The following is a 227162-nucleotide window of genomic DNA, read 5'->3' as shown; positions in this document are numbered from 1 at the left end:
ACGCCGAGGGGTTGCGGAAACTGTTCCGGCAGTTCTCGTTTCCCGGTGGCATCCCCAGTCACGTCGCGGCAGAGACACCCGGCTCCATCCACGAGGGCGGCGAGCTCGGTTATGCGCTCGTACATGCCTTCGGCGCCGCTTTCGACAATCCCGACCTGGTGGTGGCGGCCGTCGTGGGCGACGGCGAGGCCGAGACCGGACCGCTGGCAGCGAGTTGGCATTCCAACAAGTTCCTCGACCCGGTCCGCGACGGGGCGGTGCTGCCCATCCTGCATCTCAACGGCTACAAGATCGCCAATCCCACAGTGCTGGCGCGGATTCCGCAGCAAGAGCTGGAATCGCTGTTCACCGGCTACGGCTACATCCCGATCACCGTGGCCGGTGATGAGCCCGCAGACGTGCACCAGCAGCTGGCGGCGGCGCTGGACGAGGCCTTCGACCAGATCGGCGCCATCCAGCGGGCGTCGCGGGAAGACGGTGAGGTGGGCCGGCCGCTGTGGCCGATGATCATCCTGCGCACACCGAAGGGCTGGACCGGCCCGGCCGAGGTCGACGGCGTGAAGGTGGAGGGCACCTGGCGATCCCATCAGGTGCCGCTGGCCGAAACCCGCACCAATCCCGCGCACCGGGCCGCGCTGGAAACCTGGTTGCGCAGTTACCGTCCCGAAGAACTGTTCGACGACACCGGTGCGCTGCTGCCCGAACTGCGGGCGCTGGCGCCGGTGGGCACCCGCCGGATGGGGGCCAACCCGCACGCCAACGGCGGTGTGCTGTTGCGCGATCTCGACCTGCCGCCGATGCACGACTACGCGGTCGAGGTGAGCTCACCCGCCACCGAGTCGGCGGAGGCCACCCGAGTACTGGGCACCTTCCTGCGCGATGTGATCGCGCGTAACCCCGACAACTTCCGCCTGATGGGACCCGACGAGACCGCGTCCAACCGGCTGTCGGCGGTGTTCGAGACCACCGACAAGGTCTGGCTGGCGGACATCTCCGAAGACGACGAGCATCTCGCGTCGAGCGGACGGGTGATGGAGGTGCTGTCCGAACACCTGTGCCAGGGTTGGCTGGAGGGCTACCTGCTCACCGGGCGGCACGGATTGTTCAACTGCTACGAGGCTTTCGTCCACATCGTCGATTCCATGGTCAACCAGCACGCCAAATGGCTGACCAGCAGCGCACATCTGGACTGGCGGCGCCCGGTGGCATCGCTGAATTATCTTCTGACATCGCATGTCTGGCGCCAGGACCACAACGGCGCCTCACACCAGGATCCCGGTTTCATCGACCATGTCGCCAACAAACGCCCCGAGGTGGTCCGGGTGTACCTGCCGCCGGACGCCAACACCCTGCTCGCGGTCGGGGACCACTGCCTGCGCAGCCGCCAGTACGTGAACGTGATCGTGGCGGGCAAACAGCCCGCCTTGACCTACCTGACGATGGATGAGGCTGTCGCGCATTGCACCCGCGGCGCGGGGATCTGGGAGTGGGCCAGTTCCTCCACCCCGGGGAATGGCTTGGGCGAGCCCGATGTGGTGCTGGCGTGCGCGGGTGACGTCCCCACCCTGGAGACCCTGGCGGCCGCCGACATCCTGCGCCGCCGGCTGCCCGACCTCGGGGTGCGGGTGGTCAATGTCGTCGACATCATGCGGCTGCAGCCCGAATCCGAGCATCCGCACGGGCTGCCCGATCACGAGTTCGACGCGCTGTTCACCACCGACAAGCCGATCATCTTCGCCTACCACGGCTATCCGTGGTTGATTCACCGGCTGACCTACCGGCACACCAACCATGCTCAGCTGCATGTGCGCGGGTTCAAGGAGCGCGGTACCACCACGACGCCGTTCGACATGGTGATGCTCAACGACCTCGACCGGTTCCATCTCGTGATGGATGTCATCGACCGGGTACCCGGATTGGGCAGCGCGGCCGCCGGTCTGCGCCAGGAGATGGTCGACGCACGTCTGGCCGCCAAGCACTACACCCGCGAACACGGCGAGGACGACCCCGCGATCACCGGCTGGACCTGGCAGCGCGAGATCTGACGTTTCCCTCTCCACGGCCCCGGGTAGTCCCCGGGAGTCCGAACCGTGGCCAGGATCTGTTGATCTGGAAGTAATTTCGGACCATCACAGGAGGAACCATGGCGTCACCCAGTTCATCGGCGGAGTCGACCGATAAGTCACCTGTGCTCAACTGGGTGCTCGCCCTGGCAACCATCCCCGCTGCAGCCGCGGTGGTCGGGTTCGCCTACATGCAGGTACTCGGCACCGCGGGCTGCAGTGAGCCCGACTGCACGCGTCTGAACACCCTCGGGTTCAGCCTCATTCAGTACGGGGTACCGGCCGTCGCCGGGCTGGCGGTGGTGGCGTCGTTCGTCACCGCACGCCGGCGCGGCGGTGTACTGGTGCCGCTGGCGGCCTGGATGGTCATCGTGGTCGCCGTCCTCGTGCTGGTCTTCACGTTCCCGCACTGACGGCTGCGATGAATTGCTTTGGTGCTCAGTCGGATTGTGCGCTGCGCGCCTCTGCTCCCGACTCCCCGGCGTCGATCGCGTCCGCCCGGTGCTTGGCCATCTCATTCTCCTTCGTTTGCCAGCGCGTGACTCTGCGCCGGCACGTTTTCCGCGAGCTCCAGTTCGAGCACCATCGGCCGGTGGTCGGAGATCGGTAATTCCGGTGTGCTGCAACGCCGCGCTCGCAGCCGCGGATGGTCGGTCAGCAGATGATCGAGCTGGCGGGTGGGCCGATGCGCCGGGAAGGTGCGAGCGGCGGCCAGTGACCGCATACCCGACCATCGGGCGGCCGCCGCCACGGGCTGGTTCAGATCGCCGAGCAGCAGGCGCGGGCCCGGTAACGCGGACAACTCACGGCACAGCCGACGCAGCTGAAAGCGATTCCAGCCCGGGACGAAGCTGAGATGGGTGCTGGCCGCGGTGACCTCCCCCAGCGGGGTGTCGAAACATCCGGCGATGGCGACCCGCGGCTCCTCATCCATCAGCATCACCCGGCGCGTGCCCGGCAGGTACGCCGGAAAGCGGAACGGGATCCGGGGCGGGTAGACGACATGCCAGTCGCGCACCGGGTAACGCGACAGCAGGGCGACGCCGTAGGCGGTCGCGCCCGGTTGCTCATCCCCGGTCGCCGCCGCCCACACGGCCCCGGGCGTACCGGAGATCGTGGCCGCGAACCGATGGGCCACAGCCCCCATCGCGTCGGCGGCCACCGCCGTCAGATCCGCCCGCCCCGAGCGGGGCTGGTCGACGTCGACCTCTTGCAGCGCCAGCAGGTCGACATCCAAGGCTCGGATGCAATCGGCAAAGGCATCCACGTCCACCGCGCCGCCGGGTCTTCGCCCGTGCAGGATGTTGAAAGTGCCTACCCTCATCGGTAACCCATACCCAATCCAAGCACGCGCACACCTTGGGCCGCTGACCTGCATCGCTCAGCCGCTCCGCCCGGCCGGCTCAGCGCCACCTCCGGGCCATTGGCATCAGCGTGCGCCGATCCCTTGAACCCCCAGGACAGCACCGGAGACTGGACGGGCCGGCAACAGCGGCGTGGAATGGCCTTCCCGGTGTGCGCGTTGTCGGTGAGAACCGGATAGGAAAGCGAGACACTGTGCCCGATCCAGACCTCATCCATCTCGCCGTCGCCCTGGACGGCACGGGATGGCATCCGGCGGCCTGGCGTGAGCCCGACGCCCGCCCCCATGACCTGCTCACCGCCGGGCACTGGGCCGATCTGGTCGGCACTGCCGAACGGGGGCTGCTGGACCTGGTCACCTTCGAGGACGGTCTGGCCCTGCAGTCCGACCATCCCTGGCGCTCCGACGAACGCACCGACCGGGTGCGCGGCCGACTCGACGCGGTCCTGATCGCCTCCCGGGTGGCCCCCACCACCCGGCACATCGGCCTGATCCCCACCGCGATCACCACCCACACCGAGCCGTTCCACCTGTCCAAGGCCATCGCCACGCTGGACTACGTGAGTTCCGGCCGGGCCGGCGTCCGGGTGCAGATCTCGGCGAGCCCCGAGGCCGCCGGGCATTTCGGACGGCGCGTGATAGGTGAACGCTCCCCCGCCCTGACCGACGATCTGATCGGTGAGGCCGCCGACTACATCGAGGTGCTACGCCGGCTCTGGGACAGCTGGGAGGACGACGCCGAGATCCGCGATGTCCGCACCGGACGGTTCATCGACCGGAACAAGCTGCACTACATCGATTTCGAAGGCACACACTTCTCGGTCAAGGGGCCGTCCATCACCCCCCGCCCACCGCAGGGCCAACCGATCGTGGCCGCGCTGGGGCATGTCGACCCCGTGTATCAGTTGATCGCCGGCGGCACCGATCTGGGGTTCGTCACCCCGCACAGCACCGACGAGACCGCCGCCCTGGTGGATACCATCGCCGCGCAGCGGCCCGCGGGGCTGGCCCCGGTCCGGGTGTTCGCCGATCTGGTGGTGTTCCTCGCCGACACCTCCGCGGCGGCCCACGCCCGCAAAGCCCGCCTCGATGAGCGGCTCGGTGCCGAATACCGCAGTGACGCCGAGATATTCGTCGGCACTGCAGCCGAATTGGCAGATCTTCTGCAGCAGTGGCATGCCGCCGGCGCGGCCGGATTCCGGCTGCGCCCGGCCACCCTGCCGCACGACCTGACGCAGATCACCGACACGCTGGTCCCAGAACTGCGCCGCCGTGGGGTGTTCCGGGACCACTACCAGGGTTCCACGCTGCGCGACCTGCTCGGCTTGTCGCGCCCCGCCAACCGGTACGCAGGAGTCTAGATGAGCAAGCCCGTCAAGCAGATTCACCTGGCCGCCCACTTCCCCGGTGTCAACAACACCACCGTCTGGAGCGACCCCGCCTCCGGCAGCCACATCGAGTTCAGCTCATTCGTGCATTTCGCCCAGACCGCCGAGCGCGGCAAGTTCGACTTCCTGTTCCTGGCCGAGGGGCTGCGGCTGCGCGAACAGAACGGGTTGATCTACGACCTCGATGTGGTGGGCCGGCCGGACACCTTCACGGTGCTGGCCGCGCTCGCCGCGGTGACCGACCGGCTCGGCCTGACCGGCACCATCAACTCGACGTTCAACGAACCCTATGAGGTGGCGCGGCAATTCGCGTCGTTGGACCACCTGTCCGACGGCCGTGCCGCCTGGAACGTCGTGACATCCTGGGACGCCTTCACCGGGGAGAACTTCCGCCGCGGCGGCTATCTCGCCGAGGATCGGCGGTACTCCCGGGCCGAGAGCTTCCTGCGCGCGGCGCACACCCTGTTCGACTCCTGGCACGGCGGCGAGGTGGTCGCCGACAAGGAGCGCGGGGTGTTCCTCGCCGATCCGCAGGCCGGCGCATTCTCCTACGCCGACCAGCATTTCGATATCAGCGGCCGGTTCAACGTGCCGCGCAGCCCGCAGGGCAGGCCGGTCATCTTCCAGGCCGGCGACTCCGATCACGGCCGCGAGTTCGCCGCGTCGTCGGCGGATGCCATCTTCTCGCGCCACGGCACCTTGGAGGACGGTCAGGCCTTCTACACCGATGTGAAGGGCCGGCTGGCGAGATACGGCCGCAGCCACGAACAGCTGCTCATCCTGCCCGCGGCCACGTTCATCCTCGGCGATACCGATGCCGAGGCCGCCGAGATCGCCCACGAGGTGCGGCTGGCCCAGGTCAGCCCCGCCACGGCCATCAAATTCCTTGAGCAGCTGTGGAATCGCGATCTGTCCGACCACGACCCGGACGGCCCGCTGCCCTCGGTGGACCCGCTCGTCGGCGAGAACACCATCGCCAAGGGCCGGGCCAGTGTGCGGATGCACCGGGACCCCGTCGCCGTCGCCAACGAATGGCGCGCCAAGGCCGAAGCCGAGAACATCACCACCCGTGAGCTCATCGTCGAGGTGACCGGGCGACAGAGCTTCATCGGATCGCCTGCCACTGTCGCCGAGTCGATCAACCACCTGGTGCAGTCCGACGCGAGCGACGGGTTCATCCTTGTCCCGCACGTGACCCCGGGCGGACTCGACCCGTTCGTCGACACGGTGGTGCCGTTGCTTCAGGAGCGCGGCGTGTTCCGCGCCGACTACACGGGCACCACGCTGCGCGATCACCTGGGTCTGGCCGAGCCCGCCCGGCAGTCCCGGGCCAGCTAGCCACCTCCTATGTTGGGGGTATGACCGAGCTACGGGAGATTCAGACACCGCAGGGTGTGCTGCGCTATTACGACAGCGGCAGCGGGCCGGTGCTGCTGTTTCTGCACGGTTCCGGCCCGGGTGTCACCGGTTGGCGCAACTTTCGGGGGATCCTGCCGGCGTTCGCGGCGCACCACCGTTGCCTGATCCTGGAGTTTCCCGGCTTCGGTGTGAGCCCCGATGTGCGCGGGCACCCGATGGTGACGGCGCAGGCGGCGGTGGCCCCGTTCCTCGACGCGCTCGGGGTGGATCGGGCCGACATCATCGGCAACTCGATGGGCGGCGGCGTCGGCATCAACTTCGCCATCCACCACCCGGAGCGGGTCGGCAAGTTGGTGACCATCGGTGGTATCGGCACCAATATCTTCTCCCCGGGCCCCAGCGAGGGTATCCGCCTGCTGCAAGAGTTCACCGAGGATCCGACCCGCCAGCGGCTGGTCGATTGGCTGCGCTCGATGGTGTACGACGAGCGGCTGGTGACCGAGGAGTTGATCGAGGAGCGCTGGCACTTGGCCACCGATCCCGACACCCTTGCCGCGGCACGGCGGATGTACGGCAAGGCCGCCTTCGCCGGGATGATGAAGGCCATGCGGGCCGCCGACGCGCCGATGCCGTGGGCACAGATGCACAAGGTGGCCGCGCCGACCTTGCTGACCTGGGGCCGTGACGACCGGGTCAGCCCCCTGGACATGGCCCTGATCCCCATGCGCACCATCCCGCATGCCGAACTACACGTCTTCCCGCACTGCGGGCACTGGGCGATGATCGAAGCCAAGGCCGCATTCGAGAGCACCGTGCTGGCGTTCCTGGCCCGGTGACGGGTACCTACGACCTGTCCACACCGCAAGGCCGGCAAGCCTGGCGCCGGGCGCGATCATGACCCCGCTCGCCGACTGGATCTGCTTCATGCTGTCGGATTCCGCCGATTTCCTCTGCGGCAGCATCATTTTCGTCGACGGTGGCACTGATGCCTTCTTCCGCACCGACGATTGGCCGCGGACGCTGCCGCTGCGCCGGCTGCCGGGCTACCTGTGGCGCTTCGCCCGCGGTCCGGGGCATGCTTGACGCCATGGCTGTACAGACCATGCAGGCCTGGCAGGTCCGCAAGCCCGGACCGCTGGGCACCCGACCTCTGGAGTTCGTCACCACCCCCGTCACCGAGCCGGCGGGTGATGAGGTCCTGATCGCCGTGCGCACCTGCGGCGTGTGCCGCACCGACCTGCACGTCACCGAGGGTGATCTGCCGGTGCACCGGCCCCGGGTCACCCCCGGGCACGAGGTGGTGGGTGAGGTGGTGGCCATCGGACCTGCGGTCACCGACCTCGGCGTCGGCGACCGGGTGGGCGTGGCCTGGCTGCGGCACACCTGCGGTTCCTGCCGGTACTGCCTGGCAGACCGGGAGAACCTGTGCCCGCAATCCCGCTACACCGGCTGGGATGCCGACGGTGGGTACGCCGAATTCGTCACCGCACCAGCGCCATATGTGCACCAATTGCCGTCGGGCTACACCGACGCCGAGCTGGCCCCGCTGGTGTGCGCGGGCATCATCGGCTACCGGTCGCTGCTGCGCGCCGACCTGCCACCGGGCGGACGTCTGGGTATCTATGGGTTCGGCGGCAGCGCGCATATCACCGCCCAGGTGGCCCTGGCCCAGGGCGCCGAGGTGCATGTGATGACCCGGGGTGACCAAGCCCAGGAACTCGCGATGGCACTGGGTGCCGCGTCGGCACAAGGCCCCGCGGACCGCCCGCCCGTGCCCCTGGATTCGGCGATTCTCTTTGCGCCGGTGGGTGAATTGGTGTTGCCGGCGCTGGAGGCGCTCGACCGGGGCGGCACGCTGTCCATCGCCGGGATCCACCTCACCGACATCCCGGTGTTGAACTACGAGCGGCATCTTTTCCAGGAACGCCAGGTACGTTCGGTGACGTCGAATACCCGCACCGACGCACGCGAGTTCCTGGCGTTCGCCGGCCGGCACCGCATCGAGGTGAGCGGTCCGGAGTATCCGCTGGATCGGGCCGATGCCGCACTGGACGATCTGAGTGCAGGGCGGATCGCCGGTGCGGCGGTGTTGCGTGTCGGCTGAGCAGATGAATTCAGCGAACTGGGTCCGACGGCCCGCGCGGGCGGCAATGATGGATCCAGACCCGAGCTCGACGAGGAGCGCTTGATATGACCGCGATCGAAAACAACGTGACTTTCACCTCGGCATTCGACGATGACGTCGCAGCCACCCAGGCCTATTTCGACAGCGAGCGCTTCGAGGGCATCACCCGGCTCTACTCGGCGCGCCAAGTCGTCGAGCAACGCGGCACCATCCCGTCGGACTACCCGGTCGCGCGGGAGGCCGCCACGGCCTTCTTCCCGTACCTGCGTGAACTGTTCGCCCAGAAGAAGAGCATCACCACCTTCGGCCCCTACTCGCCCGGCCAGGCCGTGGTGATGAAACGGATGGGCATCAAGGGCATCTACCTCGGTGGCTGGGCCACCTCGGCGAAGGGGTCGATCAGCGAGGACCCGGGGCCCGACCTCGCCAGCTATCCCCTCAGCCAGGTGCCCGACGAAGCCGCCGGACTGGTGCGCGCCCTGCTGACCGCCGACCGCAACCAGCACTACCTGCGGCTGCAGATGACCCCCGAACAGCTTGCGGCAGCGCCGCCGCCGGTGGACTACCGGCCGTTCATCATCGCCGACGCGGACACCGGCCACGGTGGTGATCCCCACGTGCGCAACCTCATTCGCCGCTTCGTCGAATCGGGCGTACCGGGCTACCACATCGAGGACCAGCGTCCCGGCACCAAGAAGTGCGGCCATCAGGGCGGCAAGGTGCTGGTGCCGTCCGACGAGCAGATCAAGCGACTCAACACCGCCCGCTTCCAGCTCGACATCATGCGGGTGCCCGGCATCATCGTGGCCCGCACCGACGCCGAGGCGGCCAACCTCATCGACGGCCGTTCTGATGAGCGTGATCAGCCGTTCCTGCTGGGCGTCACCAATGTCAAGATCCCGTCGTACAAGTCCTGCTTCCTGGCGCTGACGAGGCGCTTCTACGACCTGGGTGTCACCGAGATCAACGGGCACAAGCTGTATGCGCTGCCCGACGGTGAGTACGCCACCGCCGAGGCCTGGCTGGACCAGCGGGGCATCCTGCGCCTGGTCGCCGACGCTGCCGCGTCGTGGAAGGACAACCCGCGCCAATCCCTGGACAAGCTGTTCGACAAGGTCGAGTCGGCGTTCGTCGATGCCTGGCAGGACGATGCCGGGCTGCAGACCTACGGCGACGCGGTGGCCGACCTGCTGGAGTTCCGGGAACGCGAAGGCGATCAGCCCGCCATGAGCGCCAAGGAATGGCGCAAGTTCGCCAAGACCGCTCCGTTGTATGTGGCCAAGGAGAAGGCCAAGGAACTCGGCGCCGATGTGGCGTGGGATCCGGAGCGGGTGAAGACGCCGGAGGGCTACTACCAGATCCGTGGCGGCATCCCGTACGCGATCGCCAAGTCGCTGGCCGCCGCGCCGTTCGCCGACATCCTGTGGATGGAGACCAAGACCGCCGACCTGGCCGATGCCCGTGAGTTCGCCACCGCCATCCACGCGGTGTATCCGGACAAGATGCTGGCCTACAACCTGTCGCCGTCGTTCAACTGGGATACCACCGGGATGAGCGATGACGAAATGCGGGCCTTCCCCGAGGAGATCGGCAAGCTCGGGTTCGTCTTCAACTTCATGACCTACGGCGGTCACCAGATCGACGGCGTGGCCGCCGAGGAGTTCGCGACGGCATTGCGCCAGGACGGCATGCTGGCGCTGGCCCGGCTGCAACGCAAGATGCGGTTGGTCGAATCTCCTTACCGCACACCGCAAACCCTGGTCGGCGGGCCGCGCAGCGATGCCGCGCTGGCCGCGTCGTCGGGGCGTACCGCCACCACCAAGTCCATGGGCAAGGGCTCCACCCAGCATCAGCATCTGGTGCAGACCGAGGTGCCCAAGAAGCTGCTGGAGGACTGGCTGGCGGTGTGGAGCGAGCACTACCAGCTCGGCGAGAAGCTCCGTGTGCAACTGCGCCCGCGCCGCGCCGGTTCGGATGTGCTGGAGCTGGGCATCTACGGCGACGGTGAGGAGAAGCTGGCCGATGTCGTCGTCGACCCGATCAAGGACCGGCACGGCCGCAACATCCTCACCGTGCGGGACCAGAACACCTACGCCGAGAAGCTGCGCAAGAAGCGCCTGATGGATGTCATCCACCTGTGGCTCATCCACCGGTTCAAGCCGGAGATCGTCTACTACGTGACGCCCACCGAGGACAACATCTATCAGACCGAGAAGATGAAGAAGCACGGCATCTTCAGCAACGTCTATCAGGAGGTCGGCGAGATCATCGTCGCCGATGTCAATCAGTCCCGCATCGATGAACTGCTGAACTCCGACGGGGTGGCGCTGGGCAGGTTGATCCGCAAGGAGGACTGAGTCTCACCCCAGCCCTCACCCCTCGGTGAGGAACTCGACTGCGGCGTTCAGCGCGGGGCGGTGTCGCAGGATGCGGTAATGCGCCAGGCGTCCGAGTCCCCTCGTGGTGATCAGGTTCGCCGACGGCCATACCGCTGCGATGTGGCGGCTCGTCTCGTAGGGGCTGTCGCGGTCGTCCGGGTCGTGCACCAGCAGCAGCGGCGGGTTGTCCGCCCGGGCTGCCATCGCCGAGATGTCGGTGTCGAACAGTGGCATGCCGAGACGGCGGTCCAGGCGGCGGTGCAGCCGGCTGCGGATGCGTGGGCCGAAGCCGTGCCGGTCGGCAAAAAGGTCGAAGTAGAGCGAGAAGTCACCCATCGGCGCCAGGAAGACCAGGCGTTCGGCCGATGTCCCCCGGGCTACGGCCAGTGCGGCGGCCTTGGCGCCCAGGGAGTGGGCGACGATCGCGCGGGCGGCACCGTGCTCGCGCACCACGGCGCCGACGGCCTCGGCGCACTCCAGGATGGTGGTCCGACCCGCTGCGAGCGCTCCGGGTTCGGAGTCGTTGTGGCTGGGCAGGTCGAAGGCGATGACGCGATATCCGGCCGCGACAAGCGGTTTGACGAAGACGCCCATATGCGCCCGGCAGCCGCCCCAGCCGTGCACCAGGTATACAGGCGGTCCATCACCCCACGCCTCCCCGGCGATCCGGTGGCCGTCCCACTCGGCTTCGATCGGCTGGCTCGGCGGCACCCCGGGGGGCATGCGCTGGCTCAGGTCGACCTCCGGCGGAGTGCACCACAGCTCGATCGCCCATCGGGCGCCCCAGCCCGGTGCGAACCGCTCCAGCAGCCCGAATGCCCGGCGCACTCGCGGCTCGACGGGCGGTTCGACGCCCGAGCCTGCCTCATCCGGGTCGAGCTCAGTGTTCACCAATCCCCCAGCCTGTGAGCCGCTAGCGGCGGCTCGCGGCGATCATATCGAGGTCTGCACGAGGTCGGCCGCGGGCTCCTCGCCCAACCCCACCAACGGGCCACCCACGCGGGCGATCACCGGACTGAGTGCGGCCAGCGCCGCCAGTGCTACCGACACCACGATGGCCCCGACGAAACCATGCGCATCGGCGGCCAGGCCCGCACTGGCCGTACCGACCGCGCCGCCGATCAGCGTTCCGCTGTTGAGCCACCCGAAGGCCTCCGTCGTCGCGTGCTCGACGACCCCGCGCGACACCATGAGATAGAGCGCCGAGAGCGCGGGCGCGAAGCCGAGACCCGACGCGAACAGTACCGCGAGCGCGAGCCCGTGCTGCTCGATGACACCGAACAGTGCGGTCCCGACGGCGACCGTGGCGAGTGCCGCGGACAGGCCGCGTAGGCCGATTGTGCGGTGCCCCAACGTGATACCACCCACCAGCGAGCCGAAGCTGGCCACCGCGATCGCCGCGCCGGTCATGGGGCTCCCGACGCCGTAGCGGGCGACGACACCCACTTCGAGCGCGGTGAACGACGCGATCAACGGCAGGCTGGCGGCGATGGCGAGCACGACCGCCCGATTTCGCAGGATCGCGCCGAAGCGCGTGCGACCACCTCCGGTCACCGATCGCACCCGGCGGGCGCTGAACAGAAACCACACCGTCCCGACCACCGTGATGACCGCCGCCACGACCAGCGGCAGCGCGGTCGAGAGCGTCGAGGCCAGGACCGTCACGGCAAGCGGCCCCACGACCCAACACACTTCCTGGGCGGTGGTGTCCAGTGCGAACAATGCGCGCAGGCCGGGCCCGGACACCATGGACGGGTACAGCGACCGGACGACCGGCGCCAGCGGGGGTACCGACGCGCCGATCAGCATCCCCAGCACCACGAGTGAAGCCGGTGACGTCCCCGCTACCGCGAGGGCGACCAGCGAGACACCGTTCACCGCGGCCGCGATCATCAAGGTGGCCGTTCTCCTCGCCTTGCCGGCGATTCGCGCGATCAGCGGCATGGCGATCGCCTCGGCGACACTCACGGTGGCCACCACGGCTCCGGCCAGGGCATACGACCCGGTCTTCGCCTGAATGTGCAGCAGGACCGCCAGCGACAGCATGCCCATGGGCAACCGCGCGAACGTCTGCGATGCCACCACGGCCAGCACGGCCGGCGTCCGGAACAGACCTGCGTACACCTTCACCTGCGGCACTGTACCGTCCAGACGGTACAGTACGGAATCGATTTACCGTTAGGCTCTGGCGATGAGTTCGGCACGTGACCGCATCCTCGACGCGTATGAGGAGTTACTGGCACTCGAGGGTGAGCGTTACGCGACGCTCGATGCCGTCGCGGCCAAGGCGAACGTGTCCAAAGGTGGCCTGCTCTACCACTTTCCGGCGAAGGACGAACTCAGCAACGCATTGTGCGAACGGCTGGTCGCGCTGGCCGCCGAGGACCTCGATGAGATGCGCAGCGCGGCCGAGGGGCCGGCGCGCTACTACGTGCGCACGTCACGCTATGAGGGAACCGCCCTGGATCGGGTGCTCGTCGCCGTCTCGCGACTACAGCAGGCGGGCAATCCGCGTGCCCGCGCCGCCATCGAAGAGGCATCGAACAATTGGTTGGCCCTGCTGCACGCCGCCCTGGGCGATCTCGCCATGGCCCGGGCCGTCAAACTGATCGGCGACGGCCTGTACTACAACGCGCTGTACCGCTCGGTCGACGGGCGTCCGGACCCGTCCGCCGGCGACGACGAACTCCTTGCGGTCATCGACCGGATCACCGGAATCGCTACCTGAGACCGACCGGCGTCGCGACGATCGCCAGCGAATCACCGACAACGGTCAGTTCGCGCGAGCCGATCCGCTCGGCCAGTCGGCGACGCAGTTCCACGCCCGCTTCCTCGTCGAGGGTCAGGAAGCTCGAGTAGGTGAACAGCAGCTCGATCCACTGTTCACCGGAGAACTGCAGGGTGCGCGGATACTCCGTGAGCGCGACGGCGAAGCCGGCCGCCTTGAGTGCGCCGGTGACACCGTCGGTGTCGTTCGTGCGGGAGTAGGCGGAGACCTCCAGGTAGTCCCGGTAGATGTCGTCCATCTCGATTCCGACGGGGCGCTCGGCGCGCAGCCGGTTCCAAAGCAGCGCCAATCTGCCTCGCTCGCCGAGGATCTCGGTCACCTTGGGTAGCGCGACGGCCGGGTCCACCCAGTGAAACGACGCCGCGAAGGTGACCAGATCGAATCGCCGGCCGGCCGGCTCCCAGGTCTCGAAGGTCGCGATCTCGGTCTCGATTCCCTTGGCCCGGGCGAATTCGGCCATCCGCTCGTCGGGTTCGACGGCGAGGACCTGCAGCCCCTGGTCGGCCAGTTGGCGCGCGACCCTGCCGGTGCCGGCACCGACGTCGAGTGCGGTCTTCGCGCCGGTCGCAAGTAGATCGTCGACCAACGGTGCGGGGTAGCCAGGCCAGTGCGCGTCGTAACGCTGCGCGGCCCCGCCGAACGAATTGGCTCGTCGACGATCGGTGAACAGGCGGGTGGACGGCGGCATGCGGCCGACGGTACCGAGCAGCCCTGTGACGACGCTGGGGCCGTGCTGCATTCGCGATCGTGATCGGTGAGTTGCCGAACCGAAATCAGCGCAAATCACAGTGGCCACATTGGTCACACAGGCACAATTAATCACACGAGCCTCATTGATCACAATTTCGCCGGAGCAGCCAATCATGAGGAAATTAATTCTGCGCGCGGACCGTCTCGGCGGAACAAAGAGCTGCCACCGCGCGGGTGATCACCTCACTGAACTGGGCTGATCGCGGCGCGTGGACGGGACCACCCGACCCCGAGTTCCATACTCACCAGCCCCACAAGAAGTAATACAACCCATAGAGCACACTAAGTATCAGCCGCCAGTCTGTTTATCTTTCGCCTCATCCGTAAACTCCACACACGCGAGCAGTAATGAATATTTCTCGACCACACCGTTATCGATCAGAAGGTCTAAGGGGAAGACTCGGATGAGCGTGCGAACGGCCCTGGTGGCGGGCGCAGTGGGTGGTGCGATCGGTGTCGTTCCGTTGAACGTGGCTGTGCCGATCGCCGATGCAGAGCCCAATTGGGATGCCATGGCGCAGTGTGAATCGGGCGGAAACTGGGCCGCCAACACCGGAAACGGCTTCTACGGCGGTCTGCAGTTCACGCCGTCCACGTGGACGTCCAACGGCGGTGTCGGTTCGCCGTCTGCAGCAAGCCGGGGCGAACAGATCAGAGTGGCCCGAAATGTGCTGCAAACCCAAGGCATCGGGGCGTGGCCGGTGTGCGGTGGGCCGGTGGCGCAGGCAGTCAGCACATGTCGGCTTCTGGTGTCCTGGATCCCGGTCGGTCGGCTGCCACACCTGTGCTCAGAGGTCCTCAAACCCTTTACCTGACAGCGCGTCTCATGACCGATTGGTCAGCACAGGTGTGTGAGGCGGCAGAACGGGGAATTGTGGCGCGGGTGCGGGCCGGTCCTGGGCGCGTTGCCCGGGTCGGTGGCGGCAGGCTCGGGCGTGACCGGCTCGGGCGCCGGCGCCGGGCTCGGTAGCGCGGCCGGCATGGTCCAGATGCCGATCGGCTGTCCAGACGGACCGTAGTAGCTGGCCGCCGCGGCGGCCATCAACCGCAGCTGCGTCGGCTGCGCATCGGGCTTGACGTGGAAGAACACCCAACCGTCAGCGTCACCGCTGACCGGGGATGGCAGCGGCGGCATCGTCAGCACGGTGGGCGGCACCGGGCGCAGTTCCTCACCGTTGCTGGTGTCCAGACGCAGGCCGGCGTTGAAACCGGTGGTCTCCAGTGGTGCGGTGGCACCGCTGATCGAGATCTCGATGCCGAGTTCCAGGTCGCCACTCTGGCTTTGGTGGGTCAGCGCGAGATTGTCCGCTCGCGGCGTCATCGTCATTCCTCGCGCGGATTCCGCGGTACCCAGAGGTGCGGCCACCGGCGCCACAGCCGTCGGTGTGGGCTTGGCGCTCGAACTCGGATTGGCGAGCACGTCCATGATGGACGCGTGATGAGCAGGCTCCGCTGAACAGCCGACCGTGACGAGCACGGCGGCGACTGCAGCTCCGCGTCGAATCAACATGTCCATTGAACGGGTACTTTCGCACACCGGTCGGCCCCTGCGACAGCCCCGGTGGCGCCTTACTGGCGCCAGACCGCACGAAGCCCTCGATGGTCAACGCGGCACACTGACAGGACGATGTTCCGATCCAGGTGTGACGGCCAGCAGCGCGGCGCCGACAGTTCCGGCGCCGACTGCAAGCGCCAGGCCCAATGCCCTTTCGACGGGCGGTAGCTGACGCCACGCGATGATGATCGCCGCTACGTCACCGCCATCAGTGATCAGGCCCGCAAGCAGGTTCGGTCTGATCGATGAACGATTACGCTCGGCACCAAGCACACTCAGCCCGATACCGACTTCGCGGGCGCCCATTCCACGCACAAACACGCCGGCCGCCGGGGTTGCGCCGCCGAGGCCCGTCATCGACTTCCCGACGATTGCCGGCGCCACGAGGGCGGCCATCCCGAACCCAATCCGGGCACAGGCATAAACCGTCACCCCGCGCACGGGACCACCTCAACGATCCAGTCACGCGCCCTCTCCAGAACAGCACCGGGCTCGAAGCGCTCAGCCGACCACCTGTCGGCGCGAACCGTTCCGCGCATGCGGTAGCTGTTCATGATGTCGACGTGGCGAGGCAAGTCGATGAACCGCTGCAGGCTCTGCTCGTCCTCCCATACCGATATCGAGCCGCCACGCAACGCGGCAGGAAGGGACCATAGCCATAGACCCACGGCGCCGGACATGCCGTACCAGCCCATCCTCATCCGGCAACCTCTGGCAGCGACACCCGGCACATCGCGACGGTGTGCTGCACGAATCTCGGTGACGCTTACCACTACCGGGCCTGTTGTCGATGCGCCCGGTCCCGGCATCCACGGCACGATCACCGGTGTCGCAAGCAGCCGTGCTGCGATGTTCGGTTCTTCCACCGCTATAGCATCACGCCTACAATTGGTCTATGTCACGGTCCAATCCGGATGTATCTCAACGGACCAATTCATCGGCTGGTTTCTCGCCCGAACTACTCATCCATCTGAACCGCTCCCAGCGTGTCGTGCGCGAACAACTCGCTCAACAACTGCGCGCCATGATCCGCGACGGTCGACTACCGGCCGGTGCGCGCCTTCCGCCGACCCGCGTCATGGCCCGCGACCTCGACGTGGCCCGCAGTGTCGTCGTCGACGCCTACCAACAGCTCATCGCCGACGGATATCTCTCCGCTCGCCAAGGATCCGGCACTCGTGTGCTTCCCGTATCCTCGGACCGCCCCGCTGTGGACTCCCGATCAGCTGAAGTCACCTCTGCCATAGGTCTTTTCGCCGGACTTCCCGATCCAGCACTATTCCCCCGCGCCGAGTGGCTGCGCCACTACCGCACCGCCCTCCAGGCGCTTCCCGACGGTCGCCTCGGCTATCCCGGGCCCGCCGGCGTACAAGAACTGCGTGACGCACTTGCCGACTATCTGTCCCGCGTCCGCGGCGTCGCCGCTGCACCAGAGAACATCCTCGTCTGCAGTGGGATCACGCAGGCGATCACTCTCATCTGCCGGGCACTGCACGCACGCGGCGTCCGAACGATCGCCATGGAAGATCCTGGCTTCGGACTACACCGCCAGGCCATCATCAACGCCGGATTGAACGTCACCGGCGTGCCGGTCGACGATGACGGACTCCACGTGAACGCCCTTGATAATCTCGACGTCGGCGCACTCCTCACCGCGCCGGCCCACTCCTACCCCACTGGTGCGGTGCTGAGCACACCGCGGCGCACCGCACTACTTCGCTGGGCGCGACAGCGCAACATGGTGATCATCGAAGATGACTATGACGCCGAATTCCGTTACGACAGTGCGCCCCTGGGTGCCTTACAAGGACTCGCACCCGAACACGTCGTCTACACCGGCTGCGTGAGCAAGACCCTCACCCCTGCGCTTCGGCTCGGGTGGATGGTGCTACCACGATGGTTGACCGGCGCGGTGGTCCATCAGAAACTGCTCGATGACACCGGCACCAGCGTCTTGGAACAGCGTGCGCTCGCACGGTTCATCGAGACCGGCGGCCTCACACGTCATCTGCGACGAGTGCGACCCATCTACCGCCACCGGCGCGACGCAGCCGTTCAGGCGACCGCGACCGCATTGCCCGGTGCCGCGGTGAAGGGAATCGATGCCGGACTGCACCTCTACGTGGAGTTACCGCAGTGGTGCGACGAAGCTGATCTGCTCACCGCAGCACGCGAGCGTGGCATCGTGATCGAAGGGGCCAGTTGGCACTTCCACAGCCCGGCGGTCGCCCCACCCGCACTGATCATCGGATATGGGTCCACCACGGAGGCCACCGTTGGCGATGCACTCACCAGACTCGGCGAAGTCTACGGATCGGCGCGAGCAGGGTCCGTCTAGCTTCCGTCGCGATCTCGAGCAAGCGACGCAAACGCATCGGCAGTCGCACGGTCGGCGGGAAAGAGCAACTCCATGGCCAATTCGGAAATCGTGACTTCGAACGGCATGTCGAATGTGCCGAACATGCCGAAGAACGACCACTCGCCGCCGCCGGGCGCCCGGACTCTGACCGGACCTAGATTCTGCGCGAAGTCGGATTCGCTTGCCGCGCCTCGATCTTCGCTGGACAGGTAGGTGTCGAACTCGTCCAGAAGCTGTGCAAGCTGCTTGTCGGCGGTGGCGGCAAGCTGGCGCTCAATGCGATCACGAAAGTAGCCCATGACATCGTGGGCGTTGATGATCTGCGGAATCAACTCCAGACCGATGCGAAGTACGTTGACCGGCGGGTCGAGCAACGCAGGATCGATGGTCGCTATGAGCGGTTGTATGGCTGCGTTCGCGGCGACCAGATTCCAGTGACGGTCGAAGACGACCGCCGGATAGGGCTCGTGACTTTTCAGAATCCGCTCCAGCGCTTCGCGGACTGGCGCGAGTTCGGGTGCGCCGAAGGGATGCTCAGGGAATGCTGGAGCATGCCCAGCGGCGAGCAGTAGCAGGTTGCGTTCGCGGAACGGGACGTCGAGCCGCTCTCCAAGGCGCAGCAGCATGTCTCGCCCGGGCTTGGAGCGGCCGGTCTCGATGAAACTCAGATGCCGCGCCGACACGCCCGCATCGAGCGCAAGCTCTAGCTGGGTCAGCCGACGCCGTTGCCGCCACTCCCGCAGCAGCGGCCCGACCTGCGGAGCGGAGCCAATGGTTGCCATTCGCATCGACTGTAGCCGCATCGGGTTCGCGGCTCCATTACGTCTAGGTAATCGACAGCACGACCTTTGATCTCAACGATTACTGAAGCAACCGTGAGGAGAACGACATGACTACATTGCTTCGACGGGTGGTCTGCGGCATAGCTGGCGCCTTGATGATCGTCGCATTATTCCTGCCGTGGGCCCAGGTTCAGGACGCCGACCGCATCGCGTGGGGGTTGTGGAAGCTCACTTTTCCGCTCTGCGTGGGCCTGGCCGGGTGTGCGTTGACCACCGCGATCACCGGCGGACAGATCGGCCTGAACAGACCGGATGTTTCGATCATCGGCACAACCGATGGTCTTGGTGTAATCACCACAGTGACACTGGCCTGGCTGCTGTTCTACGACTTCCCTGCCCACGCCAGCCCCCAGCCGGCCCTCATCCTGGCGTTGGTATCGGCGGCCGCCGCAGCCTTCGCCGCCGCAGACTACGGCCCCCTGCGGGGAGCACCTTTGTTTCCACGACTGGTCGATGAGGGACGCATGTCGGCCACCCGGAGATGACCCACAAACTCACATCTCGTCGTAGGCTGTGACGCATCACGGTCCTTCATTGTCGCAAGATCAATCCAGATTCCACGGGTGCGTGTACGTCGTGACGGTGGCACCTGTACTCGAGGTGAGCCGGACAAACGGCCGCAGGAGCACCCCGCCGGCGACACCGGTCACCGTGCCGTGCGCATTCGACACGGCCACCGCACCTTCGGCACCGGAAACACCGGTGGAGAACGTCGAAACCTCCTGCGTACCAGGGCCATTACTCAGGTTGGACGTGATCGATACGCCGGGGAACAGATTCGGGGTGATGACCCGCAGGTACCCGTTGCGCGGGTTACCCTTGTCGGCCTTGACATTCGGCGTGGTGTAGGTGAAAGAGACGTTCATACCGAGGGCCCAGGGGAAGCCGACCTGATAGCCGAGCTCCAGCTTGCCCTTGAACCCGGCGGCGTCAGGACCGGACACCGCGTAGGTGGCCTTCCCCGAGTGAAACCACTCGCGGGTGAGCGGGTTGCGGTCCAGGGACGCGACACCCTCGACGACGGTGTCCCATTGCTGAACCGTCAGGGTCCGGCCCGCGCCGTCGACGGCACTGAGCTGGTCGTCCAACCGTGCGTGTGCGATGCCATTGCCCGCCCCCACCAACGATCCCACCGCGATCGCCACCGCCGCTGCCCTCCGCGCGATCATGCACTCACCTCGATCTCCTCGCCCCGCCTGGTTCTCACCACACTGGCGCGAACCCGCGCCGCGCGATATCGGTCACCCGGCTGGCAGCGACCGCCGATCGGCTGAGCGGTCCGGCGCCGGGGGCGCGGGGCGAAATTCTGGACAGTCGGCTGAACATCTCAGTCGGCTCGGTGATGACGCAAAGCCGGGCCGGCAGTGATGGTCGATGACATGCTCCTGCTCAACGAACCTGCCGCCGTGTCCAGCACACCGGCGATGGCCCGGCGCAGGCTGGTCGCGATCATCGTCGTCGCCCTGTCGGTAATACTGAACGGCACGGTGATCGTGACCATCCATATCGCGAAACCATCTCCACCGGAAGAGGTTTCACTGGTATCGCCCAAGAACCCCGCACAGTGACCGGGAAGGGGCAGTGCCAACGGTGGAGTCGACTTGCCGCGCTGGCAGTCACCGTCTCGTCGGTGGGGTGGGCCAGCGTGTCGATGGTGACAGCGGTCGATCTGTCCACCAGCACCGTGACCGTGCGGCCAGCCGCTGACGGCACATCGCTGGAGATCGTCACCCGAGGATTCGATGATGCGCGCATCCTCGACCAGACCATCGACATGATTCGGACCGGATTCTCGGCACCGGAACAGTGAAGCAGCAGGCGGCTCACCTCAGTCGATGAGGCCGATCTTTCGCGCGAGGAAGGGCAACTCGTGACGCAGCGCCGAGGAGAACAACCGCCAATCGTGCGCCCCGGGTAGCTCGGTGAGATGGATCTGCATTCCGGCAGTCTTGCCGGCCTGGACGATCCGTCGGCCGTCACCGCGTGCCTCGGCATCCGAGGTTCCGGCCACCACCGCTCCGGCACTGTCGGGGTAGCGCCGAGAACCGAGCAGGGTCAGCGGATTGATTCGCTCGAACGCCGTGAAATCACCCCCGAAAGCCTCTGCGACGGTGCGGTTCCGGTCGCCCAGCGTCGGTTCGACGGATCCGGCTATGTCGAGGAATGTGGGATACACGTCGGGATGATTGGTGGCCAGTTGTAGCGCACAGGTCCCGCCGTAGGACGCGCCCGCCACGCTCCAGGCCGAATGATGTTGCGCGACTGTCAGTTTTGCCGAAATCCAGCGCGGCACGTCCACTGCCAAGTAGCTGTCGGCCTTCCCCCTGCGTGAGTCCACACACAGGGGGTCGGCCAGCGGGCCTCCCGTGGGGTCGGGGACGACCACCACCGGTGCCAGGCCCTGGTGCTCGGCAGCGAACGAATCCATCACCACCGACAATCGTCCTGCGCCGAGCCAGTCCTGTGGCGTCCCTGGCTGTCCGGTGAGCAGGATCAGCACCGGCAGCCGAGGCGGCAGCGGCGCGAAGTACGCCGGCGGGAGGTAGATCTTCGCCGGGCGGGCACCGAACGACGACAGCGAACCCGGGATCACCGCCGTGGTGATCTTGCCCCGCGAGTCAAGGTCGGCCGGCCGCTTCCATTGAGATTCCAGAGAACGGTCAGCCGTGGACACCAGTGTTCGTGCGCGACTTGCCGGCAGGGCGATGTCATCGGGATGCGCGATCCCCAGCGCGTACCTGATGGTCGGATAGGCACCGAAGGTGGCGTTGACCTGGTTGGCACATGCCAGTACGGCCACCGCGCACGCCGCCAGCGCGGTCACCTTGAGCCGCCGACGTTGCTCAACGGCGGCAACCCCGCATGCCAGGCAGGCCACGAAGAGCCCGATGCCCACCCATACGTAGACCGAAGCAGTCAGCCGGTCGGGAAAAAGCACCAGCACATGGCGGGCCACATATTGGCCCAGCCAGGTGACGGCGACCGCGAGGACCGCGCCGGCCGCCACCAGAGCCGCTTTCCACGACAGCGGCCTGGGCGCACCGAACAGCCTGATCAGCAGCCACATGACAAGTGATGCGGCACCGACCTGCAGAAGAGTCCGGATGGGTCCCTCGAGGAGAGGCCAGTCCAACATCGTGTACACCGCCTCTGGGATCCTGGACAACACGACCGATGATCGCTGCCACCAACGCCGCGCGGCATCCGCCGATCGGCCAGATCGGCCATCCGGCAGGCCGAATCCCGCAAACGGCGGACAGACCGCGATGAGCCCGGCCCTATGCTTGTGCATGCGGTGTGCCCGAAAGCTAGGGGGATCGGATGACGAAAGTCGTCATCGTCGATGACGAGGCACTGATTCGCTCCGGCTTCAGGTTGATCCTGTCTGCCGTCGAGGGCATTGATGTCGTGGCCACCTGTGACGGCATCCAGGCACTTGACGTCATTGCCGAATATCAACCCGACGTCGTGCTGCTCGATATCCGGATGCCGGGCAAAGACGGACTCAGCATTCTGGCCGACCTGCAGAAAATGCCCGACCCGCCCAAGGTCGCCGTCCTCACCACCTTCGATGCCGACGACTACATCGCCGCCGCCCTTCGACTCGGAGCCGCGGGCTTCCTCCTCAAGGACACCGACCCGGAGCAACTTCCACATATGGTCCGCAGCCTTGCCGCCGGTGGCCTCGTCCTCTCGGACAAAGTCAGTCCCCGGGTGGTCACCGGATACCTCGAAGACCGCACCGATGAGTCGGCGCTCACGATGATCGAGAAGCTCAGCGATCGCGAGACCGAGGTGTTGACACTGCTGGCCCAAGGTCGTTCCAACGCAGAGATCGCCGCCACCATCTATTCGAGCGTCGGAACAGTCAAAGACCAGGTCAGCTCCATCTTGTCCAAACTGTCGGTCAAGTCACGGGTCGAGGCGGCGATCATCGCCCAACGCGCCGGGTTGCTCGAGAACCGATGAAGGCACACGTGCCCGCACCCGCCCGGCGGGTGTTGATTCAGTTCGTGGTGCTTGCCCTCGCGGCCGGCGACGCCGTCGGTTCCCTGCTTGCCGAAGAACCCCCGCGGTATGCGGTGCCCTTGGCCGTGATCGCGGTGGGAGTGTTGCCCTTCCGGAACAAGATGCCCTATCTGGCCCTCGCTCTGACGCTTCCGGGTCTGATTTTCGATGTCACGCTCGCCCCGCTGATTGCGCTGTACACCGTTGCCGAACGCCGGAGTTCGCGGTATGCCCTCGTGCTGTGCATCGCCGCGTTCTTCGTCTGCTACGCCAGTCCGTGGGACCGCGACTACTCCGGCGTGAGCACGATACTGAGCTTGGTCTATGCCATCGTCTTCAGCGCTGCCCCGGTGTGGTTGGGGTTGTTGATCCGGGCCAGGGCCGCGCTGTCGGACAAGCTTGCCGAAATCGAACGTGCCCGCGCGCACGAAGAAGAGCTCCTGGTGCAGCAGGCAATCACGCAGGAACGGACAGCGCTGGCCCGCGAAATGCACGATGTGATTTCGCACAAGGTCAGCCTGATCGCAGTGCAGGCCGGCGCGCTCCAAGTCACCTCTTCGGATCCGGCCTCCGCCGAGACCGCCCGCACCATCCGCGCGCTGAGTGTGCGCACCCTCGATGAACTACGCGAAATGGTCGGTGTGCTGAGGCCATCGGCAACGCACGAGATCGAACTCGCCCCGCAGCCGAGCATCGACGACCTCCCCCACCTGATCGAGACATCGGGTATCGACACCACCATCAACATCGTCGATACCGCGTCGACTCGGCCGTCATCGAGCGTTCAGCGCGCGCTGTACCGGACCGTGCAAGAGGGCCTCACCAATATCGCCAAACACGCACCGGGAGCGCAGGCCACCATGGATCTGTGGATCACCGACGATTCGGCCGAGCTCAGGCTGACGAACTCCGCGTCCACCCGCCCGCCCGAACACCTGCCCAGCTCCCACCACGGGCTGCTGGGACTTCGTGAGCGGGCGGAACTGCTGGGCGGTTCCATTCGATCTCACGGCACCAGTGACGGCGGATTCGAACTGGTGATGAGCATTCCGCTGCAGCAGTAGCCGACTGCGCACAGCGGCTGTTGTTTCGGCCGGTCGGCGGGCGCTCACAGCCACCCGGCGGATTCACCATCCGGCGACGGCCTATGACGATCTAGAGGGCCCACACGGCCAGCCGCTCGCGAAAGAACCAGGCCTCCCTGTTCGCGGCGTTCGTACCCCGAAAAGGACCCCGTCACGATGAAAAACCGCCGCATCATCGTTGCTTCATTGCCACTGACGCTGGCGCTGACCATGGCGGTGCCACCCCTCGCGTTCGCGACACCCAAGCCCCCCAACGAGGAGAGCCTGAAGTACGCAGACGCAGCGAAGGCACTCAAAGACGCGGGCTTCACTGTCCGCGTCGCGTCCAAGATCGGTGACCGCACTGCGCTCGATGAGTGCACGGTCGTCCACCAGCACCTGCGAGGCGAAGCCCAAAGCACCAAGAAGAAGGTGGAGCCGAAGACGGTGCTCATATCGCTGAGCTGCTACGGCGGCACTGCATCGCACACCAGCCCGGGAGATTCGGCAGGCACACCGGCCGCCAGGGCTAGGGCCGCGGCTGCGGCCGCGGCTGCGGCTGCGAAAACGCCGCACTGATCCCGCCGCCGCCTGAGTTCTGTGGGAAAGGTTGAAGATGGCCGAAAGCTGGTCGCTGCTAAAGAGGATGAGATTGGTGCGCGCGAAGTCGAGCACACGAAGAGATCCGATGAACGGTGCGCCGGTTCGAGCGGCACCGTACAAGACGCACAATATCGGAGTCACTCCGCGTAACCCCGTCGTGTGGTGCGCAGCTGCCAGCGAGTTCGCCTTGCTGAACCTGCAGGTGCGCCGAGCCAATCAGTCTTCCCACTCCCCCATCGTCGGTGACGCTGACGCCAATGTGTCACTCACCAGTTACGGCCCGCGGATCGCCACGGTGTGGAAGACCATCGAATCGATCGGCGCCGGCAGCGTCAAACCTCGGCGCATCATCTTGTGGCTCGATGATCCCGCCGCACTCGCCGATCCACCCGCTTCCCTCCGGCGCCTCCAAACGAGGGGACTGGAGATCCGCGGATGCCCAGATTACGGCCCGCACAAGAAGTACTTCCCTTATGTCACAAGTATTCTGCCCGAACATCCCACTCGCACGCTCGTGACCGCCGATGACGACGTCTACTATCCGGCGACCTGGCTCGAAGAGTTACTGGCCGCCCACCTCCCCGAACAGGTGACAGCTTTCCGCGCGCGGATACGCACCGACGGCCCGTATCGCCAATGGGCACTGTGCAGTACCACGAAGGCATCTGACACCGTGTTCGCAACCGGAACCTCCGGCGTCGCGTACTCGGAGCCGGTGCTTCAGGCGCTGAGAGAACGCGGCGACGAGTTCACCACCGTATGCCCCCGTGCCGACGACTTCTGGCTCCACTACGCGACGATCGCAAGCGGCCTGAAAGTCAGGCAGGTCCGCAATACCGCCGCCTTATGGTGGTCCACCAGCCTCTCAAAGGAGGGCCTATGGGACGGCACCGGAAGAGCCAACGACAGCATCGCACTTGACACCCGCAAAGCGTGGCTCGCCGACTAGGACTTCGAAGGGCGACCGACTTTCCGGGGCGTGGTGCCGGCTATATACGAGACAAGACCGGTGGCCTCGAACTCCCAGTTACTGCGACAACACACATCACAGATCTTGTATGGTCAGCAAATGGCCGACCCCCGTGTCCTGGAACTCGACCTGCCGCACCTGCGCATGACGGCATTGGAGTGGGGCCCGTCCGACGGCAGGCTGGCTGTGTGTGTGCACGGCTTCCCCGACAGCGCGCACAGCTGGCGTCTTGTGGCACCGGCACTGGCCGACAAGGGGTTTCGCGTCATCGCACCGTTCACTCGGGGTTACGCCCCGACCGGTCCCGCGCCCGACGGGGACTATCACTTGGGCGCACTCATGTCCGACCTGATCGATCTGCACGCCGCGCTCGGGGCTCCCGCGGACGCGGTGCTCATTGGCCACGACTGGGGAGGCTGGACCGCCAACGCGCTGGCCGCGTACCCCGACTCGCCGTTCGCGGCGCATATCTCGATGGCGCTGCCACCGATCCGCGTCATCGCCAGCTCCTCGTTCGGGCTGGCCCGGACGGCGAAGATGGCAGCGATCCAGCTGCGCAACAGCTGGTACATCCTGTTCTTCCAGCTTCCGTTCCTGCCGGAGCGGGTGCTGGGCCGGGTGATCCCGCGGTTGTGGAAGGACTGGTCGCCGCGGCACGCCGATGTCGCCGGCGATGTGGCCAGGACGTTGGCTGCGCTGCCCACGCCGGCGCACCGCCGGGCCGCCGTCGCGTACTACCGGGCGAACGCCCGCTTTACGCCGGCCACGGCGCCCTACCGGCGCCTGCACCGCTACCGACTCGACCTCCCCCGCGTAAGCATGCTGTTGCTCCACGGCGATCAGGACGGGTGCATGCAGGTCGGCTACCTGGAGCACGCGCAGAAACAACTACCGGACGGCAGCAAGGTCCAGATCATCCCGGGCGCAGGACATTTCCTGCAGGTGGACAAGCCCGAAGCCGTGACGGTGGCGATCCTGGATTACCTGGCCCAGCTAGGTCTGGCCGACCCGCCCGGTGAGTGACTGGATGGTCTGGATCTCGCTGGCCCGGTAGGCGCGGCCATCGGGGTACAACAGGTCGTGGAACCACAGTTTGGGCTCGGCCGCGTCCGGGTGATCCCAGGAATCCCACGGGAAGTAGGTCTGTGTCTTTCCCGCCACCAGGCCCCAGTTGTACATGCCGATATTGCGGCGTTTGGCGATGGGAAGGATGGCCTCGATGGTGCTGCCCTCCGGTCGGGCCAGGTACTCGGTGCACAGCAGGGGACGCCCCAGCGGTACCAGCTCGTTGACGCGATCCTCGAAGTCTGCCGGCTTTCCATACGAGTGGAAGCTGATGACATCGGAGTTGTCCAGCTGGACCCGTGCCATATCGCTGAGCTTGCCCGGCGCCCAACTCCCCTGCCAGACACCACTTGTCAAGGGCTGGACCGGGTTGGCCGCCCGCGCCCATTGAAACACCTGCGGCAGCAGCGCCGTCACCAGCGCGACCTTGTCGGACCGCTCCGATTTACGGTAGACCTTCGCCGGGTTGTCGGGCTCGTTCCACAGATCCCAGCCCAAGACCCTGGTGTCGTTGCGGAACAGGCCGATGACGCCGGTGACGTAGTCCAACAACACTTTCCGGTATTGCTGATCCCCCAGCAGCGCTGCACCCGGGCTCTGCACCCAGCCGGAATTGTGCACGCCGGGAACCGGCGCGTGCTGGGGTCCCAGCTTGGGGTGCGGGTCCCAGCAGGAATCGAACAACACGAACAGCGGTTTGATGCCGTGGCTGGCCGCGATGCTGACGAACTGCGCGAGCTTGCGCGCGAAGCCGGGACGGTCCTGCACCCACAGCTGATCGTGCAGGAACACTCGCATGGTGTTGAAGCCGATCTGCTGGGCGACGCGAAGTTCGCCGTCGATGCGGCGCGGGTCGTACGTGCCTGACTGCCACATCTCGATCTGGTTGATCGCGTTTGCCGGGATGTAGTTGGCGCCTACCAGCCAATCTTGAGCTTTGTACCAGGCATTGGCGCGATCAGCGGTCCACCGCGCGGAATCTGCCGAGGCAAGGGGTATGTGGGTCAGCGCAGCACCGGCAGCCAGGAACAGGGGCAATTTGAGGGCGGTACGACGATCCACTTGGCGACCATAGTTTGCCAACACTCGGTAATCCGCCTCGCTTATCGAATAGCAACCAATGGGCGTGGGAATCGTTATAACCGGACGCCCGCCCCCGGAAGCGTCCGTAAGATGCGAGGCGTGCGGTACCCCGCTCGCCGTGAAATCCTCCGGTACTTACTCGCTGCGCCGGCCCTCGCCGTTACGCCCGCCGCGCTCGCACAGGCAGATGTCGCCACGCTCATAGACTTCGCACAGCGCTTGATTCCAGCCGACCAGATCGCCGGCGCCGATCTTCTTCAGTGTCGACGAGGACATCGACGCAGCCACTTGGAAAAGCACTGCACTGCAATGGTTTTTGGATGGGAGTCCACATGATTGAGGTATTGCAGGATATGCCCGCCGGCGTGACCGGGATCCGGGTGTCCGGCCGGATCAGCGGAGACGACTTGCGGGCCTTCCAGCCGACCATGGAACAACTGGGCAACGCCGGCGAGATCCGGATAGTCGAGGTCATCGCAGCGGACTATGCGGGGTTCGGCCCGGGTGGCCTGGCCGCGGATCTGAAGTTGGGTTTCGGCACGCTGCTGCAGCATCATTCGGCGTTCAAGCGGGTCGCGGTGGTGTCCGACAAGGAGTGGGTCAAACACACCCTGCACGCCCTGGCGTGGATGGTCCCTGGTGAGCTCGCGATCTTCGGGTTGGACGAATTGGACCAGGCCAAGCACTGGGCTGCCCAATAGCTCAGCGCTCGCCCGCGTGGCGCGCCAACCGGATGTCGGCGAGCTCACGCATCTCCCCCAGCAACCGTGCCGCGACGCGGGCGGCCAGCCACAATGCCGCCCGGTCGTCCTCGGACAGGCCGTCCAGCAGATCGGCGATGCGCTCAAGGCGCACCTCCTTGCGCCCGGCCCATAGTTCCCGGCCGGCGGCGCCGACCATCACCAACGAGACTCGGCCGTCCTCGGGGTCACTCCAGCGTTCCACCAGACCCTGACGCTCCATACGTTGCACCAGCTGGGTCATTCCCGATTGGCTGGATCCCTCGGCCTCGGCCAGTGCAGTCAGCCGCATCGGGCCCTCGCGGTCCAGCCGGTTGAGTACCAGGGTCGCACTGGCGCTCAGATCGTCGCGGTCCACCAGGTACCGCCACATGAGGTCGGTACTCGTCTCGATCATCGCCGACACTGCTGCCGCGTCATCGCCGGTGGAAGGGGCCGCCACCTGGCATTTATATCATGTGCAGGAATTAATTGACGGCACGGACACGTTGGTGACGCCGAGATCTCCTGGCAATGGCCTGTGAATCCTGTGGCCCGCGTTGCCTCTCGGAACAATTTTAGATCCCGTATGCGATATAGATTTCGTTGCGCGCGGATAGGCCGCGGCATGGATCGGGGTGTGCGGGTGAGCCAGCGTTCAGTCGGCAGGGTTGTGTTGGAGCGGGCCTGGTTACCGTTGGTCGCCGTCATCGCCGTCAGTGTCGGCGCCGTCTGCATGTGGAAGGTGCACCAGAGCTCTGCCCCCGGACCGGTGATCGCGGTCAACGGTCCGCAGGCTCCCGAGGAGTTCACCCCCAAACAGCTCACCTATGAGTTGTTCGGGGACCTGGGCAGTGGCGGCATGCTGGTCTACGTCGACTTGGACGCCCATCCACACCAGGTCGACATCGCCGAACTGCCGTGGTCACACACCGAGACCACGACGCTGACCGTCGTGTCCGGCAGCATCTCGGCACAGGTGAAGGGCGGCCAGGTCGGCTGCCGCATGCTGGTGAACGGTGTGGTCCGCGATCAGCAGTCGGCCACCAGGGAGAACGCGGATGTTACCTGCCGGGTGAAGTCCGCGTGAGTGCACATCAGGCCAAGCGCCCGTTCTTCGCGCGGACGGTCCGCCTGCTGGCCATCCCGATCATCGTCTTCTGGGGACTGGTCGCGGTCAGCACCAACACCTTCATCCCCAAGGTGGAGGATGTGGCCGCCGAACTGGCCGGTCCGATGATCCCGACCTACGCACCGTCGCAGGTGGCGATGTTGCACATCGGCGAGAAGTTCCAGGAATCCACGTCCACCAGTCTCACCATGGTGGTGTTGGAGGCCGACCATCCGTTGGGCGAGCAGGATCACCGGTACTACGACGACTTGGTGCAGCGCCTGCAGCACGACACCCGGCACGTGCAGTACGTCATGGACCTGTGGGGCAAGCCGATCACCGCGGCGGGCGCCCAGAGTGTCGACGGTAAGGCGACGTATGTGCTGCTGCGACTGGCCGGCGATATCGGCCAGATCCAGGCGAACCAATCGGTGGACGCCGTGCGGCACATCGTCGCCGAGGACACCCCGCCGCCGGGGCTCAAGGTCTATGTCAGCGGTGCGGCACCCTTGGCCTCGGACACCCTGTCGATCGCCAACTCCAGCCTCAACAACATCACCATCGTGACGATCTTCCTGATCATCGCGATGCTGCTGATCGTCTACCGCTCCCCGAGCACCGTGTTGGTGCCGCTGGCCAGCGTGCTGTTCGAGATGCTGATCGCCAAGGGCGTGGTGTCCACGCTCGGGCACTTCGGTGTCATCCCGTTGTCCTCCTTCGCGGTGAACATGGTGGTATCGCTGACGCTCGGCGCCGGAACCGACTACGGCATCTTCCTGTTGGGCCGCTATCACGAGGCCCGCCAGGCCGGCGAGACCCGCGAGCAGGCCTACTACACCGCCTACAAGGGCGTGTCCCCCATCATCATCGGTTCGGGCCTGACCATCGCCGGCGCCGGCTTCTGCCTGAGCTTCGCGCGACTGGACTACTTCCACACCATGGGCCCGGCGGTCGCCATCGCGATGTTGCTGACGATCTCGGCGGCGCTGACACTCGGCCCGGCCATCCTGACCGTCGGCAGCCTCTTCGGTTTGTTCGACCCGAAACGGGTTGTCCGAGGCCATCTTTACCGCCGGATCGCGGCCAGTGTCGTGCGCTGGCCGGTGCCGATTCTGGCCGCCAGCTGCGCCGTCGTCATGCTGGGAGCGGTCTTCGTGCCGACCTATCGGGTCAGCTACGACGACCGCACGTACCAACCCGCCGACGCACCCGCCAACCAGGGGTTCGCCGCGTCCGACCGGCACTTCGCCCCGAGCAAGCTGTTCACCGAGATGCTGATGGTCGAGTCCGACCACGACCTGCGCAACTCCGCCGATTTCATCTCGCTGGACCGGGTGGCCAAGGCGCTGATCCGGCTGCCCGGCGTGGCGATGGTGCAGAGCATCACCCGGCCTCTGGGCCGGCCGCTGGACCATGCCAGCATTCCGTACCTGTTCACCACCCAGGGCAGCGGCAGCGGCCAGCAGTTGCCGTTCAACCAGCAGGCCAACGGCGATACCGACAAACAGGCTCAGATCCAGGCGGACACCGTCGCGACACTGGGCAAGACGATCGACCTCACCCAGAAGATGGCCGACGATCTGCACAGCACCGTGCTCACCTTCGAGAATCTGCAGCAGGTCACCGACGAGGTCAACTCCGATGTTGCCAACCTCGACGACTTCATGCGACCGCTGAAGAACTACTTCTACTGGGAGCCACACTGTTTCGACATTCCGGTGTGCTACGCCTTCAAGTCGCTGTTCGACGGGTTGGACGGCATCGACGCGCTCAACGCCCAGATCGCCAACGCGACCGCCGACTTCCAGGCCATCGATGCACTGATGCCGCAGATGATCACCCAGCTGAAGATCCAGCGAGACCAGACGCAGGCCCTGCAGGCCGTCATCGTGAACTCCTACGGCCCGTCACACCTGCAGTCCACCCAGACCGATCAGACCTTCGACGACATGATCAACGTGGGCAACGATTTCGACGCATCTCGCAGCGACGACTTCTTCTACATGCCCCGGGAGGCCTTCGACAACGAAGACGTCAAGACCGGGATGAAACTCATGATCTCACCCGACGGCAAGGCCGCGCGGTTCATCGTCACGCATGAGGGCAACGCCATGGGGCCCGAGGGTGTCGAGCACGTCGAACAGTTCCCCGACGCCATCAAGGCGGCGCTGAAGGAGACGTCGCTGGCCGGGTCGCGCATCTATATCGGTGGCGCGGGATCCAACAACAAGGACATCAAGCAGTACGGCGCGTCAGATCTGCTGATCGTGGCGATCGCCGCGTTCATCCTGATCTTCCTGATCATGTTGTTCATCACGCGAAGTCTGATCGCCGCCTTGGTGATTCCCGGCACGGTGGCCTTCTCGTTCGCCGGCGCGTTCGGGCTCTCGGTGCTGGTGTGGCAACACCTGATCGGACTGCACCTGCACTGGCTGGTGCTGCCGATCACGTTCATCATCCTGGTCGCGGTCGGATCCGACTACAACCTGTTGCTGATCGCCCGCGTCAAAGAGGAGGTGCACGCGGGGTTGCACACCGGACTCATCCGGGCGCTCGGCAGCACCGGCGGCGTGGTGACCTCGGCGGGGCTGGTGTTCGCGTTCACCATGCTGGCGATGCTCACCAGCGATCTGCGCACCATCGGGCAGGTCGGTACGACGGTGTGCATCGGCCTGCTGCTGGACACCCTGATCGTGCGGTCCTTCATCGTGCCGTGCCTGATCCGGATTCTGGGCCCCTGGTTCTGGTGGCCGACGCTGGTGCGTACCCGGCCACTGCGAGCCCCGTCCGATGTCGCGGGGGTGCGGCGATGAGCCTGTGGGCGACCCTGACGATCGTCTCCTTCGGGGCCTTGATGGTCTTCGCCATCCTGGCGTCGATCTTCGTGGCGCGTCTGGTGCGACGGCCCACCCTGCCGTTGAGCGAGGACGTCGGAGGGGTCGCCGAGGTGCTGCGCAAACTGCGCAAACGTGAGCCGATGACCGATGAGGAGGTGACGCTGGCGCGACAGGCGGTGACCGATCGCGGGTCGTTCCTGGCGCTGTGCATCCCCCTGACCATCTTCAGCATCGGCTGCTTCTACGTGTTCGGCAGCCTCGAACATCTGCACGGCCTACGGCCTTCCGAACGCACGTTCCTCGGCGTCATCCCGATGTTCACCTCCACCAATCTGGGCATCCGGATGCTCAAGAGCGCCGGCCTGAAACGGCGGCTACCGAAGCTTGCAGCCCAGCGTGTGGAAGAGTGACGGCATCCTCGACGACTACCTGCGCCAGTTCGACGAACCCGCCGGCTACCTCGACTTCGCGCGGGTCGGGCCACCCTCGCGCGCGGTGAGGGAGACCACCACCGAGCTGCTGGAGCAGGTCGCCACCGCAGGCGTGGGCACCGTCCATGACCTGATGCGGCAGGAGCATCGGGCCAAAGCCGCCGTCGCCCGGTTGACCGGGACCGACGTCGGCCACGTCGTGCTGGTGCCGAACACCAGCTTCGGCTTGTTCCAGGCCGCGTTCCACGCACCGGCGGGCAGCGAGGTCCTCATCTCACCGAGCGAGTTCCCCGCCAACACCTATCCGTGGCGCCGAGCCGAACAGGCAGGGCGCCTCGCGGTGCGGCAGATGGACTCCGGGCCTGCCACCCCCGAGCTGGTGGCCGGGGCACTGACACCGAGCATCTCGCTCGTCGCGCTGAGCGCCGTGGACTTCCGGACCGGCTACCGGGCAGATCTGGCCGCGCTGCGTGACGTCGTCGGGGACCGCCTGCTGGTCATCGATGGGATTCAGGGCTTCGGCAGCACCGACGAGCCGTGGGAAGTGGCCGATGTGCTCGTCGTCGGCGGCCAGAAGTGGCTGCGCGCCGGATGGGGCACCGGGTTCGCGGTGCTCTCCGATCGTGCCCTCGACGTCATGGAACCCATCCTTTCGGGATGGACGGGTGCCCGTGACGCCGACGTCTTCGACGACATGGTCCACCCGCCGGAACCCACCGCGGCCGGGTGGGCGATCACCCACCTCAGCCCGGTCACCTCCGGTGCGTTCGCGGCCGCCCTCGAACTCGTCGAGCAGACCGGCGTGGCCGCGATCGCCGGACGCATCGCCGAACGAGTGACCGTGTTGGAGCAGATGCTGCGGTCCCTGGGCGCACAGATCGTCTCCGATACGCAGCGGCGCGCCGGAATCCTCGCGTTCACGATGCCCGGCCATCCGGCGCCCGACGTCGGTGCCGCGCTCTCGGCGGCGGGCATCGCGGCGACCGTCCGGCGCGAACACGTCAGGCTTTCGCCACACGCCTCGACGCCGCCGCAGACCGTGGCGCTGCTGCAATCGGCACTCAAGTCCCTCGGCGGCACCTAGACTACTACTGTGCGCCGCTGCCAGGTAGTCGTTGCGCCGCTGCTGCTCGTCACCGTCATCCTCATCGGATGTTCTTCTCCCGCACCACAATCAGGACCGATGCCGGCCACGCCGGCGGCTTCCCCGCCGCGTGCCGCCATGCTGGACGAGACGATGACGGCGCCCGGGGCCCCACCACCGTTGGCTGCCGATCCGGCGCAGCTGGCCGACGATCTGGTCACCGACGAACGGGCGCTGCGCGACCCGGCCACGGCCGAACCGGCGCTGAGCCAAGCCGCCCGGCGCCAGCAGGTGGCCTACCGGGCCATCGGCCGCCACCCCGAATGGGACGGGATCATCCGGCCGCGGATCCCGGCCGAGCTTCTGGAGGGCTACGACCGCAATATCGATGCCCGCCGGCAACTCGCCGCGATGGCGCACCCCAAAGACACCGTGCCCGCGTGGCGCATCGTCCCGCCCGCCCCGGCCGACGAGCTGATGAACTACTACCGCGAATCCGAGGCGGCCTCCGGCGTCGGGTGGAACTACCTGGCCGCGATCAACCTGGTCGAGACCCGGTTCGGCAGCATCGCCGGGGACAGTGTGGCGGGCGCGCAGGGACCGATGCAGTTCATGCCGTCCACCTTCGCCTCCTACGGCGACGGTGATATCCGGTCACCGCGCGACAGCATCATGGCGGCCGGTCGATACCTGGCCGCCAATGGCTTTGCCGACGACCATGATCGCGCGCTGTTCCGCTACAACCACGCCGACGAGTACGTCCGCGCGGTCGACGACTACGCCACGGCCATGGCGGCTGACCCGGCGGCGTTCCCCACCTTCTACCGTTGGGAGGTCTACTACGTGACGACCGCCGGTGACGTACTGCTACCGATCGGTTACGCCGCCGACGCGCCGATCCCGGTGGACAAATACCTCACGGTGCACCCGCAGTAGCGCGTCAGCCGGTGCCGACTATCCGGCGCCCTTGCCGTTGTCGACGCGGTAGACCGCGCCGTGGACGGCCGCGGCGGCGTCACTGGCGAGGAAGGCGATCACGTTGGCCACGTGGAGTGGTGGCATCAAGCCGCGCGGCGCCGCCGTACGCATGATCAGGTCGTAGTTTGGATCCTCGGGCGGACTGAATTGCTCGATCTGCGGGGTCAGCATGCCACCTGGGCATACGGCATTGACCCGCAGGCGTTCCGCGGTGTACTCCACTGCCAGCGCACGGGTGAGCCCGATCAGTCCGTGCTTGGCCGCACAGTAGCCGGCCGAGTACGCCTGGCCTTCGACACCGGCGATGGAGGCGACGTTGACGATGTTGCCGCCGCGAGCGAGCAGGTGCGGCAGCGCCGCCCGACACAGATAGGACGGTCCGCTGAGATTGACGGCGAGGTCGTCGGCCCAGTCCTCGTCGGTGAGCGTTTCCGTTCGGCGCATCTGGTGTCGCCCCGCGACGTTGATCAGGATGTCCAGACCGCCCCATTGCGTGACGCACTGTTCGATGGCGTCGCGGCAGGCCTGAGCGGATGTCACGTCGACCACGGCGTGCGAGCCGCGCTCCACGTCCGCGAAGACCTCCGCAAGCCGCGTGGCATCGCGGGCGATCCCGAAAACCGTTGCCCCCTGGCGTGATAACAGGCGGGCGGTCTCGGCCCCAAGACCTGATGAGGCGCCCGTCACGAAGGCGACCTTGTCCTTCAGCGCCGGCATCAGTGGGCGTCCGCCTTGGCGCCCTCTGCCTGTTGCAGGTTCTCGGCGACCTCCTGGTGCCAGAATTCGTTGGCGTGGTGGGTGTCCACTTCCAACTCGAAGCGGTCGGTCATATCGCTGGTGACGTCGGCGGCGTCGACGTAGAACTGTTCATACCAGCGCCGGTGCTGATAGACCGCGCCGTCCTCTTCGGTGAGCAACGGATTCTCGATGCGGCTCTTGTGTTTCCAGATCTCGACATCCTCCAGGAAGCCCTCGCCGAACGATTTGTTCATCGCCGTGGCGAGCTTCGTGGCGTTCTCGGCGGGCATGCCCGGGATCAGCTGCACCGCGACGCCCCACTGCAGCACGAAGGAATCGTGCGACACCGGGTAGTGGCAGTTGATCAGGGCGACCTCGATGGTGAAATCGGGGGCAACGTCGTTGTGCAGCCAGTTGATCATGTAGGCGGGGCCGAAGTAGGTGGCCTCCGAGCGCAGCTTCGTTCCCTCCCAGAGCTTCTCGTAATTCTTGGTGGTGTCCGGGCGGGCCTTGGACTCCATGAACTGCGAGGCGGTGTGCCCTTCGATGACGTTCTTGAAGTAGGTCGGGTAGGCGTGGTGAATGTAGAAGAAGTGCGCCATGTCGACGTTGTTGTCGACGATCTCGCGGCAGTGCGAGCCCTCGATGGGGATCGAGTTCCACGACCACGGTGACCACTGCCCCTCGTCGTACCCCTCGATGGTCGGGGGGAACAATTCGGGCGGCGGCGCGGAGCCTTCGGGGTCGTGCCACACCAACAACTGGCCGTTGACCTCGCCGGTGGGCCATCGTCGGGTGCGGGCCAGCCGCGGTGTGCGCTTGGCGTACGGCACCAGGGAGCACTTGCCGGTCGAGCCTTGCCAGCGCCAATCGTGGAACGGGCACGCCACCGAGTCGCCCTTCACCGAACCCCGCGAGAGATCGCCACCCATGTGCCGGCAGTAGGCATCCAGCACCTGGAGGTCGCCGTGCGAATCAGCGAAGACCACCAGACGCGTTCCGAATGCGTTGACGGCGTGCGGTTGTCCGTCCCGGAAGTCCTCGGCCAATCCGACGCAGTGCCAGCCGCGCGCGAAGCGTTCCATGGGCGCGCCCGTGTCGATCTCCCGGACGTCATCCCGGATGTCGTTGTTGCCTGCAGCCACGATGGCGCCTCCTCTTTCCGCACCTCACACTTTAAGCACAGATGCTTATTTTGTCAGGTGCGATTATTATTCTGCCCATGAGGCGAGGTCAGCAGGCCCGAACGGCAATCTTGGACGCAGCCGAACGGCTGATCGCAGAGCGCGGCGCCCAGGTGCCGTTGCGCGATATCGCACAGGCCGCCGGCCAGCGCAACAACTCCGCGGTCAACTACTACTTCCGCAATCGCCAGGAGTTGATCGACGCCGTGGTGCAACGTCGACTCCAGCCGATGGAACGCGAACGACGTCTCATGCTCGACGCGCTGGGACCCGCTGCCGGCCATGACGTGCACGCCCTGTTGAGAGTGCTGGTCTTGCCGCTGACGACAGTCGAAAGCGACTGCTATGCACAGTTTCTCAGGGCGGCCGCCGTCTACTTGCCGACCGATACCGACAGCGCCGAGGATTCGGCGTGGAGTGAGGTGCTCGACCGCCTGGCCCGCATGATCCCGACGAGCGACTCCTTTGCGCGCCGACGTCGGGTCGCAGCGCTGGGTACCGCGATGTTCGCGCTGCTCGCCGAACTCGAACGGACGGCAGGCAGTCCATCGAACTGCGCCGGAAGTCTGGACGAGGTCATCGAAATGCTCGCCGCGATGCTGACGGCTCCCGTTCCGGCGGTGGCGGCTGCCCGGTGACGCCGGCCACCGATCAGTCTCCTGCTCCCCAATATTGTGAGATGCCATGAGCGCCGACAGCGAGCCCTTAGGCAGAGATGACATCGCCGCCGCCATCGCCGCCAGAGAGCACGCTCGCCAACCCTCCCGTGGTGTCCGGATCGCTGATGTCACCGCCTGCCTGCTGTTGATCGCGGTCCAGGTTGGCGGGGCTCTGCTTGCGTTCATGAGCTTCATGGCCATACCGATGAGCATCGACAACTGCGCCTACCAGACGTGCGGCGACGAAAAGTGGATCAACTACGCCATGTGGATCGCGCTCGCATCGATGGCACCGGCCGGTCTGTTCTCCGGTATTGGACTCATCCAGTTGGGGCGCAACAGAATCGGATTCTGGCTGCCGCTGATCGGCGTCCTCGCGCAGGGAACCACACTGTGGGCCGCCTGGAGGATTGCCGCGCTGGCCGGGCCTATCAGCGGATAAGTCGGCCACGGCATGTGCCGACGCACAGCGGTATCGCCATCACCAGGCATTGGCGAGTTGTCGGGTCGATCGGCTCCGTGTACCTTGGCGGTCAACGCGAAAAGCGACCGCTCAGCCGGTCGTCGACACGGTTGCCAAGTCTCACAGTCTCGGCCACCCAGCGCCCTTTGACCGAACAGCCCGACACCCGTCGTGCCGTCACCGAGGAGCGCTGAATGTCATTATCGATAGCCATCATTGGGGCCGGACTGGGAGGCCTGCTACTGGCCCGCACACTGCATCGCCATGGCATACCCGCCGCAATTTACGATGCCGAAGCCTCGGCCGAGGTGCGCGCCCAGGGCGGCCTGCTGGACATTCACCCACCCACCGGGCAGGCGGCCCTACGCGAGGCCGGTCTTTTCGAGCCGTTTCGCAGCCTCATCCGCCCAGGCCACGACGCCAAACGCATCACCGACCGCAACGGCACCGTCCTGTTCGACTGGGGCGGCAGCAACCTCGACACCAGGCCCGAGGTGGACCGCGGCGAGCTGCGCACCATGCTGATCGCCTCGCTTCCTGAAGGCACGATCCACTGGGGACGCAAGGCGACCGGCGTACTCACCGCCCCCGGCTGCCGCCCTGCGGTGCACTTCGCCGACGGCTCAACAATCACGGCGGAGATCGTCGTAGGCGCTGACGGCGCCTGGTCGAGAGTGCGCCGAAGCCTCTCCACCGCCGAGCCGGCCTATACGGGCACCTGCTTCATCGAGATCTACTCTGCCGCTAGACAACTGCTCTCCCGCGAGAGCGCTGAGGTCATCGGCCGTGGCACGCTTATGGCGGTGGCCCCCGGGCAGGGCATCTTGGCCCACCACAACGCCGATGACACGCTCAGCGGTTACGTCGCCATCAACACCCCGCTCGAGCTGGTCGCGGCCGTCGACACCGCCGGCCCGGCCGCGATGCGGGCACTGGTGGCCCGCCGCTTCGAGCACTGGGCCCCTGCGCTGACCAGGCTGGTCTTGGACAACATGAGCGATCCCCTACTGCGCCCGATCTACGCTCTACCCACGACACATCGCTGGGAACGGGTGCCGGGTGTGACGCTTATCGGCGATGCTGCCCACCTCATGTCGCCGTTCGCCGGCGAGGGCGCCAATCTCGCCATGTTCGACGGCGCAGCGCTGGCCCTCCAGATCGCCACGCACCCCGCCGATATCGAGGGGGCATTGACCGCTTACGAGAAGGCGCTCTTCCCGCGTAGCGCCGAGGTCGCCCGGCGCAGTGCAGAGAACCTGCAGCGGTTCTTCGGTCCTGACGCACCCCGCAGCACTATCGATCTGTTCGCCCGGCTGCTCACGTGAACGTTCACCGAGAAGCGGCATCGGCAAACCCGTCAGACTCACGGCTTGTCGCGGCGCTGGTTCAGGATCGGCGCCGTGTTGTCCGCCCATGACCCGATCACCTGGCAGCCACGGCGCATCGCGATCGCGGGAGTAAGCGGATCGGGGAAAACAACGTTGGCCACCAGCCTTTCCCACCGCCTCGGGCTCCCGTACGTCGAACTCGATGGCCTGTTCCACGGTCCCAACTGGTCACCCCGAGATGAGTTCATCACCGACGTGCAGAGGATCATCGCCGCAGACGCGTGGATCATCGAGTGGCAGTATGCCACGGTCCGTGACCAGATCGTGGAGCGCGCTGACACGATGTTGTGGCTCGACCTTCCCACACCACGCACCCTGTACCAGCTGACGCTGCGCACGGTACGCAGGCGGTTACGCCGGGAGCAGCTGTGGAACGGCAACTACGAAGGGCCGCTGCACAAGTTCTTCAGCGACCCCGACCACATCATGCGCTGGGGAATCCGGACGCGGAACAAGTCCCGGGACCGGCTACCGGCCGTTGATGCGTAGCATCCGCACCTGCACGTCGTTCGCTTGACCTCCCGGCGCGATACCACCCACTGGGTTCAACAAGCTGCGCTCCGTACGTAGCGATACCGGCGCACGCACGACTGCCCATAACGGCACCGTAATCTTCCACCGCGTTGCTTCCGCTCACGCTCAACGCAGATCCTTGAGCATCGCCAAGCCCAGCGGCCCGCGGCCCTGACCAATCGTCGTGAAACCCTTGCGTTGGTATAGACGTTGAGCCGGGTTCCGTACGTGGACATTGGTGCACATCTCGTCCATGGACTGCGCGCATCGAGCGAACAACGCGTCCAAGAGCGCACCACCGATACCCGCCCCGCGACGGCCGGGCGCCACGCCGATGCACAGTTCGGGGATCGATTTACCGTTGGCGGCGCGACGAAGCGGCGGATCGTTGTGCCATGTCCATGTCGCCCCTACCAGTTCACCGTCCTGGTCTTCGGCGATAATCGGTATCTCACCTGGCGGCGGCAACATGCTGAGCACCTCGTCGTCATCCGGATCAGGGAGCGGCCAGTCCTCGATGATGCAGGCATGGCGAGCCATCTCGACCACAAAGGCTTCGTCAGCGGTCGTAGCGGCACGCAACCGCACCGGCGGATCCTGAGACATAGTGCGATTCTGACAGTCCCGCCGGCGAAACTCATCGCCTTTTCGCGCTTCGCCAGGTTCGCGTCACACTCACATGCGTCGGTGGGCGCCGAGAAGCCAACACCTTAATCAGGATTGGCGAAATGCACCGTGATCGGGTCGGTTGTTCCGAGATGCTCTCCTGGGGCCGGACTTTGTGACGCTACGACGCCGGCCGGGTAGCGCGCGTCATTCACGTCTGGTCCTTTCACCAGGGTGCCCGACCAACCGACCGAGCGCAGGCTTCGATCGACATCGGCCCACTGCATACCGGTCACATTTGGCATCAGAAGGATTGAGCCCACCGCCGGTGCGGATGTCTTCGCCGGAACTGCTTGCGGTGGGCCATCACTCGACGAGCACGCCTGCGCAGCGCCCGCAATCAGCAAAACAAGTGGGAGCAGCGCCGCTCGCAACACCGCGCCTGCGGTCCGCGGCTGCCTCTGCACCACAGGATTCTATGCTGTAGCAAACGCGCCTAGCGCCAATTTCCGGCCCGAAATGCATGCAGCTGCGCGGTCGCCAAGGTCTGTTCAGCACCCCATTGCTCAAACGTGTCAACGATCGCGAACCCCAGCCGTTCAGCCACGCGAAGAGATGCATGGTTGGCCGTTTGAGTGACGATCAGCACCGGCTGATCGCAAAGCTCTGCAGCCGCGCCACGCAGCAACAAGCGGGCGGCTTCAACTGCGTAACCCCTGCCCCAGGCAAGCCGTCGGAAGACATACGTCAACTCCAGCTCGTTTCCACCATCGTCAAGATGACCTGGCATCTCCGGTCCACGCCGGTCGAGCACCATCGTGCCCAACATCTCGTCGGTCTCCTGAGACGCCACCACATAGCAACCTGCGCCCGCAAGCAGCTCCGCGGCGCCGACCGATTCCAACCCTGCCCGGACATCACGTTCCGGCCGCGGTCCGCCGAGGAAACGACGCACGCGCGCATCAACCTGGATCTCGATCACGCCCTCGACGTCGCCGTCGCGTGCCTTTCTCAGCACCACCCGGTCGCCGTCGATGACTGGCACAGTCACTGTTGAACCACCGGCCACGGGATCCACTATTACGCACCGACCGGGCCGGCATTGAACCGCCGCGCCGGTCCTGTACCCGAACTGCCGCCACCTCGTCGGCCGCTGTCCACCGCGCCAGGGCGCGAAGCTCCGCGCACAGCGCCGTCAGCCAGGTCCGAATACAGCGGCGAGATCCTGTTCGTCGCCGTGAACGACGCCAGCGGAGATCGCCTGCTCGAGGGGCAGCAAGCCCGCCGCCAGGCCCAGCACCACCATGGGCTCTGCATGAAACGTGGTCTCTGGGAGCGCATTAGCGTCTACGCGGGTGACGTGCGGCCCGGTCTGATCAATTCTTATCGCGAAGGTGGCGTCGTCGACCCCGATACCAATGGTCGAGGGAATCCGGGTGCGCTTGTGCTGCAAGAGCGATTCGAGCGCGACCACTAGCCAATGAGGTTGGAAGCTGTCGTTTTGGGGGCCGGAGATCATGAGCGGTTTACTCCAGTTGACCAGGGCGGCGACGGTGCCGCGTAATTCGGTTCCCCATGGGGTGAGTGCATAGGCGACACCGTTGCTGTCGCTGTCGAGTTGACGCTCGATCACGCCGGCTTCCTCTAGTTCGCGCAGACGCTCGGCCAGCAGGTTAGTGGCGATCCCGGGCAGGCCGGCCTGAAGTTGCCGATACCGGGCCGGCCCTATAAGCAGTTCGCGCACGATGAGTAGGTTCCAGCGGTTGCCCACGACGTCGAGTGCCCGCGCCAAGCCGCAGTACTGACCGTAAGAACGTGTGCTCATCGCGTGATCTCAATCTCGTCGAAGTCGAGTGCCAGCAGGGTGGGTCGCGCAAGGACTCGCGTGCCGGGGCTGCGGGGCAGTACCCGCCGTCGGGTGGGGAAGATGAGGCCGTCGACGGAGCGATGCTGGCTGCAGTAGAGCGCGGCGGTGGCCCATGCACCTATGGGTTCAGCGAGGAAGTCGTGGCGGCGGATCAGGCCGGCGGCGTCTACGTAAAAGCTCTGCTGCCGGCAGTGAGTATCGATCAGTGCCGGGAATGTGGCGAGCAGCCTTCGCCATTGCTGGCCGCATTCCTGCCAAGACTCACCTTCGGTGACGGTGATGTCGTTCCGAGTGAGCAGCATTGGCACGGTCAGATAGTTCCAGAAGGCGTAGCCGGCGAAATAGGCGACATCGAGTGGGTCCCAGCGCAGGTTGCGGCGAAACCCACTGAGCCCGAAAAACATCGCGCGCGGGTTGGTTCTGGTGCCGAGTGTCTCGCCCGCGTGGTTTTCGATGCGCACCTCTCCACGGTCGAACACCGCATTCTCTCCGGTCCGCGGGAAGTCGCGAAGGACGGTGCGCGGTTCGTCGGGCTGGACCTCGACGGTGAAGTTGGCAAGTTTGTTGCCGGGAAACCGTCTGGGTAGCAGACCACCTAAGCGTCCGCGTGCGGTGATCGATGAAACGGACTGCCAGCGTTGGGCGCCGCCGTGGGCATTGATGACGTCGTTGAGCAATCCGTCCATGCGCCGCACTCCCATCGATCCGACCTCACCGCTTGATAATTTCATGGTTACTTGTAAATATAAAGCGTCGACACGGGAGGGGTTCGGATATGGCTACTGAGCAACCTGCAGGGGAACGTCCGACCTGGGTCGACGACCAGCTATTCCCTTTCCAGAGTCGATTCGTCGAGGTGGACGGCAACGTCGTGCACTACGTCGACGAGGGCGCGGGGCCGACACTGCTGCTGTTGCACGGTAATCCCGTGTGGTCCTTCGTGTATCGCGATGTGATCGCCATCCTGAAAGACAGATTCCGGTGCATTGCGGTGGACTTTCCCGGATTCGGCCTGTCCACCGCCGCCCCCGGATATCGGTATACGGCCAGAGACCACGCTGAACTGCTCGTGTCATTCATCGACCGCCTGGACCTCGCTCACGTAACCCTGGTCGGCCATAACTGGGGCGGTCCGCTCGGCCTCTACGCAGGCTTGCAGCGTCCGAACCTGTTCGATCGCCTCGTCCTGACCAACACCTGGGCATGGCCATTGAACGGCGACCTCAGTAGTGAACTGTTTTCCCGCGGTATGGGCGGATCGATCGGGCGCGCACTCATCAAACAGTTCAACCTGCTGGTCAACCACTTCATCCCCGCCGCGCATAAACGCCGAAAGCTATCCGCAGACGAGATGGCGCACTACCGCCACGCGATGCCCACGCCGCAGCTCCGCCACGCTTGCGCGGTACTCCCCGGCGAACTCGTCGGCGCACGTAGGTTCTTCACCGATCTCGCCGAGCGCCTCGACCCGCTGCAGAAATTGCCCACACTCATCGTATGGGCAGACGCGGATCCCATCTTCACCGACAAGTACCGCACGCGATTGGAAGCGACGTTCCCCCACCACACCACGACAGTGCTTCACGGGGTCGGCCATTTCCCGCAATCAGATGCGCCGCCGGAGTTCAGCGACGCCATCGCCATGTGGTGGACCGAAGAGGCCACCCAGGACACCGCAGCTCGATAGCCTTCCGCCGAGCGAAGATCCCGGACAACGCCTTCACACCCATCGAAAACCCCTCTTGCACAAGGAGCGCCGATGTCCATCACCGATTCTGACCAACCAGCCGCATCGGGCTTGCTGCCCGCAATCACCGCGCTGCGCACCGCTGCGGAGAACGCCGACGGGGATGCTCTCGCAGAAATCCTGGCGCCCGACGTCATCTTTCACACCCCATTGACCTCGCGCATCTGCTTCGAAGGCAGCACTGAAGTCACCGCACTGCACCGCGACATCTTCGCCGTCATCAAAGACCTGTCCACGACCGAACCTCTGACGCGCGGCGATACCGGAGTGTTCACTTTCAGCGGGAACGTACGCGGCCTGAAACTCGATGCTATGAATCTGGTGCGCGTCAACGAGCAGGGAAAGATCGTCGAATTCACCATCTTCGCTCGGCCGTTACCCGCACTGGCGACACTTTTCGCGACCCTGCCGCCGCGGGTCACCGCTCGGCGGCGCGGACGCGCGAAAGGCGCGCTCGTGGCCGCCCTCGCGGCACCACTAGGTTTCGCTCTGCGGACCGCGGACGTCTTCGTACCGAGACTCATCTAGTCAAGAATCCGTGGTCGCCGACGAGATGAGCGGGTTACTCGAAGAGGTTCAGGCCGCGCACGGCGGCCTGGAACGCTGGCGCGCGGTCACCGCTCTCACCGTCCACGGGAGATTCGGCGGTCTGCTGCGCACCCGCTTCCCCGGAAACCGAATGGCCAACTTCACAGCACGACTGCTCATGACCGAGCAGCACACGGTGTTGCATCGCTTCCCGCGAGACCACCAACGCGCCGTTTTCGATCACGGTGACGTACGAATCGAAACCAACGACGGCGAACTGATCGCTGCGCGGCCCAACGCGCGCAACGGCTTCACGGGAATAGGCGCCGTGCGCCGCACCGTGCACTGGGACGCGCTCGACGCCGCCTACTTCGCCGGATACGCCTTCTGGAACTACCTGAGCACACCGCTACTGCTCACCCGCGACGACATCACCGTCACCGAGGCCAGTGACTGGCTAGAAGCAGGAACACCGTGGCGTCGTCTTCAGGCCAGCTTCCCTGCCCACATCCACACCCATTCGCCACAACAGACCTTCTACGTCGACCACGTAGGCTTCATCCGCCGCCACGACTACATTGCCCAACCTGTCGGAACGTGGGCACGGGCAGCCCACTATTGCGACCAGCATCGGCAATTCGGCGGACTCGTTTTCCCCACTCGCCGACGGGTGCAACCCCGAGGTATATCCGATCGCCCTCTGCCCGGTCCGACGCTCGTCGCACTCGACATCGACCATATCGAGGTCGAGACGTGACTCGTGGACGATATCGGCCCGATCGCGACGGAGCGTCTTGGATCAGTGAGATTCGAGCAGTCTCTGCGGAGGACGCTGTCGCAAAGCGCCCGAGTTGAGATGTACGCAGCGATGAGCCGCGAGTCCCTCTCACGGCTTGACCGTCTGTACCAAAAGCCACCGAGCGCCCAGAGACCAAGGAGACGTCTCGGTCGTTGTTCGTCACCAGAATCGTGATGAAATCGGGTAATGGCTGCCGACCCTGAGGTTCGTACCACGGCAGGAACTGTGCGCGGCAGGTGGGAAAATGCCGTGGCAATATTCCGCGGCATCCCTTATGCGCAACCGCCTATCGGCCGCCACCGCTTCGGTTATCCGGTCCCGACCACGCGATGGGATGGCGTCCGTGACGCGGCGCAGTTTGGACCCCCGGCACCCCAACCTCACGCGACGACTTCCGACGTGGACACGGAGTGGCTCACCCTTAACGTGTGGTCACCAGATCCCGGTGCGGCTGGGCTGCCGGTCATGGTGTGGATCCACGGTGGCCGTTATCTGGAAGGCCACTCCGCCAATCCGCACCAAGATGGTGCACTTCTCGCCAGGACCGGTGTGGTGATGGTGAGCCTGAACTACCGCGTCGGCGTCGAGGGGTTCGCCTGCATTGCCGGAGCACCGAACAATCGTGGCCTGCTTGACCAGATCGCCGCCTTGCACTGGGTGCACGACAACATCGCAGCTTTCGGCGGGAACCCCGCCAATGTCACCGTGTTCGGGCAATCCGCAGGTGGCGGCAGCGTCGCTTCTCTTCTTGTGATGCCTGCAGCGAAGGGGCTGTTTCACCGCGCAATCGCCCAAAGCCCACCTGGCACGTTCTTCACCGAGAATCTCGCCACAACGATCGCGGGAGAGATCGCCGCCGAACTCGGCGCCCGCCCCACAGTCGCTGAATTGCAACAGTTCTCGTCCCACACCCTGGCCAACGCGAGCCTCGGCCTTCTGCGTCGTATGCCCGACTTTGTCAACGCCTGGGGTCCCATGGCGCTGACTCCGACGCCCTTCTCTCCCATCGTCGACGGCGTGATCCTGCCCGACGCGCCGTGGCGCGCACTAGCTGGTGGCGCTGCCCGCGGCATCAACCTCGTCTGCGGGCACACACGCGACGAGTACTCGCTTTTCAATCCACTGCGCAGACAGCCCGTATCCGACGAACTCTTCGCTGAAACAGTCGACAGGCTCGGGCCCCACACCTGCGCCCCAAGTCAGTATCGCGCCGCCTACCCGGAGGCCACCACCTCGCAGCTTTACGAGACGGTGAACGCCGATTGGCTGTTCCGAATGCCGTGCCAACACCTCGCCAGTGCCCACCGCGTGGGGGGCGGCACCGCATGGCTATACGAACTGGCGTGGGGTTTCAGCCCCGATGAAGGCGCCTCCCACAGTCTGGACATGCTCTTGGTCCTCGGCACACTCGACCGCGACGACATCACCAACCACCCCTCGGCACACCCGGGCGCCCCCGACGAATACGTCCATGTCTCCCACGCGATGCGCACAGACTGGGCCGCGTTCGCCGCCCGTGGGGAACCCGGTTGGGCAGCCTATGAGCCGACCACTCGATCCACGCGGGTTTACGACACCACGACGACCGACCGGTCCTACCCCGAAGACGCTTCCCGCAGACTCTGGGCGAGCCATCGATTCGCAGCGCTTGACCGCATCGAACTCCGACCCTTCTAACTCGATCGCGTGCGAAAACAGGTCGAAGTTCATCACGCGTGCAGGCAGACTGATCGCGGTGGGCAGCGAGGCTATCTTTCTTGGCGGCCGGTCGGGCGTCGGCAAGACGACGATCGCCCTGGAGATGCACGCTCAACTCACTGCCTTGAATCTGTCGCACTGCGTCATCGACGGCGATTTCCTCGATATGGCCCATCCGCCGCCCTGGGAGCACAGACTCGCCGAACGGAACCTCGCGACAATGTGGGAAAACTACCTGGCGCTGGGTTATCGACGCCTGATCTACGTCAGCACGATGAGCGTATTACCCGCTGTCACAGACGGTCTCATCGCAGCAATGGACAACGGCACCACCGTGTTCGGGGCACTACTGACATGCTCCGAGCAGACTGCCCTGCGACGCCTCAGTCGTCGTGAAGTGGGCTCAACTTTGGATGTCCACGTGCGGAGCAGCGCATCCACAGCCCAACTCCTGGCCGAGGCAGCCTCCGGTCATATTCAGGCATTCGACACCGACCAATACTCGGTCATCGAACTCGCTATGCGGATCCTTCACGCGGCCGACTGGTTGCCTGCAACGGTTTGCGCACCGCCGCAAGCACGTCCCTGAGGAAGCAACTGGAACCAGATGCGTTCGGCTACGGCGCACGTTCGCCGCCGACGAACGGTCGTCCAGGGTTGAGTACAGAGGTCACTCGGACACCTTCGGTTGGTGGGCACTGGGTCCCGAGCGCACGAGCGCGCACGAAGTCATGCGGGATAGGCGGGCCACAAGACGGCAGAGGCCGGATGACCTTCCAGGGCGATCCGCCAATTTGGCCGGGATACTGGCCGGATAGAGATGCCGAACACTTCGGCCAGAAACCAAAAAACCCCAGCTGATGTGGGGTTTCTGTGGTGGTCCCGACTGGGATCGAACCAGTGACCTTCCGCGTGTGAGGCGGACGCTCTCCCCCTGAGCTACGAGACCGGGGAACGACGTCGAACATTAGCACGGGTCCCCGCCGCGGCCGAATCGCACCGGCCGGGCCGCCTTCACAGCCGTTACCCAGCCCGGACGGCGGCCCGCCGGTAGCGTCTGGCAGATGAAGCGCGGGACCGTCGCCCTCATCGCATCGTGGTCGCTACTGACCCTGACGGCGCCCACAGCTGCCGCCGAACCAGGTGGCCTGGTGACCTTCATCTCACCGAGCGGCAACGTCGGTTGCATCCTGGACAGCGATTACGCGCGCTGCGACATCATCGACCAGGACTGGAATCCTCCGCCGCGGCCCGCCGACTGCGAACTCGACTACGGCCAGGGCATCGGTATCACCCCCGGTGAGCGGCCCGCGTTCGTCTGCGCCGGCGACACCACCCTCGGCGGTGAGAACGTGCTCGCCTACGGCGACTCACTCACCCGCGGGCGACTCAGCTGCGACAGCTCCGAGAACGGCATCTCGTGCCGCGACGCGCGCACCGGCCATGGCTTCTCCCTCGCACGCCAGGTTTACCAGCTGTTTTAGGGCCGATTGCCGTTCCGTTCCAAGTGATTTGTAGTTCGTCGTGTGGTTGGACTAATGTTCCATCCCGCACCGGGTGACGATCTCACCCGAGGCACGCGGATGTAGCGCAGTTGGTAGCGCATCACCTTGCCAAGGTGAGGGTCGCGGGTTCGAATCCCGTCATCCGCTCGAAGGTGCGAATGGCATCAACCCCAGCGGTGGAGTGGCCGAGTGGTGAGGCAACGGCCTGCAAAGCCGTGCACACGGGTTCGATTCCCGTCTCCACCTCCAAGTTGGACCCGGCGCGATTAGCTCAGCGGGAGAGCGCTTCCCTGACACGGAAGAGGTCACTGGTTCAATCCCAGTATCGCGCACCACGAACGTTGCAGTTCAGAGCCTCTAGTTAGAACTACTCACCAGAGCGCATGCAACATTCATACAACTGGCTTTCGAGTAACCCCTATTCACGAGGGGTTAGCCCATGAGTACCGACACTCCCGCCGACGCACTTTCTGCGTGGGAACTTGTAACCGCCATCCTGTCGCGCCGCGGGGTCAGCACCGAGTACATCCTTGCGGAGACCGGCTTCGACACCGTCGACGCGCTCATCGAATGGGCGCGAACGGCGGACGCACGATGAGGGCAACGTTCGCATTGTTGATCGCAGCCGACGCGCTCGCGGTGTGGCTACTCACGTCCGCCCCGGAATTGGTCCTACGGTGACGCGCATGGTTAAGGCAAAGGACATAGACGAATTCATCCCCACCCCCGCGCAGTGGAATGCCATCAAGTTCCTCTTCGAAGCGGCTGCGGCACTCGATGACGAACCAGAGACCGACCAGTGAGGGCGACGCTCGCGGCACCACTATGGTTTCTTACGTCAACGTCAACGATGGGGGTTTCGGCATGAGCGATAAGTGGCCCGATTTCGACTGGCCTCCGGTCAACAACGGCGGCGTGGTCGAGTTCCAGGTATGGGGTCCAAATCGGGACGGAGGGTCGACGCTCACAATCGCCGGCCCCGGCCTGTGGCGCCGCCCAGTCGTCGGGACTGAGAATGGCGAGCTGATCGTGCAGGCGGAAGAACGGTTCGGATCTCGGCCCTTCACGGTGTCCAACTACCTCGTAGAGGTATTCGGCGACGAACTCACAGAGCACATCGCACAGCACAGCGTGTCGGCCCCCATCCGCAGCGTGGATGGTCCGCTCGGGGAGGCGCCCAGAATTCGCAAGTGGGGCGACCTCTCCCAAGACTTCTAACCTCTGCCCGAACGCAAAAAACTGCCCCCTCTCCAGTCGAAGAGGGGGCAGTTTTTTGTTGCGAGCTGCGAGCAAAAAAATGGGTTGTCGGTACCGCGTCGTAAAATTGGGATTGCTGTCGACAGCCTGCCGGAGGTGCACGTGCGTAACGCCGCTCAATCCAACTCGATCGCGCTTCATCAATCGCTAATTGGTGGACCAGCGCCGCACCTTGCAGCCCTCGGCGGGCCGGCCCCGGCACTTTAGGGTTGCTTGGAGGTCAGGCCGCGTTTGCCTCGCTAACCAAATCTCTGGTCGCCCTCAATCCGGATTACGCGCCGGCCACCGGCTTCCTTAACGGTGAGATGGCCAAAGTATTAGACCGCGACATTGCGAAGCTACTAGAACCGATCCGCCGAGATATGAACCAGCGCGCAGCCGCAGCCATGGCGCCCTTCCGGGAACTCATGGTCAGCCAAACGGCCGAGACGCTGAAGAAGCTAACGCCCATCGTCGCCGAACAGATCAGGCTGCCGAAAATTCCGATGAGCACCAGCTTGCCGCAACAACTGGCCGAATTGGCGGCGCTGACCGCTCCTCTAGTACCCGGCGTGGTGGCTGAAAAGATCGAAGAGGCATCGCGACAGGTGTCGAAAGCGCGAGGGCGCACACCAGAGGAGATAGTCGCCTACGTCAATCTGTGCGTCACGCTGATTACTTTGTTGATCGCAATCGTCCAGTTCTGCGCCACGCAGAATCAACCGCCCTCCAGCGGTGGCACCGTGAACCAAACCATCAACAACAGCCCCACGAACGTCATCAACAACACCACCGTGGTTCTGCCGCCTGCGCCAATCGTGGCGCCGCCCCCGAGGCCCTAGATCAGCCCTGCGCTCGTTCGCAGATAATCGTTACTTTGAACGGACGGCCAGCCAGGTCGCCGAACACCTCTGGCCTGCCGACGATCTGGTATGTCACGCCGTCGACCTTGATCGCGTCGCGTGACGTGGCACCGACCGCGGCGGCCGCTGGCGGACACGTAGCCCGCCATTGGTCCCGCACTACATCGGTGCCGTCTTTCGTCGTCTCGGCGGCCGGTAGTGGCCGGAACCGGCACCCGGGCACGGCGGTCTCGGCAAGCACGGGTTCCGGGTTGCCGTACTTGTCGCGGTCGTCCAGATCCTCGGCCACGACGGTGACGAATGTCAGCACCGTTCGGCCGAATGACCTCACGCCGCCGCCCACAGCTTGCGATATGGCGCGATCGATGCCGCAACGTCGGCGTCGAGTTCGGTTGTGGCGCCGTACCCATAGGCAACGTCGTCAACCTTCTCTGACGACAGTGGGCCAGCGGTGTTGGTCCGACGCTCGTAAAGCCGCGCCGCCTGAATCAACGTCGCGAGCTTGATTGCGTCAGGCACCGCGGTCCATCCCCACGTGGCCGTGACTGTGACCTCGTCACCGACGTAGCCGGCGATCCGGAGCTGCGTCCAGGGCTTGCCCTTCGGGTTGCGCGGATACAGCGTCACGCTATCCACGCCGGCCACCGTGAGGTCGGTGTCGAATGTGTCGTCTATTTTGACGTAGGTTGTGCCACGGTGATATTCAGCCCGGTAGTGCCCCGCCTCGGGGCCTTCGGTGATTCCGAACTGGCGACCGGTGGCGCGGTCGATTGCCCTACTCGCCGCCTCTGCGGCCAGGGCCAGCTCAGCGGGGTCTCCCCCGCTGAGCCAGCTATCGAGGTCGTCAGCAGTGCAGTAGGGCGGTTTCCACGTCACTCTTCGCCGTGGCGGGCGGCGATCTCTGCCCGCACGGCAGCGAGTTCGGCGATCAGTTCATCACGGCGCGCTACGAGGGCGGCAATGGTCGGCTTAGCCTTGGCCGGCATTAGCTCACCTCATTCTGGAGGACGCGGAACGCGTACGAGTCCTGCACGGTGCCATCAGCCCATGCCTGAAGGGTGTACTCCACCTGACCCTCATTGGCCCGGCTGTACGGGTTGACGATCAGCGTCAGATCCTGCACGCGGCGGATGATGTAGCCCGCCTTCAGATTGCCGAACGCACCGAACTTATTGGTGCCGGCGTCGGCGTAATTCGCCCAAGCCTGGTCAATCACAACGGGATAGCCCAACAGGTACTGATTGGAGCGGCCGACGTTGATGCCATCGGCGGCGTTGTTCAGCAGAGGCCGGCCATTGAGGTCCACAATGCCTTCGATCAGCGAGAGCGTGTAATCGTTGAACGTCCACGACGCGCCATCGCGGTACGCCGGATCGATCTGGTGGACTACGCTCAGTAGATCCGCATAGGTCGGCGCGGCGTTGTCGAACGTGTTCGTGGCCACGGCGGTGCCAGTGGCGATACCGAACGGCAACGTGGTGCCGGCGCCGTTGACGAAGTCGGTGGCCTGCTTACGGGCGATGCGCTCGGATAGCTTGCTAAACACCAGATCTTCGATGTTGGTTGCGCTGTCCCGCAACAGTTCAAGCGACACGCGCAGCGGCAACTGGCTCGCACCCGGGGCGGTGTACTTGAATGCGCCGAGCGTCTTCTCGCCGAAAACCAGGTCGGCACCACCCGACGCCGGGGCGGCACCTTCAGCCGCGATCACGCCGCTGTTGGCGGTGTCGTCGATAGTGGGCCAGCGGATCGGCTCACCGGTCCCGGTGGTGATGGTCTCGACTGCGTTCGCCACGCCACCGAAGGCCTTCAGGCGATTGGTGATGGTGTTGCGCATGGTCTCGGGGATGGTGTAGCCGCCGGCCGAACCGGTCGACCCCTGAGCGCGAAGCTCGGTCACATCAGCGTTCGCGTGGCCCGAACGAACCAGAGCCTCGAAAGCCTGGTCGAGGGTGTTGTCAACCTTCGGGCTGGCGACGTGCACGCCAGCGGCGAGCGAGGCATTAGGCGCGACGTAGGCCGCCGTGCGCGAGCGGAGCTCCTGAGTCTTCTGGGCGGCCTTAAGCTGGCCTTCCAGGGTCTCGTATTCGGTGACCTCTTCGTCAGTCAGAGAACGGGTTTCACCCTCGGCCATGATTGCCTGAAGCTTCGCAATGATCTGTTCGATAGTCAATTAGTTGCCCTTCGGTAGGTGCACCCGCGCGCGTGCGAGGATGAGTTGTGAACGGCCGTTGGCCGGTTCGGTGATTGGTTTACTGCGGAGTGAAACGGTGGTGCCCTGGTAAGCGGGATAGGTCACTACGGATACGTCCCGTAGTTCGGCTACCGAGGTGTGGACGCGAACGTCCCTGCCCTCGTAGGCGTCCCAGTGTTGTTCGCCGGCAACGAAACCGAACGAACACCCGGTGACCAGACCGGCGTTCACATTCGCCCGCGCCTCGGCAGCGGCCGGAAGTTCGTCATTGAGGTCTAGTTCAAATTCCAGACCATGCGAATCGGTGGACAACCGTAGAGACCCGTTGGTGGTGCGGGCCAGAAGCTTGTCCGGGTTGTGGTTGAACAGCCCGCGCACGTCCAAGTTCGGTGACGCGAGCGCTGCGCGGAACGCTGTTGGCGCAAGCGATTCCAGGTATGGACCCATGTCGGTTCGCTGGTCGAATACCGCGGCGTAGCCGCCGAGCTTGCGGCCGGTGATCGTGGTTTCGAGGCTGACAAATCGGCGTTCGATGTCGGTCATTTGGCCAGCCGCCTACGGATCATCGTGCGAATTAGGTAATTGAGGTCGACCGAGTCGTCGAAGATCAACTCAAGGGCGACCTTGAATGACGATCCGTTCGGTAGAATGACTTCCAGAGCTTCGATCTCGGGTTTTGCCACCCTGGTAGTGCTGTCAGTCGTCAACGGGCACAACCTCGAACAGTTCGTCCGAATCAAGCGCAGCCCTGATCCGGAACTGAATGAACTCCGTGATCTGGGCCTGAATGAACTCCTCCGCGTCGGTGACCAGGCGCTCGATGGCGCCCTCACGAACGCGAATGCCCACGGCCACTTGAGGACGAATGGGGGGACGTGGATCGACCTCGCGCCGCTGTTGCTCGCTGGCCGTGGCGAACCGGGCAGCGGCATCGGCGCCGGCTTGGGCGAAATTTGGGAGTGCACGCTCATTGAGCAGTGCCTTAACGGCCACGCCGACAACTGCTTTAGTCATTTTGTGTTTCCTCGGTTTCTGGTATTAGGTTGGGCTGCAGCGGTTTTGCGCCAGGAAGAACGTCCCCGCCTTCGATGGGTGGCAGGTTGCGGACCTTGCGCACCTCGTTAACCGTCATGAACGGGCCGCCGGCCTGCGCAATCAACAGGTTGGTTTCGGTCTCGAAATCAGGTTCAACGAAAGCCGCATACAAGAACTCGGCCGCGTGATTGGGCGGCAGTAGCCACGAGAGCCGTTCCTGAATGCAGGTGGTCCAAGGCTCTAGGTTGTAGCGGGCCAGGCCCTCGTTCTGCGCTGAGACACCTGTGCCCCAACTGGTTTGTTTCTCAGTCTGCGCGAGCAGGTGCGGCGGGATTCCGAACCACCTTGCGATCTCTTCGATCTGAAACGCCCTCGCGGAAATCCACTGAGCCTCTTCATTGGTCAGCGAAACGGGGGTGATCTTGATGTTGCGGTTGACGTAGGCCACGCGACCCGCAGATTCCGGGCCGGTGATCTTGCGCTGTAACTCTTCGGTCAGCTCCTTGGCTACTTCGGCCTCAACATCGTCCTCAAACTGGGCGATGCTAGTGACCAGCGCACCCTGTCCGAACATCTTCGCCGCACTACGATCGGCGGCAATCGCGGTGCCGAATGTGTTGCAGGCGATCTGCAACGGGGACAGTCCCCGTACGCCGTCGAGACTCTGCGACCAGACATGGGTCAGGGTGTCGTCGGTGTACTCACGGGTAGTGCCGTCCTGCATGCCGATCCGGTAGCGCTTAACGCCGTTCTTGACCTCCAGGCTGACCGCTGCCGGGTGAACGGGCTGCAGTCCAAGCAACTGGCCGGCGCCCCCGTAGACGTGCAACAGGAACGCGTTGCCGTGGATCAGCAGGTGCGCGAGGACAGTCGACTTCCACTGATAGGAGGTCAGGCCGACAACCTTGCCGGGGTCATCGAGGAAGCTCGGGGTGCGCTGCTTTGTGCCGTCACCCGATTCGACAACCGTCTGTAGCGGAAGCGACGCGACAGAGCCGGCGATGAGCCACACCGCGCGCCAGACCGCCGGGATACCCAAGACGGTCTGCTCGGAGACCGGAACACCCGAGAGCACGGGCGCACCGCCAAATAGGGTCACCAGCTCAGGGGTGATATTCGCACTCGACCAGTCACGGTGCTCGACTGGTTCGTACGGTGGGTTGGGAGCGCGCAACATGCGCGTGAGGAAGCTCAAATCATTTGCTCCTGAAGTTTGCTGGGCCGGGGCCGCCGGCGCGGTGAGAGAGAGAAGAAACGCCTCCCGGGGTCGACCAGGGGCGATGCGTTCCGAAGTTTTCGCAGGTCAGCGGCTTGGCGTGCGTGCGTGGGTGTTGACCTGCAGTTATGCCGCGCGACCGCCTCGACCGCCCGTGTTTGCTACAGCACGAACGCCTTGGCCTTGGGCTTTGTGACGTTGATGCTGGCCCGCGAGTGCGCGAGCACTGCGGCCACCGCCAGGTCGATCTTTGCCGGCGAGTCCTTATCGGCCTTGGTGATCACGTCGCCCTGCGGGCTGTTCACCACGTGGCAGTTGGCAAGGTGGCGGGCCAGTCGCTTGTCCCCGTCATGGGTCAGCTTGGCGTCCATCACTGCGGCATAGAACCCTGTGCAGGCCGGCGCCATACGTGCACGGCTATAGGTAGGGATCTCCACGACACGGTTGGGCCAGCGAGCGGACCATTGGGCGATCTCGCTCTGCCAGTACGGCGGGTCGCAGGCCAGCTCTCGCACGTCCCAATGACTGAACGCGCTCTCAACCGTCTGCATCACGTCATCACGTGGCACGCGCCAGTCTTTGGCACCTGGCTTCTCCCATGCGCCCACCACAAAGATGTGGCCCTCGCTCGTGCATCCGACTAGGGCCGTGCTGTCACCGCTATATGAACCATCGAACCCGAGCCATACGCGGGCGCCTGCGGGTGGTAGCTCGCGGTGGTGGGCCAGGTCGTCCCATGCGCCGTAGGGCAGCCAGGCCGAGGCAGTGGCGGTCCACTGGCCGAGGGCGAACCGACGGAACTCGTGTTCGGGCAGGTGCAGAAAGTCGTATTCGAGCGCGTCGGCGAAGCTGGGCAGATGGTCGTGTAGCGGGTTGGCGCGGCGCCAGTTGTCCCGGTCGTCTAGTGGTAGCGCCGGGTCTGCCTCGTAGATCGTGCCGGGGAGGGTGCCGGCCTTCACCTGTTGGTACAGGCCGTGGGCGTGACTGGTGAGGTCATACCCGGGCGTAGAGACACCGAACAGTAGGAAGTCGTTTCGTGCGCGGCCGGCCTGCATCATGCCCGACCACACCTCTGCTGAGAGTAGGTGCACTTCGTCGGCTAGAACGAGGTGTGGGTTAACGCCTTGCGCCGCTTGGTACTTGTTCGGCACGAACTTGATGAAGCTGCCGGTCTCGGGGCATTCGATGCGGTCTTTGAATGGCCATAGCGAGTCGCGTAGCTCACTGCCGGCAATAATGTCCCGTAGTTCTTGGGTTAGGACACTGTCCAGGCTCCGCACCGAATCAGATACGGCGTAGACGTGGCGTTGCTGCTTGAGGCAGATCTCTGCGAGGGCTAAACATGCTGCCGCCCGGCTCTTTCCGTTCTTGCGCGCAATCTGCGCGTAGTAACTGCGGGGTCGCTCTGGGCAGCTCAGTTTCTCGACCAGGTCGCGCTGCCACGGGTACAGCTCGCCCGTGACGCTCTCTAGCCATTGGACCGGCTCTTGAGCGGGTGGTAGTTGTTTAAGGTCTGCGCGTACCTTTGGGCCGGCCTTGAGGGCCACTAGTCGTCAGGCGGCGAGTTGAACACTGCCGCCGTTCTGCGCCATACGTCGAACGCTGGAGTGGCACCCGACTCTTCGTCCTCGCCTCGGCCATAGATGAGCGTCGCCACCTTGGCCGGGTCATCGGTGCTGACCACTTTAGCGACCTGCGTGGTTTTTCCGAGTTTCCGGTACTTGACGCGCCGGACCTCAATGCTGTCCCGGAAGGTGCCCTCGTCCTCGGGGGCGATGACCTTGGCAACGTCGCCGACTTCATCGCCGATTTCGTAAAGGTTCTCGCGCAGGTCGTCGTTTTCGGCCATCGCTTCGCGCAAGGCTTTCAGTAGTTCTTTGTCGCTAATAGGGCTTTCCCCCTTCCGCAGAGTTGCAGCGCCGGCATGCTGGTGCTTTGTTGTCGAGCTTGTGGTTTGTGGCGTCGCCATCGATGTGGTGCCAGGTATCGGACCGCGCACCGTCACAACGGATCTGTAGCGAGCATGTGCCGCTCGGGTCTCCCCATGCCTTGAAGGCAGGGTGTTCCCAGCGCTTGCCGCGCCATTGCTTGTCGTGTGGCCCGCAGCGGGGCCGGCCAGGTTTTGCGAAAGCGCGGCAACCTGTTTCCAGGCAAGGCTTCTGGGCCATGAGTCAGATCCTTTCGGGCACAGCAGAAGGGCCGGCACTCGCAAAACTGGAGTGCCGGCCCTTCTGCCAGTCGATTACTGGGCTTGCGCCTGCCGGGTGCTCAGATGAGTTGCTTCATGATTCGACGGAACGCGGCCCGGTCAGCCATAGGCCCGGTGACCTCTTCGAAGGTCTCCCGATCGATCAGGCCACGGAGGTAATCAGCACAGGCACAGACGGTGAAGAACAGGTCACGTTCGGAGTCCTCCCGGATCGCCTCGGCTGTCCAATTGTGATCACTCAATGTTTGCTTCAATTCCCTTCGGCTAGTCGTCTACTGCGCTTGCGCCTGCAGGGTGTTGAGTTCGTTGGTCAACGCCTGGCCGGTCTGGCGGTTCGGGAGTAGGTGCAGGTTGTTCGTGATGTTCACGCCCTGGCCTAGCTGCCCTTGCTGCTGCGGCGCGTTCGGGTCGGCCTTCGACTGCTCGTCGGACTTACCGGCGGCGTTCGGAGCGCCGGCCGGCCGAACGCTGGCCAGACCGCCGACAATCCTTGTCAGCCATGAACTCTGGCCACCATTGCCGCCGCCGTCGGGGTCGGATACCGCGAACGCGTCCATCAATCCCTGAACGCCGATCGCGGCAGCCTTGCCACCGAACGCGATTGTTTTATTGATCGCTTCAAGGCCCATCTGAGCGGCCATCGCGCCGGCCTGGCCGACACCTGGCGCCATGACACCAGCGGCAGCGCTACCGGCCTGCATCGCCATGCCGAGCAGTCCACCACCGATGCCGAGCCCACCACCGTTGGGTTGCCAAGACGGCTGCGCCTGTTCTGACGGTGTGGTCGGAGCGTAGGACGGGGTGGTTCCACCCTGGCCAAACGCCTGCGGCATGCCAGCACCCGGCAACATTGAGCCACCACCCGGGAAGGTGCCCGGGGCCGGCAATGCAGTACCCGGCGCGGGTGGGTCGGCCGGCGCGCTTGTCTGCGGCGACCACCACGTACTAGCAGGTGCGGGTGTTGCAGTCGGAATCGTCCCCGACGGGAGACCGGCCGCGCCAGGGGTGATGTTGTTCGACCCACCTGGCTTGTACCAGGCGTGGACGTGGTTCAGGTGATCTTGCGTCGGATCGCCGGTATTGCCGCCGCTGTATGGACGTGCACCGGGGCCTTGCCCGTATCCGTACGCCTGATTGTTGAAGATCGCGCCGTAGACATTCGGGTCCGCCAACACCTGCTGTAGGACTTTGTTGCCTTGGGCGATGCTGTCCACCATGATGTCGAGCGCGCCGTTCTGGTGCTCGCCGAACTTGTCTGCGGCGTGATCGCCGACCGTGAGGCCCTGCTGCTCAAAGAACGGCTGCATCACCCGGTGCGCGAAATCCCTATTGGATTCGCCGGCCTTCGCGGCGCCAGGCGAGTACGGCGCGGCCTGATTCTGTACCGCGTAGTTCGCATAGCTCTGCTGCGGAGTGCCGGCGCCACGTGGATTGGCGATAGCCGCGAGCACGCCCTGTATCGGTGCGGTCGCCAGGTTGGCCAGGAACCGGACCAAGTTGTCCGCCAGCCCCGGAAGGCCCTTGGAGAAACCCAGATCGGAATCGAGCTTTGCGCCGATATCAGCGAGTCCGTCGGTGGCGTCGCCCATAGTCTTCGCAAACGATTCGGTCGCTGATTTGGCCGAATCTTGCAGGGACATGAACGCCTTCGTCTGGTCTTGCTGCGCCTTCAAGAGATCGTTGCGCTTCGAGACCAGGTCGCCCTGGTCCTCGGTGTTCGCCTTCTCCAGCGTGTTGACATCCGAGGTCAACTGTTCCACGCGCTGCTTTGCTTCCAGCGCGGATTGGGCAGCGCTGAACGTGGATGACGTGATCGGAATACCCTGCTGTGCAAGAAAATCTTGCGGCGCACCCTGGGCGTACGGGAGTGTGGGCAGTTGCAGCTTCTTGTCACCGCCGCTGCCGCCGCTGTCCGCTAGTGACGGGTCGGTAAGTGCATTCGGTGTGATCTGAGTTGGCGGGGCCTGCGGCGCCGCCTGGCCGTACCAGCTCTTGTAAAAGTTGGTACCGGTGACACCGCCCGTGATGATGTCTAGCGGGTTGCCGCTGGCGACGCCCGGTGCCCCGTTGATCGGCAATGTGATCGAGCCCGGAATGCCGGGGCCTTGGAGACGTGGCCCTGTGACGGGCACACCGGGTACGCCCGGGGTCAGCTTCGGAGCGTCCGCAAACAGGTCGTTGAATGCCTTCGGGATGCCGCTGAACCAGTCCGCGAAATTCATGGACTGTTTGACCTTTGCCCACATCGATTCGATGTTGCGGCCGGCCGTGGCCCACTCATTCTGGCTGGTCTTCAACGCGGTGTCGGCGGCGTTCTGGGTGGCGCCCTGCACTTCCTTGATTGAATCTGCTGCGTTGTGCAGGTTGATCTTTTTGAAGGCGTCGCCGAGGTCTTCGGCCTGGGTGCCCATAAGCGCCACGGCAATCTTGGCCTGTACCAACGGATCTTGAATTCCGCGGATGCGGTCCAGCACTTGGGCGAAGGCATCGCGGGCGACACCGCCACCCTTCGCCAGAACGTCGGCCGTGTCGGTGGCGTTGAATCCCAATGCTTCAAACGCTTGAGTCGTTTGCTTGGAGCCGTCGACCGCGCGGATTGAAAACTCTTTCAGCGCGTCGGCAACCTTGTCGGTGTCGCGCGCGCCACCTTCCAGGCCCTGCTTGAGCAGGCCGATAGAATCAGCACCGCTGAGACCCAATTTCCTGAACTGCGTTGAATACTCATTGAGCGTGTCCAGCCAGTCGCCCGAAACGTTCAGGCCTTCCCGCTGACCGGACACGATGATGTCGAACGCATCTTTTGCGTTGTTCGCCAAACCGTTTCGGATCAACTGCCCTGCGGATCGGGCGGCCTCGGGGATCTCGACACCGAGAATCGTGCTCACCGTGTTGAGCGAGGTGATCGTGTCTTGGTCCGGCGCCAAGCCGGCTTGCACCGCAGTAACCGCGGTCGAGACGTTGCCTTCGATCGACGAACCGGAGTTCTTGCCCCACGCATTCGTTGCGGCGTTACGAATCTGGCGCATCTGGGCGTTGCCAGCGCCGAGCCTGGACTGGTCCTGCGCGATGGACGCCTCAACCTTCATCGCATCTTCGATCATGGGTTTGATCGTTTTCACCGCGACACCGACCGCCGCGATGAGTGCCCCGGCGATCGGCCCGCCCTTGCCCGCTAGGCGCATTAGACCGCCGGCGCCGCTAAAGCCGTCGGCGAACTCGTCTCCCGCCGAGCGGCCGGACTGCCGCGTCTGGCGAGTGTCGATATCGACCCTAGGTCGCGCCGCCTTCTCGAACTCCACGGAGAATGAGCGCGCGCCGGCGCGAGCCGCGCCTTGAAAGTCGCCCCGCTTGATGGCGTCGGCCGCGCTGTCGCCCATCGCTTTGCCTGCCCGCTGGCCTTGAGCGCCGAACTGGGCCGGGTTGACTAGTCGCGACGGGTCGAGGCCGGCGCGCTTATGAAACTCTTGCTGAAAATTCGCGGCGGCAGCGTTCGCCACCTTCGCCGTAGACGCGACAACTTGGCCCTGGGACTGCTGTAAAGCGCGCTCGTCTACCTTCGCTTTGATGGCGACGCCAACAACGGGTGTTTTAGCCAATGGGGTTGCCCCCCTTCATTTGTGCATGCCGATTGCCGCCCTCTAGCGGCGCGCTGTGGCGACGTACGGGCGCATCGGGTGTGATGGGTTAGGCCGCCGGGATTCCGGGCCTGGAGAGTTTGGGGTGCCCCCGCCGCTGCAACCGACTCCCGAACAAACGGATTAGTGGCAACTCGACGGCTGCTGTCGACTCCCCTTGGGTCGACGCGGCGGGGGCTTGGCGGGGGAGAAACGTCGGCATCTAGGAGGTTCCTAAGGCCGCCTAGATTCCTAGAAAAACCCGCCAAAGTTTCTAGGCGGCCGAAAGCCGCAGGTGTGCTTCATAGACCGCGCGCACGCGGTAGACGGTTGGCTCTGCGCCATACGGTTCGGGCCGGAAGCTCTCGATCGTTCGGAGGTCGTCGGCGTGCACATCGCCGCCGGGGAGTGCGACTGCCTGTGGGCCGGCGAACCGGCCGGCAAGAAGGCGCACCCGGCGATGCACAGTCGCGCTGAACGCCATTGCCTTGACTTCGGTTTCATCGAACACACTGACCTGATAGCGGCCGGTGTCGGTCAGGCCGTCATCACCGCCGCCGGTACGCCGAACCATGATGAATGGCAGCACCGCGCCGGCAGGCCGCTCAGTGCGGCACTCTGCCAGCGGCGCCAGCCAGACGCGCAGCACCTCCACGCCATCGGGTGGCGCCCAATCGAGTAGGTCAGTCACGCGCGCAGTACTGAGCCGGCGTCACCGTGCGCGGGCCTGTCGGGGTCACGGTGACGTGCACGATGTGCCGCTGTCCATCGATATCGATGTGACCGACTACGCCGGTGCCGTCGTCTGCCAGCCTGACAAACTGATTGTCGAGAATGAGCGTGGTTGCCATGATTTGAACTTCGGGCAAGGTTTTGTCCCCCTGTAAGTAACTAGTAAAACGAGTCTTCGAATCGGTGCCGCACGTATAGCGGCTGCGCCGCTGGCGGGCCATTGGGGCAGGACAGGCACAGCGAGTCATGCACCGCGATGCCGTCAACCTCTATGGCCCGCGCTTGAAACCAAGCCCCGTGCGCAGGCGGAGCCCACGAACCCCGGAGGGAATCCCAGCCCCGCACATAGCCCCGCGCCGTAGGCGCGTGTCTGTATCGAGACGCCGTTAAACGAAATTGGACTGAAAGAGAGTCTTATAGCGAGCGTCATCGCCGCAGGTCAAGGGCTATGCGCGACACTAAATCAGTGTCATTTGACACTGAATCAGTGTCAGAATCTAGCGTTTCCGCAGGTCGCGCCCTTCGGGGTGACACTGATTCAGTGTCACCGGTGTAGCTTGCACTCGCCGAAAGCGTGGCCCTCGGCGCCGCCGCAGATCTCATCCGGCAGCACCAGGCAGTTGATGTTCGAACCCTCGGCCAAGAACCCCAATTCAATGGCCCGTGCGATCTCTTTCTGAATGTGCTTCTTGGACTTGTGCAAGATCTCGGGGAGCGTCGAATCACCGCACAGGTAGAACGGTGCGTGGCCACTCTTGCCGTGACTGCTGTAGGCCAGCGCGACTATTCGCATCCACAGGGGCAGCGCGGGACTGTGCGCCCGAGTCGACCAGAACGAGTGAAAGTGGATACCGGCCGGATCTGTCCGGCTCATCTCGCTAGGTCGCTTACGTGTGCTCTGCAACGACGGTCATCTTCTCTGCCCGCTTGGGCAATCCATGCAAGTGAATAAGGTCGGTGATCAAGTCGTCTAGCTCATTCTTTGAAAGCATGACGTAGCTTCGACCCTGCACTATCTGCACGCCGCCGTTCGCGCGACGTGACAAATGAATCGGCGTTGGTGTGTTCCCCATCGGATTACTCGCGCCCCGCCCGGCCGGCCGAGATAAATGCGCTCGCGGTATTCATTTCGCTGATCTTCTCGGCTATCTGCTCTGCCGTCGGGTCGATATTGTCGTCGACCGCCAGATATAGGCTGGCCAGAATCTCCTGAAAAATCGCGAAGTCGACAATGCCGGCGTGATAGTCGGCTGCGGCTTGAATGGCTAGCCCTTGCAGGGTGTGAATCCATTCGGCCTGAATTTCGTCGGGGGTCATCGCAATGAGCCGTTCAGCGCCAGGGCGCCGCCCAGTAGTTGCCGGCCGACCTCGTCGGCGATCTCGGGCACGATAGGGATGAAATACTCCACGCCTTCGATATCGGTGATGCCAAGAATTACGGCTTTGCCGCCCCGGCGCCCAATACGAGTATTGAATGATCGTGGAACAATCCTAATGGTCATTTGCTGTTTTCCTTAAATGTGGTGGCGCGACCTTCGATGTCGCGATAGAGCGATTGAGCAGCGGCACGGCGCACGCGATAGCGTTCCTGCCTGTCGGTCCAGCATTGGCGGCATTCGCCGGCCATATAATCCGCACATACGCGGAGGTAGTGCAAGCCGTTTTTGCACAGCATTAGTCAACTCCGTTTCTTACGGATACAGGGCCTGCCAAAAGCCCGAATGATTTGGTTCCCCTACCTATGGCGGCGACCAAGGGAAAAGGCTGAGCAGCGATTATTGCGGCCGGGTCACCGCGTGCGACGCACCACCGTCCAGCCACTCGGGCACACCCTCGGTACCCTCAAGCCGAGTTTTGCCGGTCCGCAAGTTGACCGTGTCGTCCCACTCGCCGGCCGTCCTCTTCCGCTTCTTCTTCCCGCATTCTGGGAATGTCTCGCGATACAGCACATCTATGCCACGCGATGAAGTCACGCCGTTGACCGTCAAAGAATAGCTGCCATTGTGCGCGGTCACTTTCTTGCCCTGATACTGACGCACATTGCCGTTCGGCAATGTAACTTCGCGTGGTGGGCGCCACACCTCGCGCGAAATGGAATGCATGACGTAACCTGGATATCCCGGTATCTCCCGCCATTCATCGAAATCGACAACCCGGCGTTTAACTGGTCCATTAGTCACGATTTTCACAACGGCCAGAAGGTCCCAATAATCGACCGTCCGGCCGTTGCGGATCGCCTCTACGGTGGAGTCGAAGTCGAACTCGCCGGTGGGATCGAACCACGGCTTCCTATCCCCTTCGACCGTAGGAGAGGATAGGCCCCGCCTCTGTCGACGTTGCTCACGTAGCGCTGCGCCGGCCGCGTGCGCCGTGGCGAAGTGCCCATCGGCGCCAGGTCCCCACGTGAGTTTTCCGGCGGTCCCGGTGTCCTCGCTCCGCTCGCCGCCGTCGTCCCACGGGTCAGGCTCGAGCTGCGGGGCTAAAACTGCATCGATGTTGTGGGGGGTGCGGTCAATCTCGGCGGGTTTCTTATGCACTGGGCGCGCCGCTCAGCGGGCGCCGACCGGTTGGGTTAGCTTCCCAACGGAGTCCGCATGAATGCGAATAAGGCGTGGCCCCAAGCGAACACCCGTGATCAGGCCGGCGGACAGATAGCGGCGGATCGTACGTTCCGAGGTCTGCAGCTGTTCGGCCGCTTGGCGAATCGTGATCAGATCCCGACCGATAACTTTTACTGCCATGGGTTGCTCCTAGTGGACTTGAGGCGGCATGTCCCGCCGTGCGATTCCATTGGACCACGGGGTTTTCGCAGTGCCGGAGCCCACGAGTTGCATTGCGCGCGAAGCGATCCGCGCTAGAAGAGGCCAAGTGATGACACAGCGCATCACCGTGCACCGCGCCGATTGTGGCACTCATAGGGCGATAGCCGCAGATCGGGACTCCGTTGGCGGCCGGTTACGTCCCGCTACTGACTCGAAAAGTGTTGCAAATCCTCATCACTCAAAACTGAGAGAACCATAAAGACCGATCCGATACGCACAGGATGTTCTTAGGAAAACTTACCGAGGTTCGAGATGTCCTTATGAGACCTATCTCGCCTCTCGCCCCGGTCGGTCGGGAATGTGCACAAGCTGCGACATTGCGGCCGCCAGCTTCGCATCCCTCCCCTGTGCGGCGTGCTGATAACGCATCGCGGCGGCCGGTGTCGAATGCCCGACGCGGTCCATCAACTCTGCGAGAGTCGCTCCCGTCTGCGCGTACAAGGTCGCCCCTGTGTGCCGCAGATCATGGAACCGCAGATCAGGCCGCTTGGCGGCCGACCGAGCCTTGTAGTAATGCCGATACAGGGTCGACGGTTGCAGCCGCACCGGGTTGCCATCCACATCAGTTTCGCCCCGCTGCGGAGGGAACAACAACGAATCCTTCGCGGCGCCAACGTACTCTGACGCAAGGTGCGCTTCAATCGCGGGCAGCACGTGCGGCGGGATCGTCACATCACGGATGCCCGCCTCACTCTTCGGCGGCCCAATTTCCCAGCCACCTTTCACCCGGGTCGCCCCTCGACGTATGTGGATAACCCCCTCGCGGACTTTCGTCTCGCTGCCGTCCTCGCCACGCTCCACCCGGTCAAAGATGTTGATGTCGCTGCGTCGCAACTCGATCAATTCGCCGTCCCTCATCGCGCACCACGTCGCCAACACAACCATGGCTGACAGGTGTTCGGGCATCTCAGAGACAATGGTGTCGATCTCTGCGTACGTGGCCGGCCGAGTCTTGCTCTTACGCTCAGTACTGCCGCCACCGACGATCTCGCACGGGTTGACCTCGATCAACCGGTCACGCTTACGCGCAGTCTCCATGATGGATTTGAACAAGCTGTATGTCCGGGCGCGCGTCGTGGGCGCATTCGGCGCGAGCTTCGCATACCAGCGGTCTACGGACTCCATGGTGATGTCGCGGACAGCTTTGTTCTTGAACGTCGGGTAGACGTGAGCCCCTAACAGGTCCTCGTACCCCTCGCGCGACCGGCGTCGCAGCGGTCTACCCTTCACCGTGCGAGTCTCTAGCCACTTCTCCGCGTAGTCGCCGAACTTCACGCTCTTTTGCTTGGCGGTCTTTTTCTGTTCGGTCGTCGCGGGTGGGCTCCACAGCTCGCGGTCAATCTCGCGGCGACGGTCGGTCAACCAGCCCTCGGCGTCCTCGCGCGCTGCGAAGGTACGTTCGGCTTTGTAGAGGCGACCATCCGGCGCGGTGTATGCGGCCTGGTAGCGACCGCTCGGCTGGCACTTTCTGATGCGGCCAAACTTGCGATGTTGCATGAATCAAACCATACAACTTTCATACAACTAGCATGTCTGACTGTGCCTCTAGTGGTCATTGCTGTCACGTGATACTGTCTGACGTATCAACTGGTCAGATGCCTGTTGATGCAGTTCAGATGGTTACTCGGATCACCGGTCTGATACATCTTCAATCCCAGTATCGCGCACCACGTGTCTCCGCATGTCAGACACTGTCTCTAGACCCACTAAGTCAAGCCTGTGAGCTAAGACCGGGCAAGTTTTCACGATACCGATCCGGCGGTTGGATCACGGGATCCAACCGCGGTGAGGCCTCAGCTGCCACTCCGCACAAACCATCCGATCCCGTAGCCTCAGCACATGTGGGCACATAGCCACCTACGCCTGGTTGGTACCCAGACCCGACAGGCACTGTTGGTCAACGCTATTGGGATGGGACTAGTGAGGAACCAGTCCCGGCCCCTGGCCCACCGGCGATGAGCCCTCGGCCACCCTCGCAGGCCCATCTCCCCCGACGGGGCGCCCGGGGATTCCTGCTCCTGGCGGCAGCGAGCGCCGTGGTCGGAGTGCTCTCGTTCTTGGTCATGCAGTTCTTCTTTGATCGCGAAGACCCCGTTCGCGAGATAGTCGGATTCGCCGCGTTTCTCCTCTGGCTGGCAAGCGGGGCGGTCATGATTGCCGGCCTGGTGGTCGCCCTCATTCGCACGCTGCGCAGATAGATCGACCGCTCATACGGGTGGCCACTGAAGCCCAAAAACGGTGGCCGAGTCGCAATCGTCTACCCAGTCAATTAACACGGCGACGAAGTAGAGTTCAGGCCCGTGCTTCGGAACGTGAGTCACTGGCTGAAATGGCATGTATCTGCTCGTGGGCTGATGGTCGCGGCAGCGGCCGCGGTCGTCGCGGGAGGTGTGGCGCTGGTCCTCCTCCACTCACCCAGCACCCCGCCGTACGTTCCGAAAACAACGGAGCCGACATCCACCACACTCTCGCCATCGACTACCGAAGCACCCGTGACCACCGTTGAACCCGCCACCACGGTGGCACCGACGACGACCGAACCGTCGGCAATCGAAGAGCCCTGGACATCAGAGGCTCCGTGGACACCGACCTCCCAGGAGCCAGCGACGACCACCCCGTCGACCACCACTCCGCACCCGACGCAAAGTAGACATGTCAAACCCCCGGAGAAGCCCACTTACATGCCCGGGCAGGTCCATTCCTGAGCACCCGACCAAGGTTCCAGCACGGCTGCGCGCATCGCAGAACGAAAACCGGTTGAGGCCGCATGCTTGTTCGCGGGAAGATGAGCCCATGACAGATCTCCTCGAGGTGAGCGGCCCCGCGTCGCTGGCTGCGCTGGTGTCTGCCCTCGCCCCCGGCCAACCGCGCCCGTTGGGCCACATTGCGAGCCTGTGGCTCGAGCACCGGACAGTCTTTGCGGTGGCGCATTTCGACGCCCTCGAGTACTGGCCGTTCACCATCAGCGTCCAACCCACCAGCCTGGGCCACGCAGGCGATGTGCGGCGAGAATCGAAACGCCTGAGCCACCGCCTGCGTTCAGCCGGCTGGACCGTGCGACATGCACGCACCGACGACCGCGCCATCGCCTGATCTCGAAGCGAACGAATGAACTCCGACGGTCTCTAGACCATCGGAAACCTCGAACCGATCGCGTCGGCCAGCCGATTGAGCGTCGCCAGCTCGGCCTCCTTCATCTTGATGGCCCGCTGGAGCCGGCTCACGCCGAACTCGACGCCGTTGAGTTCTCGTTTGGCCAGCGAGGCCCGCTGATGCGCGAGATCCTCGGTGACCGCCGCCCGCAACTCATCGAGCAAATCCACGTAATACTCGGCCTGGCGCACGTCACCGCGGTGGGCGGCAACCGGCTGCAGGGCATGCGCGGCGGTGTTCAGCATTTGTGCACAGTCTCAGCCCGATATTGCCCAGACGCAGCAATCGATTCACCACGGTGTCACCATTTCTTCACGACGGCCCGGCACACGGTGTGAGCACTATCGTGAGACCGTGCGGAAGCGGCGCCCACCTCACCTCGGGCACACCAGTGCGGCAGTGGCCGAGTTGTCCCTGCCCGACGCCGTGTTCAAAACGTGTCCGTGGCAGCCGCGGGAACTGGTCGAGACCGGACTGCGGCAATGGCTCAGGTGTTGTGGCGCCGCGCTGCGCGACGGCCAGGTGATCGGTATGCCGTCACACGCGGTCGACGAAGCCTGGCACGGGCTCATCCTCTGCACCGCCCGCTACGCGACGTTCTGCGACCGGGCCTATGGCCGCTTCCTGCACCATCACCCGGACGGGGACGGACCCGCCGGCGGCGACTCGATGTCAGAACAACTGCGCCGCACCGTCATTGCGTGGTCGCTGGTCGCCGAACCGGGCGAGCAATGCGTGCTGTGGGACCTTGATCGCCGCGTCGGTGTAGCGCACCCGTGGGGCGTGGACGCCACCCGGGTGCGCGAAATCGAGAGCGCGCTGGCCAGACGCTAACGACGCAATCGGAACGCGTAGACCGCGATGCCCACCCCGATCAGAGCCGTGATGGGACCAATGATCGACCACGTGGTCGTGTTGCTCATCGGACTGCCCTGCAACGCGCCGAAGCCCTGCAGGGCCCACACCGTTCCGAAGAACGCCAGCACCACGCCGATACCGATCACCAGATAACGCACGCCTCCACAGTAGGCCCGAAAAGAGCGGGCCGGGTGCCAGACTGCAGCCATGACAGAACGCATCGAAGTGAGTCGCACCATCGCCGAGCCCGCTGCCGCGATCTTCGCGGTGCTAACCGATCCGCAGGGTCACGTGGCGATCGACTCGTCCGGGATGCTGCAGGACGCCGACGGCGAGCGGGTCACGGCGGTCGACGACAGCTTCACGGTGCACATGGATCGCGAGTCACTCAACGATTTCCCCTTGGGCCGCTACGACGTCACCGTCCGCATCACCGAGTTCGAGCAGGACCGACTGATCGCCTGGACCATTCTGGGCCAGCTCAAACCGCAGATCGGCCATGTGTACGGCTACCGCCTGGAGCCCGGCGCCGACGGCACGGTCGTCACGTCGTTCTACGACTGGTCACAGATCGACCCGAAATGGCGTGAGGCCGGCATCTTTCCGGTGATCTCGGAGAGCGCGCTGCGCGCCACCCTGGGCATCCTGGAACGCGCCGTCCGACGCGGCTACCCGAAATCGTCAACCGTCAGTTGACGATCCACGGGAGTCAACCTACGGTTGACGCATGAGCGACACCACCTCATCCGTCAGCCTCGACACCCTCATCCGCGCCATCAAGTCGGTCCACGGCGACGCACTCGATCAACTCGCCGACGCCATGCTGGCCGCCGAACATCTCGGCGAAGTGGCTGATCACCTCATCGGCCACTTCGTCGATCAGGCCCGCCGGTCCGGCGCCTCCTGGACCGACATCGGCGCCCGAATGGGCGTCACCAAACAGGCCGCACAGAAGCGCTTCGTCCCCAAGGGCGACACCATCGACCCCAATGAGGGCTTCGCCCGATTCACCCCGCGGGCCCGCGCCGCCGTCGTCGCCGCCCAGGATGCCGCCCGCGACGCCGGCAACACCGAGATCACCCCCGAGCACCTCATCCTCGGGCTGCTCGCCGATGAGGGATCGCTGGGTGTCGCCGCCGTCAAAGCCCAGGGCATCGACGCCGCCACGATCCGCGATGCGGTGCAGTTGCCACCCGACACCGGCGAGAAACTCGATCTGGTCCCGTTCAGCGGTCCCGCTAAGAAAGTCCTGGAACTGACCTTCCGCGAGGCACTTCGGCTGGGCCACAACTACATCGGGACCGAGCACCTGCTGCTGGCAGTGCTGGAATCCGAAGACGGCACCGGTCCCCTGCACAGCGCCGGCATCGACAAGGTCCGCGCCGAGACCGATGTGGTCGCGTTGCTTTCCGCACTACCGGGAATGAATCAGGCCACCACGGAGTAGAAGATGCCATGACACTCAACGACGCGGCACGTGCCCTGATCGGAGCGGGCGCCGACGCCACGCTCGTCACCATCAACCCCGACGGCAGTCCGCAGGTATCGGTGGTCTGGGTGGCCGTTCAGTCCACTCCCGACGGTGACGAACTGGTGGCCGCGCACCTGTCCGACAGCTACAAGAAGGTGCGTAACGTGCGCCGGGAGCCGAACGTCGCGGTCACCATCCTGGCCTCGCCCAAACCCGGGCAGCAGCGCGAGTACCTGTCCGTGAGCGGAAGCGCGCGGATCGTCGAGGGCGGGGCGCCGGAACTGCTCAAGGACCTGGCCATCGCACTGCTGGGCTCCGACGAACACTTCCCCCCGCCCAACTCCCCCGAAGGTTTCCTGACCCGGATCCGCATCGACTCGATCGGCGGCCACGGCCCCTGGGTGGAGTAAAGCTCCGACGCGCGGCAAACCATGTGCCAAGATGCCAGACATGCTTCGGATGATGTCGGTAGTGCTTGCTGGTTTGACGGCGGTGATGGCCGTGGGGCTGGCTCCTGCGGCCCCGGCCGCACCGCCGGCCGCCGCTCCGATCACCCCGATCGGCAATCTGGGTGACACCCTGCACGTGCAGTTCGACGATTTCGCCGCCGACGTCACCGTGCACGATGTCGTTCCCACGGACGTGCCGCCGGGCTGGACCTGGAACGGCTCGCCGCGCTGGCGGGCCACCGGCGGACCGTGGAAGGCACCGATCACCGTGCACGTCCTCTCGGCGCCCAACCCGTACAAGCTGGCGATCGCGACCACGTTCAGCGGTGTCACCCCCTACGCCGACGCCTACGCCGCCAAGCACACCGACGCGCCGGACTCACTGGAGACCGCGCTACTCAACGCTGCTCCGGGGTCGACCGTCAACGGCGCGATCTACTGGGATGTGTACCGCGGCCTGGTAACCAATGTGGTGATGCTCAACCCGCAGACGGGAACCCACCTGGCGCAGTGGAACATCTGGCAGCCCGGCACCCCGCTACCGTAAGGCGCATGCGCGTCGAGTCAGCCACCCCTGCGGATCTGCCCGAACTGGCCGAGGTTGCCGCGACCACCTTCCCGCTGGCCTGCCCACCCGCGGTGTCCCCCGACAATGTCGCGGCCTTCGTCGCGGACAACCTCGCGGTGCAGAACTTCGCGAAGTATCTCGACGACCCGGCCCGGGTGGTGCTGATCGCGCGCGATGACACCCGAATCCTGGGCTACGCCATGCTGATTCGGGGCGTGCCCGACGATCCCGCGGTGGCCGGCGCAGTCACGCTGCGGCCGGCGGTGGAACTGTCCAAGATGTACGCCCTGCCCGACGTGCACGGCGCCGGGGTCTCCGCGGCGCTGATGGTCGAGGTGCTGGACCACAGCGCGGCGCTCGGGGCGGCGTGCGTGTGGCTGGGCGTCAACCAGGAAAACCAACGGGCCCAACGCTTCTACGCCAAGTCGGGATTCACCGTCAGCGGCACCAAGACGTTCCGGCTGGGCGGACACGTCGAGAACGACTACGTGATGGTGCGACCGCTGTAACGATTCCCGGGTCGCTGCGCTCCTGCCCTCCGCTACGAAACCTGGGCGGCCGCGGTCAGCGCCAACAGGCGCGACGTGGCACGCAGGTACTTCTTGCGGAACCCACCGGCCAGCATCTCCTCGCTGAAGATGGTGTCCAGCTTGGTGCCCGAGGCCAGAATCGGCACGCCCGCGTCGTAGAGCCGGTCGGTCAGCGCCACCAACCGCAGCGCCACACTCTGATCGGTGATCGGGTGCACCCCGGTGATGAACACCTCGTCGACCCCGTCGATCAACGCGTGATACCGCGACGGGTGCATGGTCGCCAGATGGGCACACAGCGCGTCGAAATCGTCCAGCGTCGCCCCCGACACCCCGACCGCCCGAGCGCGCACATCCTCGTCGGACAGCGGTTCCGGAGCGGGCGGCAGCCCACGGTGCCGGTAGTCCGGGCCCTCGACCCGCACGGTGGTGAAGATCGAGGCCAGCGTGTTGATCTCGCGCAGGAAATCCTGCGCGGCGAACCGGCCCTCACCGAGTTGCTCGGGCAACGTGTTGGAGGTGGCCGCGATCGACACCCCGCGCTCCACCAGAGCCGAGAGCAACCGGGAGATCAGCGTGGTGTTGCCCGGGTCGTCGAGTTCGAACTCGTCGATACACACCACCACGTACTCGGCGAGCAGATCGATGCACTCGGTGAAACCGAACACCCCGGCCAACTGGGTCAGCTCGCCGAAGGTCGCGAACGCCGTCGGCGCCACCTCGGCGTTCGACAGCGCGTAATAGGTGGAGGCCAGCAGGTGCGTCTTGCCGACACCGAACCCACCGTCGAGGTAGACCCCGACTCCGGGCAGCACCTCCCGTTTGCCGAACAGCTTCTTCTTGCCCGCGCGCCGGTCCAGCGCCTGCTCGGTGAATGTGCGGCACTTGACCACGGCCGCGGCCTGCGACGGCTCGGCCGGATCTGGACGGTAGGTGTCGAAACTGACATCGGCGAACGTCGGCGGCGGTACCAACCGTGCGACCAGCTGTTCCGGTGTGACCTTGGGATGCCGATCCACCAGAGCTTCGACGCCCGCGCCGCTTTGCATGTCGTGCACCCTATCGACGTGCTGCAATGATCCCCATGTCGGATGCCGCTGCTGGGACGGAACTCACAACACTGCAACCCGCAGACGGCGCCACCGACGGCGGGCTGGCCAGGCAGTACGCCTATCCCGACGCCCTGACCGCCTGCTGGGTTCGGGCCAACTTCGTCACCAGCCTGGACGGCGCGGCCACCACCGGTGGCCGCTCGGGTGGGCTCGGCGGTGCCGGGGACCGGGCACTGTTCGGACTGATGCGCGAACTCGCCGATGTCGTGGTGGTCGGTGCCGGGACCGTCCGTACCGAGAACTATTCGGGCGCACAGCTGGGCGCCGGTGAACGTGCCGCTCGCCAAGACCGTGGCCAGGCCGAGGTGCCCCCCATCGCGATCGTCACCCGGTCGGCGCAGCTGAACCACGACCTGCTCGTGTTCAGCCACACCGAGATCCCACCGCTCGTGCTGACCTCCCACAATGCCGCCATCGACGCCCGAACCCGGCTGTCCGGGCTGGCCGCGGTGCACGACTGTTCGGCCGCCGACCCCGATGAGGTGGACCCACACGCCATGGTCGCCACCCTGGCCGGGCTCGGGTTGACCCGGGTGCTCACCGAGGGTGGTCCCAGCCTGCTGGGCACCTTCATCGCCGCCGACCTGCTCGACGAGCTGTGTCTGACCATCGCGCCGTTCGTCGTCGGCGGTAAAGCCAAACGGGTCACCGACAGCCCGACCGAGGCGCTGCACCGGATGCAGCGCCGGCATGTGCTCACCGATTCGGAGGGCTACCTCTACACGCGCTACAGCCGTGCGGCGCACGAGCACCCGCAGTGACCATCGCTACTGTGGTCGGCATGCGTCATCTGGTTCGGGCCGCGAGTATCTCGGCTGCGGTGTTGCTGCTGACATCGTGTGCCCCGTTGCTGGCCGCAAACCCGCGCTATGCCACCGACGCCGGTGCCGGCCCGCAGGGCCAGCCCGCGACCACCAGCACGGTCGCCGGCCCGCCACCGATCGCTGCACCCAAGAACGATCAAGCTCTGCAGTGGCGGGATTGCACGGCTCAGACGTTCACCGCCGCGTCGACCGCCCCGGTGCCCGGGATCAAACTGGACTGCGCCACCTTCGACGCCGATCTGGACCCGATCAGCGGCGCCAACGGCAGCATCGCCATCGGCGTGGTCCGGGCCACCACGGCCGACACCCCCGCCGACGCCGGCCCGCTGGTGATGACCACCGGTAGCGACCTGCCGTCGTCCAGCCAGCTGCCGGTCTGGCTGACCCGCAGCGGCGCCGATGTGCTCAAGACACATCCCGTCGTCGCCATCGACCGGCGCGGTATCGGCCTGTCGGCGGCCATCAACTGCCGCGACTCCTACGACCGCCAGGAGATGATCGACCAGGCCCAGTTCGAGTCCGGCGACGACCCGGTGGCCAACCTGAGCGCGATCGCCCAGACCGCCACCACCAGCTGCACCGACACCATCGCCCCCGGCGACTCCGCCTACGACAATGCGCACGCCGCGGAGGACATCGAGCGGCTGCGCAGCACCTGGGATGTCGACACCGTCGCGCTGCTGGGCATCGGCAACGGCGCGCAGGTGGCGCTCGCCTACGCCGGATCCCATCAGAACAAGGTGTCCCGCCTGGTCCTCGATTCGCCGCTGCCGCTGGCCATCAACGCCGAAGCCACCGCCGAGCAGAAGGTGAAGGGGCAGCAGGCCGCATTGGATGCGTTCGCCGCGCAATGCGCCGCCGTGAACTGCCCGCTCGGCCCGGACCCGAAGGGCGCCATCGACGCGATCCTCTCCTCCGCCCGAGCCGGCAACGGTCCCGGCGGCGCCTCCGTCGCCGCCATCACCGACGCGATCAGCACCGCACTGGCCTTCCCGCGCGGGGACCGCGTCGCGGCCACCAATGCGCTTGCGGGAGCACTCGCCTCGGCCCGCGGGGGCGACGCAGCTGCACTGAACACTCTGATCAGCCAGGCCGAAGCCACACGCCAGACCGATGGTCAGTTCGTCAACGGCTGCAGCGACGCACTCAACCGGCCCACTCCGGACCGGGTCCGCGAACTCGTCGTCGCCTGGCCGAAGCTGTACCCGCAGTTCGGTGCTGTCGGGGCGCTGCGCATGGTCAACTGCCTGAGCTGGCCGAGCGGCACCGCACCGAAGGATCCCAAGGACCTCAAGATCCCGGTGTTGCTGCTCGGCGTACAGAACGATCCGATCATCGGCAATGAGGGGGTGGCCGCGGTGGCCGCCACCATGATCAACGCCGGCGCCACCAGCAAGCGGGTGATCTGGCAGGGCATCGGCCATGGCGCCAGCATCTACTCACCGTGTGCCCTCGCGCCGGTACTGGGCTATCTGGACACTGGGAAGCTGCCGGGCAACGACACGTTCTGCCCCGCCTGAACGGAGCCCGCCGCACTCCGGTGTACGGTGCGCTGGTGGCGCCAACCGATACCATCCTGAGCGTCTTTCGACCTCGCACGTCCGCTCCCACCACCGCCGATGTGGTCCGGTCCGCGCTGTGGCCGATCGCCATCATGTCGATCATCCACCGCAGTTACGTGCTCACCACCAATGGCTACATCACCGACGACTTCGGGACGGTGTACCGTGCGGTCTCGAATTTCCGGCGGCACTGGGACATCTACAACGAGCACTTCAACTACGTCGATCCGCACTACCTGTACCCCCCGGGCGGCACCCTGCTGTTGGCCCCGTTCGGGTTCCTGCCGGAGTTCGCGTCGCGCTTCTGGTTTGTCGCGTTCAACTCGATCGCGATCATCATCGCCTGCGGCATTCTGGTACGGCTGTTCAAATTCTCGCTGACCTCGGTGGCATTCCCGGCCCTGCTGCTGGCGGTGTACTGCACCGAATCGGTGACCAACACCTTGGTCTTCACCAATATCAACGGCTGCCTGCTGCTGGCCGAGGTGCTGTTCTTCTACTGGTTGCTGTCCGGCAAGGTGAGCCATCAGTGGTGGGCGGGCGCGGCCATCGGGCTGACGCTGGTACTCAAGCCCCTATTGGCCGTGCTGTTGTTGCTGCCGCTGCTCAACCGGCAGTGGCGTGCCCTGGTGACGGCGTTCGCGGTGCCGCTGGTGTTCAACGCGGTGGCCTGGCCCCTGTCCGCCGACCCGATGGGTTTCCTCCGCAACACCGTCCCGTACATCCTGTCCACCCGGGACTACTTCAACTCCTCGATCCTGGGCAACGGCATCTACTACGGCCTACCGATGTGGCTGATCCTGTTGTTGCGGGTGGTCGCGCTGGTGCTGGCCGCGGTCAGCTTGTGGCTGCTGTACCGGTACTACCGGGTGCGCGATCCGCTGTTCTGGATGCTGACCTCCTCCGGTGTCCTGCTGATCACCTCGTGGCTGGTGCTGTCGCTGGCGCAGGGCTACTACTCGATGATGTTGTTCCCGTTCCTGATGACGGTGGTATTGCCGAACTCGGTGGTGCGCAACTGGCCGGCCTGGCTCGGGGTCTACGGGTTCCTCACGATGGACCGGTGGTTGATGTGGCGTTGGCCGACCACCGGACGGTTCCTGGAGTACATGAAGATCACCTACGGCTGGTCACTGCTGCTGGTGGTGGTGTTCTGCGTGCTGTATTACCGCTACCTGGACGCCAAGGCCGACGGCCGGCTGGATTCCGGTATCGATCCACCCTGGATGACGGAAGACCGGCCGCGCGCTAGCGTGGCGTCATGACCGAGCCGAAGATTCAGCTCACCGATGACGAGTGGCGCGAGAAGCTCAGCGCGGCCGAGTTCGCGGTGCTCCGCCGTGCCGGCACGGAGCGGCCGTTCACCGGTGAGTACACCGACACCAAGACCCCCGGCGTCTACGAGTGCCGGGCCTGCGGAGCAGAGCTGTTCCGCAGCACGGAGAAATTCGAATCCCATTGCGGCTGGCCGTCTTTCTTCGACCCGAAAGACTCCGAGGCGGTGATCCTGCGCAGGGACGACATCTTGGGGATGACGCGCGTCGAGGTGCTGTGCGCCAACTGCCACAGCCACCTGGGCCATGTGTTCGAGGGCGAGGGCTACCCGACCCCCACCGATCAGCGGTACTGCATCAACTCGGTATCGCTGCGTCTCGTGCCGTCCGACCCGACGTGAGTAGTTCCAGCATCGCGGCGGCCGAAAGCGGCTCGCTGTAGAAGTACCCCTGCACATAGCGGCAGCCGTATTCACGAAGCAGCGCAACGGTTTCGGCGTTCTCGATCCCCTCCGCGACCGTTGTCATGCCCAGTTCGTGCGCCAGCGCGATGACCGTGCGCACGATCACTCCGGCCCGTCGATCACCGCGTACGGCGCTGACGAAGTCGCGATCAAGTTTGATCTCGTCGATCGGGAGATCGCGCAGGTAGGCCAGTGTCGAATACCCACTACCGAAGTCATCGAGCGCCACCCGCACACCGTGCCCGCGCAGCGTCTCGATTACCGCGCGGGTCCGGTCGACGTTGTCCAGCAACAGATCCTCGGTGACCTCGACCGTCAGCGTCTCGCATGCCAGGCCGCGCTCGTCGAGTGCCCGCACGATGCGGTCGGACATGGTCAGATCGGCCAGCGATGGAGCGAACAGGTTCACCGCGATCGGCACCGTGAACCCGCGATCGCGCCACAGCGCCGCTTGATCCAGGGCTTGGGTGACCACCAGTTCGGTCACCGAACGTATCAACCCGTGCTCACGGACCAGCGCCAGAAACTCGTCCGGCGAGAGCAGCCCGCGCGAGGGATGTGGCCAGCGCAGCAGTGCCTCGACACCGACGATGGATTCGTCACGCAGGTCGAACTTCGGCTGATACATCAGGATGAGTTCGTCGTTGTCAATCGCCGAGCGCAACTCGCCGAGCATCTGCAGGGTCGCGGCACCTCCCACCGGGGTCCGACTCGCCAATCGCCCCTCCGAGCGCTGCATCTCCGCCGAGAACACCCGCACCTCGCGCGCTCGGGCCCGCTTCGCCGAGTACATCGCCACGTCGGCACGCTCCATCAACGCCTCGGCGGACAGTTCCGGATCCTCGGGCGCCGCGATCGCCAGACCTGCGCTGGGCCGAAGTGGCAGGTGGTGGCCCTCGATGGCGAACGGGTCGCCGAAACCGGCGGCAATGCGCTGTGCGACCTGGATGGACTGCTCGGCATCACCTTCGAGCAGTACGGCGAATTCGTCACCGCCCAGTCGGGCGATCGTATCGCTGCTGCGTGCGGCACCCACGATGCGTTCGGCGACGCTGGTCAGCAGGATATCGCCGGTCGGATGACCCAGGCCGTCGTTGACGAGCTTGAAATCGTCGAGGTCGAGCGACAGCACCGCCACCGGCTGCTTGTCGCGACGATGCAGCAGTAACGCATGAGTCAACCGGTCCTGGAACAGGGCCCGGTTGGCCAGCCCGGTCAGCGGGTCGTGCATGGCCTGCGCCTCGGCATTGGCCAGCAGCCGGCGGTTCTCCCCCACCACGATGACCTGACGGAACACCACGGCACTCACCAACAGGACGAAAGCCACCAGCGCCGGTGCCAGCTCCGGTACCCACACCACATTGGCCACGCCGATCACCATGGCGACGGCCAACGGCACATACGGCACCCACAGTGCGGCGGCTGTCGGCGCGCTCGCTCCGTCGACATGGGAGCGCGGAAGGTGCGACGACAGCAGTGCGCCGACCCCGATCAGCAGCAGCCCCAACGCCCAGCCGAGATCGACGACGCTGATCGTGCGGTAGTCGTCGTGGGAGGTCAGATATGCCCAGCCGCAGTCGGCCAGGGCCATCAGCACGACACCGGCGGTCAACAGCACCAGCGGGGCACGGTTGCCGGGCCGGGCGCGCGCAAGTACCAGCAGTGCCACCGTCACCACCACCAGATCGGTGAGCGGATAGGCCAGCGACAGCCCGACTTCGAATGTCGTTGCCCCGCCGTTCTCGAACATCTGCCGCACCACGGCGAACCAGGCGATGACGAACAGCGAGCCCGCGACGATCACGCCGTCCAGCACGAGGCGGGTATAGGTGTACCGCGACGCACCGACGGGCAGGACCAGCAGCCCGGCGCAGACGAAGACCGGAAACATGAGATAGCCGGCGTCGGCGATGGACGGAAACGGCGCGGTCCCCAACCACCATTCGTAGTAGGCCCATACGGCCGACCCCACGGTCCAGCCGAACAGCCCGATCGTGATGAGAATCCACGCCAGCCGTTGCCGATCGAGAGCACGCCTCGCGGTGTAACCGGCGCAGCTCGTCGCAAATCCGGACACCGCCACGAAACCGAGATCATCGGCAGCCGATACCACGTCTGGTCCGCCCCAGCCCGCCATCAGCCATGCACACCACGCGGCGGTGGTGACCGTCGCCGCACTCGCTACCCATGCGAACCGTGGCATCGGACGTGAGGCTAGCAAAATTGTCGTCGCCAGCGCCCGAGGTTTGGCGTGGGATCAGGGAAGACGGGCCAGCAGATCCTCGACCGCCACCCGGGGGCCGGTGAAGAACGGGGTTTCCTCCCGGACATGGCGACGGGCGTCGGTGTAGCGCAGCTTCCACATCAGCTCGACGATGCGCCCCAGATCCGGACCTTCGAAGGCCAGGATCCACTCGTAGTCGCCGAGCGCGAACGCGGGCACCGTGTTGGCCCGCACATCCGGGTACTCCCGGCCCGCCATCCCGTGCTCGACGAGCATCTTGCGGCGCTCGTCGTCGGGCAGCAGGTACCACTCCAGGGACCGCACGAACGGGTAGACGCAGACGTAGTCGCCCGGGTCTTCGCCCGCGATGAAGGCCGGGACGTGGCTCTTGTTGAACTCGGCCGGGCGGTGCAGCGCAACCACGCTCCAGACCGGATCACTGGCCTGTCCCAGGGTGGTGCGCCGGAAGTCCCGGTAGGTGGTCTGCAGGTCCTCGACCCGCTCGGCATGAGTCCAGATCATGAAATCGGCATCGGCGCGGAAGCCGGCGACGTCATAGAGCCCGCGCACCACGACACCCCGCTCCTCCTGCTGTTTGAGGAACGTCGCGGTCTCATCGATGAGCGCGGACCGGTCCGCGTCCAGCGAGTCAGGCTGCACGGCGAAAACCGAGATCATCATGTATCGGGTCATCGAGTTGAGCGCGTCGTAATCGAGCTTGGCCATGGGGCTATCGTGCCACGCCGGGGCCCACCAGTTTCCCGGCCGCCCGGGTGGCGGCCGCGACACATGCGGGCACCCCGATACCGTCCAGGTAGGCGCCCGCGACCGCCAGTGTCGGCGGCAGCCCGGCCCGCACTTCGGCCACCAGATCGGCGTGTCCCGGACCGTACTGCGGCATCGCGTCGATCCACCGCTGCACCCGGCAGTCAACCGGGTCGGCGACGATCCCGAAGAGCCGGTCCAGGTCCTCCAGGGACCAGCTCAGCAGCCGGTCGTCGCCCACGCTGCGGGCCAGTTGATCGCCGTAGCGGCCGAACGACAGCCGCACCAGTTCGACATTGCCGCGGCGTCCCCACTTCTGCGAGGTGAGCGTGATCGCCTTGGTGTGCAGGGCTTCTCCGCTTGCGACCAGCACACCGGACTGCTGGGGCAGCGGGGTGCCGCCGGGCAGGGCCAGGGCGACCACAGCCGACGAGGCCACCGTCACCCGCCGTGCCGCCGCGGCGCTGCGCGGCGCGACGTGCTCGATCAGTCTGCTCAGCCGCGGCGCCGGCACCGCAAGCACCACCGCGTCCGCACTCCAGTGGCCGCCTTCGTCGTCCACCAGATCCCAGCCGCGCGCCGACCGCATCACTCGATCGACGCCGACCTGTACCCAGCGCACACCGGCCCGCCGGGCCAGTTCGTCGACCAGTAATCCGTAGCCGCCCGCGATAGCGCCGAACAACGCGCCGTCCCGCGGCGGCGGCAAGGCGTCGCGTACCGCGTCGCTGAGGTTGCGGGCGCCCCGATCCAGTGCGGCGGCCAGGGTGGGAACCGCCGAGCGGATCCCGATGGTCTGGGCCGAGCCGGCGTACACCCCGGTGAGCAGCGGCTCCACCGAACGCGTCACCACCTGCTCGCCGAAGCGGTCCCCGATCAGCTCGGCGACGGACGGATCCGCGCCGGTGCGCCAGCGCAGCGGGCGCCCGGGTTCGGCCTCGATACGCGCCACCGTCGCCTCGTCGACCAGACCCGCCACCGACGCGGCCTGCGCCGGGATGCCCTGCAAGGTTCCGGTGGGCACCGGGTGCAACCGGCCCTGGGTGAACAGCAGCGGCCGCGCCCCGGTGCTGGCGACCTGCCTGCCGGCCAGGCCGAGCTCGTCGAGCAGCGCGGGCACCTCGGGCCGCCGCGCGATGAACGCCTCGGCACCCAGGTCCACCGGCACACCGCCGACCTGTTCGGTGCGCAACACCCCGCCGAGGCGGTCGGCCGGGTCGAACAGGGTGATCGACGCTTCCGGCCCGGCGGCAACGCGCAGCCGATACGCGGCGGTCAAGCCCGAAATGCCGCCGCCGACAACGCAGTACGCCGATTTCACAATGAATGCACCAGCTCCACCAGATCGGTCACCACCCCGGGATCGGTGGCCGGCAGCACGCCGTGACCGAGATTGAAGATATGCCCGCCCGCGCCGGCCTCCTGAGCGCGTCGACCGTCGGCCACGACGGCGCGTGCCGCACGTTCCACCACCGGCCAGCCGGCCAGCAGCACGACCGGATCCAGGTTGCCCTGCAGGACGGTGCCCGGTCGCACCCGCGTCGCGGCGTCGGCCAGCGAGGTCCGCCAGTCCACGCCGACCACGGTGGCCCCGGCCTCACCCATGGCGCCGAGCAGTTCGGCCGTTCCCACCCCGAAGTGCGTCATCGGCACGCCTTCGCCCTTGAGCGCGTCGAACACCCGTGAGCTGTGCGGCAGCACCGAGGCCCGGTAATCAGCCAGCGACAAGGTGCCCGCCCAGGAGTCGAACACCTGGATGGCGTCCACGCCGGCAGCGAGCTGCGCGGTCAGGAAGGCGATGGTCAGGTCGGTGAGCGCCGTCATCAGCGCATGCCAGGTGTCCGGGTCGCCGAGCATCATGGCCTTCGTCTTCTCGTGGTTGCGGCTGGGCCCGCCCTCCACCAGATAAGACGCCAGGGTGAACGGGGCGCCCGCGAAACCGATCAGCGGCACCTCGCCCAGGGCGGACACCAACAGCTTGACCGCGTCGGAGACGGGCGCGACCTGGTGCGGCTCAAGGGGTTTCAAGGCGTCGACGTCGGCGCGGGTGCGTATCGGGTGGTCGATGACCGGACCGACATCGGGCACGATGTCCAGCCCGACACCGGCGGCCCGCAGTGGCACCACGATGTCGGAGAACAGGATGGCCGCGTCGACACCGTGGCGTCGCACCGGCTGCAGGGTGATCTCGGCAACCAACTCCGGGTCGAAACACGCATCGAGCATCTTGTGGTGGGCGCGCAACTCCCGGTACTCGGGCAGCGAACGACCCGCCTGACGCATGAACCACACGGGTATACGCGAGGGCGTACGTCCGGCGGCAGCGGCGAGAAAGGGAGACTCGGGCAGGTCACGGCGGGTATTCATCGGCCCCCATGTTAGCCGCGGGGGTCTGCGCCGGACTCTGGCGTGCCTCGCGGCAGAAATCCGGCGCGCCTGCGCACCCCCGGGGCCGGTTGGGTCTAGCGTGATTTGGTGTGACGTCCGCCGAACCGGCCCAGTTCCGTACCGCGGTCGCAGCAATGAATGCTGCGACGGTGCGGCCGGAAATCGAGCTGGGCCCGATCAGGCCGCCGCAACGGCTGGCCCCCTTCAGCTACGCGCTGGGCGCCGAGGTACGCCACCCTGAGACGACGATCGTTCCCGAGCGTTCCGAGGGTGACGCCTTCGGCAGACTGATCCTGCTGCACGATCCCGAGGGCGCCGAGGCCTGGGACGGCACCATGCGCCTGGTCGCCTATATCCAGGCCGATCTGGACTCCACCGAAGCCGTCGATCCGCTGTTGCCCGAAGTGGCCTGGAGCTGGCTGGTGGACGCCCTGGAGTCGCACGCCGAGGCCGTCACCGCGCTGGGCGGCACCGTCACCGCCACCACGTCGGTGCGTTACGGCGACATCTCCGGCCCGCCGCGGGCCCACCAACTGGAGCTGCGCGCGTCGTGGACCGCCACCAACCTCGAGCTCGGTCCGCACGTGCAGGCGTTCTGTGAGGTTCTCGAGCATGCGGCCGGCCTTCCGCCGGCGGGAGTCACCAGCCTGGGCTCCCGCACCCGCGCCTGATGACCGAGACCGACCCCGAGCCTGACGGCGCCGCCTCTGACAGCGTCGAGCCAGAGGCGATTCCCCTCCTGGCCCCCGCCGAGGGCGTGCCACCGCTGTCGATCTATCCGAGCGATATCGCCCGTGCTGCCGAACGGCTGGCCGGCGGTACCGGCCCGTTCGCCATCGATGCCGAACGGGCGTCGGGTTTCCGTTACTCCAACCGGGCATACCTGGTGCAGATCCGGCGCGCCGGGGCCGGCACCGTTCTGATCGATCCGGTCAACCACGGCGGCGACTCCTTGCAGGTGATGGCCCCGATCGCCCAGGTACTCGGCTCCGACGAGTGGATACTGCACGCGGCCGATCAGGATCTGCCGTGCCTGGCCGAGCTCGGGATGACGCCACCGCGGCTCTACGACACCGAACTCGGCGGCCGGCTGGCCGGCTTCGAGCGGGTGAACCTTGCCGAGGAAGTCCGTCGGCTGCTGGGACTGGGCCTGGTGAAGGGGCACGGCGCGGCCGACTGGTCCAAACGGCCGCTCCCCCAGGAATGGCTGAACTACGCCGCACTAGACGTCGAGGTGCTGGTGGAACTGCGTCACGCAGTCGCCGCGGTACTCGAGGAGCAAGGCAAATCCGACTGGGCTGCACAGGAATTCGAGTACCTGCGCAGTGTCGAGTCGACGCCGACCCGGCGGGACCGGTGGCGCCGCACCTCCGGTATCCACAAGGTCCGCAACCCACGGGCTCTTGCCGCGGTGCGGGAATTGTGGACCACTCGCGATCACATCGCCGCCCGCCGGGATATCGCGCCCGGCCGGATCCTGCCCGACTCGGCGATCATCAGCGCCGCCACCGCCGATCCGGACACCATCGAAAAGCTCACCGCACTACCGATTTTCGGCGGAAGTCGACAGCGGCGCAGCGCGCAGGTCTGGCTGGATGCGCTGGCCCGGGCCCGTCAGGACCCCGATCCGCCGACCGGCACCGAACCCGTCAACGGCCCGCCGCCGACGTCGCGGTGGTCGCGGCGCAAACCCGAGGCCGCCGAGCGACTGGAGAAGGCACGCGCCGGGCTGGCCGAACTGTCCCAACGGGTTTCGGTTCCCGCGGAGAACCTGTTGACTCCGGACACGCTGCGCCGGCTGTGCTGGGACTGGCAGCCGGTGCCCGACGTGGCGACCGCCGTCGACGAGTTCCTGACCCAGGCCGGTGCACGACCTTGGCAGCGCGAACTCACCGGGCCGGTGCTGACGGCAGCGCTCACGATCGACGTGAGCTGAGAGCGCGGCGCTGTCGCTCAGTCGACCTGTTCGGCGACGTGGTCGCCCACCGGGCTGCCCAGCGCCGCCACCCAGCCGGTGATCTGCCGGGCGAGATGCTGATCGGTGAGTCCGATCTCGGTGAGGATCTCCGAGCGCGACGCGTGCTCCAGGAACTCCTGCGGAACCCCGACGTCGCGACATGGAACGTCGATCTCGTTGCGGCGCAACGCAGCCGAGATCAGCGAACCGATCCCGCCGTTGACCCCGTTGTCCTCGAGGGTGACCACGAGTTTATGCGCGGAGGCCAGCGCGTGCAGCGCCGTGGGAACCGGGATCACCCAGCGTGGGTCCACGACCGTGACACCGATGCCTTGCTGCTGCAGACGCTCGGCGACGGCGAGTCCCATCACCGCGAACGAACCGACCGCGACGAGCAGCACGTCGGTTGACAGACCGTCGGCCGGTACCGCCAGCACGTCGACCCCGTCGCGCCGCTCCAGCGCCGGAATATCTTCGCCCACTGCGCCTTTGGGGAACCTGATGGCGGTCGGGCCGTCCTTGACGTCGAGCGCCTCGCCGAACTCCTCGCGCAGCCGGGCCGCGTCACGCGGCGCGGCGACCCGGATACCGGGCACGATGCCCAGCATCGAGAGGTCCCACATACCGTTGTGGCTGGCACCGTCGTTGCCGGTGACACCGGCGCGGTCCAGCACCATGGTGACCGGCAGCTTGTGCAGCGCGACGTCCATCATCAACTGGTCGAACGCCCGGTTCAGGAATGTCGAGTAGATGGCCACCACCGGGTGCATGCCACCCATCGCCAGCCCGGCCGCCGACGTCATCGCATGCTGCTCGGCGATCCCGACGTCGAAGAAGCGGTCCGGGTACTCCTGGCGGAACGCGCTCAGCCCCGTCGGTCCCGGCATGGCCGCGGTGATCGCGACGATATCGCGACGCCGGGCGGCCTTCTTGATGAGTTCGTCGGAGAACACCGCCGTCCAACCGGGCGCCGCCACCGACGTGGGCCGACCGGTGTGCGGGTCGATGACGCCGGTGGCGTGCATCTGTTCGGCTTCGTCGTTCTCGGCGTGCGAATACCCGTTGCCCTTGCGGGTGACGACGTGCACGATCACCGGGGCGTTGAACCCGCGCGCACTGCGCAGGGCGGCCTCGACCGCACGCTCGTCATGCCCGTCGATCGGGCCGACGTACTTCACGCCGAGGTCGGTGAACATCACCTGCGGCGACAGCGCATCCTTGATACCCGCCTTCACGCTGTGCATGCACTGGTAGCAGAGCTCGCCGATCAACGGCACACCGCGCACGGTGTCGCGGCCCTTCTCCAGCAGTTTCTCGTAGCCCGGCTGCAGCCGCAGCGTGGCCAGGTGGTCGGCGAGCCCACCGATGGTCGGTGCGTAGCTGCGTCCGTTGTCGTTGACGACGATGACGATGGGCCGGTTGGCCGCGGCGATGTTGTTGAGCGCCTCCCAGCACATACCGCCGGTGAGCGCCCCGTCGCCGACGACCGCGACCACGTGGCGATTGCGGTGGCCGGTCAGCTCGAAGGCCTTGGCCAGCCCGTCTGCGTAGGACAGTGCGGTGCTGGCATGGCTGGATTCGACCCAGTCGTGCTCACTCTCGGCGCGGGACGGGTAGCCCGACAGGCCACCCTTCATCCGCAGATTCACGAAGTCCGCGCAGCGTCCGGTGAGCATCTTGTGCACGTAGGCCTGATGGCCGGTGTCAAAGATGATGGGATCGTGCGGGGAGTCGAAGACCCGGTGCAGCGCAAGGGTCAGTTCGACCACGCCCAGGTTCGGGCCGAGATGACCGCCGGTTGCAGCAACCTTGTGAATCAGGAATTCACGGATTTCACCGGCCAGGTCGTCGAGCTGCGACTGGGAAAGGTGCTGCAGATCTGCGGGGCCGCGGATCTGTTCAAGCATCCCGCCAGTTTACGCACGCACCACGTGTCAGTCCCGTCGAGCCTGATAGATGTCGGGCACGCCATCGCTGTCCGCGTCGGTGGTTTCCAGCACATGGATCCGCCGGTATACGGCATTGCGACTGACCAGCACGACGGCCGCCAACGCCCCGGCCAGCACAGATCCGGACAGCACCGCGATCTTCACATCGACATCGGCCACGCTGCCGTCTTCGAAGGCCAGCTCACCGATGAGCAGCGACACGGTGAACCCGATCCCGGCCAGCAGCGCGACACCGAGCACATCACGCCAGGCCAGCTCGTCGTCGAGGCTGGCCTTGGTGAATCGGGCCAACAACCATGTGGTGCCGAACACACCTATCGGCTTGCCCACCACCAAACCCGCGATGACACCGAGCGTCACGGGATGTGTCAGCGCATCGGCGAAGCCGTGAAATCCGCCGACGGTGACACCTGCGGCGAAGAACGCGAACACCGGTACCGCCACCCCCGCCGACAGCGGCCTGATCGCGTGCTCGATCGTCTCGGCGGAGGCGTGGCGGCCCAGTGCGGGCACCGTGAACCCGAGCAACACGCCGGCCACCGTCGCGTGCACACCACTGGCGTGCACCAGCGCCCACGCCGCCACGGCCAGCGGGACGAGCAGTGCCGGATGCCGGATGCCTTTTTGGACGGCCAGCCCGAAGAGCGCGATAGGGACCAAGGCCGCGAGCAGAGGCCCGGGCGCCAGGTGGTCGGTGTAGAAGGCGGCGATGACGGTGATCGCCAGAAGGTCGTCGACGACGGCCAAGGTGAGCAGGAAGGTTCGCAGGGCCGTCGGCAGGTGGGTGGACAGCACCGCCAGCACCGCGAGTGCGAACGCGATGTCGGTGGCGATGGGCACCGCCCAGCCGCCGAGGTTCTCCCGGTGGTGCGCGTTGACGGCGATGAAGATGCCCGCCGGGACGATCATGCCGCCGATGGCGGCCGCGATGGGCAGAGCGGCGCGGGCGGGGTCGCGGAGGTCGCCGGCCACGAACTCACGTTTGAGCTCCACTCCCACGACGAAGAAGAAGATGGCCAGCAGGCCGTCGGCCGCCCACGCGCTGACGGACAGATTCAGATGGAGTTTCTCTGGGCCCAGGACGAAGTCCGAGAGCTCTTTGTAATCCGCCACCCATGGCGAGTTGGCCCAGATGAGCGCCGCTCCCGCCGCGATGAGCAGCAAGACGCCACCAACGGTTTCGCTGCGCAGGGTTTCGGTGAGCCGCTTGGTCTCCGGCCAGGAGCTGCGGGTGAACAGTCGGCGCGTGATCATCTCGTTCCTCGGTCAGCAGAAAGCGACGCCGACCAGACTTCCCGGCACACCCGGCACCAAGGCTATCGTGCGCACCGCCACCTCGCCGTGTCCGACCGCGGCCGACGATGCGCGAGCCGGCGCCGGCACTTGTCACAGAGCCGAGGTAGTATCGCACATATGTTCGAACAGTCGGCAGTCGACCCGCACGCCCGCGAGGCAGCCTTGCGGGACCGCATCGCCGAGCTCGAACGGCAGAAATCGGCCGCGGCGGCCGAGCAAGCCCGCCTGAGCGTGGCGTGGGAGAAACTGCGCCGGACCGCCGAGGCCACGGCCGGCGTGCCCGCGTCCAAACGCGGTCGGGGTCTCGGCACCGAGATCGCGCTCGCCCGCCGCGAGTCCCCGAACCAGGGGTCCAAACTGCTCGGGTTGGCCAAGGCGTTGGTCCATGAAATGCCCCACACCTTGGCGCTGCTGACGGCGGGGCTGCTCTCGGAGTGGCGCGCCACGCTGATCGTGCGGGAATCGGCCTGCCTGACCGTCGAAGACCGCCGCCGGCTGGACAACGAACTGTGCGCCGACCCGAACGCTCTGGAGGGCTTCGGGGACGCTCGAATCACCGCCGAAGCCAAGAAGATCGCCTACCGACTCGACCCGCAGGCCGTGGTCGACCACGCCGCGAAAGCCCCCAGGGACCGCTACGTCTCCGTCCGTCCCGCGCCGGAGGGCATGGCCTTCGTGACGGCGTGTGTGCCGATGCCACAAGGCGTCGCCGTGTGCGCCACCCTCGACAAGGCCGTCAAGACCAACACCGATGACCGCACCCGCGGGCAGGTCATGGCCGACACCCTGGTCGAACGGGTCACCGGGCGGCCCGCCGAAGAGCCCGTCCCCGTGACCGTGAATGTGGTGCTCTCCGACGACACCTTGGTCGACGGCGGCAACCACGCAGCCACTGTGGAGGGTTACGGACCGGTCCCGGCCGATGTGGCACGCTCGCTGATCACCGACAGCCTCGACAACGACGGCGAGGTCGCCCTGCGCCGCCTGTACGCCGGCCCGGCCGGCGGCGCGCTGGTCGCCATGGAGTCGAAGTCGCGCACCTTCCCGAAGGCGTTGGCCCAGTTCATCCGGTTCCGCGATGACACGTGCCGCACCCCGTACTGCAACGCCCCCATCCGGCACATCGACCACGCTCACCCAGCCCGTCGGGGCGGACCGACCACTGCCGTCAACGGCGAGGGCCTGTGCGAACACTGCAATTACGTCAAAGAACAATCCGGCTGGGCGGTCCGCGTGGTTCCCGGCGAATCCGGCCGGCATACCGCCGAGTACACCACCCCCACCGGTGCGGTCTACCGGTCCACCGCGCCACCGATCGCCGGCGGTATGCGGGTACTGACCCGCGACATCCACCTTGTCATGCCACGCAGGGCGGCATGACTCAGCGGTTCAGTACCGCCACGCACTCCACGTGATGTGTCAACGGAAACGCGTCGAACACCCGCAGCTGCTCCACGGTGTAGCCGTGCCCCAGGTACTCCCCCACATCGCGGGCGAATGATGCTGCCTCACAACCGATGTGGATCACCCGCGGCACCCCGGCGATCAGGTCGATGATCTCCCGGCCGGCACCTGTCCGGGGTGGGTCGAGCACCGCGACATCCGCGCTGTCACGCCGCCCGGTCAGCGCCCGGCGCACGGAGTCGGTCACCACCGACACCCACGGCATATCGGCCAGCGCGGTCCGGGCCGCACGTGCCGAGCCGCGCGAGGTGTCGACCGTCAGCACCTGCCCGGTCTCACCCACTTCGGTCGCCAGCGCCGCCGCGAAAACCCCTGCGCCGCCATACAGATCCCACGCCGTCATGCCGGGCTCCAGCCGCGCGGCATCACGGATCAACGCGCTGTAGACCTCAGGTGCATCGCGATGCGCCTGCCAGAACGCCGTCACCGGCACATGCCATTCGCGGTCCCCGATCCGCTGCAGCGCCTCGTACTGTCCCTCGACCACCTGAGTCTGCTTGGCCGGCCCCGTCTGAACGATGTGGCGCACACCGTCGTCGTCGACCGCGATGTGCAGCTGCGCACCCGGTGGCCAGCGCGCACCGTCCACACCGTCCACCAGCCCCGGCGCAAGCTGGCCGCAGTTCAGTTCGGGATACAGCTCGGTGCTGTGGTAGCGGTGAAACCCGGCGTGCCCGGATGCGGAGACGTCGAGACGGACCCGCGTGCGCCAACCGGTGGAGCCCACCGCGCCGACCTGCTCGGCCGCCCCCGACCATTCGTAGCCGCCCAGTCGGCCCAACTGATTGGCCACCACCTCACCCTTGATCCGGCGAGCGGCCTCCGGCGCGGCGAAGGCCAGGTCACAACATCCCGCACCATCCACGCCGGCGATCGGACACAGTTCCTCGACACGGTCAGGTGATGCTTCCAGTACCTCGACAACGTCTGCGTGCCAATAGGATCCGCGTTCGGCACGGACCCGTACCCGGACGGTTTCACCGGGCAGCGCGTACCGCACGAACACCACTCGGCCGTCGTGGCGCGCCACGCAGCTACCACCGTTGGCCGCAGGCCCCGTGGTCAGGGTCAGCGCGGTTGTCGACTCGCTCAATCCAGGAATCCTCTGCGCGCATCACCGGGCGCGGACTGCGGCGCCAGCTTCTTGAGCCGTTCCGACGAGCTCAGCTGCCACGGCACCGAGGTCACCATCACGTTGGGTTCGAACAACAGCCGGCCCTTCAGGCGCAGGGCGCTCTGGTTGTGCAGCACCTGTTCCCACCAATGCCCCACCACATACTCAGGGATGAACACCGTCACCACCGTCCGTGGCGACTCCTTGGTGACCCGCTTGACGTAATCGAGTACCGGCCTGGTGATTTCCCGGTAAGGCGACGCGATCACCTTCAGCGGGACGGTGACATCGCTGTCCTCCCATTCGTGCACCAGCTGCCGTGTCTCGGCGTCGTCCACGCTCACGGTGATGGCTTCCAGCACGTCCGGGCGGGTGGCGCGCGCGTATGCCAGCGCACGCCGGGTCGGCAGATGCAGCTTGGACACCAGCACGACGGCGTGGTTGCGGCTTGGCAGCACGATGTCACCCTCGGACTCCTCCTGAGCCACCAACTCACGGGCCACCGTGTCGTAGTGCTTGTGGATGAGCTTCATGATGACGAACAGGGAGGACATCGCCAGGATCGCAATCCAGGCGCCGGCAAGGAATTTCGTGATGACGACGATGATCAGCACGGTGCCCGTGCACACCAGACCGATGGCGTTGATCACCCGGGACCGCATCATGTGCCTGCGCACCGCCGAATCGGTCTCGATGCGCAGCAGTCTGGTCCAGTGCTTGACCATGCCGATCTGGCTCAGGGTGAACGAGACGAACACCCCGACGATGTAGAGCTGGATCAGCGCCGTCACCTCGGCGCGGAACGCGACGACGAAGGCGATGGCCGCGAACGCCAGGAACAGGATGCCGTTCGAGAACGCCAGCCGGTCACCGCGGGTGTGCAGCTGCCGCGGGAGATAGCGGTCCTGGGCCAGGATCGAGCCCAGTACCGGGAACCCGTTGAACGCGGTGTTGGCGGCCAGCACCAAGATCAGCGCCGTGACACCGGCGATGGCGTACAGGCCGATCGGGAAATCGTGGAACACGGCGTCGGCCAGCTGCGCCACCAACGTCTTCTGGTGATACCCCGGCGGTGCCCCGATGAGCTGATCGGAGCTCTCGGCCATCTTCGCGCCGGTCTTCTTGGCCAGCACGATGATGCCGAGGAACAGCGTCGTGGCGATGCCGCCGAGCAGCAGCAGAGTGGTCGCCGCGTTGCGCGACTTGGGTTTCTGGAACGCGGGCACGCCGTTGCTGATGGCCTCCACGCCGGTCAGCGCCGCACATCCCGAGGAGAACGCACGGGCCACCAGGAACACCATCGCCACCCCGAGCACGTCGCCGTGCTCGGAATGCACATCGAAGCCGGCCGACTCGGCGCGCAGTTCATGGCCCAACACAAAGATCTGGATGAACCCCCAGGCCAGCATGAGGTACATGCCGATCATGAACGCGTAGGTGGGAATGGCGAAGGCGGTACCGGATTCGCGGATACCGCGCAGGTTGAGCGAGGCCAGGATCAAGATGGCGGCCACCGCGAACAGCACCTTGTGCTGGGCGATGAACGGTACCGCCGACCCGATGTTCGACATCGCCGAGGCCATCGACACCGCCACCGTGAGGACGTAGTCGACCAGCAGCGCGCTGGCCACCGTCAGTCCCGCGGTGCCGCCCAGGTTGGTGGTGACCACCTCGTAGTCACCACCGCCGGACGGGTAGGCGTGCACGTTCTGCCGGTAACTGGCGATCACGACCATCATCACGGCGGCGACGGCCAACCCGATCCACGGCGCCATGGTGTAGGCGCTCAGCCCGGCCACTGACAGCACCAGGAAGATCTCCTCGGGTGCGTAAGCGACCGACGACAGCGCATCGGAGGCGAACACGGGCAGCGCGATCCGCTTCGGCAGTAGCGTGTGCGCGAGCTTGTCGCTACGGAACGGCCTTCCGAGGACCAGCCGTCGCGCGGCGGTCGAGAGCTTGGACACGAGTGCCAAGACTAAGCCCACCGGCGATTGGCTGTAGCGTTCCGGGTGCGCAGGGTTGAATGGACTGTGGATGAAACGCTGTTCCTGGCAGACGGCCGAGAGGACCCAGGGTGCGGGTAGTGGTGATGGGATGCGGCCGAGTGGGCGCATCGTTGGCCGACGGGTTGTCCCGAATCGGCCATGAGGTAGCTGTGATCGACCGTGACAGCACGGCCTTCAACCGGCTCAGCCCCGAGTTCACCGGGGAGCGCGTGCTCGGAATGGGTTTCGACCGGGATGTGCTGCTGCGGGCAGGTATCGAGGAGGCCGGCGCGTTCGCCGCGGTGTCCTCGGGCGACAACTCCAACATCATCTCGGCACGGGTGGCCAGGGAGACGTTCCGGGTGGAGCGCGTGGTGGCCCGCATCTACGACGCCAAGCGCGCCGCGGTCTACGAGCGCCTCGGCATCCCCACGGTGGCGACGGTGCCGTGGACCACTGACCGGCTGCTCAACGTGCTGACCCGCGAAACCGAGACCACCAAGTGGCGCGACCCGTCCGGCAACGTCGGCGTGGCAGAACTGCCGCTGCACGAGGAGTGGGCGGGCCGGCCGATCACCGCCCTGGAGACCGCCACCGGCGGCCGCGTCGCCTTCCTGCTCCGGCTGGGGACGGGACTGCTCCCGGACGCCAAAACCGTCATCCAGGCCGGCGACCACGTGTTCTTGGCCGCGATCTCCGGCCATATCGCCGAAGCCATGGCCATCTCCGCACTGCCGCCGAGCGAGGACGAGAACTGATGAAGGTAGCCATCGCCGGTGCCGGCGCCGTCGGCCGCTCCATCGCCCGCGAGCTCGTCGAGAGCCACGACGTCACCCTGCTGGAACGTGATCCTCAACACATCGACGTCGACGCCATCCCCGCCGCGCAGTGGCGGCTCGGCGATGCCTGCGAACTGAGCCTGCTGGAATCGGTGAAGCTCGAGGAGTTCGACGTCGTGATCGCCGCGACCGGCGACGACAAGGCCAACGTCGTGCTGAGCCTGCTGGCCAAGACCGAGTTCGCGGTACCGCGGGTGGTGGCCCGGGTCAACGACCCCCGCAACGAGTGGCTGTTCGACGACAACTGGGGCGTCGACGTCGCGGTGTCCACGCCACGGATGCTCGCCTCACTGGTCGAAGAGGCGGTCGCCGTGGGTGATCTGGTGCGGCTGATGAGTTTCCGCACGGGACAGGCGAATCTGGTCGAGATCACCCTGCCCGACGACACCCCGTGGGGCGGCAAGGCCGTCAAACGCCTCCAATTGCCGCGTGACGCCTCTCTGGTGACGATTCTGCGCGGCTCGCGAGTGATCGTCCCGGAGAGCGACGAACCGCTTGAGGGCGGCGATGAACTGATCTTCGTGGCGGTCGCCGAAGTCGAGACCGAATTGCGCGAGCTGCTGTTGCGTCCCGAGCGGGCTTAGCTTTCCGCCGGCTCACTCTGTGCGGCGTGCTGCGCGTGCACGGCACGCTGGGCGAACCGGATGGCGAAGTACGTGACCACCGCGGCGACTCCCGTCAGCGGCCATCCCATGGCGATGCGGGCCACGCCGAGCCAGCCGGTCTGATCCGAGTCGTACAGGTGGTGCTGCACCGCGAAGCGTGCGGCGAACACCGCCACCCATACCAGGGTGGCGATGTCGAAAGCGAGTACGGCGCGGCGCACTTCGCGCCAGCCCCGCCCGTGGTCGTTGATCCAGCCCCACACGTAACCGACGATCGGTCGCCGGATCAGCACCGACAGGCCGAACACTGCGGCCCACACCAGCGATGACCAGATTCCCAGCAGGAAATAGCCTTTCGAGGCGCCCACCAGGTAGGCGATCAGCGCGCTGATTCCCACGCCCATGAAACCGGACACCGCGGGCTGCAGCGATTCCCGACGAACAAGCCGCCAGACGAGAACGAGGGCCGCCACGCCGAGTGCGGCGAAGATGGCGGGCATGAGGCCCGCTGTGGTCGATACCGGGACGAAGACGACCACCGGGAGCGACGAGTAGATCAGGCCGCTGATGCCGCCCATTTGGTCGAGAACCGCGCGTGCATTGTTCCGTTCTGTCCCCTGGTCGGGGTGGGTCACTTCTGAATCTCGTAGTGCGGGTTATAGATCGCCTTGGCGCCGTTCTCCAGCGTGCCGAGGCGGCCGTGCACCCGCAGGGTGAGGCCGGATTCGATACCGGGGATACGGCGCTGCCCCAGCCAGACCAGCATCACCGAATCGGTGCCGTCGAAGAGTTCGGCGCGGACGCCGCTGCCACAACCCTTCGCGTTGGTCTCGACACAACGCAGGGTGCCGACCATCGTGACTTCCTGACCGCGATGACAGTCGATTGCGCGCTGCGCGCCGGTGCTCGCCGCCTCGCCACTGAGCTCTTCGACGTCGAGCTGCTCCGGGTCTTCTGTGAGCCGCCGAGTGAGCCGGCGCAGATACCCTTCGGCCGTAGCCATGGCCTCTCCCTTGCCGCAAATCCGTCGTGGATTTACTTCCTGACTGTCGCCACGGTAGACCTCTTGGGTCCGAATCGCCACGTCGCGTCGGGCGCGTCGCACCGATGGGTGCACCATCATGTGGTGGCAGTGAATTTGCGTGGGGTGACGACGGTCCTGCTGGCCGGTACCGGGTCCGACGACGACTATGTGTACCGGGCGTTTTCGGGTGCATTGCACGAGGTCGGCGCGGTGCTGGTGACCCCACCGCCGCAACCCGAACAGCTCATCGCGGGCTACCTGGCCGCGTTGGACGAGGCGGCGCGTGGTGACGAACGCAACATTATCGCCGTCGGTGGCGTGTCGATCGGCGCGGCCGTCGCGACGTCCTGGGCCCTCGCCCATCCGGCGCATACCGTCGCGGTGCTGGTCGCCCTGCCGGCGTGGACCGGACCGCCCGACGGTGCGCCGGCGGCCTTGTCGGCCCGGCACACCGCACAACTGCTGCGCACCGACGGGCTGGCCGCAACGGTGGCCACGATGCGCGCCTCCAGCCCGTCATGGCTGGGAGAGGAACTCACCCGGTCCTGGCTGGCGCAGTGGCCGGCACTGCCCGACGCGATGGACGCGGCGGCCGGACACGTCTCGCCCACCAGCGCGGAACTGGCCACTCTGCCGGTCCCGATGGGCGTGGCCGCAGCGACCGACGATCCGATCCACCCGGTCGACGTGGCCCTGGAATGGGTGGCCGCGGCGCCGCACGCCGCGCTGCGCACGGTCACCCTGCACGAGATGGGCACCGACCCGGGCGCACTGGGCGCGGCGTGTGTCGGTGCCCTCCTGGATCTCTAGCCGCCGGTGATGGTGCTGCGCAGCTGCTGCATCGCCGACATCGCGGTGCGCCGGGCATCCGGCGAGGGCGGTGCCGGTTCCTCGGCCTGCGCCTGTGCCTGTGCCTGTGCCTGTGCTGCGCGCAGCTGTTCGGCCATCGGGTCCGGCAGCTGCACGGTCAGCGGGGTGCGCACCGGCAGCGGTGTGTCGCCGCGCCGGACCACGGTATCCGCCAACGCTTCCCGGGCCTCGACCGCAAGTGCGTCGATGGTGTCGGGCGAGCCGTTGACCACGCACCGGATCATCCACCGGTAGCCGTCGATACCGATGAAACGCACCACGCCGGTGCCCTGACCCTGTGGAGCCGCGGTGACGCCGACGACCTCACGGCCCCAGCGGCCGTCCTCGATCCGCACCTTCGCACCGTCCTTGCGCAGCGAATCGGCCAGCTCGCCGGCAACCTCACGCCAGAGCCCGGCCGACTTCGGCGCCGCGTACGCCGCAATGGTGAACCGGCCACTGGGGGTGACCACCCACACCGAGCTGGGTACCCCCTGCTCGGTCAGCTCGACCTGTACCTGCCCGGCCTCGGGCATCGGGATCAGCACGGAGCCGAGGTCCAGGCGGGCCACCGTGGCCACCTCGGGATCGTCGAAGTCCTCGATATCGAACGGGCCGTCGAAATCTTCGTCGTTATCTGCCATCACAAACTCGCATGTCCGCCGGAGGAACCGTGGCCACCAGCGCCACGGGAAGTGTCAGCCAGCCCGGCCTCGTCGAACGACGACACCTCGACCAGCTCGGGAAGTTCGACCCGTTGCACCAGCAGTTGGGCGATGCGGTCACCGCGCTTGATCGCTATCGGCTGGTCAGGGTCGAGATTGATGAGCGCCACCTTGATCTCGCCGCGGTACCCGGCATCGACGGTGCCGGGACTGTTCACGATCGAAAGCCCCACGCGCGTAGCCAAACCCGAACGCGGATGCACCAATCCGACCATCCCGTGCGGAATGGCGACGGCGATCCCGGTCGGCACGAGGGCACGGTGACCGGGTGCCAGATCCACGTCGACAGCACTGAACAGGTCCACGCCTGCGTCGCCGTCGTGGGCCCGGCAGGGCATCGGTAGCTCGCGGTCCAGACGCACGACCGCCAAAGTGGCTGACACGACGGCTTACTCTACAACCGCGGCGATTACTCTTGGGCACGTGTCGGACACGCGCGCAGCCACCCAATCGGTCCGTTATCGGGAACGGCTCCGGGTGCCGTGGTGGTTCTGGCCGCCGGCCCTGGGCCTGGCGGCCCTGATCGCCACCGAGGTCAACATGGGCGTCGCCGCCCTCCCCGATTGGGTGCCGTTCGCGGTCCTGCTGCCGGTGGCCGCCGCCACGCTGCTCTGGATGGGCCGCTGGGAGGTCCGGGTCGTCGACGGCGTCGACGGCCGGACCGAAGCCGAATTGTGGGCCGGCCCGGCGCACTTGCCGGTGGGTGTCATCGCCCGGTCGGCGGAGGTGCCCAAGTCGGCGAAATCGGCGGCCCTTGGTCGCCAGCTCGACCCCGCCGCCTACGTCCTGCACCGGGCCTGGGTAGGGCCCATGGTTCTGGTCGTCCTCGATGATCCGGACGACCCCACCCCGTACTGGTTGGTGAGCTGCCGGCACCCGGACCGGGTGCTGGCAGCCCTTCGCTCGTAGTTCAGGCCGCGCAATCGGTGCAGATCATCACGCCGTTCTTCTCGCTCGCGAGACGGCTGCGGTGATGCACCAGGAAGCAGCTCGAGCAGGTGAACTCGTCGGCCTGCTTCGGCACGACACGCACCGACAGCTCTTCGCCCGACAGATCCGCGCCGGGCAGTTCGAACGATTCCGCGGACTCGGATTCATCGACGTCAACGACCGCCGATTGAGCCTCGTTACGCCGCGCTTTGAGCTCCTCAAGCGAATCCTCGGACACGTCATCGGTCTCTGAACGCCGCGGAGCGTCGTAGTCGGTAGCCATCTCATCCCCTCCGTTACCTTGCAGCAGAGCTTTGTACCAGCGTCGAACGCCTACACCAAATGATTCGTGCCCCGAATCCGCTCAGAACGGGTGTGATTTATATCACATCCCAAATCCCCAGGTAGGGGATGGTGCCGGTCTGTGCCCTTAAGGTGCAGGGGTGGTCGCTCTCATCACCGACGGCACGGCGTTCGACAAGCACGGTCGCCCGTTCCGCAGACGGAACCATATTCCCGTCCTGAGTTTGTTCCTGGCGCTGGCAATAGCGACCGGCGTGGTGTGGGTGATCGCCCTGAACCGGCCGACCGACGTCCACGAAGCCGTCGTCTGCAACGCTCCCCCGGCGGCCACCGACCCGAATCAGCCGAAACTGGGCCAGCAGGTCTCGCGCGAGACCATGACCGAGGTGGTGCCGGCCAAGCTCGCCGACACCAAGACCAAGGTGCTCAACGCCAGCGGCCAGGGCGGTCAGGCCGCCGAGGTGTCCAGCGCCCTGCGTGATCTGGGCTTCGCCCAGCCGACCGCGTCCAACGACCCCATCTACGCCGGCACCCGGCTGGAGTGCCAGGGCCAGATCCGGTTCGGCCCGGCCGGCCGGGCGGCCGCCGCGGCGGTCTGGCTGGTGGCGCCGTGCACGGAGCTGTTCCAGGACCAGCGCACCGACGACTCCGTCGACCTGGCGATCGGCACCGAGTTCGGCGAGCTGAGCCACAACGACGATACCGACGCGATGCTGGCCAGCTTGCGCCCGGACGCCACCCAGCCGCCCGATCCGGCGCTGCTGCGCACCATCCACGGCGCCGCCTGCTGAGCTAGCGGGCGCCCAGGGTCCGCAGGGCGTCACCGAGCGCGGTGGCCACCCCAGGGGCGGCCGCGCACAGCAGATCCGGGTCCGGCAAGCCGACGACGGCACCGGCTTCGGTCGCGATGAGGACCCCGGCCGCCCAGTCCCAGACATGCACGTCGTCCTCGTAGTAGGCGTCCAACTGCCCGGCCGCCACCATGCACAGATCCAGCGCACACGAGCCGATCCTGCGGATGTCACGTACGTCCGGCAGCAAGCCGGCAAGCACCTGCGCCTGCCGGGCCCGGCGCCGCGACTCGTAGGAGAAACCGGTACCGACCAGCGCGAGCGACAGGTCGTCGATAGCGTTGCAACTCAACACCGTTGACCGACCGTGGCGCGTCACGGTGGCGCCGTGCCCGAGTGCTGCCGAGTACAGCTCTCCGGTCGGCACATTGGCGACCGCGCCCGCGACGGACCGGCCGTCGACCTGGACCCCGACCGACACGGCGTAATCGGCGATCCCGTAGACGAAATTCACCGTGCCGTCGATGGGGTCGATCACCCAGACCGGACGACCCGGTACGACGTCCGTGGCACCGCCCTCCTCCTCACCGAGGACCTGATCGCCCGGCCGCAGCACCGCGAGCCGGTCGCGGATCATCCGCTCGGTCTCGGTGTCCACCACGGTGACCGGATCGGTCGGCGTGCTCTTGGTCCGGACCGGACCGTCAGGGCCGGGAGTGCCGGCGTCGTCTCCGAACACCTCATCGCGGCGGCGCACCACGAAAGCAGCGGCCTCGGTGGCCAATTGCTCGGCCACGGCGCGCAAAGTCAGCGGATCACAGTTGTTGGTTTCCACTCGACCATCGCAACACAGCACGTCTCGGGGCACTAATGTGTGTGGCGCGTCGCACCCGCCGGACCTTGTACGAGGAGCGTTCTATGACCGCCACCGAACCGCCCGCCGCCGAAGCCGGTAGCAGCACCCCACGCCGCGGATTCGGCGTCGACGTGGGCGGCAGCGGGATCAAGGGCGGCATCGTCGACCTGGACACCGGCGCCCTCATCGGCGATCGCGTGAAGGTCCTGACGCCGCAGCCCTCCACCCCGGAGGCCGTGGCCAAGACGGTGGCCACCGTGGTCCGCGAATTCGGCTGGACCGGCCCGCTCGGTGTCACCTACCCGGGTGTGGTGACCGACGGGATCGTGCGCACCGCGGCCAACGTGGACAAGGGCTGGATCGGCGCCAACGCCGCCGAGATCATCGGCAACGAATTGGGCGGGCAGGTCGTGACGGTGCTCAACGACGCCGACGCGGCCGGAATCGCCGAGGCCCGGTTCGGCGCCGGCAAGGACAAGACCGGGGTGATCGTGCTGCTGACGTTCGGGACCGGGATCGGTTCGGCGGTGATTCACAACGGCGTGCTGCTGCCCAACACCGAGTTCGGCCACCTGGAAGTCGGCGGCAAGGAGGCCGAACACCGGGCCGCGTCCTCGGTGAAGGAACGCAAGGAATGGAGCTACGAGCGCTGGACCGAAGAGGTCACCAAGGTGCTCGTGGCCATCGAGAATGCGATCTGGCCGGACCTGTTCATCGCAGGTGGAGGCATCAGCCGCAAGGCCGACAAATGGATCCCGCTGCTGAAGAACCGCACCCCGGTGGTGGCCGCGACCCTGCTCAACGAGGCGGGCATCGTCGGCGCCGCGCTGGCCGCCGACACGGCGCACGGCACCGCCTGACGCGACGCGCGCGGGACGGCCAATTTGCCGCACGGCGCAGCCGTATCTCACACTGTCGTTACAATGGTCAACGGCGGCCGCCTACCGAAATAGCGGCGGGTTTCCGAGCAGAGATCATCGCCGATATTCGACACAGCCGACGCTTTCCGGTGACGCATGCGTGCGCCCCGGAATCCGCAAGACCGAAAGGGTGTACGTGGCAGCGACAAAAGCAAGCCCGGCAACCGACGAGCCGGTGAAGCGCACCGCCGCCAAGACTCCTGCCAAAAAGGCTCCCGCCAAGGCCGCAGCTGCCAAGGCCCCCGCGAAGCGCGCAACCAAGGCTCCCGCCAAGAAGGCCGCAGCCAAGGCTGCGGGCGCACCCGACCCCGATACCGACGTCGTAGACCTCGCCGAGGATCTGGAGACCGACGATCTCGAGGCGGAGCCGGGCGACGATCTCGAGGTCGAGGAGGTCGAGATCGACGACGACCTCGACACCGACGACGCGGACGAGAGCACCGACGGCGACGAGGACGGTGAAGACGCCGAGGTCGACGGCGAGGTCGAGATCGTCGCGGTGGTCGTGCCGGGCGCCAAGCCGGCCGTGAAGGCCGCCGACGAGGAGCATCCGGAGCCGACGGAGAAGGACAAGGCCTCCGGTGACTTCGTCTGGGACGAGGAAGAATCCGAGGCCCTGCGCCAGGCCCGCAAGGACGCCGAACTCACGGCATCGGCCGACTCGGTCCGCGCGTATCTGAAGCAGATCGGCAAGGTCGCGCTGCTCAACGCCGAGGAAGAGGTCGAGCTCGCCAAGCGCATCGAGGCCGGGCTGTACTGCACCCAGTTGATGGTGGAGTTCGCCGAGAAGGGCGAGAAGCTCACCACCGCGCAGCGCCGCGACTACCAGTGGATCTGCCGCGACGGTGACCGCGCCAAGAACCACCTGCTGGAAGCCAACCTGCGTCTGGTGGTGTCGCTGGCCAAGCGCTACACCGGCCGCGGTATGGCGTTCCTGGACCTGATCCAGGAGGGCAACCTCGGTCTGATCCGCGCGGTCGAGAAGTTCGACTACACCAAGGGCTACAAGTTCTCCACGTACGCCACCTGGTGGATCCGCCAGGCCATCACCCGCGCCATGGCCGACCAAGCCCGCACCATCCGTATCCCGGTGCACATGGTCGAGGTCATCAACAAGCTGGGCCGTATCCAGCGCGAGCTGCTTCAGGACCTGGGCCGCGAGCCCACGCCCGAAGAGCTGGCCAAGGAAATGGACATCACGCCGGAGAAGGTGCTGGAGATCCAGCAGTACGCGCGTGAGCCGATCTCCCTGGACCAGACCATCGGCGACGAGGGCGATTCACAGCTCGGTGACTTCATCGAGGACTCCGAGGCCGTGGTGGCCGTGGACGCGGTGAGCTTCACCCTGCTGCAGGATCAGCTGCAGTCGGTGCTGGAGACGCTGTCCGAGCGCGAGGCCGGTGTGGTCCGGCTGCGCTTCGGTCTGACCGACGGTCAGCCCCGCACCCTCGACGAGATCGGGCAGGTCTACGGCGTGACGCGGGAACGCATCCGCCAGATCGAGTCCAAGACGATGAGCAAGCTGCGCCACCCCAGCCGCTCGCAGGTGCTGCGGGACTACCTGGACTAGGTTCGCGAGAACGACGACATGGTCGCCACCCGGTTGGGGTGGCGGCCATTCGCCGTTCTAGTGGGCCGCGTGCTGTTTGGAGCCGTAGACGCGCTCCATCATCGCGGTATCGGTATGTACCACCACCCGGATCGTCTTTCCGTCGCGAATGGTGAAAACTTCGGCGTCGCGCGCCTTTTCACCGGCGGCGGCGACCTCGGTGAGCGCCACCACCGTGTCTCCGTCGGCGAGCAGTTTGTTCATCGTCACCGTCGGGCTCTTCTCGCCCAGCCTGGCCAGGTACTGACCCAGCTCACCCTTGCCGTGGTAGGTACCGCTGATCGTGCTGTTGCCGGGCTGCACCCACTCGATGCTGTCGTCGAACAACGCCATCACGGCCTCCAAGTCGCCGCTGGCGAAGGCCTGGTAGCCCCTGGTGACGAGTTCGATGTTGTCCTGTTCCTCTGACATTGCCGTTCCTTCCGCCGATCCGATATTCGGCTGTGACGGGCTGAGCCGCTCAGGGAAGTCACGCGAAGTCGGCTCTCGGATCAGTCAGACCCTTCACGCGCCATCTCGAATGTAAGCCTCCCGCCGCTGGATGTACACGCAAACATTCGCCGGTCCCCGCGTGGGCTAACCGGCCTTCGCCGCACCCCGTTTGCCGGCCACGGTCGGTCTAGACGTCGAAGATCGTCTGGCCCGCGCTGGATCCCGTATAGGAGATGTAAATCGGCCCCAGCGCGAACGGCGCCGTACCGGAGTTCATGTAGGTGTCCGACGTGACGGTCGGACGGTTCCCGGACGTCGTCGTGTACGAGTACAGCAACGTCGCGCCGTCGCTCGTGTAGACCCTGATGACCGTGCCGACGGCCACGCTCGACCCTCCCCCGACCAGCGACGACGGGATGGTGCCGTAGACGCCGCCGGAATCGATCACCGTGAACACCTGCGTGACGACCCCCGTGCCGACCTGCACCTCCAGCGTCGTCCAGGGTGACCCGCTGAGCGTCACGAGAGCCGACCGCGGGTTGGGTCCGAATTCCAGCAGACCGTCCTGCTCGTCGATCAGCACGCCGTAGTTCAGGTCGCCTGGCAGCGCGGAGATCACCGAACTGGGGCCCGGCCCATACGAATTCGGCCCGATACCGAGGATGCCGACCACGCCGTCGCGGGCGGCGAACGAGGCGAACGCCGACTGTGAGGCCGCACTGACGATATCGACCGAGGTGGGCCCGGAGACGATACCGTTACCGAAATCCACTGTGGTCGTGTAGGTGTCGAAGGTGTAGCTCAGCCCACCGGAGTATCCGCTGGCTCCCGATCCTGTCGAGGTACCCAGGTCCTGTTGTGTCCCGACATATTTGGAGGTGATCACCAGTCCCACGGATCCGGTGTCGACCAGCACCGGCACGCTCGGCCCACCATTGACCGAGATGCGGATCACCGGCTCGGTGCCGTAGACCATCTTCAGCGCGACTGACGCATTGACCTCAGCCGAGACCGGCACGGTGACGGTCTGGGCGGTCGTCGCCAAGCCGTTGGTGGCCACCACGGTGAACGTGTCCGTGCTGCCACCGGTCAGGGCGGCGGCCAGGCGGGCGGCGACGGTCGGGGTGTAGGTGAACGCACCGGTCGACGTCACCTTCACCGTGCCGTCGGTCGGCGCGGTGATCACCTTGTACGTCAACGTCTTTCCGGACGGGTCGGTGTAGGAGACGGTGCCGGTGACCGCACCGGTGGTCGTGCTGGGCGTGCCGACCGTGATAGTCCCCGCGACCGGTGTGTCGACGCCGTTGGTGACGGAGAGGGTGGCACCGGAGCCGCTGAGCAGCGTGCCGACCGCGACACCGAGTCCGGTGGTGACGGCCAGCCTGTTGGTGGCCGCGTTGATCACCGACACCGAGTCGGCGCCGGTGTTGGTGACGTAGAGCGCGCTCCCGTCGGCGCTGATCGCCAGCCCGACCGGTGCACTGCCCACCCTGATGGTCTTGGTGACGATCCTGGTCGCGGTGTTGATCACCGTCACCGTGCCCGAACCCGCATTGGCGACATAGAGCCTGCTGCCGTTGAGCCGCAGCGCCAGCCCCGAGGGCGTGCTGCCCACCCTGATGGTCTTGATGACGGTGTCGGTGGCCGTGTTGATCACCGACACGGTGCCCGAACCCGCGTTGGCGACATAGACGGTGGCACCGTCGGCGCTCACGGCGATGGCGCCGGGGTTCTTTCCGACCGTGATGGTTCCGGTGACGGCGTTGCTCGCGATGTCGGTGACCGACACCGTGCCCGCGCTCGCGTTCGCGACATAGGCGGTCTTACCGTCGGGGCTGAGCGTGCTGGTCCGGACGAACGGGGTACCACCCGTGCCGGTGCCGTCGGTGACCCCGAGCACGGCGGGGGCCACGGTCACGGTGACGGTCTCGGCGGTCGAGGTGATCGAATTCGCGGCGCTCACGGTGAATTTGTCGGTGACCGGTGTGGTCGAGACTCCCGCGGCCAGGCGGGCGACGGTGTTCGGGGTGTAGGTGAATTCACCGGTGACCGCATCCAGGGTGATCGTGCCCTTGGTGGTCGCCGTGGTGACCGCGTAGGTCAGCGGCAGCTGTGTGTAGGGCTCGGTGAATTCGACTGTGCCGGTGACGGTTCCGGTCGAGTCTGCCGAGCCGACACTCGGGGTGCCCGCGACCGGCTTATCCCCCAACGGGGACACCGACACCGTGACGGTCTTGGTGACCGTGGCGCCGTGACCGTCGTCGACCGCAACGGTGAAGGTGTCGTGTTTGTCGGCCGTGCCGGCACCCTTGGCCGCGGCGGCCAGGCGCGCGTCGGTGGTCGGGGTGTAGGTGTACGCCCCGGAACTCGCGTCCAGCGTGAGGGTGCCTTTGGCGGTGGCAGTGGTCACGCTGTAGACGACGGTGTCCTTCTCGGCGTCGGTGGCCTTGATCGTGCCGGTCACCACTCCGGTCGCCGAGTTCGGACTGCCCACGGTGGCCGAGACTTTCGGCGCACTGTCCCTCGGGGCAACGGTCACGTCGACGGCGCTGGTGACGGTGCCACCGTGGCCGTCGGACACGGTGATCGTCACGGTGTCGGACTTGTCGGCGTCGGTGGCGGTATCGGAGGCCGCGGCGTGCCGGGCGGCGGCGGTCGGGGTGTAGGTGAACGCGCCCGTGCCGGAGTTGATGCTGACGGTGCCTTTGGCCGCGGTGGCCGCATAGGTCAGCTTGTCGTTGTCGGCGTCGGTGGCGGCGACCGTGCCGGTCACGACACCGGTGGCGGCGTTCGGTGCACTCGCGGTCGGGATGGTGCTGATGACCGGGGCCGTATCGGCCGGGGTGATCGTCACCGTCACCTTGGTTGCCACCGTGCCGCCGTAGCCGTCGGACACGGTGACGGTGAAGGTGTCGGTCTTCACCGAGGACGACGCCCCGGTGGCGGCCGCGGCGTGCTGGGCTGCCGCGGTCGGGGTGTAGGTGAACGCACCCGTCGACGAGAAGGCGATGGCGCCTTTCGTGGGTGTCGCGGTGTAGGTCAACGTGTCACCGTCGGCATCGGTGGCGGTGACCGCGCCGGCCACCTGTGTCGCGGCGAGCACCGGCGCGGTGTTGAGCGGTGCCACCTTCACGGTGACCGTCTGGGTTGCGTTGCCGCCGTTGCCGTCCGACGCCTCGACGGTGAAGGTGTCGGAGGTGGCCGTCGTCGCACCGATGGCCGCGGCCGCATGCCGGGTAGCGGTGGTCGGGGTGTAGGTGAAGGTCCCGGTGGACGAGTTGAGCACCACGGTGCCGCCCGCGGTGCTCTGCGCGGCGGCGGTATAGGTCAGCGTGTCCTTGTCGGCGTCGGTGGCGACGACCTTCCCGGTCACCACCCCGGTGCTGCTGTTGGGCGTGCCCACCATGGCCGTGCCGAACACCGGATCGGCATTGGCGGTCGCCACCGCCAGCGCACTGACGGTCGCGGTGGCCGCGGCCGGTGCGACGACGGCGTCCTCGGTCGCCCCGACCTGGCGGCGAGCGGCCGCGGCGAGCACCCACACCGCGGGCGACTCCGCCGGCGTACCGCGGCCCGACCCACTCGCGGTCCACGGCGCCGTCAAGGCGCGCACCACGGCGCGGAACGTCTGCGTCAACCCCGGAACGACGTGTGGCGTCACCGAATTCACCCGTACCGCGGCCACTTCCGTGGGCGCCGCAGCCGGAACCGGGCGCGCCGGCGCGAGCGCGTCCTGCTCAGCCGCGGTCTCGCCGTGCCGGGCGGGTGGCGCCGAAGGGGTATCCGCCGCGGCGGTGGACCCTGCCGACGTCTTCGGAGTCGCCGCCGCGTCAGCAGACGGATTGCCCGAATGCGCGGAATGGTGCGGCTTCTTCGGCACGCCCAGGGTGGGCAGGTGCCACACATGAACGGAGGTGGGCCGGCTCGTCTCGGCCACACCGGACGTGGTCGACGTGGTCGAGGCGCCCGTCGTGGCTGACGATGACGTGGCCGAAGATGACGCCGACGATGAACTCGTGTCATCGGCGCGCGCCACGGCCGGGCCGGCGGCCAGTGCCGCGCCCACCCCTAACGTCACGGCCCCGGCGCCGAGCCAGGCAAAGGGTTCCCGGCGCCCGCCGGAGCGTTGACGCGTGGACCGGTGTCGTGCTCGACGCGCCATGGATCCTCTGCTCGGTAGAACGAATTGGGAGGACCCAAATCGACGGTGCTGACGCTGAATTATCGGAGATCGGTGGCGCCGGCGGGTAGCCCATGCGTACCGACTCCCAGCAAACTGACAGGAGAGGTGCCGCGTCAGTGTCTGCGTGGCCGCAATTTGTATGAGGCAGGCCACGACTCGCGGGACTCATCACCGGTCAGTGGCACGCCCTGGGAACCCAGCTTCACGTCGTAGGCCTCCATCTCGGCGCCCGCCTCACGATCGGCCTTCTCCCTGGCCAGGTAGTACAGCTGATCGATCTCCAATTCCTTGAACGCCACGAACGTGGTCTTCCGCACGGTGTGCGGACTGGTCGCCTCGGCGATCAGCTGTTCTGTCAGTGCCCGCGCGGCCACCACGGCGGCACCGAACACGACGAACGGCACCACCCAGTAGCAGAGATAGGACAACGGTGTCCCGGCGTCCAGCATGCCGGCGTTGTCGGACACGATCGGCGGGATGGCCGCCGACACCGTCATGGCGGCGAAGGCGCCGACCCAGATCCAGGTGATCCTGGTGGTGACCGGCCCGAACAGATCACTCTTGCGCACCTCGGGCGCCTGATCGGCCTCGGCGAGTTCCCGCACGAACGGTCGCCCGGCCAGCGCCCCGGCAAGCGCCACGACCAGGAGGGCGGCGGTGCTCAGCGGCTGGATCCAGCGCTCCAGAAATACCTCGCTCACGGTGACGGTGAGCACCGCCAGAACCACGAACGCCGCGAGGGCGCCGATCTCGAGCGTGCGCCAGGCGACTCCCCTGATCCGGCTCACCACCGACGACGCCACCGCGACCGCGAGTGCGGCCAGGGCGGCCACCCCGAACGGGACATTCCCGACCAGCACCCAGTAGACGATCCACGGCGCGAAACCCGACAGTATGGCCACGGTGGGTCAGTTTACGAAATGCGGTGCATTTGTCACTCCGCGCGCGGGCCGCCGGGGTACCTCAGCGGATCACCACCGCGCTGGGTTCGCGCGGCTCACCGAGCATTTCGCGGTGCGACGGCGGCCTTCTGCCGTCCTCGTCGGTGATGCCGTAGCGCTGTGCGAGCTCGGCACCGATCAGGGTGTGCCCGCTGAGATCGGCCAGGTCCGGATCACGGTAGAGCGCGTCGATCAGATGGCCGGTGAACTCCGGGGTCTCCGCGTGCGCGGCCGTCTTCGCCAGGGCCTCGGGATGACCGTCGAACGCGGCACGGAATCGCTCGGTCAACAGGATGCCCATCCAGATCGACACACAGGCAACCCCGGTACCGCGGAAGTCCACGGCCATATCGGCGGCCATCTTGTCGATGCCGGCCTTCTGCGCGCCGTACGCGGGGCCGTGCATATAACAGACCGAACCCGGCGACGAGGTGAACGCGATCAGCCCACGCTCACGCCGCACCAACAGTGGCGCCGCATGCCAGGACGCGACATACGCCGACCGCAGGCCCACGTCGAGGACATCACCGAGACCGACGGGCTTCTCCCAGAAGGGTTTCGAACCGGTCAGCTCATCGTGGACGACGGCGGCGTTGTTCACCAGCAGATCGAGCCCGCCCTCGGCCGAATCGACTCGCGCGAACAACTCGGCGACAGCATCGTCGTCGGCGTGGTCCACCCGCACCGCGACACCGCCCGGCGGGGCCTGCGAGATGGTCCGGCCGGTGGCGTACACCCGCCAGCCATGGCGGCTCAACGCCGCCGCGATACCGCGGCCGGCACCCCTACTGGCACCGGTCACCACCGCGACTGGCCCGCCCGTCATCGCGCGGGCCACTCAGCAAACCGCCCGTCGGCAGCAGGCAGGTATCGGGTGACACTCGTCACAGCGGTCGCCGGGAGCGGCCCGTACAGATGCGGGAAGAGCATCGATTCCGGATCGGTCGGCACGCCCGGCTCCCAGCGCACCGGATCGGCCAACTTAGCCGGGTCGATACTCAGCAACACCAAATCGGTGCGACCGCCGTACAGCCGATTGGCGGGCAGATGCACCTGTTCAGGTGCGGAAAGATGAACGAAGCCCACTTCCTCCAACGAAGACGGGCGATGTTCACCCGCCCGCTGCGCGGTTTCCCACTCCTGCGCGGCACACAGATGGACGAACGCCTCAGGGTCGTGAATCATGCGCCCAGCCTGCCCGCCCTGCAATCCGAGTGGCCAGTGAGACACGACACACCGGTAAACCCCAAGGGAACAAGGCCGGAACCTCATACGTCTGACACAGTAGAACAACGCGACAAGCAGAACGGAGGACGTGCCGTGAACGCAATCCTGACCAGTCCGGAGCTGACCCGGGCCGATCGCTGCGACCGCTGCGGTGCGGCTGCGCAAGTGCGCGCAACGCTTCCGTCGGGCGCCGAGCTTCTGTTCTGCCAACACCACGCCAATGAGCACGAAGCCAAGCTGATCGAGCTGGCCGCGGTGCTGGAGGTCAAGTCGGTCGACGCATAGGGAATGCTGGACTGGTCATGAGCGACCAGCCCCCCGCAAAACCGACGCGCCACCACATCTGGCCGATCACCCGGCGCACCCTGTCCAAGGCCTGGGACGATTCGATCTTCTCCGAGGCCGCCCAAGCCGCTTTCTGGTGTGCGTTATCGCTGCCGCCGTTGCTGCTGGGGATGCTGGGCAGCCTGGCCTACCTGGCACCGCTGTTCGGTCCGGACACCCTGCCCACCATCGAGAACCAGCTGATCAGTACATCGGGCCGGTTCTTCTCGCAGAACGTCGTCAACGAGATCATCGCGCCGACGATCTACGACATCGTGCGAGGCGCCCGCGGCGAGGTGGTGTCCCTCGGTTTCGTCATCTCGTTGTGGGCCGGGTCGTCGGCGATCTCGGCGTTCGTCGACTCGGTGGTCGAGGCCCACGATCAGACCGAGCTCCGCCACCCGGTGCGGCAGCGTTTCTTCGCCCTGGGCCTGTATGTGGTGATGCTGATGTCTGCGGTACTGACCGCGCCGTTCATCGCGCTCGGCCCGCGCAAGATCTCCGAGTCCATCCCGGAGAGCTGGGACAACGTGCTGCAGTACGGCTACTACCCGGTGCTGGTGATCGTGCTGATCGTGGCGGTGACGATCCTGTACCGGGTCTCACTGCCTGCACCGCTGCCGACGCACCGGCTGGTGGTGGGCGCGGTGCTGGCCACGGCCGTCTTCCTGATCGCGACGGTGGGTCTGCGGATTTATCTGACCTGGATCACGGCGACCGGCTATACCTATGGCGCGCTGGCCACACCGATCGCGTTCCTGCTGTTCGCGTTCCTGCTGGGGTTCGCCATCATGATCGGCGCCGAGCTGAACGCGGCGGTCCAGGAGGAGTGGCCGGCCCCGGACACCCATGCGCGCCGGCTGCGGGAGTGGATCGAGGAGAAGGCCGACAGCCGCAGCGGCGGCGACGCGGCTACTTCTTGAGCTGTTCGTAGATCCGCTTGCAGTCCGGGCAGACCGGCGAACCGGGTTTGGCGGCCTTCGTCACCGGGAACACCTCACCGCAGAGCGCGACGACATGCGTACCCATGACGGCACTTTCGGCGATCTTTTCCTTCTTCACGTAGTGGAAGACCTTGGGGGCGTCGTCGTCGGTTCCGTCATCGACGCGTTCGTCGGTATCCGGGCGTTCGATCGTCTGGGTCTGCATCCGTACATTGTGCCTGGCCGGGTCCGGCGTTGCGAAGATGTGGGAGAGTGGAAGTTATGAAACACGGCCCGGAGCTGGGTTTCGACGACGACGGTCGACCGATCCTGATCACCCGCGCCGCCCTACCCTATGAAGAGCAGCATCGCGCCAGGATGCGCAAGTACTTCACCCTGATGGCGTTCCGGATCCCGGCCCTGGTGCTGGCCGCCGTCACCTACGGAATCTGGCACAACGGGCTCATCTCACTGGGCATCATCGTGTTGTCCGTGCCCCTGCCGTGGATGGCCGTGCTGATCGCCAACGACCGCCCGCCGCGCAAGGCGACGGAGCCGCGCCGCTACGAGGCCGCCGGCCCACGCCGCACTCCCCTGTTCCCCACCGCCGAGCGTCCCGCACTGGAACACGCGCCGCGCACCGAACGGGACCCCGACACCGACCGCACCGCCTGATCGCTGCGTTCCCACCTGAGCGCGCTTCTTGCGCACTTCTCAGGACATTCTCAGGTCACCGCGAAAAAACCGCAGGTCAATAGGTGTGACATCGGGAACCAACGGGAACTCTGAGCACTGTACGGACGTTGAACGCAGTGAAAGTTCCAGCCGATCAGGAGGCCCGTAAATGGCGATCGCCAGCATCAGTCGTGTCGACAGCGATCTGGACGCTCAGAGCCCAGCCGCCGATCTAGTCCGGGTGTATCTCAACGGCATCGGTAAGACCGCGCTGTTGACCGCCGCGGACGAGGTCGAGTTGGCCAAGCGCATCGAGGCGGGCCTGTACGCCCAGCATGTGCTCGACACCCGCAAGCGTCTCGGAGATGCCCGCAAGAAGGATCTGGCCGCGGTGGTGCGTGACGGCGATGCCGCCCGCCGCCATCTGCTGGAGGCCAACTTGCGCCTCGTGGTGTCGCTGGCCAAGCGCTACACCGGGCGCGGTATGCCGCTGCTGGACCTGATCCAGGAGGGCAACCTCGGGCTCATCCGCGCCATGGAGAAGTTCGACTACACAAAGGGATTCAAGTTCTCCACCTACGCGACGTGGTGGATCCGTCAGGCCATCACGCGTGGCATGGCCGACCAGAGCCGCACCATCCGGCTGCCCGTGCATCTGGTGGAGCAGGTGAACAAGCTGGCCCGGATCAAGCGCGAGATGCACCAGAACCTGGGCCGCGAGGCCACCGACGAGGAGCTCGCCGAAGAGTCGGGCATCCCGGTGGAGAAGATCAACGACCTGCTGGAGCACAGCCGCGATCCGGTGAGCCTGGACATGCCGGTCGGCACCGACGAAGAGGCCCCGCTGGGCGACTTCATCGAGGACGCCGAGGCCATGTCGGCGGAGAACGCGGTCATCGCCGAGCTGCTGCACACCGATATCCGGTACGTGCTCGCGACGCTGGACGAGCGCGAGCAGCAGGTCATCCGGTTGCGCTTCGGCCTGGACGACGGGCAGCCGCGCACGCTCGACCAGATCGGCAAGCTGTTCGGGCTGTCCCGTGAGCGGGTGCGCCAGATCGAACGTGAAGTGATGGCCAAGCTCCGCAATGGCGAGCGTGCCGAGCGGTTGCGCTCCTACGCCAGCTAGGTTTCCTCCTCAGGTGATGCCCGTCGCGTTCGCGCGGCGGGCATCACACTGTCGGCAAGGGGGATGTTGGAGCCCTGTTCAGGCAGCCAGACCGGTAGACTCGGCAGCTGACGGAGGGCCTGGAAGGTAGCGCATGAATGATCTGATCGACACCACGGAGATGTATCTGCGGACCATCTACGACCTCGAGGAAGAGGGCGTGGTGCCGTTGCGTGCCCGTATCGCCGAACGCCTTGAGCAGAGCGGGCCGACCGTCAGTCAGACCGTGTCCAGGATGGAGCGCGACGGCCTGCTGCACGTCGCGGGTGACCGCCATCTGGAACTCACCGAGAAGGGCCGTTACCTGGCCGTCTCGGTGATGCGCAAGCATCGCCTCGCCGAACGCCTCTTGGTCGATGTGATCGGCCTGCCCTGGGAGGAAGTGCACGCCGAGGCCTGCCGCTGGGAACACGTGATGAGCGAGGACGTGGAGCGCCGCCTCCTGCAGGTGCTCAACAACCCCACCACGTCCCCGTTCGGCAACCCCATCCCCGGGCTGTCCGAGCTGGGCTACGGCGAATCGGGCATAGCCGAGGACGCAAACCTGGTGCGCCTCACCGAGTTACCGGCGGGATCGCCGGTCGCGGTGGTGGTGCGCCAGCTCACCGAGCATGTGCAGGGCGATGTCGAGCTGATCGGCCGGCTCAAGGACGCCGGCGTCGTCCCCAACGCCAGGGTCACCGTGCAGGTGAGTGACGAACCAGGCGGCCAGGGCGGCGTGCTGATCCTGATTCCCGGGCATCAGGAAGTCGAACTACCGCACCATATGGCGCACGCCGTCAAGGTGGAGAAGGCCTGACCAGGTCATCGGGCGCGCTGACCGAACGCGCGTCGCGGAGGTAGTTGCACGCCGAGTTGCGCCGCGGTCCGATAGCCGGTGAGCGCCAGCTCGCGTATCTGCCGCGGGTGCATCCCCGACTGGAGAGCCTGGTCCAGCATGCCGGCCATCCGATGGGTCGCCTGGCATTTCAGCGCCGCTTCCAGGGAGATCCCGGCGAGTGGGCCGTCGCCGCGCACGTAGGCCGAGAAGGCCACCAGCACCAGGGCTTCCGTCCGCCACGGTTGCGGCAGGAGGCGTGCCAACCGCGTCCACAGCGCCTCGGCCTCGGCGGCCCGCTCCCCGACCGCCAGCGCATAGAGCGTGTCCCGAACCCGGGGGTCGGTGAGCGCGCACGCCAGCACCGCCACCTCGGCATCGTCGGGATCGGTCCCGGCACCGACCTGTGCGGCCATCCTCAGTGCCAACCGCACCGCCTCCGCGGCAGGGGTCGGGTCACCTGTGGCGTGACGCGCTATCTGCTCGGCCAGCCGATCGCAATGGTCCAGGTCGACGATATCGACGACCTGTTCCAGCTCCTCACGTCGACCGTAGAGCCTGCGTCCCTCGAGCACCGCCGCCGCCGCCAGCGGCGACGATTCGGGATCGTCGATCACGCCGCCGGCACCGCATCCGTCGGCGCAGCGCCACCGTCCGCCCGGGGTGACCCGGTCCACCACGAGCGCGGCCAGCAGCGTGATCGCGTGCCCGTCCAGCGACTCCGCCAGCCGGTCGGCGAGGTCAAGGTGATCACTGGCGCAGGCGCTGCAGTCCGGCATGTTCTCATCGACGATGACGGCTATCGCCGCGTCCGGGCACGACGACGCCACCACCGCCGCGAAATGCTCGGTGCCTGCGGTGAGAGCGGCGCTGAGGTCCACCCGCAGAACGGGGCCGATGTCACCGCGGTCGAGGGTGACCAGGACCAGCGAGTGGACGGGGACGAAGCCGAGGACCGCGGGCAGCGCCGCGATCAGGGCGGCAGGCCGGTCGAGATCTGTGAAGCGAGGTTGTGTGGTCATATCCAGACCGTCACAGGCCGCACCGTCACCCAAGGCGATAAACGGGCCCCGGCGGCACCGGCTGTGGATGAATCGGTAACTGTGGATTGATCGACTGTTGTTCACACGCCATTACCCGCCGTCGGCGTGCGAGATCGCCGGAACCGGCGTAGGACTTCACACATGGGTTCCATGCAGGAGTATGACCTCGTCGTCATCGGTTCCGGCCCCGGCGGCCAGCGGGCGGCCATCGCCGCCGCCAAGCTCGGCAAGTCCGTGGCGGTCATCGAGCGGGGCGCGATGCTGGGCGGCGTCTGCGTCAACACCGGCACCATTCCGTCGAAGACGTTGCGCGAAGCCGTCGTCTACCTGACCGGGATGAGCCAGCGCGAACTGTACGGCGCCAGCTATCGCGTCAAGGAGAAGATCACCCCCGCCGATCTGCTGGCCCGGACCCAGCACGTGATCGGCAAGGAGATCGACGTGGTGCGCTCGCAGCTGATGCGCAACCGGGTCGAGCTCTATGTCGGGCACGGCCGGTTCGTCGACGACCACACCGTGGCGATCGACGATCCCGGCCGCGCGGAACGGATCACGGTGCGCGGCCGGTATTTCGTCATCGCCACCGGCACCAAACCCGCCCGTCCGAGCGGCGTCGAGTTCGACGAGAACCGGGTGCTGGACTCCGACGGAATCCTTGACCTCAAGGCCATCCCGACCTCCATGGTGGTGGTGGGCGCCGGGGTGATCGGCATCGAGTACGCCTCGATGTTCGCCGCCCTGGGCACCAAGGTGACCGTCGTCGAGAAACGCGACGCGATGCTCGAGTTCTGTGACCCGGAGATCGTCGAGGCGCTGCGGTTCCATCTCCGCGATCTGGCCGTCACGTTCCGGTTCGGCGAGGAGGTCACGGCCGTCGACGTCGGTGCGGCCGGCACGGTGACCACCCTGGCCAGTGGTAAGCAGATCCCGGCCGAGACGGTGATGTACTCCGCGGGCCGTCAGGGCCAGACCGATCACCTCGACCTGGCCAACGCCGGCCTGGAGGCCGACGCCCGTGGCCGGATCTTCGTCGACGACAACTTCGCCACCAAGGTCGACCATATCTACGCCGTCGGCGACGTCATCGGCTTCCCCGCCCTGGCCGCGACGTCGATGGAACAAGGGCGGCTGGCCGCCTACCACGCGTTCGGCGAGCCCACCAAAGGCATGATGGACCTGCAACCGATCGGGATCTACTCGATTCCCGAGGTGTCCTATGTCGGCCTCACCGAGGTCGACCTGACCAAGGACTCGATCCCATATGAGGTCGGCGTCTCCCGCTACCGGGAACTGGCCCGCGGCCAGATCGCCGGTGACTCCTACGGCATGCTCAAGCTGCTGGTGTCCACCGAGGATCTCAAGATCCTGGGCGTCCACATCTTCGGCAGTGCGGCCACCGAATTGGTGCATATCGGTCAGGCGGTGATGGGTTGCGGAGGCACCGTCGAGTATCTCGTCGATGCGGTCTTCAACTACCCCACCTTCTCCGAGGCCTACAAGGTGGCGGCGCTGGACGTGATGAACAAGCTGCGCGCGCTGAGCCAGTTCAAGCGCTAGCAGTCCACCTCCGAGGAATCCGGGGTCTGGTCCCCCGGCCCACGCGCCTCGGCACGGACCAGCAAATCTTCCGGCGCCTGGTCGAAAGGTGGTGAGTAGGAGAGATTTTCGGCACATCCACCGCCGTCGAGCCCACCCGTCAGCCCGGTGATGACGGAGCCGACCAGCCACGGTGAACCGCTGGTGCCGTCGACCAGGCCACCGCAGCGCAGGAGCGGGAACCCGGCCTTGGTGGTACTCGTCGTGCCGCGGCAGCCGATCGGACCGCCCCCCACTCCCATCGGGTAGCCGGTGACCGCCACATCGGTGCCGGGCGCCGGCGCGGTTCCCAGCCGCAGCCCGCCCCCGACCGACGCGGCCAACGATCCACCACCGGCGCGGCTCACCCTCGCGATCGCGAAATCGGCGCGGGGGTTCTGGTTCGCGCTCCACCGCGGATCCAGATAGACGGCGTCGACATGCCAGAGGTCGTCGGCCGAGGCCACCCCGGCGAATCCGGCCGCGAAGTTCGCGTCCGCGCCCCCGTCCAGACAGTGTGCCGCAGTCAGGATCAGGTCCCCGGTGGGTGAGTCCAGCACCGCCGCGGTGCACGCGTGCAGGTCGCCCCCTCCGACGAACAGCGCGCCGATGCGCCGGTCGGGCGCCACCGGGGCGGCCTCCGGGGTGCCGGTCGCGACGGTCGAACTGTGCACGATCTGGGGCACGGCGGTGCACCCGGCGAGCAGCGCACCCGTCAGTGCCACCACCAGTACCCTCACCGTCACGCGCACGAGATGATCCTGCCCGAGAAACCTGTTGAAAGTGCTGGGAGCGTGCAGGCCGGGGCCCCGCGCCGGCCGGGCGACAAAATGCGAGACACTAGGTGAAGAGGAGGTGACGCACATGGACGATCAGACAGGTCATCCGGACCCGCGCTACCAGCCCGAACAGACCGGCATGTACGAGCTGGAGTTTCCGGCGCCCCAGCTGTCCTCGTCGGATGGGCGGGGACCGGTGCTCATCCACGCGCTCGAGGGGTTCTCGGACGCGGGGCACGCGGTCAAGCTGGCCGCGCAGCACTTGAAGGACACCCTGGACACCGAGTTGGTCGCGTCGTTCGCGGTCGACGAACTGCTGGACTACCGCTCCCGGCGCCCGTTGATGACCTTCAAGACCGACCATTTCACCAGCTACGAGCAGCCGGAACTGAACCTGTACGCGCTACGAGACACCGCGGGCACACCGTTCCTGCTGCTCGCCGGTCTTGAGCCGGATCTGCGCTGGGAGCGGTTCATCACCGCGGTGCGCCTGCTGGCGGAGCGACTCGGGGTCCGTCAGGTCATCGGACTGGGCACCATCCCGATGGCTGTGCCACACACCCGGCCCGTGACGCTCACCGCGCACTCGACCAACAAGGACCTCATCAAGGAGTACACGCCGTGGGTCGGCGAGGTGCAGGTTCCGGCCAGCGTGTCGAATCTGCTGGAGTTCCGGATGGGCCAACACGGTCACGACGCGATGGGTTTCACCGTGCATGTCCCGCACTACCTCGCGCAGACACCCTTCCCCCCGGCAGCCGAGACGTTGCTGGCAGAGGTGGCCCGGGCCGCAACACTGCAGATCCCGCTGACCGCGCTGGGTGAGGCCGCCGCCGAGGTGCACACCAAGATCAACGAGCAGGTGGGGGCGAGCGCCGAAGTCGCTCAGGTGGTGACGGCACTCGAGCGACAGTACGATGCATTCGTCGCCGCACAGGAGAACCGCTCGTTGCTGGCCCATGACGAGAACCTGCCCAGCGGCGAGGAACTGGGCGCAGAATTCGAGCGGTTCCTGGCACAGCAAGCTGACGACAACGACGAGGACGACAGCTAGCCGATACAGCTTCGATGACGAGGCTTGGGAGGATGTGGCGGAGATGACCGAACGGAAACCCAAGCTGCACTCGGTGCGGGAAAGTACGCCGTCCCTGCAGTTCCGCACCATCCACGGGTACCGGCGTGCCTTCCGCATCTGCGGGTCGGGGCCGGCGATCCTGTTGATCCACGGGATCGGTGACAACTCCACGACGTGGCACACCGTGCAGACCGCGTTGGCGCAGCGGTTCACCGTCATCGCCCCCGACCTCCTCGGTCACGGCCAGTCCGACAAGCCGCGCGCCGATTACTCGGTGGCCGCATACGCCAACGGCATGCGCGATCTGTTATCTGTGCTGGACATCGACCATGTGACGGTTGTCGGCCATTCGCTCGGCGGTGGGGTGGCCATGCAGTTCGCCTACCAATTCCCCCAGCTGGTCGACCGGCTGGTGCTGGTCGGTTCCGGCGGCGTCACCAAGGATGTCAACGTCGCCCTGCGGATCGCCTCGATGCCGATGGGCAGCGAGGCGCTGGCGCTGCTGCGACTGCCGTTGGTGCTGCCCGCCCTTCAGATGGCCGGGCGGGTCGGCGGCGCACTGTTCGGTTCGACGGGGGTCGGGCGTGATCTGCCCGACATGCTGCGGGTGCTCAACGATCTGCCCGAGCCGACGGCGTCCTCGGCGTTCGCGCGCACCCTGCGGGCGGTCGTCGACTGGCGCGGCCAGGTGGTCACCATGCTGGACCGATGTTATTTGACGGAATCGGTTCCCGTTCAGCTCGTTTGGGGCAAGAAGGATTCCGTCATCCCGGTCAGTCACGCCCACCTTGCACACTCCGCGATGCCCGGATCGAAGTTGGAGATCTTCGACGGTTCCGGGCATTTCCCGTTCCACGACGATCCCGACCGCTTCGTCGAGATCGTCGAGCGCTTCATCGACTCCACCCAGCCGGCCCCCTACGACCAGGAACTCCTCCGGGACCTGTTGCGGGCCGGCATCAGCGAAAAGGCGATCACCGGGCCACTCGACACCCGAGTCGCCGTGCTCGATGCGATCGGCGGGGACGAGCGAAGCGCCACCTGACTACCATCGACGTCATGGCGGTCGAGGTCAGCGTGCTGCGAGTGTTCACCAGTCCCGAAGGCGAGTTCGGCAATCCGCTCGGCGTGGTGGACGCCGCCGCCGTCGATCCGGCCGACCGGCAACGGTTGGCTACCGAATTGGGTTACAGCGAAACCATTTTCATCGACATTCCGGAACCGGGTGCGACGACTGCACGCGCCCATATCTTCACTCCCGCCACCGAGTTGCCGTTCGCCGGGCATCCCACCGTGGGTGCGGCCTGGTGGTTGCGTGACCGCGGCACCCCGGTGCGGACCCTGTCGGTACCCGCCGGCCTGGTACAGGTCGAATACACCGAGGACGGTCTCACCGCCGTCAGCGCCCGTGCCGAGTGGGCACCGGAATTCGCGATCTACGAGCTGGATTCGGTGGCCGAGGTGCGCGATGCCGACCCGTCGGACTACCCCGGCGACACCGGGCACTACGTGTGGGCCTGGACCAGCGCCGCAGACGGGGCGCTGCGGTCGAGGGTGTTCGCCCCACACGTGGGAATCGTCGAGGACGAGGCGACCGGCGCTGCCGCGGTGCGGATGACCGACTATCTCAGCCGGGATCTGCACATCACCCAGGGCAAGGGCTCGGAGATACACACCTGGTGGGATCCGCAGGGCTGGGTCAAGATCGCCGGGCGCGTGACCCGCGACAGCGACACCGTGGTCGAATGAGCGGGCTCAGCCGGTGCTCGTCACACGGCGATGGGCGCGCAACGCCTCGATCTCGCGCTCGAAATCGGCGGCCGAGCTAAACGACCGGTACACGGACGCGAATCTGAGGTAGGCGACCTCGTCGAGGTCGCGAAGCGGCCCGAGGATGGCGAGCCCGACCTCGTGGCTGGGAATCTCCGGCGAGCCCGCGGCCCGCACCGCATCCTCGACCTGCTGGGCCAACAGGTTGAGCGCATCGTCGTCCACCTGACGTCCCTGGCAGGCGCGACGGACACCCTTGATGACCTTCTCACGACTGAACGGTTCGGTGACGCCGCTGCGCTTCACCACGGCGAGCACCGCGGTTTCCACGGTGGTGAACCGGCGCCCGCACTCGGGGCAGGAGCGGCGGCGCCTGATGGCCTGCCCCTCATCGGTCTCGCGCGAGTCGACGACCCGTGAATCAGGGTGACGGCAGAACGGACAGTGCATCACCGCTCCTTCGCCGCACCGAATGTCGACCACTTCGAACGACTCCGAGCCTACCTGCACCACCCGCAGGCGTCGCCCGTCTGTCCTGATTGGGCGCTGGACGGGCGGCCGGCCGGGCACCGCCGACATTGGGCGGCAGCGCGTTTGGCCACTCACGAGTCAGCCGATCGGCGCGATGAGGGTCCGCCCGGCGGGCACCGCAGCGGAGTCGAGCTTGTTGAGTTCCTTGATCCGGTCGACCACCGAGTCGACGGGTGCGTCGGGAGCGACCCGCTGCGCCACATGTTGCAGCGTCTCCCCCGCTTCGACCTGCACCACCGACAGCCGGGTGGGTACCTGCACCGCAGCCTGGCCGACGTCACCGCCCACCTGGGCGACCAGACCCAGCCACACCGTGATCGCGGCGGCGATCAGCGCCAGCACCACGGTGGTGACCGGGGTGATCGGGCGGCGGCGGTGCGAGGCCCGTGACATCAGGACGCCGGTGCCGCGGTGCCCGAGCGGGGCACCCGAGGGCCGGCGCACCTGCGGGCGACGGCGCCGCACGACCACATCCCGCGGCAACGGCCACACCTCGGCCGCGGCGCGCCGCCGGACCTCGACCTGGCCGCGGCCCACGGGGCGCGCGTCGAAGTGAGATTCGAACTCGCGATCGAACTCGCGGTCGAACTGGGTGTCGAATCGAGTCTCCAGAATGGTCATTTCTCCGCCTTTCGCCGAGTGGGCCTGCCGATCGTTCGCTTGTGTGTTCGAAGATAGTCGATCATGTGTTCGATGGATAGAACATGTGATCGAACTGTTGCAAACGATAAAGGCACCCACCGACAAGTGGCGGCGCACGCCGACACGCCTCGAACACATGTTTGATTAATGGTCCCGGGGCGACTAGATTCGGCGCCATGAGCGAGCACACCGACACCCCTGAGGCGCGTTCAGGACTCACCGAGCGGCAGCGCACCATTCTGGAGGTCATCCGCGCGTCGGTGACCAGCCGTGGCTACCCGCCGAGCATTCGGGAGATCGGTGACGCGGTCGGCCTGACGTCGACCTCGTCTGTCGCACACCAACTCCGGACACTGGAGAAGAAGGGCTATCTCCGTCGCGATCCCAACCGTCCTCGCGCGGTGGACGTCCGGGGTTCCGACGATACGGTGACGCCGATCGTCGCCACCGACGTCGCCGGATCCGACGCGCTTCCCGAGCCGACCTTCGTGCCGGTGCTGGGCCGGATCGCCGCCGGTGGCCCGATCCTGGCCGAGGAGGCCGTGGAGGACGTGTTCCCGTTGCCCCGCGAACTCGTCGGCGAAGGGTCGCTGTTCCTGTTGAAGGTGGTCGGCGAATCCATGATCGACGCAGCGATCTGCGACGGCGACTGGGTGGTCATCCGTCAGCAGAACGTCGCCGAGAACGGCGATATCGTCGCGGCGATGATCGACGGCGAAGCCACGGTCAAGACGTTCAAGCGCACCCGGGGTCAGGTGTGGCTGATGCCGCACAACCCGGTGTTCGATCCGATCCCCGGCAACGACGCAGTGGTGCTGGGCAAGGTCGTCACCGTCATCCGCAAGATCTGACGGAGATCAGTTGGCGCGAACGAATCCGTTCGTCACCGCGAATTCCTCATTGACGAACCAGATCTCAGCCGGTGTCTGGTCATAGCCGGGCATACCGGGCGTCCAATACTCGCCCGTGCCGGTGTGCGCCTTGATCAGATAGCCCTCGGGTGCGCGGTACGGGTCGCTACCCGCCAGGCGCATCGAGGTATTTGCGGGATCCGGCTCCTCGATATGGATCGCCGCATGGCGTCCGCTGGGGAAGTCGGGTTCGTAGGTCGAGCGCGGAATCGGCGGTAGGCCCGCCACCAGGGGTACGGCGGCAGTCTCCGGTTCGGGCTCGTCGTCGTGGTCCACCTCGTCGCGATCGCTGAGGTCGTCGTCATCCTCGGGGACATCAGACTGGATGCGGGTGGGGGCCGTGTCGACAGAGTCGGCATCGGAGTCGAATTCCAGCGATTCGTGGGCATCGGGTTGGGCCGGTTCGCCGGCTTCGTCGTGCTCTTCGGCGCCGAGCCCCGCCAGCGCCCAGGGACTCTGCGGCGAGTAACCGCCGGGCTCCTGGCCGAATGCGGCGGGCCCACTCTCGTACTCGTCGGGCTCGTGTGACTCGGCGCGGCCGTCGAAACCCGAATCGTGCGGGCCTCGGTAGCCGGCCGCGTACTCGTCCTCACCGTAGCGATCGCCGTCGTAGCCATCGCCCTCGTGGTGCTCGCCGTCGTAGTGCTCACCGAAATGGTCATCCCGCGACCGCCGGTTGCGCAGCACCGCCGTGATGATGAGGCCGACCAGTGCGAGCAGCGGGATCAGGCCCAGCAGCCACCACCAACTCCACGCGTACCACTTCTTGCCGGCGGTACTGCTGGGCTCTGCGGCGGGGGCTTTGGGCGCATCGGCACCGGGCACCTCGAGGCCGGCCAGTTGCGACTGCAGATTCGCGGGCTCCGTCGTGAACTTATGGGTCGACTGGTCCCACGAGATGCTGCCGCCGTTGAACTGCTGGGTGATGACATCACCGTTCTGGGTCTGATCGCTCTTGGGCGCACCCAGATCCCCGGTGGCACCGCCGAGTTTGTCCCACGCCGCGTTCATGGCACCACGGACGATCACGGCGCCGAAGTCGGGAGTCCAGAAGATGACGGGCTTGTCCGCGGCGGCGAACGGCACGAACCGGCTGGCCGGGGCCAGCCCGCCGTCGGATTCGCTGGCGGTCGGGAAGCCGAGATCGCCGGTGGGTCCGCCGACGCTCTCGTACTTGGCCAGCACCTGACCGGTGACGACATCGGCGCCGGTGGCCGGGCTGTAGAAGATCTTGCCGCCGGCGTAGTTCTGGCCGACACCGTCGGAACCGATGGCGTACTGACCGCCGTCCGGGGCGCCGAGCGGACCCAGCGCTCCACCGGCAGCGCGGCGGGCCGCCGCGATCTCCGAAGTGGCGTCGGACGGGACCTCCAGGCCGGCGAGTTGATCGGCGAGTTCGGGCGGCGTCGTGGTGAAGGCCTTGGTCTTCCGGTTCCACGACACCTCACCGCCGGTGAACTGCTGGGAGATCACCTCCCCGCGCGAGATCTCATCCCCGGTGGGCACTCCGAGCACCGCGGCGGATCCGCCGAGTTTGTCCCACGCGGCGTTGATCGCCCCGCGCACCACCCTGGCTCCGTTGTCCGGTGTCCAGAAGATGACGGGGTTGTCCGCCGCACTGAAGGTGGTGTTGCGACTGCCGGGCGCGCGGCCCGGTCCCTCATCGATCGTCGGAAAACCCAGGTCGCTGTCCGCGGGACCGCCCAGAGACTGGTATTTGTCCAGGATCGCGCCGGCCATGATGTGCGCACCGGTCTGCGGAGTGAAGAAGATCTTGCCTCCGGCGAAGTTCTGCCCGAAGCCCGCACCGACGGCGTAGACGTCGCCGTCCTTGCCACCCAGGGGTCCGGTGTCGCCACCGGCATCGTCCCACGCGGCGCTGATCGCTGCGTCGGCGTCGCTCTCGGGCGTGGCCGACGCCGGTGCCGCGAGCACCATTGCCAGCACGCCGGCCACCACCATCATCGGCGCCGCCAGCCCTAGCAACGCGCGCCCGGCGGCGGTACGCAGCCGGGTTCGCTGCCTGGTCATCGGTCCTCCCCAACGTGTGCAAAGCATGAGAAAAGTATCGCTTTCGTCAACTTTGCGTCAGCGGGGCGTCATCTCGTGGGATATCGCGACCTGTAGCGAATGCGTGTCGGGCCCGCGGCGCGTCGGCATCGAACCTCAGACGCCCAGGCCGCGGCCGATGATCTCCTTCATGATCTCGGTGGTACCGCCGTAGATGGTCTGGATCCTGGAATCCAGGAAGGCCTTGGCAATGGGGTACTCACGCATATAGCCGTAGCCGCCGTGCAGCTGCAGGCAGCGATCGACCAGCCGGACCTGAGCCTCGGTGGAGTACCACTTGGCCATCGCCGCCTGGTCGACGGTCAGCTTGCGGTCCAGGTGCAGGCGGATGAACTCGTCGACCATGATCCGCACCGCGGTGGCCTCGGTGGCCAGTTCGGCGAGCACGAATCGGTTGTTCTGAAAGCTGCCGATCGGCTTGCCGAACGCCTTGCGCTCCTTGGTGTACTGCAGCGTCGCCTCCAGGGTCGCCTCCATCGCGGCGGCCGCCATGACGGCGATGCTGATCCGCTCCTGCGGCAGGTTCTGCATCAGATAGATGAAGCCGAGCCCTTCCTGACCGAGCAGGTTCTCCACGGGCACCTTCACATCGGTGAACGACAGCTCCGCGGTGTCCTGCGCGTCGAGCCCGATCTTGTCGAGATGGCGGCCGCGTTCGAAACCCGCCATCCCCCGTTCGACGACCAGCAGGCTGAAACCCTGAGCCCCCTTGTCCGGGTCCGTGCAGGCCACCACGATGACCAGGTCGGCGTGGATACCGTTGGTGATGAACGTCTTCGCACCGTTGAGCACGTAATGGTCGCCGTGCTTGACCGCCCGGGTCTTGATGCCCTGCAGGTCGCTTCCGGTGCCCGGTTCGGTCATTGCGATCGCCGCGATCAATTCGCCGCTGCAGAATCCGGGCAGCCAGCGCTTCTTCTGTTCCTCATCGGCGAGCTCCAGGAAATAGGGCGCGATGACGTCGTTCTGCAGGGTGAAACCCAGACCGCTGTGCCGGCCCGCGCTGGTCTCCTCGGTGACGACGACGTTGTAGCGGAAGTCCGGGTTGCCCCCGCCGCCGTACTCCTCGGGTACGGCCATACCGAGAAAGCCCTGCTTACCGGCCTCGCGCCAGACCTCGCGGTCGACGATCTTGGCCTTCTCCCATTCTTCTTGGAACGGTGCGGCGTGCCGGTCGAGGAATGCGCGGTAGGACTCGCGGAACAGGTCGTGCTCCGGTTCGAACAGGGTGCGCTCGAACTTGACGACGCCCATGGTGTGACCTCCGGTACTGGATTTCGGGTGTGTGGCGCCCAACATACCAACCAGATGGTTGGTCGGACGGTGGGCCCACCACCCTAGGATTGGTGCGTGTCACGCGCCAGCCACTCGCATTGGGGTGCCTTCACCGCCGAACTGCACGCCGGTGACATCTCGGCCGTGACGCCGATGGCCACCGACACCGATCCCTCGCCACTGTTGGCGAACCTCCCCGGTTCGCTGCGGCACCGGGCTCGGGTGGCGGGGCCGGCCGTGCGTCGCGGCTGGCTGGACGACGGGCCCGGGCCCAGCGGCGCCCGCGGTGCCGACGAATTCGTCGCGGTCACGTGGGACGAACTCACCGAACTCCTTGCCGACGAACTGCGCCGCGTCATCGACATCCACGGCAACGAGGCCATCTACGGCGGGTCCTACGGCTGGGCCAGCGCCGGGCGCTTCCATCACGCCCAGAGCCAGGTGCACCGGTTCCTCAAACTGCTCGGCGGCTACACCTCGTCGCGCCACTCGTACAGCCTGGGCGCCACCGGGGTCATCATGCCGCGGGTGGTCGGCACCCACGACGACCTGTTCAAACGCTCCACCGGATGGGATGTCATCGTCGAGCACACCGAGCTGCTGGTCTGCTTCGGCGGTGTCGCACTCAAGAACACCGGCATCAATCACGGTGGCACCACGGCACATCCGGCCCGTGCGGCACTGCGCCGGTTCCGCGACCGCGGCGGGCACATCGTGTCCTTCTCCCCACTGCGCGACGATGTCGAGGGCGACTACGAATGGCACGCACCGGTACCCGGTACCGATGTGGCGATCATGCTGGCGCTGGCCCATGTGCTGGCCACCGAGAACCTCGCGGACCGGGAGTTCCTGGACACCTACTGCACCGGGTACGACCGGTTCGAGCGCTACCTGCTCGGCAGCGACGACGGCGTCCCGAAGTCACCTGCCTGGGCGTCGGCCCTCAGCGGACTGCCCGCCGAGACCATCACCGCGCTGGCCCGCCGGATGGCCGCCGCCCGCACCCTGGTCACCGTCAGCTGGTCGCTCCAGCGCATCCGGCACGGCGAGCAGGCCCCGTGGATGGGCCTGACGCTGGCCGCGATGCTCGGCCAGATCGGCTTGCCCGGTGGCGGATTCGGGCACGGCTACGGCTCGATGAACGAACCGGGCCTCGCCCCGTTGCGCTACCGGCTGCCCGTGCTGCCCCAGGGCCCCAATCCGGTGTCGACGTTCATCCCGGTCGCCGCGATCAGCGATATGCTGCTGCACCCCGGGCAGGAGTACGACTACAACGGGCAGCGGCTGACCTACCCCGATATCCGGCTGGTGTACTGGGCCGGCGGGAACCCGTTCCATCACCACCAGAACATCCCGCGGCTGCGGCGCGCCCTGGCCCGGCCGGACACCGTCGTCGTGCACGACCCGTACTGGACGGCGATGGCCAAACACGCCGATATCGTCGTGCCCTCGACCACCGCCTATGAGCGCGAAGACTATTCGGGGTCGCGTAACGACCCGCTGCTGGTCGCGATGCGCGCGCTGACCGAGCCCTACGCCGCGTCCCGGGACGACTACGACACCTTCGCCGCCCTGGCCGAGCGTCTCGGGGTGGGCGACCAGTTCACCCAGGGCCGCACCGCGCGGCAGTGGCTGCAGCACATGTACGAGAAATGGGCGGCCGGCCTCGATTTCGCGGCACCGACCTTCGACCAGTTCTGGGCCGACGGTCAGCTGCGCCTGCCCACCGAACCCGGGCTGACCCTGCTGTCGGACTTCCGCGCCGATCCGCACACCCACCGGTTGAACACCCCGAGTGGGCGCATCGAGATCTTCTCGGCCGATATCGATGGTTTCGGTTACGCCGACTGCGTGGGCCATCCGGCCTGGTTCGAACCCACCGAATGGCTCGGCGGCGCTCGGGCCGCCAGCTTCCCGCTGCACCTGCTGGCCAACCAGCCCGCATCCCGCCTGCACAGCCAGCTCGACACCGGCGCACTCAGCCAGGGATCGAAAGTGTCTGGGCGCGAACCCATCCGGATGCACCCCGAGGATGCCGCCGAACGCGGAGTGACCGACGGCGACGTGGTGCGGGTGTACAACGACCGGGGCGCATGTCTGGCCGGAGTGGTCACCGACGCCGGTGTGCGCCCCCGGGCGGTCCAGCTGTCGACGGGTGCCTGGTTCGACCCGCTGGACCCGGCGGACCCGGATGCGCTGTGTGTGCACGGCAACCCGAACGTGCTCACCGACGATGTCGGGACATCCGCCTTGGCGCGGGGCTGCACCGGCGCGCACGTGCTGGTGCAGGTGGAGAAGTTCGCCGGGCCCCTACCACCGGTGCGGGCTCATCAGCCTCCGGTGGTCGCCGAGCGCTGATCGGCGGGCAGCCGGGGGGCCACCAGGTCGATGAACGCGTCGGCCACCCGGTAAGCGTCCCCGATCGGGTAGCCGTTGTGGATCGTTCCGGACAGCATGGTGCTGACGATGCCCCACAACATGATTGCGGTATCGAACGACTCCTGGTGTCCCAGCGAAGCGAAGTCCGCCGCCAGAGTGCGCTGAGCGGTTTCGGCGAACTGCTGCATCAACGGCTGGGCGTTGGCATCGGTGGTGTTCTGCAACAGCATGCACACCTTGAAGAAGGCGGGCCAGCGCTCGAAGCTGGTGATGATATTGCGCACCTTCTGCCGCACCCGGCGCTCGGCCGGGCGATCGTCCCGGGCGGTGTCGTCGAACACCGGCTGCGCCCACTCCATCAGCACGGCGGCGTAGACGTGCTCCTTGGAACTGAAGTAGCGGTAGAGCGTGCCCAGCGCGACATCGGCCGCGACGGCGACGTCCCGCATCTGGATCTGCTCATAGTCGTGCACCTTGAGCGCCGCCAGCGCCGCCGCCACGATCTGCGACCGGCGCGCCTGTTTGTAGCCCGGCAAGTCCGTGCTCGCGGTCATCGGACCTCAATTCTTCGGCAGTCCCAGGATCATCGTCGCGATGATATTCAGCTGGATCTCGACGGTGCCACCGCCGATCACCTCGGCGGGCATCATCAGACTCTGCGCCACGGCCGAGTGCTCGCCACCGCCCACCATCGCCGCACGCCCGCTGAAAGCCAGCGCATCGGCGGTGACCCGCCGCACGATCTGCGCGGTCGCCACCTTGCCGACGCTGGAGGCCGGCCCGGGCCCGTGGCCCGCCAGCCGATTGAGGGTGTCCCGAACGGCCAGCGCGCCAATGGCATTCGACCCGGCCCTGACCTCACCGAGAGCCTGCCGGACCGCGCCCGCGTCTGCGCCGGACCGGCTTGCCAGCGTGCGCAGTTCGCTCTCCTTGTCCAGTTTGATGTAGGCGCCGATGGCGACCCGCTCGTTGGCCATAGTCGCCAGCGCATGCGACCAGCCGGCGGTCGGCTCCCCCACCAGCATGGCGTCGGGCACGAAGACGTCGTCGAAGAACACCTCGTTGAAGTGTTCCTCACCGCTTGCCGTGCGCAACGGCCGCACCCGAATGCCCGGTGTCGTCATGTCCACCAGGAAGTACCCGATTCCCTTGTGCTTCTTGGCATCCGGATCGGTGCGGGCCAGCAGAGCGCCCCAGTCGGCACGCTGCGCCGACGAGGTCCAGACCTTCTGCCCGTTCACCAGCCAGCCGCCGTCCGTCTTGGTGGCCCGCGTCGACAACGACGCCAGATCGGACCCCGCGCCGGGCTCGGAGAACAGCTGGCACCAGCCGATCTCGCCGCGCAGTGTCGGATCGGCGAACTGCGACCGCTGCGCATCGGATCCGGCGGCCAGCACGGTCGGCAGGATCCACTGCGCGATGCCCAGTGACGGGCGGACCAGATTCGGCCGCTTCTCGAACTCCTCGTCGATGATCAACTGTTGGACGGGACTGGCATCCAGTCCCCACGGCGCGGGCAGGTACGGCGCGACCAGGCCCGTGTCCGCCAGGGCGGTCCGCTGCGGCCCGGTCCAGAACTCCGCGTATTCCGGGTTCTGCCGGCCCGGGGTGTCGTTGCTCAACTGCGCCGCACGGTCCAGGGCCGAGGCGACGATGGCCCGGAAATCCGGTTCCACGTCATCGATCTCGATGCTGAAATCGCGTCCCGGCCAGCTCGGATCGCCCAGGGCGTGCGCCCATTCGGAGCGCGATCCCACGGCGGCGGCCAGGCTGATCGCGCGTTTCCAGTACAGATGCAGATCGTGCTCCCAGGTGTAGCCGATGGCGCCGAACATGGTCAGCGCGTCGACCACCAGCTCGGGCAGCCGACAGACCGCCACGATGGCGGCGCCGGCGGCGGCGATATGGTGCTGGGGCACGGGCTGGTCCGCGGCGCGGACCGCGTCCCACGCCGACGCGGCGGCCAGCTCACTGTTGATGAACAGCATCGCGGCTTTGTGCTGGAGGGCCTGAAACGACCCGATGGGCCGGCCGAACTGTTCCCGGACCTTCAGGTAGGCCACCACGTTGTCCACACACCAGCGGGCGATACCGGCGGCTTCGGCCGCCAGCAGGCTCACGGCGATACATCGGGCACGCACCGCATCGATACCGGTGAGCAGATCGTCGACACCGACGCGCACACCGTCGATCTGCAGCACGCCCACATCACGGGTCAGGTCGGTGGGGGTCTGCGCCGCCACGTGCACCCCGGCCGTGGCGGTGTCGAGGACGAACCAGTGCAGCGCACCGGAATCGGTGCCCGCACTGACGATGACCCGTTCGGCCCCACACAGGCCGATCTCCGGGCCGACGGCACCTGACAACGACCAGCCGCCGTCGATGGCGGCCGCGCGCAGCTGCCCGGCCTGCGGCAGGATCAGCGTCGCCGGGTGACCGGCCACGATATCGCCGAGCAGCCGCTCGGTGCCGGTTCCCGGTTCCGCGGTCGCGGCCACCGCCCCGGCGATCACGGTCGGTAGCAGCGCTCCGGGCAGCAGGCCGTAGCCGGCGGCGTCGATGACGCAGGCGGCCTCGGCCAGGCCGCCACCCTGTCCCCCGATGTGTTCGGGCAGGTGTACCGCGTGCAGGCCCTGATCCACCAGTGCAGCCCAGAACCCCGGCCGCCCCCCGGCCGCGAGCTCGTCGAACTGCGACCGGGTCAGCTCCAGACCGCCGTGCCTGGCCGCGAAACCTGCCATCGCGTCGGTGATCTGCACCTGTTCGTCGGTCAGCGCCAATGCCACGGTGTGGGCCCTCCCTAGCCTGCGGTGTAGTGCAAGAGTGTCACCCCGGCGTCCGGTTCGTCGCCGGGGATGTCGGTGAACACCGGGGTGACCGGCATCCCCACCCGCAGTTCGTCGGCGTCGATGCCGACGAACTCGGTGGCCAGCCGCGGCCCTTCCCGCCACTGCACGACCCCGAGCAGGTGTGGCACGGCGTCGGCGAACTGCGGCGCGACGGGCCGCTGCGCGACAGCGAAACTGACGACCGTTCCCGCGCCCGAGATCTGGCGCCATTCCAGGTCATCGGCCAGGGTGCCGGGCGCCAGGACCCGAGGGTAGAACACGTACGCGCCCGACGACGGCGAGTACTGGATCCAGATCTCGTGGCGCCGCAACCCCTCCCAGAAGGGCGCGGAGGTCGGCGTGGCCAGCGGAAGCGGCCTGCTCAACGGAATGGTCATCTAGTCGCCCTCCAAGACGAGCGCTTCCTGTTCGCTCAGCACACCGCCGTTGCCCGAGACGAAGGCGCGGTGACAGTCGGGCACCTGGGTCTGGCCGGCTCGACCCATCAACTGCCGGGCGGCATCGCAGATATGGTGCATCCCACCGGCATTGCCGGGCTGGCCGTAGCCCAACTGGCCGCCCGCGGTGTTCATCGGGAAGTCGCCGCGGAACGTGAGGTCGTGGTCGGTGACGAATTGCATCCCCTTGCCCTTCTCGCAGAAGCCGGCGTCTTCGAGGGTGAGCAGCGCGGTGATGGTGTAGCAGTCATAGATCGACACCATGTCCATATCGGCGGGAGTCAGTTCCGCCATACCGAAGGCCGACCCGGCGACCTTGACCATCGGGGTCTGCAACGGGTCTGCCGCGTAGACGGGTGACTTGTAGGGCACCCGCTCGCCGAAGCCCTTCACCCACACCGGCCGGTGACGGCTCTTACGGGCCAGTTCCGCGCTGGTGACCAGCACCGCCGAACCGCCCATGCACGGCATCACGATCTCGAGCATGTGCAGCGGTGACGCGATGATGGGACTGTCGAGCACCTCGGCGATGGTCAGCGGTTTGTCCTTGAACACCGCGCCCGGGGTGTGGTTGGCGTTGACCCGTTGGTCGACGACGATCTTGGCCATCGCCGACTCGTCGTAACCGTATGCGGCGGCGTACATCTGGGCGACCTGCGCGTAGGGGCCGTTCTGCCCCAGGTAGCCGTAGGGAATCTCGAATTCGGCCTGCGGGGACCCGTAGCGGAAGCTGGACGCACCGAAGTACAGGGCGTCCCCCGGGTCGTACGGCCGCTGTGCCGACATCGGGGTGAGGTAGTTGGCGGGGATCGCGCAGAGCACCGCCTGGCAGATCCCCAATTCGATGGCCGCCGCGGCGCGCCAGACCATGGCCGCACCGGAGGCGCCGCCCAGATCGACGATTTCGGCGAAGTTCACCGCCAGCCCCAGATACTCGGCGACGGTCGACGGCACGAACAGCTGCGATTCCATCACTCCGCAGGTCACCAGGCCGTCGACCTGATCGGCCGACAGTCCCGCGTCGGCGATCGCCGCCGCGGCCAACCGGGCCCACTGTTCGAGGATGAACTCCGGTGCACCGGCCGGCCTCCGGGTGGCCGGCAACTCATGGAAGCCGACGATGGCGGCCTCGCCCCGCAATCCCATGCGGCGCTCCCTTCTCCAGACCAGGCGACATTATTAGAATAAGATTCTACTTTCAATTCCTCCACAGAAGAAGCCGCATGCATCGCAGGTCGCCGCGGCAAATTCGCTATTAACGTCTCCGTTACCGCGCCCCGGTGCGACGATCGCTGCGGGACGGATGCCGTCGGACGACAAGGTGAGCAGATGGATATCGCAAAACGATCCGTACTGACCGTGCTGGCGCTGCTGACGGCCGTGTTCGTCGCCATCGGTGCGACGATGAGCATGGCCGTCGCCCTGGCCGCGACCGTGCTCCTGGTGCCCGGCACCGGCGTCCCGGATGCGACCAAGGTGGACAACTACATCGCCCACGCACTGGACTACTACGTCGCGCCCTACACACCGTCGTGCTCGAGCACGTCGACCGACTGCACGGTGAAACCCATCGACTACCCGGCACAGTTCTGGCCCATCCCGCTGGCCGGGTGGGGCGGCCTCAGCGGCGCCAAGTGGGATGTGTCGACGGGTAAGGGCCTGGCCACTCTCGAATCCACCCTCGACGGGACACTGCATCCGACGCCACCCGGAACACCGAACACCCCGATCGTCATCTTCGGGTACTCGCAGGGCGGCAATATCGTCAGCCGCGAGAAGCGCAATCTCGGCGACCTGGGCGCCAATCCGGACGCCATCTCATTCGTGATGATCGGGAACACCAACCGGCCCAACGGCGGACTGTTCGAACGGCTCGCCCTCCTGGGGCACGTACCGATCCTGGACGCCACCTTCGGCCTGCCCGCGCCGACCAACACCTGTGACGAGCGCTGCGCCACCGATATCGCGTTCGAATACGACGGCGTATCCGACTTCCCGCTCTATCCGCTCAACGCACTGGCCACCCTCAACGCCCTGGCCGGCTTCTGGTACGTGCACGGCAGCTACCTGGCACCCAATGGCCGCACCGGTCCCAACGAACTACCCGACGGGTACACCGAAGACGAACTGAAAGCCGAACTCGACAACCAGGCCAACTGGAGCGACTACGGCGACACCCGCTACATCACCATCCCCACCAAGACGCTGCCGCTGGTCCGGCCGTTCCTGGAATTCGGCGGGTTCACCCACACCAGCTTCATCGTCAAGCCGATCGTGGACCTGCTCGAACCGGTCCTGCGCGTGCTCATCGACACCGGGTACGACCGCACCCTCAGCCCCGGCGTGCCGGCCCCCTTCCGGCTGATCCCGCTCAACATCAATCCCGTCAAGCTCACCGGCGATATCGTCAAGGCCCTCGGCGAAGGCGTCAAGGCCGCCCTCGCCGATATCGGCATCAAAGCGCCGCCAAAGCCCGCGCCGGTCACCTCGACCAACCTGGCCGCGGCGAATGCCACGGCGACCACCACAGCGACCACCACGACGACCACCACGGCGACCAACCTGGCGACCAACCTGGCGACCAACCTGGCGACCGCCAAGAAGGACACCCAGGAAACCCCGAAAACCTTGGTGGACAACAAGACCGAGGCCACTGATCCCGGCGACAACAAGAAGACCGAGACCCCGGAGACCACCGACACCAAGACCGAGCCGCCGAGCACGCCCGTCACACCCCGGCCCAAGGTGCGTGGGCCGATCGGCTCCGCGCCGCTGGCCCAGCTGGTACGTCAGTTCCACGACACCGTGACCGGCAAGCACGGCACCACCTCCGGCACCACCAAGACCGGCACCGAAGCACAGACCCAGCCCGCCGCCAAACCGGACACCACACCTGAATCGAAGCCCGAAACCCCCAGCACCACCGCGGAATCCACCACACCGGCGGCCGCCAAGGACAGCACTTCAACCGCCGCGGCGGCTGCCTGACCCGTCCGCGTTATCCGCTGCTGTACTCGCGCAGGCTCGCGGCCAGCGAAACCGGCACCCGCGCGGTGATCCTGGTGCCGTCCGCGGTGTGCTCAGTCGCGTCGATACGCCCCTCGGCGTGCACCCTCGCCACCAGGTCACCCCGGTCGTACGGGATGGTGACGTCGATGAAGGCGTCGGTCGGTTCGACCAGGGCGGTCAACCGCTGCTGCAGCAGGTCGAGTCCCTCGCCGGTGCGTGCGGACACGAACACCGCGTCGGGTAGCGCACGGCGCAGTTGCGCCAGGGCCAGATCGCCGGCGGCGTCGATCTTGTTGACCACCACGAGTTCGGGCGCGACGGACCGGTCATGCTCGGCGTACACATCGCGCACGACCTGGCGCACGGCACTGATCTGGGCCATCGGATTCACATCGGAGCCGTCGACGACGTGTACCAGCAGATCCGCATCGACCACCTCCTCCAGCGTCGAGCGGAATGCCTCGACCAGCTGGGTGGGCAGGTGCCGCACGAATCCGACAGTATCGGTGAGCACGAACGGGCGACCGTCCGCCAGTTGCCCGCGCCGCGTGGTGGGTTCCAGGGTGGCGAACAGCGCGTTCTCCACCAGCACCCCGGCACCCGTCAGTGCATTGAGCAGACTGGACTTACCCGCGTTGGTGTAGCCGACGATCGCCACCGCGGGGATGTCGGCCGAGCGCCGCTTGCCCCGCTGGGTATCGCGAATCTTCTTCATATCGCGAATCTCGCGGCGCAGCTTGCTCATTCGCTCGCGGATCCGGCGCCGGTCGGTCTCGATCTTCGTCTCACCGGGACCGCGGGTGCCCACCCCGCCGCTGCTGCCGCCGGCGCCGCCGCCCTGACGCGACATCGACTCGCCCCAGCCCCGCAGCCTGGGCAGCATGTACTCCATCTGCGCGAAGGCCACCTGAGCCTTGCCCTCGGCGGAGGTCGCGTGCTGGGCGAAGATGTCCAGGATCAACGCGGTGCGGTCGATGACCTTGACCTTGACGATCTTCTCCAGCGAGTTCAGCTGGGCTGGCGACAGCTCACCGTCGCAGATGACGGTGTCGGCACCGGTGGCCAGCACCATCTCGCGCAGCTCCTGTGCCTTGCCCGATCCGATGTAGGTCGACGGATCCGGCTTGTCACGGCGCTGGACCAACCCTTCGAGCACTTCCGAGCCGGCGGTCTCGGCCAGGGCGGCCAATTCGGCCAGGCTGGCATCGGCATCGGCGGCGCTGCCCTCGGTCCACACCCCCACCAGCACCACCCGCTCGAGGCGCAACTGGCGGTATTCGACCTCGGTGACATCGGCCAGTTCGGTCGACAGTCCGGCCACGCGACGCAGCGCGGCGCGGTCTTCGAGGGCGAGTTCGCCGACGGTCGGGTCGCGATGCGGAGATTCAGTCATGAGTGATACCGATGGTGACACGCCAGGTTGCCGATTGGCGAACCGTTTTCGGCGCTGCCGAAGAGGGGGCCCGGCTCAAATCTGCGCGTCCCACCAGGTGTCGGCGATCTCGCCGTGGGCGACGAGCACCGATGGGCCGCGCAGGTAGCTGGTGGCCTCGGTGACGGTGACGGTGACCTCACCGCCGGGAATGCGCACCAGCAGAGAACCGGTGCTCGCCCCGGTGTGCTGCAGGGCCGCGACCACTGCGGCCACCGTTCCCGTTCCACAGGAACGGGTTTCGCCGACACCACGCTCGTGTACGCGCATCGAGACAAACCCGTCGACCGACGGGCCGGAGCGCAGCGACTCGGGGAGTTTCTGGGGCGCGGTCAGCACCTCGACGTTGACTCCTTCGGGGAACTGAGCCGCGTCGAAGGACACCGGAGCCGCGACATCGAGCACCGCCAGCGCCGTCGTGCTCAGGTCGGTCACACACGCCAGGTGTGGGTTGCCGACGTCGACGGCCAGCCCGTCGAAGCTGCGCCCGGCGACGACGGCCGATCCGCTACCCACCACGTTGGCCTTGCCCATGTCGACGGTCACCTCGGCGTTGACATCATCGCCGTGGTGCACCACCACCGGGCGCGGCCCGGCCAGCGATCCCACGACGAACTCGTCGCGTCGCTCCAGCCCGGAGGCCCGAAGGTAGTGGGTGAACACCCGGACCCCGTTCCCGCACATCTGGGCGATCGAACCGTCGGCATTGCGGTAGTCCATGTACCAGTCCTGCGCAGCCACCCCTTCGGGTAGCGCACCGAAGACCCCTGCGCGCAATGCCGCGCCGGCGGTGGTGACGCGCAGCACGCCGTCTGCCCCCAGTCCGCGGCGCCGGTCGCACAATGCGGACACCGCGGCCGGCGTGAGCCGCGCCTGTGCCTCCAGGTCGGGCAGCAGCACGAAATCGTTCTGCGTCCCGTGCCCCTTCGCAAACTTCATTTGTCCAGGATAGCCACTGCGGCCGTGGCCAGGTCCGGCGCCGAACCGTCGAGCCAGTGCACCCGGTGGTCGCGGCGGAACCAGGACCGTTGCCGGCGCACATAGCGGCGGGTGCCCACGAAGGTGGGCTCCCGCGCGGACGATCCGTCGCCACCGGCGTCCAAGTCGGCCAGCACCTGGGCGTAACCCAGCGCCCGCGACGCCGTCACGCCCGTGCGCAGCCCCTTGGCGATCAGTCCGGTCACTTCGGCGACCAGCCCGTCATCGAACATCGCATCGGTGCGTTGCTGCAGCCGATCGTCCAAAACAGCTGTGTCCCAGTCTAATCCGATGATCGCGGTGTCCCAGCGCGGTGTGCCGATCCGGGGTGCCGAGGCGGCGAACGGTTGGCCGGTGAGTTCCACCACCTCCAGCGCGCGCACGATGCGCCTGCCGTCACTGTCCAGGATGGAGGCGCCGGCCTGCGGATCGACCCGGGTGAGTTCGGCGTGCAGGGCCGCGACACCCACCTCGGCCAGCCGCGCCTCCCAGCGGGCCCGCACCACCGGATCGGTGGCCGGGAACGACCACTGATCCAACAGCGACTGGATGTAGAGCATCGATCCGCCGACGATCACCGGTACCGCGCCGCGGTTCATGATCGCCTCGATATCGGCGGCGGCGCTTTCCTGGTAGCGCGCGACCGACGCGTTCACGGTGACGTCGATGACGTCGAGTTGGTGATGCGGGATTCCACGGCGCTGCGCCACGGGAAGTTTGGCGGTCCCGATGTCCATGCCCCGGTAGAGCTGCATCGCGTCGGCGTTCACGATCTCCCCGCCGAGCCGTTCGGCCAGGTCCAGCGCCAGCGCCGACTTCCCGGTGCCCGTGGGTCCGATGACTGCGACCGGTCTCACGGTTCACATCCCCCGGTCGCTGCGCTCCAGCCCGCCGGTGCACATCCCCCGGTCGCTGCGCTCCAGCCCGCCGGTGCACATCCCCCCGCCGGCGTCCACACGCCCACGAAGTACCCCACCCCGTAGGGCGCCCCGCGGTAGAGCTCCTCGGCGTGAGAAGGCGTCCCCAGCCCGGCCAGCACCTGATAGGCCGCCCGGCCCAGCACACCCGCATCGAGCCGGGCCAGCGCCGCGGTGTCACCTGCGGCCAGGGCATCGTCGAGCGCCTGCTGGGCGGCAGGCGAATCCGGGTCGTACCCACCGGGGGCCCACGGGGTCAGGGTGTGTACACCGTCGGCGACGACGAGCACGCCGATGTCGTCGCCGGCCTGGTCGATCGTGACGCGCAGCTCACGTCCGGCGGTCAGTGCCGCGGGCGTATCCAGATCGTCGCGGTACACCCTCACCTCGGCGCAGGCCTGCGCTGCCACCTGCCCCCGCACCCACCCGGCGATCAGCGCGCACAGCGGCAGCTCGGTCACCGGGCCGGTCGCGTCGGGCGACAGACGCACCGGCAGATCGACCCCGTAACCGGCGAAGGTGCCCGCATCGCCGGGCCCGATCAGGCCGGTGTCGCGCCCCGTCCCGACCACGATCCAACGCGACGGCAGGGCCGAGGCCGCCGCCAGGACAGCCGTGCGCATATCGGCCAGTTCGGCGGCGGCCGCGCCGGCAAGCTCCGGCACCAGCACAGGAGCCGACGGGATCACTGCGATGGCGGCCAACACGCCCGCCACGTTAGCGCGAGCGGCGGGGTGGGTTCCGCCGCCCAACCCGCCCCACCGCGGGCCGGCACCGCGACGACCAGCGCGGCGAGTGCCGGCGGAGCGGCGATATCGGCGTCGCGCCTCCGCCGAATCGGGCGGTGCGAGCACCCCACAACGGGCACGCATCGCGAAGGCGTGCGCATGTCCGCCGGTGACCTGCTTCAATAGCGAGCGGAAGCTATTGGGCGCCGCGTCGCGCGGCAGGTGCGCGGATCACACCGCGCGGAGGTGTGAGGAACAGTGATGACGACCAGCGATTCGAATACTCCCAAGCCGGCGCCGCGCCCCGGGCCGCGGCCGGGCCCACGTCCGGGCCCCCATCCGAGCGCTGCACCCGCCGCGACCCCGGTCGCCCCGGCCCCGGCCACCAGTGCCGTCGATCCGCACCGGTTCGGGCGCGTCGACCCCGACGGCACCGTGGTGTTGATCACCGCCGCCGGTGAGCGAGTCATCGGCTCCTGGCAAGCCGGTGATGCCGAGGCCGCGTTCGTCCACTTCGGACGCCGCTACGACGATCTGCACACCGAGGTCGCCCTGCTCGAGACGCGACTCGCCTCGGGCAGCGGTGACGCCCGCAAGATCAAGACGGCCGCGGCCGGCCTGTTGGAGGGGCTGCCGAACGCCGCCGTGCTCGGCGACGTCGATGCCGTGCACGCCAGGCTGACCGCCATCGTCGAGCATGCCGGCGACGCGGCAGCCGCCGAACGCGCGCGGCGCGACGAACACCGCGCCACGCAAACCGCCCGCAAGGAAGCGCTGGCCGCCGAGGCCGAGGAGCTTGCCGCCACCTCCACCCAGTGGAAGGCCGCCGGCGACCGGCTGCGCGAGATCCTCGACGAGTGGCGCACCATCACCGGGCTGGACCGCAAGACCGACGACGCCCTGTGGAAGCGGTACTCGGCCGCCCGCGAGGCGTTCAACCGGCGCCGCGGTTCGCATTTCGCCGAGCTCGACCGGGAACGCGTCGGTGTCCGGCAGGCCAAGGAAGCCCTGTGCGAGCAGGCCGAGCGACTCAGCGATTCGACCGACTGGGCCGCCACCGCGTCGACCTTCCGCGATCTGCTGGCCCAGTGGAAGGCCGCCGGCCGGGCTGCCAAGGATGTCGACGACGCGCTCTGGGCCCGATTCAAGGCCGCCCAGGACACGTTCTTCGCGGCGCGTAACGCCATCAATGCCGAGCGCGACGCCGAGTTCGGCGCGAATGCGGCGGCCAAGGAGGCGCTACTGGTCGAGGCCGAGGCGCTCGACGTCAGCGATCCCGAGGCTGCACGCGCAGCATTTCGGGCGATCGGGGACAAGTGGGACGCCATCGGCAAGGTGCCGCGCGAACGTTCGGCCGAACTCGAACGCCGGATGCGGGCGGTCGAGAAGAAGGTCCGCGACGCCAGTGCGGTGAACCATGTCGACGCCGAGGCGCAGGCCCGCGCCGACCAGTTCCGCGAGCGCGCCGAACAGTTCGAGAAGCAGGCCGAGAAGGCGGAGGCCGCCGGCCGCACCAAGGACGCCGAGCAGGCCCGGGCCAGCGCCGCGCAGTGGCGCGAATGGGCGGGGACCGCCGCCGAGGCCGTGCACAAGAAGCGCTAGGCGGTCGACTCAGTCCGTTTTCGCCGCCGGCGGATCGTCGCCGAAACCGTCGAGCAGGCCCTTGCTTTGACGATGCGCGACCGCGCGGCGGCGCTGCTCCTCAGCGGCCAGCTGTACGGAGGTGCGCACCCATACCACCCGCGCCCAGTGGTAGGCCAGCAGGATGATCGCGATCCAGCCGATGATCAGCCCGATACCCGGTCCCGGATGTCCGTGCGTGGCGGTCTGGCGCGACCACACGGCCAGCATGCCGGCCGGGCACGCCACCGCCGTGCCGGCCAGTGCGATCCAGGACAGCGTCCAGCGCCGGGTCAGCAGCGCGGCGATGGAGAAGCCCACGCCGAACACCAGAGCCAGCCAGACGAACACCCGCGACGGCAGTGCCACGCCGTCGTTGATGGCGGTCTGGTCGCCGGTCAGCACATCGAGTCCGCGGGTGCCACCCATGTGCGGCAGCACGAACGACAGTGCCACCACGAACACCAGCACAGCGACCACGACGGCTCGTGCACCAGGGTCGATCTCGGAGGCAACGCGGCGCTCGGCGGCCTCGATATCGTCCTTGTAGGCGTCGAAGTTCTTGTCGCTCATCGCGCGCACCCCGCTTGCGCCGGCGCCTGCGCCGGCTCGCCGATACCGGGCATACCGAGGCCGACCCCGGTCACCGGGCGCTGTCCCGCGGCGTGCGCGTCCCCGGCTCTGGTGCGACGATGACTCAGGACGGCACCGTCGGCCACTAGGTGATGGGGCGCTGCCCGGGTGATCTCCGTGGTCACGATGTCACCCGGCCGGATCTGCGCCGCACCGGGTGCGAAGTGCACCAGGCGACCGTCGCGGGCCCGGCCGGACATTCGCGAGGTGGCCGCATCCTTACGTCCTTCGCCGGCCGCGACCAGCAGTTCGACCGTGCTGCCGATCTGCGCCTTGTTCTCCTGCCAGGAGATGTCCTCCTGCAGCGCGATCAGGCGCTGATAGCGTTCCGTGACAACGGCTTTGGGCAGCTGATCGGGCAGTTCGGCGGCCGGCGTGCCGGGCCGCTTGGAGTACTGGAAGGTGTACGCGCCGGCGAATCGCGCCTGGCGCACCACATCCAGGGTCGCCTGGAAATCCTCCTCGGTCTCGCCGGGGAACCCGACGATGATGTCGGTGGTGATCGCGGCGCTCGGGATCACCGAACGCACCCGGTCGATGATGCCGAGGTAGCGCTCGGCCCGGTAGGACCGGCGCATCGCCTTGAGCACCCGATCCGAACCGGACTGCAGCGGCATGTGCAGGGTCGGGCAGACATTCGGGGTGGTGGCCATGGCCTCGATCACGTCATCGGTGAATTCGGCCGGGTGCGGGGAGGTGAACCGCACGCGTTCGAGGCCCTCGATACGCCCGCATGCGCGCAGCAGATCGGCGAACGCACCGCGGTTGCGCGGAATGTCGGGGTCGGCGAACGACACACCGTAGGCGTTGACGTTCTGGCCCAGCAGGGTGATCTCGAGCACCCCCTGGTCGACCAGTGTCTGCACTTCGGCCAGGATATCGCCGGGCCTGCGGTCGACCTCTTTGCCGCGCAGTGACGGGACGATGCAGAACGTGCACGTGTTGTTGCACCCCACCGAGATGGAAACCCATGCCGCGTAAGCGGATTCACGCGAGGCCGGCAGCGCCGAGGGGAATTCCTGCAGCACCTCCGCGATTTCCACCTGTGCCGCACGCTGATGCCTGGCCCGTTCCAGCAGCACCGGCAGTGACCCGATGTTGTGGGTGCCGAACACCACGTCGACCCACGGCGCCTTGGTGAGCACCGCGTCGCGGTCCTTCTGCGCCAGGCAGCCACCGACGGCGATCTGCATGTTGGGGTCGGCGCTGCGCCGGGGCGCGAGGTGGCTGAGGTTGCCGTAGAGCTTGTTGTCGGCGTTCTCGCGCACCGCGCACGTGTTGAACACCACGATGTCGGCGTCGGCGCCCTCCTCGGCCGCAACATAGCCGGCGGCGTCGAGCAGCCCGGCAAGCCGTTCGGAATCGTGCACGTTCATCTGACAGCCGTACGTGCGCACCTGGTAGGTGCGTGGGGTCGATTCAGCGCCTACGGACGCTTTGCCCTCGCGCGCCACCATGGAAGTCACGACAATCATGTTACGGGGATGCCGATACGCCCCAAGCTGAACGTTCCCTGGGTAGGGTCAGAACCCATGACCACCGCGACCTCGGTCCCGATGATCTCGATACAGGGGGTTGACAAACACTTCGGCTCCCTGCATGTCCTCAAGGACATCAACCTCGACGTGCCGCGCGGGCAGGTCGTGGTGATCCTGGGACCATCGGGTTCTGGCAAGTCGACGCTGTGCCGGACGATCAATCGGCTCGAACCCATCGACTCGGGCACCATTGCGATCGACGGCGTCGTGCTGCCCGAGGAGGGACGCAAACTGGCGCAGCTGCGTTCCGATGTCGGCATGGTGTTCCAGTCGTTCAATCTGTTCGCGCACAAGACAATTCTGGAAAACGTCATGCTGGCGCCGGTCAAGGTGCGTAAGACCGACAAGGACAAGGCCCGCACCGAGGCGCAGGCGCTCCTGGAACGAGTCGGGATCGCCAGCCAGGCCGACAAGTATCCGGCGCAGTTGTCCGGCGGCCAGCAGCAGCGCGTGGCCATCGCGCGGTCGTTGGCGATGCACCCCAAGGTGATGTTGTTCGACGAACCGACCAGTGCCCTCGATCCGGAGATGATCAACGAGGTGCTGGCCGTGATGACCGACCTCGCCACCGAGGGGATGACCATGCTGGTGGTCACCCATGAGATGGGATTCGCCCGGCGGGCGTCCCAGCGCGTGGTGTTCATGGCCGACGGCGCAGTGGTCGAGGATGCCGAACCAGAGCAGTTCTTCACCAATCCGCAGTCGGACCGCGCCAAAGACTTCCTCGGCAAGATCCTGAACCACTGAATCAGTAAGGAGCGCTCATGTCATCGCGAATCCGGGTAGCCGCCGCCCTCTTGGTGGCCGCCGCCCTGCCGTTGTCCCTGGCCGCCTGCGGTGGCGGGGGCAACGACAGCAAGAAGGTGACCGTCGGCATCAAGTTCGACCAGCCCGGCCTGGGCCTGAAGAACCCGGACGGCACCTACAGCGGTTTCGACGTGGATGTCGCGACGTATGTCGCCGGTCAACTCGGATACAAGCCGGAGGACATCGAGTTCAAGGAGTCCCCCTCGGGGCAGCGCGAGACACTGATCCAGAACGACCAGGTCGACTACATCGTGGCCACCTATTCGATCACCGATGCCCGCAAGGAGAAGGTCGACTTCGCCGGGCCCTACCTGATCACCGGGCAGAGTCTGCTGGTCAAGGCCGACAACTCCGATATCACCGGCCCCGAGTCGCTGCAGGACAACAAGAAGCTCTGCTCGGTCAGCGGCTCCACCCCCGCGCAGCGCATCAAGGACAAGTACCCCGGCGTGCAGTTGCAGCAGTACGACACCTATTCGGCCTGCGTCGAGGCGCTCAAGACCGGCGCGATCGACGCGGTGACCACCGATGAGGTGATCCTGGCCGGCTACGCCGCCCAGAGCCCGGGCACCTTCAAGATCGTCGGCAAGCCGTTCTCCGAGGAGCGTTACGGCATCGGCCTGAAGAAGGGCGATACCGAACTGCGCACCAAGATCAACGATGCCATCACCAAGATGGAAGCCGACGGCGCCTGGAAGGCGGCCTTCGACAAGAATCTCGGCCCGGCCGGTATCGCCACACCGACGCCGCCGACCGTCGACAAGTAGGCGGGCAGCCGGTGCTGCATTTCGGCGGGCGCGACTACAACATCCTCGGCGCGTTCGGGACGACGGTCGAACTGACCGCCTACGCCGCGGTCGGTGCCGTGATCCTGGGCACCCTGCTCGCGGCGATGCGGCTGTCGCCGGTGCCCATCATGCGCGCGATGGGCACCACCTATGTCAACGTGGTGCGCAACACCCCGCTGACGCTGATCCTGGTGTTCTGCTCATTGGGGCTGGCGAACACCCTCCACATCACCCTGACCGATCCGAAGTCGCCGACGTCGATCGTCGACAGCAACTTCCGGCTGGCGGTGCTCGGATTGACGGTCTATACGGCGTCGTTCGTGTGTGAGGCGATCCGGTCCGGGGTGAACACCGTGCCCGTCGGGCAGGCCGAAGCGGCCCGATCACTCGGTCTGACGTTCAGCCAGAATCTGCGGATCATCCTGCTGCCGCAGGCGTTTCGTGCGGTCATCATCCCGTTGGGCTCGGTGCTGATCGCGCTGACCAAGAACACCACCATCGCCTCGGCGATCGGTGTGGCCGAGGCCGCGCTGTTGATGAAGGAGATGATCGAGAACTCCTCGGCGCTGCTGGTTGTCGGCGGGATCTTCGCGGCCGGATTCGTGATCCTGACCTTGCCCATGGGGTTGCTCTTCGGCTGGCTCGGCAAACGCTGGGCGGTGCTGCGATGAGCGGGTCCGTTCTCTATGACGCGCCAGGTCCCCGGGCCCGGGTGCGGCACGCGATTCTCGCCGTGGCGACGGTAGCGGTGTTCGCCCTGATCTTCGGCTGGTTGATCTGGAAGTTCGCCGCCGCGGGACAGTTCACGGCGGCCAAGTGGGAGCCGTTCCTGACCGCAAACCTCTGGAAGAACTACGTGCTGGAGGGTGTGCAGGGCACCTTGACCGCTGCGGCGCTGTCCATCGTGCTGGCGCTGGCGCTCGGTTGTGTACTGGGCGTGGGCCGCTTGTCCCCGGTGCCCGTGGTGAGCTGGGCGTGCGCGACGTTCGTGGAGTTCTTCCGCGCGGTGCCGGTGCTCATCATGATGCTGTTCGCGTATGCGTTGTTCGCGGCATACGACGTGTTCCCCTCGAAACAGCTGGCACTGGCGGGCGTGGTCACCGGGCTCACGCTGTACAACAGTGCGGTGATCGCCGAGATCGTCCGCACCGGTGTGCACGCCCTTCCCCGCGGGCAGGGCGAAGCCGCCTCGGCCCTGGGTCTGACGTGGGGGCAGACCATGCGCTCCATCCAGTTGCCGCAGGCCATCACGTCGATGTTGCCGGTACTGGTATCGCAGATGGTGGTGGTCCTCAAGGACACCGCGATCGGCTACCAGATCACCTTTGTCGAGATGGTCCGCCAGGGCACCAGCGTCGGGACGTCGTACGGCAACTTGATCCCGGCGCTGATGGTGATCGCCGCGCTGATGATCAGCCTCAACTTCGCCCTGTCGGCGCTGGCCACCCGCCTGGAAGCCCGCTTACGCCGGTCCAAGAAGGGGCCGGAACCGCTGGCCGCCCGACCGCTGGTCCAGGACGGCTCCGCCGTTTAGGGCCAGGCCCGTAGTGCCCGGTCGGCGACGGCGTGCAGTTCGTCGCGGGTCGCGCCGCCGGCAGCCTGTACCGCGATGCCCTGGCAGACCGAGGAGATCCAGCGCGCCAGCGCACCGGGATCTTCGCCGGCCAGTTCGCCGGCGGCCTGCGCCTCGGCGAACCGCTGCGCCAGCACCTGCACCCCGGCCTCTCGCAATTCGGCCAGGCCGGCGTATAGCGGAGCGGCTTCGGCGCTGACCGCCAGCGCGCTCTGCACCAGCAGACATCCGTGCGGGAGGTCGGCCATGGAGGTGGCGTCGGCCGCGCCGTGCACCATTGCCGATGCCACATCACGCGCGGTCGGCTCGGCCAGCGCCACGGCCGCATAGTTGCCGTACCCCGCGACGTAGTGCTGCACCGCGTCCCGGAAAAGCTTTTCCTTGCAGCCGAATTGCGCATACAGACTGCGACGGTTGATCCCGGTGGCCTCGGTCAGGTCGCTGATGGACACCCCGTCATAGCCATGCCGCCAGAACAACCGCATCGCGGTGTCGAGCACCCGTTGCGGGTCGAACTCGCGGGGCCTACCGATCGCCATCACCACTCCTCATATGTGACTCCGGTCACAGTGAGGAATGATCCCGTCGCGCAACCGCTTGAGCCCAACGTAGTTAGTAACCGATCGGTTCGTAAGAAACTTCCCAGCACTGGAGGACCCTATGACCACTTCGACCGCACCCCTGACCGGACGGCGTGCCCTGGTCACGGGCGGATCCCGAGGGATCGGCGCCGAGATCGTCCGGCGGTTGGCCGCCGACGGCGCCGCCGTCGCGTTCACCTACCAATCGTCGGCCGAGACCGCCGAGGCGCTGGCCTCCGAGCTGCGCGCGGCCGGTGCCCAGGTGGCAGCCATCCAGGCCGACAGCGCCGACGCCGACGCGGTGAATGCCGCAGTCGACGAGACGGTGTCCCGGCTGGGTGGGCTGGACATCTTGGTCAACAACGCCGGAGTCGCCGCGGGCGGCCCGATCGAGGACTTCCCACTCGCAGAGTTCGACCGCATGGTCGCGGTCAATGTGCGCGGAGTCTTCGCGGGAATCCAGCGCGCGGTGCCGCATCTCGGTGAGGGCGGGCGCATCATCACCATCGGCAGCGTCAACGCCGACCGGGCCCCGATGACAGGGTTCTCTGTATACGCACTCACCAAGGCAGCGGTCGCCGGGCTGACCCGAGGACTGGTACGCGAGCTGGGTCCCCGCGGGGTCACCGTCAATACGATCCAGCCGGGTCCGGTCGCCACCGACATGAACCCTGAGGAGGGTGGATTCTCCGATCAGGTACGTCCACTCATCGCCGTCGGCCGGTACGGGCAGCCCCGCGACATTGCCAGTGCGGTCGCATTTCTCGCATCCCCGGAGGCCGGCTACATCACCGGAGTCACCTGGAACATCGACGGCGGCTTCGCTATCTAGACAAGCGGGGCCATCTAGACAAGCGGGGCCATCTAGACGACCCGCCGGGCCCGCTCCTGCGCCAGCTGCGTCTTGACCACATCGAAGGCCATGGCCTGGTGGTAACCCCGGCGGGCCAGCATGCCGACCAGCCGGCGGGTGACCTTGGCTTCGTCGTCGAGGTTCTCCCGGCGCAGCCGGGTGGCCACCAACTGCTCGGCCTGCACCCGCCACTCCCCCGCGTCGACGCTGTCGAGCGTCTCGGCGATCACCTCGGCGTCCACACCTTTGGTGCGGAGCTCAGAGGCCAACGCGCGCTTGCCTTTTCCCGAGTTGGCACGCCTGGAGCGCACCCACTCCTGCGCGAAGGCGGTGTCATCGATGAGCCCGACCTGAGTGAGCCGGTCCAGCACCCGGGCGCTGACGTCGTCGGGGTAGCCCCGTTTGGTCAGCTGCGCTTCCAGTTCGGCCCGGGTGCGGGCTCGCACGGTGAGCAGACGCAGGCACACATCCCGCGCCTGCTCCTCGCGCTTGGGTCCCTCGGCCGGACCGGTCTCAGAAGTCGACTGGGGCGGGCAGAACGTCATCACTGGTCACCACGGCACCGATGCCGAGCTTTTCCTTGATCTTCTTCTCGACCTCGTTGCCGACATCGGGATTCTCCAGCAGGAACTTCCGGGCGTTCTCTTTACCCTGCCCGAGCTGTTCGCCCTCATAGGTGAACCATGAGCCGGACTTGCGGATGAAGCCGTGCTCGACGCCCATATCGATGAGCGAACCCTCCCGGCTGATGCCGTGACCGTACAGAATGTCGAATTCAGCCTGTTTGAACGGCGGGGACACCTTGTTCTTGACGACCTTCACCCGGGTGCGGTTACCCACGGCGTCGGTGCCGTCCTTGAGCGTCTCGATCCGGCGGACGTCCAGACGCACGGAGGCGTAGAACTTGAGCGCTTTACCGCCGGTCGTGGTCTCGGGCGAGCCGAACATCACGCCGATCTTCTCGCGCAGCTGGTTGATGAAGATCGCGGTGGTGCCCGAATTGTTCAGCGCACCAGTCATCTTCCGCAGCGCCTGGCTCATCAAACGGGCCTGCAGACCGACATGGCTGTCACCCATCTCGCCCTCGATCTCGGCGCGCGGCACCAGAGCGGCCACCGAGTCGATCACCAAGATGTCCAGCGCGCCGGAGCGCACCAGCATGTCGGCGATCTCGAGGGCCTGCTCACCGGTATCGGGCTGGGAGACCAACAGCGCGTCGGTGTCCACGCCGAGCTTCTGGGCGTACTCGGGGTCCAGAGCGTGCTCGGCGTCGATGAAGGCGGCGATACCGCCGGCGGCCTGGGCATTGGCCACCGCATGCAGGGCGACGGTGGTCTTACCCGAGGATTCCGGGCCGTAGATCTCGACGACCCGGCCACGCGGCAAGCCACCGATACCCAGCGCCACGTCCAGCGCGATCGATCCGGTCGGAATGACCGAGATCGGCTGACGCACCTCTTCACCGAGGCGCATCACCGAGCCTTTGCCGTAATTCTTCTCGATCTGGGCCATCGCCAGTTCGAGTGCCTTTTCGCGATCAGGAGCCTGTGGCGCCATGGGTGATACCTCTCCGGTAGTCGTGCGGTTGACCGGTGTTCCGGTCGGTTGGGCGTGACACTAAGACAAACCACCGACAAGTCAGCTCAGTCGATTGCCCACCACATTAGCGAACAGGTGTTCGAAGGCAAGGTGACACGCCGCGCCAGTGGCGGGAGGACCCGTGACCGCCCGGCGAGGACGGCTTCGTTGTGCCTTCGCCGATCTGGACCTATCGTGGATTGATCCAGCCCGAATCGGGGCACATGTGCACGAGTTGTCCATCACCCAGAGCGTCGTCGATGCGGTATGCGAGCATGCCGCGGGGCGCCGGGTGCACAGCGTCAGGGTCGAGATCGGCGCACTGTGCGCGGTGGTACCCGACGCGATGCGGTTCTGTTTCGACCTGGCCGCCGCGGGGACCGTCGCCGACGGCGCACGGCTGGACCTGGACATCCCACCCGGCTGGGCCCACTGCCGAGGATGCGGCGCACGCTTCGCGGTGACCGACCCGATCCTGCTGTGCCGCTGCGGCAGCGCCGACGTCGAGGTACTCACCGGCCGAGAACTCAGGATCCTCTCGATGGAAGTGAGCTGAGATGTGCGCCACCTGCGGCTGCGGCGAGGACGCGGCAACCATCACCCTGCCCGGACACCACTCGCACGACCATTCGCATTCCCACGACCATCCGCACAGCCACTCTCGTACCGAGACCATCTCGCTGGAACAGAAGGTTCTCGCGAAGAACGACCACATCGCGCAACTGAATCGGGCCCGGCTGGCGGAGCAAAATATCCTGGCCCTCAACATCACCAGTTCACCGGGGGCCGGCAAGACCACCCTTCTCGAACGCACCATCGGCGGGTTGGCCCCGCAGCGCACCGTCGCGGTCATCGAAGGCGATCAGGAAACCCTGCTCGATGCCGAACGCATCCGGGCCGCCGGAGCGCGGGCCGTGCAGGTGAATACCGGAGCGGGCTGTCATCTCGATGCGCAGATGATCGAGAGCGCATTGAATACCCTGGCCCCTGAGCCGAATTCACTGTTGTTCATCGAGAACGTCGGCAATCTGGTCTGCCCGGCGCTGTTCGACCTGGGCGAGCGCGCGATGGTGGTCGTCATCTCGGTCACCGAAGGTGCGGACAAGCCGCTGAAGTATCCGCACATGTTCGCGGCGGCGGGATTGATCGTCGTCAACAAGGTCGATCTGCTCCCCTACGTGGACTTCGATCTCGACGCCTTCGGACACGCGGTGCGCTCGGTGAACCCGACTGCGGACGTCCTGCTGCTGTCGGCGGCGACGGGCCAGGGCATGACCGCCTGGTACGACTGGATCGACTCCGGCCCTGATGCTTTGGTCGAACGGAGGTCTGGGTCCATCCGGTCCATTGACAAGGCCAACCCCTCGGAGTAAACCGAGTAACAGCGCCGCACAACGGGCCGAACGTCGACTCCTGCGGCGGCGGGGATCCAGCTCATCCCCGGGAAGATCGACGCAGGGGCCCAGCCCGTCCCGGAAAGAACTGCGCTATGCCCACTTCGGCAGCAGTCAAAGCAGAAGAGACGTTGATCCACGTGCTCTGGATCAACGCCGGTCTGAGTTGTGATGGCGATTCCGTGGCGTTGACTGCCGCCACCCAGCCCAGCATCGAGGAGATCGCGCTCGGTGCCCTTCCCGGCCTGCCCAAGATCGCCGTGCACTGGCCGCTGATCGACTTCGAATGCGGCCCGACCGGCGGCGCCGACGACTTCCTCGAGTGGTTCTTCCGGGCCGACCGCGGCGAATTGGAGCCGTTCGTGCTGGTCGTCGAGGGGTCGATACCCAACGAGCAGTTGCACGACGACGGCTACTGGTGCGGGTTCGGCAACGACCCCGCCACCGGACAACCGATGACGACCAGCGAATGGCTGGATCGGTTGGCTCCCAAGGCAACCGCGGTGGTGGCCGTGGGTACCTGTGCGACCTACGGCGGCATCCATGCGATGGCCGGAAACCCGACCGGCGCGATGGGTGTGCCCGACTACCTCGGCTGGGATTGGAAGAGCAAGGCGGGTATCCCCATCGTCTGCGTTCCGGGCTGCCCGATCCATCCCGACAACCTGTCCGAGACGCTCACGTACCTGTTGTACATGGCGACCGATCAAGCACCGATGATCCCCCTGGACGAGGCGTTGCGGCCGACGTGGCTGTTCGGAGCGACTGTGCACGAGGGTTGTGATCGGGCCGGATACTACGAACAGGGCGATTTCGCCCATGCGTACGGTTCGCCCAAATGCATTGTCAAACTTGGCTGTTGGGGTCCGGTCGTGAAGTGCAACGTACCGAAACGGGGCTGGATCAACGGGATCGGTGGCTGCCCGAATGTGGGTGGTATCTGTATCGGCTGCACCATGCCGGGGTTCCCGGACAAGTTCATGCCCTTCATGGACGAGCCGCCGGGCGGCAAGGTGTCCACCGCGGCGTCGGGCCTGTACGGCTCGGTCATCCGCAGCCTGCGGCACATCACCGGACACACCGTGGACCAGGAACCACGCTGGCGGCACCGGGGCACCACGCTCGAATCGGGTGCCACCCGCACCTGGTGACTGCGCACGGCTGCGGCTCGGCATCCGTCACTGCGAAGAGGTTCATCGAGGGAGCGAAGTCCATGACAACGATCATTCCGGAGCCCTCAGAGGTGAAGCGCGAGCCCGGCCAACTGGTGGAGATGGCCTGGGATCCGATCACCCGGATCGTCGGCAGCCTCGGCATCTACACCAAGATCGACTTCGAGAACCGCGAGGTGGTGGAATGCCACAGCACGTCGTCGATCTTCCGCGGCTACTCGATCTTCATGAAGGGCAAAGATCCGCGCGACGCGCACTTCATCACCAGCCGCATCTGCGGGATCTGCGGTGACAACCACGCCACCTGCTCCTGCTATGCGCAGAACATGGCCTATGGCGTGAAACCGCCGCATCTGGGCGAGTGGATCGTCAATCTCGGTGAGGCCGCCGAGTACATGTTCGACCACAACATCTTTCAGGAGAACCTGGTCGGCGTCGACTACTGCGAGAAGATGGTCGCCGAGACCAATCCGAGTGTGCTGGCCAAGGCCGAGAACACCGCCGCTCCGCACGCGCCGGAGCACGGATACCGGACCATCGCCGACATCATGCGCTCGCTCAATCCGTTCACCGGCGAGTTCTACCGGGAGGCCCTGCAGGTCAGTCGCTGGACGCGGGAGATGTTCTGCCTGATGGAAGGCCGGCACGTGCATCCGTCCACGCTGTACCCCGGCGGCGTCGGCACCGTCGCCACCATCCAGCTGATGACCGACTACATGACCCGGCTGATGCGCTATGTCGAGTTCATGAAGAAAGTCGTCCCCATGCACGACGACCTGTTCGACTTCTTCTACGAAGCGCTACCCGGCTACGAACGGGTCGGGCTGCGCCGCACGCTGCTCGGCTGCTGGGGCTCCTTCCAGGATCCCGAGGTGTGCAACTTCGCGTACAAGGACATGGAGCGCTGGGGCGACGCGATGTTCGTGACCCCCGGTGTGGTGGTGGACGGCAAGCTGGTCACGCACTCGCTGGTGGACATCAATCTCGGAATCCGGATCCTGTTGGGCAGTTCGTACTACGACGACTGGACCGACCAGGAGACCTTCGTACGCAACGATCCCCTGGGTAATCCGGTGGACCGGCGGCACCCGTGGAACCAGCACACCAACCCGCACCCGCAGAAGCGGGATATGGACGACAAGTACAGCTGGGTGATGTCGCCGCGCTGGTTCGACGGCAAGGACCACCTCGCACTGGACACCGGCGGTGGTCCACTGGCCCGGCTCTGGTCTACCGCGCTGGCCGGGCTCGTCGATATCGGCTACGTGAAGTCGACCGGGCACAGCGTGCAGATCAACCTGCCCAAGACCATCCTGAAGGGGCCGGTCGAACTGGAGTGGAAGATCCCCGTGCACGGCAGCAACACCCTCGAACGCAACCGTGCCCGCACCTACTTCCAGGCCTATGCGGCGGCGTGCGCACTGCATTTCGCGGAGAAGGCACTCGTCGAGATCCGCGCCGGCCGCACCAAGACCTGGGAGCGCTTCGATGTTCCCGACGAAGCGATCGGCTGTGGGTTCACCGAGGCCGTCCGGGGTGTGCTGAGCCACCACATGGTGATCCGGGACGGCAAGATCGCCAACTACCACCCGTACCCGCCGACTCCATGGAACGCCAACCCCCGGGACAGTTACGGCACCCCGGGGCCCTATGAGGATGCGGTGCAGGGACAACCGATCTTCGAGGAGAACGACCGGGAGAACTTCAAGGGTATCGACATCATGCGCACGGTCCGAAGTTTCGATCCCTGCCTGCCCTGCGGGGTGCACATGTATCTGGGTGACGGGAAGACGCTGGACAAGCTGCACTCGCCCACCCAGTCCGTCACCGGGGAATAGCCTATGGGCCCGCCTGGATTGTCAGCGCCCGAGGAAACCCAGGACGACGCCTATTGGCGCACGGCGGGCGATCGGATACAGACCCTGCTCGACGCCAGCGCGACGGGCGGGCCCGTGGCGCGCGAACGCGCCGAGCGGCTGGCAGGTGAGATCACCGACCTGTACGGGGCTGCGCTGCACCGGATCATCCGGCTGACCGGCACCACGCATTCCGCACTCACCGAAGAGTTCGCCGCCGACGATCTGATCGCCAGCCTGCTGTTGGTCCATGGTCTTCATCCCCACGATATGACGCGGCGTATCGAGGACGCCCTCGACAAGGTCCGGCCCTATCTCGGCTCGCACGGCGGCGACGTCACCCTGCTCGGCGTCACCGACACACCCGGCGGCGCCGAGGTCCGCCTGCAGTTCGCGGGTAGTTGCAAGACCTGCCCATCCTCGGCCGTGACACTGGAACTCGCCGTCGAGGACGCCATCCATGCCGCGGCCCCGGAGGTCACGGCCATCGAGGTGGTGCCCGCCGAGAGCGCACCGACCACCGGTGTCATCCCGGCGCAATCGCTGCTCAGCCGAGTCCACCGCGACAGCCACCACGCGGCGCACGCCCAGGCCGTCTGGCATCCCGTGCCGGAACTCGCCGACCTCGGCGACGGCGAGGTGGGTGGATTCCGGGTGTCCGACGCCACGGTGCTGGCCTGCCGGGTCCGCGACGACGTGTTCGCCTACCGGGACCGGTGCGGGAACTGCGGCGGTTCCCTGGCCGGTGCGGCACTACACCGGCGGATGGCGTCCCCCGACCCGGTGCTGCGCTGTCCGCGTTGCCACGCGCATTTCGACGTCGTCCGTGCCGGGGCGTGTATCGACGGGACCGACAGCGCCACCATTCATCTCGAACCGATGCCGGTGCTGGTGCGCGACGGCGTGCTGTCCATCGCCGCGGGTGTCTCATGACCGGCGCCTACGATGTGCTGGCGCGGATCCGGTCCAACCGTGCCGAGCCCGTCCCGGCGGGTGAACGCTGCGAGATGTGCTCCGAGCAGATCGCCGGCGAACACCAGCACGTGGTCGATATCGAAGGCCGGCAACTGATGTGCGTCTGCCGGGGCTGCTATCTGCTGTTCACCGACACCTCCGCGGCGCTGCGCTACCGCGCGGTGCCGGACCGGTATCTGGCCTTCCCCGACTTCGCGCTCGGACGCCGCGAGTGGGAACTGCTCCAGATCCCGGTGGGATTGGCGTTCTTCTTCGACAATTCCGCGCTCCAGCGCACGGTGGCGTTCTATCCGGGTCCGGCGGGAGCGACCGAGTCCGAGCTGGACCTGACGATCTGGGATCAGATCCGCACCGCGGACCCGCGGGTCGACTTGCTTGCCGAGGACACCGAGGCACTCATCCTGCGGGTACCCGACGAATCCGTGATGCCGCTGGAGAGCTATCTGGTGCCGATCGATGCCTGCTACGAGTTCGTGGGCCGGCTGCGCATGCTGTGGCACGGCTTCGACGGCGGCCAACAGGTGCGCCGGTTCGTCGACGAGTTCTTCGCTCACGTCGCCGCACGCAGCAAGGTGGTCCTGCGGTGAGCGATATGACGTTCGCGGTGCTGGCGGTGGCTCCCGAGCCGTACGCGGTGACACCGCTGCTCACCGCGCGAATCGGGATCGCCGCCGTCGGCGACGAACCCGTGCACGCCATCGCGCTGCGCTGTCAGGTGCGTGTCGAACCGCTGCGCCGTGGCTATACCGACGACGAGGCGGCCGGCCTGCTCGACCTGTTCGGCACCCGAGACCGGTGGAGTTCCACCCAACACAGCTTCTTGTGGCAACACACCACCGCGATGGTGCCGGGGTTCTCCGGCACCACGCAGATCGAACTGCCCCTGGTGTGCACCTACGATCTCGAGGTCACCGCGGCCAAGTACCTCCATGCCCTGCGGGACGACGTCATCCCTTTGCAATTCCTGTTCAGCGGCACGGTATTCACCAAGGGCCACCACAACTTCGCCGTCCACCAGATCCCGTGGGACCGCGAGGACCACTACGATATGCCGGTCTCGGTGTGGCGTGAGCTCATCGATCTGCACTTCCCGAACACCGGCTGGGTGCGGTTGGACCATGACACCATCAAGGCACTGGTCACCTACAAATCCGCGCACGGCATGCTGGGGCTGGACGCCGCCATCACCGCGCTGCTGGAAACCGCCGTGCAGGACGCCCGATGAGCACCGCGGCAGATCGGGTCAGAGCCGTCGCCGATGCAGTGCTCTACGAGGGCTACCTGCTCTACCCGTACCGGGCGACCTCGGGTAAGAACCAGTCCCGCTGGCAGTTCGGCGTGCTCGGCCCGGCGCGGGCGGCCGAACGGAGCATCGGCGAGGACGACACGTTGTCGGCCCAGGTGCTCCTGGCACCCGGACCCGATGTCGCGCTCACGGTCACCGTGCGGTTCCTGCAGTTGCAGCACCGTGCGGTGCAACGTCGAGCCGGCGTCGGATTCGAACCCGTCGCCGAACTCACCGCGGCCGCTCGATCGTGGCTGACCTGGGATGAAGCGGTCGAATGCGAACGGTCGTTCGGGCCGTTGGACCGATCCGCACTGGCCGTCCCGCAGACCTTCCCGGTGGTCGTCCCCGCCGGCTGTGACACCGAACAGATCGACGGCGGCCGGTTGGTGCGCACCCGCGCGGAGCTTCACGCGGAGCTTACCGTGCGTACCGAAACCGATGACGGGCTACGACGAATCAGTCTGTCCCTGCGCAATATCGGCCCGCCACCGGCGGACAAGGACACCGCGATCGCGGCCTCGTTGATCGGTACGCACCTCATCGCCCGGGTGAGCGGCGGCGATTTCGTGTCACTGCTGGAGCCGCCGGCATCGGCTCTCGACGCAGTCGGCCGCTGCCGGCAGTACCGGTGTTTTCCCGTGCTGGCGGGCCCGCCCGGCGACACCTCCGTGATGCTGGTCTCGCCGATCATCCTCTACGACCACCCCGAGATCGCCGAACAGAGCGAAGGAGCACTCTACGACTCGACCGAGATCGACGAGATCCTCACGCTGCGGGTGATGACGATGACCGATGACGAGAAGGCCCAGGCCCGGGCCACCGATCCGCTGGCCGCGCAGATCATCGACCGCTGCGAAGCGATGTCACCGGAGGCGCTGCTGAACCTGCACGGTGTCCTGCGCGATCCGCGCGGTGGCGCCACCGCACCGGGACTGATACCGGAGATCCCGGACGGGGTCGACTGGTGGGATCCGCTGGCGGACAACGCCGTCGACCCCGAGATCGACGCAGTCCTGGTCGGCGGGGTGCGGGTGAGCCGCGACAGCCGAGTCCGGCTGCGGCCCGCACGGCGGGCCGACGCACAGGACATCTTCTTCGCCGGCAAGATCGCGCGGGTCACCTCCGTGCACGAGACCGTCGACGGTGACCGGCAGATCGGCGTCGTCATCGAGGACGACCCCGGCGCCGACCTGCACGACTGGTACGGCCGCCATCTCTACTTCGCACCCGACGAGGTCGAACCACTGAGTGTCGAACCGCCGAGTGTCGAACCGATGATCGAAGGGAAGCCGAAATGGAAGTAGTGGGTTGGGTGGCCGTGACGGTCGCCGTCGTGGTGGTGGTGGCCGGAGTGGTCCTCGGATTGCGCTCCATCCCGGATGCGCGGCGCTACCTGCGCATGCGCCGGATGTGACGGAGGCGGCGATCACGCCAAGAATTCTGGTAGCCGGGATCGGCAACATCTTCCTCGGAGACGACGGTTTCGGCCCCGAGGTACTGCGTCAGGCCCATCCGGCGCAGCCGGGCGTTCACCTGGTCGACTACGGCATTCGAGGTGTGCACCTGGCCTACGACCTGCTCGATGGATGGGACGCGCTGGTGCTCGTCGACGCCCTCCCCTGCCGGGGCGAACCGGGCACCGTGCACATCTTCGAGACCGACCACGAATCACAGGTGGCCACAACAGGTCTGGACGCGCACGCGATGGATCCTGCCACGGTGTTCGCCAGCCTGGAAGCACTCGGCGGTACGCCACCGCACACCGTCGTCATCGGCTGCGAGACCGGCAGTGTCGAGGACGGCATCGGCCTGTCCGGCCCGGTGGCGGCCGCCATCCCGGGTGCGGTCAGCGCCGTCGACCGTGTCATCGCAGACCTGCTGGCCCGCGTCCCGGCGCGGGAGGGCTGAATCATGTGTCTGGGGATACCGGGGCGGATGATCCGGATGCTCGACGGCTACGGCGATCAGCTCGCGCTCGTCGAGGTGGCAGGCGAACCGCGCAAGGTGAACGTCGGCATGCTGCCCGAGGAGACGTTCGACCCCGGCGACTGGGTCATCATCCACATGGGCTTCGTGGTCGAGAAGACCGACTCCGCAGGTGCGCACACCGCACTGGACGGGTTGAAGCTGATGGGCAGCGGCACCGACGGACCCGGGCCATGACGGCCACCGATCGGCGCCGCCGGCTGAGTATCCGGGTGCACGGCGTGGTCCAGGGCGTCGGCTTCCGGCCGTTCGTGTACACCACCGCGGCCGCGCTGGGCCTGGCCGGATCGGTGCGCAACGACAGCTCGGGCGCGATCATCGAGATCGAAGGTGACGCCACCGACGTGGCCGGTTTCCTGACCATGTTGCAGGATCGGCCGCCACCCCTGGCGGTGATCGAAGCCGTTCGGACACAGGATCTTCCGCCGCGAGGTGGCACCGGTTTCACCATCGCCGACACCACCCACTCCGATGGGGGCCGCACGCTGGCCTCCCCCGACGTGGCGATCTGCGATGAGTGCGTCGCCGAACAACGCGATCCCACCGACCGGCGATACCGGCACGCTTTCGTCAACTGCACCAATTGCGGACCACGTTTCACCATCACGGCGTCCCTGCCCTATGACCGCGCCGCCACCACCATGGCGACCTTCCCGATGTGTGGCGCATGCGCCCGGGAGTACGCCGACCCCGCCGACCGGCGCTTCCACGCACAACCCATCTGCTGCCCCGACTGTGGACCGACGCCGACCTTCCGGGATCACGACGGACACCGCACCCCAGGCGAGGACGGGCTGCGGCGGGCGCGAGACCTGTTGCGCCGCGGCGGGATCCTGGCCGTCAAGGGTATCGGTGGCTATCACCTGGCCTGCGATGCCGCCGACAGCGCGGCGGTCACCGAACTGCGGATCCGAAAGCGCCGCGGCGACAAGCCGTTCGCGGTGATGGTGGCCGGCCTGGCGACTGCGCACACCATCGCCGAGGTGAACCTCCCCGCCGAACGGGTGCTGACGAGCCCGCAACGCCCGATTGTGCTGCTACCCCGCCGACCTGGTGGCCCGGTGGCCGGCGCCGTGGCGCCGCAGCTCCCCGATCTCGGTGTCATGCTGGCGTACACACCGCTGCACACCCTGTTGTTCGGGCTGCCCGGTGACGAACCCGGCCCGACCGCACTGGTGATGACGTCGGGAAACCTCGGTGGCGAACCGATCTGCTTCACCGACGACGATGCCGTCGATCGGCTCGGGCCACTCGCCGATGGTTGGCTGATGCACGACCGAGCGATCCTGGCACCGTGCGACGATTCGGTGGTCCGGGTGTGTGCGCGGCGTCAGATACCCATCCGCCGCTCCCGCGGATATGCACCGCTACCGGTCGCGCTCCCGGCACCGGTGCCACCGACTTTGGCGGTGGGGGCCGACCTGAAGAACACCATGGCCGTGGCCGCCGGGAAGTACGCCTGGCTGAGCCAGCACATCGGCGATATGGACGATCTGGCCACCCTGTCGGCATTCGACTCGGCCCGACACCATCTGCAAGCGCTGACCGGTGTGACGCCGGAGATCCTCGTCGCCGACGCGCACCCCGGCTACCGGTCGACGGCCTGGGCGCGCCGCAACGCCGCGGGCCGGCCGGTCCGGTCCGTGCAGCACCACCATGCCCATATCGCCGCGGTGATGGCCGAGCACGGTCTGGACGGTGCGCAGCCGGTTCTCGGGTTCGCCTTCGATGGAACGGGTTACGGCCCCGACGGCGCGATCTGGGGCGGTGAGGTGTTGCTCGCCGACTACAAGGGCTACCGGCGGCTGGCTCAGCTGAAGTACGTGCCGCTGCCCGGCGGGGATATCAGCGTGCTGCGTCCGTACCGGATGGCACTGGCACACTTGTGGGCGGCCGGCCTGCCCTGGGATGACGACCTGGCCCCCGTGCGCGCCTGCCCGGACGAGGAACGCCGCGTACTGGCCCACCAGCTGCAGACCGGACTCGGATGCGTTCCGACGTCCAGTATGGGCCGGCTGTTCGATGCGGTGTCGGCACTCGCCGGAGTACGCCAGGTGGTCGCCTATGAGGCCCAGGCCGCGATCGAACTGGAGGGCTACTCACGCGACAGGTCCTGCGGCGCAACGGCGTATGTCTTCCCCGTCGAAGCGGGCGACCCGGCGGTCATCGACCCCGGCCCGGTGTTGGCCGCCGTGCTCACCGACGCGCGACTCGGTGTGCCGACCGGCGTGATCGGGGCGCGCTTTCACCGGGCGGTCGCCGACCTGATCATCGAACTCGCCCGGACCGCCGCCCGCACTGCACCGGTCGTCGCGTTGTCCGGCGGGGTGTTCCAGAATGCGCTGCTGCTCGGCCTCGCCGTGGACGGCCTGGACGCCCGAGGTTTCGAGGTCCTCACCCACCACCGGGTGCCGCCGAACGACGGCGGTATCGCGCTCGGCCAATTGCTGGTGGGGAACTCGTCGTGAGAGCTGTCGGTCGAAAGAAGGAGGCACCATGTGTTTGGCAGTTCCGGGAAAGATCCTGAACCTCGCCGACCGGGACGGCACCCTGATGTCGCTGGTCGACTTCGGCGGCATCCAGAAAGAGGTCTGCCTGCAGTACATCCCCGATGCGGCCGTCGGCGACTACGTCGTGGTTCATGTGGGGTTTGCGATCCAGCGCCTCGACGAGGAATCGGCCAAGCGGACGTTGGCGGAGTTCGAGCATCTCGGGGTGCTCGACGAGGAATTCGGGGACGGATTCGAGATCGCGGCAAGGCAGGCGGGGCTGACCTCGCCCGAGCGCACGGCAACCACCGAGGTGACACCATGAAGTATCTGGACGAGTTCAGCGATCCTGCACTGGCCGGCAAGCTGGTCGAACAGATCCGCGCGGCCACCAGCAGGCGCTGGTCGATCATGGAAGTCTGTGGCGGACAGACACATTCGATCATCCGGCATGGTATCGACCAGCTACTGCCCGACGAGATAGAGATGATCCACGGTCCCGGCTGCCCGGTGTGTGTCACACCACTGGAGATGATCGACAAGGCCCTGGACATCGCGGCCCGACCCGAGGTGATCTTCTGCTCGTTCGGCGACATGCTGCGGGTGCCGGGCAGTGCGAAGGATCTCTTCCGGGTCAAGAGCGAAGGCGCCGACGTCCGGGTGGTGTACTCACCACTGGATGCGCTGACCATTGCGCGCGAGAACCCGGACCGGCAGGTGGTGTTCTTCGGCATCGGCTTCGAGACGACCGCACCCGCCAACGCCATGACCGTGTACCAGGCCAAACGCCAAGGTATCGGCAACTTCTCGCTTCTGGTGTCCCATGTGCTGGTGCCCCCGGCGATCGCGGCGATCATGGAGTCGCCGACGTGCCGGGTGCAGGCGTTCCTTGCCGCCGGGCACGTGTGCTGTGTGATGGGCACCGGCGAGTACCCGCCGCTGACCGAGAAGTACCGGATCCCGATCGTGGTCACCGGATTCGAGCCGCTGGACATCCTGGAAGGTATCCGGCGCACAGTGATCCAGTTGGAATCCGGCCGCCACGAGCTGGAGAACGCCTATCCGCGTGCCGTGCAGGAACACGGCAATGTCGCCGCAAAGGCGATGCTGGCCGATGTTTTCGACGTCACCGACCGCACCTGGCGCGGGATCGGCATGATCCCCCGCAGCGGTTGGCGATTGTCGAACGCCTACCGCGACTTCGATGCCGAACACCGGTTCTCGGTGAGCGGCATCCACACCGCCGAGTCGGCGATCTGCCGGTCCGGTGAGGTATTGCAGGGTCTGATCACACCGCATGAGTGCGCGGCGTTCGGCCGCGAATGCACGCCCCGCAATCCGCTGGGCGCGACGATGGTCTCCTCGGAGGGCGCCTGCGCCGCCTACTACCTCTACCGACGACTGGAGGTGACCCATGTCTGACGTGTCGATCGACCTCCAGTCGTGGGTGTGCCCCGCACCGCTGCGCGATGCGCCCAACATCGTGATGGGGCACGGCGGAGGTGGTGCGATGTCGGCGGAGTTGATCGAACATCTCTTCCTGCCCGCCTACGGCACGGCGGCCGACGCGGGGCTCGGCGATGCCGCCGTCATCGGGCTGGGCGGTGTGCGGCTGGCCTTCTCCACCGACACGTTCGTGGTGCGGCCGTTGGTCTTTCCCGGCGGCACGATCGGCGATCTCGCGGTGAACGGCACGGTCAACGATCTGGCGATGGTGGGCGCGCAACCGCTGGCCTTGTCCACGGCGTTCATCCTGGAGGAGGGCACCGCGCTGCAGGACATCGCCCACGTGGCGAGCGCCCTCGGCACCGCCGCGCTGGCCGCCGGGGTCCGGCTGGTCACCGGAGACACCAAGGTCGTCGACGCCGGCCACGGCGACGGCGTCTTCATCAACACCGCCGGCATCGGCGTCATCGACGACCGGGCCGATATCCGTCCGCAGCGGGCGGTCCCGGGCGATGTGGTGATCGTCAGCGGCGATATCGGGGTGCACGGGGTGGCGGTGCTCAGTTGCCGCGAGGGCCTGGAGTTCGCGACCACCATCGCCAGTGACACCGCGCCGCTGCACGGTCTGGTGTCCGCGATGCTCGACACCGGTGCCGATCTGCACGTGCTGCGCGACCCCACCCGCGGCGGCGTGGCCGCCACCTTGAACGAGATCGCCACGGCCGCGGGCGTCGGGGTGGCGCTGGACGAACGCCACTTCCCCATCCCCGGCGAGGTGCGCGACGCGTGCGGACTGCTCGGCCTCGACCCGCTGCAGGTGGCCAACGAGGGCAAGCTGTTGGCGTTCGTGCGCCCGGCCGACGCCGATCGGGTGCTGGCCGCGATGCGCGCCCATCCGCTGGGTGCGCACGCCGCCGTGATCGGTCACTGCGTTCCCGACCATCCGGGCATGGTGGTGGCACGGACCGCGCTCGGCGGTACCCGGGTGGTGGACCTGCCGATCGGTGAACAGCTACCGCGGATCTGCTGAATGAGCCCGGATACCGCGCACGACGACATCCCGCCGGGCCACGCGCTGTTCGCCCGGTACGCCTATCCGCCCAACGAGCTGGGTTACTGCGGGCCGGTGAATCCGGATGCCCGCGGACCCTCCGGACTCGCCGGGCACGCGGTCGAATTCGACGGCGCGTGGCCGTACCTGCGAGCCATCGCGGATGCGGCCGGCCTCGACGATCCACTCGACGCCGAGGTGGTCCGCGCCTACTGGGTGGGCGGCGCCCTGCTGGCTGACGTCAACCCGCGGGAGTTGCTGCAGCGGCTGCGCACCGCGTTTCACCGACAGACCACCGGGATGTTGACGGCCCCGCTGGATCCGGCCGGGGTGCTCGCCCACCACAGCTTCCACGTGTTCGCGGTCTATCCCTGGATCCGGTTGCTCGATCGCGACCCGGCCACACCGCTGCGCGTCATGCAGAACTGCCGTATCCGCTGGGGAACGGTCGTATCGGTCACCGACGAACACGTACTGATGCTGTCGCGGCCGCTGACGTTCACCGACGGCGATCTCCGGCTGGGAGCGCCTGCCCCCGAACACGTCCGGTGGCACCGCGACGGTGTGTCGCTGGTGGCCCGGCCGGTGCCGGGTGAGGCCGTCTCCGCGCACTGGGACTGGGTGTGCGGGACGCTCGACGACACCGAATGCGCCGCACTCGACACCGCCACCGCCAGGACGCTGGAGTTGGTCGCGGCGGCGCGGGCTCACCACACGTCGCGCGGCACCTCGAAATCCGCACAGAGCGCCCGCCACACGTCGCGCGGTTCGACACCGGCCTCGATGGCCTCCGCAGCGGTACGCCCGATCCCACTCAACACGTGGTCCACCAGCACCGAGGCGCCATAGGCCGCGCCGAACTGCCCGGTGACACGTTCGTTGAATTCGGTGAGCCGCACGCCACCAACCTACCCAGCAGCCGACAGTGCGTCATGGCACACCCGTACCGGATCCGCCACCGTGCCGGCACTCGCCGCGGCCCGTTGCGCCGCGCCGCGATGGGACGGGCCCGAGAGCACCTCGGACACCGCCGTCACCAACGCTTCCGCCGACAACGGCCGGATCAGCGGCCCGCTACCTTGGCGCACAACACGATTGGCGATCTCCCACTGGTCGCCGCCGCCGGGTACCGTCACCAGCGGCACACCGTGCAACAAGGTCTTGGACACGATGCCGTGGCCACCACCACACACCATCACATCGGCCTGGGCCAGGAGTTCGTCCTGGCGGCCCAGCCCGACCACCGCCCACGGCGGGATCTCCATATCGGCGCCGGCCAGCCGGGAGACCGCCACCCGCGTGCCCTCGGGCAGATTCTGCCCGGGCCTCAGCGCCGACAGCGCGACTTCCGCCAGGCCGGCGGTACCGGTCGTCGCCGTCGACGGTGCGACCACGACCAGTGGCCCGTCACCCGCCGGAGGGTGCAGCACGTGTGAGGTCGGCTCGAAATGCAGCGGCCCGACCACCACGGCCTCCGCCGGCCAGTCCGGGCGGGGCACCTCCAGGGCCGGAAGGGTGGCGATGAGCCGGCGTAACGGGCCCGGATCTGCTGCCGGCAACCCGATTCCGGCGCGCGCCTGGGCCCGCTGCCGGTCCCCGTCTCGGACCGACCGTGCCGTCAGGGCCCGCATCAGCCCGTCGCGGGCCCGGCCGCGCAGTCCCACGCCCGGGGCGAGACCGCTGCCCAACGGCGGCAGCCCCTTCGACGGCAGATACAGCGGATGTGGGTTGAGTTCGACCCACGGCAGCCCGAGCAGTTCGGCCGCCATCCCACCGCACACGGTGATGACGTCGGAGACCACCAGGTCCGGCGCCACGGAACGCAATCCAGCCAGATTGAGTTGCGCCATCCTGGCCGCACGATGGTGGATCTTGGCGCCGGCGTCGCCGTCGTCCTCGCCGTCCTGCGGATCCAGCCCGGCCAGCAGCACCGCATCGACTCCGGCGGCCCGGGCGGTCTCCAGCCACTGTGCGCCCGTCAGCAGCGTCGGTGCATCGCCGGCAGCCAGGAAACGCAGGCACAGTGCGATCGCCGGGAATGCATGTCCGGGATCAGGCCCGGCGACCACCGCGACGCGCACGCGCCCACCCTGCCACACGCGCGACCCTCTACCCTGAGGGACATGACAGAGCAGCAGGTGGCCGCCGAGCACCGGGCGGGGGCCGAGAACATCGCCACCGTCGAGGCATTCCTGAACACGCTGCGTGCACCCGACCTGGATGCCGCCGCCGAACTTCTCGACGAGAATCTCGTCTACCAGAATGTCGGCTTGCCGACCGTCTACGGCCGCCGCCGTGCGATCAAGCTGTTCCGCGCCATGGAGCGGCCCAGCCTCGGCTTCGACGTGTTGATCCACCGCTCGGCCGCCGACGGTGCGTCCGTGCTCAACGAACGCACCGATGTGCTGATCTTCGGCCCCGTGCGGCTGCAGTTCTGGGTGTGCGGGGTGTTCGAGGTGCACGACGGCCGGATCACCCTGTGGCGCGACTACTTCGACCAGTTCGACTTCGCCAAGGCCATCGTGCGCGGCGTGCTCGGCGCGCTGATCCCCGCCCTGCGTCCCAAGCTGACATGAGCGAACGCACCACACCCAACCTGTTCCAGCTGATCGGCTACTGCTGCAACCGGCGACTGCCGGATTCGATGCTGGACTGGGTCCGCAACGACCTGACCGGACCGGGCGCGACCCGGCGGGTGATGGTGCGGGTGCTGGTCCCGGCGGTGCTGATCCTCATCCCGTTCTGGTTCGTCCCCACGGATTTGGTCACACGGGCGAGCATGACGATCCCGATCCTCATCCCGTTCATCTATTTCTCGCACGCCCTGAACAAGATCTGGCGCAAGCACATGCTTCGGGTGCACGGTCTGGACCCGCATCTGATCGACAAGATCCAGCGGGAGAAAGACGCCGACAAGCACCGGTCCTACATCGAGCGGTTCGGGCCCCGCCCGGACGGTGCCGAGACGGGCACCCACGACATCTAGACGATCTAGGCGCCGCGCAACTGGCCCAGCTCGTGGTACGCCTGCGCCCAGCCCTGCAGCCGATCGGTGGCCCCGGTCAGCTCGTCGCGGTAGCGCGCGGCCGTCGTCGGCGCGTTGACCGCCGACACCAATTGCGCTGCAGCGGTGACCATGTCGCCGTACTGCCGGGCGCCGGCGTGCAACTGGACGGTGAACGCGTCGATGGTGGGTGCCAGATGGGTCCGCGATTGCGGTGACACGGCGGCGGCCCGCTCCATCGCCACCACCTCGGCTGCCGTCGCGGCCATGGTCGACGCCGTCTGTGCCGCCACCACGGAGATCTCGCGCAGTTCGCCGTCGGGTAACAGCCGCGATCGCGACAGCACGCCCAGCAGCGACAGCAGTCCGCGTTCGGAGGAAGCCAGCGCCGACATCGGTGCGCGGGCCACCGACCCGCGGGGCGGCAGCCGGCGCGGCGCCGCGGTCTCCGGCAGCGGTTCACGCCGCAACCAGCGATACCGGAGGAACAGCAGCGTGGTCGGGAAGGCGGCAGCCGCAGCGATCGCACCGGTGACGATGAGCGCCCACACCGGGGTGCTCCAGGACGCCAGCACGCCGGTCACCAGGATCCAGAATCCGGTGGTGGCCGCGAAGAACCACGCCAGCCGCCGCGCCCAGCGCCGCTTACGCAGCAGTTTGGCGCGCGGGTCGGCAGCCGCGGCCAGCTTCTGGGCAAGCACATCGGAGAACTCGGCAGCGGTGTCGATACCGCGCTGCATCAGGCCCGAGATGGTCTCCCGGCGGCCTGACTGCGAACTCCCCATCATGTGCGAAACCTACTGGGAGAGCCGGTCTTCGGGAGCAGCCGCCGGCGGGTTGACGGCCGGGCCGGCCGGCGCGGCAGCAGCGCCACCGGACGGGAGTGCCTCACCGCGCATCGACGCCCTGATCTGCTCCAGCCGGGAATGCCCGGCCATCTGCACGCTTGCCTGCTGCACTTCCATCATGCGGCCCTGCACCGAGTTCTGAGCCAGCTCGGTGGCGCCCATCGCGTTGGCGTAGCGGCGCTCGATCTTCTCCCGCACTTCGTCGAGGTTCGGGGTGGTACCGGGCGCGGCGATCTCGCTCATCGACTGCAGCGACTTGCTGACCTGCTCCTGCATCTTGGCCTGCTCGAGCTGGCTGAGCAGCTTGGTGCGCTCGGCGATCTTCTGCTGCAGCACCATGGCGTTCTGCTCGACCGCCTTCTTGGCCTGCCCGGCCGCCTGCAACGACTGGTCGTGCAGGGCCTTGAGGTCCTCGACGCTCTGCTCGCCCGTCACCAGCTGCGCCGCGAACGCTTCGGCGGCGTTGGTGTACTCGGTGGCCTTGGCGGCGTCCCCGGCGGCGGTGGCCTGGTCGGCCAGCGTCAGGGCTTGGCGGACGTTGGCCTGCAGCTTCTCGATATCGGCGAGTTGACGGTTCAGGCGCATCTCCAGCTGCCGCTGGTTGCCGATGACCTGGGCAGCCTGCTGGGTGAGTGCCTGGTGCTGACGCTGCGCCTCTTCGATGGCCTGCTGGATCTGGATCTTCGGGTCGGCGTGCTCGTCGATCTTGGAGTTGAACAGCGCCGTGAGGTATTTCCACGCCTTGACGAACGGATTGGCCATGGGAACGTTTCCGCCTTCGTATCTGTCGAGATTGCGCTTTTGCTTGGTGCCAACCTATCGGTTAACCAGGGCGTCAGGCCACCGCCATCGACGCAATCGGAGCCGCAACCTGAGGAATGACGACCTTCGTGGTCTCGTCGATACATCCGACGCCGTAGCCCGCACCCGCCTCCTGACGCGCCATCTGTTCACCGGCGTCGAACAGCACGCTGGACAACGGCACGTCGAGCGCTTCGCAGATCGAGGCGAGCAGCTCACTGGACGGCTCCTTGCGGCCACGCTCCACCTCGGACAGATAGCCCAGGCTGACCCGGGCGGCGTCGGACACGTCACGCAGGGTCCGGCCCTGGGCGGTCCGCGCATGCCGCAGCACCTCGCCGATCACCTGGCGCAGCAATGTCGTCGTCATCGCGGTCTCCTTCAACGTCGGGCGGCTTGACCTACTCGGATCAACGCGACCGGTGCGCCGTCGGTTCCCGAAGTCAGGAACGTGTCCGGGAATCCTTGATGGCCGAGATCACATAGTCGATGCCCGTCAGCACCGTGAGCACCACCGCGACCCACATGATCACGGTCGCCGTGGTGAGCCAAAGACCCGACAGCGGCAGGATCAGAAGACCGATCGCCACCGCCTGGACCAGCGTCTTCAGCTTGCCGCCCCGGCTGGCCGGGATGACCCCGTGCCGCAGCACCGCCAGCCGCAGCACCGTCACACCGATCTCGCGGACCAGGATGACGACGGTGATCCACCAGGGCAGATCGCCGAGCATCGAAAGACCGACCAGGGCCGCGCCGATCAGCAGTTTGTCCGCGATCGGATCGGCCAGTTTGCCGAACTCGGTGACCATGCCGTAGCTGCGGGCCAGCGCACCGTCGAAGTGATCGGTGATGACCGCCACCGCGAAGATCACGAATGCAGTTGTCCGCCAGAACGTTTCATGGCCGTCACCGATGAACAGGGTGTAGACGAACACCGGCACGAGCACCAGGCGCACGCCCGTCAGCAGGTTGGCGATATTGGCGACGGACGCGCGGGGTACCGCAGGATCGATATCTGGTTGGCCCGGCACGGGCATCAGGATATCGGTTGCGCATGCCGATACTCTCGCTGCTGTGAATGAGGCGCCTGATCAGCTGGTCGATCCCCTGATTGTGCGCAGGGCCCGGACGTCCGATGTACCGGCCATCAAAGCGCTCGTCGACATCTACGCAGGGAAGATCCTGCTGGAGAAGAACCTGGTCAACCTCTATGAGGCCGTCCAGGAGTTCTGGGTCGGCGAGCTCGGTGGCGAGATCGTCGGCTGTGGCGCCCTGCACGTTCTGTGGGCCGATCTGGGTGAGGTGCGCACGGTCGCGGTGCACCCGAAGGTGCGCGGCGCGGGCGTCGGGCACCGGGTGGTGGCGCAGCTGCTCGACGTGGCGCGCGAACTGCACCTCCAGCGCATCTTCGTGCTGACCTTCGAGACCGATTTCTTCGGCCGCCACGGGTTCACCGAGATCGAAGGCACCCCGGTGACCGCCGAGGTGTACGAGGAGATGTGCCGCTCGTACGACACCGGTGTCGCCGAGTTCCTCGACCTGTCCTACGTGAAACCGAACATCCTGGGCAACACCCGGATGCTGCTCACGCTCTGAGAGCTCGCCGTTCTAGAAGTCCTCGTCGTCCGCGTCGGCGCCGTTGGCGTCGGCCCCACCACGGATCAGTGCCAGCGTCCCGGCCAGTTCGTCGGGCTTGACCAGCACCTCGCGCGCTTTGGATCCCTCGGACGGCCCGACGATCTGGCGGGTCTCCATCAGGTCCATCAGTCGGCCCGCCTTGGCGAAGCCGACCCGCAGCTTGCGCTGCAGCATGGAGGTGGAGCCGAACTGCGAGGACACCACCAGTTCGACGGCCTGCAGGAAGACGTCCATATCGTCACCGATATCGGGGTCGACATCGGTACGCTCACCGGTCGGCTTGGCCTTGGTGACGCCGTCGATGAATTCCGGTTCGGCCTGGGCCTTGGTGGCCTCGACGACGGCGTGGATCTCCTCGTCGGTGATGAACGCACCCTGCATACGGGTCGGCTTGTTGGCGCCCATCGGCAGGAACAGCCCATCACCCATGCCGATCAGCTTCTCGGCTCCGGGCTGGTCCAGGATAACGCGCGAGTCGGTCAGCGAGGAGGTGGCGAACGCCAGCCGGGACGGCACGTTGGTCTTGATCAGGCCGGTGACCACGTCCACCGAGGGACGCTGGGTGGCCAGCACCAGGTGGATACCGGCGGCGCGCGCCTTCTGGGTAATCCGCACGATCGCCTCTTCGACATCACGTGGCGCGGTCATCATCAGGTCGGCGAGCTCATCGACGATGGCCAGGATGTAGGGATAGGGCTTGTACACCCGCTCGCTGCCCAGGGGTGCGCTGATCTCCCCCGAACGCACCTTCTCGTTGAAGACGTCGATGTGACGCACGCGAGACGCCTGCATGTCCTGGTAGCGCTGTTCCATCTCCTCGACCAGCCAGGCCAGCGCAGCGGCGGCCTTCTTCGGTTGGGTGATGATCGGTGTGATCAGGTGCGGGATGCCCTCATAGGGCGTGAGCTCCACCATCTTCGGGTCGATCAGGATCATCCTGACCTCTTCCGGGGTGGCCCGAGCCAGCAGCGACACCAGCATCGAGTTGACGAAACTGGACTTACCCGAGCCGGTCGACCCGGCCACCAGCAGGTGCGGCATCTTGGCCAGGTTGCACGAGATGAAGTCGCCCTCGATGTCCTTGCCCAGTCCGATCACCAGCGGGTGATGGTCGCGGCGGGTGCTCGGCGCGGTGAGCACGTCGGCCAGGCGCACCATTTCCCGGTCGGTGTTGGGCACCTCGATACCGACGGCGGACTTGCCCGGGATCGGCGCCAGCATGCGCACACTCTCGGTGGCCACGGCGTAGGCGATGTTGCGGTGCAGCGCGGTGATCTTCTCGACCTTCACGCCGGGGCCCAGCTCCACCTCATAGCGGGTGACCGTCGGCCCACGGGTGCACCCGGTGACCGCGGCATCGACCTTGAACTGCTGCAGCACCGAGGTGATCGCATCGGTCATGTGCTCGTTGGCGGCGGTGAGCTTCTTGGGCGGTTCCCCGGCGATCAGCAGGTCCAACGCCGGCAGCACGTACGGACCCTCGACGACCCGGTCCACGACCAGGGTGTCGTCCTGCTTCTTCTTGGGCGTTTCCAGCTTCTTGCGGACCGGTTTGGACGCTTCGATCGCGCGTGGCTCCGGCAGGGTCGGCGCTGCGCTCGCCCCGCCATATCCCGTCGCTGCGCTCGCCCCATCGTCATCCGAGATCGGTTCCGGCAGCGGGTAATTGTCCATCGGCGTACCAGCGGGACGAGCCAGCTCGGCGGTCGGCCAGGTCTGGATATCGCCGTCACCGTAGGTGGCGGGATCGTCGTAGTAACCGTCGGAGAAGTCGTCGGCGTACTCACTCGACGCGGCGCGATCGTCGTCGTACTCGTCGTCGTATTCGTCGTACTCATCGTCAAAAGCCCTGGTGCGGAACATATCCCGCAAGGTGTCGGGCAGTTCTCTGATCGTCGTGCCGGTCACCAACAGCAGACCGAACAGCACCCCGATGACGAGCAGCGGGGTGGCGATCCACACGGTGAGCCCGTCGGACAGCGGGCCACCGATCGCGAAGCCGATGAAACCCGCGGCATGCCGGCGGGCGTCGGGATCCTGGGGTCCGCCCGACCAGATGTGCCACAGACCCAGCACCGGCAACGCGATCATCACCGAGCCCAGAATCAGGCGCGGGCGGGCATCGAGATCGGGTTCGGTGCGCATCAGCACCACCGCGACGACGCCGAGGATGAGCGGCACCAGTACCACGGCCCCACCGATCACCGTACGTACCGCGATATCGACCCAGCCGCCGACGGGCCGGGCCGCGTCGAACCACGAGCTCGCCGCGACGATCACCGCGACACCGAGCAGGGCCAGCGCGATGCCGTCCCGGCGATGCCCCGGCTCGAGCTCGCGGGCACGTCCCACCGAACGGGCGGTCGAGCCGGCGCCCTTGGCCAGCATCAGCCAGCCTGCCCGGGTGCCCCGGCCGACGGCGGCACCCGCGGTCGCCAGCGGCGACGAGTTCCGGCGCGGAGCGGGCCGACCCGACTTCGCTGGCTTCCTGCGCGGGGCAGCGGGACGCGCGGGCTTGGCGGCGCCGCGGGTGCTGCTCGCCGAACCAGCCTTTGACCTGGTCGAACGGGTCGAGGACCTGGCTGCGGTCTTGTTGGCCATGGCCTCAAGCCTAGTCGCAATAGCCCCAGATTCAACATCTGCCACACCTGTCACAAATGGGTCTCGATTGCCTACCGATGCGTCATCACATGCGGAAATGTGCCGGGTCGCTGCGCTCCTGCCCTAGGAACGTAGACTGGACAACTGTCTGGTCACACTCATCGAGGAGCCGCCTAGTCATGCCTGTTGTCGTCGTCGCCACCCTGACCGCCAAGCCTGAGTCCATCGACCTCGTTCGTGACGCCGCCAAGACGGCGATCGAGGCCGTCCATTCCGAGCCGGGCTGCGAGCTGTACTCGCTTCATGAGGCCAATGGCACCTTCGTCTTCGTCGAGCAGTGGGCCGACGAGGAGGCGCTCAAGACGCACAGCACCGCGCCCGCGATCGGCGCGTTGTTCGGCACCATCGGCGAGCACCTCGACGGCGCACCGGATATCAAGATGCTCGCACCGGTGGTCGCCGGCGATCCCGCCAAGGGCAAGTTGCGGTAGGGCACCCGTGGCCGCCCTGACCGGCAAAGTTGCCTTCATCACCGGCGCCGCGCGCGGCCAGGGTCGCGCGCACGCGCTGAAACTGGCGTCCGAAGGCGCCGATATCATCGCCGTCGATCTCTGCGATCAGATCGCGTCGGTGCCCTACCCGCTGGCCACCCGCGACGACATGGCGGCCACCGTCAAGCTCGTCGAAGAGTCCGGCGCGCGCATCTTCGCCACGGAAGCCGATGTCCGCGACCGAGATTCCCTCAAGACGGCGCTGCGGGCAGGTACCGAGGCGCTCGGCGACCGGCTCGATATCGTGATCGCCAACGCGGGTATCGCGCCGATGGCCGACGAGAACGCCTGGCAGGACGTGCTCGACGTGAACCTCACCGGCGTCTACCACACCGTCGACGTCGCGATGAAGCCGATGATCAAGTTCGGCAACGGCGGGGCGATCGTGCTCACCAGCTCGGTGGCCGGACTGGTCGGTCTGGGCTCGCCGGTCGGCGGGTCGGTGGGCTACGCCGCGGCCAAGCACGGTGTCGTCGGCCTGATGCGGGTGTACGCGAATTTCCTGGCACAGTTCAATATCCGGGTGAACTCGGTGCATCCCGCGGGGGTGAACACCCCGATGATCGACAACGAGTTCACTCGGTCCTGGCTTGAGGGGATGGCGCAGCAGTCCTTCCGCGGACCGGATATGACCAACGCCCTGCCGGTGCAGACGCTGGAACCCGAGGACATTGCCAATGCGGTGTACTGGTTGGTGTCCGACGCGGCGCGCTACGTGACGGGGGTGGCGCTTCCGGTGGATGCGGGGTACGTCAACAAACGCTGAGCACAACAAAAGGGGGGCGGCCGATGGCAGGGAATCCGGAGGCGCAGACGGCTTTCGGGCCGATGGTGCTGGCGGCGGTCGAGCACCATGAGGCACCGCAACGCCGGTTGGTCGATGACGATCTGGCGCAATCTTTCCTGCCCGGCGGCATGCGCACGGTGGTCGGGTTGCTGCGCCTCGGCATGCTGCGCCGGGCGGTGGTCGCCGCAACCGAACGGTCCGGTCCCGGCCTGTGGGCCAGCATCGCCTGCCGCAAACGCTATATCGACGAACGGGTCTCCGATCCGGTCACCGAGTTCGACACCGTCGTCATCCTCGGTGCGGGCCTGGACACCCGCCCCTACCGGATTGCCCGCTACAGCGATCTCCCGGTGTTCGAGGTCGATCAGCAACTCAACATCGACCGCAAAACCGCCACGGTACAACGGGTTTTCGGCTCGGTACCGGCGTCGGTACGCCTGGTGAGCGTCGATTTCGAGCGGGATGACGTGGTCGCCGCGCTGGCCGCCGCTGGCTTCCACGACACCGGACACACCTTGTTCATCTGGGAGGGGGTCACCCAGTACCTCACCCCGCAGGCCCTGCATGCGACATTCGAGCAGCTGCGCGCCGTCGTACCCGGCAGCCGGATGATCTTCACCTACATCCGGCAGGACTTCATCGACGGCGCCAACCTGTACGGCGCGCGAGCGCTGCACCGCCGGTTCCGCGTACGCCGCCAGGTATGGAAATCGGGTTTCGTGCCGGAACGGGTCGAGGAGATCCTGGCCGGCTACGGGTGGCGGTTGATCGAGCAGGCCGGACCGAGCTACTACCGCGACACCTACATCCGTCCGACCGGACGGAAACTGACCGCCTCGCCCATCGAGTGGGCCGCCGTGGCGGTGCGGGTCTGATCAGACCTCGATCACCGTCGGCACGATCATCGGCTGGCGGCGGTACACCTCGCCGACCCACTTGCTCGGACAGCCGGTGTGATCTTTCAAGAGGCCCCCGAACTACCTCTGACGGCTGCCCTCACCCCTGAGCGGCAACATTGCGTCGGTGAAATGCAAGGCGAGCGACCGGCCGTTCGCCGAAGCCTTCCGTTAGGGCGGGGCGGTGCCAACCAAAGGCGCTGCGCCTCACACACCAATACGCGAACGTTTGCGGTGCCACCATGTCATCCAACCCATATGCACACACACGCCGCTATCCCCCAGTAACGACGATCAAACCGGCACTAAGACAACCGACGCCCAAACAATATCCGGCGTCTGATCTTTGCCCAATCCTCCCTTAGCGGGACCCTCACGCGATCCGAGGCCACTAGCCATCCGAGCGCTGAAAGTGTGACAACAAAAACCGTAAGGAGCCACCTCATCCAACTATCGTGAAGAAAGCTTGATACTGACCCGCTGAACGCCGCCAGCAACCCGCCAACCGGTAATGCAAAAAATGTCGCCAACCCCACGAAAAGCGCCAGCCGCTCCTGCCCTACGGTCCGCTCTTGTTGATACATTCGTTCGATATCGTGTTCGATCTGTTCAAAGAGCAAACCAGTTTCAAAGTGCGATACGAGACGATTAAACAGGGCTGCCATTACTGGCTGACGACTAATCTCCCAGAACATGAAGTTGCTACGAAAAAAGCGAAGTTCAGAATTGAGCTTTTCCAGCTTACCTAGCACACCATTACGCTTGGCACGCGCCTCAACTGACAATGCACCGAGCTGTACTGATATCTCACTAAGCCGAAGACTTTGATAGAGAGTGTAGATAAATAGCGGCAGATACATAGCCTCGACATTATGAACGAGGTGAGTTGTGGTGAATTCCGTTTCCGTTCCGATGAACGCAACATCATCCCAGAGAAAAAGTCCCGACCAGTCGCGCCAGTAGGCCAACCTACCTCGCTTACGGCTCGTATCTACCAAATCCTTGCCCGGATGGGAAATAGTCGAAAGGTCCTCACCTGTGATCAGCGAGATTAAATGCCCCTCCTCAGAACCCTCAATATTGCCGTATCGAATGCCATCATTCGCCAGATCCGGACCGATCGCTAAGCTCATCACACGAAAACTTGAAGCGTGCGTCTGCGCCCATTCATCCGCAATATCGGCATCAAATTCAGACAACAAATCGGCTAACATCGTCTGCCAGTTTCGTTCAAGATGACCTATTATGTGAAGCACCGGGGGATTCACCCGCAAACGCTCCCGGTAGTAGACCTTTTTTATACTTCGATGAACAACACCTGCATCCTCGACAGTTAACTTACTGGTTGAGAATTTGTATACTAGAAAGCCAAACCCAGAAGGAAACAAGAAAATATCTACCCATCCGACATCAACACTGATAGTAAAGTAAGTTTTGTCTGCCCGAAATACGGTCGCGCGACGTGGAAAGTACTTCAAATGTTCGGAACTACGTAAAGTCAATCGAACGGAATTGGTGCCGTTCCGATAGCCATCGAAGATGCACAAATCTGCTTCCTCAAGATCGCCCGCAAAGCGCGCGTAATGTGAATTCCTAGCGTGCGGCAGAAAAGCATAGGAGTCGCGCAACTCGCGCTCTAGCTGCGCATTCGTGAGACGGTGAGTGTAGTTGTCCCACATGCGCAATTCTGTTATATCCTGTAGTTGCGTCTTGAACGGATATACAAGATAGAATTCATGCCGACTCAAGGGACGACTTTCAGGCGCCCACCGCAACGGAGTATCGGCAATGGACTCGTCACCAACGGGCATCGGCATCTCGGTCGTCATTCGCCGGATACTACAGGCATTCAAAGCTGAGCGCGCGCAATATTAACTCGCGCATTTCTAGTGGGTTGGGCCTACCAGACCAGCCCACATCGGCACAGTCATTACTTCTGGAGCGGGATGCCCGTGGCCAACAAGTCCGCCTTCACCGAATGATTCGCCGTGATCGGCGCAGACCACAATGAGAGTTGGCATTTCCGCATTTAACAAGATGTCCAGGACTCGCCCCAACATCGTGTCAATCCACCGCAATGACTCCCGTTGTCGAGTACGTGCAGGCTGTAGCAATTCGATAAGTCTTCCCTCGGCAATCGCCGGATACCGTTTCTCGCCTTCCGACAACTGCATGATTCTCAACGCGTCACGGGTCGCCTCGTCGTCCGAACATCCGGGCGAGTGGTAAGGATAATGCGTTTCGCTCAGGTTCGCAAAGAGGAAGAACGGCACGGTCCCATTCATCTTTGCAACCGCCGTCTCGAGTGCATGCGCTGTAAACGCCACCGGGCCATCCTCGATTGCTTGGCCGGCACTCGGTCCGCAATATTCGAATGAATCGAATAGCGCGGGCAGAAAATTCGCTTCATTCCGTGGGTCAAAGAATTGGACGCCCCCAACCCCATGCACCAGATAGCCACGTCGGCCATAATGCTCGATAATTGTCGGAGTATCAATCCATTCGTAAACAGCTTTCGATGTCGGCCGCGCCGCTTGCGATCGCCATACCCGTGCATACCGGCCAAGATACAAGTGCGGTCCGGTCGGCACTGGAAGGAAACCTGAAAAGAATGATAAATGAGCTGGCAATGTAAACGTTGCGGTCGTATAACTAGGAATCAATCGGCCAATTCGATCCAGGTTCGGAGTGTGAGTCGATATCGCAGTGTCTAATCGGCAAGAGTCGAGAGTAATAAATAGCACGTTATCCTGCCGCATGTCAGATATACTTTCGCATTTCGGCCAACTTTGATCGTGTATGCGACGTGAGTGTAGCCGGCATTTCGTGTGCCACACCGTCCAGACCACAACATAGCATTTCTACAATTTGCAAGTCTATCTCTCCACATTGCAAAATCAAAGACATAATCGTCCGAAATGGTTCAGTAACGCCATCCAACAGTACGGTTAAGTACGAATCGCGATCCCATCTCGAAGCGGCGCCGGTCTTTAGATCTAGCGCGTTTCGCGCCGCACTGGTCCCGATTCCCTCGGCTACTTCAGCGTATCTGGAATCGCGATCCTCGCGCAACAACATTAGCAGAGTCTTCGCCTCCAGATACGAACGATAATTCGACTCTATAGGTCGATCCTTTTTACTTATCGACGAGGCGAAGCCAACTAGAGTAATCCACCGGTCACTTGCGCTACTGATATCGCCGGCCAAGTCGTCGTGACGTCTCACCGAAATTGTTAATGGGATTATCTGGGACAAAGTCCCCTGAAAGGACGACAAAGCAGAGTCGGACACTGATCCAGCAGGAATCATCAGATCTAAATCGCTGAACGTTTCCAACCGTCCTTCATCGAGATGAAAGTCACCGAACGCCCACGATCCGTAGAGCGCATCCGCCGGAATGCCCGCGCGTCTAATCGCAATCAGCACACTATTGGATAGTCTTTCACGCAGTCGCAAAACACTAGAAGTCATCGTGGTCAATCAGCAACTAATTCACTAACTGAATCAATGACCTGGTCAGGTCGATGCAGGAAAGGCTCACTATAGCCATTCCGCACCCAGATTGTAGCCATGCCCATCGCCGCCGCCCCGTCAATGTCCTCGTCGCCTCGATCTCCGACAAATACACAGCCATGTGCTTTAACTTGTAGCCGATCCAACACAATTTGGAATGCTCTTGGCTCAGGCTTGCGGACGAAGGTCTGGCTAGAATACGTACGGATAGGCAACAGTGCGATAAGGCCATCTCTAGCCAATAGGTCATCGTGCCAAGCTGCTGGCCAGATCGTGTTGCATACCATCGCCGTTTTGATGCCTTGTCGCCTTATACCTGCCAGAACCGTCGCTGCCGTATTGTTGTGCCGTATTAAAGTTGCCAGGACGCTAAGAAAAGATCCAATAAACAGCCGTCCGATATCTTCCGTGATCTCGGGATTTTCCGTTATACTCACTGCTCGCATAGTGAGCGAGCTTATGGTATCCCTAACGTTCGGTCCGGCTGACCAAGATTGTTCAATTAATTGCGATACCACGTCGGCAAACGAGTCAGCTATGCGACTCGGCAACACTTGGTTCGCAGCGAAATAAACGCACTCCCGCGGAGTATCGCCGAGGTACTGGGCCAAAGTGCCGCCCCAGTCGAATAGAACCGCATCGATTGGACGATCGGAATAGACTGCGAGAGTGTCGAGGGCTGCCCGTTTCACGGCGTAGGTAACACCGCGCTCAGGAGCTTATCTCGACCACAGTCGGTACGATCATCGGCTTCCGCTTATATGTCCTCGAAACCCAACGGCCAATGACTCGTCGCATCTCCCTAACGAGGTGCTCGGGAGTAACCTCACTATCTTCCAGGGCTTGCTTTACCGCGGCTTCTACCTCGATTGATACGGTTTCGAGGGCTGTCGAGTCCGCCGAGAACCCCCGTGCGTTAAGTACGGGCTTGCCCACGGTGCAGCGGGCATTGAGATCTACAGTGGCTATAGCAGAAATGAATCCATCCTCGCCGAGGATGCGCCGGTGCGAAATGGTCGTATCGTCGATGTCACCCACCACGCTCCCGTCAACGTAAACCATGCCTACAGGCAACTGACCGGCCGTCTCCAAAACGCCGTTTCGAAGGTCCATCACTAACCCATTTCGAGCCACCAGCACATTGCGTTCATCAATTCCAGTGAGCTTCGCCAATCTGGCATTGGCCGCTAGATGCCGCCATTCACCGTGTACCGGAACGACATTTCGAGGCTTTATCAAATTATAGAGAAATAATAGCTCGCCAGCATTCGCGTGACCAGATACGTGAATCGGATAGTCATTCTGCGTGATTACGCTAGCGCCCTTATGTATGAGATTATTAACTAGCCGGTACACCGCGGTTTCGTTACCCGGAACGAGAGAAGAGGCGAATAGTATCAAATCGCCTTCAGTGATCGAAATTTGTCTGTGCGTACCTTCTGCCATCCGCGCGAGGGCGGATAGCGGTTCGCCCTGCGAACCAGTACACACTATCGCGAGACGATGATCCGGCATGGTCGCTGCCTCACTAATAGATACTTCGGATCCACTAGGGACGACCAGCAAGCCACGCTCTTGTGCTATCGCAACATTTCGCAGCATAGACCTACCTACGAAACAGATGTTACGCTCGTTGGATATCGCGACGTCCACTGCTTGCTGAATACGGTGGATATTGCTCGCGAAAGAAGTCATAATCACGCGACCGCGAGCACGGCGCACCTGGTTGTCCAGCACCGGAGCGATATCTCGTTCGTATCCTACGAATCCCGGCACATCGGCATTTGTAGAATCGACCAGGAGCAGATCCACGCCCTCCGCGCCGAGTGCGCCAAATCTGGAGAGATCCGTTGTCACGCCGTCGATTGGGAGTTGATCGAGCTTAAGATCCCCCGTATGCAAAATAAGCCCCGCAGTGGTGCGAATGGCAATCGCCATGGAATCGGGAATCGAATGACATACCGAAATGAATTCACAGCGGTATGGGCCAAACTCAATATTCTGACCCGGAACGACCTCAATCGTCCGCGGTTTGAGACCTTTCTCCGCGCACTTTGCGCCCACGAGCGCAAGGGTGAACTCAGCACCGACAACTGGCAAATCCGGTCGCATCCGGAGTAGAAAAGGTATCGCGCCTATATGATCCTCATGGCCGTGTGTCAGGACCAGTGCTTCGATATCGGCCAACCTATCTTCGATAGCTCTCATATCGGGAAGGATGACGTCGATGCCCGGGTGCTCGGACTCAGGGAACATCACACCACAATCGACGATAAGAAGACGGCCTTGCGACTCAAACACTGTCATGTTGCGGCCGATCTCGCCGATGCCGCCTAGAGAGTAGATTCTTAGGGCATTTATGTCGTCCTCAGCCAGAGGCATTGGCGCTGCAATGGTCACCAGACGCAGCCTACACAAGCAGTGATCGCCCATCCGGCTGGCAGGCTCTGGAAAAGGGGCGTGCTCAATAGCCCAGTAGCGACTAGCACAACACGCCGGCGGCGCGCAGATCAGCGGCCAGCTTCTCGACCTCGGCCGGTTCGGCGGGCACCTGCGGCAGCCGTGGATTGCCGACCTCGATGCCTTGCAGGCGCAACGCTTCCTTCGACATCGTCACCCCACCCAATCGGGCCTGCGCCTCGCAGAGCGGCCCCAATCCTGCATTGATCTTGCGTGCGGTGGCGATATCGCCGGAGTTGAAGGCGGACAGCAACTCTCGCAGCTGCCCGGCAGCCACATGGCCCCAGACGCTGATGAAGCCGGTGGCACCCATCGCCAGCCACGGCAGGTTCAGCGCGTCATCGCCGGAGTAGTAGGTGATACCCGTCTCGGCGATGATCTGACCGCCGCCGTGCAGATCGCCCTTGGCGTCCTTGACCGCGACGATGTTCGGGTGCGCCGCCAGGGTGCGGATGGTGTCCCACTCGATGGGGACCACCGAGCGCGGCGGGATGTCGTAGAGAATGACCGGCAGGTCGGTGGCGTCGGCGACGGCGGTGAAGTGGGCCACCAGCCCGCGCTGGGTCGGCCGTGAGTAGTACGGCGTCACCACCAGCAGACCGTGCGCACCCGCGGCGGCGCTGGCCTGGGCCAGGTGCACGCTGTGGGCGGTGTCGTAGGTGCCGGCGCCCGCGATGATCCGTGCGCGGTCTCCGACTTCCTCCAGCACGGCCTCAAGCAGGGCGATCTTCTCGTCGTCGGTGGTGGTCGGCGACTCCCCGGTGGTCCCGGAGATCACCAGGCCGTCACATCCGGAGTCGACCAGATGCTTGGCCACCTTCTTCGCACCAGCCAGATCAAGCGAGCCGTCCGGGCCGAACGGCGTCACCATGGCAGTCAGCAGGGTGCCCAAACGCGCGCTGACGTCGATTCCGGTGGTGCTCACGGGGGCAAGATTACCCGGTGGTAGGTCCCATTTATGCATCCCGGGGGTGGTCAGAGCCGGACGCCGGCCGTGCGGGCCTGCCGACGCGGCGTTAGGGTCGCGCATGAGCCTTGCCCGCCGTCTCCTCGACGTGATCGATCTCGATGTGCTGCCGCTCACCGAACGAGGGGTGAGCGCCGGGAACAAGGTGTTCGGCGCGGCGATCCTGCGCAAGGACGACCTGTCCCTCGTGATCGCGGGGACCAATGACGAGACCAGTAATCCGCTGTGGCACGGCGAGGTGCACACTCTCAAGCAGTTCTACGAGCTCCCCCAGCATCCACCGACCGCAGAACTGCTCTTTGTGTCCACCCATGAACCGTGCACGATGTGCATGTCGGCGATCACCTGGGCTGGTTTCGACAATTTCTATTACTTCTTCAGCCACGAGGACTCCCGGGATGCTTTCGCCATCCCCCACGACCTGTTGATCCTGAAAGAGGTGTTCGGTCTGGAGCCCGGCGGTTATCGACGCACCAATGCGTTCTGGACGGCGTACTCCATCCCCGAGTTGGTGTCCGCCGAAGAGGAACCGCTGCGCACCGAGCTGCTGGCCCGGCGCCAGTTGATCGAGGACCGGTATGCCGTGTTGTCGGTGCAGTACCAGGAATCCAAAGATGGCAACGAGATTCCGTTGAGTTAGCGGCGAACGGGCCCGGCCGGATTCACTCCACGAGCACGCCGGCGCGGCGCATCGCCGTGGAGATGTTCTCGAAGTCGATGGCCACATGCGCACGCGCCAGCGCCTCGGCATCGTCACCGCGACCGTCGGCGATCGCGTCGATGAGGTGCTCGTGCTCACGCAAGGCCCGAATCTCCATCTGCCGCATGGTCTCGGGTTCGCCCCACACGTGCGCGGGCGCACCGATGCTCACCGAGGCCTCCAGTTCCAGCAGCACCTGTTTGAGGACGGCGTTGTGCGCCGCGTCCATGATGGCCAGGTGCAGCGCACTGTCGGCCTGTTGTGCCGCCAGTCCGCTCTCGGCATCGCCGTACGCGGCCAGCCGGTCCCGCAACATGGCGATATCGCCGTCCGAACGGGATTCGGCCGCCGCCCGGCAGACCGCGCCGTGCAGCCGGCAGATGGCGTCGCACCGGTCACGTAGCTCCCCGACCCGGATGGTCAGCGTGCGCCCCACCGAGTCGGTGGAGGATTCCGGCCATTGCAACAGCACGTAACTTCCGCCACCGCGACCCCGCCTGGTTTCGACCAGTCCCCGCTCGACCAGCCGGGCCAGCGCCGCACGTACCGTCATCCGGCCGACACACAGGGCCGCGGCGAGATCTCGTTCGGACGGCAGCCGCGCCCCGGGCAGGTACTCCCCGATGGCAATGGCCGTGACCAGCCGATCGGTGATCTCGTCCACCCGCGAAGGCGACTGAAGCCGGCTCTCCAAGAGTCCGGGCATGCCCACGCCGACCGACCGGGTCATCGCGGCACTCCCTTCCACAGTCATTGCGCACAGTATCGATACCGAATGTTAAAAGCTGATTAATGGTCTTGCAGCGAGACCTTTAACGTCCCATGCTGAGCCTCATGCCACGTTTCACCCGCATGGTCCCGTTCCGCGAGCACGAGACCTGGGTCCAGATCACGACCCCCGACAACCCGCGCCCCGCGGCGCTGCCCCTGATCGTCCTGCACGGCGGACCCGGGATGGCGCACGACTACGTCGCCAACATCGCCGCACTCGCCGACGAGACCGGCCGCACCGTGGTGCACTACGACCAGATCGGCTGCGGCCGCAGCACCCATCTGCCCGACGCGCCGACCGACTTCTGGACCCCGAAACTGTTCGTCGAGGAATTCCACGCCGTCCGGACCGCGCTGGGCATCGAGTCCTACCACGTGCTGGGACAGTCCTGGGGCGGCATGCTCGGCGCCGAGATCGCCGTCCTGCGACCCGACGGGCTGGCGTCGCTGACCATCTGCAACTCCCCGGCGTCGATGCAACTGTGGGTCGAGGGCGCAGCCGAACTGCGGGCGCAGCTCCCCGCCGACACGCAAGCCGCCCTGGACCGCCACGAGGCCGACGGCACCGTCACCGATCCCGAATACCTGGCCGCCACCGAAGAGTTCTACCGCCGCCACGTCTGCCGGGTGGTGCCGATGCCCAAGGACTTCGCCGACAGCGAGGCACAGATGTTGGACGAGCCCACCGTCTACCACACCATGAACGGCCCCAACGAGTTTCACGTCATCGGCACGATGCGCCACTGGACGGTGATCGAGCGCCTGCCCTCGATCACCGCACCCGTGCTCGTCGTCGCCGGCGAATTCGACGAAGCCACCCCGGCGACGTGGCAGCCCTACGTCGACCACATCCCCGACGCCCGCAGTCACGTCTTCCCCGACACCAGCCACTGCACGCACCTGGAGAAACCCGAGGAATTCCGCGCGGTGATCGCGGATTTCTTGGCCCTGCACGATCTGGCCGCCGACGCCCGGGTCTGATCCCCACCACCAATCCGACAGGACACACCCATGGCCACCACCTCCGCCCACCTCACCACCGGTGAGGGGCAACGCAGCCTCGAATCATTCGGGTACAAACAGGAACTCAACCGGTCGATGTCGACCGTCGACCTCATCGTCTACGGGCTCGTGTTCATGGTGCCCATCGCGCCGTGGACCATCTTCGGCACCGTGTACAACAGCGCCTCCGGCATGGTGCCGCTGGTCTATCTCATCGGCCTGGTCGCCATGGTGTTCACCGCACTGGCATACGCACAGATGGCCAAGTCTTTTCCGCTGGCCGGCTCGGTGTTCGCCTACGTGGGCCGCGGCATCCACCCCGGGCTCGGATTCTTCGCAGGCTGGGCCATCCTGCTGGACTATCTGCTGATCCCCACCTTGCTGTACGTGTTCGCCGCAGAATCCATGATCGGCCTCTTCCCGGGTACCCCGCGCTGGGTGTGGGCCGTCGTCTTCGTGGTCGTCAACACCGTCATCAATCTGCTGGGCGTCGGGTCGCTGAAGATCGTGAACCGACTGTTCCTGGCCATCGAGCTGGTGTTCCTGGTGGTGTTCGTGGTCATCGCGGTGCGCGCCATCAACGGCCAGACCCTGCCCCATGTCATGTGGAGCACCACACCAATCTGGAACTCGGGCGCCATCAGCGCCCCGCTGATCGCGGGCGCCCTGTCCATCGCCGTGCTGAGCTTCCTCGGCTTCGACGGGATCTCCACGCTGGCCGAGGAATCCACGGGCAAGCGCAATCCCGCGGGCCGCGCGATGATCATCGCGTTGTTCGTCGTCGCCGGCCTGTTCATCGCCCAGACCTGGCTTGCCAGCCTGCTCGCCGGCGGCCGCGAATCCTTCAGCGACGACGAGGTCGGTAACGCCTTCTTCCTGTTGGTGCAGGCCGCCTCGAACACCGGTTGGATGAACGCGTTCTTCGTGGTCAACGTGCTGGCCGTGGGATTCGCGAACGCCATGGCGGCTCAAGCCGCGACCAGCCGGCTGCTGTTCTCGATGAGCCGGGACCGTCAGCTGCCGGCATTCCTGTCCATCATCAGCTCACGCCGGGTGCCGTTCGCCGCCATCCTGGTGGTCAGCGCGCTGAGCCTGGTGCTGGTGCTGTTCTTCGTGGGCCAGATCGGGCTGATCTCCTCACTGGTGAACTTCGGCGCCCTGTTCGGGTTCTGCCTGCTGCACATCTCGGTGGCCTGGTACTACCTGGTGCGCCAGAAGTCGAAGAACTACCTGCTGCACCTGGTGGTGCCCGCGGTGGGCTTCATGATCATCGCCTACGTCCTGTTCAATGCCGATCCACTGGCGAAGATCGGCGGCCTGGTGTGGCTGGCGATCGGCGCCATCGTCTTCGGCGTCAACGTCGCACGCGGCCGGCGCGCATCGGTCCCCGTCCACGACGCGTAACCGCCGCCAGTCAACCGCGGAAAGCGATATCGCCGGCGATCGCCGGCGGTATCGCTTTCCGCTCTCGAGCGCCCGGACCCGACGCCCGCACCGCTGCCCGGGAAAGGCATAGCCGCACCGCTGCATTCGACCCGGCCGTCTCTTCAGCTGTGAAATTCCTCAGAAAATGAGACGGCGGCCCGGGCCAATCGGACTGGTTCGGTTGCGCAGAATGACTGGCGGATATTTACTACATTTGCAACCGAGAGTTTGATTTGCCGCATACAAAGGTCGGAATATCGACACCTGTCCCTAAACTCTCTCCACCACAGGCAATTTGACGCCAATTGTCACGCTGAGCCCAGTCCGTGTAATTGACGAATGGCATGCGTTGACAGTTTGCCCTAATGCAGATAATTGTTACCGCCTATGAGAAATATATGCGCGCACTGTGCCAATAGTTGCGCATATATTTAGCCGGGAAACAAAGACAATTCCTGTCAACGTGCTTAAGGTCTGCAGCATTCGCTGGAGCACTTTTAGTAGAGAGTGACTGGAGTCATGGCAATGAAGAAGATCCTTGGCCGCTGTGGCACCGATTCGGTCAAATTCGGCGCCCCCCTGTTGGCCGCGATCGTGGTGACCGCGGGCGCGCACCTGTCCACGCCGCCGGAACCCCGCGCCATCCGGCAAGCCACGTCGCCCTACGTCCTGACCGCCACGGTCGACACCAGTTCGACCGCGGCGGGCATCGCCGAATCCGACTTCTACTACATGTCCGCCGACGACCTCGCCTCCGCCATGGACAGCCTGGACGCGCTGGGTGTCACTCAGATTCGCATCCTGGTGCCCTGGCGCAACATCGAAGCCACCGAGGGCGAGTACGACTGGTCGAGTCTCGACACCGTCATCGCCGCGGCCGCCGAACGCGGGATCGCCGTCACCGCCTGTGTCACCAGCACCCCGACCTGGGCCTCGGACTACGGCTACACCGTCGCCAACGGGGAGCCGTCCGATTACACGGACTACGCGTCGTTCGTCAGCGCACTGGCCACCCGGTATGGCGCCAGTGCCAACGACGGAAACCAGCTGATCTCCGCGTACGAGGTCTGGAACGAGCCCAACGGATATCTGGGATGGTCACCGACGCCGTCGGCACAGGACTACACCGAACTTCTCAAAGCTGCCTACACCGCCATCAAGGCCGCCGACCCCGATGCCACCGTAGTCGGCGGGGTGGTGGGCTCCGGAGTATCGCTGGGTACGGACACGATCAATGCCGTCGACTTCATCGAGCAGATGTACGCCGCCGGTGCGGCCGACTACTTCGATGCGCTGTCTATCCACCCCTACAGCCTGGCGAGCGAATTCAGCGCCGGCACCGGCACGGTCGATTCGGCCATCGAGCAGGTCGAGGCAATCCGCGCCCTGATGGATGCCAATGGCGATACGGACAAGCTGATCTGGGCCACCGAGTACGGTATGCCCACCACCGGTTCGTACACCGAGGCAATGCAATCGGAGTTTCTCCAGGATTTCCTCGAGGCGTGGTCGACCCTGACGGGCGTGGGGCCGATGTTCATCTACTCACTGGTGGATCAGGACACCGGCGACGGCAACATCGAGGACAACTGGGGCCTCTACACCGACGACTGGACCGCCAAGGATGCGGCGGCTGTGCTCGCCGCCTGGCTGGCAGCCAACCCGACCCTGGCCGAGGCCGGGTACACGCCCGTCTTCCCCACCGAGACCGACGACGGCAACGCGTACACCCGATTCGTGAAGAACCTGCAGCAGTTCATCGTCTCGATCAAAGCCACGATCGGCACCACGTTCGGCGCCGCGTGGGCGCAGCTGACGAGCATCAAGGTGATCGCCACCGCGGTGGTCAACAGTCTTTCGACGGCGGTGGGCAACGTACAGACCGGCATCACCACGGCACTGAACAGCGTGGTCAGTGCGGTCACGACGGCACTGTCGGCCGCCAAGGCATCAGCCACGTCGACCACCTCGACCACGTCGACGACCACCGGCACCACCGCCCTGGCCGCGACGGCGACATCGGCCACGGTGGCCTCGACAGTCACCGCCGAGGCGGATACCACCGCCGCAGAGACGACGGCGGTATCCGAAACCTCCACGACGTCAGCAACATCCGCGGTGGCCAAAACCTCGGCGACGGTCGCGGCATCCGCGGTGACTCAGGCGGAGTCGACCGACACCGTCACGGCTTCCGCCACGGAGGAGAAGGCGGCCACCACGGCGGAAACCACGTCCGCCGCGCAGGAGACGTCCTCGACCGCCGACACTGCGAAGGATTCCGCCACCTCGGCGTCGACGGACCCCTCGTCGACGACCAAGGCGGGCGATACCGATGCGGCGTCCGACACCACGGCGGCGTCGACGTCCACGAAGACCGCCAAGCCACAGAAGAAGACCAAGCGGACCAAGCCCGCCAAGGCGACCGCCGACGAGTCGACATCGTCGACCGCGTCCACCACATCGCCGCGACGCACCGCACCGTCAACCGCGCAGCGCGCCGCAACCCACCGCCAGAGCGGGGCATCCAAGGCGCAGAGCTCCGAGTCGACGAGCACCTCGCACGAGAGTGCCGACTAGCTCCCGACCACGCGGCGCAGCGGCACGGCCAGATCCCCGCGATCGCCCACCGTCACCCCGCCCACGCCCAGCCAGCCGGCCATCGCCTGCAGCTCGACGGAAAGGGCGGCGGCCACTCGGGACCGGTCCTGGCCGTCCTCGGCGAACGCCCCGACCACATGCAGCGCGTTGTCGGCGCGTTTGAGGTCCACCCGGCCCACCAGCTCACCGTCGAGAAGGAAAGGCCATACGTAGTAACCGAATTGGCGCTTCGGTGCGGGTACATAGATCTCGATGCGGTAGTGAAAGCCGAACAGGCGCTCCACCCGGGGCCGGAAGAAGATCAGCGGATCGAACGGGCACAGCAGCGCCGTGCCCCGGTCGAGGCGCGGCACCTTCTGCCCGGCCCGCAGGTAGGCGGGCGTTCCGTCGATCTCGACCGGCTCGAGTTCGCCTTCGGCTACCAGCGCCGCCACCGTGGGCTTGCTCTGCTTGGGACTCAGCCGGAAGTAGTCCCGTAGATCCGTCTCGGTCGCCACCCCGAGGGCACCGGCGGCACGCAAGATCAACTCGCGCACAGCTTCCTGATCATCAACCTCACGGGCCACCACGTCCGGCGGCAGCACCTTCTCGGCCAGGTCGTAGTGCCGAGCAAAACCCACCCGGGTCGCCGTCGTCAGCCTGCCGGAGGCGAACAGCGCCTCGGCCACCCACTTGGTATCGCTGCGATCCCACATCTCCTTCTTGGCGGGACCTTTGCGGCCACGCGGTTCAGACTCCAGGTGCGCCTCGATCTGACCGGCGGTGGACGGCCCGAGCACGTCCACGGCGGCGAGGACGTCCTCGACCAGCTGCTGGTTCTTGCGGACGATCTCGGTACCCCACCGGCCGTGCGTGTATTCCCGCATGCGCCAGCGCAGCAGCGGCCAGTCCTCGACCGCCATCAGCGCCGCCTCGTGCGCCCAGTACTCGACCAGCAACCGCGGACTCCTCGCACTGTGGCTCCAGGCGGCCCGGTCCAGCACATCGCGGTCGTAGCCGCCGAGCCGGCTGAACACCGGCGCGTAGTGGGCACGCACCGCGACCGATATCGAATCCAGCTGCAGCACCTGGATTCTGGCGATCAATCGCTTCAGATGCGCGCGGGTGACGGCGCCCGCGGGACGAGGCTCGTGGAAGCCCTGCGCGGCGATGGCGATGCGACGGGCCTGCGCAACGGTCAGAGAGGGCACCGGGTCATCGTGCCCTATGCCACCGACAAGCGGCGGTAACCGTTGAACCGGTAGCGCAGCCCGGAGTCGCTGGTCAGCCACGGGCCGTGGCTCACCGACCAGGAATCGTCGAGCACCGGGGCGAACGCATCGCCGTCGACGTCGATATCGATCTCGGTGACCTCCACCCGGTCGGCCAACGGCAACGCCAGCGCATACAGCTGGGCCCCGCCGATCACCCAACCCTCGAGGTCATCCGGCAGCGCGGTGACCACCTCGGCCCCGTCGGCCACATAGCTCGCGTCTCGGGTCACCACCACATTGCGGCGCCCGGGCAGTGGGCGCACCTTGGCGGGCAGAGACTCCCAGGTCGACCTGCCCATGATCACGGTCTGACCCATGGTCAACTCTTTGAATCGGGCCTGGTCTTCGGGCAGCCGCCAGGGGATTCCGTTGTCCCGGCCGATCACCCCCGAGGTGGACTGCGCCCAGATCAGCGCTGTCGTCATACCGCCACGGGGGCCTTGATCCCCGGGTGCGGGTCGTAGTTCTTGATCTCGATATCGTCATAGGTGTAATGGAAGATCGAATCACGATGGGCCAGAACAAGTTCCGGGTAGGGTCGCGGATCGCGGGACAGCTGCAGGGTGACCTGATCGACGTGGTTGTCATAGATGTGACAGTCCCCGCCCGTCCACACGAACTCCCCCACCCCCAAGCCGGCCTGGGCCGCCATCATGTGGGTGAGCAGCGCGTAGCTGGCGATGTTGAACGGCACGCCGAGGAACAGGTCGGCGCTGCGCTGGTAGAGCTGGCAGCTCAGCCGCCCGTCCGCGACATAGAACTGGAAGAACGCATGGCACGGCGGCAGGGCCATCTGCGGGATCTCGCCGACGTTCCAGGCCGAGACGATGTTGCGGCGACTGTCGGGATCGCGTTTGAGCAGTTCCAGGGCTTGGCTGATCTGGTCGATGTGCTCGCCGGACGGCGTCGGCCAGGACCGCCACTGCACGCCATAGACCGGGCCCAGATCACCGGTGTCGGAAGCCCATTCGTCCCAGATGGTGACGCCGCGCTCCTGCAGCCAGCGCACATTCGAGTCACCCCGCAGGAACCACAACAATTCGTAGACGATCGACTTGGTGTGCACCTTCTTGGTGGTGATCAGCGGGAAGCCCGAGTTGAGGTCGTATCGCATCTGGTGGCCGAACAGGCTGCGCGTTCCGGTACCGGTGCGGTCGGACTTCGGCGTGCCCCGCTCCAGCACCAGACGCAGCAGATCCTCGTACGGGGTGGCAATCGGCACGCGCACAGTTTACGTCCGAACACCTGAGGTAGAACGGACACCATGCCGATCACCCAAGACACCATCACCACTGTCGACGGCACCTGCACCGTCACCGTGGCCACGCCCGACGGGACCGGCCCCTGGCCCGCTGTCGTGATGTTCCCCGACGCCGGCGGCCTGCGTCCCACGTTCGACCAGATGGCGGCCCAACTGGCCGGCTTCGGCTATGTGGTGCTGGTACCCGATGTCTACTACCGCACCCCGGGCTGGGGCCCCTTCGACCTCAACACCGTGTTCACCGACCAGGAGCAGCGCAAGCAGCTCTTCGAGCTGATGGGCACGCTCACCCCGAAGATCTTCGCGGCCGATGCCGAGGCGTTCTTCGACTATCTGGCGGCCCGGCCCGATGTCGCCGGCGACAAGTTCGGCACCACCGGCTACTGCATGGGCGGGCGGGCCTCCCTGATCGTGGCCACCCGGGTACCCGAGCGCGTCGCGGCGGCGCTGTCGTTTCACGGTGGCCGGCTGGCGGTTGAGGACGATCCGGACAGCCCGCATCTGCGGGCCGACAAGATCACCGCGGTCGTCTATGTCGGCGCCGCCGAGAACGACGCCTCCTTCACCACCGACGACGCCAAGCGGCTCGAGGATGCCCTGTCCGGCGCCGCCGTCGAACACACCATCGAGTTCTATTCCGCCGCGCACGGTTTCGCGGTGCCCGACAACGCGGCGGTGTACGACGAGGCGGCCGCCGAGCGGCATTGGTCGAACACCGAACGAGTTCTCGGGGCCGCTTTCGCCCGGGCGTAGCCGGTAAGCGACGATTGACGGCGTGTACGACCAGCCCAGCACCTTCGAACCCGACCCCGCCGAGCCCGGATTCCGGATCGACCCGGTACTCGCGCGCAGCTGGCTGCTGGTCAACGGCGCCCAGTACGACCGTTTCGCGGCGGCCGCCCAGTCCCGCGCGGACATCGTGATCCTCGACATCGAAGACGCGGTGGCCCCGAAGGACAAGGATCACGCCCGCGGCAACGTGGTGCGCTGGCTGGGCGACGGCAACACCGACTGGGTCCGGATCAACGGATTCGGCACACCGTGGTGGGCCGACGATCTGGAGATGCTGAGCGGCACCTCGGTCGGCGGCGTCATGCTCGCCATGGTCGAGTCCGTCGACCATGTCACCGAGACCGCGCGGCGCCTGCCCGACGTGCCGATCGTGGCGCTGGTGGAGACGGCCCGTGGGCTGGAACGCATCACCGAGATCGCGGCGGCCAAGGGTACGTTCCGGCTGGCTTTCGGCATCGGCGACTTCCGCCGCGACACCGGATTCGGGGACAACCCCGCCACGCTGGCCTACGCCAGGTCGCGGTTCACCATCGCCGCCAAGGCCGCACAGCTGCCCAGTGCCATCGACGGGCCCACGGTCGGGTCGAGCGCCCGCAAGCTCAGCGAGGCGACCGCCGTGTCGGCGGAGTTCGGGATGACGGGCAAGATCTGCCTGACCCCCGAGCAGTGCCCCACGGTGAACGAGGGGCTGTCCCCCTCACAAGAGGAAATCAGCTGGGCCCGAGAGTTTTTCACCGAGTTCCAGCGGGACGGCGGCGAAATCCGCAACGGCTCGGATCTGCCGCGCATCGCGCGCGCCAACAAGATCCTGGATCTGGCGAAGGCCTATGGCATCCACGAGTCCGACTTCGGCGACGACCCCGATCACATCCCCGCGCCGTCGGACACCTTCCACTACTGAGTGTCGTCGCGGTGCAGGAAGGTCCGCACCGCCCGCAGCACACCACGGCCGGCGTAGATTCCGGCGGCCACCGACACGATGATCATCGCGATGAACATCACCAGCCAGTTGGTGCGACTATGGCTGACGTTCCACCACACGATGGTGAACAGCACGGCGCAGAGAAACACCACGATGTCACGCCAATTACCCCGGTAGGACAGCGCCGCCTCGCGGATCTCACGGCTGCGCTCACCCGCGCTGATCAGTTCGTCGATGCGCATGTCGATGCTGGCCTGCAGCCGCGCTTTGCGCTCGACCTGATCCGGCGGAATACGCTCGAGCAGGTCGAGATCCTTGGCGATGAGCCCGCGCATGTCCGGCGGTTTGAGGTTCCCCGCGATCACACCCAACATGGCCCCACCGGCGATCGGCGCGGCGCCAAGTGCGAGTTCAGCGATCCCAGGCATAGCGGGGAGCCTACCGCCCGCGTCAGTTTTGACGCAGGGACTCGATGCGGTCGGCCAGCATGACGGTCCACTCCGCGACATAGTCCTCGTCCGCGATATCGGGCTGCGGTGCGCGGAATACGATGCTGCTGACCCGTTTTCCGAGCAGGGCGTTCACACCCAAGGTCGCGACCCGGCGGGCGTCGGCCGGCGCCAGGTCGGGCGCGCAGGCGGTGAGCCAGCCCGCGAGTTCGGTGCACAGTCCGTCGACGAGCGCGGCGTACGCATCGTGCACGCGGGCGGAGTCTGCGGCGGGGGTCCGCGCCGCGACCTGGAGGAACTCACCCTCCTGGTCCAGGACGCTCAGCAGGTAGCGACACAGCAGGGTGAGCTCGGTGCGCAGATCACCCAGACCTGCGAACAGTGCACTGATGTCGCGCATCGCCCTGCGCCTGTCGAGCTGGCGGTCGATGCCGGCCGTGAGCAGGGCTTCCTTGGATTTGAAGTGGTTGTAGAGCGCGCCGCAGCCCGGGACAAGGCCGGCGGCCTTCTCGATCTGGTTGATGCTGGTCGCCCGGTAGCCCTGCTCGCCGAACAGCCGCATGCCCTCATTGACCAGTCGTTCCTTGGTCGATATGTCCACCCTTGACCGTCCATAAGTGAGTACATATATTTGGTATGACTGCACTATAGCAAGCGGGCCGCCCGAGGAGGACCCTGATGTCCGGTGACGATCGCGCGGTCCCGCGTGGCCGGGTCCGTCGCACGATGCCGGTGGCCGGGTTCACCGCCCGGGCCGCCGGGGGCCGGGTGGTGGCCACATTGCGGGAGAAGGCGGGCAACACCGGCGCCGTGGAACGGTTCCATGAGCGCACCGCCGAGCGGTACGTGGAACTGCTCGGCCGTTCCAAGGGCGTCCTGATGAAGGCCGGCCAGTTGGTGTCGATGGTGGATGCCGGCGCGATCGGTGCGGGTGAGCTCACGCCGTATCAGAAAGCCCTAACCAGCCTGCAGGCCGACGCCCCGCCCATGGACAGCACGCTGGCGCTGCGCACCCTGGAGAATGAGCTGGGCAGGCCGGTCGATGCCGTGTTCGCCGAGTTCGACGCCGAACCGGTCGCGGCGGCCTCCATCGGTCAGGTACACCGCGCCGTCCTGCATGACGGTCGTCGGGTGGCCGTCAAGATCCAGTACCCGGGCGTGGCGCAGGCCATCCGCGATGACCTGTCCAATACCGAGCTGCTCTCCACCGTCTTCCGGTTCGCTGCCGGCGCGGCGGGAACGCTGGGTGCTGCGATGCCCGATATCGGGGAGGCCGCCGCCGAGATCTCGGCACGCATCTCCGAAGAACTCGACTACCGGCAGGAAGCGGCCCACATCCGTGCCTTCGGTGAGCTGTATCGCGGTCATCCGTTCATCCGGGTGCCCGAGGTGATTCCCGAGGCCTCGGCCGACCGTGTGCTGACCATGACGTATCTCGATGGACTGGATTGGGCCGCAGCCCAACAGGCCGACCAGGATCTCAAGAACACCTGGGCCGAGGTGCTCACGCGATTCATCACCGGCTCGTACCGACACGGCAATCTGTTCCACGCCGACCCCCACCCCGGCAACTACCGATTCGGCCTCGACGGCACCGTCGGCTTCCTCGACTTCGGCTGCGTGAAGGTGCTCACCGAGCACACCCGCCAGATGATCGTCACGATGATGCACACGGCGGTGAACCGGCGCAAGGACGAGCTGCGCGAACTGATGGTCGAAAGCGGTTTCCTGACCGCGGATTCCACGCTCACGGCTGAAGAGACCTTTCAGTGGTACGCGGGCATCATCCACGAGATCCTCGGTCCGCAGCCGGCCACGTACACCGAAGAGGCCTCCGCACGCGCCATCGAGTACCTCATCGACGTGCGGTCCGCTGATCACCCGATGCGCCGGATGTCGGTGCCGCCCGATTTCGTGTTCTTCTCCCGGCTCAACCTGTCGATGAACGCCATCTTCACCGCATTGCACGCCACGTACCACGCGCGGGCCATGCTCGACGATATGGACGGGATAGCCGAACCCGTCAGCGATCTCGGCCGAAGGCATGTCGCCTGGGTCAAAGAGCGCGGCCTCCCGTTCGGACTGGATCACCATGACCAGCGCTGATATCACCGGTGCCCGCCTGCCGTGGGAGGCCGCCGATCCGTACGAGTTCTACGAGGCCCGCCGCGCCGAGGGCAGTGTGGTGTGGGACGAGGCCGCCCAAGCCTGGCTGATCCTGAGTTATGACGCGGCCCGTCAGGTGCTCGGTGGCACCGGCTGGACCAGCGATCCGTTCGCCAACGCGCTGGCCCAGGCGTCCTCGGATGCCGTCAGTCGCGAGTTCTCGCGCAGATCCATGCTTTTCGCCGACGGCGCCGACCATCGTCGACTACGCGGGTCGGTCCGGGATGTCTTCACCCGCAGCTTCATCGAGAACCTCGGCTCGGGTGTGGAGTCCATCGCCGACGATCTGATCGGCCATCCGCCCACCGGACGCGAATTCGACTTCATGGCCGATATCGCCCTTCCGCTGCCCATCGCGGTGGTCAGCGCGTGGCTGGACCTCGATGCCGAGGCCGCCCATCTGCTGCGCGAGGTCTCCCCCGTCATCATCCGCATGCTCGGGACCCTTGCCGACCCGGACGAGATGGCCGCGGGTGCCACCGCCTCGGCGAGGCTGATGGCCCAATTCCTGCCCACCGCGGCCGACCGCCGGGTGCACCCCGGCGACGATCTGTTGAGTTTCCTCGCCGGCGATCCCGACCTGTCGCTCGACGAAGTCGTCATGACGGCCATCCTCATCGCCGTGGCCGGACACGAGACCACCGCCAATCTTCTGGGCGCGGCAATGGTCACGCTGCTCACCCCGGGTGGTGACGGCACTCGCATCGCCGACCGCATCGACGCTGCAGACCCGGCGGTGATCACCGAACTGCTCCGCCTCGACGCGCCGGTGCAATCCACCGTCCGCACCGCCATCGAGCCCCACGAACTCGACGGTGTCGAGATCGCAGCCGGCGAGAGCACCCTGGTCGTGATCGCTGCCGCCAATCGCGATCCCGCCGTGTTCGAGGAACCCGACCGCTTCCGGCTCGACAGAACGGCACCGGCCCCCCTGTCCTTCGGATACGGCGCGCACTACTGCCTGGGCGGCGCGCTGGCGGCCCTCGAGATCTCGATCGCCCTGCCGAAGATCCTCGCCCGCCAACCCGTTCTGCACGGGGCGGTGCGGTGGCGGGACACGCCGGCCATCCGGGGGCCGCTCGTCGTGCCGATGGTGTTCGGCGGCTGATTCACCCGACGGCGAGCGCAGGCACTGTCCAAGCGCCGGTGAAGAACTCGCTGCGCGGGCGGTACAGCCGAATCAGGTAGTTCCAGCCAATCGGAGTGACGATGCAATTGGGCGGGGCGTCGTCGCCGACCTCGGCCCGCAAGCGCACGGTGATCGAGCCGTCCTCGTTCGGCACTCCGGTGATACTGTTGACCGAGTACAGGTTTCGTGGGTTCGGCTCGAAGAAACCAGCGGCGTTGTATACCGAGACCGACCAGAATGCCTCCACCGGAACATCTTTGAAGGTCAGCTCGTACTCGCCCGGCGGTAACGCCGGATCGACACCGACATAGGAAGCCTCCGACGTCGGCAACCCTCCCCATCCTGCGGCGGTGCCGATGAGATGGTGGACCGGATCCACCTCGTCCGGACGTCCGAATGTCCGCTCGAATTCGGTCAGACCACTCGCCAGGCTCAGCAGGGCTTCGCGTGTCTTGTCCAGACTTCCGCGGTCGTAATCCGGCGCGATGAAGGCTTCCGAAGAACTCGTTTCCAGCTTCATACGATCCTGCAGGGCGCTTACCGCAGCGACATCGTCAGGGTCGAGCGGATCGACCAGGGTGCGGACACCGACCATGACGTACCGTGATCCACTCAGCTCCTGTGTCAGAAGGTGGCGGCCCGGCTCGTGCAGGATGACGTTGATGTAGTGGTCCTCGTTCACCACCATCGCGGACATGTACCGCCCGGCGGAGTCGGGAAGGGAGAGCCAGGCCGGCTCTGCAAGGTCGAGGATGGCGAAGCTGTACAAGGTGTCCCGGTTCAGGCGGATGACGGTCTGCTCGTCGATCGACGCCGGCAGCCGGTTGTGCCGGAACACATTGACCCCGCCCGCGTCGCGCTGGATATCGGCGAACATCCTGTGTGTCTCGGCGCGAACAAAGTTGTCGGCGTTGACCAACACCGCCATATCAGGTTCTCCCGTCGATTGGTGACACCCCGACCCATCCGAAGACCAGGGCAATCTCTGATTATTGCCGATCACGCGGTCAGCGCAGCGGCGACCGTCGCCCCCAGATTCCAGCACGCCTCGAGGTCGGATTTGGCGGGCTTCCCCGAGACCACGACATACTCGGCCGCTTTCACCCAGCCCAGTCCCGCAGTGATCCCGGTGATGGCACGCTCGGCACCCTCGGTGCCCTCATTGCCGTGCAGCCATAGTCCGAACGGCCTGCCCCGGGTGGAATCGAGGATCTGGTAGTACGACTCGTCGAAGGCATGTTTGAGCGCCCCGCTCAGATATCCCAGGTTGACCGGGCTGCCGAGCAGATACCCGTCGGCTTCCAGCATGTCCACCGGCGACACCGTCAGTGCCGGACGGCGCACCACCTCGACGCCTTCGATCTCCGGATCCGTCGCACCCGAAAGCACCGCCTCGAACATCTCCTGGCAATGCGGCGACGGGGTGTGGTGCACGACCAGCAGCTTCACGCGCGTTCCACGGCCCGTTCCATATCGACCGCCGTGCGCATCGTCTCGCGGGCGCGGCTCCGGTCGCCGGCGTAGTCATAGGCCCGGGCCAGCCGGTACCACCGCACCCAGTTGTCCCGGTCGGCTTCCAGCTCCTCGCGGACCGTCTCGAAGAGCCCGTCGGCCGCGTCGCGGTCGATCCGGCCCGACGGCATCCTCGGCAGTGCACTGACGTCCAGCTCCATCCCGGCCTCGCGGGCCAGCCGAGCCAGCCGCTGGTGTGCGAATCCGGCCCGCAGGGTGCTCACCATCGCCCACAGTCCGACGATGGGCAGCAAGAGCAACGCCACCCCCAGCCCGATGGCCGCAGCCTCGCCGGAGGCGATGAACGCCACGGCGATCCGGCCGAGGATGACGAAGTAGACGACCATCGCGACGCACATCAGGCCGATCAGGAGCTGGATGCGCAGGCTGCGCACACCGTCCCGCCTGTCCGGGTCGGCCATCAGAGATCGAGGAGCGGTTCGATGCCGATGGTCAGGCCGGGGCGCCGGGCCACCTTGCGCACCCCGAGCAGCACCCCCGGGACGAACGACGTCCGATCCAGGCTGTCGTGGCGGATGGTCAGCGTCTCCCCCGTGGTGCCGAACAGCACCTCCTGGTGCGCGATCAATCCGGCCAGCCGGATCGAGTGCACCGGGATCCCGTCGACATCGGCCCCGCGTGCACCGTCGAGGCCTGTACTGGTGGCATCGGGGTTGGGCGGCAGACCTTTTCGCTCTTCCGCGATGAGCTTGGCGGTGCGCATGGCCGTGCCCGACGGCGCGTCGGCCTTGTACGGGTGATGCAGTTCGATGACCTCGACGGACTCGAAGTGCCGCGCGGCCTGCTTGGCGAAGTGCATGCTCAGCACGGCACCGATGGCGAAATTCGGGGCGATCAACACCGACGCCCCGGGTGCGGCATCGAGCCAGGCCCGGACCTGGGCGATGCGTTCCTCGGTGAAGCCCGTGGTCCCGACGACGGCATGAATCCCGTTGTCGATCAAGAACTTCAAGTTGTCCATCACCACATCGGGATGGGTGAAGTCGATGACCACCTCGGTACCGCTGTCGGTCAGCGTCGACAGCGCGTCACCCGCATCGACCTCGGCCGACAACTCCAGATCGGCGGCATCCCGCACGGCGGCGACCATGGTCGCGCCGACTTTGCCCTTGGCACCCAGTACCGCAACTCGCATGGGGGAAGCCTACTGCGGGGTCCGTACCGTGGAGCCATGCGCCTTGTCCCGTTCCTTGTCGCCATGCTGGCCGTGGCCGGCAGCGCCGGTACCGCGACGGCTGATGAGGCCCCCACGCCCGAAGGTGTCGGTGGCGGTCACGGGCGAGCAGATCCCCGGCAACGGGCCGTTGACGCTGAGTTTCGCCGACGGCCGGCTCTCGGCGTTCGCCGGCTGCAACCGCGGGTCCGGCCTGGCCGATCTCAGCGGTGGGCATCTGACGACACGGCTGGCCACCACGATGATGGCCTGCCCACTCATCGGCACCGGCTGGCGGGTGGACACGCTGCACTCAACACCAGCGGGCCGGTATGCGACGGCGAACTCGGTGACCTCGAACGATCGATCCTGCGCGTGCTCCACGGCCCGGTCCAGACCTCGATCGACGGCGATCGCCTGACACTCACCGGCGCCGAAGGCACCGGACTGGTGCTGCGCGCCGAGTAGCATCTGGCCATGCGCGGCTCGAAGATCCTCATCACAGGTCCGACCGGACAGGTCGCGGCACCCCTGGCGTTATCGCTGGCAGCCGAGAACGAGGTGTGGGGTATCGCCCGATTCACCGACACCGCAGCCCGAGAGAGTCTGGAAAGCGCGGGGATTCGCTGCGAGAAGGTCAACCTCGCCGCGGGCGACTTCAGCGGCATCCCGTCCGATTTCGACTACGTCCTCAACCTCGCGGTCGCCAAGAGCGGACGCTGGGACAAGGACCTGGGGGCCAATGCCGAATCGGTGGGTCTGCTGATGGCGCACTGCGCCGACGCGAAGGCGTTCCTGCACTGTTCGTCGGCCGCGGTGTACGACCCGCCCGATGACGAGCCGCGCACCGAGACCGCAGCACTCGGCGACAATCACAAGTCACTGCTTCCGACGTACTCGATCTCCAAGATCGCCGGCGAGGTGGTCGCCCGCACGATGGCTCGCGCGCTCGGTGTGCCGACGGTGATCGCCCGGCTCAACGTGCCCTATGGCGACAACGGCGGCTGGCCGTTCTATCAGATGGAGATGATGCGCGCCGGGGTGCCGATCCCCGTCCCGCCCGGCGGTCCCGCGCGCTACAACCCCATTCACGAGGACGACATCATCGCGACGCTGCCGAAGATGCTCGCCGCCGCGTCGGTACCCGCGACGACGGTCAACTGGTGCGGTGATCAGACGGTCAGCCTGCAGGAATGGTGCACCTACATCGGCGAACTCGTCGGGCGCGAGCCGGTGTTCGAAGAGAGCGCACAGGCCTTGCGTGGCGGCCCGACCGACACGACGCGGATGCACGAACTCGTCGGCGGCACGGCGGTGGACTGGCGGGACGGTATCCGCCGGATGGTGGCGAACTTCCACCCCGAGCTCCTGAGGACCTAGCGGGCACGCCGCCCTCAGTATGAGCGCGGCAATCCCAACGAATGCTCGGCAACGAAGTTCAGGATCATCTCCTTGGATACCGGTCCCATGTTGAGCATCCGCACCACCCAGAAGTACGTCGCCAGTTGATACTCGAAGGTGACGCCATTGCCACCATGCACCGCCACTGCGGAGTCGAGGGCTTCCAGACCCGAGGAGGCGCCCAGGTACTTGGCCATGTTCGCGAGTTCACCGACCTCGGCTCCGGTGTCGTAGAGCTCGCAGGCCCGATTTGTCACGAGCCGGGCGGCCTCAAGATGAATGTGAGCGGCCGCAAGTGGGTGGGCGACGCCCTGGTGCGCCCCGATCGGCTGGTCCCACACTCGACGCGAGTTGGCGTAGTCGACGGCCTTGTTCAGCGCGTAACGGCCGATCCCGGTACACAACGAGCTGGTCAATATCCGCTCGGTGTTGAGGCCGGTGAATGCCACGCGCAGGCCTTTGCCTTCAGGCCCTACCAGATTTTCGGCGGCAACGGCCACATCGTCGAAGAAGACCTGGTGACTCTTGTCCGGCTGATTCATCACCGTCCGGATGGGCGTGAAGGACAGGCCAGGTGCGTCGGTCGGCACCATGAAGACCGACGACTGCGAGCGTCCAGTCAGCTCGTCGGTATGGGTGCGCGCCACGACCATCACCCAGGCGGCTGATTCCATACCCGTGATGAACACCTTTTGCCCGTTCAGGACGTAGTGGTCGCCGTGTCGGACAGCGGTGGTGGCGATTCGGTGCGCGTTCGATCCCGCATCAGGCTCGGTGATCGCAAAGGACAGCCGAGTCTCCCCGGTGGCGACGCCTGGCAGCCAACGGCGCTTCTGCTCCTCGTTGGCACTGCGGTCGATGACGGTGCCGACCACGCCCGGAGAGAACAGCATTGATTGCAGGGGGCAGCCCGCGATAGCGGTTTCCTCGACGACCATCGCGATCTCACGCAGGCCGAGGCCACCGCCCCCGTACTCTTCGGGCAAATGCATGCCGAGATACCCGTTGCGGCCGAGCGCGTTCCACAGCTCAGCGCAACTGCCACCGGTGTCGACCTGCTCCTGGTAGTAGTCAGGTCCAAATCTGGCGGCGATCCCGCGCACCGCATCGCGGATCGCCATCTCGTCGTCGGACAGTTGTTGCACCGTTCCGGTGACCACAGCCATTAGATCCCAATCCCTCCACCTGCGTAAATCTGATCGATTGTGACGGCATATTTGCCGTGTATCGCCCTGCGCTTGAGCTTCATGGTCGGTGTCAGTTCATCCCCACCGGGAAGCCATGGCTCATTCAGGATTTCAATCCGTTTGATCTGTTCGACACGGGCCAATCGAGCGTTAGCCCGCCGCATTGCCTCAACGATGGCCCTACTGAGATCTCCTTCGAGCTGCGATGCCACCGCCGGGTCCGGAACCACCAGCGCCACGTTGTAGGGCCGGTTATCACCGATCACGACTGCTTCTCCGATCAGTTGGTCGGATTCTTTCAAACGGGCTTCGATATGCGCCGGCGACATGTTCTTGCCCGCCGCGTTGATGATGATCTCCTTCTTGCGGTCGATGATCCGTAGGTGGCCGTCGTCGAACTCGCCGACATCCCCGGTGTGCAGCCAGCCATCGGGATCGATAGCCTCAGCAGTGGCGTCAGGCTGGTTGCGATACCCGCGCATCAACCATGGACTGCGCAAAAGGATCTCGCCGTCATCGGCAACCTTGAGCTCGACGCCGGGCAGGGCAGGTCCGCAGGTCCCGACCCGGTAGCTCCCCGGCCGGCCGAATGCGCCGAACGCACCGCACTCGGTGACCCCCCACGCCTCGACCAGAGGCAATCCGGCATCCAGCCAGAACTGGGTGAGCTCGGCTGGTACCGGGGCGCTTCCGGTCAAGGCAACGACTGCCTGATCGAGCCCGAAGTGCTCAAGTATCGGAGCGTCCAGCCCCACTGCCGCGGCCCTGAACTTCGCCAACATCCTTGGTGGAGCGAAGAAGTAGTGCGGACGCACCGCGAGCAGATACTCAGGCATGAGACGGGAATCGGGACACGTCGTCACTTCCAGGCCGAACACCATGGCCCGGTAGTGGGACAGTTGCCGCTCCGCGGCATGCGCCATCGGCAGATACGACACGACCCTGGCGCCCTCCACGGTGCCGATTGCGTGGTGCAGACCCTTCGTATTGCCCAGAACCGCCGCATGGGTCAACTCGACTCCCTTCGGCGTTCCGGTGGTTCCGGAGGTGTACACGATCACCGCAACGTCATCGGGTGCAACAGCGCGCCAGGCTCGCTGCACATCATGGTCACCATCGAGATCGCCGAACGGTATGACACCGGTTTCCCGGCCATCCACCAGAACGATCGGGACACTGACACCGGCGGCCCGTATGGAGTCGAGCTTCGCCAGTTCGGTGACGACGACCTTCGCGCCGGAGTCATTGATCGTCCAAGCGATGTCCTCGGGCGGAAGCGTCGGATACACCGATACCGCTGTGGCACCGAGGTGCAGGGCCGCGGTATCGACGATGTGGAACGCGGGTCTGTTGGTCAACAACATCGCCACGGTGTCGCCGCGGTCGACCCCAAGGGCCGCCAATCCCCTGGCAACCCGACCAACCTCGTCGGCGTAATCGCGCCAGGTGTAGCGCTCACTGTCATCGATCGTACGCAGCGCCACCCGATCGGGGTGGCGTTCGACTGTCGCCTGAAATGCGGCAGACAGGGTTAGCGGGCTGACTACGCCCATTCGATCGGCTCCCGGACCTTGTACTTCGAATGTGCACCGACGGATGTCTCGAGCACACCGTGTCCCTTGCGCTCGCCGCAGCGCATGTGCGAAATATTGTCGTTGAGCCCTTCCACTCGCGCGACGAGATCGCTGTCCGTCAGGTCCCACCGCTCGTGCCAGATCGGATCGGTGAACCTGTCGCGCCGAACGCTGTTGGAGGTGTATCCCGCGCCCGAGAGGTACATCCGCAGCGACGGCTCGATCTCGATCGGCCAGACCTCGCCGCGCTCGTCGGTCAGGGTGATGGTCCCGCCGAGGCATTGCCGGGTCTCGTAATCGAAATTCAGGTCATGCTCGAAGCCGACGATCGGCACGATGTCACCGCCGTCGTGGTACACCGCCCCGTCTCGCACCTGCGGCACCTCGTCTCCGCGGTCACGGATATGCGCGATGATCGACACGTCGTCGAAGTTGGCGTTGAGCCAGGCGAGGACGCCGTGCGGCAGCTGCCCTTCACCGGCGACGCGCACTCCCCACGTCCGATCACGGGCACCGGGCACCCGATCGACCTCGAACACTTCGTCGTCCAGACTCAGCGTTCCGGTATAGAACCCGGTCTGGAATACGTAGATGTCCTCATGAATCAGCCTGCCGCCCTTACGGATCGGTGGCTGCGGAATCATATAGGGGCCATTGCGGGCTTCGAATTCAAGATCAAAGGCGATACCGGAGTCATTCGGCGCACACGTGAAGGACCACCGGCGCATCGGTTCGATGATGCGAGCTTGGATCGGACCGGCCCGCAGTTCCCAGCGACCCTCGCTGAAATCCCGGGTGGCACGCAGCGACCACTGTTTCCCGGGCACGCCGGCGATGGCGTAGGTGTGGAACATCCCACGGTTGGCATAACTGGCGACGCCGATATCCAGACCGAACCGGTCCGGATCGCCAAGCGTGTGGTAACCGCGTTCACCCCAGCTCAGATCGTTGAGGGCGACATATGAGTGTGGCTGGATGGTCTGGTGACAGAAAAAGTCATCGGTTTCCGTGATCACGTTCGGCTCTCCCACTTGATTCCTCCGCATTGAGTATCGACACCTGTCGGCGTCACAGCCGCCCTGATAGCCGCACACACTGTCGTCACGACACAGATCGGGCGGTTCAGAACCGGCTGGCATTTGTAACTATACAAATTTATATTTCCATACACAATAGGTATCTGGCACTTTCGCTCGCCCGCGTCGACAACAGGAGGGGACGGGTCGACCGCCACGACGCCGCTCCGGACATCGACGCTCACTTGGCGCGACAGATCGCCGAATATGTTGCCGATCAGTGGTTTTGACCACGTTGCCATCACCGTCGCCAAGCTGGGCGACGCCTGCGACTTATACGCCGAGATAATCGGCGCGCGAGTGATCCTTGAGCATGCCGTAGACGGGGATACCAGCCTGCGCCAGGTGGTGATAGGCGAGGCGATGTTGAGCATCCACCAACACGGAAACGGAGTTCATCCGGCGGCGAGGACCCCTCACCGTGGGCGCCGCCGACATCTGCCTGCGGTGCACGCTCCCCCTACCCCGAGGGTGCGCCGACCGGACCGAGTCGGTGGCGCGTCGTCAATCAGCGGAGCGCCAGGTGACCACATCGGAGATGCCCTGCCGCGGCGTTCGGTAACCATTGGCAGGGTGCGCCTCGTCGGCGTATCCGAACGAGATACCCAGTAGCACAAGTCGATCATCCGACAGGTTCAAGTGCTCGCGGACCAGCGGAGCCTGGCTTGCGATCGCAGCTTGAGGGATGGTGGCCACGCCCCGACTAGCGGCAGCGAGGAGGAAACTCTGAACGAACAGGCCGCAGTCGACTGCGCCATAGACGCCCAGGCTCCGGTCGGTCGTGACGATGGCCACGTGCGGGGCCCCGAACAGCTGGAAGTTCTCCAACATCTGCCGACCAGAGGCGACTCGATCGCCTTTGGCGATGCCCAGACTCTCGTAGAGTTGCCATCCGGCCACCCGGCGCCGCTCTCGGTAGATCCCCTCATAAGCGAGCGGGAAGGTGAAATCGGGACTTTCCGTAAAACTCCGATCAACGTGCGTCGCCAGCGCAGAACGAAAGCTCTCGGTCCCCGGCCCTTCGGTGATGTGGACGTGCCAAGGTTGAGTGTTGCACCACGACGGGGTCGCCCGTGCGACGTCCAGGATCTGCTCAATGGTGTCGCGCGGTACCGATTCAGGCCGGAATGCACGGCAGCTATGGCGATCTCGGACCAGCCTGGCCAATGTCTGCGCCTCGAGACTCAGCTGCGTATCCATCGTCATTCCTCACCTCGTCGTCGGTTGTCGACACGCCGGCACATGATCGTGTCGGCGACCCCGAGACCGACTATATAGCCATGGAACGTACGTTCACATCAGTTCACGGACACAGATTGCGATCTCATCCGAAGTACTGTGGTACAGCATCATTCACGACACGATATCGAAGGCAAGGTCCACGCTCATCGCCCCAGAGCACAAACGATCGTTCGCACGCCGCAAGATAGCGTAGACCCGGACCGGGACAGACTTACCCGCCGAACGGCCGCCGAACTCGGTACGAGGTGTAGTACACATTTTCCATGAAGCTCTTTCAACGCGCGCTTCCGCAGTCCACCACCCCCACATGGTTCACGGCCGCGCTGCAACATACGCCTCGACATAGCCGAATCGAGGTAGAGGGCGCCACGATAAGCCTGAGGACGTGGGGACGACCGGAGCTACCACCACTGTTGCTCGTTCACGGCGGGGGTGGACACTGCGGGTGGTGGGATCACATCGCCCCCTTCTTCACTCGTACCCACCATGTCGTCGCGCCGGATTTGAGCGGTCACGGTGACAGTGATCGCCGCCCCGCGTATTCGTGGGATCTGTGGGCCCGCGAATTGCTGGCGGCCGCAACGGCACAGTCGGGAGCCGGCGGGCGACCGATCGTGATCGGCCACAGCATGGGCGGATGGGTCGCCGCCATCGCGGCATCGCACTACGGCAGCGAGATCAACGCCGTATTGATCATCGATCCGCCCCTGCCCGGCCTGGTCCCCGATACCGTCCTCGGCCGGCAACACCCGCAGGTGACTCGACACTTCCAGGACAAGAACTCGATTCTCGCGTCGTTCGAACCCATCCCGTTCCAGGACGTTGTGCTGCCGTACATTGGCCGACACCTCGCAGCCGAATCGATCCGAAGGGACGAGCGGGGATGGACCTGGAAATTCGACCCCGCCGTGTTCAACGGCGGACTGCGCTTCGCAACGGCCGATGACGACGACATCTTTGAACAGACCATCGCCGAAATACGCTGCCGAATCGGGTATGTGTGGTGTGAGTCCGGGTTGGTACCGGCCCCGATGGCCGAGAAGATTCGCGCGTACTTCCAGCTCAGAGGCCCGTTCGTCGAACTTGCGTGTGCCGGCCACCATCCGATGCTCGACCAGCCGCTGCCCCTGGTCGCGACCCTTCGGACACTCTTGGAATTCTGGTCGATCACCTAGCCACCGGTTTGACCGTCGGCATGGAACTTTGGCCCGACTTCACCAAAGACCTTGCTGAACTTTTATTGATACTATATCTTTCAAAATTACGTATGACGCGCACGGCGGCGCAGCGGGCACGGCGATTGACTGGGCCCACTGGGATTTGACCCCTTTCGCCAAGCGGACCGCCCCGATCGGATCGAACTTCGCAGGCGAACACCATCCCCTTTCAACGGAACGAGGACAACGATGCTGATGGATGCCGCAGTACTGTGGGGCCCGCACCAGGACTGGAGCATTGAGGAAGTGGAGCTGGACGGCCCCCGCGCTGGTGAGGTGCTGGTTGCCTGGCAGGCGACCGGATTGTGTCATTCCGATCATCATCCGCGGGCCGGCGAGGCCCCCGCCATGATGCCGACGGTCGGGGGGCACGAAGGCGCCGGCATCGTCGAGGAGGTCGGGCCCGGGGTGACGACGCTCAAGCCCGGTGACCACGTGGTCGGGTCCTTCATCCCGGCATGCGGGCGCTGCCGATGGTGTTCGACGGGACGGCAGAACCTCTGCGATATGGGCGCCCTCATCATGGCCGGCCCCAACCTCGACGGCACGTTCCGCAGGCATGCTCGCGGCCAGGATATCGGCGCGTTGAGCTTGCTGGGCACCTTCGCTCCCTACGGCACGGTTCCGGAAGCATCACTGGTCAAGATCGACGATGACCACGACCTGACGCGCGCCTGTCTGATCGGGTGTGGTGTCACCACGGGCTGGGGCTCGGCCGTCAACACCGCCGCTGTCGCACCCGGCGACACCGTGGTGGTGATCGGCGTCGGCGGCATCGGCGCGGGCGCGATTCAGGGCGCGGCCATCGCCGGTGCGGAGAACATCATTGCCGTCGACCTTGTCGCGGACAAACGCGACAAGGCGCTGTCACTCGGCGCGACGCATTTTGCCACCAGCTTCGCCGACGCTGCCGAGACAGCTCGCGAGCTCACTCGCGGCGTGATGGCCGACTCGGCGATTCTGACCGTCGGGCGGGTCGAAGGGCCGATGATCGGCGCATCTCTGGACCTCGTGCGGAAGGCGGGCGCGGTGGTCCTCACGGCCCTCGCGCCGTTCTCCGACATCTCCCCCACTATACCGCTGGCCATGTTTACTCTATTTCAAAAGCGTTTGCTAGGAAGCCTTTTCGGTGAAGCGAACCCGCGGGCCGACATCCCGCGTCTGCTCAGCCTGTACCGGCAGGGCAAGCTCAAGCTCGATGAGGTAGTGACCAACGAATACAAGCTGCAAGATATCAACGTCGCCTACGACGACATGCTCGCCGGACGCATGATCCGCGGAATCGTCAAGCACCAGCACTAGAGCGTCGCACCGGCGGTCAGCACCGCGATGGTGGCGATGACGACGCCGTCCACCACCTGACGGCGGACGCCGTTCTCCAGCTCGAGTCGACACAGCTACGCCGCCAAGTGGAAGCTGCCGGACTTGCCGTAAACGGCAAGTGACACCAATAAGAGACCGAGCATTGTCGAGATGGTCTGGAAGATCAGGCATGCGCCTGGTTCGACGGCCTGCTGCCTGGCTCAGCGTTGACCTCTGGCTCGCTTGCGAGTGGAAGCGCTTTGGGCAGGGGACGCCGCATGCCCCACGCGGACGAGGTGAGTCGCGGTTTCAGCGATCTCTTCGATGCTGATGTCCTCCCCGGGGCGATACCAGCGCGAGACCCAGATCATCATGCCGAGGATCAGCCTCGCGATGACCACAGGATTGCCCTTGTCCAGGTATCCCACCTCCATGGTGTCGCTGACCACACCGACCCATAACTTCTCGTACTGGCGACTCCAGGAATGCCAGCGCGCGTAGACATCTGCGGGCACACCCACGCCACCGAAAAACACACCCAAGTAGCTCCGCATGTTCACCGCGGCCTCGGCCTGCAACCTGATCATCGCGGTAAGTCGCTCAGCGGGATCATCGATGCTCGCAATCAGTGCCGTCGCACGCTGTGTGAGATCACTCGTGCTGCGTTCGAACAGGATCCCGAGAAGATCCTCTCTCGTGGATACCGTTCGGTACAGCGTCGCGCGGGAGACGCCGAGCTTGTCTGCGGTGCCGACAACGGACACCGCCTCGTAGCCGCCCTCGGCGAACAGCGCTGCGACCGCATCGGCCACCGCATCGCGGTCTATCGCGAGACGGGGCCGGCCCCTGGGTCGCCTTGGCGCCTCGCCCTTCGGAGGTTGCGGCACTGATTTCTCCTCGTTGCGGTCGGGTTCTCCAGCGAGTTTAGAGCCTCGTCGTCGCATTACGCCGCCATCAGGGCTAAACGCGATCAGACGTGGGTCGCCGACAGGGGGCTGCGAGGCTACGCCGAACGCGTGTCGGATTGACACTCACGCCTGCGGCTCGTGACAGTTCGAGACTCGGAGTCTTGTAACCGGTGGCCAGGATCGAGGTCGTGAGTCACGAGTAACCGGCCATCGAACCGCCATCCGTAGTCGACTGCCCGCGTTCTATCGACAGAGAGCTGGGCGTAAAAGAACGGCGAGCACGAACAGATCGCCGAGAACAGAACACCCGAGTGGCAGCCCGCCCTGGCGGACATCGCTGCGACGCGCGCTCCTTCGCCCTGGCCGGTGACGGGCGCGACCGCCGGCCGAACCAGTGACGAACAGCGGCATGCGAGACGGCACCACCCTTCGTCATTCCGCGTATCCAGTCCTCGATCAGTCCGATAGTGCAGACGATCGGCGTCACCCGCGCTCTGGGGCCCTCGCGAGGACCGCTTTGAGTTCCACCTACTGGTTGGTCGCGGACGACTGCAGCCACGTACTGAGCACCTGAAGGCCGGGGTGAGTGGCCAGCGCGGGCACAACCGCGGCATATGAAGTGGCGCACCCGATCTCGGTATTGACAGCGACACCGGCGATCCTCCGTGCACATCGTCGGCATTGGTGGTCGGCCGTGCCGGAATCACAACGACGCCCTGGTCGGCCTTCTCAGATCCCAGGAGCATCCCCAGCAGCCGGCTGGGCTCTGACCCGGCTCATCGGCCCGCAGGGTCGCCGAGGCCGGATCACGCCTCGGCGAGCACGGACAGCAGGTCGTCGGTTGCCGACAGAACCGGTGAATGGTCGCCGCCGAGCTCGACGAACTCGGCCGAGTAGGCGTCAGCCATTGACGTCTGAAGCGCCCAGGGCAGCACATGATCTCGGCGAGCGCCTACGTAGGTCTTGGGCACCGCGCCGAATCGACCCGTCGTGATCGAGAGCGGTTCCAGGACCGGCGGGAGCGGCTCGGGTACCAGCCTGGCCACGGCATTCCTGGCGACCTCGGGATCACAGCAGTTGTAGAAGGCATCCACACCTGTCTCCGGCGAATCCAGCGCGATCGTCGACCCGTCTGCAGATGCCACCAGTGCACCCTCCCGAGTGAGTACGCACTCCGACCCGCCCCGCAGCACCGCGCCGAGCGCGGTCTCTCCGTCGTCGACCAGCAACGAGTTCACGAAGACCAGTCGTGAGATGGACTCGGCACGAGACTCGGCGGCCAGGCTCGCGGTGACGCCGCCGAGGCTGTGCACCGCGAGGACGACCGGACCCGACGCCGCGTCGATAGCTGCTGTAACCACCTCGACATAGGAATTCATGTCGACCGTCGAGCCCACCGGACCTCCGGGCCGGCCAGGCAGGTCGACCGCCGTGACGTGATGGCCCGCGGCGCGCAGCGGCCCGACGATCGGGTCCCAGCACCACGAACCATGCATGCCGCCATGGACCAGCACAAACGTCTTCATCATGAACCTTTCAACGGTGCACGCCCTGGGATGCCAGGTCGGGTTGTCGATCAACATAACGTCGGATGTTCTTCTCCAGCTCGAGACGAAAGATGTTGTCCTTCAGCCTGTCCTGGACCAGTAGGCGTCGACCGGTTGGCCCGCCACACCACGACGGTGACACCGGCCAGCATGACGCCGGGGAAGCACGCCGTGCCGTTTAGCCATGACGACTGCGGTGATCATGGCGGGGTTCTGTCGCGCCATCACCAGCCCCAAACCGGCAGGAACCGCAACCCGGTGGGCTTCGATCGCATCAGGTACCGTCGCCGGGTCATACATGGCAATTGATTATAGGTACGAACCGTCTCATTAAGTGCGAGTTTCGGCGGATTCAGTGACCGGTGAACGACGGCGCCCGCCCTTCGCGGGACGCGGCGCGGAGGCAGCGCGGCAAAGCAACCAGCGATCTCGCGGGCCCGCACCAGCGTCTCCGCGGGCTCATCGATAAGCAGATAGCGTCGAGCCCACAGCATTCCCTCCGCCGCCGGCCAGAGGGGGCATTCCCCGTCGCCGGCTACCACGATCGGCTGCTTGAGGGCCAGAAAGGCCTGCACCAGGTTCTGACCCGCCTCGACGGTCGCCGCGCGGACGGCGGCATCGTCATGAGCAACCTGCATCAGCTCGAAATCCCCCCAGCGGAAAATGCCTTTCTCGTAGACGCCAGCACCACCACCCTCACCGGGGGATCCGCCGCAATGTATGCCCAATGCCGTGGGCAAGATCGATCTGCAACTGATTGTCGAAGCGGTTGAGCACCTCCGGTCTGTTCAAGGTGATCTCACAGACTCCGCCGGAGTTGTACGAAAGGGAAAGCGTCACAACAACCTCGTCCCTATTATCAAGACGTCGATGATCATAAATGGAGCGTCCAAGGAGGCGCATGTATGCCGTTCGGTGGAGTCGAGCCGGGCCTACCGCGCGGCAGCGCTCGATCCGCAGGCGATCACAAAACTGGTTCTCGTCGGTTCCCACGCGGTTCACGTCAGACATCGGATCCACGTTCGGCACGAACCTCGCTGAAGATACCCTCCTGCGCAGCGATCCCCAGCTACGAGGCGATGCTGACCACCGACCTGCTCACCGACATCCCCGGCATGACCCACGAAGCGCCCGAGCCGATCGATGACGCGTCAGGCACCTTCATCTCGACGTAAACGATTGCAGCGCAGTCACGCTGGCTGTCGACACGATGTCAAGCACAGCCGGTTCGCTGCCCAGGGATGCATGTACTCGTAGTCGACGGACAGCGGCACCAAGGTTGCCACATCGACAAGACGTTCGGCTGGGCGGGCCACGCTGACGCCCACCACGACCGATCAGTAACTACATCTTCCTCATCGCGGGTGTGACGGTCATCTGCCTGCGCCCAGCCCCCCGCTGGTCAGAATAAATCCTTCCCCCGACGGTGGAGTTACCCGTTACCGGTGAGCCGAGTCGCCGATTGCCATTAGGGCCGAGCGGCGTCGAACACGACATCGACGACGGCGCGCGCCCGCAACCGGAAGGCACGATCGCTGAGCAATCCGGCAGTCCACTGGTGGATTGTGCCGATCAAGCCGGCGGCGAGCACCTCCCCGTACTTACGGGCGTTGACACCCGGCTTTGCCGTTCCCTCCCTGAGGGCTTGATGTAGACAGTCGATCAGCGCAGCGGTGGGATCGTGCTGCAGGACGCGGCCGCTCTGACTCCAGCCGGCCAACAACTGGCGGAAGACGTCAGGGTCCGACCGTAGAACACGTACCACCTCCTCGACGATCGCGTACGCCCGCTCCCGCGGATCCGTGATCGCCACCGAGGACGGCTCGAGACTCTTCAACGCCCGATCAGTCATCGCGTTCCACAGCTGATCGCGGTTCCCGATGAGATTGAACACGGTCATGGGGGCGACTTCTGCCCGAGCCGCCACGCGATCCAATGTCAGATTCTCGTCAGGGTTCTCGCGGAGGATCTCCAGCGCCGCGTCAACGATGCGATCGATGCGGAGCTGCTTACTGCGCTCACGCAAGCCTGTCGCTGGCTTGTCCTTCGCCACAGCCGATCTCGTCTCACCTGTCAATGCGACCCCCTCGGCACAGCGGTCGGTCAAAGGCTCGGCAGACACACCATGCGCCAACCGCAGACAACCCAAATGGCATGATCATCACTCTCTCACCGCACGATTGCCATCGATTGTAGGCACATGCGCAGGAAACGCCGAAAGCGCCTCAAGGCCGATACCGCACGAAGCACTACTCCACTTCGATCGAAGAAACCATGCCTGGGACCGCCGCGGTCCTCGATGAACCGTCGACGATCATCGTCCCTCGGACCTCGTTGCATGTCTTGCCGTTGCGGTCGGTCACCCGAACTGAGATGAAGGCCATGGTGCGTCCGATCCGATCTACCGACGCGTGGAAGGTTATCGGCGGTATGGCAGGGCGAAGGAAGTCGCTGGTGAATGTGGCCGTAGCCGGAACAGTCTGCGGGTCCAACAATGTCGTCGCCACTAGGCCGAAAGTATAATCGGCGCAGGCGATGACGATGCCGCCGTTGACCGCACCATTGAAATTGATGAACCAATCGTCACCATCCAAGACGAACGTGGCGCGGCCGGCCTCGACGTGGGTGCACTTCAGATTCAGGCCCTTTGCCACCGAGAGCTCTGACCCCCACGCAGCCCAATCCTGCCAGCTGCCACCAAATGGCGGCGGAATGTATCTAGACAACGCGTTCCTTCGCAACGACTCAAGGATGAATGGCATCAACGCTAGATGCCAGCACAAAAATTAGATTAACATACAAATAGTCTGCTCAGCAGCGTGCATGGAAGGGCAAGCACTGACTGCTCCGAGGCCATCGCGGGAGGCGGCCATCACGATGGAGCACGCGTCGGGATACACCCCCTGGCGGCTCGGGGACCGCCCGGGGTACACGACCAGCGGTCGTGCGCCTGACTTCTACTGCCGCGCAACACCCTTCTTCATCGTCCTACGGCCGAGCTGCGGAGACCTGCGTGGTCACCCGGGCGAGTCCCGGGCGCAGGGGCTGAATCACCGCAACCTAGAGGCCGAGCAACCCGGGATCGAATGTCGCCCTGGCCGCGGCGGAGGCCGCCGCCGCCGCGACGATGAGGACCGCATCCGGCTCGTAGCCCTTGGGGAACACGATCTCGGCACTGTCCGGGCCGTCCCGGTGCGCCATCAGCCAGTCGTACAGCAGCCAGTCCAGCGCACAAGTGACTGCCATCGGGTCGGCACCGGCGGTCGTGGCCGCGCCGACCACGGTCCGCAGCGCTTCCAGGTGTTCCTTGCGCGACGCTTCCTTGTTCACCCCCGAGCTGTCGAACAGAAGCATCGATAGTGTCAACGGATAGCGTTGTCCTGCTTCAGTTCTCACAACCCAACGAGCTCCCAGCCACGGCCGGTCCGGGTCGACCTGCACCAGCTCACCGAACCCGCCGACGACACCGACCGCCGGATCGTCGAGCTCGCCGTCGAACGGTGCGGGCCCGAGCAATCCGAGCGGCTCGCGGGCCAGGATGGAGAACAGCGCCGCGGTGCCGATGATCTTGCCCGCCCGAAGATCGGCGGTGCGCACAGTCGCCTGCAGTGCGGTCGCATACTCGTGGCAGAGCCGATCGAGGGCGCGGTGCAGGCTACGCAGGTCATCGCGTTCGTCGCGGGTCGGGCGCCGCCCGCCGCCGAGTATCTCACCGAACCGCCCGGCGGCGATGATCAGCGCGTCGTCGATCGCCTCGAGGTGCGTGGCAACCAGCCGGTCCGGCTCGTCATCGGCGGCGACCAGGGCTGGTAGCGATGTCGGCGCGCCGCGCGCCGTCACCCAGAAGAAGCCCAACTGACCTTCGTCCTGGACGATCCGGGGCCTCACGAGCGACGCCAGATCATCACGCGATTGTTACCGGAGTCCGCGACCGCCAACCGATCGCCCCGCAACGAGATCCCGTACGGCCAGCACAGGGTGTCCGGCTTCACCGACGTCCACCGGTTCTCTCCGTTGGACGCGAAATCCGGCTGCGCCAGAACATGATCCGCTGCACGGCCGTCCGCGGGCACACCATCCCACAACAGAATCCGATTGTTCGCGGTGTCGGCGATCGCCAGGCGCCGGCCGTCCAGACCGATCGCGTAGGGAAAGCGGAACCGGTCGCCGGTGTGCGGTCCGTACGGCCATTCGGTCACGCTGCTGAAGTCCGGCTGGCCGACGACGATATCCGCCGGGCGATCGGCCTCGGGGTGTGGGGACCAGCCGAGTATCCGATGGTCGCCGGCATCAGCGACCAGCAGCTGGTCACCGTCGCCGGCGATGTCGTGCGGCCAGCGGAAACTGGCCGGGCCCGCCGCGCCACCGCGGTTCTCCTCGCGCTGGGTGCCGTCAGGCTGCCCGAGCACGATATCGGCCGGACATCCAGGATCGGGGATGCCCCCATGCCAGCCGAGCACCCGCCGGTTACCGGTATCCGCAACCCAGAAGCGGGTACCGACGACGGCGATGCCGAACGGCCAGTAGAACGTCGACGCCGAACACTCACCGGCACGATTCGGGGCAACACTGGACGAATCAGGCTGCCCGAGAACGTGATCCGGGGGCGTATCGCTGAGCATGGGAACCTCATCCCACACCAGGATGCGGTGGTGCCAGGCGTCCGCGACGATCAATCGCCCCTGGTGCACCAGCACCCCGGTCGGCAGATTCATCCCGCGTTCGGGGCCACGTCCGTTGGCCGCCCGGCCCTCGGTCGTACCGTCGGGCTGACCGAGCACCACATCGGCAGGTTGCTCATCATCGCTGGGTATGCCGTGCCAGATCAGCACCCGATGGTTGCCGGAATCTGCTACCACGACCAGGTTCTCGCCGAGGAAAACTCCCCGAGGCGAATACATCCAGGCCATCGTCGGGGCCGCCGGCGGCAGCGCCAGGCCACCGGGGGCGGGCGCGCCCAGCCACACCTCTGGCGACCAGCCGCCACGCAGATCAACCTCGGGGGCAATATCGCGCCGGTCGGGTCGTCCGCTGACATTCATGCGGACGGTGTAGCGGCTCATGTTGTCAGCTCATCCCCGCCCGACTCGGACCCAGACGTCGGCGTCGTCGACCCGTAGCGGCAGCTGCTCCAACTGGGCACCCGGTGCGGTCAGGCACTCACCCGATGTCGCGTCGTAACAGAAACCGTGCCAGGGACAGGTGAGTGTCCCGTTGCTGACATCAAGCACCGCATTATCCAAAGGCAGTGCCTCATGGGCACATTCATTTCGGTACGCCGTGATTCTGTTTCCGACGTTGACGAGCACGACCTCCGCGTAGGCGCCGGAGTCAGCCGTCAGGCTTGTCGCGGTGATGTTCCCGTCGGGCACATCGGCGACTGGGCCTACCCGCACCCAACCTTCGTTGGCCGGATTCAGCCCGATGGTCAACGACTCCACCGATATCAGGGTCGGCGACGGTTCGTTAGGCAGCACTTCGACCAGGTGCACGCCGGGGACGCCTTCGGTGAGCGCACCCTCGACCAGGGTGCGTAGCGTCACCGACGACATCGAGCAGCCATTGCACGCGCCCTCGAGCCGGACGAACGCGGTGCCGTCCTCGACGCGCACCAAGGCGACATCGCCGCCATGACTTTGCAACTGCGGCCGCACCTGCGCCAGCACACGATTGGCCAGCGTCATCGGATCGGGCCGGACAATCTCATGAATCGACAGCAGCAGGTGCACCACCGGGTCGTCGACCAGCTCGAACAATGCCGCACGAGTCGCCTCGTCGGCCTTGAGCCTGCGTACGATGCTGACCAGTCCGGCCCGGTGAATCGCCTCGACGGACGCCTTGACCTCCTCGGCGATGGCCCGCGACATCGGGTCCAGCCCCGCCAGCGCGCGCATCGCATCGTCCACCCGCTTGGCGAGCTTCTCGAATTCCGGCTCGTCGACACCGCCTGCAGTGGAGTGTTCGGCCACGGTGGTCATCTGGGCGGTACCTCGGTTCGATTCAGCGTGATCTGGCGGGCCACCTCGTCGAGGACACCGCGCACCGCACGCACCGATTCCCCGTCACCCAACTCCTCGAACAGCGACCGCGCCTCGTACAACTTGGCTTTGGCCTCCGTGAACGCACCGAGATGAGCGAGCACATTGCCCTGGTTGGCCAGTACCCGCGCCCTGCCGAGTGGGTCGGTATGGCGGTCCCTGGCCTCGAGGACCGCCTCGTAGAGCTCCACCGCCTCGACGAGGTTGTCGGCCTGATGCTTCGACGGTGAGTAGACCAACGAATTGGCAAGGTTGAGTTGGACACTCGCCCACTGCTCCGGATACTCCTCGCGGGTGTACACCGTCAGCGCTGATCGCAGCGACTGCGATGCCACACCGAGTCGCAGCCGGCTGGAAGCCTCGACCATCGGCATGGTGAGGTAGGCGGTCGCGAGATTGGCATGTGCCGACGCCCACAGCAACGGTGCGTCCTCGCGCCGTACCAGTTGCAGAGCCGCGTGGTAATGCGGCACGGCCTGCGCGATCAGGCCCGGGTTCTCCTGGGCCTGTTCGTGCAGCAGACCCGCGGCGGTGAGATGTAACTCGGCGCGTTCCACGCGCAGGCCGTCAGCATCGTCGAGCAGCCGCAGAGCCTTCTCCATGCGCTCGTGGGCCTCGCCCGGGTCATCGGATGTCATGCAGACCGAAGCCGACGCACCGAGCAGGATCCCTGTCAGCGGCCGGGAGACGCTGCGCGCGATCTCGATCGCCGAGTCGAGGGTGGCGAGGGCCGCCGGCGGATCGTCTGTCAACAGGTGGCTGGCGCGGGCCGCCAGAACGACGGCGGCCAACTCGCCATCAGCGGCACCGACGTCGGGCGGTTCGTCGGCACGGCCCAGCGCGAACGAGACCACGTCGACAAGTGGTGCGAACTCGCCGAGCACCGACCGCAGGCTGTCGGCGTCCTCGAGATCTGGGTCGAGCACGAAACGGTTGTACCGGGTCACCGGATCGGTTCCGTCCAGCGCGGCCAAGGCAGCGTCGCGGTCACCGGCCAACGCGTACCGATGCGCGGCGAGACGGGCCGGCCAATCCTCGGGCACACAACCCGCCAGCAGCGCCTCGCGGGCCGGTTCGGTGTCCACACCGGCGGGGATCAACAGATAGCCCAGGGGAAGGCCGAACGCCCCGACCGGTTGTGGACGGACGGCGAGCTTCGCCGAAGTCTCGGCGATCGCAGTATCGGTCACGACCCTCCCATCGATGTCACCCTCTTCTGGGCTCGTTGAGGTCACGCTCGGCGGCACGCTTGATCAGCCCGGCCGCCAGTTCGGCCCGCCGGCGGGTGCGGTAGGTGTGGACGCGCTTACGTACCACGCCGTCGGCGAATACCACCACGATGTCGACGGCGAACTGCCCGCGCTCCTCGACCACCAGGGTGTAGACGGCGTGCGCCTCCTCAGCGGAACTCATGACCACCATCACGTGGCCGGTTCGAGGGGAACCCGCAGCGCGCCACGCTCGTCATCCCAGAAGGCACGGCGAGTGCCGATCGGGATGCGACCGTGGAGCACTTCGTGAATGAGTGCACTGCGGTCCCCCGCCGGGTTGCGCTGCTTGAGCAGCAGGCCGCCGCTGCGCGGGCCGCGCAACGGAATCAGCCAGAAGTCGTCATCGCGCACGACGGCCGCGACCGCGTCGGAGGCGAACCTACTCGCGGCCAGTGCCGCATCGAGCCGGATATACCCGTCCTCGGTGAACTCGACGGTCACCTCGGCGGCCGTCGCCGGCCGCAGCGCGGAAAGGAACTCCCGCTCGATGATGTCCATGACGGTCTGCATCCCGGCCCGCACCGGCTCGGACAGGTCGGCCCCGTACTCGACGCCGGCCACCTCGATGAGGAACACCGTGATATCGGCCGGGCACGCATCTCCCAACGCCCAGCGGGCAAACGCGATGGCATGATCCCACCGGAACGAATGGGTGTGCAGCCCTTGCAGCGGCGGCAGTTCGGCGAACTCCTCGCCAGGCACCCGATACACCGTGCCGGGCTTCGCGCCGGTGGCCGCGGCATCGACGATGACGACCCGCTGCACGCCCCGCATCCGGAATGCGGTATCCATGCCGGCGGTTCCGCCATCGACCATCTGTGCGCCGTCGGGCACGCCGAATTCCCAGAGATGGCGCACCAGCACGGGTCCCACGCCGTCGTCACCGCGCAGCAGGTTGCCACAGCCGACCACGAGCACCTCGCAGCCCGGCGGCTCGAGATCGATGACCCCGGTGTCCGGTTCATTGGCCGTCAGGATCACACCATCCCGTTGATCACGAACTTCGACATCTCTTTCCCCGTCTTACCGTCGTAGGCGTGCACGGTACACACCAGACACGAGTCGAAACTGCGGGCCACGTGCCCGAGTTCAACCGGGTCTTCGACATCCACGATCGGTGAACCGACCAACGCCTGCTCGATCGGGCCGAGGACCTCGGCACCGTCCCGAGGGCCGATATTCCACGCCGTCGGAGTCACCACCTGATAGTTCTTGATCTTGGAGTCCTCGATGACGATCCAGTCCGCCAGCGCTCCCCGAGCCGCCTCGGTGGCGCCGAAGCCTTTACCCTCGGCGTACTCGGTGGGCTTGGTGTAGAAACTCTCCTTCAGATCGATATCGTCGAGCCACTGACGAGCCCACTTGTAGTACTTGGGGGCTTCATGCATGCGCGCCATCTGGCGGACGAACACGCTCGGGCCGATCGAGTTGTACAGGTTGGGGAACAGCGGGTCGTTGTCCTGGTGCGGCAGCGCATTCGGACCGCCCGCGGCCATCCGACGGGCCAGGGGGCCCGCCTCCAACGGGATGTTGCCGAGTCCGCCGCCGATGTCGTAGCGCGGCGACTTGGCCCAGCTGTACTTGCCAAGACCTCGGCCTGCCTCGGGATCGATCGGGATGGTCTCTCCCTCGAACGGGTGCAAGGGCCGACTGCCCTCGTAGAAGGAATGCGTCACATCCTCCCGGACCTTGGCCTGATCGAATTGGTGCCAGTCACCTCCCGCATAGATACCGGAACGGCCGATGAGGGCGTCATTGCGCCCGTCGATCGTCGGGTTCTCGTAGCGCACCGGGTCGAAATAGGTCCCCGTGGCGAGGTAGTTGCCCACTCCTTGCCCGTACTTGTCGAGGCCGACGTCGAGGCAGTACCGGATGAAGAACCCGCAGTCGCTGTTGTGCTGGGACTCGTTCTCGTCGACCCAGGCGAGCATGTCCTCCCAGGTCTTGATCTCCAGCCAGCGGTCGACGCTGCAGCCCAGCCACTGTCCTTCGAGCCAGGCGTCTTTCCAGTGTTCGAGGATGGCGATCGAGCGGGTCACGTCCGAGAGTGTCGGCGCGCACATCACGCCACCGGGCACCATGAAGCTCGAATGCGGCCACTGCCCACCGAATATCGCGTAAACCTCGACCGGCTTACCCGAAAGCACAACGCCCGGTTGATAGCTCGTCCCCACGTACGGGGCGAAGCGCCGCACCGCCTCGGCGTACAGCGGCGATTTCGCATAGTTCTTGTTGGTCAGGTCGATCGCGAACAGCGCATAGAAGTACCGCGGGATCGACTGCAGCGTCTCGGCGGCCTGACAGATGTTGCGCACCAGGGTCGCATTGTTCGGCATGTGTGTCTTCCACGCCGTGTCGAGGGCATACGCCGATTTGTACAGATGGCTGCCACCGCAGATCCCGCAGATGCGCGGGCATACGACGAGCCCGGCCTGAGGGTCCTTGCCGCGCAGGATGATCTCGAAGCCACGGAACATCGCGGCTTCGGTCCAGGCGGAGGTGACGACACCGTCTTCGACGGTGACCCGGACGTCGAGGTCACCCTCGACTCTCCCGAGTGGGCTGACGTAGAGGTCGAGTGCGGTCATTTTTTGCTGTGGTCCTTCCATGAACTCCGGTGGTGATGGACTGCGCGGCCTTGCGCCGCCGCTAGACCACGAACATGTCTTCCTTGGACCACTGCGGTGCGGCGATGCGGGCCGCCGCGGCGTGCGCCATGTACGTCAGGTGATCGGTGCCCTCGGGCACCTCCTTGGGAATGACCCCGCTGACCTTCTGCGTCTTGAACACGGTGCCCGGCGCCAGATCGAAGTGCGGGAACTCCGGCTCGGTGCAGCCCAGGCACGGCATCCCGGCCCGCGTCTTGGAGGACTGGCGGTTCCACAGGATCCGGTTGCACGGCGAATGGGTCATCGGCCCGCGGCAGCCGAACTCGTAGAACAGGCACCCGGTGCGGGTTCCTTCGCCGAACGACATCGTCGACTGCTTGTACTCGAAGAATTGCACACGGGTGCAACCGGTTTGGGTGAAGGTCTTGAAGAACGTCTCAGGGCGGTGCAGTTCATCCAGTGTCAGGTCGCCGGCACGGCCGGTGGCCAAGGCGACAAGGATCTGGGTGATCCAGTCCGGATGGGCCGGACAGCCGGGAATGTTGATGACGGGCAAACCCATCTTCGACTTGAAGTCCGGGCCGAGAAAGCCGCCCTTACCGCGCTTGTGGAACTGCAGTCCGGTGGACTGTGACGGGTTGGGCTCCATCGCGGGTATACCACCCCAGCAGGCGCAATCACCGATCGCGACGACGATCTGTGCAGCGCCGGCGAGGTCGGTGACCCAGTCCTTCATCGGCCGGTCGGCGAACATGTCCATCCGTCCGCCATGCGCTTCGATGACGCTGCCCTCGAAGACGAAGATGTCAAGTGGGCGTTCGCCGCTCGCGCAGTCGTTGAAGACCTTCTGCGCGTTCTTACCCAATTCAAGACCCAGCGATGGATGCCAGAGCAGATCGAGCCCGAAATCCACGATCAGGTCGACGACATTGGGCTCGTCGGCGTTGAGGAACGACATGGTGTTACCACTGCACGCACCTCCTTGAAACCACAGCACCGAAGCCATGCACACTCCTCTCCTGATGGCCCCCGGCGCACCGGGGTCTGGTCATGCGGGTGTCATCGGGTGGCCAGTTGTCTACCGAATGCCTTGGCCACCTGCAGCAGGAACCCGAGGCCGCGGACCGCATCGGGGTCCTTGGCCGATTTGAGGATTCCGAAGAATCCCTTCGGGCCCTCGGGATTGCGCGCGGTGGCAGACTTCGCCTCGACGAGTGCCGCACCGAGTTGCCCGAGCACCTCGGCCGCCCGCGGATCGACCAGGCTTGACCCGAGAAGAGAATTCAGCGCGGGCGTCGCCTCGATCACCTTTCCCGAGAGCGTCGCGAAAGTGCCCGCCAAGCCCGCCAGGTCCACCGATTTCAGCGGCGTGTTCACCTCACCCTTGAACTCACCGATCGCCGAAGTCACGGAATCGCTGATCTCATCGCTGCGGCGCACCAGTCCGTCGAGGCCGGACACCAGAATTGCCAGTAGGTCGGCGTGTTCGAGGAGATCGTTGAGCGCTGCGGCCACCCGGGGATCGTCCAGCTTGGCGCGGACTTGATCGGCGGGCGACACGTACAGAACCTGGCCGTTCGCTGTCATGTGTGCCTCCGTGCCTGAAGATATGGCCTCGTTCACAAGCTAGCTCTCCGAACGGGCTGCGCCTATCGCTATCGCGCAGTTATTGTCAGGATTGCGCACACTTCAATACGCTGGTGCGCAGCGGGATTGGTGCAAACTTGCGTGAAGCCGTCGATCGTTTAGGTGAGCCTCTGCTTATGCTGTCAACGCCTGCCGGGTGGCCACGATGTCACGCCTGAAGCGCCTCGGATTCATCGACGTCCGCCATACCGAAGACCCGGTTCGGCGAAAAGTCCGGTCGCGCGGCGTGCCTCCCGCCTTGACCGGCAACGAGATCTTCTACACCGAGAACATCCGCGAGGCCACCACGTTGCTGGGCCAGGCGTTGTCGCCGTTGGCACTGCACGTTGCCGACGAGCACACCGACGGATTCGCCGCAGGCATGCACGGGGTACGTCTGCGCAATGTCAGCATGCTGTACTTCGACCTGCACGTGCCCGCCACGATCGACATCCCGAGATTGGGCAACTATGTCGCCGTGCACATACCGATGAACGGCAGCGCACTGGTCAGCCACCGCGGCAACACCTTCGAGGCGAACAGCATCTGCTCGGCGGTATGCAGCCCAGGCGACCCGCTGACCATGCGCCTCGATCTGGACTCCCCACAGCTGGTCATCCGGATCGAGGAGTCGGCGATGACGGCCTACCTGACCCGGATCATCGGACGCAGCCTTGCGCAGCCTCTGGCTTTTGAACCCCAATTCGACCTCACCAGCGAGGCCGCGATGCGTTGGCATGCTGCCGTACAGCTTATTCACACCGAGGTGTTCCACCCTGGTTCGCTGGTCGGGCGTGGGCAGGGTATCGGCGCCGTCGAAGATCTGGTGATGAGCAGTCTGCTGCACCTGCAACCGTCGAACTACCACACCGAGTTCACGTCACCGGGGCGCACGGCCAAACGCAAAGCGGTGGTTCAGGCAGCTGTCGAGTACCTGGACGACCATCTCGCCGAGCACATCACGATGAACTCGGTCGCCGAAGCCGTGCACATGAGTGTGCGGGCAGTCCAACAGGGTTTCCACGAGCAGCTCGGTATGACGCCGATGACCTATCTGCGTGAGCGACGCCTGGAGCGGGTCCATGAGGAACTCATGGATGCCACACCAGCCGACGGCATCACGGTGACATCGGTCGCCGAACGATGGGGGTTTCACCACCTCGGCAGTTTCGGTGTCGAGTACCGCAAGCGCTGGGGCGAGTCACCATCGCAAACCCTGCGCCGCTGAATACGTCGGGTCAGCAGATGCGCGGTAGTTGTTCGCCCAGTTCACGTTCGATAACCCGGGTGGTGCCGAACGAAGTGCGCCCAACCGCCATACCGGGATGTTCGGCGACGACCCGGCCGATGACTGCGGCGCCGACCCCGTCCGGCCGGGCTCTCATCGCCGCCAATACTGCCTCGGTGACCGCCGGGTCCACGAACGCCACCAGCTTGCCCTCATTGGCCACCTGAAGCGGATCCAGGCCCAAGAACCCGCATGCCGACGCCACCGCCTCCGGCACCGGGATCGCTGCTTCGTCGAGCGCGATCCCGACCCGCGCCGCCCTGGCGATCTCGACCACCGCGGCGACCAGGCCGCCGCGGGTCGGATCGCGCAGGGCATGGATACCGCCGGTGGGCGCATCCGCGGCCAGCATTGCGGCGACCAACCGGTGCAGCGGTGCGCTGTCAGTGGTGACGACGGTGCCGAAATCAATACCCGCGCGCACACTCATGATCGCCACGCCGTGCTCACCGACGGCGCCGGAAACAATGATGTCGTCACCGACGCATGCCCGCTCGGGTCCGATGTCCACCCCGGCCGGGATCACCCCCACTCCGGCCGTGTTCACGAAGAGCTGGTCCGCGCTGCCCTTGCCGACCACCTTGGTGTCGCCCGTGACGATCCCGACCCCGGCATGGTCGGCCGCCTTGCCCATCGACTGGGCGATCCGGCCGAGCACTTCGAGTTCGAGGCCCTCTTCGAGGATGAAGCCGGCCGTCAGACCCAGCGGCTGGGCGCCGCTCATGGCGAGGTCGTTGATGGTTCCGTTGACGGCCAGGTCGCCGATGTTGCCGCCGGGAAAGAACAACGGCTGCACCACATATGAGTCCGTGGAGACCGCGATCCGGCCGGCGGGCACGGTCAGCACCGCCGAATCGCGCGACGGTCCCCGGGCGCCGAACGCACGCAGGAAGAGGTTCTCGATCAGCTCCTCGGACAAAATGCCGCCGCCACCGTGGCCCATCACGATGCGTGTGGTCTCCCGCAGGGGAAGTGGGCACACCCAGTCCGCCGGATCAATCGCGGTCACTTCAGACATGGGCAAGATCCAGCCTGCGGAACTGGTAGTACGCCGCGCACGCCCCTTCACTGGACACCATCGTCGCGCCCAGCGGCGTGCGAGGAGTGCAGGATTTCCCGAAAGCCGGGCACTCATTAGGTTTCAGGAGGCCCTGCAACACCTCACCACTGTGACATTCGGCGGATTCTGCGACCTGCAGGTGGCCGACCCCGAACTTCTTCTCGGCGTCGAACTCCGCGTAGCGCGGTGACAGCGTCCAGCCCGATTTTTCGATCATGCCGATACCGCGCCACGATCGGTCGGTGACCACAAAGACGTCGTGCAACGTCTGCTGGGCCACCAGATTCCCGGCCGCGGTGACCGCCCGGGGGTAGGCGTTACGCAGTTCGGCCTTACCGTCTTCGAGCAGGTCGACGAGCTGGCGGACTCCTTCGAGCAGGTCGAGCGGCTCGAAGCCCGACACCACGATCGGGATGCCGAACTCCGCAACGAGCGGCCCGTATTCGGAGGTGCCCATCACGGTGCACACGTGCCCCGCGCCGAGGAAACCCTGGACCCGGTTGGTCGGCGAGGACAAGATGGCCGTCATCGCCGGCGGCACCAGCACATGCGATACCAGCAGCGAGAAGTTCGTCAGCCCCAGCCGTTGGGCATGCACCACCGACATGGCGTTGGCCGGGGCGGTGGTCTCGAAGCCCACCCCGAAGAACACCACATCCTTATCCGGGTTCTCCGCCGCGATCTGCGTGGCGTCCAACGGCGAGTACACGATCCGCACATCCCCGCCGCGGGCACGCACGCTGAACAGGTCCTCGTGACTGCCCGGTACGCGCAACATATCGCCGAATGAGCAGAAGATGACGTTCTCGCGCCCGGCGATCTCGAGGGCCCTGTCGATCAATTCCAGGGGCGTCACGCACACCGGGCAACCCGGGCCGTGGATGAACTCGACGGCGTCGCCCAGTAGTTGGTCGATACCGTTACGGATGATCGAATGAGTCTGTCCACCGCAGACTTCCATGATCGTCCAGGTACGGCTGGCTCGGCGCTTGATGTGGTCGACGAGCGCCCGGGCCGCAACGGGGTCACGGAATTCATCGAGGTACTTCACGCCGGCTCCCGACGTTCTCCGGTCTGCGCCGAAGGCTGGACACCCGCGAGTTCGTCTTCAAGGATGCCGAGTTCGGCGAACATGTTCAGGGTGTTGTTGGCGGATTCCTCATCGAGCCGGTTCAGGGCGAATCCGGCGTGCACGATGGTGTACTCCCCGATCTGCAGGTCGGGCAGGTAAGCGAGGCAGACCTTCTTGGTGGTACCACCGAAATCCACCGTGGCCATCCTGGTACCCGACTCCTCCCAGATTTCGACTATCTTGCCGGGGATTCCGAGGCACATATGCCACTTCCTTCTGTCGAGGATCGCCTGTCTGCGGCCGCGACGGCGGCCTGGCCCAGGGCCAGGCCGCCGTCATTACACGGCACGACACTGTGGGTGAGCACTTCGAAGCCACGATCGGCCAGACCGTTTCGAATGCCTTCGAGCAAAAGACGATTGGCGAAGACCCCACCCGTCAGCCCGATGGTGGGGATCGCGGCGGCCAGCGCGCGCTCGGCGGCCACTGCCACGGTGGCCCTGATCACGGCCTGATGGAACGCCCACGCCAACTCCGGCACAGCCGCACCCGCACGTATCCCGTCGACCAATCCGATGATCGCCGGCGTCGGGTCCATGACACCGTCGCGGATCTCGAAATCCACGGCCCGCGCTCCCGGCCCGCCCGCGCGCGCGAAGTGCTCCAGCTCGATGGCGGCCTGGCCTTCGTAGGTGACCTGTTGGCAGACGCCCAGCAGGCTGGACACGCCGTCGAACAGCCGCCCCATGCTGGTCGTCGCGACGCACCCGATCCCACGTGGAATCTGCTGGGCCAGTACGTGTCGGCCGGTCTCGCCCACGGCCGAGACCGGAGGCAGGTCCGTATCCCACCGGACACCCGCCCGGTGCAGGAGGTCGAGTGCGATCCGGGCGGGCTGGTGTACGGCACCGTCACCGCCGGGCAACGCGAAGGGTGCCAGATGTCCCACCCGGGTGAATCCGCATGCACCCGAGAGCGCCAGAACTTCACCGCCCCAGATGGTGCCGTCGGGGCCGTAGCCGGTTCCGTCGTAGGTGACCGCGAGCATCGGGCTGCCGAGGCGGGCGTGCTCGGCCAGCAGCGACATCGCGTGGGCATGATGATGCTGCACATAACTGATCGGTCCACCCCGGCGTTGCGCCCAGCGAGTGGTCGCATATCCGGGGTGCATATCGCAGACGATGCGCCCGTGGCGCCGGTCCGTCATGCGCGCCAGGTGCTCGAGCGTCGCCGAGAAGCAGGACTGCGTGCGCGGGTCTGCCATATCCCCCAGGTGCGATGACAGGTGTGCATGTCCATCGGACCCCAGCAGGCAGAAGGTCGTCTTGAGATCGCCGCCCGTCGCCAGGATGACGGGTCCGTCGGCAACCGGAACCGACACCGGCAGTGGCGCGTATCCCCGAGACCGGCGCAAGGGCAGCGTGGCGCCCCGATCGTCGACGGTCAGCACCGAGTCCTCACACGCAACGTGAATGGGCCGGTCGTGGGACAGCACGCCGTCGGCAAGCCCGGTGATCCAACTCAGGTCGCCGTCCCGGAAGACGATCGGTGACCCACCCGCGTTGGCAGAGGTCATCACCAATGGTGTCGTGCCCAATCGCTCGAAGAGCAGGTGATGGATCGGCGAGTAGGCCAGCATCACCCCGATATCGCGCAGGCCGGGCGCCACCAGCGAACAGACGCCGGCACCGGATCGGGGCACCAGCACGATCGGCGCCGCAGCGGACGACAACAGCCGCGCCGAGGCATCGGAGATCTCCGCGATGCCACGGGCGGCTTCGAGATCGGGTGTCATCACCGCGAACGGCTTGGCCGGCCGCGATTTTCGCCGTCGCAGCTCGGCGATGGCCGTAGTCGAGTCGGCCCGGCACGCCAGGTGGTAGCCGCCGATCCCCTTCACCGCGACGATCCCGCCGGTGTCGATCATCGCGACGGCCGCGCCGATAGGGTCCGCATCGCCATCCGGCCCCGACCACTGCAGTACCGGGCCGCAGTCGGGACATGCGATGGTCTGAGCATGGAATCGGCGATCCCTGGGATCTCGGTACTCAGCGGCACACCGGGCGCACATCGCGAACTGCGCCATCGTGGTGGCGGGCCGGTCGTAGGGCAGGTCGGTGATGACGGTGTAGCGCGGGCCGCAGTTGGTGCAGGTGATGAACGGGTGCCGGTAGCGCCGGTCGGTGGGGTCGCGCATCTCGCGCAGACAATCGGCGCAGCTGGCGATATCGGGGGGCACGAGGGTGCGGCCCGACCCAGCCGGAGTGCTGTCGATGATGCGGAAGTCACCGGCACCGGTCGGCGCGAGGACTGTCCGCACGATGCTGTCGATGCGCGCCATCGGTGGCGGCGCGCGGCGGATATCCTCCACGGCGCCGTCGACGTCGACGTCGGCACCCTCGAATTCGCAGTGCACCGAGCCGGAGTCGTTGTACACGAATCCGGTCACACCGCGCGCGTCGGCGATCCGCGCCACAGCGGGACGAAACCCGACACCTTGGACTACGCCGGTGATGTCGACCCTCGTCCGCACCGTCGCGACGGGCGACGGTAGAACACGCTTCATGGGCCTCCCGAACAGAGCAAGCCGATCGCGCCATTGGGCTGTCGGCGCGCACCGGCCTCCCAAGGCTAGACCCGTTTCCTGATGCCGGTTCGGCTATCGGTCCATCCGAATGAGGATTAAAGTGCGCAGTATCAACGACGAACCCAGACCGATAGCGCCTCGCTGTGCATGAGCTGTCACTGTGCCAAGCAATAGCCGGTGTCGTGAAATCCCACGCCGCCGGCCGGCGCGTGAGCGTCGTGCGGGTTCAGGTCGGTGCCCTCCGTCAGGTCGTACCCGATGCGCTGGCGTTCTGCTGGACCCTGCTGCGCGACTTCGAGGACCTGGCCGAGGCCGAGCTGGAACTGGACCTGGTGGTCGCCGAGGTGTCATGCCGAGCGTGTGGGGCGGGTTCGCAGATCGCATCGCGGTTCTCTGTCGCATGCCCGCAGTGCGGCAGCGCCGACGTCGACGTGGTGCACGGCCACGAGTTTCTGGTCACATCGATCGAGATCGGCGATCTACCTGCTGTCAGATCAACGGAAGGTGTTCAAAATGGGTAGATTCCACCGTCACGACGACGGCACGGTGCACAGCCACGAGGCCGGCCACGACCATGGTGACCACAGCGGGTACGACACCGGGTCGCAGCGTATCGACGTGCTGGAGTCGATCTTCGCCGAGAACGACGTGCGGGCCGATATCAATCGGGCCGCCTTCGAGACCAACGGCGTCCGCGCGCTCAACCTGATGAGTTCACCGGGGTCCGGCAAGACCACGGTGCTCGCGGCCACGCTCGACGAGCTCCGCGGCGATATCTCAGTCGGTGTGATCGAGGGCGATATCGCCACCGACCTCGACGCCGCCAAACTTGCCGGCCGCGGAGCACAGGTGTCGCTTCTGAACACCAGCAACGGTTTCGGCGGCGAATGCCATCTGGATGCACCGATGGTGAACCGGGCGTTGGCCGGACTCGACCTGGCCGCCCTCGACCTCGTGATCGTCGAGAATGTCGGAAACCTGGTCTGCCCGGCCGAATTCGACGTCGGCGAGCATGCCAAGGTGATGGTGTACTCGCTCACCGAAGGTGAGGACAAGCCGCTGAAATATCCGGTCATGTTCCGCTCGGTGGACGTGGTACTGCTCAACAAGATCGATCTCGAACCGCATCTGGATGCCGATGTCGCGACCTACATCGACCACGTGCATCAGGTGAACCCGCACGCATTGGTGCTTCCGCTGAGCGCGCGCACCGGGGCGGGCATGTCGGCCTGGTTTGACTGGCTGCGCGAATTCGCCTGCCATGCCGCCGAACCCACCATCGCGCCCTCGGTCCGCCTAGAGCGGTGACGCGCCCCGCAGATGCTCGAAGATCAACGAGGTCTGCGTACCGGCCACATCGGCATCGGCATTGAGGTTCTCCACCACGAACGCGCGCAGATCATCGGTGTCCCGCGCGGCCACATGCAGGATGAAATCGTCCCCACCGGCCAGGAAGTACACGTCCATGACCTGGGGCCGCTTGCGGATGTTGGCGATGAAGTCCCGGATTCGCCCGCGCGCGTTGGACTGCAGGCTCACCGAGATCATGGCCTGCATCGTCAGCCCCACCGCCGCCGGATCGATATCGGTATAGAACCCGCGGATCACCCCGATGTCCTGCAGGCGGCGTAGCCGGCCATGACAGGTCGACGGGGCGATGCCGACGATATCGGCCAGCGCGCTGTTGGAGATGCGGGCGTCGGCGTGCAGGGCCAGCAGCATGCGCCGGTCGATATCGTCGAGCTCCGCCGGCCGAACATCCTTCGGCGCGGGCGCCAGACGCGCACGCGGTGATGCTGATTGTTCACGCATGACGGCATCTTAGCGAATTAACGTCGTAGTCATTGCTGTTGGGTCGAAGGTTCTTCACAATTGGACGCAGCATCCACCGTATCCACGGTATCCACCGTCTCTACCGGTTCACACAGGAGCATGAAATGCGCGTCGGCATCCCGACCGAGATCAAGAACAACGAGTTCCGCGTCGCCATCACCCCGGCCGGCGTGGCCGAACTGACCCGCCGTGGCCACGAGGTCCTCATCCAGGCCGGCGCGGGTGAGGGTTCGGCACTGTCCGACAGCGACTACAAGGCCGTCGGCGCCCAGATCGTCGCCACCGCCGATGAGGTGTGGGCCGAGGCCGACCTGCTGCTGAAGGTCAAGGAACCCATCGAGGCCGAGTACTCGCGCCTGCGCAAGGGCCAGACCCTGTTCACCTACCTGCACCTGGCCGCGTCCAGGCCGTGCACCGATGCCCTGCTGGCCTCGGGTACCACCTCGATCGCGTACGAGACCGTGCAGACCGCCGACAATGCGCTGCCACTGCTGGCCCCCATGAGCGAGGTCGCGGGCCGGCTGGCCGCCCAGGTCGGCGCTTACCACCTGATGCGCACCCAGGGCGGTCGCGGCGTCCTGATGGGTGGTGTCCCCGGTGTCGCCCCCGCCAAGGTCGTCGTCATCGGCGGCGGTATGGCCGGTGACAACGCAGCCGCCGTGGCCTGGGGTATGGGCGCGCACGTCACCGTGTTCGACCTCAACGTCAACACCCTGCGCAAGATCGATGCCGAGTACGGCGGCGCCATCGAAACCCGCTACTCCTCGAGCCTGGACCTCGAAGATGCGGTCAAGCAAGCCGATCTGGTCATCGGCGCGGTCCTGGTGCCCGGCGCCAAGGCGCCCAAGCTGGTCACCAATGCGACTGTCGCCCAGATGAAGTCCGGTGCAGTCCTGGTCGACATCGCGATCGACCAGGGTGGCTGCTTCGAGGATTCCCGGCCCACCACCCACGACGACCCGACCTTCGCGGTGCACGACACGGTG

General features: G+C 66.0%; 240 protein-coding genes, 4 tRNA genes and 3 pseudogenes (2 of these 247 only partly in view). 120 read left to right on the top strand and 127 right to left on the bottom strand.

Features of this window, described 5'->3' with window-relative positions; translation table 11 throughout:
• Both FHU31_RS13620 and FHU31_RS13615 read left to right on the top strand, forming a co-directional pair.
• Positions 1-2045: the 3' portion of a phosphoketolase family protein gene (locus tag FHU31_RS13620; protein ID WP_167159025.1), read on the top strand. 337 nt of this gene lie to the left of the window's left edge; the window shows 2045 of its 2382 coding nt (coding positions 338-2382); the start codon falls outside the window, past its left edge; the stop codon is at positions 2043-2045.
• 98 nt (positions 2046-2143) lie between these two features.
• The gene (locus FHU31_RS13615) at positions 2144-2476 is read left to right on the top strand and encodes a hypothetical protein (RefSeq protein WP_167159023.1); all 333 of its coding nucleotides are present in this window, start codon (positions 2144-2146) and stop codon (positions 2474-2476) included.
• 101 nt (positions 2477-2577) lie between these two features.
• On the opposite strand, the gene FHU31_RS13610 is transcribed toward FHU31_RS13615, so the two are convergent.
• A complete protein-coding gene (locus tag FHU31_RS13610; protein WP_167159021.1) occupies positions 2578-3387 on the bottom strand; it encodes an endonuclease/exonuclease/phosphatase family protein in 810 nt (269 codons plus the stop codon).
• Between the two features lie 233 nt (positions 3388-3620).
• Here FHU31_RS13610 and FHU31_RS13605 point away from each other — a divergent pair, with 233 nt between their 5' ends.
• From FHU31_RS13605 to aceA, 6 genes and pseudogenes are all read left to right on the top strand, one after another.
• On the top strand, positions 3621-4787 hold the full coding sequence (locus tag FHU31_RS13605) for an LLM class flavin-dependent oxidoreductase (RefSeq protein WP_167159019.1): 1167 nt from the start codon (positions 3621-3623) through the stop codon (positions 4785-4787).
• Positions 4788-6152 carry an NtaA/DmoA family FMN-dependent monooxygenase gene (locus tag FHU31_RS13600; protein WP_167159017.1) on the top strand — a complete coding sequence of 455 codons (1365 nt, stop codon included), beginning with the start codon at positions 4788-4790 and terminating at the stop codon, positions 6150-6152.
• Between the two features lie 20 nt (positions 6153-6172).
• The gene (locus FHU31_RS13595; RefSeq protein ID WP_167159014.1) at positions 6173-7009 is read left to right on the top strand and encodes an alpha/beta fold hydrolase; all 837 of its coding nucleotides are present in this window, start codon (positions 6173-6175) and stop codon (positions 7007-7009) included.
• Positions 6999-7256: pseudogene (locus tag FHU31_RS13590) on the top strand (hypothetical protein); the annotation flags it as partial. The gene FHU31_RS13595 and the pseudogene FHU31_RS13590, both read left to right, overlap by 11 nt.
• 4 nt (positions 7257-7260) lie before the next feature.
• On the top strand, positions 7261-8277 hold the full coding sequence (locus FHU31_RS13585; protein WP_208410222.1) for a zinc-binding alcohol dehydrogenase family protein: 1017 nt from the start codon (positions 7261-7263) through the stop codon (positions 8275-8277).
• Positions 8278-8363: 86 nt separating this feature from the next.
• On the top strand, positions 8364-10655 hold the full coding sequence (gene aceA, locus FHU31_RS13580) for an isocitrate lyase ICL2 (RefSeq protein ID WP_167159012.1): 2292 nt from the start codon (positions 8364-8366) through the stop codon (positions 10653-10655).
• Between the two features lie 15 nt (positions 10656-10670).
• Here aceA and FHU31_RS13575 read toward each other — a convergent pair whose 3' ends face one another.
• Positions 10671-11567 carry an alpha/beta fold hydrolase gene (locus tag FHU31_RS13575; protein ID WP_263988088.1) on the bottom strand — a complete coding sequence of 299 codons (897 nt, stop codon included), beginning with the start codon at positions 11565-11567 and terminating at the stop codon, positions 10671-10673.
• A 42-nt stretch (positions 11568-11609) separates the two neighbouring features.
• Entirely contained in the window at positions 11610-12806 is a 1197-nt protein-coding gene (locus FHU31_RS13570) for an MFS transporter (protein ID WP_167159008.1), read from the bottom strand.
• 61 nt (positions 12807-12867) lie between these two features.
• Between FHU31_RS13570 and FHU31_RS13565 the strand changes: the two genes are divergently transcribed.
• A complete protein-coding gene (locus FHU31_RS13565; RefSeq protein ID WP_167159006.1) occupies positions 12868-13404 on the top strand; it encodes a TetR/AcrR family transcriptional regulator in 537 nt (178 codons plus the stop codon).
• On the opposite strand, the gene FHU31_RS13560 is transcribed toward FHU31_RS13565, so the two are convergent.
• Entirely contained in the window at positions 13397-14152 is a 756-nt protein-coding gene (locus FHU31_RS13560) for a class I SAM-dependent methyltransferase (protein ID WP_167159004.1), read from the bottom strand. The two genes, FHU31_RS13565 and FHU31_RS13560, sit on opposite strands and share 8 nt — an antisense overlap.
• 466 nt (positions 14153-14618) lie before the next feature.
• On the opposite strand from FHU31_RS13560, the gene FHU31_RS13555 reads away from it, so the two are divergent.
• On the top strand, positions 14619-15029 hold the full coding sequence (locus FHU31_RS13555) for a transglycosylase family protein (protein ID WP_167159002.1): 411 nt from the start codon (positions 14619-14621) through the stop codon (positions 15027-15029).
• Between the two features lie 23 nt (positions 15030-15052).
• Here the strand turns inward: FHU31_RS13555 and FHU31_RS13550 are convergent, their stop codons facing one another.
• The 3 genes from FHU31_RS13550 to FHU31_RS13540 form a co-directional block, all read right to left on the bottom strand.
• Entirely contained in the window at positions 15053-15691 is a 639-nt protein-coding gene (locus FHU31_RS13550) for a hypothetical protein (protein WP_167159001.1), read from the bottom strand.
• 126 nt (positions 15692-15817) lie between these two features.
• A complete protein-coding gene (locus FHU31_RS13545) occupies positions 15818-16210 on the bottom strand; it encodes a hypothetical protein (RefSeq protein ID WP_167158999.1) in 393 nt (130 codons plus the stop codon).
• A complete protein-coding gene (locus FHU31_RS13540) occupies positions 16198-16635 on the bottom strand; it encodes a hypothetical protein (protein ID WP_167158997.1) in 438 nt (145 codons plus the stop codon). Before FHU31_RS13540 ends, FHU31_RS13545 begins: the two co-directional genes overlap by 13 nt.
• A gap of 125 nt (positions 16636-16760) precedes the next feature.
• On the opposite strand from FHU31_RS13540, the gene pdxR reads away from it, so the two are divergent.
• Positions 16761-18107, top strand: a complete 1347-nt coding sequence (pdxR, locus tag FHU31_RS13535) for a MocR-like pyridoxine biosynthesis transcription factor PdxR (RefSeq protein ID WP_263988090.1) — start codon at positions 16761-16763, stop codon at positions 18105-18107.
• Here the strand turns inward: pdxR and FHU31_RS13530 are convergent.
• A complete protein-coding gene (locus tag FHU31_RS13530) occupies positions 18104-18910 on the bottom strand; it encodes a helix-turn-helix domain-containing protein (protein ID WP_167158993.1) in 807 nt (268 codons plus the stop codon). The genes pdxR and FHU31_RS13530 overlap by 4 nt on opposite strands.
• 152 nt (positions 18911-19062) lie before the next feature.
• On the opposite strand from FHU31_RS13530, the gene FHU31_RS13525 reads away from it, so the two are divergent.
• Positions 19063-19455 carry a hypothetical protein gene (locus FHU31_RS13525; RefSeq protein ID WP_167158991.1) on the top strand — a complete coding sequence of 131 codons (393 nt, stop codon included), beginning with the start codon at positions 19063-19065 and terminating at the stop codon, positions 19453-19455.
• 60 nt (positions 19456-19515) lie between these two features.
• On the opposite strand, the gene FHU31_RS13520 is transcribed toward FHU31_RS13525, so the two are convergent.
• Positions 19516-20139 (bottom strand): porin MspA, encoded by a 624-nt coding sequence (locus tag FHU31_RS13520; protein WP_167158989.1) that lies wholly within the window; start codon positions 20137-20139, stop codon positions 19516-19518.
• Between the two features lie 210 nt (positions 20140-20349).
• Between FHU31_RS13520 and FHU31_RS13515 the strand changes: the two genes are divergently transcribed.
• Complete coding sequence (locus FHU31_RS13515) at positions 20350-20538, top strand: hypothetical protein (RefSeq protein WP_167158987.1); 189 nt, start codon at positions 20350-20352, stop codon at positions 20536-20538.
• A 62-nt stretch (positions 20539-20600) separates the two neighbouring features.
• Positions 20601-20780, top strand: coding sequence for a hypothetical protein (locus tag FHU31_RS13510; RefSeq protein ID WP_167158985.1), 180 nt, complete (start codon positions 20601-20603; stop codon positions 20778-20780).
• 18 nt (positions 20781-20798) lie between these two features.
• Here FHU31_RS13510 and FHU31_RS13505 read toward each other — a convergent pair whose 3' ends face one another.
• On the bottom strand, positions 20799-22106 hold the full coding sequence (locus tag FHU31_RS13505) for an alpha/beta hydrolase (RefSeq protein WP_167158983.1): 1308 nt from the start codon (positions 22104-22106) through the stop codon (positions 20799-20801).
• 185 nt (positions 22107-22291) lie between these two features.
• On the opposite strand from FHU31_RS13505, the gene FHU31_RS13500 reads away from it, so the two are divergent.
• The 5 genes from FHU31_RS13500 (at position 22292) to FHU31_RS13480 (ending at position 26638) form a co-directional block, all read left to right on the top strand.
• A complete protein-coding gene (locus tag FHU31_RS13500; RefSeq protein ID WP_167158982.1) occupies positions 22292-22939 on the top strand; it encodes a response regulator in 648 nt (215 codons plus the stop codon).
• Positions 22940-22947: 8 nt separating this feature from the next.
• On the top strand, positions 22948-24042 hold the full coding sequence (locus FHU31_RS31860; protein ID WP_167158980.1) for a sensor histidine kinase: 1095 nt from the start codon (positions 22948-22950) through the stop codon (positions 24040-24042).
• A 177-nt stretch (positions 24043-24219) separates the two neighbouring features.
• Entirely contained in the window at positions 24220-24621 is a 402-nt protein-coding gene (locus FHU31_RS13490) for a hypothetical protein (RefSeq protein ID WP_167158978.1), read from the top strand.
• A 37-nt stretch (positions 24622-24658) separates the two neighbouring features.
• On the top strand, positions 24659-25594 hold the full coding sequence (locus FHU31_RS13485) for a hypothetical protein (RefSeq protein WP_234901195.1): 936 nt from the start codon (positions 24659-24661) through the stop codon (positions 25592-25594).
• Between the two features lie 120 nt (positions 25595-25714).
• Positions 25715-26638 carry an alpha/beta fold hydrolase gene (locus FHU31_RS13480; RefSeq protein WP_167158976.1) on the top strand — a complete coding sequence of 308 codons (924 nt, stop codon included), beginning with the start codon at positions 25715-25717 and terminating at the stop codon, positions 26636-26638.
• Here the strand turns inward: FHU31_RS13480 and FHU31_RS13475 are convergent.
• On the bottom strand, positions 26609-27742 hold the full coding sequence (locus FHU31_RS13475; RefSeq protein ID WP_167158974.1) for a glycoside hydrolase 5 family protein: 1134 nt from the start codon (positions 27740-27742) through the stop codon (positions 26609-26611). The two genes, FHU31_RS13480 and FHU31_RS13475, sit on opposite strands and share 30 nt — an antisense overlap.
• Before the next feature lie 156 nt (positions 27743-27898).
• Positions 27899-28039: a hypothetical protein gene (locus FHU31_RS13470; RefSeq protein ID WP_167158972.1), complete on the bottom strand. Its 141-nt coding sequence runs from the start codon at positions 28037-28039 to the stop codon at positions 27899-27901.
• A 56-nt stretch (positions 28040-28095) separates the two neighbouring features.
• Here FHU31_RS13470 and FHU31_RS13465 point away from each other — a divergent pair, with 56 nt between their 5' ends.
• On the top strand, positions 28096-28464 hold the full coding sequence (locus FHU31_RS13465) for a SpoIIAA family protein (RefSeq protein ID WP_167158970.1): 369 nt from the start codon (positions 28096-28098) through the stop codon (positions 28462-28464).
• A 1-nt stretch (position 28465) separates the two neighbouring features.
• Here the strand turns inward: FHU31_RS13465 and FHU31_RS13460 are convergent, their stop codons facing one another.
• Positions 28466-28945 (bottom strand): MarR family transcriptional regulator, encoded by a 480-nt coding sequence (locus FHU31_RS13460; RefSeq protein ID WP_263988091.1) that lies wholly within the window; start codon positions 28943-28945, stop codon positions 28466-28468.
• 183 nt (positions 28946-29128) lie between these two features.
• Between FHU31_RS13460 and FHU31_RS13455 the strand changes: the two genes are divergently transcribed.
• The 5 genes from FHU31_RS13455 (at position 29129) to FHU31_RS13435 (ending at position 34881) form a co-directional block, all read left to right on the top strand.
• A complete protein-coding gene (locus tag FHU31_RS13455) occupies positions 29129-29572 on the top strand; it encodes an MmpS family transport accessory protein (protein WP_167158968.1) in 444 nt (147 codons plus the stop codon).
• Entirely contained in the window at positions 29569-32406 is a 2838-nt protein-coding gene (locus FHU31_RS13450; protein WP_409371240.1) for an MMPL/RND family transporter, read from the top strand. The genes FHU31_RS13455 and FHU31_RS13450 overlap by 4 nt, the downstream gene beginning before the upstream one ends.
• The gene (locus FHU31_RS13445; protein ID WP_167158966.1) at positions 32403-32840 is read left to right on the top strand and encodes a hypothetical protein; all 438 of its coding nucleotides are present in this window, start codon (positions 32403-32405) and stop codon (positions 32838-32840) included. Before FHU31_RS13450 ends, FHU31_RS13445 begins: the two co-directional genes overlap by 4 nt.
• Positions 32827-33945 carry an aminotransferase class V-fold PLP-dependent enzyme gene (locus FHU31_RS13440; RefSeq protein ID WP_263988092.1) on the top strand — a complete coding sequence of 373 codons (1119 nt, stop codon included), beginning with the start codon at positions 32827-32829 and terminating at the stop codon, positions 33943-33945. The genes FHU31_RS13445 and FHU31_RS13440 overlap by 14 nt, the downstream gene beginning before the upstream one ends.
• 99 nt (positions 33946-34044) lie before the next feature.
• Positions 34045-34881 (top strand): lytic transglycosylase domain-containing protein, encoded by an 837-nt coding sequence (locus FHU31_RS13435; protein WP_167158964.1) that lies wholly within the window; start codon positions 34045-34047, stop codon positions 34879-34881.
• 18 nt (positions 34882-34899) lie between these two features.
• Here the strand turns inward: FHU31_RS13435 and FHU31_RS13430 are convergent, their stop codons facing one another.
• Together FHU31_RS13430 and FHU31_RS13425 are read right to left on the bottom strand one after the other, a co-directional pair.
• A complete protein-coding gene (locus tag FHU31_RS13430) occupies positions 34900-35640 on the bottom strand; it encodes an SDR family NAD(P)-dependent oxidoreductase (RefSeq protein WP_167158962.1) in 741 nt (246 codons plus the stop codon).
• Positions 35640-36746 carry a 3-ketosteroid-9-alpha-monooxygenase, oxygenase component gene (locus FHU31_RS13425; protein ID WP_167161005.1) on the bottom strand — a complete coding sequence of 369 codons (1107 nt, stop codon included), beginning with the start codon at positions 36744-36746 and terminating at the stop codon, positions 35640-35642. Before FHU31_RS13425 ends, FHU31_RS13430 begins: the two co-directional genes overlap by 1 nt.
• 137 nt (positions 36747-36883) lie before the next feature.
• Here FHU31_RS13425 and FHU31_RS13420 point away from each other — a divergent pair, with 137 nt between their 5' ends.
• From FHU31_RS13420 to FHU31_RS13405, 4 genes are all read left to right on the top strand, one after another.
• Positions 36884-37483, top strand: a complete 600-nt coding sequence (locus FHU31_RS13420) for a TetR/AcrR family transcriptional regulator (protein ID WP_167158960.1) — start codon at positions 36884-36886, stop codon at positions 37481-37483.
• 46 nt (positions 37484-37529) lie between these two features.
• Entirely contained in the window at positions 37530-37946 is a 417-nt protein-coding gene (locus tag FHU31_RS13415) for a hypothetical protein (protein WP_167158958.1), read from the top strand.
• A 215-nt stretch (positions 37947-38161) separates the two neighbouring features.
• Positions 38162-39292 carry an FAD-dependent oxidoreductase gene (locus FHU31_RS13410; protein WP_167158956.1) on the top strand — a complete coding sequence of 377 codons (1131 nt, stop codon included), beginning with the start codon at positions 38162-38164 and terminating at the stop codon, positions 39290-39292.
• Between the two features lie 45 nt (positions 39293-39337).
• Positions 39338-39844, top strand: a complete 507-nt coding sequence (locus FHU31_RS13405) for a P-loop NTPase family protein (protein WP_208410219.1) — start codon at positions 39338-39340, stop codon at positions 39842-39844.
• Positions 39845-39994: 150 nt separating this feature from the next.
• Here FHU31_RS13405 and FHU31_RS13400 read toward each other — a convergent pair whose 3' ends face one another.
• The 5 genes from FHU31_RS13400 to FHU31_RS13380 form a co-directional block, all read right to left on the bottom strand.
• Entirely contained in the window at positions 39995-40474 is a 480-nt protein-coding gene (locus FHU31_RS13400) for a GNAT family N-acetyltransferase (protein ID WP_167158954.1), read from the bottom strand.
• A gap of 104 nt (positions 40475-40578) precedes the next feature.
• Positions 40579-40779 carry a PASTA domain-containing protein gene (locus tag FHU31_RS32185; protein ID WP_409371247.1) on the bottom strand — a complete coding sequence of 67 codons (201 nt, stop codon included), beginning with the start codon at positions 40777-40779 and terminating at the stop codon, positions 40579-40581.
• Positions 40780-40970: 191 nt separating this feature from the next.
• Entirely contained in the window at positions 40971-41525 is a 555-nt protein-coding gene (locus FHU31_RS13390; protein ID WP_263988093.1) for a GNAT family N-acetyltransferase, read from the bottom strand.
• Positions 41526-41669: 144 nt separating this feature from the next.
• The gene (locus FHU31_RS13385) at positions 41670-42299 is read right to left on the bottom strand and encodes a winged helix-turn-helix transcriptional regulator (protein WP_167158950.1); all 630 of its coding nucleotides are present in this window, start codon (positions 42297-42299) and stop codon (positions 41670-41672) included.
• On the bottom strand, positions 42296-43027 hold the full coding sequence (locus FHU31_RS13380; RefSeq protein WP_167158949.1) for a hypothetical protein: 732 nt from the start codon (positions 43025-43027) through the stop codon (positions 42296-42298). Before FHU31_RS13380 ends, FHU31_RS13385 begins: the two co-directional genes overlap by 4 nt.
• 89 nt (positions 43028-43116) lie before the next feature.
• Between FHU31_RS13380 and FHU31_RS13375 the strand changes: the two genes are divergently transcribed.
• The 5 genes from FHU31_RS13375 (at position 43117) to FHU31_RS13355 (ending at position 47702) form a co-directional block, all read left to right on the top strand.
• Entirely contained in the window at positions 43117-44028 is a 912-nt protein-coding gene (locus FHU31_RS13375) for an alpha/beta fold hydrolase (protein WP_167158947.1), read from the top strand.
• A 72-nt stretch (positions 44029-44100) separates the two neighbouring features.
• The gene (locus FHU31_RS13370) at positions 44101-44616 is read left to right on the top strand and encodes a nuclear transport factor 2 family protein (RefSeq protein WP_167158945.1); all 516 of its coding nucleotides are present in this window, start codon (positions 44101-44103) and stop codon (positions 44614-44616) included.
• A gap of 25 nt (positions 44617-44641) precedes the next feature.
• Positions 44642-45373 carry a hypothetical protein gene (locus FHU31_RS13365; protein WP_167161001.1) on the top strand — a complete coding sequence of 244 codons (732 nt, stop codon included), beginning with the start codon at positions 44642-44644 and terminating at the stop codon, positions 45371-45373.
• Positions 45374-45601: 228 nt separating this feature from the next.
• The gene (locus tag FHU31_RS13360; RefSeq protein ID WP_167158943.1) at positions 45602-47092 is read left to right on the top strand and encodes a carboxylesterase/lipase family protein; all 1491 of its coding nucleotides are present in this window, start codon (positions 45602-45604) and stop codon (positions 47090-47092) included.
• A complete protein-coding gene (locus FHU31_RS13355; protein ID WP_167158942.1) occupies positions 47064-47702 on the top strand; it encodes an ATPase in 639 nt (212 codons plus the stop codon). Before FHU31_RS13360 ends, FHU31_RS13355 begins: the two co-directional genes overlap by 29 nt.
• Before the next feature lie 285 nt (positions 47703-47987).
• On the opposite strand, the gene FHU31_RS13350 is transcribed toward FHU31_RS13355, so the two are convergent.
• Positions 47988-48062: transfer RNA gene (locus FHU31_RS13350), tRNA-Val, on the bottom strand.
• A 115-nt stretch (positions 48063-48177) separates the two neighbouring features.
• Between FHU31_RS13350 and FHU31_RS13345 the strand changes: the two genes are divergently transcribed.
• The 7 genes from FHU31_RS13345 (at position 48178) to FHU31_RS13315 (ending at position 50696) form a co-directional block, all read left to right on the top strand.
• Positions 48178-48597 carry a DUF6636 domain-containing protein gene (locus FHU31_RS13345; RefSeq protein ID WP_234901194.1) on the top strand — a complete coding sequence of 140 codons (420 nt, stop codon included), beginning with the start codon at positions 48178-48180 and terminating at the stop codon, positions 48595-48597.
• Between the two features lie 95 nt (positions 48598-48692).
• Positions 48693-48765 (top strand) — tRNA-Gly (locus tag FHU31_RS13340).
• Between the two features lie 28 nt (positions 48766-48793).
• A tRNA-Cys gene (locus FHU31_RS13335) sits at positions 48794-48867 on the top strand.
• Positions 48868-48878: 11 nt separating this feature from the next.
• Positions 48879-48953 (top strand) — tRNA-Val (locus FHU31_RS13330).
• 104 nt (positions 48954-49057) lie between these two features.
• Positions 49058-49216, top strand: a complete 159-nt coding sequence (locus FHU31_RS13325; protein ID WP_167158940.1) for a hypothetical protein — start codon at positions 49058-49060, stop codon at positions 49214-49216.
• A 266-nt stretch (positions 49217-49482) separates the two neighbouring features.
• Positions 49483-49836: a hypothetical protein gene (locus FHU31_RS13320; protein WP_167158938.1), complete on the top strand. Its 354-nt coding sequence runs from the start codon at positions 49483-49485 to the stop codon at positions 49834-49836.
• A 248-nt stretch (positions 49837-50084) separates the two neighbouring features.
• Positions 50085-50696, top strand: a complete 612-nt coding sequence (locus FHU31_RS13315; protein WP_167158936.1) for a hypothetical protein — start codon at positions 50085-50087, stop codon at positions 50694-50696.
• Between the two features lies 1 nt (position 50697).
• Here the strand turns inward: FHU31_RS13315 and FHU31_RS13310 are convergent, their stop codons facing one another.
• The 18 genes from FHU31_RS13310 to FHU31_RS13225 form a co-directional block, all read right to left on the bottom strand.
• On the bottom strand, positions 50698-51048 hold the full coding sequence (locus tag FHU31_RS13310; RefSeq protein WP_208410218.1) for a hypothetical protein: 351 nt from the start codon (positions 51046-51048) through the stop codon (positions 50698-50700).
• Entirely contained in the window at positions 51045-51593 is a 549-nt protein-coding gene (locus FHU31_RS13305; RefSeq protein ID WP_167158934.1) for a head-tail connector protein, read from the bottom strand. Before FHU31_RS13305 ends, FHU31_RS13310 begins: the two co-directional genes overlap by 4 nt.
• A 109-nt stretch (positions 51594-51702) precedes the next feature.
• Positions 51703-52890, bottom strand: a complete 1188-nt coding sequence (locus FHU31_RS13300) for a phage major capsid protein (protein ID WP_234901193.1) — start codon at positions 52888-52890, stop codon at positions 51703-51705.
• On the bottom strand, positions 52891-53454 hold the full coding sequence (locus FHU31_RS13295) for an HK97 family phage prohead protease (protein WP_167158932.1): 564 nt from the start codon (positions 53452-53454) through the stop codon (positions 52891-52893).
• Positions 53455-53607: 153 nt separating this feature from the next.
• The gene (locus FHU31_RS13290) at positions 53608-53925 is read right to left on the bottom strand and encodes a hypothetical protein (RefSeq protein ID WP_167158930.1); all 318 of its coding nucleotides are present in this window, start codon (positions 53923-53925) and stop codon (positions 53608-53610) included.
• Positions 53918-55141 (bottom strand): phage portal protein, encoded by a 1224-nt coding sequence (locus FHU31_RS13285; RefSeq protein WP_167158928.1) that lies wholly within the window; start codon positions 55139-55141, stop codon positions 53918-53920. Before FHU31_RS13285 ends, FHU31_RS13290 begins: the two co-directional genes overlap by 8 nt.
• Before the next feature lie 182 nt (positions 55142-55323).
• Positions 55324-56709, bottom strand: coding sequence for a terminase large subunit domain-containing protein (locus FHU31_RS13280; RefSeq protein ID WP_167158926.1), 1386 nt, complete (start codon positions 56707-56709; stop codon positions 55324-55326).
• Positions 56709-57167: a hypothetical protein gene (locus FHU31_RS13275; RefSeq protein ID WP_167158924.1), complete on the bottom strand. Its 459-nt coding sequence runs from the start codon at positions 57165-57167 to the stop codon at positions 56709-56711. The genes FHU31_RS13280 and FHU31_RS13275 overlap by 1 nt, the downstream gene beginning before the upstream one ends.
• Before the next feature lie 476 nt (positions 57168-57643).
• The gene (locus tag FHU31_RS13270; protein WP_167158922.1) at positions 57644-60967 is read right to left on the bottom strand and encodes a phage tail tape measure protein; all 3324 of its coding nucleotides are present in this window, start codon (positions 60965-60967) and stop codon (positions 57644-57646) included.
• Positions 60968-61259: 292 nt separating this feature from the next.
• A complete protein-coding gene (locus tag FHU31_RS13265) occupies positions 61260-61676 on the bottom strand; it encodes a hypothetical protein (RefSeq protein ID WP_167158920.1) in 417 nt (138 codons plus the stop codon).
• On the bottom strand, positions 61669-61938 hold the full coding sequence (locus FHU31_RS13260) for a hypothetical protein (protein ID WP_167158918.1): 270 nt from the start codon (positions 61936-61938) through the stop codon (positions 61669-61671). The genes FHU31_RS13265 and FHU31_RS13260 overlap by 8 nt, the downstream gene beginning before the upstream one ends.
• Positions 61939-62261: 323 nt before the next feature.
• On the bottom strand, positions 62262-62591 hold the full coding sequence (locus FHU31_RS13255) for a hypothetical protein (protein ID WP_167158916.1): 330 nt from the start codon (positions 62589-62591) through the stop codon (positions 62262-62264).
• Positions 62592-62794: 203 nt separating this feature from the next.
• Positions 62795-63034: a hypothetical protein gene (locus tag FHU31_RS13250; RefSeq protein ID WP_167158915.1), complete on the bottom strand. Its 240-nt coding sequence runs from the start codon at positions 63032-63034 to the stop codon at positions 62795-62797.
• Entirely contained in the window at positions 63031-63219 is a 189-nt protein-coding gene (locus FHU31_RS13245; RefSeq protein WP_167158913.1) for a hypothetical protein, read from the bottom strand. The genes FHU31_RS13250 and FHU31_RS13245 overlap by 4 nt, the downstream gene beginning before the upstream one ends.
• Entirely contained in the window at positions 63216-63392 is a 177-nt protein-coding gene (locus tag FHU31_RS13240) for a hypothetical protein (RefSeq protein WP_167158911.1), read from the bottom strand. The genes FHU31_RS13245 and FHU31_RS13240 overlap by 4 nt, the downstream gene beginning before the upstream one ends.
• Before the next feature lie 100 nt (positions 63393-63492).
• Positions 63493-64254, bottom strand: coding sequence for a hypothetical protein (locus FHU31_RS13235; protein WP_167158909.1), 762 nt, complete (start codon positions 64252-64254; stop codon positions 63493-63495).
• A 12-nt stretch (positions 64255-64266) separates the two neighbouring features.
• The gene (locus FHU31_RS13230; protein WP_167158908.1) at positions 64267-64458 is read right to left on the bottom strand and encodes a helix-turn-helix domain-containing protein; all 192 of its coding nucleotides are present in this window, start codon (positions 64456-64458) and stop codon (positions 64267-64269) included.
• Between the two features lie 348 nt (positions 64459-64806).
• Entirely contained in the window at positions 64807-66036 is a 1230-nt protein-coding gene (locus FHU31_RS13225) for a tyrosine-type recombinase/integrase (RefSeq protein WP_167158906.1), read from the bottom strand.
• Between the two features lie 368 nt (positions 66037-66404).
• Here FHU31_RS13225 and FHU31_RS32180 point away from each other — a divergent pair.
• From FHU31_RS32180 to FHU31_RS13215, 3 genes and pseudogenes are all read left to right on the top strand, one after another.
• Positions 66405-66458 (top strand): annotated as a pseudogene (locus FHU31_RS32180) (DUF2510 domain-containing protein); the annotation flags it as partial.
• Between the two features lie 117 nt (positions 66459-66575).
• Positions 66576-66737, top strand: coding sequence for a hypothetical protein (locus FHU31_RS31525; RefSeq protein ID WP_234901192.1), 162 nt, complete (start codon positions 66576-66578; stop codon positions 66735-66737).
• Positions 66738-67332: 595 nt separating this feature from the next.
• On the top strand, positions 67333-67632 hold the full coding sequence (locus tag FHU31_RS13215) for a hypothetical protein (protein ID WP_167158904.1): 300 nt from the start codon (positions 67333-67335) through the stop codon (positions 67630-67632).
• A 32-nt stretch (positions 67633-67664) separates the two neighbouring features.
• Here FHU31_RS13215 and FHU31_RS13210 read toward each other — a convergent pair whose 3' ends face one another.
• Entirely contained in the window at positions 67665-67937 is a 273-nt protein-coding gene (locus FHU31_RS13210) for a hypothetical protein (protein ID WP_167158902.1), read from the bottom strand.
• Between the two features lie 109 nt (positions 67938-68046).
• Between FHU31_RS13210 and FHU31_RS13205 the strand changes: the two genes are divergently transcribed.
• Positions 68047-68526: a UCP032817 domain-containing protein gene (locus FHU31_RS13205; protein ID WP_167158900.1), complete on the top strand. Its 480-nt coding sequence runs from the start codon at positions 68047-68049 to the stop codon at positions 68524-68526.
• Here FHU31_RS13205 and FHU31_RS13200 read toward each other — a convergent pair.
• Positions 68523-68708, bottom strand: coding sequence for a hypothetical protein (locus FHU31_RS13200; protein WP_167158898.1), 186 nt, complete (start codon positions 68706-68708; stop codon positions 68523-68525). The two genes, FHU31_RS13205 and FHU31_RS13200, sit on opposite strands and share 4 nt — an antisense overlap.
• Before the next feature lie 49 nt (positions 68709-68757).
• Here FHU31_RS13200 and FHU31_RS13195 point away from each other — a divergent pair, with 49 nt between their 5' ends.
• The 5 genes from FHU31_RS13195 to FHU31_RS13175 are packed head-to-tail and all read left to right on the top strand — an operon-like array spanning position 68758 to position 71547.
• The gene (locus FHU31_RS13195) at positions 68758-69246 is read left to right on the top strand and encodes an SRPBCC family protein (protein ID WP_167158896.1); all 489 of its coding nucleotides are present in this window, start codon (positions 68758-68760) and stop codon (positions 69244-69246) included.
• Between the two features lie 31 nt (positions 69247-69277).
• On the top strand, positions 69278-69997 hold the full coding sequence (locus tag FHU31_RS13190; RefSeq protein WP_167158894.1) for a Clp protease N-terminal domain-containing protein: 720 nt from the start codon (positions 69278-69280) through the stop codon (positions 69995-69997).
• A gap of 8 nt (positions 69998-70005) precedes the next feature.
• Positions 70006-70431, top strand: coding sequence for a PPOX class F420-dependent oxidoreductase (locus tag FHU31_RS13185; protein ID WP_167158892.1), 426 nt, complete (start codon positions 70006-70008; stop codon positions 70429-70431).
• A gap of 31 nt (positions 70432-70462) precedes the next feature.
• The gene (locus tag FHU31_RS13180) at positions 70463-71017 is read left to right on the top strand and encodes a hypothetical protein (RefSeq protein ID WP_409371241.1); all 555 of its coding nucleotides are present in this window, start codon (positions 70463-70465) and stop codon (positions 71015-71017) included.
• A 5-nt stretch (positions 71018-71022) separates the two neighbouring features.
• Complete coding sequence (locus tag FHU31_RS13175; protein WP_167158890.1) at positions 71023-71547, top strand: GNAT family N-acetyltransferase; 525 nt, start codon at positions 71023-71025, stop codon at positions 71545-71547.
• Positions 71548-71579: 32 nt separating this feature from the next.
• Here the strand turns inward: FHU31_RS13175 and zapE are convergent, their stop codons facing one another.
• Complete coding sequence (gene zapE, locus FHU31_RS13170) at positions 71580-72617, bottom strand: cell division protein ZapE (protein WP_167158888.1); 1038 nt, start codon at positions 72615-72617, stop codon at positions 71580-71582.
• A 35-nt stretch (positions 72618-72652) separates the two neighbouring features.
• Here zapE and FHU31_RS13165 point away from each other — a divergent pair, with 35 nt between their 5' ends.
• Genes FHU31_RS13165 through msrB form a run of 4 tightly spaced genes read left to right on the top strand, consistent with a single transcriptional unit; the run spans position 72653 to position 76741 of the window.
• Positions 72653-73441: a pyrimidine reductase family protein gene (locus FHU31_RS13165; RefSeq protein WP_167158886.1), complete on the top strand. Its 789-nt coding sequence runs from the start codon at positions 72653-72655 to the stop codon at positions 73439-73441.
• A gap of 20 nt (positions 73442-73461) precedes the next feature.
• Complete coding sequence (locus FHU31_RS13160) at positions 73462-75024, top strand: alpha/beta hydrolase (protein ID WP_167158884.1); 1563 nt, start codon at positions 73462-73464, stop codon at positions 75022-75024.
• 20 nt (positions 75025-75044) lie between these two features.
• Entirely contained in the window at positions 75045-76331 is a 1287-nt protein-coding gene (gene aftC / locus FHU31_RS13155; RefSeq protein WP_167158882.1) for an arabinofuranan 3-O-arabinosyltransferase, read from the top strand.
• Positions 76328-76741, top strand: a complete 414-nt coding sequence (gene msrB, locus FHU31_RS13150; protein WP_167158880.1) for a peptide-methionine (R)-S-oxide reductase MsrB — start codon at positions 76328-76330, stop codon at positions 76739-76741. The genes aftC and msrB overlap by 4 nt, the downstream gene beginning before the upstream one ends.
• On the opposite strand, the gene FHU31_RS13145 is transcribed toward msrB, so the two are convergent.
• Genes FHU31_RS13145 through hemE form a run of 4 tightly spaced genes read right to left on the bottom strand, consistent with a single transcriptional unit; the run spans position 76698 to position 82160 of the window.
• The gene (locus FHU31_RS13145; protein ID WP_167158878.1) at positions 76698-79007 is read right to left on the bottom strand and encodes a putative bifunctional diguanylate cyclase/phosphodiesterase; all 2310 of its coding nucleotides are present in this window, start codon (positions 79005-79007) and stop codon (positions 76698-76700) included. The genes msrB and FHU31_RS13145 overlap by 44 nt on opposite strands.
• A 54-nt stretch (positions 79008-79061) precedes the next feature.
• On the bottom strand, positions 79062-79754 hold the full coding sequence (gene hemQ, locus FHU31_RS13140) for a hydrogen peroxide-dependent heme synthase (RefSeq protein WP_090356433.1): 693 nt from the start codon (positions 79752-79754) through the stop codon (positions 79062-79064).
• 4 nt (positions 79755-79758) lie between these two features.
• A complete protein-coding gene (locus FHU31_RS13135) occupies positions 79759-81114 on the bottom strand; it encodes a protoporphyrinogen oxidase (RefSeq protein ID WP_167158876.1) in 1356 nt (451 codons plus the stop codon).
• The gene (hemE, locus tag FHU31_RS13130) at positions 81111-82160 is read right to left on the bottom strand and encodes a uroporphyrinogen decarboxylase (protein WP_167158874.1); all 1050 of its coding nucleotides are present in this window, start codon (positions 82158-82160) and stop codon (positions 81111-81113) included. The genes FHU31_RS13135 and hemE overlap by 4 nt, the downstream gene beginning before the upstream one ends.
• A gap of 155 nt (positions 82161-82315) precedes the next feature.
• Here hemE and FHU31_RS13125 point away from each other — a divergent pair, with 155 nt between their 5' ends.
• Together FHU31_RS13125 and FHU31_RS13120 are read left to right on the top strand one after the other, a co-directional pair.
• Entirely contained in the window at positions 82316-82852 is a 537-nt protein-coding gene (locus tag FHU31_RS13125; protein ID WP_208410941.1) for a DUF3000 domain-containing protein, read from the top strand.
• Positions 82852-84117 (top strand): HRDC domain-containing protein, encoded by a 1266-nt coding sequence (locus FHU31_RS13120; protein ID WP_167158872.1) that lies wholly within the window; start codon positions 82852-82854, stop codon positions 84115-84117. The genes FHU31_RS13125 and FHU31_RS13120 overlap by 1 nt, the downstream gene beginning before the upstream one ends.
• A 17-nt stretch (positions 84118-84134) precedes the next feature.
• On the opposite strand, the gene dxs is transcribed toward FHU31_RS13120, so the two are convergent.
• Both dxs and nhaA read right to left on the bottom strand, forming a co-directional pair.
• The gene (gene dxs, locus FHU31_RS13115) at positions 84135-86045 is read right to left on the bottom strand and encodes a 1-deoxy-D-xylulose-5-phosphate synthase (RefSeq protein WP_167158870.1); all 1911 of its coding nucleotides are present in this window, start codon (positions 86043-86045) and stop codon (positions 84135-84137) included.
• Between the two features lie 27 nt (positions 86046-86072).
• Complete coding sequence (nhaA, locus tag FHU31_RS13110; RefSeq protein WP_167158869.1) at positions 86073-87341, bottom strand: Na+/H+ antiporter NhaA; 1269 nt, start codon at positions 87339-87341, stop codon at positions 86073-86075.
• Positions 87342-87500: 159 nt separating this feature from the next.
• Here nhaA and FHU31_RS13105 point away from each other — a divergent pair, with 159 nt between their 5' ends.
• Positions 87501-88763, top strand: coding sequence for an HNH endonuclease (locus tag FHU31_RS13105; protein ID WP_167158867.1), 1263 nt, complete (start codon positions 87501-87503; stop codon positions 88761-88763).
• A gap of 1 nt (position 88764) precedes the next feature.
• On the opposite strand, the gene FHU31_RS13100 is transcribed toward FHU31_RS13105, so the two are convergent.
• Together FHU31_RS13100 and FHU31_RS13095 are read right to left on the bottom strand one after the other, a co-directional pair.
• A complete protein-coding gene (locus tag FHU31_RS13100) occupies positions 88765-89940 on the bottom strand; it encodes a class I SAM-dependent RNA methyltransferase (protein WP_234901191.1) in 1176 nt (391 codons plus the stop codon).
• A complete protein-coding gene (locus FHU31_RS13095) occupies positions 89937-91928 on the bottom strand; it encodes an APC family permease (RefSeq protein ID WP_167158865.1) in 1992 nt (663 codons plus the stop codon). Before FHU31_RS13095 ends, FHU31_RS13100 begins: the two co-directional genes overlap by 4 nt.
• A gap of 110 nt (positions 91929-92038) precedes the next feature.
• On the opposite strand from FHU31_RS13095, the gene FHU31_RS13090 reads away from it, so the two are divergent.
• A complete protein-coding gene (locus FHU31_RS13090) occupies positions 92039-92707 on the top strand; it encodes a potassium channel family protein (RefSeq protein WP_090356464.1) in 669 nt (222 codons plus the stop codon).
• The gene (locus FHU31_RS13085) at positions 92707-93372 is read left to right on the top strand and encodes a potassium channel family protein (RefSeq protein WP_090356466.1); all 666 of its coding nucleotides are present in this window, start codon (positions 92707-92709) and stop codon (positions 93370-93372) included. Before FHU31_RS13090 ends, FHU31_RS13085 begins: the two co-directional genes overlap by 1 nt.
• On the opposite strand, the gene FHU31_RS13080 is transcribed toward FHU31_RS13085, so the two are convergent.
• Together FHU31_RS13080 and FHU31_RS13075 are read right to left on the bottom strand one after the other, a co-directional pair.
• Positions 93369-93971, bottom strand: a complete 603-nt coding sequence (locus FHU31_RS13080) for a DUF3159 domain-containing protein (RefSeq protein ID WP_167158863.1) — start codon at positions 93969-93971, stop codon at positions 93369-93371. The genes FHU31_RS13085 and FHU31_RS13080 overlap by 4 nt on opposite strands.
• Positions 93972-94024: 53 nt before the next feature.
• On the bottom strand, positions 94025-94396 hold the full coding sequence (locus tag FHU31_RS13075; protein ID WP_090356470.1) for an OB-fold nucleic acid binding domain-containing protein: 372 nt from the start codon (positions 94394-94396) through the stop codon (positions 94025-94027).
• Between the two features lie 123 nt (positions 94397-94519).
• Between FHU31_RS13075 and FHU31_RS13070 the strand changes: the two genes are divergently transcribed.
• Complete coding sequence (locus tag FHU31_RS13070; protein WP_167158861.1) at positions 94520-95227, top strand: alpha/beta hydrolase; 708 nt, start codon at positions 94520-94522, stop codon at positions 95225-95227.
• Here the strand turns inward: FHU31_RS13070 and FHU31_RS13065 are convergent.
• Positions 95224-95910: a DUF3710 domain-containing protein gene (locus FHU31_RS13065; protein WP_167158860.1), complete on the bottom strand. Its 687-nt coding sequence runs from the start codon at positions 95908-95910 to the stop codon at positions 95224-95226. The genes FHU31_RS13070 and FHU31_RS13065 overlap by 4 nt on opposite strands.
• Entirely contained in the window at positions 95910-96374 is a 465-nt protein-coding gene (dut, locus tag FHU31_RS13060; protein ID WP_167158858.1) for a dUTP diphosphatase, read from the bottom strand. The genes FHU31_RS13065 and dut overlap by 1 nt, the downstream gene beginning before the upstream one ends.
• A gap of 40 nt (positions 96375-96414) precedes the next feature.
• Between dut and FHU31_RS13055 the strand changes: the two genes are divergently transcribed.
• Positions 96415-96900, top strand: a complete 486-nt coding sequence (locus FHU31_RS13055; protein ID WP_167158856.1) for a DUF3093 domain-containing protein — start codon at positions 96415-96417, stop codon at positions 96898-96900.
• A 1-nt stretch (position 96901) separates the two neighbouring features.
• On the opposite strand, the gene FHU31_RS13050 is transcribed toward FHU31_RS13055, so the two are convergent.
• Positions 96902-97204, bottom strand: a complete 303-nt coding sequence (locus tag FHU31_RS13050) for a DUF4193 domain-containing protein (RefSeq protein ID WP_090356478.1) — start codon at positions 97202-97204, stop codon at positions 96902-96904.
• A 160-nt stretch (positions 97205-97364) separates the two neighbouring features.
• Here FHU31_RS13050 and cei point away from each other — a divergent pair, with 160 nt between their 5' ends.
• On the top strand, positions 97365-98015 hold the full coding sequence (gene cei / locus FHU31_RS13045; RefSeq protein WP_167158854.1) for an envelope integrity protein Cei: 651 nt from the start codon (positions 97365-97367) through the stop codon (positions 98013-98015).
• Position 98016: 1 nt separating this feature from the next.
• Here the strand turns inward: cei and FHU31_RS13040 are convergent, their stop codons facing one another.
• Positions 98017-98850: an inositol monophosphatase family protein gene (locus FHU31_RS13040; protein ID WP_167158852.1), complete on the bottom strand. Its 834-nt coding sequence runs from the start codon at positions 98848-98850 to the stop codon at positions 98017-98019.
• Positions 98851-98933: 83 nt separating this feature from the next.
• Between FHU31_RS13040 and ppgK the strand changes: the two genes are divergently transcribed.
• Complete coding sequence (gene ppgK, locus FHU31_RS13035; RefSeq protein ID WP_167158850.1) at positions 98934-99731, top strand: polyphosphate--glucose phosphotransferase; 798 nt, start codon at positions 98934-98936, stop codon at positions 99729-99731.
• Between the two features lie 196 nt (positions 99732-99927).
• Positions 99928-101361 carry an RNA polymerase sigma factor gene (locus tag FHU31_RS13030; protein WP_167158848.1) on the top strand — a complete coding sequence of 478 codons (1434 nt, stop codon included), beginning with the start codon at positions 99928-99930 and terminating at the stop codon, positions 101359-101361.
• Positions 101362-101418: 57 nt separating this feature from the next.
• Here the strand turns inward: FHU31_RS13030 and FHU31_RS13025 are convergent, their stop codons facing one another.
• From FHU31_RS13025 to FHU31_RS13005, 5 genes are all read right to left on the bottom strand, one after another.
• Positions 101419-101811 (bottom strand): nuclear transport factor 2 family protein, encoded by a 393-nt coding sequence (locus FHU31_RS13025; protein ID WP_167158846.1) that lies wholly within the window; start codon positions 101809-101811, stop codon positions 101419-101421.
• A 208-nt stretch (positions 101812-102019) separates the two neighbouring features.
• On the bottom strand, positions 102020-105910 hold the full coding sequence (locus FHU31_RS13020) for a PecA family PE domain-processing aspartic protease (RefSeq protein ID WP_167158844.1): 3891 nt from the start codon (positions 105908-105910) through the stop codon (positions 102020-102022).
• 218 nt (positions 105911-106128) lie between these two features.
• Positions 106129-106917: a hypothetical protein gene (locus tag FHU31_RS13015; RefSeq protein WP_167158842.1), complete on the bottom strand. Its 789-nt coding sequence runs from the start codon at positions 106915-106917 to the stop codon at positions 106129-106131.
• Between the two features lie 61 nt (positions 106918-106978).
• On the bottom strand, positions 106979-107782 hold the full coding sequence (locus tag FHU31_RS13010) for an SDR family NAD(P)-dependent oxidoreductase (protein WP_167158840.1): 804 nt from the start codon (positions 107780-107782) through the stop codon (positions 106979-106981).
• Positions 107779-108141, bottom strand: a complete 363-nt coding sequence (locus FHU31_RS13005; protein ID WP_167158838.1) for a DUF952 domain-containing protein — start codon at positions 108139-108141, stop codon at positions 107779-107781. Before FHU31_RS13005 ends, FHU31_RS13010 begins: the two co-directional genes overlap by 4 nt.
• Before the next feature lie 135 nt (positions 108142-108276).
• On the opposite strand from FHU31_RS13005, the gene FHU31_RS13000 reads away from it, so the two are divergent.
• Positions 108277-108468, top strand: a complete 192-nt coding sequence (locus FHU31_RS13000) for a DUF7455 domain-containing protein (RefSeq protein ID WP_090356496.1) — start codon at positions 108277-108279, stop codon at positions 108466-108468.
• A gap of 17 nt (positions 108469-108485) precedes the next feature.
• On the top strand, positions 108486-109430 hold the full coding sequence (locus tag FHU31_RS12995; protein WP_167158836.1) for a YihY/virulence factor BrkB family protein: 945 nt from the start codon (positions 108486-108488) through the stop codon (positions 109428-109430).
• Here the strand turns inward: FHU31_RS12995 and FHU31_RS12990 are convergent.
• The gene (locus FHU31_RS12990) at positions 109420-109656 is read right to left on the bottom strand and encodes a DUF3039 domain-containing protein (RefSeq protein WP_090356499.1); all 237 of its coding nucleotides are present in this window, start codon (positions 109654-109656) and stop codon (positions 109420-109422) included. The genes FHU31_RS12995 and FHU31_RS12990 overlap by 11 nt on opposite strands.
• A gap of 56 nt (positions 109657-109712) precedes the next feature.
• On the opposite strand from FHU31_RS12990, the gene FHU31_RS12985 reads away from it, so the two are divergent.
• The 3 genes from FHU31_RS12985 to FHU31_RS12975 all read left to right on the top strand — a co-directional run bounded on the left by FHU31_RS12985 (position 109713) and on the right by FHU31_RS12975 (position 112072).
• Positions 109713-110105, top strand: coding sequence for a DUF3099 domain-containing protein (locus tag FHU31_RS12985; protein WP_167158835.1), 393 nt, complete (start codon positions 109713-109715; stop codon positions 110103-110105).
• Positions 110106-110274: 169 nt separating this feature from the next.
• Positions 110275-111234 carry a sigma-70 family RNA polymerase sigma factor gene (locus FHU31_RS12980; RefSeq protein ID WP_090356502.1) on the top strand — a complete coding sequence of 320 codons (960 nt, stop codon included), beginning with the start codon at positions 110275-110277 and terminating at the stop codon, positions 111232-111234.
• 133 nt (positions 111235-111367) lie between these two features.
• On the top strand, positions 111368-112072 hold the full coding sequence (locus tag FHU31_RS12975) for an iron-dependent transcriptional repressor DtxR (RefSeq protein WP_167158833.1): 705 nt from the start codon (positions 111368-111370) through the stop codon (positions 112070-112072).
• Between the two features lie 5 nt (positions 112073-112077).
• Here the strand turns inward: FHU31_RS12975 and FHU31_RS12970 are convergent, their stop codons facing one another.
• Positions 112078-113112 (bottom strand): DUF4192 domain-containing protein, encoded by a 1035-nt coding sequence (locus tag FHU31_RS12970; RefSeq protein WP_167158831.1) that lies wholly within the window; start codon positions 113110-113112, stop codon positions 112078-112080.
• A 162-nt stretch (positions 113113-113274) separates the two neighbouring features.
• Here FHU31_RS12970 and sthA point away from each other — a divergent pair, with 162 nt between their 5' ends.
• A complete protein-coding gene (gene sthA, locus FHU31_RS12965; protein WP_090356505.1) occupies positions 113275-114690 on the top strand; it encodes a Si-specific NAD(P)(+) transhydrogenase in 1416 nt (471 codons plus the stop codon).
• Here the strand turns inward: sthA and FHU31_RS12960 are convergent.
• On the bottom strand, positions 114687-115460 hold the full coding sequence (locus FHU31_RS12960; protein ID WP_263988094.1) for a trypsin-like serine peptidase: 774 nt from the start codon (positions 115458-115460) through the stop codon (positions 114687-114689). The genes sthA and FHU31_RS12960 overlap by 4 nt on opposite strands.
• A 112-nt stretch (positions 115461-115572) precedes the next feature.
• Between FHU31_RS12960 and FHU31_RS12955 the strand changes: the two genes are divergently transcribed.
• From FHU31_RS12955 to FHU31_RS12945, 3 genes are read left to right on the top strand one after another with little or no spacing between them, the layout of a single operon-like run.
• A complete protein-coding gene (locus FHU31_RS12955; RefSeq protein ID WP_167158827.1) occupies positions 115573-116541 on the top strand; it encodes a proteasome assembly chaperone family protein in 969 nt (322 codons plus the stop codon).
• A 43-nt stretch (positions 116542-116584) separates the two neighbouring features.
• Positions 116585-117607: an alpha/beta fold hydrolase gene (locus tag FHU31_RS12950; RefSeq protein WP_090357232.1), complete on the top strand. Its 1023-nt coding sequence runs from the start codon at positions 116585-116587 to the stop codon at positions 117605-117607.
• A gap of 14 nt (positions 117608-117621) precedes the next feature.
• Positions 117622-118311 carry a PhzF family protein gene (locus FHU31_RS12945; protein ID WP_167158825.1) on the top strand — a complete coding sequence of 230 codons (690 nt, stop codon included), beginning with the start codon at positions 117622-117624 and terminating at the stop codon, positions 118309-118311.
• Positions 118312-118317: 6 nt separating this feature from the next.
• Here the strand turns inward: FHU31_RS12945 and nrdR are convergent, their stop codons facing one another.
• Together nrdR and FHU31_RS12935 are read right to left on the bottom strand one after the other, a co-directional pair.
• Complete coding sequence (gene nrdR, locus FHU31_RS12940; RefSeq protein ID WP_090357234.1) at positions 118318-118782, bottom strand: transcriptional regulator NrdR; 465 nt, start codon at positions 118780-118782, stop codon at positions 118318-118320.
• A gap of 159 nt (positions 118783-118941) precedes the next feature.
• Entirely contained in the window at positions 118942-119484 is a 543-nt protein-coding gene (locus tag FHU31_RS12935; RefSeq protein WP_234901190.1) for a LysM peptidoglycan-binding domain-containing protein, read from the bottom strand.
• Positions 119485-119681: 197 nt separating this feature from the next.
• Between FHU31_RS12935 and lexA the strand changes: the two genes are divergently transcribed.
• Positions 119682-120356, top strand: coding sequence for a transcriptional repressor LexA (gene lexA / locus FHU31_RS12930; protein WP_090356515.1), 675 nt, complete (start codon positions 119682-119684; stop codon positions 120354-120356).
• A gap of 6 nt (positions 120357-120362) precedes the next feature.
• Here lexA and FHU31_RS12925 read toward each other — a convergent pair whose 3' ends face one another.
• Together FHU31_RS12925 and FHU31_RS12920 are read right to left on the bottom strand one after the other, a co-directional pair.
• Positions 120363-122447 carry a sunset domain-containing protein gene (locus tag FHU31_RS12925; RefSeq protein WP_167158821.1) on the bottom strand — a complete coding sequence of 695 codons (2085 nt, stop codon included), beginning with the start codon at positions 122445-122447 and terminating at the stop codon, positions 120363-120365.
• Between the two features lie 135 nt (positions 122448-122582).
• A complete protein-coding gene (locus FHU31_RS12920) occupies positions 122583-123740 on the bottom strand; it encodes an acyl-CoA dehydrogenase family protein (RefSeq protein ID WP_167158819.1) in 1158 nt (385 codons plus the stop codon).
• Between the two features lie 96 nt (positions 123741-123836).
• Between FHU31_RS12920 and FHU31_RS12915 the strand changes: the two genes are divergently transcribed.
• A complete protein-coding gene (locus FHU31_RS12915) occupies positions 123837-126119 on the top strand; it encodes a molybdopterin guanine dinucleotide-containing S/N-oxide reductase (protein ID WP_167158817.1) in 2283 nt (760 codons plus the stop codon).
• On the opposite strand, the gene FHU31_RS12910 is transcribed toward FHU31_RS12915, so the two are convergent.
• From FHU31_RS12910 to FHU31_RS12895, 4 genes are read right to left on the bottom strand one after another with little or no spacing between them, the layout of a single operon-like run.
• A complete protein-coding gene (locus FHU31_RS12910) occupies positions 126092-126694 on the bottom strand; it encodes a TetR/AcrR family transcriptional regulator (RefSeq protein WP_167158815.1) in 603 nt (200 codons plus the stop codon). The genes FHU31_RS12915 and FHU31_RS12910 overlap by 28 nt on opposite strands.
• Positions 126695-126700: 6 nt before the next feature.
• Positions 126701-128926 (bottom strand): acyl-CoA dehydrogenase family protein, encoded by a 2226-nt coding sequence (locus FHU31_RS12905; protein WP_167158813.1) that lies wholly within the window; start codon positions 128924-128926, stop codon positions 126701-126703.
• 14 nt (positions 128927-128940) lie between these two features.
• Positions 128941-129366: a Zn-ribbon domain-containing OB-fold protein gene (locus FHU31_RS12900; protein ID WP_167158811.1), complete on the bottom strand. Its 426-nt coding sequence runs from the start codon at positions 129364-129366 to the stop codon at positions 128941-128943.
• On the bottom strand, positions 129367-130572 hold the full coding sequence (locus FHU31_RS12895; RefSeq protein WP_167158809.1) for a thiolase family protein: 1206 nt from the start codon (positions 130570-130572) through the stop codon (positions 129367-129369).
• 183 nt (positions 130573-130755) lie between these two features.
• On the opposite strand from FHU31_RS12895, the gene FHU31_RS12890 reads away from it, so the two are divergent.
• On the top strand, positions 130756-132414 hold the full coding sequence (locus FHU31_RS12890; protein WP_167158807.1) for a PE-PPE domain-containing protein: 1659 nt from the start codon (positions 130756-130758) through the stop codon (positions 132412-132414).
• A gap of 10 nt (positions 132415-132424) precedes the next feature.
• Here FHU31_RS12890 and hflX read toward each other — a convergent pair whose 3' ends face one another.
• From hflX to FHU31_RS12870, 4 genes are all read right to left on the bottom strand, one after another.
• On the bottom strand, positions 132425-133828 hold the full coding sequence (hflX, locus tag FHU31_RS12885) for a GTPase HflX (protein WP_167158806.1): 1404 nt from the start codon (positions 133826-133828) through the stop codon (positions 132425-132427).
• Between the two features lie 75 nt (positions 133829-133903).
• Positions 133904-134806 carry a diaminopimelate epimerase gene (dapF, locus tag FHU31_RS12880; protein WP_167158804.1) on the bottom strand — a complete coding sequence of 301 codons (903 nt, stop codon included), beginning with the start codon at positions 134804-134806 and terminating at the stop codon, positions 133904-133906.
• On the bottom strand, positions 134803-135702 hold the full coding sequence (gene miaA / locus FHU31_RS12875; protein ID WP_167158802.1) for a tRNA (adenosine(37)-N6)-dimethylallyltransferase MiaA: 900 nt from the start codon (positions 135700-135702) through the stop codon (positions 134803-134805). The genes dapF and miaA overlap by 4 nt, the downstream gene beginning before the upstream one ends.
• Positions 135699-136469: a class III extradiol ring-cleavage dioxygenase family protein gene (locus tag FHU31_RS12870; RefSeq protein WP_263988095.1), complete on the bottom strand. Its 771-nt coding sequence runs from the start codon at positions 136467-136469 to the stop codon at positions 135699-135701. The genes miaA and FHU31_RS12870 overlap by 4 nt, the downstream gene beginning before the upstream one ends.
• A 282-nt stretch (positions 136470-136751) precedes the next feature.
• Between FHU31_RS12870 and FHU31_RS12865 the strand changes: the two genes are divergently transcribed.
• A complete protein-coding gene (locus FHU31_RS12865) occupies positions 136752-138092 on the top strand; it encodes a DUF349 domain-containing protein (protein ID WP_167158800.1) in 1341 nt (446 codons plus the stop codon).
• A 9-nt stretch (positions 138093-138101) separates the two neighbouring features.
• On the opposite strand, the gene FHU31_RS12860 is transcribed toward FHU31_RS12865, so the two are convergent.
• Together FHU31_RS12860 and miaB are read right to left on the bottom strand one after the other, a co-directional pair.
• Positions 138102-138683 carry an Rv2732c family membrane protein gene (locus FHU31_RS12860; protein WP_208410214.1) on the bottom strand — a complete coding sequence of 194 codons (582 nt, stop codon included), beginning with the start codon at positions 138681-138683 and terminating at the stop codon, positions 138102-138104.
• Complete coding sequence (gene miaB, locus FHU31_RS12855) at positions 138680-140200, bottom strand: tRNA (N6-isopentenyl adenosine(37)-C2)-methylthiotransferase MiaB (RefSeq protein ID WP_234901424.1); 1521 nt, start codon at positions 140198-140200, stop codon at positions 138680-138682. The genes FHU31_RS12860 and miaB overlap by 4 nt, the downstream gene beginning before the upstream one ends.
• A 99-nt stretch (positions 140201-140299) precedes the next feature.
• On the opposite strand from miaB, the gene FHU31_RS12850 reads away from it, so the two are divergent.
• From FHU31_RS12850 to FHU31_RS12835, 4 genes are read left to right on the top strand one after another with little or no spacing between them, the layout of a single operon-like run.
• Entirely contained in the window at positions 140300-141028 is a 729-nt protein-coding gene (locus tag FHU31_RS12850) for an amino acid ABC transporter ATP-binding protein (protein ID WP_167160987.1), read from the top strand.
• A 17-nt stretch (positions 141029-141045) separates the two neighbouring features.
• Complete coding sequence (locus FHU31_RS12845; protein ID WP_167158794.1) at positions 141046-141855, top strand: glutamate ABC transporter substrate-binding protein; 810 nt, start codon at positions 141046-141048, stop codon at positions 141853-141855.
• An 11-nt stretch (positions 141856-141866) separates the two neighbouring features.
• On the top strand, positions 141867-142547 hold the full coding sequence (locus tag FHU31_RS12840; protein WP_167158792.1) for an amino acid ABC transporter permease: 681 nt from the start codon (positions 141867-141869) through the stop codon (positions 142545-142547).
• Complete coding sequence (locus tag FHU31_RS12835) at positions 142544-143410, top strand: amino acid ABC transporter permease (protein ID WP_167158790.1); 867 nt, start codon at positions 142544-142546, stop codon at positions 143408-143410. The genes FHU31_RS12840 and FHU31_RS12835 overlap by 4 nt, the downstream gene beginning before the upstream one ends.
• Here FHU31_RS12835 and FHU31_RS12830 read toward each other — a convergent pair.
• Positions 143407-143988, bottom strand: a complete 582-nt coding sequence (locus tag FHU31_RS12830) for a TetR/AcrR family transcriptional regulator (protein ID WP_167158788.1) — start codon at positions 143986-143988, stop codon at positions 143407-143409. The two genes, FHU31_RS12835 and FHU31_RS12830, sit on opposite strands and share 4 nt — an antisense overlap.
• Before the next feature lie 121 nt (positions 143989-144109).
• On the opposite strand from FHU31_RS12830, the gene FHU31_RS12825 reads away from it, so the two are divergent.
• On the top strand, positions 144110-144862 hold the full coding sequence (locus FHU31_RS12825; protein WP_167158787.1) for a 3-oxoacyl-ACP reductase family protein: 753 nt from the start codon (positions 144110-144112) through the stop codon (positions 144860-144862).
• A 32-nt stretch (positions 144863-144894) separates the two neighbouring features.
• Here the strand turns inward: FHU31_RS12825 and recX are convergent, their stop codons facing one another.
• Together recX and recA are read right to left on the bottom strand one after the other, a co-directional pair.
• Positions 144895-145428 carry a recombination regulator RecX gene (gene recX / locus FHU31_RS12820; RefSeq protein ID WP_167158785.1) on the bottom strand — a complete coding sequence of 178 codons (534 nt, stop codon included), beginning with the start codon at positions 145426-145428 and terminating at the stop codon, positions 144895-144897.
• Positions 145397-146440: a recombinase RecA gene (gene recA / locus FHU31_RS12815; RefSeq protein WP_167158783.1), complete on the bottom strand. Its 1044-nt coding sequence runs from the start codon at positions 146438-146440 to the stop codon at positions 145397-145399. The genes recX and recA overlap by 32 nt, the downstream gene beginning before the upstream one ends.
• Before the next feature lie 247 nt (positions 146441-146687).
• On the opposite strand from recA, the gene FHU31_RS12810 reads away from it, so the two are divergent.
• The 16 genes and pseudogenes from FHU31_RS12810 to FHU31_RS12740 all read left to right on the top strand — a co-directional run.
• Positions 146688-147017, top strand: a complete 330-nt coding sequence (locus FHU31_RS12810) for a hydrogenase maturation nickel metallochaperone HypA/HybF (protein WP_167160985.1) — start codon at positions 146688-146690, stop codon at positions 147015-147017.
• A gap of 1 nt (position 147018) precedes the next feature.
• Complete coding sequence (gene hypB / locus FHU31_RS12805) at positions 147019-147834, top strand: hydrogenase nickel incorporation protein HypB (RefSeq protein WP_167158781.1); 816 nt, start codon at positions 147019-147021, stop codon at positions 147832-147834.
• A 116-nt stretch (positions 147835-147950) separates the two neighbouring features.
• Positions 147951-149006, top strand: a complete 1056-nt coding sequence (locus FHU31_RS12800) for an NADH-quinone oxidoreductase subunit B family protein (RefSeq protein WP_167158778.1) — start codon at positions 147951-147953, stop codon at positions 149004-149006.
• A gap of 62 nt (positions 149007-149068) precedes the next feature.
• Positions 149069-150865 (top strand): nickel-dependent hydrogenase large subunit, encoded by a 1797-nt coding sequence (locus FHU31_RS12795; RefSeq protein WP_167158776.1) that lies wholly within the window; start codon positions 149069-149071, stop codon positions 150863-150865.
• Positions 150866-150868: 3 nt separating this feature from the next.
• The gene (locus FHU31_RS12790; protein WP_167158774.1) at positions 150869-151816 is read left to right on the top strand and encodes a NifU-related iron-sulfur-binding protein; all 948 of its coding nucleotides are present in this window, start codon (positions 150869-150871) and stop codon (positions 151814-151816) included.
• Positions 151813-152445 carry a DUF5947 family protein gene (locus FHU31_RS12785; RefSeq protein ID WP_167158772.1) on the top strand — a complete coding sequence of 211 codons (633 nt, stop codon included), beginning with the start codon at positions 151813-151815 and terminating at the stop codon, positions 152443-152445. Before FHU31_RS12790 ends, FHU31_RS12785 begins: the two co-directional genes overlap by 4 nt.
• Before the next feature lie 5 nt (positions 152446-152450).
• The gene (locus tag FHU31_RS12780; RefSeq protein ID WP_167160983.1) at positions 152451-153083 is read left to right on the top strand and encodes a DUF6084 family protein; all 633 of its coding nucleotides are present in this window, start codon (positions 152451-152453) and stop codon (positions 153081-153083) included.
• Entirely contained in the window at positions 153080-154450 is a 1371-nt protein-coding gene (locus tag FHU31_RS12775) for a hypothetical protein (protein ID WP_167158770.1), read from the top strand. Before FHU31_RS12780 ends, FHU31_RS12775 begins: the two co-directional genes overlap by 4 nt.
• Positions 154441-154560, top strand: coding sequence for a DUF6893 family small protein (locus tag FHU31_RS32175; protein WP_409371242.1), 120 nt, complete (start codon positions 154441-154443; stop codon positions 154558-154560). The genes FHU31_RS12775 and FHU31_RS32175 overlap by 10 nt, the downstream gene beginning before the upstream one ends.
• Positions 154561-154571: 11 nt before the next feature.
• Positions 154572-155054: a hydrogenase maturation protease gene (locus tag FHU31_RS12770; RefSeq protein WP_167160981.1), complete on the top strand. Its 483-nt coding sequence runs from the start codon at positions 154572-154574 to the stop codon at positions 155052-155054.
• Between the two features lie 3 nt (positions 155055-155057).
• Complete coding sequence (locus FHU31_RS12765) at positions 155058-155309, top strand: HypC/HybG/HupF family hydrogenase formation chaperone (RefSeq protein WP_167158768.1); 252 nt, start codon at positions 155058-155060, stop codon at positions 155307-155309.
• Positions 155306-157600 (top strand): carbamoyltransferase HypF, encoded by a 2295-nt coding sequence (gene hypF, locus FHU31_RS12760; RefSeq protein WP_167158766.1) that lies wholly within the window; start codon positions 155306-155308, stop codon positions 157598-157600. The genes FHU31_RS12765 and hypF (FHU31_RS12760) overlap by 4 nt, the downstream gene beginning before the upstream one ends.
• Positions 157601-157628: 28 nt before the next feature.
• Positions 157629-157946, top strand: a complete 318-nt coding sequence (locus FHU31_RS12755) for a HypC/HybG/HupF family hydrogenase formation chaperone (RefSeq protein WP_167158764.1) — start codon at positions 157629-157631, stop codon at positions 157944-157946.
• Positions 157943-159043 carry a hydrogenase formation protein HypD gene (gene hypD / locus FHU31_RS12750; protein ID WP_167158762.1) on the top strand — a complete coding sequence of 367 codons (1101 nt, stop codon included), beginning with the start codon at positions 157943-157945 and terminating at the stop codon, positions 159041-159043. The genes FHU31_RS12755 and hypD (FHU31_RS12750) overlap by 4 nt, the downstream gene beginning before the upstream one ends.
• On the top strand, positions 159036-160097 hold the full coding sequence (gene hypE, locus FHU31_RS12745) for a hydrogenase expression/formation protein HypE (RefSeq protein WP_167158760.1): 1062 nt from the start codon (positions 159036-159038) through the stop codon (positions 160095-160097). The genes hypD (FHU31_RS12750) and hypE (FHU31_RS12745) overlap by 8 nt, the downstream gene beginning before the upstream one ends.
• Positions 160098-160814: pseudogene (locus FHU31_RS12740) on the top strand (DUF6390 family protein); the annotation flags it as partial.
• 11 nt (positions 160815-160825) lie between these two features.
• On the opposite strand, the gene FHU31_RS12735 reads toward FHU31_RS12740, so the two are convergent.
• Positions 160826-161017, bottom strand: coding sequence for a DUF3046 domain-containing protein (locus FHU31_RS12735; protein ID WP_167158758.1), 192 nt, complete (start codon positions 161015-161017; stop codon positions 160826-160828).
• Positions 161018-161026: 9 nt separating this feature from the next.
• Positions 161027-162199, bottom strand: a complete 1173-nt coding sequence (locus tag FHU31_RS12730) for a glycosyltransferase (RefSeq protein ID WP_167158756.1) — start codon at positions 162197-162199, stop codon at positions 161027-161029.
• Positions 162200-162241: 42 nt separating this feature from the next.
• Between FHU31_RS12730 and FHU31_RS12725 the strand changes: the two genes are divergently transcribed.
• Positions 162242-162694: a limonene-1,2-epoxide hydrolase family protein gene (locus tag FHU31_RS12725; protein ID WP_167158754.1), complete on the top strand. Its 453-nt coding sequence runs from the start codon at positions 162242-162244 to the stop codon at positions 162692-162694.
• Positions 162691-163104, top strand: a complete 414-nt coding sequence (locus FHU31_RS12720; RefSeq protein ID WP_167158752.1) for a DUF5313 domain-containing protein — start codon at positions 162691-162693, stop codon at positions 163102-163104. The genes FHU31_RS12725 and FHU31_RS12720 overlap by 4 nt, the downstream gene beginning before the upstream one ends.
• Positions 163105-163109: 5 nt before the next feature.
• Here the strand turns inward: FHU31_RS12720 and pspM are convergent, their stop codons facing one another.
• The 4 genes from pspM to pgsA form a co-directional block, all read right to left on the bottom strand.
• Complete coding sequence (gene pspM / locus FHU31_RS12715; RefSeq protein WP_208410213.1) at positions 163110-163910, bottom strand: phage shock envelope stress response protein PspM; 801 nt, start codon at positions 163908-163910, stop codon at positions 163110-163112.
• 9 nt (positions 163911-163919) lie between these two features.
• Positions 163920-164732, bottom strand: a complete 813-nt coding sequence (gene pspA, locus FHU31_RS12710) for a phage shock protein PspA (protein WP_090356587.1) — start codon at positions 164730-164732, stop codon at positions 163920-163922.
• Between the two features lie 73 nt (positions 164733-164805).
• Positions 164806-165141, bottom strand: a complete 336-nt coding sequence (locus FHU31_RS12705) for a helix-turn-helix domain-containing protein (RefSeq protein WP_167158750.1) — start codon at positions 165139-165141, stop codon at positions 164806-164808.
• Between the two features lie 73 nt (positions 165142-165214).
• A complete protein-coding gene (gene pgsA / locus FHU31_RS12700; protein WP_167158748.1) occupies positions 165215-165808 on the bottom strand; it encodes a CDP-diacylglycerol--glycerol-3-phosphate 3-phosphatidyltransferase in 594 nt (197 codons plus the stop codon).
• 76 nt (positions 165809-165884) lie between these two features.
• Here pgsA and FHU31_RS12695 point away from each other — a divergent pair, with 76 nt between their 5' ends.
• Positions 165885-166367, top strand: a complete 483-nt coding sequence (locus tag FHU31_RS12695) for an amino-acid N-acetyltransferase (protein ID WP_167160977.1) — start codon at positions 165885-165887, stop codon at positions 166365-166367.
• A gap of 12 nt (positions 166368-166379) precedes the next feature.
• Here FHU31_RS12695 and FHU31_RS12690 read toward each other — a convergent pair whose 3' ends face one another.
• Positions 166380-169010: an FtsK/SpoIIIE family DNA translocase gene (locus tag FHU31_RS12690; protein WP_167158746.1), complete on the bottom strand. Its 2631-nt coding sequence runs from the start codon at positions 169008-169010 to the stop codon at positions 166380-166382.
• 179 nt (positions 169011-169189) lie between these two features.
• Between FHU31_RS12690 and FHU31_RS12685 the strand changes: the two genes are divergently transcribed.
• From FHU31_RS12685 to FHU31_RS12675, 3 genes are read left to right on the top strand one after another with little or no spacing between them, the layout of a single operon-like run.
• Complete coding sequence (locus tag FHU31_RS12685) at positions 169190-169501, top strand: putative quinol monooxygenase (RefSeq protein WP_090356591.1); 312 nt, start codon at positions 169190-169192, stop codon at positions 169499-169501.
• Between the two features lie 7 nt (positions 169502-169508).
• Positions 169509-170327 carry a mycofactocin-coupled SDR family oxidoreductase gene (locus FHU31_RS12680; RefSeq protein WP_090356593.1) on the top strand — a complete coding sequence of 273 codons (819 nt, stop codon included), beginning with the start codon at positions 169509-169511 and terminating at the stop codon, positions 170325-170327.
• Between the two features lie 23 nt (positions 170328-170350).
• The gene (locus tag FHU31_RS12675) at positions 170351-171223 is read left to right on the top strand and encodes an SAM-dependent methyltransferase (protein WP_167158744.1); all 873 of its coding nucleotides are present in this window, start codon (positions 170351-170353) and stop codon (positions 171221-171223) included.
• 326 nt (positions 171224-171549) lie between these two features.
• Here FHU31_RS12675 and FHU31_RS12670 read toward each other — a convergent pair whose 3' ends face one another.
• The 5 genes from FHU31_RS12670 to dapA all read right to left on the bottom strand — a co-directional run bounded on the left by FHU31_RS12670 (position 171550) and on the right by dapA (position 178181).
• On the bottom strand, positions 171550-173073 hold the full coding sequence (locus FHU31_RS12670) for a hypothetical protein (protein ID WP_167158742.1): 1524 nt from the start codon (positions 173071-173073) through the stop codon (positions 171550-171552).
• A gap of 57 nt (positions 173074-173130) precedes the next feature.
• Positions 173131-174003 (bottom strand): sulfatase-like hydrolase/transferase, encoded by an 873-nt coding sequence (locus tag FHU31_RS12665; protein ID WP_167158740.1) that lies wholly within the window; start codon positions 174001-174003, stop codon positions 173131-173133.
• Between the two features lie 717 nt (positions 174004-174720).
• Positions 174721-175449, bottom strand: coding sequence for an HAD family hydrolase (locus FHU31_RS12660; protein WP_337788915.1), 729 nt, complete (start codon positions 175447-175449; stop codon positions 174721-174723).
• Positions 175450-175468: 19 nt separating this feature from the next.
• Complete coding sequence (locus FHU31_RS12655) at positions 175469-177157, bottom strand: ribonuclease J (protein ID WP_263988096.1); 1689 nt, start codon at positions 177155-177157, stop codon at positions 175469-175471.
• Positions 177158-177239: 82 nt separating this feature from the next.
• On the bottom strand, positions 177240-178181 hold the full coding sequence (gene dapA / locus FHU31_RS12650) for a 4-hydroxy-tetrahydrodipicolinate synthase (RefSeq protein WP_208410924.1): 942 nt from the start codon (positions 178179-178181) through the stop codon (positions 177240-177242).
• Positions 178182-178245: 64 nt separating this feature from the next.
• Here dapA and FHU31_RS12645 point away from each other — a divergent pair, with 64 nt between their 5' ends.
• The gene (locus FHU31_RS12645; protein ID WP_167158734.1) at positions 178246-178824 is read left to right on the top strand and encodes a tRNA-specific adenosine deaminase; all 579 of its coding nucleotides are present in this window, start codon (positions 178246-178248) and stop codon (positions 178822-178824) included.
• Positions 178825-178846: 22 nt separating this feature from the next.
• On the opposite strand, the gene FHU31_RS12640 is transcribed toward FHU31_RS12645, so the two are convergent.
• Positions 178847-179614: a FadR/GntR family transcriptional regulator gene (locus tag FHU31_RS12640; protein ID WP_167158732.1), complete on the bottom strand. Its 768-nt coding sequence runs from the start codon at positions 179612-179614 to the stop codon at positions 178847-178849.
• Between the two features lie 104 nt (positions 179615-179718).
• On the opposite strand from FHU31_RS12640, the gene FHU31_RS12635 reads away from it, so the two are divergent.
• The 3 genes from FHU31_RS12635 (at position 179719) to FHU31_RS12625 (ending at position 184659) form a co-directional block, all read left to right on the top strand.
• The gene (locus tag FHU31_RS12635) at positions 179719-180636 is read left to right on the top strand and encodes a proline iminopeptidase-family hydrolase (RefSeq protein WP_237683028.1); all 918 of its coding nucleotides are present in this window, start codon (positions 179719-179721) and stop codon (positions 180634-180636) included.
• Between the two features lie 30 nt (positions 180637-180666).
• On the top strand, positions 180667-182061 hold the full coding sequence (locus tag FHU31_RS12630) for an APC family permease (RefSeq protein ID WP_167158728.1): 1395 nt from the start codon (positions 180667-180669) through the stop codon (positions 182059-182061).
• A gap of 546 nt (positions 182062-182607) precedes the next feature.
• Positions 182608-184659, top strand: a complete 2052-nt coding sequence (locus tag FHU31_RS12625) for a GH39 family glycosyl hydrolase (RefSeq protein WP_167158726.1) — start codon at positions 182608-182610, stop codon at positions 184657-184659.
• On the opposite strand, the gene FHU31_RS12620 is transcribed toward FHU31_RS12625, so the two are convergent.
• From FHU31_RS12620 to FHU31_RS12610, 3 genes are read right to left on the bottom strand one after another with little or no spacing between them, the layout of a single operon-like run.
• Positions 184656-185870, bottom strand: a complete 1215-nt coding sequence (locus FHU31_RS12620) for a winged helix-turn-helix domain-containing protein (protein WP_167158724.1) — start codon at positions 185868-185870, stop codon at positions 184656-184658. The two genes, FHU31_RS12625 and FHU31_RS12620, sit on opposite strands and share 4 nt — an antisense overlap.
• Before the next feature lie 14 nt (positions 185871-185884).
• The gene (locus FHU31_RS12615; RefSeq protein ID WP_167158722.1) at positions 185885-186358 is read right to left on the bottom strand and encodes a dihydrofolate reductase; all 474 of its coding nucleotides are present in this window, start codon (positions 186356-186358) and stop codon (positions 185885-185887) included.
• Complete coding sequence (locus tag FHU31_RS12610; protein WP_167158721.1) at positions 186355-187155, bottom strand: thymidylate synthase; 801 nt, start codon at positions 187153-187155, stop codon at positions 186355-186357. Before FHU31_RS12610 ends, FHU31_RS12615 begins: the two co-directional genes overlap by 4 nt.
• Before the next feature lie 42 nt (positions 187156-187197).
• Here FHU31_RS12610 and FHU31_RS12605 point away from each other — a divergent pair, with 42 nt between their 5' ends.
• Together FHU31_RS12605 and FHU31_RS12600 are read left to right on the top strand one after the other, a co-directional pair.
• Positions 187198-187947: a dienelactone hydrolase family protein gene (locus FHU31_RS12605; protein ID WP_167158719.1), complete on the top strand. Its 750-nt coding sequence runs from the start codon at positions 187198-187200 to the stop codon at positions 187945-187947.
• Positions 187948-187969: 22 nt separating this feature from the next.
• Positions 187970-188887 (top strand): HpcH/HpaI aldolase/citrate lyase family protein, encoded by a 918-nt coding sequence (locus FHU31_RS12600; protein ID WP_167158717.1) that lies wholly within the window; start codon positions 187970-187972, stop codon positions 188885-188887.
• On the opposite strand, the gene FHU31_RS12595 is transcribed toward FHU31_RS12600, so the two are convergent.
• Complete coding sequence (locus FHU31_RS12595; protein ID WP_167158715.1) at positions 188881-189336, bottom strand: hypothetical protein; 456 nt, start codon at positions 189334-189336, stop codon at positions 188881-188883. The two genes, FHU31_RS12600 and FHU31_RS12595, sit on opposite strands and share 7 nt — an antisense overlap.
• Positions 189337-189358: 22 nt before the next feature.
• Positions 189359-189919 carry a TetR/AcrR family transcriptional regulator gene (locus FHU31_RS12590; protein ID WP_167160973.1) on the bottom strand — a complete coding sequence of 187 codons (561 nt, stop codon included), beginning with the start codon at positions 189917-189919 and terminating at the stop codon, positions 189359-189361.
• Between the two features lie 116 nt (positions 189920-190035).
• On the opposite strand from FHU31_RS12590, the gene FHU31_RS12585 reads away from it, so the two are divergent.
• Both FHU31_RS12585 and FHU31_RS12580 read left to right on the top strand, forming a co-directional pair.
• Positions 190036-191463 carry an ABC1 kinase family protein gene (locus FHU31_RS12585; protein WP_234901189.1) on the top strand — a complete coding sequence of 476 codons (1428 nt, stop codon included), beginning with the start codon at positions 190036-190038 and terminating at the stop codon, positions 191461-191463.
• On the top strand, positions 191450-192631 hold the full coding sequence (locus FHU31_RS12580) for a cytochrome P450 (protein WP_167158713.1): 1182 nt from the start codon (positions 191450-191452) through the stop codon (positions 192629-192631). The genes FHU31_RS12585 and FHU31_RS12580 overlap by 14 nt, the downstream gene beginning before the upstream one ends.
• A gap of 1 nt (position 192632) precedes the next feature.
• On the opposite strand, the gene FHU31_RS12575 is transcribed toward FHU31_RS12580, so the two are convergent.
• The 4 genes from FHU31_RS12575 to dapB all read right to left on the bottom strand — a co-directional run bounded on the left by FHU31_RS12575 (position 192633) and on the right by dapB (position 195320).
• Positions 192633-193580, bottom strand: a complete 948-nt coding sequence (locus tag FHU31_RS12575; RefSeq protein WP_167158712.1) for a DUF1214 domain-containing protein — start codon at positions 193578-193580, stop codon at positions 192633-192635.
• Positions 193581-193651: 71 nt separating this feature from the next.
• Complete coding sequence (locus FHU31_RS12570; RefSeq protein ID WP_167160969.1) at positions 193652-194053, bottom strand: flavodoxin family protein; 402 nt, start codon at positions 194051-194053, stop codon at positions 193652-193654.
• A 44-nt stretch (positions 194054-194097) separates the two neighbouring features.
• Positions 194098-194586: a hypothetical protein gene (locus FHU31_RS12565; protein WP_167158710.1), complete on the bottom strand. Its 489-nt coding sequence runs from the start codon at positions 194584-194586 to the stop codon at positions 194098-194100.
• A complete protein-coding gene (dapB, locus tag FHU31_RS12560; RefSeq protein WP_167158708.1) occupies positions 194586-195320 on the bottom strand; it encodes a 4-hydroxy-tetrahydrodipicolinate reductase in 735 nt (244 codons plus the stop codon). The genes FHU31_RS12565 and dapB overlap by 1 nt, the downstream gene beginning before the upstream one ends.
• Here dapB and FHU31_RS12555 point away from each other — a divergent pair.
• Both FHU31_RS12555 and FHU31_RS12550 read left to right on the top strand, forming a co-directional pair.
• On the top strand, positions 195274-195759 hold the full coding sequence (locus FHU31_RS12555) for an META domain-containing protein (protein WP_337788909.1): 486 nt from the start codon (positions 195274-195276) through the stop codon (positions 195757-195759). The genes dapB and FHU31_RS12555 overlap by 47 nt on opposite strands.
• A gap of 56 nt (positions 195760-195815) precedes the next feature.
• Entirely contained in the window at positions 195816-196718 is a 903-nt protein-coding gene (locus tag FHU31_RS12550) for an NAD-dependent epimerase/dehydratase family protein (protein WP_167158704.1), read from the top strand.
• 14 nt (positions 196719-196732) lie between these two features.
• Here FHU31_RS12550 and FHU31_RS12545 read toward each other — a convergent pair whose 3' ends face one another.
• The 4 genes from FHU31_RS12545 to FHU31_RS12530 all read right to left on the bottom strand — a co-directional run bounded on the left by FHU31_RS12545 (position 196733) and on the right by FHU31_RS12530 (position 201782).
• Complete coding sequence (locus FHU31_RS12545) at positions 196733-197905, bottom strand: acyl-CoA dehydrogenase family protein (RefSeq protein ID WP_167158702.1); 1173 nt, start codon at positions 197903-197905, stop codon at positions 196733-196735.
• Positions 197905-199479, bottom strand: coding sequence for an AMP-dependent synthetase/ligase (locus tag FHU31_RS12540; RefSeq protein WP_167158700.1), 1575 nt, complete (start codon positions 199477-199479; stop codon positions 197905-197907). The genes FHU31_RS12545 and FHU31_RS12540 overlap by 1 nt, the downstream gene beginning before the upstream one ends.
• Positions 199470-200531 carry an Rv3169 family protein gene (locus FHU31_RS12535; protein WP_167158698.1) on the bottom strand — a complete coding sequence of 354 codons (1062 nt, stop codon included), beginning with the start codon at positions 200529-200531 and terminating at the stop codon, positions 199470-199472. The genes FHU31_RS12540 and FHU31_RS12535 overlap by 10 nt, the downstream gene beginning before the upstream one ends.
• Before the next feature lie 549 nt (positions 200532-201080).
• Positions 201081-201782, bottom strand: coding sequence for a nitroreductase (locus tag FHU31_RS12530; protein WP_409371243.1), 702 nt, complete (start codon positions 201780-201782; stop codon positions 201081-201083).
• A gap of 299 nt (positions 201783-202081) precedes the next feature.
• Here FHU31_RS12530 and FHU31_RS12525 point away from each other — a divergent pair, with 299 nt between their 5' ends.
• Both FHU31_RS12525 and FHU31_RS12520 read left to right on the top strand, forming a co-directional pair.
• Entirely contained in the window at positions 202082-202993 is a 912-nt protein-coding gene (locus tag FHU31_RS12525) for an alpha/beta fold hydrolase (protein ID WP_167158695.1), read from the top strand.
• A 231-nt stretch (positions 202994-203224) separates the two neighbouring features.
• The gene (locus FHU31_RS12520) at positions 203225-204337 is read left to right on the top strand and encodes an NDMA-dependent alcohol dehydrogenase (RefSeq protein ID WP_167158693.1); all 1113 of its coding nucleotides are present in this window, start codon (positions 203225-203227) and stop codon (positions 204335-204337) included.
• Positions 204338-204558: 221 nt separating this feature from the next.
• On the opposite strand, the gene FHU31_RS12515 is transcribed toward FHU31_RS12520, so the two are convergent.
• From FHU31_RS12515 to FHU31_RS12445, 15 genes are all read right to left on the bottom strand, one after another.
• Positions 204559-205149 carry a TetR/AcrR family transcriptional regulator gene (locus FHU31_RS12515; RefSeq protein ID WP_263988098.1) on the bottom strand — a complete coding sequence of 197 codons (591 nt, stop codon included), beginning with the start codon at positions 205147-205149 and terminating at the stop codon, positions 204559-204561.
• Positions 205150-206051: 902 nt separating this feature from the next.
• Positions 206052-206774 carry an alpha/beta fold hydrolase gene (locus FHU31_RS12510; protein WP_167158689.1) on the bottom strand — a complete coding sequence of 241 codons (723 nt, stop codon included), beginning with the start codon at positions 206772-206774 and terminating at the stop codon, positions 206052-206054.
• Between the two features lie 242 nt (positions 206775-207016).
• Positions 207017-207532, bottom strand: a complete 516-nt coding sequence (locus FHU31_RS12505; RefSeq protein ID WP_167158687.1) for a hypothetical protein — start codon at positions 207530-207532, stop codon at positions 207017-207019.
• Complete coding sequence (locus FHU31_RS12500; RefSeq protein WP_167158686.1) at positions 207489-207803, bottom strand: hypothetical protein; 315 nt, start codon at positions 207801-207803, stop codon at positions 207489-207491. Before FHU31_RS12500 ends, FHU31_RS12505 begins: the two co-directional genes overlap by 44 nt.
• A gap of 457 nt (positions 207804-208260) precedes the next feature.
• The gene (locus FHU31_RS12495) at positions 208261-208845 is read right to left on the bottom strand and encodes a TetR/AcrR family transcriptional regulator (RefSeq protein WP_167158684.1); all 585 of its coding nucleotides are present in this window, start codon (positions 208843-208845) and stop codon (positions 208261-208263) included.
• Positions 208846-209041: 196 nt separating this feature from the next.
• Positions 209042-209446, bottom strand: coding sequence for a PaaI family thioesterase (locus tag FHU31_RS12490; protein WP_167158682.1), 405 nt, complete (start codon positions 209444-209446; stop codon positions 209042-209044).
• Between the two features lie 406 nt (positions 209447-209852).
• Positions 209853-210680, bottom strand: a complete 828-nt coding sequence (locus FHU31_RS12485) for a hypothetical protein (RefSeq protein WP_167158680.1) — start codon at positions 210678-210680, stop codon at positions 209853-209855.
• Positions 210677-211855: an NHL repeat-containing protein gene (locus FHU31_RS12480; RefSeq protein ID WP_167158678.1), complete on the bottom strand. Its 1179-nt coding sequence runs from the start codon at positions 211853-211855 to the stop codon at positions 210677-210679. The genes FHU31_RS12485 and FHU31_RS12480 overlap by 4 nt, the downstream gene beginning before the upstream one ends.
• Before the next feature lie 9 nt (positions 211856-211864).
• A complete protein-coding gene (locus FHU31_RS12475) occupies positions 211865-212770 on the bottom strand; it encodes a NifU family protein (RefSeq protein ID WP_167158676.1) in 906 nt (301 codons plus the stop codon).
• Entirely contained in the window at positions 212767-214020 is a 1254-nt protein-coding gene (locus FHU31_RS12470) for a tetratricopeptide repeat protein (protein WP_167158674.1), read from the bottom strand. The genes FHU31_RS12475 and FHU31_RS12470 overlap by 4 nt, the downstream gene beginning before the upstream one ends.
• A 16-nt stretch (positions 214021-214036) precedes the next feature.
• Complete coding sequence (locus FHU31_RS12465; protein ID WP_234901188.1) at positions 214037-214243, bottom strand: hypothetical protein; 207 nt, start codon at positions 214241-214243, stop codon at positions 214037-214039.
• A gap of 8 nt (positions 214244-214251) precedes the next feature.
• On the bottom strand, positions 214252-215013 hold the full coding sequence (locus FHU31_RS12460; RefSeq protein ID WP_167160965.1) for a hydrogenase maturation protease: 762 nt from the start codon (positions 215011-215013) through the stop codon (positions 214252-214254).
• A gap of 65 nt (positions 215014-215078) precedes the next feature.
• Positions 215079-216689: a nickel-dependent hydrogenase large subunit gene (locus FHU31_RS12455; protein WP_167158672.1), complete on the bottom strand. Its 1611-nt coding sequence runs from the start codon at positions 216687-216689 to the stop codon at positions 215079-215081.
• A 61-nt stretch (positions 216690-216750) separates the two neighbouring features.
• The gene (locus FHU31_RS12450; RefSeq protein ID WP_167158670.1) at positions 216751-217716 is read right to left on the bottom strand and encodes an NADH-quinone oxidoreductase subunit B family protein; all 966 of its coding nucleotides are present in this window, start codon (positions 217714-217716) and stop codon (positions 216751-216753) included.
• Positions 217717-217769: 53 nt separating this feature from the next.
• Positions 217770-218297 carry a DUF1641 domain-containing protein gene (locus tag FHU31_RS12445; RefSeq protein WP_167158668.1) on the bottom strand — a complete coding sequence of 176 codons (528 nt, stop codon included), beginning with the start codon at positions 218295-218297 and terminating at the stop codon, positions 217770-217772.
• A 205-nt stretch (positions 218298-218502) separates the two neighbouring features.
• On the opposite strand from FHU31_RS12445, the gene FHU31_RS12440 reads away from it, so the two are divergent.
• Positions 218503-219564 carry an AraC family transcriptional regulator gene (locus FHU31_RS12440; protein ID WP_167158666.1) on the top strand — a complete coding sequence of 354 codons (1062 nt, stop codon included), beginning with the start codon at positions 218503-218505 and terminating at the stop codon, positions 219562-219564.
• A 10-nt stretch (positions 219565-219574) separates the two neighbouring features.
• Here the strand turns inward: FHU31_RS12440 and hypE (FHU31_RS12435) are convergent, their stop codons facing one another.
• Genes hypE (FHU31_RS12435) through hypF (FHU31_RS12420) form a run of 4 tightly spaced genes read right to left on the bottom strand, consistent with a single transcriptional unit; the run spans position 219575 to position 224322 of the window.
• Positions 219575-220642, bottom strand: a complete 1068-nt coding sequence (gene hypE / locus FHU31_RS12435; protein ID WP_167158664.1) for a hydrogenase expression/formation protein HypE — start codon at positions 220640-220642, stop codon at positions 219575-219577.
• A complete protein-coding gene (hypD, locus tag FHU31_RS12430; protein ID WP_167158662.1) occupies positions 220635-221735 on the bottom strand; it encodes a hydrogenase formation protein HypD in 1101 nt (366 codons plus the stop codon). The genes hypE (FHU31_RS12435) and hypD (FHU31_RS12430) overlap by 8 nt, the downstream gene beginning before the upstream one ends.
• Positions 221732-222019: a HypC/HybG/HupF family hydrogenase formation chaperone gene (locus FHU31_RS12425; protein ID WP_167158661.1), complete on the bottom strand. Its 288-nt coding sequence runs from the start codon at positions 222017-222019 to the stop codon at positions 221732-221734. The genes hypD (FHU31_RS12430) and FHU31_RS12425 overlap by 4 nt, the downstream gene beginning before the upstream one ends.
• The gene (hypF, locus tag FHU31_RS12420) at positions 221992-224322 is read right to left on the bottom strand and encodes a carbamoyltransferase HypF (RefSeq protein ID WP_167158659.1); all 2331 of its coding nucleotides are present in this window, start codon (positions 224320-224322) and stop codon (positions 221992-221994) included. The genes FHU31_RS12425 and hypF (FHU31_RS12420) overlap by 28 nt, the downstream gene beginning before the upstream one ends.
• Positions 224323-224486: 164 nt before the next feature.
• On the opposite strand from hypF (FHU31_RS12420), the gene FHU31_RS12415 reads away from it, so the two are divergent.
• Both FHU31_RS12415 and hypB (FHU31_RS12410) read left to right on the top strand, forming a co-directional pair.
• On the top strand, positions 224487-224864 hold the full coding sequence (locus FHU31_RS12415; protein WP_167158657.1) for a hydrogenase maturation nickel metallochaperone HypA: 378 nt from the start codon (positions 224487-224489) through the stop codon (positions 224862-224864).
• Positions 224857-225651, top strand: a complete 795-nt coding sequence (hypB, locus tag FHU31_RS12410; RefSeq protein WP_167158655.1) for a hydrogenase nickel incorporation protein HypB — start codon at positions 224857-224859, stop codon at positions 225649-225651. The genes FHU31_RS12415 and hypB (FHU31_RS12410) overlap by 8 nt, the downstream gene beginning before the upstream one ends.
• Here hypB (FHU31_RS12410) and aldR read toward each other — a convergent pair.
• Positions 225640-226155, bottom strand: coding sequence for an HTH-type transcriptional regulator AldR (gene aldR, locus FHU31_RS12405; protein ID WP_167158653.1), 516 nt, complete (start codon positions 226153-226155; stop codon positions 225640-225642). The genes hypB (FHU31_RS12410) and aldR overlap by 12 nt on opposite strands.
• A gap of 125 nt (positions 226156-226280) precedes the next feature.
• On the opposite strand from aldR, the gene ald reads away from it, so the two are divergent.
• Positions 226281-227162, top strand: partial view of an alanine dehydrogenase gene (gene ald / locus FHU31_RS12400; RefSeq protein WP_167158651.1) — the 5' portion only. Its footprint extends 234 nt past the window's final position; 882 of the gene's 1116 nt are visible here — the first part of the coding sequence; its start codon is at positions 226281-226283; the stop codon falls past the right edge of the window.

Source organism: Mycolicibacterium fluoranthenivorans (genome assembly GCF_011758805.1).
GTDB lineage: Bacteria > Actinomycetota > Actinomycetes > Mycobacteriales > Mycobacteriaceae > Mycobacterium > Mycobacterium fluoranthenivorans.
Note: the sequence above shows the minus strand (reverse complement) of the source record. Positions and strands in the feature narration are given on the sequence as shown.

Coding starts and splice junctions, on each gene's coding strand:
- FHU31_RS13615 (WP_167159023.1), top strand. CDS start 2,144: ATGGCGTCACCCAGTTCATCGGCGGAGTCGACCGATAAGTCACCTGTG.
- FHU31_RS13610 (WP_167159021.1), bottom strand. CDS start 3,387: ATGAGGGTAGGCACTTTCAACATCCTGCACGGGCGAAGACCCGGCGGC.
- FHU31_RS13600 (WP_167159017.1), top strand. CDS start 4,788: ATGAGCAAGCCCGTCAAGCAGATTCACCTGGCCGCCCACTTCCCCGGT.
- FHU31_RS13595 (WP_167159014.1), top strand. CDS start 6,173: ATGACCGAGCTACGGGAGATTCAGACACCGCAGGGTGTGCTGCGCTAT.
- FHU31_RS13585 (WP_208410222.1), top strand. CDS start 7,261: ATGGCTGTACAGACCATGCAGGCCTGGCAGGTCCGCAAGCCCGGACCG.
- aceA (WP_167159012.1), top strand. CDS start 8,364: ATGACCGCGATCGAAAACAACGTGACTTTCACCTCGGCATTCGACGAT.
- FHU31_RS13565 (WP_167159006.1), top strand. CDS start 12,868: ATGAGTTCGGCACGTGACCGCATCCTCGACGCGTATGAGGAGTTACTG.
- FHU31_RS13560 (WP_167159004.1), bottom strand. CDS start 14,152: ATGCCGCCGTCCACCCGCCTGTTCACCGATCGTCGACGAGCCAATTCG.
- FHU31_RS13555 (WP_167159002.1), top strand. CDS start 14,619: ATGAGCGTGCGAACGGCCCTGGTGGCGGGCGCAGTGGGTGGTGCGATC.
- FHU31_RS13530 (WP_167158993.1), bottom strand. CDS start 18,910: ATGGCAACCATTGGCTCCGCTCCGCAGGTCGGGCCGCTGCTGCGGGAG.
- FHU31_RS13520 (WP_167158989.1), bottom strand. CDS start 20,139: ATGATCGCGCGGAGGGCAGCGGCGGTGGCGATCGCGGTGGGATCGTTG.
- FHU31_RS13515 (WP_167158987.1), top strand. CDS start 20,350: ATGCTCCTGCTCAACGAACCTGCCGCCGTGTCCAGCACACCGGCGATG.
- FHU31_RS13505 (WP_167158983.1), bottom strand. CDS start 22,106: ATGTTGGACTGGCCTCTCCTCGAGGGACCCATCCGGACTCTTCTGCAG.
- FHU31_RS13500 (WP_167158982.1), top strand. CDS start 22,292: ATGACGAAAGTCGTCATCGTCGATGACGAGGCACTGATTCGCTCCGGC.
- FHU31_RS13490 (WP_167158978.1), top strand. CDS start 24,220: ATGAAAAACCGCCGCATCATCGTTGCTTCATTGCCACTGACGCTGGCG.
- FHU31_RS13485 (WP_234901195.1), top strand. CDS start 24,659: ATGGCCGAAAGCTGGTCGCTGCTAAAGAGGATGAGATTGGTGCGCGCG.
- FHU31_RS13480 (WP_167158976.1), top strand. CDS start 25,715: ATGGCCGACCCCCGTGTCCTGGAACTCGACCTGCCGCACCTGCGCATG.
- FHU31_RS13470 (WP_167158972.1), bottom strand. CDS start 28,039: ATGTCCTCGTCGACACTGAAGAAGATCGGCGCCGGCGATCTGGTCGGC.
- FHU31_RS13465 (WP_167158970.1), top strand. CDS start 28,096: ATGATTGAGGTATTGCAGGATATGCCCGCCGGCGTGACCGGGATCCGG.
- FHU31_RS13445 (WP_167158966.1), top strand. CDS start 32,403: ATGAGCCTGTGGGCGACCCTGACGATCGTCTCCTTCGGGGCCTTGATG.
- FHU31_RS13435 (WP_167158964.1), top strand. CDS start 34,045: ATGCCGGCCACGCCGGCGGCTTCCCCGCCGCGTGCCGCCATGCTGGAC.
- FHU31_RS13430 (WP_167158962.1), bottom strand. CDS start 35,640: ATGCCGGCGCTGAAGGACAAGGTCGCCTTCGTGACGGGCGCCTCATCA.
- FHU31_RS13425 (WP_167161005.1), bottom strand. CDS start 36,746: ATGGAACGCTTCGCGCGCGGCTGGCACTGCGTCGGATTGGCCGAGGAC.
- FHU31_RS13420 (WP_167158960.1), top strand. CDS start 36,884: ATGAGGCGAGGTCAGCAGGCCCGAACGGCAATCTTGGACGCAGCCGAA.
- FHU31_RS13415 (WP_167158958.1), top strand. CDS start 37,530: ATGAGCGCCGACAGCGAGCCCTTAGGCAGAGATGACATCGCCGCCGCC.
- FHU31_RS13410 (WP_167158956.1), top strand. CDS start 38,162: ATGTCATTATCGATAGCCATCATTGGGGCCGGACTGGGAGGCCTGCTA.
- FHU31_RS13400 (WP_167158954.1), bottom strand. CDS start 40,474: ATGTCTCAGGATCCGCCGGTGCGGTTGCGTGCCGCTACGACCGCTGAC.
- FHU31_RS32185 (WP_409371247.1), bottom strand. CDS start 40,779: ATGCCAAATGTGACCGGTATGCAGTGGGCCGATGTCGATCGAAGCCTG.
- FHU31_RS13385 (WP_167158950.1), bottom strand. CDS start 42,299: ATGAGCACACGTTCTTACGGTCAGTACTGCGGCTTGGCGCGGGCACTC.
- FHU31_RS13380 (WP_167158949.1), bottom strand. CDS start 43,027: ATGGACGGATTGCTCAACGACGTCATCAATGCCCACGGCGGCGCCCAA.
- FHU31_RS13375 (WP_167158947.1), top strand. CDS start 43,117: ATGGCTACTGAGCAACCTGCAGGGGAACGTCCGACCTGGGTCGACGAC.
- FHU31_RS13370 (WP_167158945.1), top strand. CDS start 44,101: ATGTCCATCACCGATTCTGACCAACCAGCCGCATCGGGCTTGCTGCCC.
- FHU31_RS13365 (WP_167161001.1), top strand. CDS start 44,642: ATGAGCGGGTTACTCGAAGAGGTTCAGGCCGCGCACGGCGGCCTGGAA.
- FHU31_RS13360 (WP_167158943.1), top strand. CDS start 45,602: ATGGCTGCCGACCCTGAGGTTCGTACCACGGCAGGAACTGTGCGCGGC.
- FHU31_RS13345 (WP_234901194.1), top strand. CDS start 48,178: ATGAAGCGCGGGACCGTCGCCCTCATCGCATCGTGGTCGCTACTGACC.
- FHU31_RS13325 (WP_167158940.1), top strand. CDS start 49,058: ATGAGTACCGACACTCCCGCCGACGCACTTTCTGCGTGGGAACTTGTA.
- FHU31_RS13320 (WP_167158938.1), top strand. CDS start 49,483: ATGAGCGATAAGTGGCCCGATTTCGACTGGCCTCCGGTCAACAACGGC.
- FHU31_RS13295 (WP_167158932.1), bottom strand. CDS start 53,454: ATGACCGACATCGAACGCCGATTTGTCAGCCTCGAAACCACGATCACC.
- FHU31_RS13290 (WP_167158930.1), bottom strand. CDS start 53,925: ATGACTAAAGCAGTTGTCGGCGTGGCCGTTAAGGCACTGCTCAATGAG.
- FHU31_RS13260 (WP_167158918.1), bottom strand. CDS start 61,938: ATGGCCCGCCAGCGGCGCAGCCGCTATACGTGCGGCACCGATTCGAAG.
- FHU31_RS13255 (WP_167158916.1), bottom strand. CDS start 62,591: ATGAGCCGGACAGATCCGGCCGGTATCCACTTTCACTCGTTCTGGTCG.
- FHU31_RS13250 (WP_167158915.1), bottom strand. CDS start 63,034: ATGACCCCCGACGAAATTCAGGCCGAATGGATTCACACCCTGCAAGGG.
- FHU31_RS13245 (WP_167158913.1), bottom strand. CDS start 63,219: ATGACCATTAGGATTGTTCCACGATCATTCAATACTCGTATTGGGCGC.
- FHU31_RS13240 (WP_167158911.1), bottom strand. CDS start 63,392: ATGCTGTGCAAAAACGGCTTGCACTACCTCCGCGTATGTGCGGATTAT.
- FHU31_RS13230 (WP_167158908.1), bottom strand. CDS start 64,458: ATGGCAGTAAAAGTTATCGGTCGGGATCTGATCACGATTCGCCAAGCG.
- FHU31_RS13225 (WP_167158906.1), bottom strand. CDS start 66,036: ATGCAACATCGCAAGTTTGGCCGCATCAGAAAGTGCCAGCCGAGCGGT.
- FHU31_RS13215 (WP_167158904.1), top strand. CDS start 67,333: ATGACAGATCTCCTCGAGGTGAGCGGCCCCGCGTCGCTGGCTGCGCTG.
- FHU31_RS13210 (WP_167158902.1), bottom strand. CDS start 67,937: ATGCTGAACACCGCCGCGCATGCCCTGCAGCCGGTTGCCGCCCACCGC.
- FHU31_RS13195 (WP_167158896.1), top strand. CDS start 68,758: ATGACAGAACGCATCGAAGTGAGTCGCACCATCGCCGAGCCCGCTGCC.
- FHU31_RS13190 (WP_167158894.1), top strand. CDS start 69,278: ATGAGCGACACCACCTCATCCGTCAGCCTCGACACCCTCATCCGCGCC.
- FHU31_RS13185 (WP_167158892.1), top strand. CDS start 70,006: ATGACACTCAACGACGCGGCACGTGCCCTGATCGGAGCGGGCGCCGAC.
- FHU31_RS13180 (WP_409371241.1), top strand. CDS start 70,463: ATGCCAGACATGCTTCGGATGATGTCGGTAGTGCTTGCTGGTTTGACG.
- FHU31_RS13175 (WP_167158890.1), top strand. CDS start 71,023: ATGCGCGTCGAGTCAGCCACCCCTGCGGATCTGCCCGAACTGGCCGAG.
- zapE (WP_167158888.1), bottom strand. CDS start 72,617: ATGCAAAGCGGCGCGGGCGTCGAAGCTCTGGTGGATCGGCATCCCAAG.
- FHU31_RS13165 (WP_167158886.1), top strand. CDS start 72,653: ATGTCGGATGCCGCTGCTGGGACGGAACTCACAACACTGCAACCCGCA.
- FHU31_RS13160 (WP_167158884.1), top strand. CDS start 73,462: ATGCGTCATCTGGTTCGGGCCGCGAGTATCTCGGCTGCGGTGTTGCTG.
- msrB (WP_167158880.1), top strand. CDS start 76,328: ATGACCGAGCCGAAGATTCAGCTCACCGATGACGAGTGGCGCGAGAAG.
- FHU31_RS13145 (WP_167158878.1), bottom strand. CDS start 79,007: ATGCCACGGTTCGCATGGGTAGCGAGTGCGGCGACGGTCACCACCGCC.
- hemQ (WP_090356433.1), bottom strand. CDS start 79,754: ATGGCCAAGCTCGATTACGACGCGCTCAACTCGATGACCCGATACATG.
- hemE (WP_167158874.1), bottom strand. CDS start 82,160: ATGAATACCCGCCGTGACCTGCCCGAGTCTCCCTTTCTCGCCGCTGCC.
- FHU31_RS13125 (WP_208410941.1), top strand. CDS start 82,316: ATGAATGCTGCGACGGTGCGGCCGGAAATCGAGCTGGGCCCGATCAGG.
- FHU31_RS13120 (WP_167158872.1), top strand. CDS start 82,852: ATGACCGAGACCGACCCCGAGCCTGACGGCGCCGCCTCTGACAGCGTC.
- dxs (WP_167158870.1), bottom strand. CDS start 86,045: ATGCTTGAACAGATCCGCGGCCCCGCAGATCTGCAGCACCTTTCCCAG.
- nhaA (WP_167158869.1), bottom strand. CDS start 87,341: ATGATCACGCGCCGACTGTTCACCCGCAGCTCCTGGCCGGAGACCAAG.
- FHU31_RS13105 (WP_167158867.1), top strand. CDS start 87,501: ATGTTCGAACAGTCGGCAGTCGACCCGCACGCCCGCGAGGCAGCCTTG.
- FHU31_RS13085 (WP_090356466.1), top strand. CDS start 92,707: ATGAAGGTAGCCATCGCCGGTGCCGGCGCCGTCGGCCGCTCCATCGCC.
- FHU31_RS13080 (WP_167158863.1), bottom strand. CDS start 93,971: ATGGGCGGCATCAGCGGCCTGATCTACTCGTCGCTCCCGGTGGTCGTC.
- FHU31_RS13075 (WP_090356470.1), bottom strand. CDS start 94,396: ATGGCTACGGCCGAAGGGTATCTGCGCCGGCTCACTCGGCGGCTCACA.
- FHU31_RS13065 (WP_167158860.1), bottom strand. CDS start 95,910: ATGGCAGATAACGACGAAGATTTCGACGGCCCGTTCGATATCGAGGAC.
- FHU31_RS13050 (WP_090356478.1), bottom strand. CDS start 97,204: ATGGCTACCGACTACGACGCTCCGCGGCGTTCAGAGACCGATGACGTG.
- ppgK (WP_167158850.1), top strand. CDS start 98,934: ATGACCGCCACCGAACCGCCCGCCGCCGAAGCCGGTAGCAGCACCCCA.
- FHU31_RS13025 (WP_167158846.1), bottom strand. CDS start 101,811: ATGTCAGAGGAACAGGACAACATCGAACTCGTCACCAGGGGCTACCAG.
- FHU31_RS13010 (WP_167158840.1), bottom strand. CDS start 107,782: ATGACGGGCGGGCCAGTCGCGGTGGTGACCGGTGCCAGTAGGGGTGCC.
- FHU31_RS13005 (WP_167158838.1), bottom strand. CDS start 108,141: ATGATTCACGACCCTGAGGCGTTCGTCCATCTGTGTGCCGCGCAGGAG.
- FHU31_RS12995 (WP_167158836.1), top strand. CDS start 108,486: ATGAGCGACCAGCCCCCCGCAAAACCGACGCGCCACCACATCTGGCCG.
- FHU31_RS12990 (WP_090356499.1), bottom strand. CDS start 109,656: ATGCAGACCCAGACGATCGAACGCCCGGATACCGACGAACGCGTCGAT.
- FHU31_RS12985 (WP_167158835.1), top strand. CDS start 109,713: ATGAAACACGGCCCGGAGCTGGGTTTCGACGACGACGGTCGACCGATC.
- FHU31_RS12980 (WP_090356502.1), top strand. CDS start 110,275: ATGGCGATCGCCAGCATCAGTCGTGTCGACAGCGATCTGGACGCTCAG.
- FHU31_RS12975 (WP_167158833.1), top strand. CDS start 111,368: ATGAATGATCTGATCGACACCACGGAGATGTATCTGCGGACCATCTAC.
- FHU31_RS12970 (WP_167158831.1), bottom strand. CDS start 113,112: ATGACCACACAACCTCGCTTCACAGATCTCGACCGGCCTGCCGCCCTG.
- sthA (WP_090356505.1), top strand. CDS start 113,275: ATGGGTTCCATGCAGGAGTATGACCTCGTCGTCATCGGTTCCGGCCCC.
- FHU31_RS12955 (WP_167158827.1), top strand. CDS start 115,573: ATGGACGATCAGACAGGTCATCCGGACCCGCGCTACCAGCCCGAACAG.
- FHU31_RS12950 (WP_090357232.1), top strand. CDS start 116,585: ATGACCGAACGGAAACCCAAGCTGCACTCGGTGCGGGAAAGTACGCCG.
- FHU31_RS12945 (WP_167158825.1), top strand. CDS start 117,622: ATGGCGGTCGAGGTCAGCGTGCTGCGAGTGTTCACCAGTCCCGAAGGC.
- nrdR (WP_090357234.1), bottom strand. CDS start 118,782: ATGCACTGTCCGTTCTGCCGTCACCCTGATTCACGGGTCGTCGACTCG.
- FHU31_RS12935 (WP_234901190.1), bottom strand. CDS start 119,484: ATGACCATTCTGGAGACTCGATTCGACACCCAGTTCGACCGCGAGTTC.
- lexA (WP_090356515.1), top strand. CDS start 119,682: ATGAGCGAGCACACCGACACCCCTGAGGCGCGTTCAGGACTCACCGAG.
- FHU31_RS12925 (WP_167158821.1), bottom strand. CDS start 122,447: ATGACCAGGCAGCGAACCCGGCTGCGTACCGCCGCCGGGCGCGCGTTG.
- FHU31_RS12920 (WP_167158819.1), bottom strand. CDS start 123,740: ATGGGCGTCGTCAAGTTCGAGCGCACCCTGTTCGAACCGGAGCACGAC.
- FHU31_RS12910 (WP_167158815.1), bottom strand. CDS start 126,694: ATGACCGCGAGCACGGACTTGCCGGGCTACAAACAGGCGCGCCGGTCG.
- FHU31_RS12900 (WP_167158811.1), bottom strand. CDS start 129,366: ATGACCATTCCGTTGAGCAGGCCGCTTCCGCTGGCCACGCCGACCTCC.
- FHU31_RS12895 (WP_167158809.1), bottom strand. CDS start 130,572: ATGGGATTGCGGGGCGAGGCCGCCATCGTCGGCTTCCATGAGTTGCCG.
- FHU31_RS12890 (WP_167158807.1), top strand. CDS start 130,756: ATGGATATCGCAAAACGATCCGTACTGACCGTGCTGGCGCTGCTGACG.
- hflX (WP_167158806.1), bottom strand. CDS start 133,828: ATGACTGAATCTCCGCATCGCGACCCGACCGTCGGCGAACTCGCCCTC.
- dapF (WP_167158804.1), bottom strand. CDS start 134,806: ATGAAGTTTGCGAAGGGGCACGGGACGCAGAACGATTTCGTGCTGCTG.
- FHU31_RS12865 (WP_167158800.1), top strand. CDS start 136,752: ATGACGACCAGCGATTCGAATACTCCCAAGCCGGCGCCGCGCCCCGGG.
- FHU31_RS12860 (WP_208410214.1), bottom strand. CDS start 138,683: ATGAGCGACAAGAACTTCGACGCCTACAAGGACGATATCGAGGCCGCC.
- miaB (WP_234901424.1), bottom strand. CDS start 140,200: ATGGTGGCGCGCGAGGGCAAAGCGTCCGTAGGCGCTGAATCGACCCCA.
- FHU31_RS12850 (WP_167160987.1), top strand. CDS start 140,300: ATGATCTCGATACAGGGGGTTGACAAACACTTCGGCTCCCTGCATGTC.
- FHU31_RS12845 (WP_167158794.1), top strand. CDS start 141,046: ATGTCATCGCGAATCCGGGTAGCCGCCGCCCTCTTGGTGGCCGCCGCC.
- FHU31_RS12835 (WP_167158790.1), top strand. CDS start 142,544: ATGAGCGGGTCCGTTCTCTATGACGCGCCAGGTCCCCGGGCCCGGGTG.
- FHU31_RS12830 (WP_167158788.1), bottom strand. CDS start 143,988: ATGGCGATCGGTAGGCCCCGCGAGTTCGACCCGCAACGGGTGCTCGAC.
- FHU31_RS12825 (WP_167158787.1), top strand. CDS start 144,110: ATGACCACTTCGACCGCACCCCTGACCGGACGGCGTGCCCTGGTCACG.
- recX (WP_167158785.1), bottom strand. CDS start 145,428: ATGACGTTCTGCCCGCCCCAGTCGACTTCTGAGACCGGTCCGGCCGAG.
- recA (WP_167158783.1), bottom strand. CDS start 146,440: ATGGCGCCACAGGCTCCTGATCGCGAAAAGGCACTCGAACTGGCGATG.
- hypB (WP_167158781.1), top strand. CDS start 147,019: ATGTGCGCCACCTGCGGCTGCGGCGAGGACGCGGCAACCATCACCCTG.
- FHU31_RS12800 (WP_167158778.1), top strand. CDS start 147,951: ATGCCCACTTCGGCAGCAGTCAAAGCAGAAGAGACGTTGATCCACGTG.
- FHU31_RS12795 (WP_167158776.1), top strand. CDS start 149,069: ATGACAACGATCATTCCGGAGCCCTCAGAGGTGAAGCGCGAGCCCGGC.
- FHU31_RS12790 (WP_167158774.1), top strand. CDS start 150,869: ATGGGCCCGCCTGGATTGTCAGCGCCCGAGGAAACCCAGGACGACGCC.
- FHU31_RS12785 (WP_167158772.1), top strand. CDS start 151,813: ATGACCGGCGCCTACGATGTGCTGGCGCGGATCCGGTCCAACCGTGCC.
- FHU31_RS12780 (WP_167160983.1), top strand. CDS start 152,451: ATGACGTTCGCGGTGCTGGCGGTGGCTCCCGAGCCGTACGCGGTGACA.
- FHU31_RS12775 (WP_167158770.1), top strand. CDS start 153,080: ATGAGCACCGCGGCAGATCGGGTCAGAGCCGTCGCCGATGCAGTGCTC.
- FHU31_RS32175 (WP_409371242.1), top strand. CDS start 154,441: ATGGAAGTAGTGGGTTGGGTGGCCGTGACGGTCGCCGTCGTGGTGGTG.
- FHU31_RS12765 (WP_167158768.1), top strand. CDS start 155,058: ATGTGTCTGGGGATACCGGGGCGGATGATCCGGATGCTCGACGGCTAC.
- hypF (WP_167158766.1), top strand. CDS start 155,306: ATGACGGCCACCGATCGGCGCCGCCGGCTGAGTATCCGGGTGCACGGC.
- FHU31_RS12755 (WP_167158764.1), top strand. CDS start 157,629: ATGTGTTTGGCAGTTCCGGGAAAGATCCTGAACCTCGCCGACCGGGAC.
- hypD (WP_167158762.1), top strand. CDS start 157,943: ATGAAGTATCTGGACGAGTTCAGCGATCCTGCACTGGCCGGCAAGCTG.
- hypE (WP_167158760.1), top strand. CDS start 159,036: ATGTCTGACGTGTCGATCGACCTCCAGTCGTGGGTGTGCCCCGCACCG.
- FHU31_RS12725 (WP_167158754.1), top strand. CDS start 162,242: ATGACAGAGCAGCAGGTGGCCGCCGAGCACCGGGCGGGGGCCGAGAAC.
- FHU31_RS12720 (WP_167158752.1), top strand. CDS start 162,691: ATGAGCGAACGCACCACACCCAACCTGTTCCAGCTGATCGGCTACTGC.
- pspM (WP_208410213.1), bottom strand. CDS start 163,910: ATGATGGGGAGTTCGCAGTCAGGCCGCCGGGAGACCATCTCGGGCCTG.
- pspA (WP_090356587.1), bottom strand. CDS start 164,732: ATGGCCAATCCGTTCGTCAAGGCGTGGAAATACCTCACGGCGCTGTTC.
- FHU31_RS12705 (WP_167158750.1), bottom strand. CDS start 165,141: ATGACGACGACATTGCTGCGCCAGGTGATCGGCGAGGTGCTGCGGCAT.
- pgsA (WP_167158748.1), bottom strand. CDS start 165,808: ATGCCCGTGCCGGGCCAACCAGATATCGATCCTGCGGTACCCCGCGCG.
- FHU31_RS12690 (WP_167158746.1), bottom strand. CDS start 169,010: ATGGCCAACAAGACCGCAGCCAGGTCCTCGACCCGTTCGACCAGGTCA.
- FHU31_RS12685 (WP_090356591.1), top strand. CDS start 169,190: ATGCCTGTTGTCGTCGTCGCCACCCTGACCGCCAAGCCTGAGTCCATC.
- FHU31_RS12675 (WP_167158744.1), top strand. CDS start 170,351: ATGGCAGGGAATCCGGAGGCGCAGACGGCTTTCGGGCCGATGGTGCTG.
- FHU31_RS12670 (WP_167158742.1), bottom strand. CDS start 173,073: ATGACGACCGAGATGCCGATGCCCGTTGGTGACGAGTCCATTGCCGAT.
- FHU31_RS12665 (WP_167158740.1), bottom strand. CDS start 174,003: ATGCGGCAGGATAACGTGCTATTTATTACTCTCGACTCTTGCCGATTA.
- dapA (WP_208410924.1), bottom strand. CDS start 178,181: ATGCATAAATGGGACCTACCACCGGGTAATCTTGCCCCCGTGAGCACC.
- FHU31_RS12645 (WP_167158734.1), top strand. CDS start 178,246: ATGAGCCTTGCCCGCCGTCTCCTCGACGTGATCGATCTCGATGTGCTG.
- FHU31_RS12640 (WP_167158732.1), bottom strand. CDS start 179,614: ATGACCCGGTCGGTCGGCGTGGGCATGCCCGGACTCTTGGAGAGCCGG.
- FHU31_RS12635 (WP_237683028.1), top strand. CDS start 179,719: ATGCCACGTTTCACCCGCATGGTCCCGTTCCGCGAGCACGAGACCTGG.
- FHU31_RS12630 (WP_167158728.1), top strand. CDS start 180,667: ATGGCCACCACCTCCGCCCACCTCACCACCGGTGAGGGGCAACGCAGC.
- FHU31_RS12625 (WP_167158726.1), top strand. CDS start 182,608: ATGAAGAAGATCCTTGGCCGCTGTGGCACCGATTCGGTCAAATTCGGC.
- FHU31_RS12615 (WP_167158722.1), bottom strand. CDS start 186,358: ATGACGACAGCGCTGATCTGGGCGCAGTCCACCTCGGGGGTGATCGGC.
- FHU31_RS12605 (WP_167158719.1), top strand. CDS start 187,198: ATGCCGATCACCCAAGACACCATCACCACTGTCGACGGCACCTGCACC.
- FHU31_RS12595 (WP_167158715.1), bottom strand. CDS start 189,336: ATGCCTGGGATCGCTGAACTCGCACTTGGCGCCGCGCCGATCGCCGGT.
- FHU31_RS12590 (WP_167160973.1), bottom strand. CDS start 189,919: ATGCGGCTGTTCGGCGAGCAGGGCTACCGGGCGACCAGCATCAACCAG.
- FHU31_RS12585 (WP_234901189.1), top strand. CDS start 190,036: ATGTCCGGTGACGATCGCGCGGTCCCGCGTGGCCGGGTCCGTCGCACG.
- FHU31_RS12580 (WP_167158713.1), top strand. CDS start 191,450: ATGACCAGCGCTGATATCACCGGTGCCCGCCTGCCGTGGGAGGCCGCC.
- FHU31_RS12575 (WP_167158712.1), bottom strand. CDS start 193,580: ATGGCGGTGTTGGTCAACGCCGACAACTTTGTTCGCGCCGAGACACAC.
- FHU31_RS12570 (WP_167160969.1), bottom strand. CDS start 194,053: ATGTTCGAGGCGGTGCTTTCGGGTGCGACGGATCCGGAGATCGAAGGC.
- FHU31_RS12565 (WP_167158710.1), bottom strand. CDS start 194,586: ATGGCCGACCCGGACAGGCGGGACGGTGTGCGCAGCCTGCGCATCCAG.
- FHU31_RS12555 (WP_337788909.1), top strand. CDS start 195,274: ATGGTCGCGCCGACTTTGCCCTTGGCACCCAGTACCGCAACTCGCATG.
- dapB (WP_167158708.1), bottom strand. CDS start 195,320: ATGCGAGTTGCGGTACTGGGTGCCAAGGGCAAAGTCGGCGCGACCATG.
- FHU31_RS12550 (WP_167158704.1), top strand. CDS start 195,816: ATGCGCGGCTCGAAGATCCTCATCACAGGTCCGACCGGACAGGTCGCG.
- FHU31_RS12545 (WP_167158702.1), bottom strand. CDS start 197,905: ATGGCTGTGGTCACCGGAACGGTGCAACAACTGTCCGACGACGAGATG.
- FHU31_RS12540 (WP_167158700.1), bottom strand. CDS start 199,479: ATGGGCGTAGTCAGCCCGCTAACCCTGTCTGCCGCATTTCAGGCGACA.
- FHU31_RS12530 (WP_409371243.1), bottom strand. CDS start 201,782: ATGACGATGGATACGCAGCTGAGTCTCGAGGCGCAGACATTGGCCAGG.
- FHU31_RS12525 (WP_167158695.1), top strand. CDS start 202,082: ATGAAGCTCTTTCAACGCGCGCTTCCGCAGTCCACCACCCCCACATGG.
- FHU31_RS12520 (WP_167158693.1), top strand. CDS start 203,225: ATGCTGATGGATGCCGCAGTACTGTGGGGCCCGCACCAGGACTGGAGC.
- FHU31_RS12510 (WP_167158689.1), bottom strand. CDS start 206,774: ATGATGAAGACGTTTGTGCTGGTCCATGGCGGCATGCATGGTTCGTGG.
- FHU31_RS12500 (WP_167158686.1), bottom strand. CDS start 207,803: ATGTCTGACGTGAACCGCGTGGGAACCGACGAGAACCAGTTTTGTGAT.
- FHU31_RS12480 (WP_167158678.1), bottom strand. CDS start 211,855: ATGAGCCGCTACACCGTCCGCATGAATGTCAGCGGACGACCCGACCGG.
- FHU31_RS12475 (WP_167158676.1), bottom strand. CDS start 212,770: ATGACCACCGTGGCCGAACACTCCACTGCAGGCGGTGTCGACGAGCCG.
- FHU31_RS12465 (WP_234901188.1), bottom strand. CDS start 214,243: ATGAGTTCCGCTGAGGAGGCGCACGCCGTCTACACCCTGGTGGTCGAG.
- FHU31_RS12455 (WP_167158672.1), bottom strand. CDS start 216,689: ATGACCGCACTCGACCTCTACGTCAGCCCACTCGGGAGAGTCGAGGGT.
- FHU31_RS12450 (WP_167158670.1), bottom strand. CDS start 217,716: ATGGCTTCGGTGCTGTGGTTTCAAGGAGGTGCGTGCAGTGGTAACACC.
- FHU31_RS12445 (WP_167158668.1), bottom strand. CDS start 218,297: ATGACAGCGAACGGCCAGGTTCTGTACGTGTCGCCCGCCGATCAAGTC.
- FHU31_RS12440 (WP_167158666.1), top strand. CDS start 218,503: ATGTCACGCCTGAAGCGCCTCGGATTCATCGACGTCCGCCATACCGAA.
- hypE (WP_167158664.1), bottom strand. CDS start 220,642: ATGTCTGAAGTGACCGCGATTGATCCGGCGGACTGGGTGTGCCCACTT.
- FHU31_RS12425 (WP_167158661.1), bottom strand. CDS start 222,019: ATGTGCCTCGGAATCCCCGGCAAGATAGTCGAAATCTGGGAGGAGTCG.
- hypF (WP_167158659.1), bottom strand. CDS start 224,322: ATGAAGCGTGTTCTACCGTCGCCCGTCGCGACGGTGCGGACGAGGGTC.
- hypB (WP_167158655.1), top strand. CDS start 224,857: ATGGGTAGATTCCACCGTCACGACGACGGCACGGTGCACAGCCACGAG.
- aldR (WP_167158653.1), bottom strand. CDS start 226,155: ATGCGTGAACAATCAGCATCACCGCGTGCGCGTCTGGCGCCCGCGCCG.